The organism is Streptomyces sp. CB01635, assembly GCF_002803065.1.
Lineage (GTDB): Bacteria > Actinomycetota > Actinomycetes > Streptomycetales > Streptomycetaceae > Streptomyces.
Genome location: NZ_NNBL01000004.1, coordinates 232,346 through 437,689, shown reverse-complemented (window position 1 = coordinate 437,689; position 205,344 = coordinate 232,346). Strand labels below are relative to the sequence as shown.

Below are 205,344 nucleotides of genomic sequence, written 5' to 3'. Positions count from 1 at the left end.
GGGCTCGGTCACGGCGGGAGCCTCGGCCTGCTCGGGGGTACCGGCGGGGGCGGAGACGCGGCGCGTGGCGCGGCGACGGGTGCGCCCGGCGGGCGCGGCCTCCGGCTCGGGGGCGGTCTCTTCTGCGGCGACAGCGGGCGCGGCGGCGGCAGCGGGCTCGGCCTCGGCGCTCTCGGCTGCGTCGGAAGTCTTGGGTGCGCCGGAGGGCGCGGAGGCGCGGCGCGTGGCGCGCCGGCGCGGGCGCCCGGCGGGTGCGGCGTCCTGCGCGGGGGCCTCGGCGGCCGCGCTTGCCTCGGTCTCTTCGGCCTCGTCGGCGACGGGGTCGGCGGCGGCCGTCACGGCCTGGGTGGTGTCAGCGGCGGCACCCGTGGGCGGGCCCGCGGGTCGCGAGGCCGCACGGCGCCGGCGGCGCGGCGGCAGGGTGTCGCTGGGGCTGTTGTTGTCGGTTCCACCGGACGACGACGTCTCAGTGGGTTCGGTCGGCTCAAGCATGCGGGTGGATCTCCCGTCAGGCTCCCGGGCGCCGCGCCTGGTCCGGTGACGTCCGCGGCTCGCGCGTTCATGCGCGGTGCCGCCGTCCGGGGCGCGGGCGCCGCACGGGAGCTCTCTGTCTGTTCTCGCCGGTTCCGTACGCCATGTGTGCGTACGGCCTGGCGAAAGTCCTTGGGTTCGTGCGCTGCCCGACCCAGGTGGCTCCCGAGTACGAGGGCGGCGCTTGACGACCGTCCTTACGCGGAACCTGGCACCGGCGCCGTCGCGGCGGCAGCTGCGGCGCTCCCCCCGCTTGCGGGAGGTGCGGCCTCGACTGCCTCGCGGTCGGGCGCGAGCGGGTCGGTCACCGTGCCGGTCTCTTCATCGAAAAGCCCCTGCGCCAGCCTGGTCACCGCTGCGGGGACCGGCGGCGCCAGGTCGGCCACAGCTCGGAGACCGGACAGGACGTCGTCGGGTCGAACGGCAGGCGTCACGTGCCGAACAACCAGGCGCAGTATCGCACAGGCCTTGTCGGTCGGCCTATCAGCCCGGTCTTCGTGCGCCTGCGGGGCCTCGACGGCCTCGAGGCTCACGACGGCGGCGCGGGCGTCGAACGTCCGCATCCCGTTCTTGGTCCTTCGCTGGACCTCGACGGCCTCCGCCGCGACGAACGCGTCCGCGGCGGCCTTGGCCTCAGCGGCCTCGACGCCGTCGAGCCGCAGCTCCCAGACGGATGCGGTGAGCCGGTCGGCGAGGCCCGAGGTGCGGGACTCGACGGCCTCGATGATGTCGAGCCCGGTGGGGAGCGACTCGTCGAGAAGCTCGCGCAGCTTTTCCGGATCGCGCGCTTCGGTGAGCGCGATCTCCAGATACTCGGCTTCGCTGCCCGTGCCGGTGGGTGCGGCATTGGCGTACGACACCTTCGGGTGCGGCGTGAACCCCGCCGAGTACGCCATGGGCACCTCGGCGCGGCGCAGCGCACGCTCGAAGGCGCGCTGGAAGTCACGGTGGCTGGTGAACCGGAGGCGGCCGCGCTTGGTGTAGCGCAGTCGGATGCGCTGCACCGCGGGTGCGGGCGGCGGGCCTTCGGGCTGTCGCTTGCCCAGTGTTCTAGTCCTTCGTGAGTGCGGTCGTACTGCTACCTAGAGTACGTGCCTGAGGCGCGCCAGGTTCCCGCCGGTCCTTGACCAGCGCTTGAGGCTCCGCCCGTTTCGCTCCGAAGAGCGCCCTGCGGACGTCGGCCCTTGCCTGGCGCACGCTCTCCCGCGCCGCCGCGAGGGCCTGGCGCGCGGCGGCTCCCGCGTCCTTGACCGCCCGGGCCGCGGGCCGCCATACGGAGTCCCGTACGAGGTGCCCCAGCGGGGTGCACACAGTGCGGTACGCCCAGCGCACCGGGTCGACGAAGATCCACCGCAGGAGCCGGCCGAGGAGCCGGCCGACGGCCCGGGAGACGTGTCCGGCGACACGCCACGCGTGCCCGAGCGCGTCACAGGTCTCCCGTACGAGGACGACGACGGCGCGCCCGACGGGCACGAGAACCCAGCGCCGGAGAGCGACGGCGGGCACGACGAAGATCCACCGTACGAGGGTGACGACGACGGCCCAGATCCCGCGCCCGAGCCACGCGAGCCCGGACCACACGCCCCGGCCGAGCCATGCGAGTCCCGCGCCGAGCGCTCGGCCGGCGAGGGCGAGACTGGCCCCAACCAGCTTGAACAGAAGAGCAGTTGCGCGTCCTACGGGTGCGAGCGCGTGGGCGTGGAGCCAGACCCAGGGCCACACGAAGAGGGCCTTGGAGAGCCAGATGACGGCGGCCGCCGTGCCGCGCCCGAATGGGGCCAGGGCGTGTGCGTAGAACCACACCGCGGGGACGACGACGAGGGCGCGCAGCAGGGCGGTGACTCCTGCTCCCAGGGCGCGGCCCACCACCGCCAGGCCCCGCGCCAGCCAGGCGATCCCGCGCCCCACCCCGACAACCCCGGACCGGACGACAGAGGCGAGACGTCCAATCCCCCGGCCCACGAAAGCGAGGCCCGCCCAAAAACCCCGCCCCAGCCACGCGATCCCGTGCCCGGCCGGTGTCATCACGCTCCGGTACCACCAGGCGACCGAGGCGACGACTCCCTTCCACCACACCCACAGGGCGACGGCCCGCACCCCGCGCCCGACCGGCGCGAGGACATAGCGCCACAGAGCAATCCACGGCCACACGAAGAGCGCCCCGCCGAGCCACCTCAACGCGACAGCGACCGCCCGGCCGACCGGAGCCAGCACGTACCCCCACAACGCCACCCACGGCCACACGAACAGCGCCCCGCCGAGCCACGTCAGGGCGGCGCCCACCTCCCGTGCCACCGGGGCGAGTACGCGTCGCCACAGCCACTCCCACGGGACCACGAACAACGCGCGGGCCAGTGGGACGAGGCCGCGACGCCAGACAACACGACCGCCGGCGGCGACCGCGTCCCAAGCCAGGCGGATCGGTACGACGAGGACCAGGACGACGATGCGCACCGGGATGCGGATCGCGGCCACGAGGCAGCCCTCGGGCGGGCGTTCGGCGGTCGCGTGCTCCGCGGGCGTCGGGTGCTTTTCCCAGTCCATGCCTTCACAGACGCCGGAGCGCGGCATACGGATCCACGTCATGGGAACTTCACGCACACCTCTGGCCCCGGCCACTTCTATCTCGTATTCATAACGGGTCTGGGCCAAACAGGCCGCTTGCAGAAGGACGTTGGAGGACACCGCCGATGAGCACGAGCTCGCCGCACCCCGAGGACAGACCCGAACTCTCCCGCCGCACCCTCATCGGCGGCGCCGCGGCCGCCGGTGTGCTGGCCGCGCTGCCGCTGAGCCTGCGCACCGCGCTCGCCGCGCCGGGCAGGCCCGGCAAGCTGGAGGACATCCAGCACGTCGTGGTGTTCATGCAGGAGAACCGGTCGTTCGACCACTACTTCGGCACGATGCAGGGGATACGGGGGTTCGGTGACCGCGCCGCCGTGCGCGGGATCAACGGCAAGCCCGTGTTCCACCAGCCCGACCCGTCGCGCGCGGAGGGCTGGCTCGCGCCGTTCGCGATGAACGCCGCGCACACCAGCGCGTACCAGCAGGGCGCCGCCGCCTTCGGGTTCGGCGACTCGATGAACGCCCGCAACGACGGCATAGCCGACGGCTACGTCACCCGACGCGGCAGCGGCTGGCTCGGCCAGGGCTACTACGAGCCCGCCGACATGCCCTTCTACAACGCGCTCGCCTCGGTCTTCACCATCTGCGACCACTACTACTGCTCGACCGAGACCAGCACCAACCCCAACCGCGAGCACCTGATGACCGGCACCAGCGGCGGCACGGTGCGCGACATCGCCGTCATCGACAACCAGGAGCCCGGCTTCGAGTGGACGACGTACGCGGAGCGGCTGGAGGCGGCGGGGATCTCCTGGAAGACGTACCAGGCGCAGGAGAACTTCGACGACAACGCGCTCGCCTGGTTCAACACCTTCCGTGCCGCCAAGCCCGGTGAGGCGCTGTACGAGAAGGGCATGAGGAAGGTCGGCAACCCGGCGCAGACGAACGACCCGTGGGCGATGGGTGACGCGCTGGTCGCCGCGTTCGCGGAGGACGTGAAGAACGACACGCTGCCGCAGGTCTCCTGGCTCGTCGCGCCGGCCGCGCTGTCCGAGCACGCCAGCTACGCGCCGCCGCACGGGGAGGATCTGACGGCGCGTCTGCTGTCCGCGCTCGCCGACAGCCCCGAGGTCTTCGCCAAGACCGCGTTCATCCTGAACTACGACGAGCACGGCGGCTTCTACGACCATCTGGTCGCGCCCGTGCCGCCGGTCGCCGAGGGCCGCGGCCGGTCGACCGTGACGCCCGACGGCGAGGTCGTGGTGCGGGTCAACAAGGGCAGCTCGTCCTTCTACCGGCCCGTCAACCAGCAGGGCCAGTACCGCGTGAAGGGTGCCGACGGGTCGCTGACCTGGTCCGACACGCTGCCCGCCGGTGAGACGAAGGCGGCGGGGCCCTTCCCGCTCGGGCTCGGCATGCGCGTACCGATGATCGTCGTGTCGCCGTGGACGCGCGGCGGCGCCGTGGCATCGACGGTGTGTGACCACACGTCCGTCATCCAGTTCCTGGAGAAGCGCTTCGGGGTGCACGAGCCCAACATCAGCCCCTGGCGCCGCGAGGTCACCGGTGACCTCACCGACGTCTTCGACTTCTCCGGCAAGAACCCGTCGTGGCCCACGCTGCCCGACACCAGCGGCAACCGCCAGAAGGTCACCGACACCGGCAAGCTGCCCGCGCCCACCGTGCCCAGACCGCAGCTCCTGCCCGAGCAGCAGCGCGGCAGCCGCACCGCCCGCCCCACACCGTACGACCTGCGGGTCACGCCCCGCGTGCGCGGCGGCAAGGTCACCCTCGACCTGGCCAACCACGGCCGTCAGGGCGCCGTCCTCGCGGTGTACCCCGAGCCCGGCATCGCGCCCAAGCACTACACGCTGAGCCCCAAGTCGAAGCTGTCCGACGTGTGGAGCCCCGGCGACAACGGCTACGACCTGCGCGTCCACGGGCCGAACGGCGCCCTGTGGCAGCTGCGCGGCGACGCGGCGGGCTCGTACGAGGCGCACCTGGACCTCGCCGACGACGGCCGCGACGCCGACGTCGAGCTCACCAACCACGCCCGCACCACCCGCACGTTCCTCGTCGGTGACCTGGCCTACGGCGGCGGCACCCGCGAGTTCCGCGTCGGCGCGGGCGCGCACCGCACCGTCCGGATCCGCGTGCCGCGCGAGGGCTGGTACGACGTGGCCGTCACCGTCCGCGACGAGCCCGGCTTCCTGCGCCGGTACGCGGGCCGGGTCCCCGGCAAGTTCGAAGGCGTCACCGACCCCGCGATGGGCCTGCCCGACGCGCTCGGCGTCACGGTGTCCCTGGAGGCGGCGTCGACCACGATCGACGAGGCGATCCTGGTCCCCGGCAAGGCCGCCCGCGTGCGCGCACGGTTCGACGCGACGACCGCCGTGTCCGCGATCGAGGCGCACCCGGTGGTGCCCAAGGGCTGGGCGGTGAAGGCGGTTTCGGCGCCGCCCGCCTCGCTCGCGGCGGGCGCGTCGGCGACCGCCGAGTGGGAGGTGCAGGTCCCGGAGGCGCTGTCGGGCACGGCCGCGTACCGGCTGCTTGTGACGGCGCGGGGCCGGTCCGGCGAGCGGTTCGTCCTGGCCGACGGCGAGGTCTCGGCGCGTACCGCCCCGTCCATGGCGGGCCATCTGCTCGGCGAGGACTTCGAGTCGGTGGCGGATGCGCTGGAGCCGGTCTCGGGCGTCGTCGGCTGGACGGCGAAGGCCCCGAAGGACTGGTCCGTGGTGAACGCGGCCGGTATGCCGCGGGGCACCGCCCGCCTCCAGGGCTGGACGTTCCACACCAAGCGGGCCTGGTCACCCGGGGGTCAGGACCGGGGCAGCTTCGGCCGTGCGCTCGGCGTCGTCGCGGTCGCCGACCCGGACGACTGGGACGACACGGGATCGCCGTCGACGAAGGGCACGTTCGACTCGACGCTGGTCTCCCCCGCGGTCCCGGTCCCGTCCGGTACGCCGAAGCTGTACGTCGCCTTCGACTCGCACTACCGCCAGGAGGCCCCGCAGAAGGCGGCGGTGACGGCGGTCTTCGACACGGGCGAGGAGACGCGTCTCCTCTACTACAGCGCCGACGCGACGGGCAACGACAACGCGGGCCACGACGCCGAGAACACCTTCGTGACGAAGGAACTCGCGGTGCCCGCGGGCGCGAAGTCGGTCACCCTGAAGTTCCGCATGTACGACGCGGGCAACAACTGGTTCTGGGCGGTCGACCACGTCCGCGTGGACGACAAGCCGATCACGGCGTGACATGAGTGAGGGGCCGGGACGCCGCCATCGGCGTCCCGGCCCCTCAACTCCCGCTGTTCGAAAGCTACTTGACCACGGTCAGCGGCAGCAGCTTCTTGCCCGTCGGGCCGACCTGGATGTGCGTGTCCATCTGCGGGCACACGCCACAGTCGAAGCACGGAGTCCAGCGGCAGTCCTCGACCTCGGTCTCGTCGAGCGAGTCCTGCCAGTCCTCCCAGAGCCAGTCCTTGTCGAGGCCCGAGTCCAGGTGGTCCCAGGGCAGGACCTCCTCGTACGTGCGCTCACGCGTCGTGTACCAGTCGACGTCCACGCCGAACTCGGGCAGCGTCTTCTCGGCGCAGGCCATCCAGCGGTCGTAGCTGAAGTGCTCGCGCCAGCCGTCGAAGCGGCCGCCGTCCTCGTAGACCGCGCGGATGACGGAGCCGATGCGGCGGTCACCGCGGGAGAGCAGGCCCTCGACGATGCCGGGCTTGCCGTCGTGGTAGCGGAAGCCGATGGAACGGCCGTACTTCTTGTCACCGCGGATCTTGTCGCGGAGCTTCTCCAGGCGGGCGTCCGTCTCGGTGGACGACAGCTGTGGGGCCCACTGGAACGGCGTGTGCGGCTTGGGCACGAACCCGCCGATGGAGACCGTGCAGCGGATGTCGTTGCCCGCGACCTCACGGCCCTTGGCGATGACGTTCGCCGCCATCTCCGCGATCTGCAGGACGTCCTCGTCGGTCTCGGTGGGCAGGCCGACCATGAAGTACAGCTTCACCTGGCGCCAGCCGTTGCCGTACGCCGTCGCGACGGTCCGGATGAGGTCCTCTTCCGAGACCATCTTGTTGATGACCTTGCGCATGCGCTCGGAGCCGCCCTCGGGGGCGAAGGTCAGGCCGGAGCGGCGGCCGTTGCGCGTGAGCTCGTTCGCCAGGTCGACGTTGAACGCGTCCACGCGGGTCGACGGCAGCGACAGGCCGATCTTGTCCTCGGTGTACCGGTCGGCGAGACCTTTCGCGATGTCACCGATCTCGGAGTGGTCCGCGGAGGAGAGCGAGAGCAGGCCGACCTCCTCGAAGCCGGTCGCCTTGAGACCCTTCTCGACCATGTCGCCGATGCCGGTGATGCTTCGCTCCCGCACGGGGCGCGTGATCATGCCGGCCTGGCAGAAACGGCAGCCGCGGGTGCAGCCGCGGAAGATCTCGACGGACATCCGCTCGTGGACGGTCTCGGCGAGCGGGACGAGGGGCTGCTTCGGGTACGGCCACTCGTCGAGGTCCATGACGGTGTGCTTGCTGACGCGCCACGGCACGCCGGACCTGTTCGGCACGACGCGGCCGATGCGGCCGTCCGGCAGGTACTCGACGTCGTAGAACCCGGGGACGTAGACGCCGCCCGTCCTCGCGAGGCGGAACAGCACCTCCTCGCGGCCGCCGGGGCACCCCTCGGCCTTCCAGGCGCGGATGATCTCCGTCATGTCGAGGACGGCCTGCTCGCCGTCACCGATGACGGCGCAGTCGATGAACTCGGCGATCGGCTCGGGGTTGAAGGCCGCGTGGCCGCCCGCGAGGACGATCGGGTCGTCGATCGTGCGGTCCTTGGCCGCCAGCGGGATGCCGGCGAGATCCAGGGCCGTGAGCATGTTCGTGTAGCCGAGCTCGGTGGAGAAGGAGAGCCCGAACACGTCGAACGCCTTGAGCGGCCGGTGCGAGTCCACGGTGAACTGCGGCACCTTGTGCTCGCGCATCAGCGCTTCCATGTCCGGCCACACGCTGTAGGTGCGCTCGGCGAGGACGCCCTCGCGCTCGTTCAGCACCTCGTAGAGGATCATGACGCCCTGGTTCGGGAGCCCGACCTCGTAGGCGTCCGGGTACATCAGCGCCCAGCGGACGTCGGAGCTCTCCCACGGCTTGACGGTGGAATTGAGCTCACCGCCCACGTACTGGATCGGCTTCTGCACATGCGGGAGCAAAGCTTCGAGCTGTGGAAAAACCGACTCTGCGGCTTCGGCAGGCATACCCGGGACCTTCGTGAGCTGACAGGGATGACTGTCTAGCGTAACTCGGTCAGGAGACAGCCTTCGCCCACAGCGGCGGCAGCTCCGCCTCGGCCCGCTCGGCGAGCGCCTCCTCGCGCCCGTACAGCAGCCCGTACGTGAAGGAGCTCTCCCCCGCCGCGTGGGCCTGCGCCGCCAGGTCGCGCAGCGCCTCGCGCGCCATCACGCTGTCCTGGTGCTCGCCGAGCAGGGACTGGATCGCCTTCGCGTGCTTGCCGACGTCCTTCGCCCGGTCGCCGAGCGCGGGCGCGGCGACCTCGGCCGCGTACCGGGTGCGCTTGGCGGCCTTGCGGGCGTCGTGCAGGGCGTGGTCGCGCGCCGGGCCGGGATCCTCGGCGAGCGCCTCGTCGACACGTCCCGCGAGCCGCTTGAAGTCCTTCTTCACGGCCTTGGCCAGGGCGTTCTTCGACTGCTTCGCCCGCAGCGGGGGCGCGTCGACGAGTGCGTCGAGGACGGCCAGGAGCGCGAGGTACCGCTTGCCGTCGAGTACGGCGATCAGATGGCGGCGCGAGCCGGAGCCCCGGGCCCGCGACCAGGTCCGCAGCCGGCTGCGGACGGGGCCGGTGGACAGCTCGCGCGGCAGTTCGTCGAGGGCCGCGCTCAGCCGCTCGGTCAGGACCTCCTGGTCGCGGTCGAGACCGAGCTCACCGGCGAGCCACTTCAGCTCGTCGCCGATCGGATCCGTCACGGCCCGGTCGAGGATCTTGCCGTACGAGCGCAGCGCGCTGCGCAGCCGGCGCGTGGCTACGCGCATCTGGTGCACCGAATCGGGCAGGTCGCGCCGGACGGCGGGGTCGAGGTCGACGATCGCGTCGCGCTGAGCCCTGAGGTAGGCGAGGACGTGGTCGGCGGGGGTCTCGGGGTCGTCTGCGGGCCGGGGCGGGCGCGGGCCGATGCCGGTCTCCGTGAGGGCCCGCGCGAGCTTCGACGAGGAGGCCGAGCGGCTCGCCCCGGCCTTGCGGAGCTTCTTCTCGACCTTGCCGAGGAACGCCGGGTCGCCGCCGTCCGCCAGCTCGACCTCGATCTCGGTCCAGGAGGTGGCGCCGGCTCCGCCGGTGAGCCGCTCGGCCCGTACACCGTCGACGCTGACCTCGGCGAGGAGCGCGCCGTCGGCGCCGGTGAGATCGTGGACGTCGCGCGAGGAGCGCAGCCGCATCAGGGGTACGAGATCGGCCTCGCGCACCCGGGAGCGCACGAGGCCGGTGAGGTCGCGGGGCACGTCGTCGGAGAGCGGGGCCCGGATCTCGTCCCGTACGCCCTCGGCGAGGGAGACGGGGAGCTTGAGGTGCCAGCCCGCGTCGGCGCCACCGGTGCGGCGCCGCAGCGTGATCGCGGCGGCCGCGAGGCGCTGGTCGGCCGTGTCGTAGTAGACGGCGTCGAGGTCGACGACGCCTTTGTCGATGACGGCGAAGACCCCGGCGACACGGCTCAGATCCGGCAGCCCGAAGCCCTCGTCGGCCACAGGCGCCTCGTACTTACGCTCGATCTCGCGCTTCGTCTCCGCCATGAACCGAATTTAGTCGCGAATCCGGATTCTGGGCAGACCCAGTGGCAGACCGTCGGCAAACCGGGCTCTTCCCTACGCCGACATGGGCCTTTGGACGCGGATCGACTGGAGCAGCCCGATCGCCACCCAGACGGCGAACATGGACGATCCTCCGTACGACACGAACGGCAGGGGCAGGCCCGCCACCGGCATGATGCCGAGCGTCATGCCGACGTTCTCGAAGGTCTGGAAGGCGAACCAGGCGATGATTCCGGCGGCGACGATCGTGCCGTAGAGCTCGGTCGTCTCGCGGGCGATGCGGCAGGCGCGCCACAGGATGACGCCGAGCAGGAGCAGGATCAGCCCGGCTCCGGCGAAGCCGAGTTCCTCGCCGGCGACGGTGAAGACGAAGTCGGTCTGTTGCTCGGGGACGAACTGGCCGGTGGTCTGGGAGCCGTGGAAGAGGCCGGTGCCGGTGAGGCCGCCCGAGCCGATCGCGATGCGGGCCTGGTTGGTGTTGTAGCCGACGCCGGCCGGGTCGAGCGCCGGGTTGGCGAACGCGGCGAAGCGGTTGATCTGGTACTCGTCGAGGATGTGCAGCCGCCAGACGGAGATCGCGCCCAGCACACCCGCGCCGAGCAGGCCGAACACCCAGCGGTTGGAGGCGCCGGAGGCGAGCAGCACACCGAGCACGATGATGGCCGCGACCATGATCGTGCCGAGGTCGGGCATGAGCAGCACGACGAGCATCGGGACGGCAGCGAGGCCCAGCGCCTGCACTACCGTGCGGTGGTCGGGGTACTGCTTGTCGCCCGCGTCGACCCGTGAGGCCAGCAGCATCGCCATGCCCAGGATGATCGTGATCTTGGCGAACTCGGCGGGCTGGAGCGACACTCCGCCCGCGGACAGCCAGTTGCGCTGTCCGTTGATCGTGTCGCCGAGCGGGGTCAGCACCAGCAGCATCAGGAAGACCGAGGCGCCGTAGAGGATCGGCACGGCCGTGCGCAGGGTGCGGTGGCCGAGCCAGATCGTGCCGATCATCAGGGCCAAGCCGATGCCGGTGTTCATGAGGTGCCGGAACAGGAAGAAGTACGGGTCGCCCTGGTTGATCACGGTGCGGTTGCGGGTCGCCGAGTAGACGAGCGCCGAGCCGATGAGGGACAGGGCGAGCGACGACAGGAGGATCGGCCAGTCGAGGCGGCGCAGCACCGAGTCCCTGGCCATGAGCCGGGCGAGGGTGGAGCGCTCGGGGCCGTACCCGGAGACGGAGAAGCCGTTGGTGCCAGCCATGGTGCGTCAGTCCCGCCTTCCGGTGACCGGGGTGCCGATGACCGCCGCCAGTTCCTGCTCGGGGGACGGGCTCGGCTCGGCGGGCTTGTAGGGCTTGATGGTCGGTGCGTCGATCGAGCCGTCCCGCTGGATTTTCGGCAGGTTCTTCTCCGGCTCGGGCAGCAGGGCCTTCTTCTTGTCGATCGTGCCGTCGGCGGCGACGCCGTACAGCGCGTTGTAGATCTTGCGGACGGCCTCACCGGAGGCTCCGGAGCCCGTACCGGCCTGGGAGATCGTCATGATGACCGAGTAGTCCTTGGAGTACGTGGCCAGCCATGACGTGGTCTGCTTGCCGTAGACCTCGGCGGTGCCGGTCTTGGCGTGCAGCGGGATCTTGTCCTGGGGCCAGCCGCCGAACTTCCAGGCGGCGGTACCGCGGGTGACGACGCCGGCGAGGGCGTCGTCCATGCCCTTGTGGGTCGCCTTGGTGATCGGGAGCTTGGCCTTGACCTTGGGCTTGATCTCCCTGACCGTCTTGCCGTCGGCGCTGATGATCGCCTTGCCGATGGTCGGGACGTACTCGGTGCCGCCGTTGGCGAGGGCCCCGTAGATCATGGCCTCCTGAATCGGCGTGAGGAGGGTGTCGCCCTGGCCGATGGAGTAGTTGATCGAGTCGCCCTCGCGCATCTTGTTGCCCTCGAGGCAGTTCTCGTAGGCGATCTTCTCGACGTAGGTGCCGTCCTTCTTGCCGGTCTTGCACCAGCTGTCCTTGTTGGCCTTCCAGAAGGCCTTCTTCCACTGGCGGTCGGGGACGCGGCCCGTGACCTCGTTGGGAAGGTCGATGCCGGTGGTCTTGCCGAGGCCGAACTGGTGGGCGGCCTTGTAGAAGTAGTCCTTGGGGGTCCCCTTCGGGTTGATGCCGCCGTCCTTCTTCCACTCCCGGTCGGCGAGGCCGTAGAAGACGGTGTCGCAGGAGACTTCCAGCGCGCGGCCGAGAGAGATGGGGCCGAAGTTCTCCCCCTCGAAGTTCTTGAAAACCTGGCCGCCGACCGAGTAGGAGCTGGTGCAGGGGTAGTCGCCGTCCCACTTGTAGCCGGCTTCGGCTGCGGCGGCCGTGGAGATCACCTTGAACGTCGAACCGGGCGCGGACTGACCCTGAATGGCCCTGTTGAGCAGCGGGTAGTCGGAGCCCTTGCCGGTGAGCTGCTTGTAGTCCTTGGCGGAGATGCCACCGATCCAGACGTTCGGGTCGTACGACGGTGCGGACGCCATGGAGACGATCCGGCCGGTCTTGGCCTCCATGACGACGACCGCGCCGGAGTCGGCCTTGTAGTTCTCGCCGGTGATCTTGTCGAACTGCTGGCGGGCCGTCTTCATCGCCTCGTTGAGCTCGCGCTCGGCGACGCCCTGCACGCGGGCGTCGATCGAGGTGACGACGTTGGCGCCGGGCTCGGCCTCGTCGCTCTTGGCGCGCCCGATGACGCGGCCGAGGTTGTCGACCTCGTAGCGGGTGACGCCGGCCTTGCCGCGCAGCTCCTTGTCGTAGGTGCGCTCGAGGCCGGAGCGGCCGACCTGGTCGGAGCGCAGGTACGGCGACGAGGTGTCCTTGGCCTTCTCGATCTCGGCGTCGGTGACGGGCGAGAGATAGCCGAGGACCTGCGCGGTGTTGGAGCCGCCCGGCCCCGCGTAGCGGCGTACGGCCTCGGGCTCGGCGGTGATGCCGGGGAAGTCCTCGGAGCGCTCGCGGATCTGGAGGGCCTGCTTGGGCGTGGCCTCGTCCGTGATCGGGATGGGCTGGTAGGGCGAGCCGTTCCAGCAGGGCTGCGGCGTCTTGGCGTCGCAGAGACGGACCTTCTCCGTGACGTCCTTGGACTTCATCCCCAGCACGTCGGCGAGCTTGGCCAGTACGGCCTTGCCGTCGTCGGGCATCTTCATCAGGTCCGTGCGGGACGCGGAGACGACCAGGCGGGTCTCGTTGTCGGCGATCGGCACACCGCGGGCGTCCAGGATCGAGCCGCGCACGGCGGGGCTGACGACCTGCTGGACGTGGTTGCCGGAGGCCTCCTTGGCGTACTCGGCGCCGTTGCGGATCTGGAGGTACCAGAGGCGGCCGCCGAGGGTGAGCAGGAGGGACAGGACCAGGATCTGGAGGATGACGAGCCGGATCTGGACGCGTGGGGTCCGCCCGGTCTCGGGAATGTTGGTCATGCTGCCTCCCCCTCTCAGTGCGTGTACGTGGTGATGTGCGCGGCGGTCACAGGCGCTTGACCCCCTTGATGCGACCGGCCCGCGCGGTGCGCGCCCTGGCGGTCTTCAGGCGGAGTCCGCCGCGCTGGTTGCCGATGCGCAGGCCCGTGCCGGAGGAGAGCCAGCCCGCGGTGACGTCGGTCGCCTTGCCGGCGCCGGGCGAGGAATCGGCGAGCGGATCGTTCTCGGCGCGTCTGGCCAGGGCGATGATGAACGGGACGGTGAACGGCGCGAGGAGCAGATCGTAGAGCGCGGCCGTGAACAGCAGGCTGCCGATGCCCACATGGCGGGCGGCGGTGTCACCGACGAGGGCTCCGACGACCGCGTAGAGCAGGGTCGAGCCGACAGCCGCAGCGACGACCACGACCATCGGGCCGAAGGCCGACCTGAGTTGGCCGTTGTCCGGCTTGGCGAGACCGACGAGGTAGCCGACGACGCACAGCACGAGGGCGTAGCGCCCGGCGGCGTGGTCGGCGGGCGGCGCGAGGTCCGCGAGCAGACCCGCGCCGAACCCGATGAACGCGCCGCCGACGTGGCCGTACACGAGGGCGAGGCCGACGACGGTCAGGAGCACGAGGTCCGGCACGGCGCCGGGCAGTTGGAGACGGGCGAGTACGCACACCTGGACCACCAGGGCGACGATCACCAGGGGGGCGGAGAGCAGCAACCGGTTGAAGCGCATGAGATCCAGCTCCTACTGCTCGTCGATGCCGTTGGCGTCGGCCGGGGTCCCGGACGGCGTGGCCGTGACGGTGACGGTGGGCGTCGGCTTGGGCTTGGCCGGCTTGGACGGCAGCACCTCGTCGCGCGGATCGGTGCGCGGGGCCTGCACGACCACGCCGACGACGTCGAGCTTGGTGAATCCGACGTACGGCTTCACATAGATCGTCCGGGTCAGGTCGCCGCCGGACGGATCGACGCGCACCACCTGCCCCACCGGCACGCCGGGCACGAACGGCTTGTCGGCCTGGGACCCGAAGGTCACCAGACGGTCGCCCTTCTTGATCTCGGCCTTGCCGTTGAGGAGCTGTACGCGCAGCGGGCGGTCGCCCTGTCCGGAGGCGAAGCCGAGCTCGTCGGTGCGCTCCATGCGGGTGCCGACGGTGAAGTCGGGGTCGTTGGCGAGCAGGACGGTCGCGGTGTTCGGTCCGACGGTGGTGACGCGCCCCACGAGCCCGTCCCCGTTCAGGACGGTCATGTCGCGCTTGAGGCCGTCGTTGGCACCGGCGTCGATGGTGACGGTCCAGGAGAAACCCTGGGCTGCTCCTATGGCGATGACCTGGGCCCCCTTGATGCCGTACTGCCCTGCGCCGGCCGTCTTCAGCATGGAGTCGAGCTGGCGGATCTTGCTTCGGTTGCGGTCGTCGCTGCCGAGTTTCGCCTTCAAGGCGGCGTTCTCGCGCTCCAGTTCGCTGACGCGGTTGTGCCGCTCACCGGAGTCCTTGACGGCAGCTATGGCGTTGCCGATCGGGTCGACTGCGCTGGAGACGCCGTTCTCCACGGGGCCGAAGACCGTGGCGGCGGCCCGGCGGGCACCGTCGACCGGCGAGTCCTCCCCACCGCGGATGTCCACCGTGATCAGTGCGAACGCGATGGCGATCAGCAGCACCAGGAGCAGCCGGCTCTCTCGTGTGTCCCTCACGTGCGGCGGCCGTGCCTTCCTCAATCGGATTCTGCGGAAACCCTGAGGTACCGCAGGTTATGGGGAATTCTTACGCCTTGCCTATATATCAACGATCCGCCGTACGAAGTGGCAGGCACTCGTACGGCGGACGTCTCGCGTCAGGTCATCTGCGCGGCTGGGCGTCCAGCACCTGCTGGAGCGCTTCGAACTCCTCGACACACTTGCCGGAGCCGAGCGCCACGCTGTCGAGGGGGTCCTCGGCGATGTGGATCGGCATGCCGGTCTCACGGCGCAGCCGCTCGTCGAGGCCGCGCAGCAGGGCGCCGCCGCCGGTGAGCACGATGCCCCGGTCCATGACGTCGCCCGACAGCTCGGGCGGGCACTTGTCCAGGGTCGTCTTGACGGCGTCGACGATCGCGTTGACCGGTTCCTCGATCGCCTTGCGCACCTCGGCGGCCGAGATGACGACGGTCTTCGGAAGTCCGGACACGAGGTCGCGCCCGCGGATTTCGGTGTGTTCGTCGGAGTCGAGGTCGTACGCGGAGCCAATCGTGATCTTGATCTGCTCGGCAGTCCGCTCACCAAGAAGCAGCGAGTACTCCTTCTTGATGTGCTGGATGATCGCGTTGTCCAGCTCGTCCCCGGCGACCCGGATGGACTGTGCTGTGACGATTCCGCCGAGCGAGATCACCGCGACCTCGGTGGTGCCGCCGCCGATGTCGACCACCATGTTGCCCGTGGCCTCGTGGACCGGGAGGCCGGAGCCGATGGCCGCGGCCATGGGCTCCTCGATGATGTGCACCTGGCGGGCACCGGCCTGCGAGGAGGCCTCGATGACCGCGCGGCGCTCGACTCCGGTGATGCCGGAGGGCACACACACCACGACACGGGGACGAGCGAGGTAGCGCCGCTTGTGGATCTTCAGGATGAAGTAGCGGAGCATACGCTCGGTGATCTCGAAGTCGGCGATCACGCCGTCCTTCAGCGGTCGCACGGCGACGATGTTGCCGGGCGTGCGGCCGATCATCTTCTTGGCTTCGGCACCGACGGCGAGGATGCCGCCGGTGTTGGTGTTGATCGCGACGACGGACGGCTCGTTGAGTACGATCCCGCGACCCCTGACGTACACCAGCGTGTTGGCGGTCCCGAGGTCGACAGCCATGTCACGGCCGATGAACGACATTGAGTTCCCCATCAGGATTCGTCTGGCCTTCCCAAGTGGAGCGTTTGATGGCTTGTTAGGTAGGCGAGGTGGGTGCGAGTGGCGTGGAGGCTTACATCGTAGTCTCGCCTGCACGAACACGGCGCGAGGGTCTTCGCCATTGTCAGCAGATGAATCCCCGCTCCGCTATTGGGGACGTGCCGACGGAGTGTCGCGTTCCCCCGATGGGGGCGCATATGCCAAAAGGCGGCCGAATTTCTCCGGCCGCCCCTGTTCAGCAGCGCTCCGTCACTGACGCGGCGTCAGAAAAAGAACTTTACGGTCTCACGGACCGGACTACACCTGTCCAGGGAAGAAGATCTTCAGCTCGCGCTCGGCCGACTCCTCCGAGTCCGAGGCGTGGATCAGGTTCTCGCGCACGATGGTGCCGAAGTCGCCGCGGATGGAGCCGGGCGCGGCGGCGATCGGGTCGGTCGGGCCGGCCAGCTGACGCACACCCTCGATGACCCGCTCGCCCTCGACGACGAGAGCGACCACGGGCCCGGACGCCATGAAGGCGACCAGCGGCTCGTAGAAGGGCTTGCCCTTGTGCTCGCCGTAGTGCTGCTCCAGGGTGTCCTGGTCCAGGTTCCGCAGCTCCAGCGCGCTGATCGTCCAGCCGGCCTTGCGCTCGATGCGGCCGATGATCTCGCCGACGAGTCCGCGGCGGACGGCGTCGGGCTTGAGAAGGACAAGGGTGCGCTGACTCATGGTGCGGCTCCAAAATCTTCGTGGGATGCCCGCACGATACCGGGCACGGCTACGCGGTGTTACTTCCGGCCTCGGCCTGGGCGGCCCACCTGGCCTTGGCCTCGTCGATCCTGCGGCCGAAGTGAACAGAGGCCCACCAGAGCCCGGCGAAGCAGAGACCCAGGATGAACATCATCGGCACGACGAACCCGCTGGCGACGAGCGCCGCTTGAAGCACCCACCCCAGCTCGATGCCGCCGCGCCGCCCGAGCGCCCCGCACAGCAGCACGGACAGCAGCATGGCGACCCCGCACACGCCCCACACGACGCCGCCCGAGAGGTCGCGGTCCTTCATGGCGACGAGCCCGGCGAAGCCGATGACGAAGAACTCACCGATCAGGGTCGATGAACACAGCACGCGCACGGCGGATCAGCCCTTCCCCAACAGCAGCCGGGCCTCGCCGACAGTGATCACGGAGCCGGTGACGAGCACGCCGCCGCCGGAGAACTCGCCCTCTTCCTCGGCCAGCGTGATGGCGGCCTCGAGAGCGTCGTCGAGGCGGGGCTCGACCTGCACGCGCTCGTCCCCGAAAACCTCGACCGCGATGGCGGCGAGCTCGTCGGCGCCCATCGCGCGGTGGCTGGAGTTCTGGGTGACGACGACCTCGGCGAAGATCGGCTCGAAGGCCTCGAGCACCCCGCGCACGTTCTTGTCGCCGCTCGCTCCCACGACACCCACCAGCCGGCTGAAGTCGAAGACCTCACTGATGGCTTCGGCGGTGACGCGGGCGCCGGCGGGGTTGTGCGCGGCGTCGAGCACGACGGTGGGCGAACGCCTCACGACCTCGAGCCGGCCGGGCGAGGTGGCGCCGGCGAAGGCCTTGCGGACGGTGTCCAGGTCGAGGAGCCGGGCCTGCTGGGCCCCGATCCCGAAGAAGGCCTCGACGGCGGCCAGCGCGACGGCCGCGTTGTGCGCCTGGTGGGCACCGTGCAGCGGAAGGAAGATCCCGTCGTACTCGCCACCGAGCCCGCGCAGGGTCAGCAGCTGCCCGCCCACGGCGACCTGGCGGGAGACGACGCCGAACTCGAGCCCTTCGCGGGCCACGGTCGCGTCCACGTCGACGGCCTTCTTCAGGAGCACCTGAGCGGCGTCGACGGGCTGCTGCGCCATGATCACCGTGGCGCCCTGCTTGATGATCCCGGCCTTCTCCTGGGCGATCTCACCCGGGGTGGAGCCCAGCCGGTCCGTGTGATCCAGATCGATGGGCGTCACGACGGCGACCGACGCGTCGATCACATTGGTGGCGTCCCAGCTGCCGCCCATCCCGACCTCGACGACGGCGGCATCGACCGGCGCGTCGGCGAAGGCGGCGTACGCCATCCCCGTGAGCACCTCGAAAAAGGAAAGCCGGAATTCCTCTTTCTGGTCGACCATCTCCACGTACGGGGCAATGTCCCGATAGGTCTCGATGAACCGCTCGTAGTCGATCGGCGCGCCGTCGAGACTGATGCGCTCGGTGATCGACTGGACGTGCGGCGACGTATAACGCCCCGTACGCAACTCGAATGCGCCGAGAAGCGCCTCGATCATGCGGGCCGTGGACGTCTTGCCGTTCGTCCCCGTGATGTGGATCGAGGGATAGGCGCGCTGCGGGTCGCCGAGCACGTCCATCAGAGCGGCGATGCGCGAGACGGAGGGCTCCAGCTTGGTCTCGCCCCACCGCCCCGCGAGCTCGGTCTCGACCTCTCGCAGGGCCTCTGCCACCTCGGGGTCCTGCGGCCGCGCGGGCACGCCGTCCCCCTGCGGAGCACCCCCCTGCGTGCGGAGGGTACGACTGCCGGCCTCGATCAGTGCCAGATCGGGGTCACGCTCGGTCTCGGCGTCCACGATGTCGTCGAAGCCGTCGGATTCGCCGCTGTCGCGCGGGGGGAGCTCACTCACACAAGCCAGTCTACGGAGAACCGCCGGCGCGGCCCGGCCCGCACCCCACCCGGCAGGTTATGGACTTTCGGCCCGTCCGTTTCGGGACCTTGGTCCCTCCGGACCACAGCATCGCCCTGCAAACTTGGCGATCATGGACATAGGCATCGATCTCGGCACCGCCAACACTCTTCTCTACGTACGGGGCAAGGGGATCGTGCTCAATGAGCCCTCGGTAGTGGCGCTGAAACAGAACAAGACGACCGTCGCCGTGGGCACGGAGGCCAAGGAGATGCTCGGCCGGACCCCGGGGTCCATCACCACGATCCGTCCCCTTCGCGACGGTGTGATCAGCGACTACGAGGCGGCGGAGGAGATGCTCCGCCACTTCGTCCGCAAGGCGGTCCCGGGCCGCCGCCCCAGGACCCGCATGGTCATCTGTGTCCCCAGCGGAGTCACCCCGGTGGAGCGCCGGGCGATCGTCCACGCGGCACAGCGGGCCGGGGCCCGGGCGGTCCACGTCATCGAGGAGCCCATGGCCGCGGCGATCGGCGCGGGCCTCCCGGTGGCCGAGGCGCGCGGCTCGATGGTGGTGGACATCGGCGGCGGCACCACGGAGGTCGCGGTGATCTCGCTGGGCGGCATCGTCACCGCACAGTCCCTACGTGTTGGGGGCGACCGCATGGACGTCGCGATCACGGACCACGTGCGCAAGGAACACGGCCTGCTGATCGGCGAACGCACCGCAGAGGCGGTCAAACTGGCCATCGGCTCCGCGGCCCCGGCCGAGGAACTCTCCGAAACCGGCACCTTCACGGTACGAGGCCGCCAGCGACTGGCAGGCCTCCCCCACACCGCAACGCTCACCACCCAGGAGATCCGGGAAGCCCTCAACTCCCCCGTCGAAGCGATCGTCTCGGCACTCAGGGCGACCCTCGAGGAGTGCCCGCCGGAGCTCTCCGGTGACGTCATGGAGCACGGCATCGTGCTGACGGGCGGCGGCGCGCTGCTTCCGGGCCTGGACCTGCGCATGACCGAGGCCACAGGTATCCCGGTCTTCCCGGCCGAGGCCCCGCTGGACAGCGTGGCGCTGGGCTGCGGCAAGTGCGCGGAGGACTTCGACTCGCTCCAGCGCCTGCTCACGGCGGCGTAAGTGGCCCGAACGGAAAGGTGCGTGGGGGCCACAAAGGGCTGACCCGAACCGGGGACGCCGGGAGACCCCCCGGCGCGGTGCGCCCCCACCCCCGTACCGGGAAGGTCCAATCGAACCATGTGGTACGCACACAACCCCGGCCGCCGCGCACTCCAACTCCTGGGCGACGGCGCCGCCCTGCTGTGGATCGCGCTGTGGGCAGCGGCGGCGCTGGCGGCGCACCAGCTGGCACAGCTGGCATCCCAGCCTGCCCAGCGCCGCCCCCGTATCCCGCTCCTCGGCAGCTCGGTGGACGGAGCGCTGCGGGGCGTGGCCCACGCGGGCGACCGGATCGTGAGCGCGGCACCGGCCCCGCAGGGCCCCGCGGCCGCGCAGGCGCTCGCGGTCCTGGGCGCGGTGGCGCTCTTCGTGATCCCGGTGGGCCTGATGCTCACGGTGTGGCTGCCCCGCCGCATCCGCTGGACGCGCCAGGCTGCGGCAGCGCAGGAGCTGGCCTCGACGGAGGACGGCCGTGAACTGCTGGCGCTGAGAGCGCTGTTGCGCCCGCTGGACGAACTGGCGGCGACGGCGGAACTACTCCCGGCCGCGCCCGGCGGAACCCCGGACCAGGACCCGGACCCGGGCGTGGACCCGGACCTGGACCTGGACGTCCCCCCGGATCCCGGCCCCGGCTCCCTCGCGAAGGGCTGGCGAGAGGCGGACCCTGTGGTCCTGGACGCGTTGGCGGACGCGGAGCTGCAACGCCTGGGGCTGCGCGCATGAAGCCCCTGCGTACATAAGGCTCCAGGCACCCGGAGAAACGCGAAGGCCCCCCGGAACCAAGAGGATCCCGGGGGGCCTTCATCACACATCAGGCACGTCGGACGCGTCAGGCCTGAGGCAACCGCTCCAACTGCTGCTGGATACGGGCGATGTCCTCGTCCGCCTTGGCGAGGCGCCCGCGGATCTTGTCGACGACGGCGTCCGGCGCCTTCGCGAGGAACGCCTCGTTGCCGAGCTTGCCCGTGGCCTGGGCCTTCTCCTTCTCGGCGGCGGCCAGATCCTTGGCGAGCCGCTTGCGCTCGGCCGCCACATCGATCGTGCCGGACAGGTCGAGCGCGACCTGCGCACCGGCGACCGGCAGAGTCGCGGTGGCCGAGAACGCGTCGCCCTCGGGCTGCAGCCGCAGAAGCTGCCGGATGGCGGCCTCGTGCGGGGCGAGCGCGGTGCCCCCGAGGTCGAGCCGGGCCGGCACGCGCTGACCGGGCTGCAGGCCCTGGTCGGCACGGAAGCGCCGGACCTCGGTGATGACCTGCTGAAGCGTCTCGATCTCGCTCTCGGCGGCGGCGTCACGGAAGCCGCTGTCCTTGGGCCACTCGGCGATCACGAGCGTCTCGCCACCCGTCAGTGTCGTCCACAGCGTCTCGGTGACGAACGGGACGATCGGGTGCAGCAGACGCAGCGTCACATCGAGGACCTCGCCGAGCACGCGGCCGGAGACCTTCGCCTGCTCGCCGCCCTCGAAGAACGTCGTCTTCGACAGCTCGACGTACCAGTCGAAGACCTCGTCCCACGCGAAGTGGTAGAGGGCGTCGGAGAGCTTGGCGAACTGGAAGTCGTCGTAGAAGGCGTCGACTTCGGCGACCGTCTTGTTGAGCCGGGACAGGATCCAGCGGTCGGTCGCCGTCATCTCCTCCGGCGCCGGCAGCGGGCCCTCGACCGTCGCGCCGTTCATCAGCGCGAAGCGCGTCGCGTTCCAGATCTTGTTGGCGAAGTTACGGGAGGCCTGGACCCAGTCCTCGCCGATCGGCACGTCGGCACCCGGGTTGGCACCGCGGGCCAGCGTGAACCGCACCGCGTCCGATCCGTACGCGTTCATCCAGTCGATCGGGTCGACCGCGTTCGGGTTCGACTTCGACATCTTCTTGCCGAACTCGTCGCGGACGAGACCGGTGAGGGCGACGGTCTTGAACGGGACCTGGTCCTCCATGGCGTACAGGCCGAACATCATCATCCGGACGACCCAGAAGAAGATGATGTCGTGGCCGGTCAGCAGGACGTCGGTCGAGTAGAACTTCTCGAGGTCCGGGGTCTTCTCCGGCCAGCCGAGCGTGGAGAACGGCCACAGGCCGGACGAGAACCAGGTGTCGAGGACGTCCTCGTCCTGGGTCCAGCCCTCGGCCTCCGTGCCGGGGATCGGGTCGTCGGGGCCGACGCACACGACTTCGCCGTTCGGCCCGTACCAGACGGGGATCCGGTGGCCCCACCACAACTGGCGTGAGATGCACCAGTCGTTGAGGTTGTCGACCCAGTCGAAGTAGCGCTTCTCCATGTCCTTCGGGTGGAGCGCGACGCGCCCGTCGCGGACCGCGTCACCGGCGGCCTGGGCGAGCGTGTCGACCTTGACCCACCACTGCAGCGACAGGCGCGGCTCGACGGTGGTCTTGCAGCGCGAGCAGTGGCCGACGGAGTGGACGTACGGGCGCTTCTCGGCGACGACGCGGCCCTGCTCGCGCAGGGCGGCGACGATCGCGGAACGCGCCTCGAAGCGGTCGAGGCCCTGGAAGGGACCGTGCACGGTGATGACACCGCGCTCGTCCATGATCGTCATGGACTCCAGGTCGTGCCGCTGGCCGATCGCGAAGTCGTTCGGGTCGTGCGCGGGCGTCACCTTGACGGCGCCGGTGCCGAACTCGGGGTCGACGTGCGTGTCGGCGACGACCGGGATGGTCCGGTCGGTGAGCGGCAGCTTGATGCGCCTGCCGATCAGGTGCGCGTACCGCTCGTCGTCGGGGTGCACGGCGACGGCGGTGTCACCGAGCATCGTCTCGACGCGGGTCGTGGCGACGACCACGGTCTCGTCGCCCTCGCCGTACTTCAGCGAGACGAGCTCGCCGTCGTCGTCCTGGTAGTCGACCTCGATGTCCGAGATCGCCGTGAGACAGCGCGGGCACCAGTTGATGATGCGCTCGGCGCGGTAGATGAGCCCGTCGTCGTACAGGTTCTTGAAGATGGTCTGGACGGCCTTCGACAGACCCTCGTCCATCGTGAAGCGCTCACGCGACCAGTCGAGGCCCGCGCCGAGGCGGCGCAGCTGGCCGAGGATCCGGCCGCCGTACTCGTCCTTCCACTGCCACACGCGGTCGGTGAACGCCTCGCGGCCCAGGTCCTGGCGGGACTTGCCCTCCTCGGCGAGCTGCTGCTCGACCTTGTTCTGGGTCGCGATGCCGGCGTGGTCCATGCCGGGCAGCCACAGCGTCTCGTAACCCTGCATGCGCTTGCGGCGTGTGAGGGCGTCCATGAGCGTGACCTGGAAGGCGTGGCCCAGGTGGAGCGCGCCCGTGACGTTCGGCGGGGGGATGACGATCGTGTACGGCTCCTTCTCACTGTTCGCGTCAGCGGTGAAGTAACCCCGGTCTACCCAGCGCTCGTACAGCGCCCCCTCTACCTCGGCCGGCGCGTACTGGGTCGGCAGTTCGGTGGTGGGCGCTGGATTCTGCTGCTGAGTGTTCTCGGTCACGGGCCCAGTTTAGAGGCGCGGCAGGGGTGCCCCGAAACCGGATTCCCGCGCGACGTGGCGGCCGCCCCGGCCGTCTGGCACAACCTTTCAACAACATGGCACCGATACGGCCCTGGGTTCCCCACACACGGTCGCCTTCCGCCAGGATGTTCGGAACGCATAAGCATCGGGAGGGAACCCCAGAAATGAGCTACAACCAGCCGGGCCCGTACGGCGGGCAGCAGCCTCAGCAGCCCGGACCTTACGGCCAGCAGCAGCCGGGCCCCTACGGCCAGCAGCCCCCGGCCGCGCCCCAGCCCGGCTACGGCTACCCGCAGCAGGCCCCGCAGGGCGTGCCGCCGCAGCAGCCCCCGTACGGCCAGCCGCAGCAGCCGTACGGCCAGCCCGGCGGCTACAGCCAGCCCCAGCAGCCGGGCCCCTACGGCCAGCAGCCCCAGGCCCCCTACGGGCAGGTCCCTCCGCCCCCCGGCCCGCCCCAGGGCGGCAAGAAGAAGACGGGCCTGATCATCGGCGCGGTGGCCGTGGTCGCGGCGATCGGCGTGGGCGCGTACTTCATGTTCGGCGGGGGCGGCTCGTCCGTGGCGGACGACGGCCCGCACAAGCTGACGACGCCGGCGACGGTGATGGGCGACTACAAGCGCATGGGCGAGGACAAGGGCGCCCAGGACGCCACCTCGGGCGACGCCAAGGTCCTCGCGGAGAGCGGGGTCACGAACGCGAAGGCCGTCAGCGCCATCTACTCGACGATCGACGTCAGCAACCCTGCCGCGCAGCCGTCGGCGGCGGATGTCGCCACGTCGAAGGCGGTGTCCTTCATGGGCATCTACGGCAAGGTGAAGGACCCCGAGGCGGCGATCGACTCCACGCTCGCCGGCATGAAGAAGGAGCAGGCGAAGAAGTCGGAGCCGACCATGACCTTCATCGGCGACGCGAAGACGGTCGAGCCGGACGGCCTCGACGGCGCAGTGATGAAGTGTCAGCAGGCGCAGGCCAAGAACATCGCGACAGGCAAGGTCGACACCCAGTACATGTGCCTGTGGGCGGACTACAGCACGATCGGCATGGGCGTCCCGGCAGCAGGCGGCAAGGGCGTCGGTCTCGACGACTCCGCGAAGGTCACCGCCGACCTCCGCAAGGAAGTCCGCGTCGCGGAGTGACCCTCCGTACCTGCGGGGGTAATTGAGGGGCGCCCGGCGATCTGATCGCCGGGCGCCCCTCAGTCTTGTCGTACCTGCCGCCTACGCGGACTTCTGCTCCCCCGTACCCCCGCCCCGCGCCTCCCGCGGGATCAGGGTCGGGTTCACGTTCGAGTGGACGGCCTCTGCCGTGATGACGACGCGGGCCACGTCCTTGCGGGACGGGACCTCGTACATCACGGACTGGAGGACTTCCTCCATGATCGCGCGCAGGCCGCGCGCGCCGGTGCGGCGCAGGATGGCCTGGTCGGCGATGGCCTCCAGGGCCTCGCGCTCGAAGTCCAGCTCCACGCCGTCGAGTTCGAAGAGGCGCTGGTACTGCTTCACCAGGGCGTTGCGCGGCTCCAGGAGGATCTGGAGGAGCGCCTCGCGGTCCAGGTTGTGGACCGAGGTGATGACGGGGAGACGGCCGATGAACTCGGGGATCATCCCGAACTTCACCAGGTCCTCCGGCATGACCTCCCGGAACTGGTCCTTCTCCTCCAGCTCGCGCTTGGAGTGGATCGTCGCGCCGAAGCCGATGCCCTTGGCACCCGCCCGCGATTCGATGATCTTCTCCAGGCCGGCGAACGCGCCGCCCACGATGAACAGCACGTTCGTCGTGTCGATCTGGATGAATTCCTGATGGGGGTGCTTGCGGCCGCCCTGGGGCGGGACGGAAGCCGTGGTCCCTTCGAGGATCTTGAGCAGGGCCTGCTGGACGCCCTCACCGGACACATCGCGCGTGATCGACGGGTTCTCGCTCTTACGGGCGACCTTGTCGATCTCGTCGATGTAGATGATCCCGGTCTCGGCCTTCTTGACGTCGTAGTCGGCCGCCTGGATCAGCTTCAGGAGGATGTTCTCGACGTCCTCGCCCACATAGCCGGCCTCCGTGAGCGCCGTCGCGTCGGCGATGGCGAACGGAACGTTCAGCATGCGGGCCAGGGTCTGGGCCAGGAGGGTCTTGCCCGAGCCCGTGGGGCCCAGGAGCAGGATGTTGGACTTCGACAGCTCGATCGCGTCGTCGCGTCCCTGGGCTCCACCGTTCTCACCGGCCTGGACCCGCTTGTAATGGTTGTACACAGCGACCGAGAGGGCTTTCTTCGCGGCCTCCTGGCCGACGACATAGCCCTCGAGGAACTCGTAGATCTCGCGAGGCTTGGGAAGTTCTTCCCAGCGGACCTCGCTCGTCTCCGCGAGCTCTTCCTCGATGATCTCGTTGCAGAGGTCGATGCACTCGTCGCAGATGTACACACCGGGGCCTGCGATGAGCTTCTTGACCTGCTTCTGGCTCTTTCCGCAGAACGAGCACTTGAGCAGATCGCCGCCGTCACCGATGCGTGCCACGAGGTGCTTCCCCTTCGCCTGGGAGACGCTCGCGTAAGCGACTCCTGGTGCCTGTATCCGACGGTACCTTGCCGGGCCCCCCGTTCGGGCCCCCCTTGGCACGGTTCACTTTGACGTGAACCGTGCCAAGGAGCGGCAGACGATACAGCGGAACGTCACGCGATAGCGTCGCTGTTCATCTTCCGGGTGGAGATGATCTGGTCGATCAGGCCGTACGCCAGGGCGTCCTCAGCCGTAAGGATCTTGTCGCGCTCGATGTCGTCGCGGATCTTCTCGATCGGCGTCGTGGAGTGCTTGGCCAGCATCTCCTCGAGCTGCTCACGCATCCGGAGGATCTCGTTCGCAGCGATCTCCAGGTCGGAGAGCTGCTCACGGCCGGTGCCACCGGAGGGCTGGTGGATCAGCACGCGGGCGTTCGGCAGGGCCATGCGCTTGCCCGGCGTACCGGCGGCGAGGAGCACGGCGGCCGCGGAGGACGCCTGACCCATGCAGACCGTCTGGATGTCCGGCTTCACGAACTGCATCGTGTCGTAGATGGCCGTGAGCGCCGTGAAGGAGCCGCCGGGGCTGTTGATGTAGATGGAGATGTCACGGTCCGGGTCCATCGACTCCAGGCACAGGAGCTGCGCCATGACGTCGTTGGCGGACGCGTCGTCGATCTGCACGCCGAGGAAGATCACGCGCTCCTCGAAGAGCTTCGCGTACGGGTCGTACTCACGCACGCCCTGCGAGGTGCGCTCGACGAAGCGCGGGATCACGTAGCGGTTGTCGACCTGCGGGCCGGTGTACAGGCCGCTGCCGGGGATGTTGTTCATGGTCGGTGTTCCGTCCTGGTGAGGTGGGCTTGGATGACCGCGTAACCGGGGTTTCAGGCCCCGGTGCCGCCGCCGCCCGGAACACCCGTAGCGGCACTGATGATCTCGTCGATGAGGCCGTACGCCTTGGCCTCTTCGGCGGTGTACCAGCGGTCGCGGTCACCGTCACGGATGATCGTCTCGACGGTCTGCCCGGAGTGCCGGGCCGTGATCTCCGCCATGCGCTTCTTCGTACGCAGCAGGTACTCGGCCTGGATCTTGACGTCCGAAGCCGTACCGCCGATGCCGGCGGAACCCTGGTGCATCAGGATGTCCGTGTTCGGAAGGGCGAAGCGCTTGCCCGGGGTGCCGCCCGTCAGCAGGAACTGGCCCATGGAGGCGGCCATGCCCATGCCGATGGTGACGACGTCGTTCTGGATGTACTGCATGGTGTCGTAGACCGCCATGCCGGCCGTCACAGAACCGCCGGGGCTGTTGATGTAGAGGTAGATGTCCTTGGCCTGGTCGGCAGCGGCCAGGAGGAGCATCTGGGCAGTGATCTTGTTGGCGATCTCGTCGTCGACCTGCTGGCCTAGGAAGATGATGCGGTCGTTGAGCAGTCGGCTGTAGACCTGGTCGCCGAGGCCACCACCGAGGGACGGCTCACCGGCGGCGGAAGGCATCAGATTCGTCACGTATCCACCTGCTCGTCTCTGACGGCAACGCGCCGTCTCGCGTCTTATCCGGAGGGCCGGAAACCCACACCTGCGCACCACCCTTCGGCGGCGGCTGCGGGGACTCATCTGCCCTCGTATTCATGGACCCTAACGCGCGGGTCCCTTCGGTGAATCCCGCAAGGGGAACTGTTCGCTGTGAGCGCATGTTGCGCCCCGTCAGGGGCGCGGGGAACTGCGCGACAGCCCCCGCCGGGCAGCACCGGGAGCGAAGCGGGAAAGGGGCGGGCCCCCAGGGTGCCGCGAGGCGGCGTCCTGGGGGCCCGTGAAGCGTGCGGAGCCGGGATCGGCTCAGGCCTCGTTCTTCTCCTCGGCGTCGGCGGAGCCGTCCGCCTCGACGGTCTCGCCGGCGGCAGCCGACTCGTCCTCGTCGTCCTCGAGGTCGACGATCTCGCCGTTCGTGTCCTTGACCGTGGCGGCCTCGACGACGACCGCGAGCGCCTTGCCGCGGGCGACCTCGCCGACCAGCATCGGGACCTGGCCGCCTTCGACGACGGCCTGGGCGAACTGGTCGGGGGACATGCCGGAGGACTGCGCGCGCCGCATGAGGTGCTCGGTGAGCTCCTCCTGGTTGACGTTCAGCTTCTCCTTGTTGACGAGCTCGTCGAGGACGAACTGCGTCTTGATGCCCTTGACGGCCTGCTCGGCGGTCTCGGCGTCGAACTCCTCGACCGTCTTGCCCTGGATCTCGAGGTACTTCTCGAGGTCGAGGCCCATCTGGCCGAGCTGGTGGTGCTCGAGGTTGTGCTTGCGGGTCTTGACCTCGTCCTCGAGCAGCTTCTCGGGAACGGGGACCTCGACCAGCTCGAGCAGCTTCTCCAGGACGCGCTCCTGGGCCTGCGTGGCCTGGTCGTACTGCTTCATGTTCTCGAGGCGCTTGCGGCTGTCGGCCTTCAGCTCGTCGAGGGTGTCGAACTCGGAGGAGAGCTGCGCGAACTCGTCGTCCAGGGACGGCAGTTCACGAGCGGCGACCTGGGTGACCTTGACGGTGACCTCGGCCTCCTTGCCCTCGGCGGAGCCGCCCTTGAGCTCGGAGGTGAAGGTGGCCTCGCCACCGGCCTCCAGGCCCTTCACGGCCTCGTCGATGCCCTCGAGGAGCTCGCCGGAGCCGATCGTGTACGAGACGCCGGACGCGACGCCGTCCTCGAGCACCTCGCCGTCGACCTTGGCCTCGAGGTCGATCGTGACGACGTCGCCGTCCTCCGCGGCCCGCTCGACCGGGGAGGTGGAGGCGAAGCGCTCACGGAGCTGCTCCACCGACTTGTCGACGTCCTCGTCGCTGACCTCGATGGCGTCGACCTCGACCTCGATGCCGGAGTAGTCCGGAATCACGATCTCGGGACGGATGTCGACCTCGGCGGTGAAGTTCAGCGTCTCGCCGTCCTTCAGCTCCGTGATGTCGACCTCGGGCTGGCCCAGCACGTTGAGCTCGGCCTCGTTGACCGCTTCGGTGTAGAACTTCGGAAGCGCGTCGTTGACGGCCTCCTCAAGCACCGCACCGCGGCCGAACCGCTGGTCGATGACGCGGGCAGGGATCTTGCCCTTGCGGAAGCCCTTCACCGTGACCTGCTGGTTGATCTTCTTGTACGCCGCGTCGAGGCTGTCCTTGAGCTCCTCGAAGGGCACCTCGATGCTGAGCCGAACCCGGGTCGGGTTCAGGGTCTCCACGGCGCTCTTCACGGTTCGGTCTCCTTGGGGGCTGACTTCTGGGTTCCTGCCCGGTTAAGAGACACACGGGCACGCAGCTTGCATAGTAACGGCAAGCCGGAGCCGTCCCACAACGCGATCTTGAGGAGCCGTTCAACCGCTTGAGACGCTGCTGTTGCGACGCTGGTCGGGGTGGCGGGATTTGAACCCACGGCCTTCCGCTCCCAAAGCGGACGCGCTACCAAGCTGCGCCACACCCCGTCGGTGCGACACGTAGGGTACATGCACGCGGCCGGTGCGGCTCCCGCATTACGAGCGGTGTGAATGCGGTGTGCGGCGAGGGTCCGGGACCCGCTACGATGCTTCCCGTTGCCGCGGTCACCGACCTGCGGCGCGAAGTGTGCGGGCGTAGCTCAATGGTAGAGCCCTAGTCTTCCAAACTAGCTACGCGGGTTCGATTCCCGTCGCCCGCTCTTTGGCCCCGGGCCCGGTTCCCATGAACCGGGCCCGGGGTTTTTCACGTCCTGGGCCGGACAGACTCCAGAGCGGTCAGAACTGGATCGAGTTGATCGTGTCCGCTATCGAGTTCAGGAACCTCTGGATGTCGTCGGCCATTCCGGTCGAGGCCAGGAAGAACCCGAACAGGACCGCCACCACGGCAGGTCCGGCCTTGATCGACCCTCCCCGGATCAGCACCACGAGAATGATCGCCAACAGCAGTACCACTGACAGCGAAATGGCCACACTGATCACACCCTAGGTCGGTCCGCTCTCCCGGCCCGGGGGGTACGACCCCGCACACCCCCGCCAGAACCATCGTGCCACCAACACGGCCTCCGTATGCGGCGGGTGACGCATCGTCGGCCACTCCCCTGCGGCGGCGCGCCGGCCCCGCACCCTTGGGGCACATGATCAGCGCGTGTTCCCCGGGCAATTTCGCGGGTCCCCGTGGCCGGTAATTCGTCCTGATCGTTTCCATGCACACACAGCACGTCCACACCGCGGGCACGCGGGGTCACGCATGTGTTGTTCGTCGTTAATTCGAATTGTCGCGGGGGCCACATCCGAGGTGGTCGAGTGCGGCCGATATGCGCTATTTAATCAGGATGAGAGTGGTCATAACGGACTCATCTGGATGCCTCCCGAAGTCCCGCAGGAAGACCTGCGAAAACTTCGCCATCGCTATGCCGACTTCTCCGAATCCGGGGTATGCGCGCGGTAAGGAGGATTTGACGTGAGGGTTTTACGAAATACCGCGGGCGCCGCTAAGGTGCCTCAGATGTTCCGCGCTGCCCCCACCCGAGCCCCGCTCCCTGCGGCACAGACGGCCCCCGCCCATCAGCCACCGAATACGGCAGCCGCTCCCCCCACACCGGCCGCCAAGCCCGCGAAACAGCGGGACGCGTTCTTCGACAACGCCAAGTACCTGGCCATCGTGCTGGTCGCGATGGGCCACTCCTGGGAACCGCTGACGGATCACAGCCGCGCCGCCGAGGCGCTCTACATGACCGTCTACACGTTCCACATGCCGGCGTTCATCGTCATCTCCGGCTACTTCTCCCGCAGCTTCGACATGCGGCCCGACCGGCTCCGGCGGCTCATCACCGGGGTCGCGGTGCCGTACGTGATCTTCGAGGTCGCGTACACCTTCTTCAAGCGCTGGGCGGACGACGATCCGACGCAGCCCTTCAGCCTGCTCGACCCCTGGTATCTGACCTGGTTCCTGGTCGCCCTGTTCGTGTGGCGGCTCACCACCCCGCTGTGGAAGATCGTCCGCTGGCCGGTACCGCTCGCGGTCGCCATCGCCGTACTCGCCTCCGTCTCCCCCGACATCGGCGACGACCTCGACCTCCAGCGCGTCCTGCAGTTCCTCCCCTTCTTCGTACTCGGCCTGTTCCTGAAGCCCGAGCACTTCCAGCTGGTGCGCCGGCGTGAGGTGCGGATCCTGTCCGTGCCGATCTTCGCGGTGGCCCTGGTGCTGGCCTACTGGGCCGCTCCGCGGATGACGTCGGCGTGGTTCTACCACCGCGACAGCGCGCAGGAGCTGGGCGCGCCGTGGTGGGCCGGTGCCGTGATGACGTTCGCGCTCTTCGGCTGCTCGGTCGTCCTCACCGCATGCTTCTTCGCGTGGGTGCCACGGCGGAAGATGTGGTTCACCGTGCTGGGCGCGGGGACGCTGTACGGCTACCTGCTGCACGGCTTCATCGCGAAGGGTTCGCGGTTCTGGGGCTGGTTCGACGACTACGCCTGGCTGCACAAGCCGCTGGGCGAGGTGTTCGTGACGGTCGTCGCGGCCTCTCTGATCACGGTCCTGTGCACTCCCCCGGTCCAGCGCATGTTCCGGTTCGCGATGGAGCCGAAGATGGAATGGGCGTTCAAGAAGGACGCGGCCGAGGTGGCCCGGGATCGTGGGCGGGCCCGCGCCTGAGGGTGCCGCCGCCGTTCGTCGGGTGCGCGGGTGCGGGTGCGTGAGGGCTTGTCGCGTAGTTCCCCGCACCCCTTTGTAGGGGCGCGGGGAACTACGGGGTTTCGTCGATACCCAGCAAGGCCCTCATCCCCGCGTACTTCCTCGTCAGTCGGTCTCTCGTCGGTGCGTCCAGAGCCGCCAGGCGGGTGGGGTCGGCGTTGTGGGCCAGGTCCGACTGCTTCACCAGCAGCGCGCCAGGAGTGGCCAGAATTCGTTGCGCGTAGGCCTCTTGAGGTTCTCCGGGGCGCTTGGTGAGGGCGAGGACGACGGCCTTCGTGCGGTCCGTGAGGTCCGCCGCGGCCAGCCACTGCGGGGACAGGGCGTCGTCCTCGATCGCGTCGTGCAGCCAGGCCGCCGCGATCTGCTCTTCGTCGCCGCCCCGGGCGCGTACACCTTCGGCGACCGCCTCCAGGTGTTCCGCGTAGGGGCGTCCGGCCTTGTCCGTCTGGGTGACGTGGGCCCCGCGTGCCAGGGCCTCCACCTCGGCGAGGGTCAGCATGCGGCCGACCCTACGGCCTGCGCAGGGCCGCCCGGGCCGGGAGCACAGTCGCGTCCAGGCCGGGAACCAGGACGGACCCGGCGAAGGAGCCGTACACGAACGGCGGGACGTACGGGGACTGCCCCGTCAGGCCGGCGGGCGAGGCCGTTGGGCATCACCAGGCGGCCGCTCCCGCGTAGGCGGGGGCCGTCAGGGTCGTCATGCGGGCGGCGATCGCCTGCGCACAGGCGCCGTGCAGCTGGTCCACGATCCGGCCGTCGGCGAGGAACAGGACGCGGTCGGCGCAGGCCGCGGCGGCCGGGTCGTGGGTGACCATGACGACGGTGGCGCCCATGCTGTCGACGGCCGTGCGCAGAAGTCCCAGGATGTCGGCGGCCGTTGTCGTGTCGAGGGCCCCGGTGGGCTCGTCGGCGAAGACGACGTCGGGGCGCGTGATCAGGGCGCGGGCGATGGCGACGCGCTGCTGCTGGCCGCCGGAGAGCTGGCCCGGCCGCCGCTTGCCCTTGTCGCCCAGGCCGACCTGGGCGAGGACCTCGGCGGCGCGGCGGCGGTCGGGGCGGCGGCCCGCGAGGCGCATGGGCAGGACGACGTTCTGCTCGACGGTGAGCGAGGGCAGCAGGTTGAACGCCTGGAAGACGAAGCCGAGGCGGGTGCGGCGCAGGGCGGTGAGTTTGTTCTCGCTCATGCCGGTGATGAGGGTGCCGCCGAGGCGGACGGTGCCGTCGGTGGGGCGGTCGAGGCCGGCCGCGCACTGCAGGAACGTGGACTTGCCGGAGCCGGAGGGGCCCATGACCGCCGTGAAGCTGCCACGGGGCAGGGCGAGGTCGATGCCGCGCAGGGCGTGCACGGCGCCGCTGCCGCGGCCGTACTGACGGCGGACGCCGCGCAGGTCGACGGCCCACCTGTCGTCACGCGGTGCCTCGTCGTGCCGCTTCGTGCCCAGGCCCATGGTCGCCCTCTCGTACGGTGCCGGATTCGATGTCCCGAACGTACGGATGGAGGGGCCTTGCCGACCATGAGGGCCGCTGGCGAAACCGGGGTGGGGAGAACCCCACCCCGGACCACGGAAATGGTTTGGTAAGCTAACTATTGACGCGTTCTTGACTCTCTCTTGACCTAAGCCAGCCATCTGACCAAGCCAAGAACGGAAGGAACGGACCCATCGGGCATGCAGACACCTTGATAGCCATGGGCGGCGCCTTTCTCGCCGCCGCCGTCCTCGCCCGCCTCGGCGGACGCATCGGACTCCCCACCATCCCCCTGTTCATCCTGGCCGGGATCCTCCTCGGCCCGCACACACCCGGCATCGTGCTCGTCGCCGACCCGCACGACCTGGAGATGCTCTCCGCGCTCGGCCTGGTCCTGCTGCTCTTCTACCTCGGCCTCGAATTCCACCTGGACGACCTCAAGACCGGCGGCGGGAAAATGGCCGTCGCCGGCGGGACGTACCTCGCGCTGAACGTCGGCGCGGGCCTCGGCTTCGGATTCGCCCTCGGCTGGGGCACCTCCGAGGCTCTGGTCCTCGCCGGGGTCCTCGGCATCTCCTCGTCGGCGATCGTCACGAAGGTCCTGGTCGACACCGGCCGCCTCGGCAATCCGGAGACCAGGCCGATCCTCGGGATCATCGTCGTCGAGGACATCTTCCTGGCCCTCTACCTGGCCGCACTCCAGCCGATCCTGTCCGGCGCGGACAGTCTCGCGTCGGCGGTCATGGACGGCGGCAAGGCGTTCGGCTTCCTCCTGCTGCTCGCGCTCGCGGCGCGCTTCGGCACCCGCATCGTGGGCCACCTCTTCAACACCAAGGACGACGAACTCCTCGTCATCTCCTTCCTCGGCGCGGCCGTGTTCGTCGCCGGGGTCTCCGAGTGGTTCGGGGTCGCGGACGCGATCGGCGCGTTCATGGTCGGCCTGATGCTCGGCTCCACCACGTCGGGCGAGCGCATCCGCAAGCTCGTGCACCCCCTGCGGGACGCGTTCGGCGCGATCTTCTTCTTCGCGTTCGGCCTCTCCATCGACCCGGGCGACCTGCCGACGGTGCTGTGGCCGGTCCTCGCGGCCGTCGCGGTGACGCTGGTGATGAACGTGCTCGCGGGACTCGGGGCGGCGCGCGTGTACGGGTTCGGGCCCGGCCCCGCCGCGAACATCTCCACGACGCTGCTCGCCCGGGGTGAGTTCGCCCTGATCCTCGCCACGATGGCGGCGGGCGCGGGCCTGGACGAGCGGCTGTCACCGTTCATCGCGGGTTATGTCCTGCTGCTCGCCGTCCTCGGACCGATGGCGGCGGGCCGCTCGGAGTGGCTCGCGCGGGTCCTTCCAGGGGGGCGGCCGGACGGGGCGCCCCTCGATGAGCGAGTGGGCGCCGGGGTGTGACGGGTGGGTCCGCACCCCAGGGGCGAGCTTTCGTTGCCGGGCGCGGGTCTTCTGCGGCTGGTCGCGCAGTTCCCCGCGCCCCTGAAGGCATGCGGCTTCGACGCAGCCTCATCAACGCACAGGCGGAGCCGTCACGCGTCCCGGCAGATCAGCAGTAGCGCCCTGTCGTCGTTGACGTCCTTGGCCACCGCTTCGATGAGGTGCCAGGCCGCGCCGTGGAACCCGCCCGAGACATAGCGGTCCGCCTCGCCGGTGAGGCGGTCGATGCCCTCGGCGATGTCCCGGTCGGACGTCTCGACCAGGCCGTCCGTGAAGAGCATCAGGACGTCGCCGGGGCGCAGGGAGCCCTTTATGGAGTCGAACTGGGCGCCGTCGTAGACGCCGAGGAGCGGGCCCTCGGCGGCCTTCTCCTCCCAGCGGCCGCTGCCCGCGCTGAGCTGGAGGCCCGGCGGGTGCCCCGCGGAGAAGAGTTCGTAGTCGCCCGACTCCAGGTCGAGGACGAGGTGGATGGACGTGGCGAAGCCCTCGTCCCAGTCCTGCCGGAGCAGATAGCCGTTGGCGGCAGGCAGGAAGGCGTGCGGCGGCAGGGAGCCGAGGAGCCCGCCGAAGGCTCCGGACAGGAGCAGGGCCCTGGACCCCGCGTCCATGCCCTTGCCCGATACGTCGGTGAGGACCACTTCCAGGGTGCGCCCGCCGTTCGTACGGGCCGCGACCACGAAGTCGCCGGAGAAGGACTGGCCGCCGGCCGGACGCAGCGCCATCTCGCGGTGCCAGGCCTTGGGCAGCTGCGGCAGCTTGCTCTGTACGCGGATGCGTTCGCGCAGGTCGAACAGCATCGTGCCGCCGCGCCGCCAGGGCACGCCGACCCGGCTGCGGAACTGGGCGATGAGCAGCCCGAAGAAACCGCAGGCCGCCACGACCAGGACAGTGCCCGGGGTGACCCGGGCGGCGCCCTCCGAGTACGGGCCGAGCCTGACGGACTCCACGATGAGCGCCGCAGCGGCGGCCGCGTACAGGCCGAGGAGGCTGGCCGGGCGCAGCAGCAGTCCGCCCGCGACGATCGGCAGGACGAGCGCCGTCGGGGAACACCAGACCGAGTTGAGGAGAGTGCCGCAGGTGATGACCGGGACCGTGAGGAGCAGGCCCACCAGGGCGACCCAGTCGGAACCGTCGCCGCGGAAGTAGTCGACACCCGATCTGCGCAGGCCGATGCGGGCCCGGTGCAGTCTCATCTTCATCCGGGCCGGAAACGTCTCGGCTTGCGCGCGTCGTCCTGCCATTGCTCGTGGACCTTATACAGCGGGCCAGGGGCTTCGCACGGGAGGTCCCACTTGTCCCTCTTCCAGGCCCCTTCCGGCACCTTCCGCGGGCGGGGAAAATCTCTCGCTTCGTCCGCAGCGTCCTGGTAGGGATGCCCTATGACGATGGACGTACGGGTGCTGCGCCAGAACGACTGGCACGAGTGGTACGCGAAGCTGGAGCTGGCCTTCGGAGGAGTCCCCGAAGCGCCCGAGGAGCGCGCCCTGTGGGACGACCTCACCGAGTTCGACCGGTCCATCGGCGTCTGGGACGGCGACCGGTGCGTGGGGACGGCGGGGGCGTTCACGTTCGGGGTGACGGTGCCGGGCGGGGCCCAGGTCCCGGCGGCGGGCGTCACGATGGTGTCCGTCGCGGCGACGGACAGGCGGCGCGGGGTCCTGACGTCGATGATGCGGCGCCAGCTCGACGACGTACGGTCCTGGGGCGAGCCGCTCGCCGTGCTCACCGCGTCCGAGCCCGCGATCTACGGCCGGTTCGGGTACGGGATCGGGACGCGGCAGGCGAGCGTGGAGATCGACTCGACGCGGGTGCGGATCAACGCTCCGGCGGGGACGGACGACGTACGGCTGCGGTTCGCCGACGTCGCCGAGGCCGCCGCCGAGTGCGAGGCCGTGTACGTGCGCACGATCGGCACCCGGCCCGGCATGCTCGCCCGTAGGCCCGGCTGGGAGCGGCTGCCGCTGCTCGACGCGCCGTCGGAGCGCGAGGGCGCGTCGCCGATGCAGTGCGTGCTGGCCGAGCGTGACGGCGAGACGGTCGGCTACGTCCGCTTCCACAACAAGCCCGAGTGGGACGCGGCCGGGCCCAAGGGCCGGATCACGCTGCGGCACATCGACGCGCTCGACCCGGCGGCGTACGCGGCGCTGTGGCGCTTCCTCCTGGACATCGACCTGACGTCGACCGTCCAGGCGCGCAACCGGCCGGTGGACGATCCGCTGTTCTCCCTGGTCAGCGACATCCGGCGGTGCCAGGTGCGGCTGCGGGACTCCCTGCACGTACGGCTCGTGGACCTCGGTGTCGCGCTGGAGGCCCGCACGTATCAGGCGCCGGTCGACGTCGTCCTGGACGTGACGGACGAGTTCTGTCCGTGGAACGCGGGGCGGTGGCGGCTGACCGGGGACACCAAGGGGGCGTCCTGCAAGCGCACGGGGGACAGCGAGGACACAGCCGATCTCGCCCTGTCCGTACGGGAGTTGGCGGCGGCCTACCTCGGCGACACGTCGCTGGCGGCGCTGGCGGCGGCCGGGCGGGTGCGGGAGCTGCGTCCTGGCGCGGTCGGCGAGGCGGCGCTCGCGTTCGGGTCTGTCGTAGCGCCCTGGCTGCCGCACGGATTCTGAGCGGGCGGGGTGTGGCGGGCGCCGGTCAGCGGGGCGGCTGGCACCTCGGGCACCAGAAGAGGTTGCGGGCCGCGAGTGACGCCGTGCGGATCTCCGTGCCGCACAGATGGCACGGCATCGTGGCCCGCCGGTAGACGTACACCTCGCCGCCGTGGTCGTCCACGCGCGGCGGGCGACCCATCGCCTCGGGGGTGTGCTCCGGGCGGACGGTGTCGATGCGGTTGTGCCGGACGCCCTCGCGCATCAGCGCCACCAGGTCCGTCCAGATCGCCGTCCACTCGTCGGGCGTGAGGTCCTCGCCCGGGGTGTACGGGTCGATGCCGTGCCGGAAGAGGACCTCCGCGCGGTAGACATTGCCGACGCCGCCGATCACCTTCTGGTCCATGAGCAGTGCGGCGACGGTGGTGCGGCTGCGGGAGATACGGCGCCAGGCGCGGTCCGGGTCGTCGCCGTTCCTGAGCGGGTCGGGGCCGAGGCGGTCGTGTATCGCCTGCTTCTCGGCATCCGTGATCAGGGCGCAGGTCGTGGGGCCGCGCAGGTCGGAGTAGTGCGTGTCGCTCAGCAGGCGCAGCCGGACGGTGTCCGTGGGGGGCGGGGCCGGGGTCTCTCCGAGGGTGTACTTGCCGAAGAGGCCCAGGTGGATGTGGATCCAGCCGGTTTCCGCGAAGCCCAGGAAGAGGTGTTTGGCGTGAGCGTCTGCTTCGTCGAGGACCAGGCCGTCCAGGAGTGCGGCGCTGTCGGAGAACTTGCCCTGCGGGCTGCGTACGCCTAGTGGGCGGCCTGCGAAGCGCTCCGCGTGGTCCTGGGCCAGGCGGTGGATGGTGTGGCCCTCTGGCACGTCGTCCTTCTCCTCGGGATGGGTGGGGGCGGGCGTTGGGGATTTTTTCTCCCCCAGCCCGCCCCTTCCCGAGAGACCTGGGGCTCCGCCCCAGACCCCGCTCCTCGAACGCCGGAGGGGCTGTGTTTATCAGCCCTGCGGGTGGTGGGGCGGGATTGCGGGGAGTTCGCCCGTCTCCTCGTAGCGCGACAGCATCTCGATGCGGCGCGTGTGGCGTTCTTCGTTCGAGTACGGGGTGGAGAGGAAGATCTCGACGAACTTCGTCGCCTCTTCCTGCGTGTGCATGCGGCCGCCGATGGAGACCACGTTCGCGTCGTTGTGCTCGCGGCCGAGCGCGGCGGTCTGCTCGCTCCACGCGAGGGCCGCACGGACGCCCTTCACCTTGTTCGCGGCGATCTGCTCGCCGTTGCCCGAGCCGCCGATCACGACGCCGAGGGCGTCCGGGTCCGCCGCCGTGCGCTCCGCGGCACGGAGGCAGAACGGAGGGTAGTCGTCCTGGGCGTCATAGATGTGGGGCCCGCAGTCGACGGGCTCGTGGCCATGGGCCTTGAGCCATTCGACGAGGTGGTTCTTGAGTTCGTAGCCGGCATGATCCGAGCCGAGGTACACGCGCATGGGTCCGAGTGTGGCACGTCCCACCCGGGCACGGCGCGGTCGGGTCGTTGTCACCGTTCGTTTACGGGCAAACGTCTCGGAGTCGAAAATCACGATACGGAGTCAGGTCTTCCGTCCGGTACGTCCCTGGGTTTGAATGCGTGGGCTCGTGACCCGAGACTTAAGGATTCGTCCATGACCTCGCAACCCTCCCTTGCGAAGGCCGACCAGGCGCCCCACAATCCTGGAGATTCACAGCCTGACAGCGGTCAGACCGGAAATAGCGGTCCCGACCAACTGAAGGCCGGCCTCAAGAACCGACACCTGTCGATGATCGCCATCGGCGGCGTGATCGGCGCCGGCCTCTTCGTCGGCTCCGGCTCGGGCATCGCCAAGGCCGGACCCGCCATCCTCATCTCGTACGCCCTCGTCGGCCTGATGGTCGTCATGGTGATGCGGATGCTCGGCGAGATGGCCGCCGCACGGCCCTCGTCCGGCTCCTTCTCCGCCTACGCCGACCAGGCGCTCGGCCGCTGGGCGGGCTTCTCCATCGGCTGGCTGTACTGGTTCTTCTGGGTCGTCGTCCTCGCGGTCGAGGCCACCGCCGGCGCGGTGATCCTCAACGGCTGGGTACCGGCCGTGCCGCAGTGGGGCTGGGCCCTGATCGTGATGGTCGTCCTGACCGCGACGAACCTGGCCTCGGTCGCCTCGTACGGCGAGTTCGAGTTCTGGTTCGCGGGCATCAAGGTCGTCGCGATCGGCGGGTTCGTGATCATCGGCCTGCTCGCCGTGTTCGGCGTGCTGCCGGGCTCGGACAACCCGGGTGCAGGGTTCTCGCACCTGACGGACGCGGGCGGGTTCATGCCCAACGGCGCCGGGTCGATCCTCACCGGCGTCCTCATGGTCGTCTTCTCCTTCATGGGCAGCGAGATCGTCACGCTGGCCGCCGGCGAGTCCGAGGACCCGCAGCGTGCCGTCACCAAGGCCACGAACAGCGTGATCTGGCGTATCGGCGTCTTCTACCTCGGCTCGATCTTCATCGTCCTGACGCTGCTGCCGTGGAACGACAAGTCGATCGCCAAGGACGGCTCGTACGTCGCGGCCCTGAACTCGATCGGCATCCCCCACGCCGGTCAGGTCATGAACGTCATCGTGCTGACGGCCGTGCTGTCGTGCCTGAACTCCGGGCTCTACACCGCTTCCCGTATGGCGTTCTCGCTCGGCCAGCGCGGTGACGCGCCCAAGGCGTTCGCGAAGACGAGCAAGAACGGTGTGCCGCAGGCCGCGATCCTCGGATCCGTCGTCTTCGGCTTCGTCGCCGTCTGGTTCAACTACCAGTGGCCGGACACCGTCTTCAACTTCCTGCTGAACTCCTCCGGCGCCGTCGCCCTCTTCGTCTGGCTCGTCATCTGCTTCACGCAGCTGAAGATGCGCGGCATGATCCTGCGCGAGCAGCCCGAGAAGCTCGTCGTGAAGATGTGGCTCTTCCCGTATCTGACGTGGGCCACGATCGCGATGATCTCGTTCGTGCTCGTCTACATGCTCACCGACGACGCGGGCCGCGAGCAGGTCGTCCTGTCGCTGCTCGTGGCGGCCCTGGTGGTCGGTATCGCGCTCGTGCGTGAGCAGGTGCAGAAGCGGAAGAAGGTCTCCGCCTGACCCTTCCGGGCCCTCCCGGAAAGGTGTCAGCGGAAAGCTGACGGCGGGTGTCAGGTGATGCGGGCAGAAGTCTGCCGCATGAACTCCGACGACATCCGTACACAGCAGCTCGTCCCGCGGGCCCGGCGACGCCGGGTACGACGAGGAACTCGCCCGGTTTCCGGACCGGTTTCGCCCAGCGGCCCGACGTCATCTTCGCGGCAACCTCCGCCGATGACGTCGTGGCCGCTGTCGCGTACACGGCCGGTGCCGGACTGCCGGCCGGCGTGCAGGCCACCGGGCACGGGCTGCCCGGCGGCTTCGAGGGCGGCGTGCTGGTCTCCACGCGGCGCTTGGACGAGGTCGTGGTGGATACGGCGGAGCGCACGGTGCGGGTCTCGGCGGGGACGCGCCGGCGGCAGGTCGTCGAGGCGGCCGCTCCCCACGGCCTCGCCCCGCAATGGGGGTGCCTCCCACGCCCTTGAGGCAGTGGGGGGAGTATCGGCGCCGGGCGTGGGCGCGGTCTCTTACACGCTGGGCGGCGGACTCGGCGTCCTGGCGCGGGAGTTCGGTTACGCGGCCGATCATGTCCGGTCTGTCGACGTCGTCACGGCGGACACACGCCTTCGCACGGTCTGCGCCGACGCCGAGCCCGAGCTCTTCCAGGGCCTGCTCGGCGGCGACCGTACCGAGGGGCTGTACGACGCACAGACGCGGAAGAGGCTCGCCGATGTGAAGGCCGCGTACGACCCGGCGAACCTCTTCCGGAGGGACTACGACGTGCGCCGAGCGCCCGTGGCGAGAACTACTTGTCGGCGAACTTCCAGGCGGTGGGCAGCACGCCCATCGCCAGGGCCGCCTTCACCGCGTCGCCGATGAGGAACGGCGTGAGGCCCGCGGCGACGGCCTGCGTGAGGGTCATGCCGGTGGCGGCGGCGAGGTAGGGCACGCCGACCGCGTAGATGATCGCGGAGCCGAGGACCATCGTGCCCGCGGTGCGCAGGACCGAGCGGTCGCCGCCACGCCGGGCGAGCGCGCCGACGACGGTGGAGGCGAGCAGCATGCCGATGACGTAGCCGAAGGAGGCACCGCCCGCACCGGAGGTGCCCTGGGCGAACCACGGCATGCCGGCCATGCCGACGAGCGCGTACACGGCGAGGGAGAGGAAGCCGCGGCGGGCGCCGAGCGCGGTGCCGACGAGGAGCGCGGCGAAGGTCTGCCCGGTGACCGGGACCGGGGAGCCCGGCACGGGCACGGCGATCTGGGCCGCTACGCCGGTGAGGGCGGCGCCGCCGAGCACGAGCGCGATGTCGCGGGTGCGCGAAGCGGGGAGCAGGTCGGCCAGGACCTTGCCGGGGCGGGTGGAGACGGCAGCCGTACTCATCGGGACTCCGCGGGGGTGAGGGCAGGTTGGGACACCGTGACGCTATCCCAGGGGCCGATCCCCGATCACGGTCACTGCTCGACAAAGGGTGACGGCGGGTGTTGGTGGGCTCCTCACAAAGGGCCTCACTCATGCGCGACTTGGCGTGATGCTCGTCACTGAGGCCAGCGCCGAAACGGGCCGTTTTGCGCGCAGGGTCGGCCGCCGGGGAGACTGTAGGTTCCCGCCAAACCCACGCGAGCCCCGAAAGCAGTCTGAACCGCCGATGCACGACCAGCTCCCGTCCGGACCGGAACCGCTCGGAGGCGGACTCAAGCAACGGCATCTGACGATGCTGGGCCTCGGCGGCGTGATCGGGGCGGGGCTCTTCGTCGGCTCGGGCGCCGGGATCGCGGTCGCAGGGCCCGGCATCGTCGTCTCGTATCTGATCGCGGGCACGCTCGCGATGTGTGTGATGCGCATGCTGGGCGAGATGTCTGCGGCGATGCCGGCGTCGGGTTCGTTCTCCGTGCACGCGGAGCGGGCGCTCGGCCGCTGGGCCGGGTTCAGCGTCGGCTGGCTCTACTGGTTCCTGCTCGTCGTCGTCCTCGCCGTGGAGGCGACGGGCGCGGCGCAGATCGCCAACGGCTGGGCGCCGGGCGTACCTCAGTGGGCCTGGGTGCTGGTGTTCATGGTGGTCTTCACCGGGGCGAACCTGGCGGCCGTGAAGAACTTCGGTGAGTTCGAGTTCTGGTTCGCCGCCCTGAAGGTGTTCGCGATCGTCGCGTTCCTGGTCCTCGGCACGCTCGCGGTCTTCGGGCTGCTGCCTGCTGCGTCCAATCCTTCTGGGGACCCGGTCGGCTTCACCAACCTCACCGGGCAGGACGGCGGCTTCCTGCCGCACGGCTGGCAGGGCGTCATCTCCGGTGTGCTCGCCGTCGTGTTCGCGTTCGGCGGCCTGGAGGTCGTCACGATCGCTGCCGCCGAGTCCGACGACCCGGTACGCGCGGTCTCGCGGGCGGTGCGCAGCGCGGTCTTCCGCATCCTGTTCTTCTATGTCGGCTCGATGCTGGTCATCGTGACGGTGCTGCCGTGGACGGCACAGAAGGCGGGCATCAGCCCGTACGTCACCGTCCTCGACGCGATCGGAGTGCCGTCCGCGGGCCAGATCATGAACATCGTGGTGTTCGTGGCGCTGCTCTCGGCGCTGAACGCGAACCTCTACGGCTCCTCGCGCATGGTGTTCTCGCTGGCCGAGCGCGGTGAGGCGCCCCGCTCGCTGCTGAAGGTGAGCGGCGGGGGCGTGCCGCGCCGGGCCGTGCTCGCGTCGGTCGCGTTCGGCTTCGTGTCGGTGCTGCTCAATCTGGAGTGGCCGGAGTCCGTCTTTCTCTACATGCTCAACTCGGTCGGCGCGGTGCTGCTGTTCGTGTGGGCGCTGATCGCGGCGTCGCAGCTGCGGCTGCGGCGGCTCGTCGAGCGGGAGGCGCCCGAGCGGCTCGTGCTGCGGATGTGGGGGTTCCCGTGGCTGACGTGGGTGACGCTCGCCGCGATGGCGGCCGTCATCGGGCTGATGCTGACCGACGACACGGCGCGTCCGCAGCTCCTGTGGTCGACCGGCGCGACCGCGCTCGTCGTGGCCGTCGCGGGAGTGCGGGAACTGCGCGCACGGCGTGCCTGAACCTTCACGATGTGTGAGCGTCGTGTCCGTATACCGGTCAGCTGTTCCCTGTAGCCGGTGCCGCTGCTCAGACTGTGGGCCTTTCCCCGTCTCAGCTAATGAACAGGGCACATCCATGTCTCGGACGTCCGCGCAGTCGCCGGTCGACGCGCAGCCGATCGATCAGTCGCCGGCCGAGCCGTCGCTGTCGCGCGGTCTCAAGCAGCGCCATCTCTCCATGATCGCGCTCGGCGGTGTGATCGGCGCCGGCCTCTTCGTGGGCTCCGGAACCGCCATCGCGGCCGCCGGCCCGTCGATCATCCTCGCCTACGCGATCTCGGGCGCGCTCGTGATGCTCGTGATGCGCATGCTCGGCGAGATGTCGGCCGCGTATCCCGCCTCGGGTTCCTTCTCCGTGCACTCCGAGCGGGCCATCGGCCCCTGGGCGGGCTTCACGGCGGGCTGGGCGTTCTGGTTCCTGCTCTGCGTGGCGGTGGGGCTGGAGGGGATCGGCGCGGCGGGCATCGTGCACGGGTGGCTGCCGGGCGTGCCCGAGTGGGCGCTGGTCGCGCTGTTCATGCTGCTGTTCACCGGCACGAACCTCGCGGCCGTGAAGAACTTCGGCGAGTTCGAGTTCTGGTTCGCGACGCTCAAGGTCGGCGCGATCGTGCTCTTCCTCGTCATCGGCGTACTGGCGATCCTCGGCGTCCTGCCCGACGTCTCCGCGCCCGGCATGGACAACCTCACAGGCCACGGCGGCTTCATGCCCAACGGCACGGAGGGACTGATCGTCGGCCTGCTCGCCTCGGTCTTCGCGTACGGCGGTCTGGAGACCGTCACCATCGCCGCGGCCGAGTCCGAGCACCCGGTGCAGGGTGTCGCGAGGGCGGTCCGTACGGCGATGTGGCGCATCGCGCTCTTCTACGTCGGCTCGATGGCCGTCGTCGTGGTCCTGCTGCCGTGGACGGCGAAGGAGATCCCGACCAAGGGCCCGTACGTCGCCACGCTCGACCACCTGGGCATCCCGGGCGCCGGCCAGATCATGAACGTGGTCGTCCTCATCGCCCTGCTGTCCGCCATGAACGCCAACATCTACGGCGCCTCCCGCATGGCCAGTTCGCTGGTCGCCCGCGGCATGGGCCCGAAGGCGATCGGCAAGGTCACCGGCGGTGTGCCGCGCGTCGCGGTCCTGATCTCCGCCGCCTTCGGCTTCGTCTGCGTCCTGCTCAGCTACTGGCGCCCGGACGACGTCTTCGCCTGGTTGCTCAACACCATCGGCGCGATCATCCTCGTCGTCTGGTTCTTCATCGCCATCTCGCAGCTGCTGCTGCGCCGCAAGCTGGAGCGCGAGGCCCCGGAGAAGCTCGTCGTGAAGATGTGGGCGTACCCGTACCTCACGGTCCTGGCGCTCGTCGCGATGGTCGTCGTCTTCGTCCTGATGGCCCGTGAGCACGACACGCGCGTGCAGCTGTACTACACGGGCGGCCTGACCATCGTGCTCGCGATCGTCGGCTACGTACGCCAGAAGAGGGCGGAGTCGCGGGCGGCGACCGCCGCCTGACTCCGCTCAGCTCACCGAGGACCCCCGGGCCATCTGGCCCGGGGGTCCTTCGCGTTGCACCACCGACTACTGCTGTTAGCCTGCACTTGCACATTACTTGCAATAAGCTCTGCAGTACGCAGCTCGGAGGACTCGGACATGGCCATTTACACGCTCCCTGAACTTCCGTACGACTACGCGGCGCTCGAACCGGTCATCAACCCGCAGATCATCGAGCTCCACCACGACAAGCACCACGCGGCGTATGTGAAGGGGGCGAACGACACCCTGGAGCAGCTGGAGGAGGCCCGCGACAAGGAGTCGTGGGGCGCCATCAACGGCCTGGAGAAGAACCTCGCGTTCCATCTCTCGGGCCACATCCTGCACAGCATCTACTGGCACAACATGACCGGCGACGGCGGCGGCGAGCCGCTGGCCACGGACGGCGTGGGCGACCTCGCGGACGCCATCACCGCCTCCTTCGGCTCCTTCGCCGGGTTCAAGGCCCAGCTGACCAAGGCCGCCGCGACGACGCAGGGATCCGGCTGGGGCGTCCTCGCGTACGAGCCGGTGAGCGGGCGCCTGATCGTCGAGCAGATCTACGACCACCAGGGCAACGTCGGCCAGGGCTCGGTCCCGATCCTGGTCTTCGACGCGTGGGAGCACGCGTTCTATCTCCAGTACAAGAACCAGAAGGTCGACTTCATCGAGGCCATGTGGCGCGTCGTCAACTGGCAGGACGTCGCCAAGCGGTACGCGGCCGCGAAGGACCGGGCGTTCAATCTGCTGCTCGCCCCCTGAGCCGCTGAAGCGTCCCGCCTCGTGATCGTCTTCTCAACCTTCGCGACGGCGGGCGGATAGAGGAAGGACCCCCGCGAGGACATGACTCGCGGGGGTCTTTCGGTACGGGCGCTTCCGGGGGATCGTGTCGGCATGTCAAAGCTGCCGTGTCACACCTGCGACTCCCGGGAATCGCATCGCTCGCTGACGCGGGACGAGAAGGACTGGCTCAAGAATCGCCTCGTGAGGAACAACGTGGACGACTGCGTGATGTGCGAGGCCCCCGGCTGCCGGCACGTCCGCACCGGCTTCAAGCAGTGCGTGGGCAGCCGCGACCTTCATATCCGCATCCCCGAGCCGGACTGACCTCAGTCGAAGACCGGCCCCTGCGTCCGCGTGCGCTTGATCTCGTAGAAGCCGGGGACCGAGGCGACCAGGAGCGTGCCGTCCCAGAGCCTCGCGGCCTCCTCGCCCTTGGGGGCCGGGGTGACGACCGGGCCGAAGAACGCGATCTGCTCGCCGTCCGCGCCGGGTACGGCGATGACGGGCGTGCCGACGTCCTGGCCGACCTTGTCGATGCCCTCCTTGTGGGAGGCGCGCAGTTCGGGCTCGTACTTCGTGCCGTCCCAGTGGTCGAGGAGGGAGGCGGGCAGGCCGACCTCCTCCAGGGCTGCGGCGACGGCCTCCTTCGTGGGGCCCTCGCCGCCGTTGTGGATGCGCGTGCCGAGCGCGGTGTAGAGGTCGCCGAGGACCTCCGCGCCGTGCTCCTCCTGCGCCGCGATGACGACGCGGACCGGGCCCCATGCCTTCGTCTCAAGGAGCTCGCGGTAGTCGTCGGGCAGGTCGTCGAGCTTGTCCTCGTTCAGGACGGCGAGGCTCATCAGGTGCCACCTGACCTTTATGTCACGGACCTTCTCCACTTCGAGGACCCACCGTGAGGTCATCCAGGCCCAGGGGCACAGGGGGTCGAACCAGAAGTCGACGGGGGTCTTCTCGGACATGGTTCTCCTCATGTTTCCGTGGCGTTGACTCTCCTCGCCAACGTCCCGCGCCGGCGTCCCATTCCCGGCTGTCAGCCGTCAGGGGCACATGGCAGGATCGGTCCTGTTCGCACCACAAGTGCAGCCAGTCGAGTCACAAGGGAGTGCCGCCCGTGCCCGGAGAGAATCTTTCCCGCGACGAGGCCCGCGAGCGGGCGGGCCTGCTGTCCGTCGACGGGTACGAGGTCCAGCTCGATCTGCGGTCCGCGATCGGCGAGACCGAGGGCGAGGGTCCCCGGACGTTCCGCTCGGTGACGACGATCCGGTTCCGGGCCACCGAGCCCGGCGCCGCGACCTTCGTGGACCTGATCGCACCGTCCGTGAACGCGGTGACGCTGAACGGCGAGGACCTCGACACGGCGGCCGTCTTCGACGGGACGCGGATCGCGCTCGACGGCCTGGCCGCCGAGAACGAGCTGGTGGTCGACGCCCAGTGCGCCTACAGCCGCACCGGCGAGGGCATGCACCGCTTCGTCGACCCCGAGGACGGCGAGGTCTACCTCTACACGCAGTACGAGCCCGCCGACTCGCGGCGCGTCTACGCGGGCTTCGAGCAGCCCGACCTCAAGGCGCCCTACCGCTTCAGCGTGCAGGCGCCCGAGGGCTGGACGGTCTGGTCGAACGGAGTCGGTGAACTCGCCGATGACGTCTGGAAGTTCGCCGAGACGAAGCCGATCTCGACGTACATCACCGCGATCGTCGCGGGCCCGTACCACTACGTGACGGACTCCTACGAGCGCGTCTTCGAGGACGGTACGAAGCTGGAGATCCCGCTCGGCGCGATGTGCCGCAAGGGGCTCGCGAAGCACTTCGACGCGGACGACGTGTTCCTGGTGACGAAGCAGGGGCTCGACTTCTTCCACGACCACTTCGACTACCCGTACCCCTTCGGGAAGTACGACCAGGCGTTCGTGCCGGAGTACAACCTCGGCGCGATGGAGAACCCGGGCTGTGTCACGTTCCGCGAGGAGTTCATCTTCCGCGGCAAGGTGACGCAGGCGTCGTACGAGCGGCGCGCGAACGTCATCCTGCACGAGATGGCGCACATGTGGTTCGGCGACCTCGTCACCATGCAGTGGTGGGACGACCTGTGGCTCAAGGAGTCCTTCGCTGACTTCATGGGGACGTTCTCGATGGTCGAGGCGACGCGCTTCGCCAACGGCTGGATCACCTTCGCCAACAACCGCAAGGCGTGGGCGTACCGCGCCGACCAGCTGCCCTCCACGCACCCGGTCACGGCCGACATCCGCGACCTGGAGGACGCCAAGCTCAACTTCGACGGGATCACGTACGCGAAGGGCGCGAGCGTCCTGAAGCAGCTCGTCGCCTACGTGGGGCGCGAGGCGTTCCTCGAAGGCGCGCGGCGCTACTTCAAGCGGAACGCGTACGGGAACACGCAGCTCGGCGATCTGCTGTCCGTCCTGGAGGAGACCAGCGGGCGCGACATGGCCACGTGGTCGCGGGCGTGGCTGCAGACGGCGGGCGTCAACTCCCTCACCCCGCAGGTGACGTTGAGCGCCGAGGGCCGGATCACCGAGCTGGCCGTGATCCAGGAGGCCGCCGATTCGCACCCCACGCTGCGGCCGCACCGCGTCGCCGTGGGCCTCTACCACCGTGACGGTGCGAGCGGGGCGCTCGTGCGGTACGCGCGTGCCGAGGTCGATGTGGACGGGCCGCGGACCGTGCTGGACGAGCTGGCCGGCGCCGAGGCGCCCGAGCTGGTCCTGGTCAACGACGACGACCTCACTTACTGCAAGATCCGCTTCGACGAGAACTCGCTGGCCACCCTGCGCGAGCACCTCGGTGACATCACGGACCCCCTCGCGCGCGCCCTGTGCTGGTCGGCGCTGTGGAGCCTGACGCGGGACGGGCTCATGCCCGCGCGTGACTTCATCGGCCTCGTGCTGCGGTTCGCCGGGCGCGAGAGCGACATCGGCGTCCTCCAGATGCTGCACACCTGGGCGAACTCGGCGGTCACGCACTACGCGGCGCCCGAGTGGCGCGCCGAGGGCAGCCGGCAGCTCGCCGAGGGCGCCCTGCGGGAGCTGCGGTTCGCCGAGCCGGCCAGCCAGAACCAGCTGACGTGGGCGCGGTTCTTCGCCTCCGTCGCCTCCGCCGAGGCCGATCTCCAGTTGCTGCGCGGCCTGCTCCAAGGCACCGCGAAGATCGACGGGCTCGATGTCGACCAGGAGCTGCGCTGGTCGTTCGTGAATGCGCTCGCCTCCACGGGCGAGGCCGACGAGTCGGTGATCGACGCGGAGCTGGCGCGCGACGACACCGCCTCCGGCAAGCGGCACCAGGTGCGCTGCCTCGCGGCGCGCCCGTCCGCGGCGGTGAAGGCGCAGGCCTGGGCGCAGGTCGTCGAGTCGGACGCGCTGTCGAACGCGCTGGTCGAGGCGACGATCGCGGGCTTCCAGCAGCCGGCGCAGCGCGAGCTGACCGCGCCGTACGCGGAGCGGTACTTCGCGGCGATCGAGCGCGTGTGGCAGGAGCGGTCCATCCAGATCGGCATGGACGTGGTGAAGGGCCTCTTCCCCTCGCTCCAGGACTCCCAGGGCACGCTCGACGCGACCGACGCGTGGCTGGCGGCACACGAGGACGCGGCGCCCGCGCTGCGCCGTCTCGTCCTTGAGGCCCGCGACGACCTGGCCCGCGCCCTGCGCGCACAGGCGTGCGACGCGACAGCCGGGATGTAGCCCCGGAGGGAACAACAGGCTTGCTACGGCCGGGAGTTACCGAACACGGAAACTCCCGGCCGTAACCCGTCGCCCAACCTGCCCTTCTCGGCAGTCGAACGCCCGTACTTTAGGGCAGGCTTGTCCCTTTTTGTCGACGGGCGTGTAACAGGGGTTAGGAGCCCGGGCGGCGCCGGGAATGGCCGGGTCATGAACCACAACACCCCGCTGTCCCCCCACCCCCTCCAGCACCTCGACGACGGCCGGCAGCGCGTGCTGAGCGCCGCCCAGCTCAAGGCGCACGGGGTCAACTCCGCGGCCCTGAACGAGCAGTGCCGGCCCGGCGGCCCCTGGCAGCAGCTCCTTCCCGGCGTGTATCTGCTCCACCCCGGCCGGCCCACCCCCGACGAGCGGCTGCACGCGGTCCTCCTGTACGCGGGCCGCCCCCAGACCCGTACCGCTGTCGCCGTGCCCACGCAGACCACCCCCGGCGAGCCGCACCCCCCGCAGGCCGCGCCCCAGGCCCCGTACGCCAACGCGATGGTCACGGGTCTTGCCGCACTGGCCCTGCACCGCTTCGTCTCCGTTCCCCCGCTGCTCTCCCTCGACCGGATCGATGTCATGGTGCCGCGCACCCGGCGGCTGCGCTCGACCGGCATCGCGCGCCTCGTGCGCAGTCACGGGATGCCGACGCCACAGCGGATCTCGGGGGTGCCGGTGGCGCCGGTGCCGCGCGCCCTCGCGGACGCCGTTGCCCAGCTCGACGATGCGGGGGCGGTGCGGCGCCTGCTCACCGAGGCCGTCCGCGACGGGCACTGCGAACCCGCCGTCGTGGTGCGGGAGTTGAACCAGGCCAGGCTCCTCACCCGCCCGCACGTCATCGACGCCGTGGACTCGCTGCTCGCCGAGGGGCGCGCCATCGCCGAGGACCGGATGTACGAGATGGTGCGCGAGTACGGCCTGCCCGACCCGCTGTGGAACGTGGACCTGCGCCTGCCCGGCGGGCCGCACCTCGGCGGCGTCGACGCGTACTGGCCCGACCAGGCCGTCGCCGTGGAGCTGGACACTTCCCCAAGCTCTCGGATTCGCTCGAGCAACGAAGGCCCCAACGCGCCCCGGCACGGGCTGCGCCCGGAGCTCCAGGAGGAGAGCGACGGCCTGGAGTGGTCCGAGTACGCCCGCAAGCGCGAGCACCTGGAGCGCCTCGGGATCACCGTCGTCCACATCACGCCGCGCAAGCTGCGCGAGTCCCTCGAACAGCAGGCGACGGTCGTACGGACCGCGCTGATGGCATCCGTGGACCGGGAACCGGCGGCGTATGTGATGGTGCTGCCTCACTGAACACCGCCGGGCCACGGCCCCTCAACCAGTCGGCCAGGTCGGCTACTTGGGACAGAACTCCGCCTCGATGACGGCCTGGCTGTCGCCGGTCCAGTCGCCGTTGAAGTTGAACGCGAGGGTGTGGCGGCCGTCACGTGTGGTCACGGCATTCGAACTGGAGCCGTGGATGCCGCCGCTGTGGCCCCAGATCTCCTTGCCGCAGCTCAGCTTCTGCCGCATGAGGGCGAGACCGTAGCCGACCTCGGGCTCGCCCTTCCCCGTGGGCACGGGGACCGTCTTCTTCATCTCGGCGAGCTGCGCGGCGGGCAGCAGCCGGCCGCCGAGGAGCGCCGAGTAGAAGCGGTTCAGGTCCGCCGAGTCGGAGATCATCTCGCCGGCCGACGAGGCGAGGGTCGGGTTGAGCTCCGTGACGTCGTACGTCTTCTTGTCCGGGTCGTCGGGGAACTTGGAGTAGGCGCGGCTCGCCGGGCGCGGCACGGTGACGGTGGTGCCGGGCAGGCTGGTGGCGCGCAGGTGGAGGGGCTCGATGATGCGGTGGCGGATCTCGTCCGCGTAGGAGTGGCCGGTGACCTCCTTCACGACCATGCCGGCCAGCACGTAGTTGGTGTTGGAGTAGTTCCAGGACGTGCCGGGCGCGAAGTCGGGCTTGTGGGCCATGGCGACCTGCACGAGTTCGCCGGGTGACCAGGTGTCGTAGCGGTGCTTCAGGAAGCCGTCGCGGGAGAAGACGGTCTGCTGAAAGCCCTTGTCCGCCGTGACGTCGTAGATCCCGCTTGTGTGGTTGAGCAGCTGGCGGACGGTGATCTTCCTGCCGTCGTGGCCGTGGCCGGTGACGACGCCGGGCAGCCACTGGTCGACGGTGTCGTCCAGGCTCAGCCTGCCCTCGGCCTCCAGCTGGAGGAGGACCGTCGCGACGAACGTCTTGGTGATGCTGCCGACGCGATAGCGGTCCCGGTCGCCGCGCGGGGTGTCCGTCCGCAGGTCACCGAGGCCCGACGTGCCCTTCCAGGTCCCGTACTTGTCCGTCGCCTGCCCCGTCACGCCGGGCACACCCGCCGCGACGGCGGCGTCCATGGCCTGCTGCGTCGCCCCGTGTCCGTCCTTGGCCGGCGCATCGGCGAGAGCGGGGGTCGCGAGCGCCCCCGCCGTCACCGACACCACTACGGCCACACCCACCAGGCCGGTACGCACTGACATCCCGTGTCTCCTTCGCCGATGTTCTGCAGCTGTGTGCGCTGCGGTCGACCTGGGGGACTCGGGTGTCACGGGCAGGGGTTGAGGACCATGATCGGGTTGGGCGAGATCAGGCCGTTCTCAGGCCTTGCGTCTCGACCCTGCGTCTCAGGCCTTGCGCAGGACGAGTTCCGTGTTGCGGTCGCCGGGGGTGCCGGAGAGGGTGGCGCGGGATCCGGGGGCGTTGAAGGAGAGTTCGCGGTAGAGGGCCGCGAGACCGGTCTGGCTGAGGTCGGTGAAGTCGGTGCGGTGCGGGGCCGCGGACTCGATGAGCGTGGTGAACAGGGAGACCGTGCCGTCGTGGTTGTCGGTGATCTCGATGATGCGGGCCAGCTGCGGGAAGTCGACGTGGGACGCGGTCGAGATCTCCCAGAAGGAGCGGCCTTCGGGGCCCGCGTGCGGGGTGATGGCGTTCTTGTGGCTGTGGCCGTTGACCCAGGCCAGGACGCTCCGGTGGCGGCCGAGGAGCGCGAGGAGCTCGTCGCCGCCGTGCCGGGCCTCGCCGGGGTGGTGCGGGTCCTGGCGGAGGTTGCGCATGGTCTTGCTGGTGTGGTGGCTGAAGACGAGGACGTGGGAGTCCCCGTTCTTCTCGTTGTCCTTGAGCGTGCGCTCCAGCCAGTCGAGCTGGGCCGTGCCGATGGAGCCCTCGTAGTGGCCGCCGGGGTCCGTCGTGTCGAGGCTGATGCCGAGGATGTCGTCCGAGACGCGGAAGGCGTAGTACTGGGTGCCCGCGTCGACGTTGGCCTGCGTGTAGCCGTGGCCGTGCGGGCCCGGGCCCAGGTGCGCCGGGTCGAGGTGGGCCTTGAGGTACTCGGCCGGGGTGAAGGGGGCGCGGGACTCGTCCGGGGTGACCGAACGCATGTGGCGGGCCTGGGACTTGAGGAGTTCCCTGAAGCCGTGGCCCTTGGGGTCGCCGCCGTTCTTCACGTTGTCCCAGATCGCCTTGCCTGCGGAGTCCGGCAGCTCCATGAGCTTGCGCCCGCCCACCGCGAATTCGGCGAAGAAGGAGTCGCCGGGCGCGTAGCAGCCGCCGGGCAGCGCGTCGTGGTTGCCGACGGTCGAGTACCAGGGCAGGTTGAGGCCCGGGCTGCGCAGCTCACCGATCGCGGCGTCCAGGAAGCCGTGGATGCGGGGGAAGCCGAGCTGCTTGTCGGCGTCGCGCAGGGCGGCGTCCGGGTGCCAGTACAGCTTGAGGCCACTGTCCTGCACGCCTTCGTAGCGGCGCGGGTCGCCGGTGTTCGGGGTGATGCGCCCGCCGCTCATCGCCTTCAGGAACCAGTCCAGCTCCGACTTGGCGTTGTTGTCCGTGTTGTCGCCGGTCGTCATGACGAAGTGCAGGGGTGACGCGGTGACGGGCGCCCCGCGCAGCGCGTTGACCCGCTCCACGAGGGAGACCGCCCCGGCGACGGACAGGGACTCCTGGGGGCGCCAGGCGCTTGCGGTCTGCGAGCGCAGGTACTCGTAGCGCAGGGGGTGCTGTACGTCGACCAGGTGCAGGTCGGTGAACTGGACGAACGCGGCGAGCGCGGTGCGGCGGCCCTCACGTCCGGACTTGGCGGACGCGAGGTCGCCGCGGACGACGCGCTGCCAGGCGGGGCCGTCACCGAGGCGCCGGTAGCCCGCGCCGGCCGGGGCCGCGGCGACGGATCCGAGAGTGGTGCCACGCGTGTAGGGCGCGAGCGGCGCGGCGGGCGCCCGGCGGGAGACGGCGGCCGGGACCGGCCCCGAGGACGCGGGGCCCGCGGCCGCGCTGCCCGAGCCGGGGCCGAGTGCGTAGCCGATGCCGGCCGTCAGGGAGACGGCTCCGGACGCGGCGAGGAAGGTGCGGCGGTCGAGTGCCGAGGCGATGGAGGCGGCCTTGGCGGCGGTGGCTGATGCAGCGGTGTCGGCGACAGAGCGTATGCGCGGCATGGCGCGGTCTCCCCGAGTGCTAACGCGTCGGCAGTGGTCGCGGGGCGCTCGCCGTGGCAGAACTACCCGCTCGTACTGGATCGTTGACATCGGGGATGACCTGCGCGTTAACGCGGCGGCAACGGGCAACGCCGATCACGCCACGTGGATCACCGACCACCCTGCGCGGCCATGAACGCCTCTTGTGCCGGAGGGGAGCCGGTCACTCCATGTTCACTTTTCGGGGAAGACGTGGCCCGCGGCGGGCCGCTCGCGCCACAGTTCGAGACCCACGTCGACGAGTTCGACGCGGGCGAGACGGGGCACGTCGTCGAGGGCGTGCCAGGCGGCCATGTCGGTGGAGCCGTTCACTTCGTGGCGCAGTTCGCCGCCGGTGATCCGGCCCTCGTAGACGAGGCGCAGGCCGTGGAAGTCGGCGACGGCGCCGAGCTTGCGCGGGTATCGGCGCAGGACGGAGTGGACGCCGAGGAGAGTGCCGGGTTCGACCACGTAGCCGGTCTCCTCGTCGAGTTCGCGGATCACGGTGTCGTACGGGTCCTCGCCGTGGTCCATGCCTCCTCCGGGCAGCGTCCAGCGTCTGGTGCCGTCGCCGGCCACCCAGCGGGCGAGCAGCACCTGCCCGTCCCGTACGCAGACTGCGTAGGCCGCGACCCTCAGTTCCCTGTGCACACGGTGACGTTATGCGGTCCACGGCGGGTCGGGGTGGTGAACGTGCGGGTCGATGACGCGGCGGGCGGCTCTCCTCACGGGGCGTGTGCGCCACACCCCGCCGTGCGCGATTCCCTGAACGCCCCGCTTTGTCCGCGATGACGTATGGCGGAAGTACGCCATGACCTGATCACGTCACGGGCAACTCTCCCCAAACAGGCGCCACTTACGTAAAGCTGACCGGTCATCCGGCACCGAATTCCGGACCCTTTCCGACCTTTACGTACAGGGATGCTGATGACCCTCGATCCCCAGCGCGCACCGATATCCGGAGCGAGACGGGCGGCCCGGCTCGCGGCCGCCGCCGGCCTCGTCGCAGCGCTCACCGCCGCCGGGCCGATACCCCTGGCCTACTCCGCGGACGCGGACACCACTCCGTCGACCGACGCACCCGTCAAGTCGGCCGGTGACAAGCTCGGTTCGTCCGACGCACAGCTCCTCGACCAGGCCGAGGCGGCCGGCGACAAGAACGTGACCATGATGGTCGCGACCGCGCCCGGCGCGACCGAGCAGGTCGCGCACCAGCTCGACGCCGTCAAGGGCGGCTCGGTCGGCCGGACCTACGACAAGCTCGGCTACGTCCGTGCCACCGTGCCGACCGCCAAGGCGGACGCCGCGATCAAGGCGGCCGAGAAGCTCTCCTCCGTGCAGGGCATCGACCTGCGCCACGAGATCGAGCTCGACGACCCGACCCCGGCCGGCGACACCGCCAAGGGCTCGAAGGGCGCCGAAGGCTCCTACGCCGCGCCCGGCAAGAACACCCCGTCGAAGAACCCGTACAACCCGTCCTTCGAGACGGGCGCCGTCGACTTCGTGAAGGACAACCCGAAGGCCGACGGCCGCGGCGTCACGATCGGCATCCTCGACTCCGGTGTGGACCTCGGCCACCCGGCGCTCCAGAAGACCACCACCGGCGAGCGCAAGATCGTCGACTGGGTCACCTCGACCGACCCGCTCGTCGACGGCGACGCCACCTGGCGCGCGATGGTCACGAACGTGTCCGGGCCGACGTTCACGTTCGGCGGCCGGACCTTCAAGGCCGCGGCCGGCTCGTACCAGGTCTCGACGTTCAAGGAGTCCGCCACCACCGGCGGCGACGCCAAGGGCGACCTGAACCGCGACGGCGACACCACCGACTCCTGGGCCGTCCTCTACGACGCCAAGGCCGGCACGGTCACCGTCGACCTGAACGACAACGCCGACTTCACCGACGACACCCCGATGAAGCCGTACAAGGACGGCTACCAGATCGGGTACTTCGGCAAGGACAACCCGGCGACCGACGTCGTCGAGCGGATCCCGTTCGTCGTGGAGATCCGCAAGGACGTCCCGATGGACCCGCTGGGCGGCGACTGGACCGGCAAGAAGGCCGACTTCGTCAACATCGGCGTCATCGAGTCCGAGCACGGCACGCACGTCGCGGGCATCACCTCCGCCAACGGCCTGTTCGGCGGGAAGATGAGCGGTGCCGCGCCCGGCGCGAAGATCGTCTCCTCGCGCGCCTGCACCTGGTCCGGCGGCTGCACCAACGTCGCGCTCACCGAGGGCATGGTCGACCTCGTCACCAAGCGCGGCGTCGACATCGTCAACATGTCGATCGGCGGCCTGCCCGCCCTCAACGACGGCAACAACGCGCGCTCCTTGCTCTACAAGCGCCTCATCGACGACTACGGCGTCCAGCTCGTGATCTCGGCGGGCAACTCCGGCCCCGGCGCCAACACCATCGGCGACCCCGGCCTCGCCGACAAGGTCATCTCCGTCGGCGCCTCCATCTCCAAGGAGACCTGGGCGTCCAACTACGGCTCGGGCGTGACGAAGTCCTACGCCATGATGCCGTTCTCGTCGCGCGGCCCGCGTGAGGACGGCGGCTTCACGCCGACCATCACCGCGCCCGGCGCCGCGATCAACACGACGCAGACCTGGCTGCCGGGCTCCCCGGTCGCCGAGGCGGGCTACAGCCTGCCGGCCGGCTACTCGATGCTCCAGGGCACCTCGATGGCCTCCCCGCAGGCCGCGGGCGCCTCGGCCCTGCTGCTCTCCGCCGCCAAGCAGAAGCACATCGCGCTCACCCCGGCGAAGCTGCGCACGGCGCTCACCTCGACCGCGAAGCACATCAGCGGCGAGCAGGCGTACGCCGAGGGCTCCGGCCTCATCGACATCGTCGACGCGTGGAAGTCCATCAAGCGCGGCGCGGGCGCCCACACCTACACGGTGAAGGCCCCGGTCGACACCGCGATCGACTACGCGCTCCTGGACCCGGGCTTCGGCACCGGCATCTACGACCGCGAGGGCGGCCTCAAGGCCGGCCAGAAGAAGACCTACGACGTCACCGTCACGCGCACGTCGGGCTCTGACCGCGCGGTCCGCCACGAGCTGTCCCTCAAGAACAACTCGGGCTCCACGTTCCGCATCCTCGGCGACGACACCGTCTCGCTGCCGCTGAACAAGCCGGTCACCGTCAAGGTGCAGGCCGCGCCGAAGAGCGCCGGTCTGCGCAGCGCCATCCTTGAGGTGGACGACCCGCGCACCGAGGGCGTCGACCAGCAGGTCATGGCGACCGTCGTCGTCGCGACGCCGCTCGCGAAGCCGTCCTACACGTTCTCGGACTCCGGCTCCGTGCAGCGCAACAGCACGAAGTCGTACTTCCTGACGGTCCCCGAGGGCGCGAAGTCCCTCGAGGTCGCGATGGGTGGTCTGAAGGACAAGAGCCAGACCCGCTTCATCTCGATCCACCCGTACGGCGTCCCGGTCGACGACACGTCGACCCCGAGCTGCTACCCGAACTACAACCCGGACAACGTCTGCCGCCCCGACCTGCGTTCGTACGCGGACCCGCAGGCCGGCGTCTGGGAGATCGAGGTCGAGGCGCGCCGTACGTCGCCGCAGCTCGACAACCCGTACAAGCTGGACGTCGCCGTGCTCGGCGCGGCCTTCGACCCGGCCGTGCAGACCGTCCCCGAGGCCAAGGTCGGCACCCCGGCCGCCGTCTCCTGGAAGGTGACGAACAAGTTCGCCGCGCTCGACGGCAAGCTGAAGGGCGGTCCGCTCGGCTCGTCGAAGACCGCGCGCCCGGCCATCAAGGAGGGTGACACGCAGACCAGCACGGTCGTCGTGCCCGAGGGCGCCGAGCGTCTGGACGTCGCCATCGGCGGCGTCTCCGACAACGCCGCCGACCTGGACCTGACGGTCTACGACCAGGACGGCAACCAGGTCGGGCAGTCCGCCGACGGCGACTCCGAGGAGGCCGTCAGCATCAGCAAGCCGGCCGCCGGCACGTACACCGTCGAGGTCGTGGGCTACTCGGTCCCGTCCGGTTCGACGGACTACGACTACCGCGACGTGTTCTTCTCCCCGACGCTCGGCCAGGTCAAGGTCGACGAGGCGAAGTCCGTGAAGCTCGGCAACGGCGACACGACCCAGGTCACCGCCGAGGTCGTCGCCGCGGCGGCCGCGCCGGAGGGCCGCGAGTTCTTCGGCGAGGTGCAGCTCCTGAACGGGCGCGGCACGGTCGCCGGGCTCGGCAGCGTGAAGATCGAGAAGGTCACGCCGTAACGGTGTGAGCCGGTAGTCCGGTAACGGCGGGGGCGGGCGTCCTGAGGGGCGCCCGCCCTTTGCCGTTCCCTTCCCGTCCTTCCCTTCGCCCTCCCGTTCGTACGAGCTGTCACACGCCCGGGCCGGGGGCCTTCGAGCACTTCAGGGAGCGGGAGCCGGGCAGCGCGTTGACGACCATGTCGCGCAGGGACGCGCGGTCCTTGGCCTTCGTGGCCCAGTTGTCCGGGTACTGCTCGCCCTTGGGAATGCTGATCAGCGTGCGGTCGCCCGGCTTCAGGCGCGGGTCGACGTCGTGATCCATCCGGAAGGTGACCTTCTCCGGCCCCTTGGCAGGCTTGTAGTAGCGAGTCACGGTCAGCGTGATCGTGTCGCGTTCCGCGCCGTGCACGGGCTCGACGCGGACGACGGTGCCCTCGACGATGAGCCGCGAGCACGCCACGAAGCCCTCCGGGGTGACGTCCCCGCCCTCCTCGCCGCTCTTTCCCTTGGCGCCGGCCTTGGCGTCGCCCGCGGACTTGTCGCTCGCGGATTCGCTCACCCCGGCGCCTCCGTCGATCGCGAGCCACGCGAGCCCGCCCAGCATCCCCACGGCGCACACCGCGGCGAGCGTCTTGACCGCGACGACCAGGGGCCGGAGACCCGGCCGCATCGGAAACACGGTCACGGGCGCGAGCGGCTTCACCGGCGCGGACTCGGGAGCCGGCCCGGGCCCGGGAGCCGGCGCAGGCTCGGGAGTCGGCACAAGCTCCGGTGCCGGTGGGGGTGCCGGTGCCGGTGCCGGCTCCGGCCTCGGCTTCGCCCGCGCGGCGAGCGCGTCCCCGATCCCCCGCACCTGCTCCGCGAGCAGCGCGACGTCGGCCTCCGCCGCCGCGTGCGCGGCCACCACCGCGGGGTCGGCCGCGTCCTCCTGGGGCAGCGGCTCCCCCGTGAGCGCCAGCATCAGCGCGCGGTCCTCGTGCTCCATGTCACACCACCTCCCCTTCGCGCAGCCGCGCCCGCAGCATCCGTACCGCCGTGTGCAGCCTGCTCTTGACCGTGCCCTCCGGTATGCCCAGCTCCTCGGCTATCGCCCGCACCGGGAGATCCGCGTAGAACCGCAGGACGACGACCTGGCGCTGGGTGTCCGGGAGCTCGTCCAGTCCCTGCGCCACGGCCAGCGAGAGGACCCGCGACTCGGCGCCGTCCTCCGCTCGCTGCTCCTGGCGCAGGGAGGCGAGGCGCTCGCCGAGCCGTTCCTGGCGGCGGCGGGCCCGGTGCCAGTCCATCGCGAGGTTCGAGGCGACGACGGCGGCCCACGCCGACACGTCGCGCGGCGCCTCGTCACCCCGCGCGGCCCGTTCCAGCAGCCGCAGGCGCACCTGCTGCACGCCGTCCTGAAGGTCGCCGTGCGGTACCCCGCCCAGCGACAGGACGGCCCGCACCCGGTCCTCCTGCGCGGCATCCAGCGGATCGGCCGCCTCCGCGCGGCGCGTTCTTCTGCGCAGCAATGCCCCTCCCCCTGGCTCTCCCGTGTTTCCCCTAGGACGCCGGGGCAGCCGGAAACGTTCGCACCGTGAGACAGGGATGAATGTGGCGTCCCGCACCTCGCACAATGGATTGGACAAGGCGGCCGGGGACAGACGCATCATGGAGCGGCACCCCCGCTGTTCTGTTCGTGTACATACGGAGGAAAACCCTGTGAAGGTCGGAATCGTCGGAGCCACCGGTCAGGTCGGCACGGTCGTGCGCAAGATCCTCGTCGAGCGGGACTTCCCGGTCGACGAGCTGCGCCTGTTCGCCTCGGCCCGCTCGGCCGGGACGGTCATCGACGGTGTGACGGTGGAGGACGCCTCGACGGCCGACTACACGGGCCTCGACATCGTCATCTTCTCCGCGGGTGGCAGCACCTCCAAGGCGCTCGCCGAGAAGGTCGCCGCGCAGGGCGCGGTCGTGATCGACAACTCGTCGGCCTGGCGCAAGGACCCCGAGGTCCCCCTGGTCGTCTCCGAGGTCAACCCGCACGCGATCGCGAACCGCCCCAAGGGCATCATCGCCAACCCGAACTGCACGACGATGGCCGCGATGCCGGTCCTGCGTCCGCTGCACGAGGAGGCCGGCCTCGAAGCGCTGGTCGTCGCCACCTACCAGGCGGTCTCCGGCTCCGGTCTCGCGGGCGTCGCCGAGCTGCACGGCCAGGCGCAGAAGGTCGTCGCCGAGGCGGACAAGCTCACGCACGACGGCTCCGCGGTGGAGTTCCCCGAGCCCCAGGTCTACAAGCGCCCCATCGCGTTCAACGTGCTGCCGCTGGCCGGTGCCATCGTCGACGACGGCCTGAACGAGACGGACGAGGAGCAGAAGCTCCGCAACGAGTCCCGCAAGATCCTCGAGATCCCGGGCCTCAAGGTCTCCGGCACCTGCGTGCGCGTCCCGGTCTTCTCCGGGCACTCGCTGCAGATCAACGCCCGCTTCGCCCGTCCGCTCTCCGTCGAGCGCGCCACGGAGCTCCTGTCCGGCGCCCCCGGCGTCGAGCTCTCCGACATCCCGACGCCGCTCCAGGCCGCGGGCCAGGACGCCTCGTACGTGGGCCGCATCCGCGGTGACGAGACCGTGGAGAACGGTCTGTCGCTGTTCGTCTCGAACGACAACCTCCGCAAGGGCGCCGCGCTGAACGCGGTGCAGATCGCGGAGCTGGTGGCGGCCGAGCTCAAGGGCTGACGGCCGCCCCCTTCCGGACGCCCGCACCTTCCGGACCCGCGGCCGTTCTACGACTGCGGCCTGCGCACCTCGAACTGGAAGCAGCCGTACTCCAGGGCCCGCACGTGGACGAGCGCCACGTGCGGGTCGCCGAACGCCTCGGCGAACGCCGCGTCGAAGCCGGCCGTCGCGTCCTGCGGGATCTCCAGGAGGCGCCCGCCGACGATGTGCCCCTCGGCGTTGTAGCGGCGCACGGTGCGCAGGGCGCCGGGCCGGTCGAAGGGGTAGCCGCCGGCGTCCGGCGCCGGCCCTTCGCAGTCGTCGGCGTGGACGAAGACCGGTCCCTGCTCGTCGTACGCGCCCGGGTGCGCGCCCGTGGCCTCGCTCCAACGCCGCAGCGGGGCGTACGAGACGAGCGCGATCCGCTCGCCGGGCTCGACGGAGCGCAGACAGCAGCGCAGCGGGGACCCGACCGCCGCGTCGTCGGTGGCGGTGAACGCGACGCAGGGGCGGCCCGCGTCGTCGGTGTCCCGCAGTTCCTTGAGGGTGGCCGGTGCGATGGGCTGTGCCGTGTACGTGGTCATGTACGCAAGGCTCGTCCCGCGCGCGCGGGTTCACCGGCGGAAAACGGACATCGCGCTCTCCGCTTCCCTCGTGGAAGGATGACCGGAACGTCACAAACGTAGACCGGATCTAGGAGATGACCGCGTGCCTGGCACCAATCTGACCCGTGAAGAGGCGCAGCAGCGGGCGAAACTGCTCGATGTCGAGTCGTACGAGATCGATCTTGACCTCTCGGGAGCGCAGGAGGGCGGCACCTACCGGTCCGTGACCAGCGTGCGGTTCGAGAGCGCCGAAGCGGGTGCCCACACGTTCATCGACCTGGTCGCCCCGGCGGTCCACGAGGTCGTCCTGAACGGGCATTCGCTGGACGTCGCCGCCGTGTTCCGCGACTCGCGGATCGAGCTCAAGCACCTGGAGGCGGGGCCGAACGAGCTGCGGGTCGTCGCCGACTGCGCGTACACCAACACGGGTGAGGGTCTGCACCGCTTCGTCGACCCGGTCGACCAGCAGGCCTATCTGTACACGCAGTTCGAGGTCCCGGACGCGCGCCGCGTCTTCGCCTCCTTCGAGCAGCCGGACCTCAAGGCCACCTTCCAGTTCACCGTGAAGGCGCCGACGGGCTGGACGGTCATCTCCAATTCCCCGTCTCCGGAGCCGAAGGACGACGTCTGGCACTTCGAGCCGACGCCGCGCATCTCCACGTACATCACGGCTCTGATCGTCGGCCCGTACCACTCGGTGCACTCCTCGTACGAGGGCCCGGGCGGGCAGTCCGTGCCGCTCGGCATCTACTGCCGGCCCTCGCTCGCCGAGTTCCTCGACTCGGACGCGATCTTCGAGGTCACGCGGCAGGGCTTCGACTGGTTCCAGGAGAAGTTCGACTACGCGTACCCCTTCGCCAAGTACGACCAGCTCTTCGTGCCGGAGTTCAACGCGGGCGCGATGGAGAACGCGGGCGCGGTCACCATCCGCGACCAGTACGTGTTCCGTTCGAAGGTGACGGACGCGGCGTACGAGGTGCGTGCGGAGACGATCCTGCACGAGCTGGCCCACATGTGGTTCGGCGACCTCGTGACGATGGAGTGGTGGAACGACCTCTGGCTGAACGAGTCGTTCGCCACCTACACGTCGATCGCCTGCCAGGCGTACTCGCCGGACAGCCGCTGGCCGCACTCGTGGACGACGTTCGCCAACTCCATGAAGACATGGGCGTACCGGCAGGACCAGCTGCCCTCCACGCACCCGATCATGGCCGAGATCCGCGACCTCGACGACGTCCTCGTCAACTTCGACGGCATCACGTACGCCAAGGGCGCCAGCGTCCTCAAGCAGCTCGTCGCGTACGTCGGCATGGACGAGTTCTTCCAGGGCGTGCAGGCGTACTTCAAGCGCCACGCGTACGGGAACACGCGCCTGTCCGACCTGCTCGGCGCGCTGGAGGAGACCAGCGGGCGCGACCTGACCGCGTGGGCGAAGGCCTGGCTCCAGACGGCCGGCATCAACATCCTGCGCCCGCAGATCGAGACGGACGCGACCGGCGTCATCACGTCCTTCGCCATCCAGCAGGAGGCGCCCGCGCTCCCCGCCGGCGCCAAGGGCGAGCCGACGCTGCGCCCGCACCGCATCGCGATCGGCCTCTACGACCTCGACGACGACAGCGGCAAGCTGGTGCGCGTGGAGCGCGTCGAGCTGGACGTCACTGCCACCGAGCTGACCCAGGTCCCGCAGCTGGCCGGCAAGCGCCGCCCGGACGTGATCCTCCTCAACGACGACGACCTGTCGTACGCGAAGGTCCGCCTGGACGAGGAGTCGCTCGCGTTCGTCACCGAGCACCTCGGCGACTTCGAGTCGTCCCTGCCGCGCGCCCTGTGCTGGGCCTCCGCCTGGGACATGACGCGCGACGCCGAACTGCCCACCAGCGCCTACCTGGAGCTGGTCCTCTCGGGCATCGGCAAGGAGTCCGACATCGGCGTCGTGCAGTCCCTGCACCGCCAGGTGAAGCTGGCCATCGACCTGTACGCGGCCCCCGTGGGACGCGACGGGGCGCTGGCGAGCTGGACCGAGGCGACGCTGGCGCACCTGCGGGCGGCGGAGGCGGGCAGCGACCACCAGCTGGCGTGGGCCCGCGCGTTCGCGGCGACGGCCCGCACGCCGGAGCAGCTGGACCTGCTCGAGGCGCTCCTCGAAGGCACGCAGACCATCGAGGGCCTGGCCGTCGACACGGAGCTGCGGTGGGCGTTCGTGGAGCGGCTCGCTGCGGTCGGCCGCTACGACGAGCCGGAGATCGCGGCGGAGTACGAGCGGGACCGGACCGCGGCGGGCGAGCGCCACGCGGCGACGGCCCGCGCGGCGCGCCCCACCGCCGAGGCGAAGGCGGAGGCCTGGGCGTCGGTCGTCGAGTCCGACAAGCTCCCGAACGCGGTCCAGGAAGCGGTTATCGCCGGCTTCGTCCAGACCGACCAGCGCGACCTTCTCGCCCCGTACACGGAGAAGTACTTCGCCGCGGTGAAGGACGTCTGGGAGTCCCGCTCCCACGAGATGGCCCAGCAGGTGGCGATCGGCCTGTACCCGGCGATCCAGATCTCCCAGCCCACCCTGGACGCAACGGAATCCTGGCTCACCACAGCCGAACCGAACGCGGCCCTGCGCCGCCTGGTGTCGGAATCGCGGGCGGGCGTGGAGCGTGCGCTGCGGGCGCAGGGGGCTGACGCGTAGTCCGTCACCGCCTGGTCCACGAGGGGCGCCCCGCCACGTGCGGGACGCCCCTCCCCTTTTGCCGCGTCCTCAGGCCAGTTCGCGGGCGATCGCGAGCATGGTCTGCATGTGCAGGTTCGTCTGCGCCGTCAGCGGCACCCAGCGGGGCTCGTACTGGCGCTCCGTGTCCTCGCACCACTCTCCGACCAGGCCGTCGAGCCGGGCCGCGACGGCCGCGTCCGCGGGCGCCGGCCGCTCGCCCAGGGCGCCCCGCAGCATGGCCGCGGCGCGCAGCGGGGCGCGGCGGGCGGAGATGCCGAGGGAGACGGAGTTGCCGACGGTGGCGGCAAGTTCGGCGGCGCCGAGTTCACGCGCGTCGTACGACGTCCAGGTGTCGACGATGCCCGGGGCGACCTCGATGAGTTCCTGGGCGGCGGCGAGGGGAACCGGCGGGCGGGGCCGATCCCAGCCGGGAGCTCCCCGAGCACGAGCGCCGGGCCGTGCGCACGTACAGCGTGGTGCTGACGTGGGCACAGCTCTGTGTCTTCTGTTCCTCGCGGCGGTCACCCTGCCGGCCGACGTGACCCTCTTCGCCCGGGCAGTCGGCGGCCTGGGACCTGATCACTCATGGACGCGGAACCTCGACGCCGCGGCAGTCGTCGCCGCACTCGGCGGGATGCATCTCCTGTGACTGCGCACCTGGTGGCTCCGACGCCGTGCGACGCGGCGGGGCCGAGTGGATGCCCCGCCGCGCTCCGTCGGTCAGGCCTCGGTGCGGCCGTAGCGGTCCCGCAGGGCGTCGCGGCCCGTTTCCGTCAGGGAGCCGTGCAGGCGCATCCGGGCTACGCCGCCGTCCGGGAAGGCGTCCAGGCGTACGTGGGTGGCTACGGCCTGGGCGGCGAGTTTGAAGCGGTGGAGGGTGTCGGGCTGGAGGCGGGTGCGGGGGATGATTTCGAACCACTCGCCCGTGTCTCCGTTGCGGCCGCTCAGGGCGATCCAGCCGGCCGAGTTTCCCTTCAGGTACGCCGTGTCGATCTCCACCGCGCGGATCGCGCCCTGCGCGGCGAGGCGGAAGCGGACCCAGTCGTTCGTGCCGTGCACCCGGCGCCTGCGGTTCTCCCAGCCGTCGTCCATCTTGCGGGACGTGCCGGGCAGGATGATCTGCGTCGGCGAGGAGTAGAACTTGTCGGACGCGTCCTCGTACGTACCGCCGTTGAGGACCGAGAGCAGGTCGAACGTGCCGAGCAGGTCGAGCCACTCGGGGTCCGGGACCACCTCGCCGTGCACGCGCAGGCGGGCCACACCGCCGTCGGGGTGCTGGCAGAGGCGGAGGTGCGTGTAGCGGCGTTCCGACGTGATCGTGAAGCCGTTGGCCGCGTGGCCGCGCACCGGCGTCGGGGCGATCAGCTCCTCCCACTTCACGTCGGCCGCGGTGACGTCCTCGGGGCTCGGGGAGCCTTCCACGCACGCCGCCTGGACGCTGATGCGCTGCGGGTAGTTGCCGCGGAAGTGCGCGGTGTCCACGACGATGCCGCGGATCACGCCGGGCGCGCCGAGCCGGACGATCGCCCAGTCGTGGTCCTCGGGCGCGGGGAAGGGGGACTCGGCGGTGCCGCGGCGGCGGCGGGTCTCCCAGCCGTCCATGATCTTGCCCTTGTGCCCGAAGTGCTCGGGGTCGAACACCGCGGGCTCGCGGACGAGGAGGTTCTCGCGCTGGGCGAAGAACTCGTCGTTCGCGGCGATGACTCCCGCGCCCAGGCGCCGGTCGGCGAGGTCCACCAGCTCCGCGTAGCTCTCGGTGTCGCCGAAGTGGCGGTAGTCGGCGTACGGGTCGCCGCCGGCGTAGGGGGCGGCGTCGTTGGCGTGCGGGTCCCCGTGGGCTTCGAGCGGCGTGGCATCAGATGTCGTCATACGTCCACTGTCGGACCCGCCGAGCGCTTAGGTCCATCGAAACTTTTCGACAAGTACGTTCAGGTGAACTGAATGGTCGGGTCCTGACATCAGCGTTCCGCCGCGGCTTCCCTCAGGGCTTCCAGCACCCTCGACACCGCCGGCGCCTCCTCCGACCCGCTGCGCACCGCCGCCACCACGTGCCTGACCGGCCGGTCCTCGCCCAGCGCGCACATCACGACGCCCTCTCGGCCCGCCGCCGCCATGCGCGGGACCAGGGCGATACCCATCCCCGCCTCGACCATCGCCAGGATCGCCGTCCAGCCGGCCGCGCTGTGCGCCTGCTCGGGTACGAACCCGGCGGCCTCGCACGCGGCCCGCGTGATCTCCGACCAGGGTCCGGAACCGCCGAAGATCCAGTGCTCGCCGGCCAGCTCGGCCAGGCGCGGGCCCGCCGCTCCCGCCAGCGGATGCCCGGTGGGCAGGGCCACGTCGAGCGGGTCGGCGAGCAGCGGCATCCGCGTGAACTTGGGGTCCCGCGCGGTGGGCGCGTGCGCGGCGAGCGACAGGGCCAGGTCCACGTCACCGGCCGAGAGCAGCTCGTACGCCTCCGCGGCCTCGGCCTCGCGCACGCGGACCGCGATCCCGGGGTGGGCGGTGCGCAGGGCACGTACGGCGGGCACCACCAGGGCGGGCACGGCGGTGGAGAACGCGGCGACCCGCACCTCCCCCGACTCGCCCTGCAGATACGCGTCCAACTCCGCGTCGGCTCGCTCCAGTTGGGCGAACACGGCTTCGGCGTGCCGCAGGACGAGGTGGGCGGCGTCGGTGAGGCGTACACGCCGCCCGTGCGCCTCCAGGAGCGGCACGCCGAGCTGTTTCGCCAGGTTGGTCAGCTGCTGCGACACGGCCGACGGGGTCATGAGCAGCGCCTGCGCGGTGGCCGTGACGGTCCCCCGGTCCCGCAGGGCCCGCAGGATCGCGAGCTTCTTGATGTCCCAGTCGGTGGCGCGCATGGGGTCAACGTATCCGGGTCTCGCCCCGGGTCGCGGAGCCGAGGGCCACCCCCGCCAGGATCAGCGCCATGCACGCGATCTGCAGCCCGCCCATGGCCTCGCCGAGGACCGCGTACGAGAGCAGGGCCACGCACACCGGCTGGAGGTAGTAGATGACGCCGGCGCGGGCCGCGCCGATCTGGGCGATCGCCTTGTTCCACGCGAGGAACGCGACGGCGGACGACACCACACCCACGTACAGGAGGGGCGAGACCGTCGCCGCCGTCGGCTCGAAGCCGCCCTGGACGGCGAGGCTGACGAGGAACACCGGCAGCAGCATCAGCGCGCCGAGCACGAACGTCGCGAAGAGGAACGCGGGCCCGCCGATCTCCGCCGGCCGGCGCCGCAGCAGCGCGCTGTACGAGCCGAAGCAGACCGCCGCCGCGACCACCCACAGGTCGCCCGCCGTGAAGTCCGGCGCCAGGGAGCCCTTGCTGACCAGAAGCAGGACCCCCGCGCACGCGATGACCGTGCCGGTCACCCGGCGGGCCCCGAGCCGCACCCCGCCGAGGCGTTCGTACGCCGCCATCAGGACGGGCGACGCGGCCATGATCATGCCCATGTTCCCGGCGGACGTCGTCATCGCCGCCTGGTTGACGAGCGTGTTGTAGACGGTCACGCCGAGCATCGCGGCGAGCAACAGGAAGCGCAGGTGGGCGCGGAGCAGTGCCCGCTGCCGCCAGGCGGAGCGCGCCGCGAACGGCGCCACCGCGGCGATCGCGATGATCCAGCGCCAGAACGCGTGCTGGATCGGGGGCACGCTGTCGTGCAGCGCGCGGGAGGTGACGAAGCTGCCCGACCAGACCACCGTGGCGAGCAGCGCGAGCGCGAGACCGGTGCCGAGCCCGTTGCCGGCGCGGCGCCCTCCTGCTCCTCCACCTCCCGATGCGGCCTTCTCGGCGCTGGTGGTTGTCCGGTCCAGGACCGCCATCCCGTATCCCCTCCTGAGCTGTGATCCGGCTACGACCCGACTACCGTCGCAGCCCCCCACCCATCAGGTCCATCGAAACTTTCTGCTCCTTCTCTTCAGTAGAACTGAAAGGTTGGGCCGTGAAGCGGGTGAAGCGGCGGCCCGGGGCGGGCGCTGGCCCAGCAGCGTCGCGCCGAACGCCAGCGCCATGCCCACCAGCTGCACCGGCGTCAGCGCCTGCCCGAGCGCCGCCCAGCCGATGACCGCCGCCGTCAGCGGCGAGAGCGGGCCGAGGAACGTGACCTGCGTCGCGGTCAGGCGGCCGATGCCGCGGAACCACAGCCAGTACGCGACCGTCGTATTGGCGAGCGCCAGGTACACGTAACCCGCGACGGCCCGGCCGTCCAGCCGGGGGCGCGCCCTCGACGAGGAAGGCGAGCGGGGCGATGAGGAGGCCGCCGGCCGTGAGCTGCCAGCCGGTGAGCGCCAGCGGGCCAACTCGCCGACCTGCTACGTCAGTTGATGGCGGGCGCACAGCCCTCCTGAAGCCGGACCGCCCCAGATGCCCCGGCGCCGGCCGACCGCCTACGCCCGGAACGAGTACGAGTCGATACTGTCCGGCATGCCGGCGGAGATGGCGCCGCCGTCCGCCGGCTCGCCGTCCGATGCCCAGGCGACGTATCCGTCGGGGCGCACGAGGAGCGCCGTGCGGCGGTCGCTCGCCCAGTGGGTGACGGTGTAGCGGTCACCCTTGTCGTGGGCGCCCTCGGGGACGATCAGGACGAACAGGCCCTGACGCAGGGCCTCGTAGAGGCGGCCCTCCTTGAGCGCGACATCGGGGACGCGGGTGCCGACGAGGCGGTGCGCGCCGCGCGGGGCCGGGTAGGCGACGCCGATGCCGGTGAGCTGGCCGAGCAAGCGGGTGCGGGCGGGGCGGACGCGGGCGAGGAACGCGGTGAGGGCGGCGCGGGCCGCAAGCGTCCAGGGGCGGTTGGCCATCGCGAGCCTGACGATGCCACCGCTGCTGCGCAGGACGGCCTTCCCGACGGGGTGGCGCTCGGCCTCGTAGGTGTCCAACAGGGCGTCTCCCGCACGCCCGTTGACGACGGCGGCGAGCTTCCAGCCGAGGTTGGCGGCGTCCTGGAGGCCGGTGTTCATGCCCTGGCCGCCGGCCGGGGTGTGGACGTGCGCGGCGTCCCCGGCGAGCAGGACGCGGCCGACGCGGTACGCGGGCGCCTGGCGCTCGTCGCTGTGGAAGCGGGACATCCAGCGTGCCTCGTGCATCCCGTAGTCGCGGCCCAGGGCGAGGCGGGTGACCTCCTTGATCTCGTCGAGGCCGAGGGGCGCGGACTCGGGGACGTTGCGCGCGCGGTTCCAGCCGATGATGCGGTAGTAGCCGTCGCCGAAGGGGGCGATGAAGGCGAAGGCATCGCCGACCGCGTTGGCCGTGAGGACGTTCTCGGGCTCCTCGGCGAGCTTCACGTCGGCGAGGACGACGGAGCGGATGACGGACTTGCCGGGGAAGGGGAGCCCGACGCTCTCGCGTACGGCGCTGCGCATGCCGTCGGCGCCTACGACGTACGCGGCCCGCAGCGCCGTCGACTCGCCGTCGGCCGTGCGGACCTGGAGCGTCACCCCGTCCGCGTCCTGGGCGAGGCCGGTGACCTCCGTCTCGTACGCGAACTTCACGCCCGCGTCGGTGGCGCGCTGCTGGAGCGCGGCCTCGACCTCGTACTGCGGCAGGACCAGGAGGTGACGGAAGCGCGACGGGAGGACGGTCAGGTCGACGGCGAGGCGGCCGAAGAGCTGGAGCCTGTCGAGGGCCTGGCCCTTGGCCTCGATGCCGTCGGCGAGGCCGCGGGCGTCGAGCTGCTCCAGGGTGCGGGCGTGCAGGACGAAAGCCCGGGAGAGGTTGCTGATCTTGTGGGGACGCTTCTCGACGACGGTGACGGGGACGCCCGCGGCGGCGAGGTCGCCGGCCAGGAGCAGGCCGGTGGGGCCGGAGCCGACGACGATCACGGTGCGAGGAGTGGTGCCGTTCATGGTGGCCTCCTGGTGCCTGCGAGCTCGGTCCGGTCGGGTCCGGCAGCTCATCGCCAACACTTGTTGGCCAACGAGCGTTGGTCTACATCTGTTGGCAAACCTAGGCGCCCCGCTCTGGACTGTCAACAGGTGTTGGCCTACGTTTGTTGGCATGACAGGAACCACCCAGCAGGCACGCCGCTCGGACGCCACCCGCACCGCGATCCTCGCGGCGGCCCGCGAGCGCTTCGCCGCCGACGGGTACGAGCGGGCCACGATCCGCGCCATCGCCAAGGACGCGGCGATCGACCCGTCGATGGTGATGCGCTACTACGGCAACAAGGAGGGTCTCTTCGCCGCGGCCATCGACCTCGACCTGCGGCTTCCGGACCCCGAGGAGATCGCGGTCGACGACATAGGCCGCACCCTCGTACGGCACTTCCTCGACCTGTGGGAGGAGAACGAGGTGCTCACCGCGCTGCTGCGCGTCGGCGTCACCAACACCGCAGGCGCCGAGCGAATGCAGGACATCTTCAGGAAGCAGACGCTGCCGCTCGCCCTGCGCGTCTGCGCCGATCCCGCCGAGGCCCCGGTGCGGGCCGCGCTCTGCGCGTCACAGGTCCTCGGTCTCGCGCTCACCCGCTACGTGCTGCGCTTCGGTCCCGCCGTCGGGCTCAGCCGCGACGAGATGGTGGAGTGGCTGGCGCCGACCCTCCAGCGCTATCTGACGGCCGAGCGGCCGTAGAACGCCCCGGCCGAGCGACCGCGGAACGGGGCGGGAACGCACCGAGGGCGCCCTCGGTGCGCGGTGCACACGAGGACGCCCTCGACAAAGACGTGAGTGAGAGGTGGCGGTGGTCAGCCCTGCTTCTGCGGCTTGCGGGACTTGTCACCGACGATCACGAGGCCGGCGATCACCAGGAACAGCACGATCGGCGCCACGACATAGAGGCCAAGGGTCTCGATGACGGAGAGGCCCTTACCGGGGTCGTCACCGTCGTCGCGCGCCAGCGCGAGCGCGGGGGACGTCATGAGCAGCATCATCAGCGTCGTACCGGCAGCCAGGGCGCCGGCGCGCAGGGCGTTCTTCTTGTCCACGGTGCAAACGTAGCGAACACCTAAACGGGCCGCGCGCCCGGGGGTGCCGTACGGGGCAGTCCGGACCGCAGGACCTCGATCAGCGCGTGCGCCCTCGGCGAGGCCGTGAGCTCCTCGAAGGTGACCGGACGGCCGGTGGCGTCGGCGACCGGGAGCCGCCAGTTCGGGTACTCGTCCGAGGTCCCCGGCAGGTTCTGCGGGCGCCGGTCGCCGACCGCGTCGGGCAGCCAGACGCCGACCATGCGGGCCGGGGTGAGCAGCAGGAAGCGGTGGACGGCGCGGATCTCCTCCTCCTCGGACAGGCCCTGTCCTCCGCCGCCGGGCAGCAGGCCGAGGCGCGCGAACAGGGCGGTCCACTCGGCGACTTCCGCCGTGGCCTCGGCCTGTTCCCGCGCGAGCGGCCGCCCGAGGAGGCCGAGGCTGTCGCGCAGCCGTACATGGTCGCCGGTCAGCCGGGCCGCGGTGGACGGCAGGTCGTGGGTGGTGGCGGTGGCCACGCAGTCCGTACGCCAGCGCTCCGGCGGCACCGGGCGGCCCGTGCCGTCCCAGTCGCGCTCGAACCACAGCACGGACGTACCGAGCACGCCGCGCGCGTGCAGGGCCTCGCGGACGCCGGGCTCGACCGTGCCGAGGTCCTCGCCGATCACCAGGGCGTCGGCGCGGCCGGCCTCCAGGGCGAGTACGGCGAGCATCGCCTCCGCGTCGTAGCGGACGTACGCCCCCTCGGTCGGCGGCTGTCCGGCCGGCACCCACCACAGCCGGAACAGGCCCATGACGTGGTCGATGCGGACCGCGCCCGCATGAGCGAACAGGCCGCGCAGGAGCGCGCGGTAGGGGGCGTAGCCGGCGGCGGCGAGCCGGTCGGGGCGCCAGGGCGGCAGACCCCAGTCCTGGCCGCGGGAGTTGAAGGCGTCCGGGGGCGCGCCGATGGACATGCCCGCGGCGAAGATGTGCTGCTGGGCCCAGGCGTCGGCGCCCTCCGGGTGCACGCCCACGGCCAGGTCGTGGACGAGCCCGACGGGCATGCCCGCGTCGCGCGCGGAGCGCTGGGCGGTGGCGAGTTGGGTGTCGGTGAGCCAGGCGAGGTGGCTGTGGAAGTCGACGCGGTCCATCAACTCGGTGCGGGCGTCTGCCGTTTCGCCGGATCCGGGGTCGCGCAGAGGCTCGGGCCAGGTGTGCCAGTCGGGGCCGTGCCGCTCGGCGAGCGCGCACCAGGTGGCGTGGTGGTCCAGGTCCGCGCCCTGCTCGGCGAGGAAGTCCCAGTAGGCGGCGCGGCGGCCGGGGCTGAGCGGGACGCGCACGACGAGGTCGAGGGCGCGGCGCTTGAGGTCCCACACGGCGTCGCGGTCGATCAGTGCGCCCTTGTGCAGGACGCCGTCGCGCAGCCGGGCGGCCTCGGCGAGCAGTTCGCGCACGCGGTCGCGGTCGGCGTCGGGCAGATAGGCGTACTCGGGGATGTCCTCGACGCGCAGGTGTACCGGGTCGGGGAAGCGGCGGGACGACGGGCGGTACGGGGAGGGGTCGGTGGGCCCTTCTCCGCGGGGTACGGCCGCGTGCAGCGGGTTGACCTGCACGAACCCGGCGCCGGCGGTGCGGCCCGCCCAGGACGCGAGGTCGGCCAGGTCACCGAGGTCGCCCATGCCCCAGGATTTCGCCGACAGGAGGGAGTAGAGCTGCACGAGCAGCCCGTACATGCGTTCGCCCGGGGTGCGCACGCGCGGCGGGGCGACGATCAGGTGGGCGTCGGCCGTTGCCCCGTCGGGGGCGGTGGCCCGCAGCCGGTGGACGCCGAGGGGTACCGGTCCGGGTGGCCGCCAGTCGTCGACGCGTTCACCCTGCTCGGTGGCCAGCTCGAGCGTCACGCCTTCGGGTAATTCCCGCGCCCAGGCCGGGGCGGGCTCACCGGCCCACAGCACGACCGTCGGCGGCAGCAGCCACGCCGCGGTCTCCGCCTCGCGCGCGACCAGCGCGTCCCGTACGGACTCCGGGGTGCGCGCGTCGACACCGAGGGCGGCGAGGACGGCGACGAGCGCGGCGTCCGGGGCCTCGACCGTGCGGCCGGGCGACGGCGAGTAGGACGGGGCGATCCCGTGCAGCGCGGCGAGCCGGGCCAGCGTCACCTAGACCCCCGAGGCGTCCAGGCCCGCGACCGGACCCGAGGGGGTCGGCTCGCTCGTGAGGGGCGCTACGTCGATGAGGGCGGGCTCGCTGGTCAGCGGCTCCGTGTCGGCGAGGGGCGGCTCGCTGGTGAGGGGCAGTTCGGCGCCGAACGCGAACTCGTCCGGCAGCGGCAGGGCGGGGGCGGGCAGGATCACGTCCGCCTGTTTGGACAGGGCCGAGAGCAGAAGGTGCGCTGATGCGGCCATGAAGGCCTCCTTTTCGCGGTTCTTCGCGGGTCTTGTCGTCGATCTTTTCGTGGGCGACGGTCTCGGCAGCTCTACCCAGCGAACGCGGCGGCAGACATGAACGGCCCGACAACGTGTTACTGGTCACATTCTGTTCCATGGGTGGGACTCGGCCAGTGAGCGGCGCGAATCACCCCCTCCCGCCACTCCCGGCCGGGCAATTGCGGCACAACGGCCACTCCCGTTGACACTCTGACCCGGCAAATGGTGGGCTCGGTTGCCACCCTGGGACACCTATGACCGGTCCCACCACCGAGCCGAGACCAACGAGGAGTGAGCCGTGCAGCTCCGGCGCCACAGGAAGGGGGCGGCGGCCATCGCTGTCGCCGTCATCGCCAGTGCGCTCGGGGGAGCCTCCGGAGCGGTGGCGGCCCCGCCCGGGCCCACGCTCTCCACGGGTGACCGGGACAGCGACACGGGAACGCCCGCGGTGTGGCCCCGGCCGCAGTCGCTGCGTACCGCCTCCGGCGCGGAGTCCGTGACCGTGACCGACGACGTCGTCCTCGTCACCGGCCGCGGCGCCGACCGGTACGCGGTGGACGCGCTGCGCACCGTGCTGCGCGGGGCAGGCGCCCGGCACATCACCGAGGTCGACGACGAGAAGGCCGTGCCCGACGGTCCCGCGCTCGTGGTGCGGATCGGCTCCGTCGCCGCCGGGACCGCGTCCGGTGACGGCTGGGGAGCGGCGGACGCCCGCCCCGGCCGCGGACAGGGCCTCGAGACGGCGCTCGGCGCTCTCGGCGCGTCGGCCCGCAAGGACCTGCCGTCCGGCGGGTACCGGCTCGCCGCCGGGCGGACGGACGGCCGGGACACCGTCGCCATGGAAGGCGTCGGTGACGACGGCCTGTTCCACGCGGTGCAGACATTCCGGCAGCTGGTGAGTGGACGGAAGGTCGCCGGGGTCGTCGTGCGCGACTGGCCGGGGACGGCCGTGCGCGGCATGACGGAGGGCTTCTACGGAACCCCGTGGACCCGTGAACAGCGGCTCGACCAGCTGGACTTCATGGGACGCACCAAGCAGAACCGCTATCTGTACGCGCCGGGCGACGACCTGTACCGGCAGGCGCGGTGGCGCGAGACGTATCCGGCCGACCAGCGCGCGGACTTCCGGGCCCTTGCCGAGCGGGCGCGAGCCAACCACGTGACGCTGAGCTGGGCCGTGGCGCCCGGGCAGGCGATGTGCATGTCGTCGGACGACGACGTCAGGGCCCTGAACCGCAAGCTCGACGCCATGTGGGCGCTCGGTGTGCGGGCGTTCCAGCTCCAGTTCCAGGACGTGTCGTACAGCGAGTGGCACTGCGAGGCGGACGCCAGGACGTTCGGCTCGGGGCCGAAGGCGGCGGCGCGGGCGCAGGCGCGCGTGGCGAACGCGGTGGCGCGGCACCTCGCCGCGCGGCACCCGGGCGCGGGGCCGCTGTCGCTGATGCCGACGGAGTTCTACCAGGACGGGTCGACGGAGTACCGCGGGGCGCTCGCGGGCGGGCTCGACGACTCCGTCGAGGTGGCGTGGACGGGCATCGGCGTGGTCCCGCGCACGATCACCGGGCGCGAACTGGCGGGCGCGCGGGCCGCGTTCGGCTCCGGGCACAGCCTCGTCACGATGGACAACTACCCGGTCAACGACTACGCGCAGGACCGCATCTTCCTCGGTCCCTACACGGGTCGCGAGCCCGCGGTGGCGATGGGTTCGGCGGCTCTGCTCGCCAACGCGATGGAGCAGCCCGCGGCCTCCCGCATCCCGCTGTTCACGACGGCGGACTACGCGTGGAACCCGCGCGACTACCGCCCGCAGGAGTCCTGGAAGGCCGCGCTCGACGACCTGGCTGGCGGTGACGCGCCCACCCGTGAGGCACTCGCCGCACTGGCGGGCAACGACGCGTCGTCCGTGCTCGGCGAGGACGAGTCCGCCTATCTGAAGCCGGTGCTCTCCGGCTTCTGGGACTCCCGTACGAAGGTGCTCACCGACCGCGCGCGGTACGAGGCGGCGGCGAAGAAGCTGCGGGACGCGTTCACCGTGATGCGGCGGGCTCCGGAGCGGCTCAAGTCGACGGCCTTGGACGCCGAAGTGCGGCCCTGGAGCGACCAGCTGGCGCGGTACGGGGAGGCCGGGGAGACGGCCGTCGACATGCTGGACGCGCAGGCCCGCGGTGACGGGGCGGCGGCGTGGCGGGCGGCGCGGCTCCTGGAGCGCCGGCGCGCCGGTCTGGAATCCCGTCAGGTCACCGTCGGCAGGGGCGTGCTGGACCCGTTCCTCGACCGGGCGCAGAAGGCGTACGCGGCGTGGGCGGGGACCGGTCGCGCGGACGCGACGCGTGACGGGGAGGCGAAGCTGCCGCGGGCGCGGCGGCTCACGGCGGTGACGGTCCTGGCCGACCCCGGCACCCACGGCACCGTGCAGGTCCATGTGCCGGGCGAGGGCTGGAAGTCCGTCGGCACGCTCACCGACAGCGGGTTCACCGAACGCAGGCCGAAAGACGTAAGGGCGGACGCGATCCGGGTGTCCGGCGCCTCGAAGGGCGCCGTGCGCCATGTCGTCCCCTGGTACGCGGACTCCCCCGACGCCTCGTTCGAGCTGGCCCGCACGGAGCTGGACGCGGAGATCGGCGGCGGCGCGCGGCGGGTCACGGCACGCCTGACACCGCAGCGGCCCGGCTCCGTGGAGGGGCGCCTCAGCGCGGAGGGCCCGCACGGCATCAAGGTGACGCTGCCCGCGCAGGCCTCGCTCCCGCGCGGCACGCAGGTGAGCGCACCGGTCGACATCACGGTCCCGGAGGGCACCCCGGCGGGCACGTACGACGTGCCGGTCAGCTTCGCCGGCACGACGCGCACGGTGTCGGTACGGGCGTACCCGCGTACGGCGGGCCCGGACCTGGCCCGCGAGGGCAGGCCCTCGTCCTCGGCCGACGAGACCACGGACTTCCCGGCGTCCGCCGCGAGCGACGGCGACCCGGAGACCCGCTGGTCGTCCCCCGCCGAGGACGGCGCCTGGTGGCAGGTCGAACTGGCGAAGCCGGTGCGCCTCGGCCAGGTGGTGCTGCACTGGCAGGACGCGTACGCGAAGGGCTACCGCGTCCAGACGTCCGCCGACGGGAAGTCGTGGCGCACGGCCGCGACCGTGAAGGACGGACACGGGGGCCGCGAGTCGGTCCGCATGGACGCCCGCGACACCCGCTTCGTCCGGATCCAGGGCGACGAGCGGGCCACGCGGTACGGCTATTCGCTGTGGTCGGTGGAGGCGTACGCGGTCGCGGAGTGACGTGAGCGGGCCGGCGTACGCCTGCCGCCGTTACTTCGACATGTTCGGCGGCGTGATCGGGGAGGCCGCGAGGGACTGCGGGGACGTGCTCGACGCGTAGGCGGACGGCGCCGAGACGCCGGCCGTCGGGTCGGCGGCGGCCTCGTCGCCGGCCTGCAGGGGGAGCCGGCCCACGATGCGGATCCCGGCCTCGTCGAAGGCCAGCTTGATGCGCCAGCGCAGCTCGCGCTGCACGGTGAGGGACTTGCCGGGCATGGTCTTCGCCGAGACGCCCACGACCATGGAGTCGAGGAGCACGCTGTCCAGGCCGAGGACCTCGACCGGGCCCCACAGCATCTCGTTCCAGGGCTCGTCCTTGCTCATGGCGACGCCGACCTCGGTCAGGGTCTCCTTGACCTTGACCAGGTCCTCGTCCGAGCGGACGGTGACGTCGACACTCGCGGTGGCCCAGCCCTGCGACAGGTTGCCGATGCGCTTGACCTCGCCGTTGCGGACGTACCAGATCTCGCCGTCGGCGCCTCGCAGCTTGGTGACGCGCAGGCCGACCTCGATCACCTCGCCCGAGGCGACGCCCGCGTCGATGCTGTCCCCGACGCCGTACTGGTCCTCGAGGATCATGAAGACACCGGACAGGAAGTCCGTGACGAGGTTGCGGGCGCCGAAGCCGATCGCCACACCCGCGACGCCCGCCGAGGCGAGCAGCGGGGCCAGATTGATCTGGAACGTGCCCAGGATCATCAGGGCGGCTGTGCCGAGAATCACGAAGGAGGCGACCGAGCGCAGCACGCTGCCGATGGCGTGCGAGCGCTGCCGGCGGCGCTCCACATTGACCAGCAGGCCCCCGAGCGCCGTACCGTCGACGGCCTGCGCCGTGCGGTTCATGCGCTCGATGAGCTTGGTGATGGCGCGCCGGATGGCCACTCTGAGGACCGCGGCGACGACGACGATGAGCAGGATGCGCAGGCCGGTACCCAGCCAGGTGGACCAGTTCTGCTCGACCCAGCTGGCGGCGTTCGTGGCCTGCTCCTGGGCGTCCTTGAACGTGGTCGGGTCCGAGGATGGGTCGGACGCCGACAGGACGGACAAGATCACGGCAGAAACCTCCAGGCATAGCGGCCGCCCGCGAAAGTCGAAGTCACGGGCAGACCCACCACACTAACGGGGCATTGTGTGTGGATCGTTGTCTTGTTCGAGGGAGAGACCGTCCTCACCTGGGGATGTAGGGGATGTGGTCGAAAACACTCCCAGCCCGTTACCGGGACATGGTGGCGCTTGTGCAGGCCATGAGGGGAAACTGACTACAGATCGTCCCGGCGCGAGCCACGCGCCGCCGGCGTACAAGGAGGCATCCGTGCCGCATGTCCTGGTCCTCAACGCGTCGTACGAGCCACTCGGCGTCGTACCGCTCCGCCGCGCGCTCGTTCTGGTCCTCGAGAACAAGGCCATGTGCCTCGAGGAGTCCGGCGCCTATATGCACAGCGCAACCTGTACTGTCCCTGCACCCAGCGTGGTCCGCCTCAAGCGGTTCGTCCGGGTCCCTTACAGGGGGCCCGTTCCTCTGACCCGGCGGGCGCTGTTCGCCAGGGACGGCGGGCGGTGCATGTACTGCGGTGGCGTCGCAACCAGCGTCGACCACGTCATTCCCAAGAGCCGCGGCGGCCAGCACGCGTGGGAGAACGTGGTCGCGTCCTGCCGCCGCTGCAACCACGTCAAGGCCGACCGTCACCTGGTCGAGATCGGCTGGCGCCTGCGGCACAAGCCGGCCCCTCCGACCGGGCTCGCCTGGCGCATCATCGGGACCGGGCATAGGGATCCGCGCTGGCTGCCGTACTTGCAGCCGTTCGGCGCGGACGAGGCACTGGCCCGGATCGAAGGCATTTCCGCCTGACCATCGATCCGGGTCTTTGTTTTCACCGGTACGTTCTGCGGGCCCCGCAGGACGTACCGGCCGAGCTGTTGCCCGCCTCAGTGCCCGGCCCGTGCGCCGCGCCGGGCGTAGAGCGCGCCGCCGAGCGCGAAGAGCAGGAGCGCCGCGGCCCAGGCGCCGCGCTGCGGCCCCGTCTGCATGGGCCAGGACAGGACCGTCGCCTCCCGCATGCGGGGTGACGAGAACGACAGATAGACGGTCGAGAAGTACAGCATCGCGGGCAGCCAGCTGAGCCGCGCCCCGATGACCACCGCCGCGAGGGCCGTGATGCCGGTGGCGCCGAGGACGTTGCGGATCATCGCCGGTGCGCCGTAGACCTGCGTGTCGCCCGGCACCGCGAGGGCGAGGACGGCCGCCGCGAGGCCGGTGAGGGCCAGCAGATGGGCAAGCCGCCGTCGCCACCAGGGGCGTACCGCCGTGCGGTCCAGCTCTTCCGCGTGCTGATGGAGGCTGGTGCCGATCGCGGCGGAGGTGAGCAGCGGGGCCAGGGTGAGGAGGGGGACGCGGCGGTACGGGTCGAGGAACGCGTCCTGCTGGGTCCCGGCCCACAGGGTGAAGAGCGCCGCGCACAGGAACACGAGGAGCGTGAGAGGCAGGCCCCGCGAGCGGGCATAGAGAGCCAGGGGTGTACTCACAGTGACGGGACCTCCCTCGGGTCGGGGGCGCAGTCGCGGGCGGTCGCGAAGTAGCGGGTCAGCCAGGCGCGGCGCGTCTCGGGGGACATCGCCTTGAGGTGGTCCAGGGCCGCCTCGTCGGCGCGGTCCTCGGCGAGTCTCTTCTTGTCGCCCCGGTGCACGACGAGGTTCTGGTCGCGTATCTGCTCCTGGAGGCGGCTGGGGGCCAGCCAGCGCGTGACAGCCTGGTCGGTCCGGGCGATCCGTGCGTCCTGCGCCTTCAGCACGGGGCAGTCCTCGCGGACGAGCTTGTGAGCGGCCTCCCACGCGTACTGCTGCGGGTCGGTCAGCTCGCCGCGCACCACACCCCAGCCGATCGGCGTGAGCATCGGCAGCTCGGCCTCGTCCTCGTGCGGACGGCGCGGCAGGTCCTCGAAACGGACCGGCAGGTTCTGTACGCCGTCCAGGCGGCCCATGAGCCCCGAAAGGGCGTCCGACACCTTGGGCAGCATCCCCGGGTAGGCGGCGCTGACGCAGACGCGCGGAGTGGAGTCGTCGCACACCTGGCGCTGGGTGAGGGGGTTGCGCTGCCACATGGATTCCCCGCTCTGTACGAGGACGGTGGCCGCGGCGAGTGCGGCCACCAGGGGGACGAGGGCGGTGGCGCGACGGCGCGCCGCGTGCGCGAGGACCGCCGTCAGGGCGAGTGCGCTCCCCCACAGGGCGAAGACGAGGGGCTGCCACCACACCGGCACCGTGGTGCTGCCGAGCGGGAACCCTCCGGCGGGCCCGACGAAGCGGACGGCGGAGTCGGCAGTGGAGGCGAGGCCGAAGAGGACGTAGCCGCCCAGGGCGAGGACCGGGGCCGCGAGCCGCCACGGCACGGTCCGGCCCGCCACATGCCCGAGCAGTGCGCACGCGCCGACCGTCAGTGCGTCGCCGAGGAGCACGAGCGGCAGGGGGTGTCCGGCGGAGGTGTAGGGCAGGCCGGCCAGCAGCGAGCCGACGGCCGCGAGGGCGTATCCGCCCATCACCCACAGCGCGACGGGCAGCGCACAGACCAGGAACTGTGCCAGCGGGCCCCGGGGCATCGACGCCCTCAGCTCGCCCATCCGCGTCCGGCGCTCCCGCCCGCCCTGCCAGGCGCCCGCCGCGAGGGCGAGGGGGACGGCCAGGGCGGCGGCCGTGAGATGCAGGTTGCTCATGGTCTCGGGCCAGCTGCCCTGCCACTGGGCTGCTTTGGCCGCCATGAGGCCGCCCACGCTGAGCAGCGCGGCGAGTCCGGACCAGGGGGCGAAGCCGCGCAGGAGTTCGGCGCGCAGGGGGTGGTGGGGGCGGCCGGGCGCTTTCGGCGCCGGTGGGGCGGTGGCGGGCGCCTGGACGTCCGCGGTCATCGGCCCGCTCCGGCCGTGGCCGCGCGATGGCCTCGGAGGGCGGCCGTGTAGCCGCGTTCGGTGGCGTTGCCGTCGGCTTCGTCGCCGTCCGTGCCGAGGGCGGCGAGGGACGTGGGGGTGCCGCGATAGGCGATCCGGCCGGTCTCGATCAGCGTCACCTGGGTACAGGCCGCCGCGACGTCCTCCACGAGATGGGTGGACACGATGACGGTGGCTCCCAGCCCCAACTCGCGGAGCAGCGAACGGAATTCGACCCGCTGCTCGGGGTCCAGACCGGCGGTCGGCTCGTCGAGGAGGAGCACCAACGGGTCGTTCACGATGGCCTGCGCGATCCCGACACGGCGCACCATGCCGCCCGACAGGTTCTTGATCTTCGCGTCGATACGGTCCGTCAGGCCGACGCGCTCGACGGCCCGCTCGACCGCGTCGGGCGTGAGCGCGGCGGGCATCTCCTTCAGCCAGGCGACGTACGCGACGAACTCGCGCACGGTGAAGCCGGGGTAGTAGCCGAAGTGCTGCGGCAGATACCCGAGTTTGCGTCGGGCCGTGCTGCGCTCGCGCGGCTTGCGCAGGTCGCCGCCGAGCATCTCCACCCGGCCGCCGGTGGGTTCGGCGACGGTGGCGAGCACCCGGATGAGGGAGGTCTTGCCGGCGCCGTTCGGGCCGAGGAGGCCGTGGACGCCGGGGCCGAAGTCGAGGTCGACGCCGTCGAGCGCGGGGACGGGGGCCTTGCGGTGCCGGACGGTCAGTCCGGTCACGTGAATCGTGCTCACGCCTTCTCCAGGTGGTCGTATGCGGAGCGGCAGACGGCGAGGACAGCGCCGGACAGCGCTATCGCGGCCGCCCAGCCTGTTTGTGCCGCCACTCCGTCGAAATAGACGGAGATCTGTTCGGTGAGCCGTTCCGTGAGGCGGCCGGGGCTGTCGCCGCGCGCGGCCGTGGGCACCGCGAGCGCGAGCAGCCAGCCGCCGCCGACGAGGAGGGTCGCGGTGCGGCAGCCGAGGAACGCGGTGAGCGCCAGCGACGCGAGCGTCAGGGCGAGTCCCGGCAGCAGCCAGGCGGCGGCGCCGGGCACCTGCATCTCGTACGGGACGGGCCCGCCGTGGCCCGCGCTCATCGTGCCGGGCAGCAGCAGCCCCGCCACGGTGAGCAGCGGGACGCAGACGGCGAGGACGGCGGCCGCGCGTGTCAGGAGCAGCCGCAGCCCGCCCGACGGCGAGGTGGCGGCGAGCTCGTACGCCGGGTCCGCGTGCCGCCCGTAGGACAGGGCGATCCCGGCGACCGGCAGTACGGGGGCCAGGGCGAGGAGCAGGGGCCGGGCGCCCTCGTACCCTCCGGCCTTCCCCAGCCCGACGGCCCCCGCGGCGACGAGCAGCAGGGCCAGGGCCCAGGGCCCGCGCAGCGCGGGTCCGGCAGCCCACAGGAGCCGCCCGCGCCGCGGGCGGTGCGGCCCCGCCGGCAGCGAGTGGCCCTGCGGCGACGCGGCCCCCTCGACGGCGGCCGGCAACTCCCCCTGAATATCGGCGAGTACGGCCGCGCGGATCTGCGCCAGTTCGGCCCCGGCGGTCCCGGCCCGTACGGCCCGGGACACGCGCGTGGCGCAGGCCCCGCAGCTCTCCAGATGCTTCTCCACGGACCAGTCGTCCGTCTCGGTCAGGAGCCCGTCCGCGTAGCGCGCGGCGAGTTCCTCGCCGACGTGCCAAGCCGATCCGTGCCGTTCGCCGCTCATGCGGTGCCTCCCATCGGCGTCAACTGGCCGAGCGCGACGCGCAGTTCACGCCGTGCCCGCATCGCCCGGGTCTTCACGGTGCCTTCCGGTATGCCGAGCAGGCGGGCGGCCTCGCGGGTGGTCAGACCGTCGATGACCGTGGCGCGCAGCACTTCACGCAACTCGGGTGAGATGCGGCCGAGCGCGGTGCCCACATCGCCGTACTCAAGCCCGTCGAGCACGTGCTCCTCGACGGAAGGGACGTCGGCCGTGGGTGCGTACGCGATCTGCTCGGTGCGCTCCTGAACCCGTCGGGCGTCGACGAGCCTTCGTGCGGCGATCACCCAGAGCCAGCCGCCGGCCTCCGCGCCCCGGTGCGAGGCGGCGGAGCGCCACACGGTGACGAAGGTGTCCTGCAGTACTTCGCGGACGACTTCGGGATCCGCGCACCGCCGGCTGAGCCGCGCATGCAGCCATCCGGCGTGCCGGTCGTAGAGCGCGGCCATCGCGGCGGAGTCCCCGCCGGCGACGGCGCGCAGCAACGCCGCGTCCGAGTCGTCGTCTCCCTGGCCCCCCATGGGGCGGAACAGTCTCACAACCCCTCTATCGACGGCGCGCGCCGCTTCGGTTCACGGGGCGGGCCCGCCCGGGACAACGACTTGGCCACCGCCCGCCCGCACCCTATTGACGCCGCCTTCACCCACGGCTTACGTTCCTCGCACCCAATAGGAAACCTTCCTAACAGTGCTGCGAGGAGACAGGTCATGGCCGGTACGGCCCCGGGAACCCCCGGTACCCCGAGCGTCCTGCGCGCCATGAACGACCGCGCGGCCCTCGACCTCCTCGTCGCGCACGGCCCACTGACCCGCACCCGGATCGGAGAGCTGACCGGCCTGTCCAAGCCCACCACCTCCCAGCTGCTCAGCCGGCTGGAAGCGGTGGGCCTGGTCCGCACCACGGGCAGCCAGACCGGCCGGCCCGGTCCGAACGCCGTGCTGTACGAGATCCACCCCGGCGCCGCCCACATCGCGGCCGTCTCCGCGGACCCCACCGGGATCACCGCCGTGGTCGCCGACATCGCCGGCGCCGAGCGCGGCCGCTGCCGTATCGAGGCCGTCGCCGTCGCCGACGACGTGCGCAACCGCACCGCCCAGCTCGTCGCCGAGGCCTTCGACGGCGCCCTGCGGCTGGCCGGGCTCGGCCACGGTGACATCACGGCCACCGTGATCGGCACTCCCGGCGCCATCGACCCGCACACGGGCCAGCTCCGGTACGCCCCGCACCTGCCGGGCTGGCACTCGCGCACCCTGCTCGCCGAGCTCGCCGAGGTCCTCGGCACCCCGGTCTCCATCGAGAACGACGTCAATCTCGCCGCCATCGCCGAGCAGTACGAGGGCGCGGCACAGGACCACGACGACTTCGTGCTGGCCTATGTCGACGAGGGTGTCGGCGCGGCGATCGTGCTCGGCGGCGTGCTCCTGCGGGGCGCGACCGGCGGCGCGGGCGAGATCGGGTACATGCCGCTGCCCGGCGCCCCGCTGGCGCGCGGCGGCGACGAGGAGATCGCCGGCGAGGACGCGGGGGGCGGCTTCCAGAGTCTGGTCGCCGCACCCGCCGTGCGGCTGCTCGCCGGGGGCGCCAAGGACCTCGGCGAGGCCCTCGCCGACCCCGCCGTGCTCGACGAGGTGGCCCGCCGCCTGGCCACCGGGCTCGCCGCCGTCGTCGCCGTCGTCGACCCCGAACTCGTCGTCCTGTCGGGACAGGTGGCCCAGGCCGGCGGCGAGGCGCTGCGCGTCCGCGTCGAGGACGAACTCACCGGGCTCGCCCTGCCGCGGCCCCAGCTGCGTATCAGCGATCTCGACGACGATCCGATCCTCACCGGCGCCCTGCGCTCGGCGCTGACCCAGGCCCGCGACATCGTCTTCGACACCGGCAACGTCTGACCCCGCTCCACTCCCTCCCCCTCCCCCGCCTTTCGCCACTTCCTCCAACTCCCGTACAGGTAAAGGACGTTCGCCATGCCGCGATGGCGTATACCCCTGCGCGCGCCCGTAGCGCTCGCCGCGGCCGGACTGCTGCTGTCCGGCTGTGCCAACCCGAGTGTCGGCAGCGCCGACGACGACCCGGCGAAGCCCGTGACACTGAAGTTCTGGCACGGCTGGTCGGCCCCCGGCGAGGTGAAGGCGATCAACGACTCGATCGCCCGCTTCGAGAAGCTGCACCCGAACATCCGCGTGGAGTCCACCGAGAACGTGACGGACGCCACCATCAACCAGGCGCTGCGGGCCGGCGGCGACAAGGCGCCCGACGTGGTGACCTCGTTCACCACCAACAACGTGGGGCAGTACTGCGACTCCGGCATGTGGGCGGATCTCGACCCGTTCATGCGCAAGAGCGGCGTCGACAAGGCGAAGGTCTTCCCCAAGACCCTCCTGGACTACACGAGTTATGACGGCAACCAGTGCGCCCTGCCGCTGCTCGCCGACGCGTACGGGATGTACTACAACAAGGACGCGTTCAAGGAGGCGGGCATCAGCCGGCCGCCGCGGACCATGTCCGAGTTCGAGGCCGACGCGAAGAAGCTCACGAAGCGCGCCGGCAGCTCCTACAAGCGCGTCGGCTTCATGCCGAACTTCCGCCTGTACCAGAACAGCCCCGACCGGCTCTTCGCCCAGTGGGGCCCCACCTACTTCGACGCCAAGGGCGACTCGCGGCTCGCGAAGGACCCGGCGACGTACAAGTTCTTCGACACCGCCCACAAGCTCGTCGAGGCGCAGGGCGGCTACAACGCCCTGGAGCGCTTCCGCACGTCCTTCGGTGACGAGATGTCCACGCAGAACGCGTTCATGAGCGGCAAGCTGGCGATGCACCTCGACGGTGAGTGGCGCGGCCTGATGATGAACGAGGCCAAGGTCGGCTTCGACTGGGGCGTGGCACCGCTGCCGGTCCCCGACGACCAGGCCGAGACGTACGGGCGCGGCTATCTCACCGGCACCGTCGCGGGCATCGCGCACAGCAGCAAACACCAGAACGCGGCCTGGGAGCTGGTGAAGTTCCTGACCACCGACACCGATCAGGTCGTCAGCTTCGCCAACGCGATCCACAACGTGCCGTCCACGTTCGCCGCCCTCAAGTCGCCGAAGCTGGACGCCGATCCGACGTTCCGTACCTTCCTGGACATCGCGCAGAACAAGTACAGCCAGGTCATGCCGCCCTCCACCAACGGCGGCATGTACGTCACCTCGCTGCAGGACTTCTCGTACTCGGTCGAGGCGGGCAAGGTCCACGACCTCAAGAAGGGTCTGCGCGAGCTCGACCGGCAGATCGACGCCGACACCCTTCAGTCGAAGAGCTGAGGAGCGGGAGTCCCATCATGGCCTTGACACTGTCCAATCCCGCGCGGCGCAGACTGCGTACGCTCGGCTTCCTCTCCCCCTGGCTGATCGGCTTCAGCGTCTTCTTCGCGTACCCGCTGATCGCCACCGTCTACTTCTCGTTCATGCACTACAACCAGATCCAGAAGCCCGACTTCGTGGGGCTGCGGAACTGGAAGTACGTCTTCGAGCAGATGCCGCTGTTCGGTCCCGCCCTGTGGAACACGCTGTGGCTGGTCGTCGTGATGGTGGCCCTGCGGGTGGTCTTCGGGCTCTCCCTCGGACTGCTCATCACGAAGATCAAGACCGGCGCCGGCTTCTTCCGTACGGCCTTCTACCTGCCCTACCTGGCCCCGCCGGTGGCCGCGACCGTCGCCTTCGTCTTCCTGCTCAACCCGTCGACGGGACCGGTCAACGAGGTCCTCGCGCACCTCGGTATCACCGGACCGAACTGGTTCAACGACGCCGCCTGGGCCAAGCCGTCCCTGGTGATGCTCTCGCTGTGGGGCATCGGCGACCTGATGGTGATCTTCATGGCCGCGCTGCTCGACGTACCCAGGGAGCAGTACGAGGCCGCGGAACTGGACGGCGCGGGCGCCTGGTCGAAGTTCCGGTACGTGACCTGGCCGTCGATCACACCGATCGTCATGTTCGCCGTCGTCACCGGCGTCGTACAGACCATGCAGTACTACACGCAGGCCCTGGTCGCCGGAAAGATCGCCTCCGGCGTCTCCATCGGCCCCGGCAGCGTCATCCAGCCCGGCTACCCGGACCACTCGACGCTCACCGTCCCGCAGCTCGTCTACTCGATGGGCTTCCAGAACTTCAACACCGGCGCGGCGTGCGTCCTCTCGCTCGTGCTCTTCGCCATCGCCATGGCCGTGACCATGCTGCTCATGCGCAAGCGCTCGGGCCTGCTCGCGGCGGAGGACTGATCAAGATGACGTCTACGACACTCAGCCCCACCCCCACCCCTACCGCCGCCCCCGCCGGCGCCTCACGCCGGCGCGGCCCCGCCGCCGCACGCGCCCGCCGCAAGCGCGTCCTGCACTGGATCGCCGTGCACAGCGTCGCGATCGCCGTCGCGCTGCTGTTCATCCTGCCGTTCGTGTTCGTCTTCCTGACGTCCGTGATGAGTGACAGCCAGGCGATGAGCGGCGACCTGTGGCCCGACTCCTGGCACTGGGACAACTACAAGACGGTCTTCCAGACCGACGGCTTCCTCGACTGGTGGAAGAACTCCCTGCTCTACGCGGGCCTCGGAACGCTGTTCACCGTGTGCTCGGCGATCCCCGTCGCGTACGCGCTCGCCAAGTTCCGCTTCCGCGGCCGCCGGACGGCGATGATGCTCGTCATCTCGACGATGATGCTGCCGCCGCAGGTCATCGTGATCCCGATGTATCTGGTGTGGGCCCAGCAGTTCCATCTGTCGGGCACGCTGTGGCCGCTGATCATCCCTATGGCGTTCGGCGACGCGTACTCGATCTTCCTGCTCCGTCAGTTCCTCCTGACGATCCCGAAGGAGTACATCGAGTCGGCGAAGGTCGACGGCTGCGGTGAGCTGCGGACCCTGCTGAAGATCATCGTGCCGATGGCCAAGCCGGGCATCGCCGCGATCGCGCTGTTCCAGTTCTTCTACTGCTGGAACGACTACTTCGGGCCGCAGATCTACGCGGCCCAGAACCCGGCGTCGTGGACGCTGTCGTACGGCCTCGAGTCCTTCAAGTCCGCACACAGCGTCAACTGGAACCTGACGATGGCCGCGACCCTCCTCGTGATGGCGCCGGTCTGCATCGTCTTCTTCTTCGCACAGAAGGCCTTCGTCGAAGGCGTCACCCTCACCGGAGTAAAGGGCTGAGAACCGATATGAAGCTCGCTGTGGTCGGCGGAGGCTCGACCTACACACCCGAACTCATCGACGGATTCGCGCGGCTGAGGGACACCCTGCCGATCGAGGAGCTCGTGCTCGTCGACCCGGCGGCCGACCGCCTGGAACTGGTCGGCGGCCTCGCGCGGCGCATCTTCGCCAAGCAGGGCCACCCCGGCGTCATCCGTACGACGAGCGATGTGGACGCCGGTGTCGCCGACGCCGACGCGGTCCTGCTCCAGTTGCGTGTCGGCGGTCAGGCCGCCCGCAACCAGGACGAGACCTGGCCGCTGGAGTGCGGCTGCGTCGGGCAGGAGACGACCGGCGCGGGCGGCCTCGCGAAGGCGCTCCGCACGGTGCCGGTGGTCCTCGACATCGCCGAGCGGGTGCGCCGCGCGAACCCGAACGCCTGGATCATCGACTTCACCAACCCGGTCGGCATCGTGACCCGCGCGCTGCTCCAGGCCGGGCACAGGGCCGTCGGTCTGTGCAACGTCGCGATCGGCTTCCAGCGGAAGTTCGCGCGGCTGCTCGACGTGACGCCGTCGCAGGTCCACCTCGACCACGTCGGCCTCAACCACCTCACCTGGGAGCTGGGTGTCCGCCTCGGCGGCCCGGACGGCGAGAACGTGCTGCCGCGCCTGATCGGCGAGCACGGCGACGCCATCGCCGAGGACCTGCACATGCCGCGCGCGATCGTGGACCGTCTCGGGGTCGTGCCCTCCTACTACCTGCGCTACTACTACCAGCACGACGCGGTCGTGCGGGAGATGCGCACGAAGCCGTCGCGCGCCTCCCAAGTGGCCGCGATGGAGCGGGAGTTGCTGGAGATGTACGGCGACCCGGCGCTCGACGAGAAGCCGGAGCTGCTCGCCAAGCGGGGCGGCGCCTTCTACAGCGAGGCGGCCGTGGACCTGGCGGCGTCGCTCCTCGGCGGCGGGGGTTCCCCGTACCAGGTCGTCAACACCTACAACAACGGCACGCTGCCGTTCCTGCCCGACGACGCCGTGATCGAGGTGCAGGCGGCGGTCGACGGCAAGGGTGCGACGCCGCTGGCCGTACCCGCGCTCGACCCGCTGTACGCGGGCCTCATCGCGAACGTCACCGCTTATGAGGACCTGGCACTCGAAGCCGCCCTGCGCGGCGGACGTGACCGCGTCTTCAAGGCACTGCTCGCACACCCGCTGGTGGGCCAGATCGAGTACGCCGAGCAGCTCACGGACGAGCTGATCGCCCACAACCGGGAGCACCTCGCGTGGGCCTGAGCTCTTCTGTGAACGGCTGGGTGCTGGCGATCGACGCCGGCAACAGCAAGACCGACGTCGCGGTGGTCGCGGCCGACGGCAGCGTCGTCGGCGCGGCCCGCGGCGGCGGGTTCCAGCCGCCCAAGGTGGGCGTCGAGGCCGCCGTCGACGTGCTCGCCGAGGCCGTCGACCGCGCGCTCACCGAGGCGGGCACGACCACGGTGGGACACGTCTCGGCGTGTCTCGCCAACGCCGACCTCCCGGTCGAGGAACGGGAGTTGGCGGCCGAGCTGCGCGCCCGCGGCTGGGCCGCCTCCGTCGACGTACGCAACGACACCTTCGCCGTCCTGCGCGCCGGGCTCCTCAAGGACTCCGAGCCGCGCGGCGTCGCCGTCGTGTGCGGCGCCGGCATCAACTGCGCCGGGATGCTGCCCGACGGGCGCACCGCCCGCTTCCCCGCGATCGGCAAGATCTCCGGCGACTGGGGCGGTGGCGGCGGCCTCGCCGAGGAGGCCCTCTGGTACGCGGCCCGCGCAGAGGACGGCCGCGGCGATGCGACCGCCCTGATGCACTCCCTGCCCGCGCACTTCGGGCTGCCCTCCATGTACGCGCTGATCGAGGCGCTGCACCTGGGCCGCATCCCGGTGCAGCGCCGGCACGAGCTGACCCCGGTCCTCTTCGCGACGGCAGCGGACGGCGACCCGGTGGCCCGCGCCCTGATCGACCGCATGGGCGACGAGGTCGTGGCCATGTCCGTGGTGGCCCTGGACCGGCTCGGCCTGCTCGACGAGGAGACCCCCGTGCTCCTGGGCGGCTCGGTGCTCGCCGCGCGCCACCCCCAACTCGACGACCGCATAAGGGAGATGCTCACCGCGCGCGCGCCCAAGGCGGTACCGCGCGTCGTCACCGCCCGCCCCGTCCTGGGCGCGGCACTGCTCGGCCTCGACGCCGTGGGGGCGGACGAGGACGTGCACGCGCGCGTGCGGGCGCATTTCGAAAGCTGACCAAAGTCGTCGGGAACGTTTCGCCGGGACGCGTCCTCTGGAGGGTGTCGGTCACTCATCGCACCTTCCGGAGGACGCACCCATGCCCACCGACCGCACCGCCCGCCGCGCCGCCACTCTCATTGCCTCCGTACTGAGCTGCGACGCCGTGCTGCACCTCTGCTGGTCCACCGGGTCGACCTGGCCGGCGCACGACGTGAAGAGCCTGTCGTACGCCGTCCTGGGCGCGGACGTGCCCTTCACCCCGCCCGTCCTGCTGCCACTCGCCACTGCCCTGTTCACGGCGAGCGGCGTCGTCGTCGCCCGCGCGCGCCTGAACCGCCCGCACGCCCTGCTGTGCCTGGCCACGTGGGCCGTCGCCGCCGGCCTCTCGCTGCGGGGCCTCGCGGGTGTCTACTGGCTCTTCACCAAGGACCCCGAGACCGCGTTCTACTGGCTCAACCTGGGCGCGTACACGCCGCTTTGCGCGGGTCTCGCGGCGGCCGCGGTCAGGGTCGCCCGGCCGGAGCCCGTGGCGCACAGGGAAGATGCCGTACGTGTCCGATGACGATGACAGGGCCGCGACCGTACGCCTCGTGCGGGCCGCCCAGCGCGGCGACACCCTCGCCATGGCCACTCTTCTAGACGAACTCGCGCCCTACGTAGGGCGCATCTGCGGACCGATCGCGCTCGACCAGGGCGCCGACGCGGCCCAGGAGGCGCTGGTCGCCGTGTTCCGCTCACTGCGCTCGCTCAAGGACCCGGCGGCCGTGCGCGGCTGGGTCCGCACCATCGCCGTGCGCGAGGCGGTCCGCATGGCGCGGCGTTCGGCACGCGCGGTCCCGGCCGACCTGAGCACTCTGCCCGCGCGCGGCGACCACCAACTCGCCGCGAACATAAGGGATGTACTGGATCGGCTCTCCCCCGAACACCGCGCGGTGCTCGTCCTGCGCGACGTGGAGGGTCTCGACGAGCGCGCCGCCGCCGAGCTGCTGGGCGTACGCGTGGGCACCGTCAAGTCCCGGCTGTCCCGGGCCCGTGACACCTTCCGGAAGGCATGGACCTCATGACTCAGCCCCCTCAGCCCCCTCAGCCACCACAGCGGCCGCAATGGCCCCGGGCGGACCTCGACCCCGTACGCAGACTGCACGCGCTCGCGTCCGGCATCAGCGGCGCTCACGTCACCGAGGGGCGCGTGGACGCCCCGTACGCGCGGGTGTGGGCCCTTCTGGGTGACCTGGAGGGCGAGTTCGGGCGTATCACGCCCGATATGCGGGGGCTGCGTGTGCTGCGCCGCGACGGGGAGCGCGTGGAGGCGCTGGCCATCAGTAAGTACGGGATGCGGGCCCGGCTGCGCGGGGTGCACCGTCCGGGCTGGTGCTGGCTGCAGAGCCGGTTCCTGCTGCTGGGGGTCGCGGCGGCGCCCGACGGGGACGGGACCCGGGTCGCGTTCACCGGCGGGGTACGGGTGCCGGGGCGGGCCGCGCTCGTCCCGGTGGGGGTGCGCCGTGAGGGCCGCCGTAGCCTGGAGCGGCTCACCGCCCTGCTGTGACCGGCGCGCAGGGAGGGAACCGATCGGATTCGTCTCACGTGTTCAAGGGCAGGGGCTGCACGACGGCGTGCGAGGGGGGGCGGTCGGTCCGGTGCGTTCGCACGCCGATCCGAACAAGATCCAGTCAATGGCTGTGCGAATGTCCGTCCCTGCGGCAATACTTGCGGCCGTGCACCTTCGCCCGCGCTCCCCGCACGCCGGACGGAAGTGACGGACGGATGACCATGGGGGAGGTCGAGTGAACAACCCGCCGAACGGCAGCGCGGCGCCGCCGGGGACGGTCGGCGCGCCCACGATGCCGTCCGTGCCGCCGCAGGTGCGGCCGCCGCACGCGCAGGGCCCGGAGCCCGCCGCGCCCGCGCGCGGCACCGCGTGGGCGGAGGGCGTCGACCGGGTGCGCGCCGCGGCGACGACGGAGCCGGGGCGCCTGCGCATCATCGGCGCCGTGCTCGCGCTGCTCGTCGTCGCGTTCGGCGCGGTCACGGCCTGGCAGATGACCGACCGCTCGGCCGCCGCGGACGACGTCCTGCACAGCAGCCAGCCCCTGAGCGCCGACGCTGCGGACATCTACCGCTCGCTCGCCGACGCCAACACGGCGGCGTCCAGCGGGTTCCTCGCGGGCGGCCAGGAGCCGGCCGAGACGCGGGACCGGTACGAGAAGGACATCAGCACCGCAGCGGCCAAGCTCGTGACGGCGGCGGCGAACTCGGACCCCGACTCCCCCTCCACGGCCGCCATTTCGAAGCTGAACAAGCTGCTGCCGCAGTACAAGGGCCTCATCGAGCGCGCCCGGGCGAACAACCGGCAGGGCTTCCCGCTGGGCGGGGCCTACCTGCGGTACGCGAACGAGACGATGCAGAAGCAGATGCTCCCCGCGGCCGAGGACCTGTACAAGAAGGAGAACGAGCGGCTCCGCTCGGACTACGACAGCGCCACGCCCTACCCCTGGGCCGCGATCGGCCTCGGCGTCGTCGCGCTCGGCGCGCTCGCCTGGGCCCAGCGGCGCAACTACCGCCGGACGAACCGCGTGCTCAACCACGGCCTGGTCGCGGCGACGGCCGCGTCCACGGTCGTCCTCCTCTGGCTCGTCGTCGGCCACAGCGTCGCCCGCGCGGGTCTCCACGAGTCGTACGACCACGGGGTCCGCTCGCTGAACGTGTTGCACGACGCCCGCATCGCCTCCCTCAAGGCGCGGGGCAACGAGAATCTGACGCTGGTCAGCCGCGGCGCCGAGACCGTCGAGGTGAAGGGCGTGGCCAAGGACGCCTTCGACGTGGACTACCAGAACCAGATGAAGACGCTCGCCACGAAGCTCGGGGACGCGACGAAGCTCGCCGACGACAGCAATGGCAAGCGGCCCGTCCTGGCCGCGGGTGACAACATGCGGGTGTGGCAGGACCGCCACAAGGACGCCCGCGAGCAGGACGACGCGGGCAACTACCAGGGGGCGCTCGACAAGGTGATCGGCTCCGCGCAGGACAAGCCGACCCGCGAGTGCTTCGACAACGTCGACAAGGAACTGCAGTCCGCCCTGACGCACGAGCAGGCGGAGTTCAAGCAGGCGGCCACCGACGGGCGCGGCGCGATGACGGGGCTCCCGGTGGGCGCCGCCGTACTCGCCGTCCTCGGCGCGGCGGGCGCCGTGCTCGGCATCGGGCGCAGGCTTTCGGAGTACCGGTGAGAGGGGGCGGGACAGCGATGAGCGCACGGCGTACGCGGATCAGCCTGCGCGGCTGGGGCGGTGTGGCGGCCATGGCGGTCGCCTGCGCCCTGACCGCGGTCTTCGCGCTGCTGCTCCCCCTGACCCGGGGCGCCGTCGGCGACGGCAGCACGGGCGTCGGCGGCCCCGGTCTGGCCACGGGCGTGCAGGCCAGAGCCGACGGCTGCACCGAACCTGAGCGCAGCCTCTCGCCGTCCGGGAGCGAGTCGGGGGCGGCGGTCAAGGCCATCAAGAAGCGCGGCTACCTCATCGTCGGCGTCGACCAGAACAGCTACCACTGGGGCTACCGCGACCCGAACAAGAAGTCCAGCGAGCTCGAGGGCTTCGACATCGACCTGGCGCACGAGATCGCCCAGAAGATCCTCGGCGACCGTGACCTGATCCGGTTCCGCGCGATCCCGACCAACCAGCGCATCCCGGCGATACAGCACGGGAACGTCGACATGGTCGTCCGCACGATGACGATCAGCTGCGAGCGGCTCAAGGACGTCGCCTTCTCCACGGCGTACTTCCAGACCGGGCAGCAGGTCCTTGCGCCCAAGACCTCCTCGATCACGGGGTACGACAAGTCGCTCGCGGGCAAGCGGATCTGCACGGCGGCCGGCTCGACCGCCTTCGACCGGCTCGACGCGGACCGGAAGGCGGGCACGCTGGCCCCCGGCGCCGACATCTCCACGACGGTGCCGAACCAGCTGGACTGCCTCGTCAGGCTGCAGCTCGGCGAGGTGGACGCCGTGGTCACGGACAGCGCGCTCGCCGCGGGTCAGGCCGCGCAGGACCCCACGGTCGAGCTGAAGGGTACGCCGTTCACCAAGGAGTTCTACGGCGTGGCGATGAAGCGGGGCACGGACGACCTGGTACGCCGGGTCAACCAGGTCCTGGAGGACTTCCGCAAGGACGGCGGCTGGCAGGACTCGTACGACGCGTGGCTCAAGGACGGTCTCGGCGCGGCCTCCGGGCCACCCGCACCGAAGTACAAGTAGTCCCGGCCGGGCGCTACTTGCGGCAACTGCACAGCGGCGGCCGACGGCGGCCGGCGGCAGCGATGTGAACGGAGAGGTGATCGATGGGCGTCACGGGACCCCCCGGTCCGGTGATGGACCGGGACGAGGTGGACCGTGCGCTGGCGCGGCTCGGCGCGGAGCACGAGGCGATCGAGACGTCACTGTTCGCCCTCCAGGACCACGCGGGCCGCAGACTCCTCGAAGGCGCGCGGCTGACCGGCACCACCCATGAGCGCTGGGCCGCCGCGGATCAGGCGATCACCCTGCTGTGGACGTACTTCGACGCGTACACGGCCGCCCTGCGCTCCGCCCGTGAGATACGGGCGCGGCGCCGCTGGTCGAGCCGTGAGGACCTCGTCGAGCTGACCGAGCTGCTTCGCGGCGAGAGCGTGACCGTCGCCGGAAGCGGGCCCTCCACGCCCGCGTCGCTCACCGGTCCCGCCCGGCTCAGCGACCGGTTCACGCTCGCCGACCTGGTCGAGCGGATGAACGACCTGTACGCGAGCTCGCTCGACATGGTGGTCGCCGCCGACGCCGTCTGGTCGGCGCTGCCCGCCCGCATAGACCTCCTCGCCGCCGAGCTGGGCCGCACACGTCAGCTCGCGCACTCCGTCGGCGTACGGCCGGGTGAGCACCCCTCGGGCGACGACCTGGAGCGGATCACGCACGCGCTGACGCGGCTGCGGGAGGACGTCGTGTCCGATCCGCTGGCGTACTGGCGTTCCGCACCCGGCAGTTCGGCGCCCGGCGGCGGCCGGCCCGACACGACGGCGTACGACCGTGAGGCGCAGGCGCTGGAGGAGGTGCGCCGCGAGATCGACGCGGTGCTGACCGTGCGGCAGGACGCGGAGGTCCGGCTCGGCAGGCTGCGGGACGTCCTCTCGCGCGCCGACCGCACGCTCGCCGAGGCGCGGTCCGCACGCGGCGAGGTCCTCGCCAAGATCGCCGCGTTCGAGGTGCCCGCGGTCAGCGGCCCGCCGACGGCGCTCCAGGAGCAGCTGGCGACGGCGGCCGAGTACCGCAGATCCGCCCAGTGGCACCGGCTCTCACCGCTTCTGGAGAGCCTGGAGACCAAGGCCGAGGACGAACTCCTGCGGGCGCGCGAGTCGTTGACGGAGGTCACACAGCCTTTGGCGGTCCGTGCCGAGCTGCGCGGCCGTCTCGACGCCTACAAGGCGAAGGTGGCGCGGCTCGGGTTCGCCGAGGACCCGCTGCTCGTGGAGCGTTACGACGCGGCCCGGCGGATGCTGTGGAGCGCGCCCTGCGATCTGCGCGCGGCCGAGGACGCGGTCCTGCGGTACCAGCGGGCGGCCGCCGACGTATTGGTCCCGCGGGTGCCCGAACAGGGCGGTCCCGCCGACCGGAGGGGGGAATCATGAGCGAGCAGCGGCAGTGCCAGCGTCCCGGGTGCGTGGGTTCGTACGAGGACATGGGCGGCGGCGAGCTGTACTGCGACACCTGCGGTCTGGCCCCGGTGGTCTCGCCGACGGGCATGGTGGGGTCGTCGCCGACGGGCATCACGGGCGGCGGCCGGGGTTCCAACAGCTCGAGTGCGCACAGCAGTTCGCGGTCGTCGCGGGCCAGCTCGCGCTCCTCGTCGCGCTCCTCGCAGTCGCGCCGGTCGGTCTCGGGCCGGCTGTCGCGCTCCCTGTCGGGGCAGTCGACGTCGCGGTCGGTGTCGGTGCGCAGTTCGGGCGCCTCGGCCGCCTCGTCGGGCCGCGGGCGCCTCGGCGTCGGCCTGGTCCAGGTGCCGGACGTACCGCGGCCCGACCCGCGGGCGATGGTGCAGGAGAACCCCGAGGTTCCCGAGCGGAAGCGATTCTGCTCGCGCTCGGACTGCGGGGCGCCGGTGGGCCGCGCGCGCGGTGAACGCCCGGGCCGCACGGAGGGGTTCTGCACGAAGTGCGGCCACCCGTACTCGTTCGTGCCGAAGCTGCGTACGGGCGACATCGTGCACGGCCAGTACGAGGTGGTGGGCTGCCTCGCGCACGGCGGGCTCGGCTGGGTCTATCTCGCCGTGGACCGCGCGGTCTCCGACCGCTGGGTCGTCCTCAAGGGCCTCCTCGACACGGGTGACCAGGACGCCATGGCGGCGGCGATCTCGGAGCGGCGCTTCCTCGCCGAGATCGAGCACGCGAACATCGTCCGCATCTACAACTTCGTCGAGCACCTCGACCAGCGCACCGGCTCCATGGACGGCTACATCGTCATGGAGTACGTAGGCGGCAAGTCCCTCAAGGAGATCGCCAACGGGCGCCGCACCCCGACCGGCAAGCGCGACCCGCTCCCGGTCGAGCAGGCCTGCGCGTTCGGGATCGAGGCGCTGGAGGCGCTCGGGCACCTGCACAGCCGCAACCTCCTGTACTGCGACTTCAAGGTCGACAACGCGATCCAGACGGAGGACCAGCTCAAGCTCATCGACATGGGCGCGGTCCGCAGGATGGACGACGACGAGTCGGCGATCTACGGGACCGTGGGCTACCAGGCGCCCGAGGTCGCGGACGTCGGCCCCTCGGTCGCCTCCGACCTGTACACGGTGGCGCGCACACTGGCCGTCCTGACCTTCGACTTCCAGGGCTACACGAACGTCTTCGCGGACTCCCTGCCCGACCCCGACAGCATCGAGGTCTTCCGCACGTACGAGTCGTTCTACCGGCTGCTCGTACGCGCCACCGACCCCGACCCCGCCCGCCGGTTCGCGTCCGCGCAGGAGATGGCGGAGCAGCTCACCGGCGTACTGCGCGAGGTCGTGGCCCTCCAGACGGGCCGTCCGCGGCCTGCGCTCTCGACGCTGTTCGGGCCCGAGGTCAAGGTCACGGACACGGAGTTGTTCGCGCAGCTGACGGGCGATGTGTCGCGGTTCGGGGTACGGGCGGAGCCGGTGCGACGGAAGGGACGGGGCGCCCTCGCACCCGCCGCAGCGCCGGGGAGCGCGGCCGCCGCGCTCCCCGGCGCCCCGGGTACCCCTGGCGCCCCCGCCTCGTTGGTGAAGCCCCTCAACGCCGCCGCCACCGCGCTCGCGCTCCCCGTGCCGAGGGTCGACCCGGGCGACCCGAACGCCGGGTTCCTCGCGGGGCTCATGGCGTCCGCGCCGGGCGAGCTCATCACCGCGCTGCGCGCCGCGCCGGCCACCTCCTTGGAGCTGCGCCTGCGCGAGCTGCGGGCCCGCCTCGAAATGGGTGAACTGGTCTCCGCCGCCCATGCGTTGGCGGAGCTGGAGGCGCAGCACCCGGACGACTGGCGTGTCGTCTGGTACCGCGGGGTCGCGGCGCTCGCGACCGGCGACCACACGAACGCGGCCCTGTCGTTCGACGCGATCTACGACGCGTTCCCGGGTGAGCCCGCCCCGAAGCTCGCGCTCGGCGTGTGCGCGGAGGTGCTCGGCCAGCTGGACAACGCGGCGGAGTACTACCGCCTCGTCTGGGCCACCGACCCCAGCTATGTGAGCGCCGCGTTCGGCCTGGCCCGGGTGCAGCTCGCCGCGGGCGACCGGCACGGTGCCGTGCACACCCTGGAGTCCGTACCGGAGTCGTCGATCCACTACACGGCGGCCCGGGTCGCCGCGGTGCGGGCCAGACTGCGGCAGCGGATGGCCGAGGCGGCCGCCGCGCACGGGCCGCTGCTCGACGACCTGACGGCCGCGGCGGGCCAGGTCGAGGCGCTGGACGGGTTCGGCCTCGACGCGGTGCGCCGGGAGCGGTTGTCCACCGAGGTCCTTGGCACGGCGCTCGACTGGGTACTCTCCGGTAGTCAAGGTTCCGCTCCACGCCAGGGACCCGTGAGGACCCTGGTGCTGGGGAACGATCTGGACGAGCGGGGGCTGCGTCTCGGCCTCGAGCGCTCGTACCGGACATTGGCCAGGCTCGCTCAGGTTGGCGAGGAGAGGATCGAACTGGTGGAGCGGGCGAACCGTTACCGTCCACGGACGTGGGTGTGAGTTGATGTCGCAGATGCCTCGGCCGACGGCCATGTCGACGTGCCCCAGCTGCGAGGAGCCCCTCGAGTCGGGTGACCGCTTCTGCGGCGCGTGCGGGTACGACCTGTCGGCGGTGCCGGCCCCGCCGGACGACCTGCCGGCGGTCACGCCGGCCGCGGACGGCGCGGTGCCGGCGGAGAATCCCGCCGTGGACTGGCCCTCCGCACCCGAGCTCGACAGCTCCGACACGCCGGCGCCCGTGCATCTGCCCACCGACCTCCAGGGCACCGACTCGGGCGGCTCCGAACTGCCGTCGGCCGTGCGCTTCGACGGGGTCCCCGAGCAGGCGGGTGAGTCCGCCGCCGGCGACTACACGCTGCCCGCCCCCGATCCCCGTACCGTGCCGCCCGAGTCGCTCGCGACCCCGCCCGCGGGCACGAAGCTCTGCGTGGCGTGCCGCGCCGGGCAGGTCGACCGGGACGGCTACTGCGAGAACTGCGGGCACGCGCAGCCGCGCGAGCGCGATCACATGGAGCAGGAGCTGGGCGCGGTCGCCGCGGTCAGCGACCGGGGGCTGCGCCACCACCGCAACGAGGACGCGTTCGCGATCGCGTCGGCCGCGCTGCCCGACGGGACGCCGTCCGTCGTCTCGATCGTCTGCGACGGCGTCTCCTCGGCGACCCGCCCCGACGAGGCGTCCCTCGCCGCGTCGCGCGCCGCGAGCGAGGCGCTCCTGGAGTCCCTGCCGCGCGGCACGCATCCGCAGCAGGCCATGCACGACGCGATCGTCGTGGCGGCCGAGGCGGTCAACACCCTGGCTCAGGAGCCCGGTTCGGCCCGTGAGCACGCCCCCCATCAGAACGCGCCCGCGTGCACGCTGGTCGGCGCGATCGTCGCCAAGGACCTGCTGATCGTCGGCTGGGTCGGCGACTCGCGCGCCTACTGGGTGCCCGACGACCGCACGGCCCCCGCGGCCCGCCTCACCGAGGACGACTCGTGGGCGGCGCAGATGGTCGCGGCGGGCCTGATGAACGAGGCGGAGGCGTACGCCGACGAGCGCGCCCACGCGATCACGGGCTGGCTCGGCGCGGACGCCTACGAACTGGAGCCGCACACGGCCTCGTTCAAGCCGGACCGTCCCGGAGTGGTCGTGGTGTGCACGGACGGGCTGTGGAACTACGCGGAAGCCGCGGAGGAGATGGCCAGGGTCATCCCGGCCGACGCGGCGCACCGTCCGCTGCACAGCGCCCAGGTCCTGGTGGGCCACGCGCTCGACGGCGGCGGGCACGACAACGTAACAGTGGCCGTGCTGCCGTTCCCTGTACCGCCCGCGGGGGCAGGATCGGCGTAGACCGGGCGGCGCGGGGAAGTCACCGGGTCGTCGGGGAAGTTCCACGTAGGTGCACGAAGGTGCAGGGGGGACCAACAACCATGGCCAAGTTCTCTAAGCCGAACGCTCCGCAGTTCTCGGTCGACGTCTACCAGAACGAGTTCCTGCCGGAGGGCGGCCGCGAGGTCAACGCGATCGTGACCGTGACGTCGACGGGCGGCGGCGCGGTGGCCGCTCCGCAGTTCTACGCCGCGGGCCGGGGGGCCGACGCGGCGGTCGCGCTGATGGTCGACTGCTCGGGCTCGATGGACTACCCGCCGACGAAGATGCGCAACGCCCGTGACGCCACCGCCGCCGCGATCGACACCCTGCGCGACGGTGTGCACTTCGCCGTGATCGGCGGGACGCATGTGGCGAAGGAGGTCTTCCCTGGAGGTGGCCGGCTCGCGGTCGCCGACGGGCAGACCCGCGACCAGGCCAAGCAGGCCCTGCGCAAGCTGTCCGCGGGCGGCGGCACCGCGATCGGCACCTGGCTGCGCCTCGCCGACCGGCTCCTGTCCGCCGCCGACGTGTCGATACGGCACGGCATCCTGCTGACCGACGGGCGCAACGAGCACGAGTCGCCCGAGGACCTGAAGGCCGCGCTCGACGCGTGCACGGGCCGCTTCACGTGCGACGCGCGCGGCGTGGGGACGGACTGGGAGGTCAAGGAGGTCACGGGGATCGCCTCGGCCATGCTCGGCAGCGCCGACATCGTCGCGGACCCGGCAGGCCTGGCCGCCGACTTCACGCGGATGATGGAGACGGCGATGGGCAAGGAGGTCGCGGACGTCGCGCTGCGGCTGTGGACGCCGCTCGGCGCCGAGATCAAGTTCGTGAAGCAAGTGGCGCCCACCGTCGAGGAGTTGACGGACCGTCGCCTCGAGGTGGGGCCCCGCGCGGGTGACTACCCGACGGGTTCGTGGGGCGACGAGTCCCGCGACTACCACGTCTGCGTCCAGGTCCCCAACGCCGAGCTCGGCCAGGAGATGCTGGCGGGCCGTGTCTCGCTGGTGATCCCGGGTGCCGACGGCGGCGTGCAGAACCTGGCGCAGGGACTCGTACGGGCCGTGTGGACGGACGACATGACGGCGTCCACGTCGATCAATCCGCAGGTCGCGCACTACACGGGTCAGGCGGAACTGGCACAGGTCATCCAGCAGGGTCTGGATGCCCGCAAAGCAGGCGATGCGGACGGGGCGACGGCCAAGCTGGGGCGCGCGGTGCAGCTCGCCGCGGCCTCCGGGAACGCGGATACGGCCAAACTGCTCTCGAAGGTGGTGGACGTGGTCGACGCCGCGGAAGGTACTGTTCGATTGAAGGCCAAGGTCGCCGAGGCTGACGAAATGACCCTCGAGACCCGGTCCACGAAGACTGTCCGTGTCAAGAAGTGATGACGTAGCGAAGTAACGGAGGGGGAAGCGCCGACATGCCGACCTGCCCGAACGGACACCAGTCGGGTTCCGACGACTGGTGCGAGGTCTGCGGTCACCGCATGGCCGGTGCCGTACCCCCGCCCCCTCCGCCGCCGCCCCCGGCCGCCGGTTACGGTTACCCCCAGGGTGGCCAGACCCCGCCTCCCGGCTACGGCTACCCGCCGCCGGCCAACGCGGGGCAGTCCGCTCCGCCGCCGCCCGGCGCCGGCCCCGAGCTGTGCCCGCAGTGCCGCACGCCCCGTGAGGGCGGCGCGCCGTTCTGCGAGGAGTGCCGGTGGAACTTCCTGACGAACACGGCCACGTCCTACACGCCGGCCGCGCCGAACCCGCCGATGCCCGGCCCCGGTCAAGGTCCCGGCCAGGGGCCCGTCGGCCCGAACCCGGCGCTCCGCTTCCAGCAGCAGCCGCCCGGTCCCGGTGACTCGTTCGAGTACCAGGGCTCACGGCCCTCGCAGATGAACCGGCCCGCCGAGCCGATCCCGCCGTTCGGCGGCGACGCGGCGCAGGGCCCGCCGCCCCCGCCGGGTCCCCGCACGGGTGGCGCCCCGCAGGCATTCCAGCAGCCAGGTCCGCCGGCGGCCCCGCAGGCATTCCAGCAGCCGGGTCCGCCCGCGGCCCCGCAGGCATTCCAGCAGCCGGGTCCGCCCGCCCCGCCCGCGTTCCCGCAGGAGACCGGCCGCCCGCAGGGTCCCCCGGGTCCCTCGGGTCCGTCCTTCGGCGGCGGTGACGACTGGGTGCTCTCACCCCCGTCGGCCCCGGCGCAGCAGGGTCCGGGTCCCGGTGCGACCGAGGCGCCGGGCGGCCCGCAGGGCTTCCCGCCGCCGCAGCAGACCCAGGCCCCTCAGGCGCCCCAGGGTTTCCAGCAGCAGCAGCCGGTTTCCTGGAGCGCGACGATCGGCCCGGACCGTGAGTACTTCATGGCGATGATGCACCGCAGCGGGCCCGAGGCCTCGGGCCTGAACCTGCCCGCGTACTCGCCCGAGCAGCAGCGCCGGCTCACCGGGAACCAGCTGACGATCGGCCGTCGCCGCCACTCCACGGGCGACACCCCCGACATCGATCTGTCGGTGCCGCCGGAGGACCCGGGCGTCTCGCATCAGCACGCGGTGCTGGTACAGCAACCGGACGGATCATGGGCGGTCGTCGACCAGAACTCGACGAACGGCACCACGGTCAACGGCGGCGACGAGCCCATCCAGCCCTTCGTCCCCGTGCCGCTCCAGGACGGCGACCGGGTGCACGTGGGCGCCTGGACGACGATCACGATCCACCGGGGCTAGCCCCTCTGCGTCTACATCCGGTCCGGCCGCAGTGACCAGGCGTACGGCCCTTCGGGGTCGTCCAGCCAGGCCCACTCGAGCTCGCCGCTGACCGTGATGCCGAACCGTTCCCGCACGGGCCGTCCCTCCCGCTCCCACAGGGCGAGGGCCTCGTGCGGGTCGAGCCGGCCCGCGGTCAGCGAGAGCAGGAACCGGAACAGCTCGTCGGCGAGGACCCTGCGGGGCAGCCCGCCGATGTGCTGCACCGGTTCCTCGCCCTGCGTCCCGCCGCGCAGGGGCACGAAGTAGGCGGGCGTGTGCAGGAAGCGGCCCTCGGCGTGGCCGGCCTCGCGCACCGTGAGCAGGATCAGACCGGTCGCGAGGGGCGCCAGGATGCGCGCCCCCGGCCGGCACTGCGCGGGCCAGGCGCTGGGCACGGCCCGCAGCGCGCAGGTCGCGATGATCCGGTCGTACGGGGCGTGCTCGGGGCAGCCGGTCGCACCGTCGCCCGTGACGACGGCGGGCCGGAAGCCCGCCGCGGCGAGGTGCCGGCGCGCGGTCTCGGTGATCTCCGGGTCCAGATCTACCGTGGTGACGTTCTCGTCGCCTGCGCGGCGGGCGAGCAGCGCGGCGTTGTAGCCGGTGCCCGCGCCGATCTCCAGGACGCGGTCCCCTTCGTGTACGTCCAGCTCGATGAGCATCCGTGCCATCAGGGACGGCTGGCTGCTGGACGAGACCAGTTCCCCGTCGCGGACCCGGGTGGCGAGCGGCTCGTCGGCGTAGGCGCCGCGCAGCCAGCGCTCCCGCTGCCGCGGGTCGGGGTCCTCGCGCCACAGCCGCCGATAGCCGGTCGGCGCCGGAAGGTAGTAGTAGGGCACGAACACATGGCGCGGGACCTGCTCGAACACCTCGCGCCAGGCCGGGTCGCCGTCGAAGGCCCCGCTCACGGCGATCTCCCGCACGAGCGCGGCCCGCGCCGCCTCGGCTCCCGCCTCCGGGTCCGTGCCTTGTGCGCCCATACGTCCACTGTGCTGTGCCTGGGGCGTAAGAGCGAGCCCCCGTCCGGGGTGTACTCCGGTGCTGGAAGGGCAAGGCCGGCGGGCAGGGCCTAAGCCTCAAGTCCTCGTCCCGGTCGTCTGAGACGATGGACACGTGCTGCACTTCCCGGGGGACCACCCCGGGACCCCCGGCCGGAATGGCATCGGGGTGACCCGAGCGAGAGTTGTGAGGCCCACCGACGTGACCGAGATTCCGCGCGGCACGCTTCAGGAGCAGACCTTCTACGAGCAGGTCGGCGGCGAGGAGACCTTCCGGCGCCTGGTCCGCCGCTTCTACGAGGGGGTCGCCCAGGACCCGCTGCTGCGGCCGATGTACCCGGAGGAGGATCTGGGTCCGGCCGAGGAGCGCCTCACGCTGTTCCTGATGCAGTACTGGGGCGGTCCCCGCACCTACAGCGACAACCGGGGCCACCCGCGTCTGCGGATGCGGCACGCGCCGTTCTCCGTGGACCGGGCGGCGCACGACGCGTGGCTGCGGCACATGCGGACCGCGGTCGACGAGCTCGGCCTGTCCGAGGAGCACGAGCACACGCTCTGGAACTACCTGACGTATGCCGCGGCTTCGATGGTGAACACGGCGGGCTGATACGCCGCTGTCCGATGCGCCGTTATCCGATGTGGCGCCGCCGATATCCGGTTCAAACCCCTTCCCCAACTCCGTTCGCTCTGAAAGCATCCGGACAGACTTTCGGGGGATGTGCGGCGCAGAGCGGGTACGGGGGCAGGGGTGTCGGGATTTGTCCTACTCAGGGTGCGCGCGCACCGGTTGCTCCTGACCGCTGCGCTTCTCGCGGTCCTGCTGACGACGTCCGTTCTCGCGATGCTCAGCGCTTTCTCGGGCGCGATCGGTGACGCCGCTCTGCGGAACAGCCTGCGCACTCGCGACGCCGCGACCACGGCGCTGACGGTCAAGGCCGATGTGCCCGCCGAGGGCCGCGAGGCGGCGGACGCCGCGGTCCGCTCGGGAGCGCGGGACATCTTCGGCGGGCTGCCGGTGAGCGTGCAGACGCTGATGAGGTCGGGCCCGTACGCGCTGCCGCGCTCGCTCCAGCCGCCGGCCGCCCGCTCCGGGAACCCCGACCTGACCCAGTTCGCGGCGCTGGAGCGCGGCGAGGTCCGCATCACGAAGGGCCGCGCCCCCAAGGCGGCGCAAGGATCCACGGCGCCACACGGATCCAGGGCGCCCGTCGAGGCTGCGCTCCCCGAGGCCGCCGCCCGGCAGCTGAAGCTGCACCCCGGCGACAAGCTCACGCTGAAGGACCGCCTCGGCGGCCCCACGGTGTCGGTCGTGTTCACCGGCGTGTACCGGCCCGTCCGGCCGACCGCCCCCTACTGGAAGCTCGACGACCTCGGCGGCCGCGGCATCCAGAAGATCTCCTTCACGACGTACGGGCCCCTGCTCACCGCCCCCTCCGTCCTCGCGGCCGGCCGGGTCTCCGCCGGGAAGTCGGCCTGGCTGGCGTCCGCCGACTTCTCGTCGGTGACGACGGCGGACATCGACGCGCTGCGCACCGGCGCCCGCGAAGGCACCAAGGCGCTCCTGCGCGAGAAGGCGCTCGCCGGCACGACCGGGGTGAACACCTCGCTGCCGGAGACCCTCGACCGGGCGGAGCGCGCCCTGCTCGTCTCCCGCTCCACCCTCCTCATCGTCGCGCTCCAGCTCGTCCTGCTCGCCACGTACACGCTGCTCCTGGTCGCCCGGCTGCTGAGCACGGACCGGGCAGGCGAGACGTGGATGCTGCGGGCGCGCGGCGGTTCGCGGGCCCGGGTGACCTCGCTCGCGGCGATCGAGGCGCTGCTGCTCGCGCTGCCCGCGGCCGTGTGCGCGCCGCTCCTCGCGGGCCCGCTGATCCGGCTGCTGTCCTCCTGGGGTGCCCTGTCGCGGATCGGGCTGCGGCTCGACGTCGAGGCCGGCCGCGGGGTGTGGCTCGTCGCCCTGGCGGTCGCGGTGGGCTGCGCGCTCGCCGTGACGGTGCCCTCGCTGAGCGCCGCAGGTCCCGGGCGCGGCCGCGCCAGGTCGCTGCCGGCGCCGCTGCGGGCGGGCGCCGACGTGGGCCTCCTGGTCATCGCGGCCGTGGCGTACTGGCAGTTGGACCGGCAGACGTCCGGTTCGGGCGCGCTCAGCAGCAACACCTCGGGCACCCTCGGCATCGACCCGCTCCTCGTCACGGCCCCCGCCCTGGCCCTGCTCGCCGGTACGGTCCTGACGCTGCGGCTGCTGCCGCCCGCCGCGAGGCTCGCGGAGCGCCGCGCGGCCGGCGGGCGCGGACTGCCGGCGGCGCTCGCGGGCTGGCAGTTCAGCCGCCGCCCGCTGCGCGGCGCGGGCCCCGTCCTGCTCCTCGTACTCGCGGTCGCCATGGGCATGTTGGCGATCGGGCAGGGAGCGTCCTGGAACCGCTCGCAGGAGGACCAGGCGGACTTCCGGGCGGGCGCCTCCCTCCGCGTCCTCGCCCCGGGAGGCGGGCTCGGCCAGGCCGGGGTCTACGCGGCGGCTCCCGGCGTACGGGACGCGGCGCCCGCCGTGCGCGCCACGATGCCCCTGAGCGGAGGCCGGGAAGCGACGCTCCTGGCCCTCGACACGGCGCACGCCACGGACCACTTGATGCTGCGCGACGACCTGTCGGAGAAGTCCCCTTCGCGGCTGCTGTCATCGCTGCGCACCGGCGGCCACGACCGCTCCCCCGGCGTCCTTCTGCCCGCCGACGCGACCGGCGCCTCCCTCACCTTGCGCCTGAGCACGCCCGCCCGTCCGCACGACGCCTCGCCGTCCGATGTGAAGGGCAGCGTCACCGCGACCGTCGAGGACCGCTACGGAATCCCGTACCAGCTGTTCCTGGACGACCTGCCCGCCGACGGGCGCGCGCATCGGCTCGCCATGAGCCTCGGCGGGGGCGGCTCCATCTCCCTCGAACGGCCCGCGACCCCGCTGACCCTGACCGGCCTGGCCCTCGACATCGACCAGCCCGTCACCACGACGGTGAAGCACCGCCTGACGTTCGAGGGACTGCGGTCCGTGAACGCGGCAGGGGCGCAGCAGTCGCTGAAGCTGGGCACGCGGTGGCGGGCGACCGCGCAGGGAGGCTCGGAAGAAGACGGTGGCACCCGGCCCGGCGCCCCGGTGCTCGAACGGCGGTCGGACGGCCAGGTGTCCGTCGGGTTCGACACCGGGCGGCTCAATCCGCTGACCATCCCGTTCGGGGCGCCGCCCAGCATGAGCGTCCGGCTCACCGCGAAGCGACCCGCGGTCAAGGAGGTCACGGCCGTGGCCACCGACCGCTTCCTGCGCTCGTCCGGCGCGAAGGTCGGGTCCACCGTCGCGGTCCCCGTCAGCGGCTCGCCCCTCAAGGTCCGGATCTCGGCGAGCGTACGCGCCCTGCCGACCACGGGACCCGAGGCCGGGGCCGACACCACGGCCGGGACGGACGCCGGCCCCAAGGCCGCCGACGGGGGCGCCCTGTTGCTCGATCTGCGCGCCCTGAACCGAGCGCTCACCGACCGGCACAAGGAGCCCGCCCTGCCCGGCGAGTGGTGGCTGAGCACCGAGCCCGGCCGCAGTGCCGAGGCCGCCGCCGCGCTGCGCGCCCGCCCCGACGCCGAGCCGGCGCAGGTCGTCGTGCGGTCCGAGATCGCCGAGTCGCTGCGCGACGACCCGCTCGGCGCGGGACCGCAGTCGGCGCTCGCCGCGGCCGCCGTCGCCGCCGCTCTCCTCGCCGCGGTCGGGTTCGCCGTCAACACCGCGGGTTCGATGCGCGAGCGCGGCAACGAGTTCGCGATCCTGCGGGCGCTCGGCGCGCCCCGGCGCCGGCTCGCCCGCCTCGTCGCCGCCGAGCAGGGCATCCTGGTCGCGCTCGCCCTCCTGGTGGGACTGGCCCTCGGGACGTTTCTCACGAGAGCCGTCGTGCCGCTCGTCGTACTGACCGGGCAGGCCATCCAGCCGATGCCCCGGGTCCTGGTCGAACTGCCGTGGGGACAGGTCCTGTTGCTCCTCGCAGGCGTCGCGGTGACGCCCGCCCTGATCACCGCGGGCCTCGCCCTGCGCCGGCCGCCGGACGCCGCCATCACACTGCGCCGCCAGGGGAGTGAGTGACATGACGCCACCGACCGTCGCCCCCTGGGTGCGCACCCGTCTGCGCACCGCGCCCGGCGCCTCCTGGGCGCTCGCGCTCCTGGTCGCCCTCACGTCCTTCCTGGCCGCCGTGTTCCCGCGGGCCGTCGAGGACTACGAGGACGCGGGCCTGCGCCACGCGGTCTCGGCCGAGGCGCCCCCGCGCACCGTCCTCACGCTCACCGCGGAGGCCGGCTCCGAACAGGAGTCGGTCGCTCGGGACGAGATGATGCGCTCCGAGTCCATGAACACCGCGTACGAGGACGTCCTCGACTCCCTGCGCGCGCCGCTCGCCGTGGACAGGGCGCAGTCCTCGTACGGGCTGCGCACCACCACGCTGCTGAAGGCGGCCACCGACAGGTGGCTGCCGCGGCCCGACGGGCTGCCCGCCGAGTTCACCCTCTCCGCGCAGAGCGGCCTCGCCCGGCACAGCACGGTCGCGGCGGGGCGGCTGCCGCGCGCGGCGGGCGAGGTCACCTGGGAGACGACCGAGGTGGAGGGCGCGGTGACGGCCGCGACCGCGAAGGCGCTGCACATCAAGCCCGGTTCGGTGATCCATGTGCCCGCCGTGATGAAGGGCTACGTGTCCGTGCGCATCACCGGTGTCCTCAAGGTACGGGACCCCAAGGCGTCGTACTGGGCGGCCGCTCCGGCCCTCGCCGCCCCGTCGCTGCACCAGACCCAGGGGAGACCTCCGTCGGATTTCTGGGTCGGCGGGCTCCTCCTCGCGCCCGACGCGGCGCCCGCGCTGCTCGGCACGGCCGGCGACCCCGAGCGATTCTGGCAGCTGGCGCCCGACCTGGGCTCCCTCGATGCGCGCACCATGCCCGCCCTCAAGTCGGCTCTCGCCTATACGGAGAACGGCCCGGGTCTGCTCGCGGTGCGCGTGGCCACGGGCGGCGACACCGAGGTCGCCACGGGACTCGACGAGTTCATCACCGGCTACCAGGAACTGCGGTCCCGCATCGGCCCGGTCGTCTCCGTCGCCGCGTACGGCACCGGCACGGTCGCGTGCATCGTGCTCCTGATGGCGGGTGGCCTGGCCGCCGAGCGGCGCCGTGCCGAGTTCACCGTCCTGCGTTCGCGCGGCGGTTCGGTGCGCGGGCTCGCCGGGCGGCTGCTCGCCGAGACGGCGGTCGTGGCGGTGCCCGCGGGCGCCGCCGGACTCGCGCTCGCGCTGGTCGCGGTCCGGCACGGCCGCTGGCAGCCCGCCGTGCTCGCGGTCGCCGGGGCCGTCTTGCTCACGTGCCTCGCGCTGCCCCTGCGAGCCGCCGCCGCGCACCGCCGCGTCCAGGTGGGCGGCGCGCGCGACGACCTCGCCCACGCCCGCCCCTCGCGCCGCCGCACGGTAGCCGAACTCACCCTGCTCGTCCTGGCCGTCGCGTCCATCGTGGCGCTGCGCCGCCGGGGGACGGCCGACGGCGGGGACAGCCTGGTCGCGCTCGCGCCGGTCCTGGTCGGGGTCGTCGCCGCGTTCGTCCTCGTGCGCGTGTATCCGCTGCCGCTGCGCTGGCTGGCCCGCCCGGCAGGCCGGCTGCGCGGCGTCGTCGGTTATCTGTCGCTCGCGAGGACGGGCCGCGCGACGGCCGGTGCCGGTACGGCGGTTCTCCCGCTGCTCGCGCTGCTCACGGCGCTGACGACGGCCGCGTTCGGCGGTTCGGTCCTCTCGGGGATCGATCACGAGCGGGACCGGGCGGCGGTCCTCGCGACCGGGGCGGACGCCCGCGTCGAGTCCGGCTCCGCGCTGCCCACCGCCCTCACCGGACAGGTCAGGAAGATCCCCGGGGTGCGGGACGTGTCGCCGCTCACGCTGCGGTACGACGCCGAGCCGAAGGACGGCCGGCGTCAGGTTCCGCTCGCGGCCGTGGACACCGCGTCGTACGCGCGCCTGGCCGCCCGTACGGACCTCGGGGCGTTCCCCGCCGGAGCCCTGACGACGAACGCCGCGCGGCCCGGCACCGCCGCGTCCCCGCTCCCCGTACTGGCCTCCCCCTCGATGCGGGACGTCTTCGGGACCGGGCCGTTCTCGCTGTTGATGGACGGCGAGGACATCGTGCTGCGCGTCTCCGCGGTCCGTACGACCACGCCCGCGCTGTCCGACGACTTCCTGGTGGTCGACCGGGCGGCCCTGGCCCGCCGGGTCGGTGTCGACCAGAAGGCCAACCAGGGCATCGCACCCCGCTACCTCCCCACCTCCCTCCTCGTCACCGGCGACCACATCGACGGGCCCGCCCTGCGCAAGGCCGCGGGCTCCGAGGTGTCGGTGCGGCTGCGCGCCACCGAACGCGCCCGGTACGTCGACTCGCCCCTCCAGACCGGCGCCGCCCGCGTCTACTCGGCGGCCGTCGTCATCGGCGCGGGGTACGCGGCCCTGACCCTGCTTCTCGCCCTGGCACGCGCTGCCCCCGAACGCACCGCGCTCCTCGCGCGCCTGCGCACCATGGGCCTCACCCGCCGGCAGGCCCGCCGCCTCCTGATCCTCGAAGCGCTCCCCCAGGCCGTGCTCGCCGCGGCGGGCGGCGCCCTCACGGGGTGGGCCGCGATCCGGCTCCTCGCGCCGGGCCTCGACCTGACGGGGCTGGCCCTGGCGTCGGCGGGCGGCGGGGGCCCGGTGGCACAGCTGCGCACCGACGCCCTGTCGCTCCTGCTGCCCGCGCTGTGCGTCGTCCTGCTCGCCACGGCCGTGGCGGCCGGTCAGGCCTGGTGGACCGGACGGCGGGGATTCGTACGGGAGTTGAGAGCGGGGGAAACGTCATGAACCGATGCGGGCGGCCGGCATACGACCACGGCCTCACGGCAGCAACAGGATCAGCCACGGCGAGGGCCGAAGGGACACCGGGAGAGACCTCATGACCACCACGGACCCCACCCTCGCCGATCTCGAACGGCGCGCCGCGGACCGCCGCGACCAGCCCGCGTACGGCCATGACGCCCTGATCACCTGCGACCGGCTGGTGCGGATCTTCTCCACCGACGGCGTCGAGGTACAGGCGCTCCAGGGGCTCGATCTCCTGGTGCGCGAGGGCGAGTTGATGGCTCTCGTCGGCGCGTCGGGCAGCGGCAAGTCGACGCTGATGAACATCCTCGCGGGGCTCGACGAGCCGACGGCGGGAGCGGCGAAGGTCGCGGGCTGCGACCTGCTCACGATGGGCGCGAAGGAGCGCCTGCGCTACCGCAGGGACATCGTCGGCTTCGTCTGGCAGCAGACGGCCCGCAATCTGCTCCCCTATCTGACGGCAGCCCAGAATGTGGCGCTCCCGATGCAGTTGAGGGGCGGCACCAAGCGCTCGCACAAGTCCCGGCGGGCCGTGGAACTCCTCGATCTGCTGGGCGTCGGCGACTGTCGCGACCGGCGTCCGCAGGCGCTGTCGGGCGGCCAGCAGCAGCGCGTCGCCATCGCGGTGGCGCTCGCGAACGAGCCGTCGGTCCTGCTCGCCGACGAACCGACCGGCGAGCTGGACTCCCACACGGGCGAGCAGATCTTCGCCGCGTTCCGCACGGCGAACGAGGAGCTGGGCACGACCATCGTGATCGTCACGCACGACCAGACCGTCGCCTCCGAGGTCCGCCGCACCGTCGCCATCCGCGACGGCCGCACCTCGACGGAGGTCCTGCGCCGCACGGAGGTCGACGCGGCGACGGGCCAGGAGTCCCTGATCTCGCGGGAGTACGCGATGCTCGACCGTGCGGGCAGGCTCCAGCTCCCCGCGGACCACACGCGGGCGCTGGGGATGCGGGACCGGGTGCTCCTGGAGCTGGAGGAGGACCACATCGGGGTGTGGCCGGACGACACCGAGCCGGGCTGATCCTGATCCGAACCGGGAGGCAGGTGTCTAGCGCGGCCGTCAGACGGGCGACACGGAGAGGCCGGAGATCCCGTTGCTGCGCCGCAGCGCCACGGAGCCGTAGGCCGTGCGCAGCCGCAGCCACGAGCCGCTGCTGAGAAGGTCGAGCGCGTCCCCGCGGAGGAATCCGAGGGACTGGGCCGCGTGGGCGGCCCGCACCGGAACCCCGGTGTCGCCGATGGTCCGCGACCAGATCTCGTGCCCGGTCCGGTCCAGTTCGGCGCGCGTGCGCGCATCGGGAGCCAGCTCGTCGACCCGCGCCTTGAACTCTGCGACCGCGGCCCGTACGAGCCCGCGTACGACGTCCACGTCCGGGAAGCCGGGAACCAGCTCCCAGCCGCCGCGCGGGGGCAGGACACCGGCCCACGGAGGACCGGTCACCGCGGCGGGCACGCGCGCGCTCCCGGCCCGCTCGTCGATCGACTCGAGCAGCTCACCGGCCGACACGGTCACGTCCAGCGAGCTGTCGAGCCCGTACTCGTACGGCTTCAGGAGGCGCGCCGTGCGGATCGCGAGCACCTCGAACGACGGCGGCCGACCGAAGACGGCAAGCGCCTGTCCGCCCGCCTGGAGCCGCACGGCGGCGGCCCGGTCGTAGTGCACGAGCCGGCCGAGGAAGGCGGCGAGGTCCGCCCCTTCCCCGGCGTCGGCGAAGTGCAGCACGGGTGCCGTCATGCGGCCAGCGCCCCCGAGCCGCTGTCGGCGCTGTCGTCCATGTACTCCTTGAGGTACGCCTTCTCCTCGGCGGTGATCCGCCGGGGCCGCTGCGCCTCCAGGTTGAACGGCACGACCACGGTCGAGGCCCGCACGTAGAGCTGGTCCTCGTCCTTGATCTCGTACGCGATCGTGAGCGATGCGGCGCTGATCTTCGTCACCCACGACTCGATGGTGACCGGCGTGTGTCGGTGCACCAGCGGGCGTACGTAGTCGATCTCATGGCGGGCCACGACGGACCCGCCGGAGAACGACGGCGACCCGTCCCCGGGCGCCAGCTGGAACATGAAGTCGATCCGCGCTTCTTCCAAGTACCGCACGAAGACAGCGTTGTTGACATGCCCGAAGGCATCCATGTCCGACCAGCGCAGGGGGCAGGCGTAGATGTGACGCACGATCAGCCTCGCGTCAGCTTCTTGTACGTGGCACGGTGCGGGCGCGCGGCGTCCGCGCCGAGGCGCTCGACCTTGTTCTTCTCGTACGACTCGAAGTTGCCCTCGAACCAGTACCACTTGGAGTCACCCTCGTAGGCGAGGATGTGCGTGGCGACCCGGTCCAGGAACCAGCGGTCGTGGGAGATGACCACGGCCGCACCCGGGAACTCGAGGAGCGCGTTCTCGAGCGACGACAGGGTCTCGACGTCGAGGTCGTTCGTCGGCTCGTCGAGGAGCAGCAGGTTGCCGCCCTCCTTGAGCGTCAGGGCGAGGTTGAGGCGGTTGCGCTCACCGCCGGACAGGACGCCGGCCGGCTTCTGCTGGTCCGGGCCCTTGAAGCCGAAGGCGCTGACGTACGCGCGCGACGGCATCTCGACCTGGCCGACGTTGATGTAGTCGAGCTCGTCCGACACGACGGCCCAGAGGGTCTTCTTGGCGTCGATGTTGGCGCGGCTCTGGTCGACGTAGGAGATCTTGACCGTGTCGCCGACCTTGATCGAGCCGTTGTCCGGCGTCTCGAGGCCCTGGATCATCTTGAACAGCGTGGTCTTGCCCGCGCCGTTCGGACCGATGACGCCGACGATGCCGTTGCGCGGCAGCGTGAACGACAGGTCGTCGATGAGGACCTTGTCGCCGAAGGCCTTGGAGAGGTTCTCGACCTCGACGACGATGCTGCCCAGGCGCGGGCCCGGCGGGATCTGGATCTCCTCGAAGTCCAGCTTCCGCATCTTGTCCGCCTCGGCGGCCATCTCCTCGTAGCGGGCGAGACGGGCCTTGGACTTGGTCTGGCGCCCCTTGGCGTTGGACCGCACCCACTCGAGCTCTTCCTTGAGCCGCTTGGCGCGCTTCTCGTCCTTGCGGCCCTCGACCTTGAGGCGCGTGGCCTTCTTGTCGAGGTACGTCGAGTAGTTGCCCTCGTAGGGGAGCGCGCGGCCGCGGTCCAGCTCGAGGATCCACTCGGCGACGTTGTTGAGGAAGTAGCGGTCGTGGGTCACGGCGACCACGGCGCCCGCGTACTTGGAGAGGTGCTGCTCCAGCCAGTTCACCGACTCGGCGTCGAGGTGGTTGGTGGGCTCGTCGAGGAGCAGCAGGTCGGGGGCCTCGATGAGGAGCTTGCACAGCGCCACGCGGCGCTTCTCGCCACCGGAGAGGTTGTTGACGGGCCAGTCGCCGGGCGGGCAGCCCAGGGCGTCCATGGCCTGCTCGAGCTGCGCGTCCAGGTCCCACGCGTTGGCGTGGTCCAGGTCCTCCTGGAGCCTGCCCATCTCCTCGAGGAGGGCGTCCGAGTAGTCGGTCGCCATGAGCTCCGCGACCTCGTTGAAGCGGTGGAGCTTCTTCATGGTGTCGGCGGCGCCGTCCTGCACGTTCTCCAGGACCGTCTTCGACTCGTCGAGCTGCGGCTCCTGCATGAGGATGCCGACGCTGAACCCGGGCGAGAGGTAGGCCTCGCCGTTCGACGGCTGCTCGAGGCCCGCCATGATCTTCAGCACCGTGGACTTACCGGCACCGTTGGGACCCACGACACCGATCTTCGCGCCGGGCAGGAAGTTCAGGGTGACGTCATCCAGAATCACCTTGTCGCCGTGCGCCTTGCGCGTCTTGCGCATGGTGTAGATGAACTCAGCCAAGAGAAACCGTCCGGCAATCGATGTGTGGGCAGATACACCCCATCTTGCCTGACCGCCACCCCCGGATGGAAACCGCGTGGTGTGCGTCACTGTTGGTGACGCTCCGGGTGCGGCCGGGAACGCATACGGCCCCGGCCGCCGTGGAGGCGGGCCGGGGCCGGGGTCAGGCGTGGTCGGGGTCAGTCCTGGGTCGGGGCCTTCTTCTTGCGGACCAGGAAGACCGCGCCGCCGCCGATCACCACGAGGGCGATGGCGATGCCCGCGATCAGCGGGGTGGCGTTCGAGCTGCCGGTCTCGGCGAGGTCGCCGGCCTTGGTGCCGGTGCCGCCCACGGAGGCCGGGCTGGGCTGCGACGACGGCTGCTCACTGCCGCCCGCGGTGCTCTCGGTCTTGCAGTCGAGGACACCCTTGAACCGCTTCTCGAAGCCGTTCGGACCCTTGATCGTGAAGTCGTACGCCTGGTCCTCCTGCAACGGGATCGTCACCGTCTGCGAGGCGCCGGCCGCGATGGTGTGCTCAAGGCCCATCAGCTCGAAGGTGAACGCCTCGTCACCCTTGTTGGTCGCCGTGATGTCCACGCCGCCCTTGTCGCAGTTCTTCTGCGCCGACAACGCGGGGGCCGCGCCCTTCTTCGCCCAGTTCGCCGTGGCGGTCGCGGAGACCGTGGACTCGCTGGAACCGGCGAGGATCTGCGTCTGGCTGCGGGTCTCGGAGGCGAAGGCCCGGCCGACCGGCACGGTCGTCGACGCCTGCACCGTCAGCGCGGCCGTGCCGTCGGCGGCGCCCTCGGGCACGTCGAAGAACAGCTGCCCGCCGTCGACGGCGGACGTCACGGGCTTGCCGTCCTTGTCGACGACCTTGACCCCGCTGGCGGCCGCGTCGGCGGGCGGCGTCACGCTCACGCCGTCGGCGTTCGTACGGACCGTGACCGGGCCGAGCCGTTCACCGGCGCGGCCGGAGACGGCGGAGGGCTCCAGGTTCAGCGAGGCCTTCGGCTCGGCGAGGGGCTGGGCGCTCTTCTGGAGGTAGTCGGCGAGCTTCTCGGCCGCGGGGCTGACCGCGTCCACGTCCGCGCCGTCCGAGTAGCGCCAGATGGCGACCTGGGTGCCGGCCGCGGCGTCCTTCTCGGTGAGGCTGCCGGCGCCGGCCTTGCGGGCCAGGTCGGCGAGGTCGTTGACCTGCGGGTAGGAGTTCTGCAGGATCCAGCGGATCTTGCCCGCGTCCGCGTTCCCGTTCAGCGACGTGCCGCTCCAGGGAGTCTCCTGGTACTTGGCGTCCCGCTGGGTCGGGTTGTGGATGTCGATGCAGTACGTCTGCAGCGTGCCGCCGTTGTCGACGGACATCTCGAACAGTCCGGCGGAGACGGGCTGGTCCTTGCCGTTGTCGTGGATGACGGCTTGACCGTAGGTCTTGAGCCCGCCGATCGTGGCGGTCGCGCCGCCCTGCTGCTGGGGGACCTCGTCCGCAGAGGCCGCGCCGGCGCCGGATATCGCGGCGGTGGCCACGAGTCCGGAGACCAGGGCCGCCGCGGCGAGGCGGGCGGCGCCCCGCCCGCGTGGGGTGACCGCCGACAACACAGATACCGCAGAGAACACAGAATTCCCCTTCAGGCGGGAGACATTGGCACGAGGGGGGTGACGTCCCGCCGACAGAACGATGTGTGAATCAGACGCTTGAGCAGACATCCGAATCAATGGCCCCGTGGGCTACGCCCGGCATCCTAAGGAAGCCGCGCACCACAGTCCCCAGGTCAGAGCGGTACGAGAGCGATCCGACTCGGAATCGTTATCGCCGCTAATGATTACAGCCCTGGCTTATCGACAAATCAACGGCACGGAACCGGTGTTCATTCGCAGATAAGCCGCACTTCGGGCCGCATTCGGGCCGAGCCGCGATCCGAGGGCTCAGCGACCTCTTTCAGCCGACGACGGCCGGTTCTCGCCGATCGCTCTGCTGCTGGTCCTGCTGGTCCGGCTGGTCCGGCTGGTCCGGCTGGTCCTGCTGAGGTTCGCTCTCCCCTTGCGGCTCGATCTCGAACGACGGCTCGTCGCCGTCCGGTTGGCGCCCCGGCCGGGTCTGCCGGCTCCGCCGGAACGCGGTCGTCCCGCGCGACAGGTCGTGCCCGACGGCCGACGCCTGGATGTCCGCCGAGGTCCAGTGCTGCCCGCCCCGCTCTTCGTCCCGCACCCGCAACCTCCCCTGGACCAGCACCGGTTCGCCGATGGACAGCGAGCCCTGCACGTTCGTGCCGAGCGTGCCCCACGCCCACACCGTGAAGAAGTTCGTGTGCCCGTCCACCCACTCGTTGCGCACCCGGTCGAAGCGCCGGGCCGTCGCCGCGAGCCGGAACCGCGCCACCGGCCCCTTCGGCAGCTCCCGGTACACCGGCGTCGTCGCGACATTACCCACGACCGTCACTGTCGTCTCGCTCATGTCGGTCCACCCCTCCCCTGCGCACGGACGCGTGCGGGCCCGTCCCGCACGGCCTCGTCCGTACCGCGTTCCCGGTCGCTTCCGGGCCGCGATCTCAGAGTGCCTGTGCCGGGGCGAGCCCGCTGGTGCCTGTGTTCTACCGGCCAGTTGTGGAAATCCCCGTCACCCGACCAGGTGGCGACCCACGTCCGCGGGGGTCACCCCGTCACCTTCACGTACTGCTCCCGGACCTCCCGGTACCGCAGCAGCTCGGCGGCCACCGGATCGAGGACGCGGGCTCGCCCGCACCCCGCCGCCGCCTCCCGAAGGCGCCGTTCCGCGTCGAGCCCGTAGCGCCGCGCCGGCCCCTTCGCCGCCATCCGGCACGACCACTCCACACACGGTCCGCCGATGATGCCGCACAGCATCAGCAGCACCGGAACTCCGAGATTCGGATCGAGCACCCCGATGATCTGCCCCAAAAGCCACAGTCCGCCGATGACCTGAATGATCGTCATGGAGACCTGTGCGAGGACCGCGACCGGCCACCAGCCGGGCCTCGGCAGCCGAGGCGGCGGCGACCCCGCCGAGACCGCCAGGTCGTCGAGCGCTTCCGGGAGCCCCTCGGCCCCCCGCGTCGCCGCCTCCCGCACCGCCTGCCCCCATGGCCCCGGCAGCCCCGCCGACGCCCGCTCGCCCACGATGCGCACCGCGTGCTCCACGCGCTGGCGCGCCGTCGCCTCGTCGTCGGCGGGCAAGGGCCTGACCGTCAGCGTGTCGCTGGGGCTGCGCTGGGACTCGTACCAGCGCCAGAGCCGCAGCCAGGGGGTGCCGCACGCCTTGTTGGCGTTGCGGCGCCAGGCGCGCTCGGCCGCCTGTCCCGCGGCCTCGGCGCCCACGGCGTCGGCGAGGCGGTCGGTGAACTCCTCGCGGGCGTCCTCGCTGAGCCCGCTCTTGCGTCCGGTCGCGTAGACGGGCCGCAGCCGCAGCGCCGCCGCGTCGATGTCGGCCGCGATCCGGCGGGCGGCGGCGCCTTGCTCGCGCGTGAACTGGTCCAGGGACTCGCGCAGTTCATCGACGCCGTCGCCGGTGAGCGCGGACAGGGAGAGTACGGTCGCGCCCGGTTCGCCGTGCTCGCCGAGCGCGATCCCGTCCTCGTCGAGGAGGCGCCGCAGATCGTCGAGTACGAGGTCGGCGGCCTCGCCGGGCAGCCGGTCCACCTGGTTGAGAACGACGAAGGTGACCTCCGCGTGGCCGGCCAGGGGCCGCAGATAGCGCTCGTGCAGCATCGCGTCGGCGTACTTCTCGGGGTCGACCACCCAGATGACGGCGTCGACGAGCGCGAGGATCCGGTCGACCTGCTGACGGTGCTCGACCGCCGCCGAGTCGTGGTCCGGCAGGTCCACCAGGACGAGCCCCTTGAGCGGCGCGTCCGCGTCCTTGGGACCCTGACCCTGGAGCGGGCGGCGGCGCAGCCGGCCGGGGATCCCGAGCCGGTCGAGGAGCCCCGCGGCGCCGTCCGTCCAGCTGCACGCGATGGGTGCGGAGGTGGTGGGCCTGCGCAGTCCCGTCTCGGACAGGGGCACGCCCGCGAGGGCGTTGAAGAGAGTCGACTTGCCGCTGCCGGTGGCGCCCGCGATGGCGACGACGGTGTGGCGGACGGAGAGCCTGCGCCGGGCGGCCGCCTCGTCGAGCACGTGGCCCGCCTCGGCGAGGGCCGCGCCGTCGACGCGGGCGCGGGAGAGCCCGACGAGTTCGCGCAGCGCGTCGAGGCGTTCGACGAGCGCCGCGTCGGCGCCCTGGAGCCCGTCCTCGTGGGCGTACGAGTCGGGCATGGCCTCCACGTCGAAGACACCGGAGTCCGCGACGCGCCGGGCGATGAGCCCGTCGTCCCAGGCGCCGCCGCCGGAGCCGTCCACGTCCTCCCGGGGCGGATCCACGCGCCCGGCCGGTTCCGTGCCGTCGGCGGGCTCGGTGTGATCGGCGTGCTCGGCGTGCTCGGTGTGATCGGTGTGGTCCGTGACGGTGGTCACCGCGGTCACCTCTCCTTCTGCAGTACGGACAGCGCGGCGATCAGTTCGGCCTGGGACTCGGGCTGTACGTCGAGTGCGTCGAGCGGCGCGAGCCTGCGGTCGCGCTCCACGGCCAGCACCTTGTCCAGGTATTCGGTGAGCAGCCGCCCGCCCCGGTCGCGCAGGCGCAGGGCCCCTTGGGCACCGATCCGTTCGGCGAGGCTCTCGCCGGCGCTGCGGGCGCGGTTCCCGCCGAGGAGGGCGGTGGCAAGGAGGGCGGCGACGAGTTCGGTGTCGGGCGGCGGAGTGGTGTCGAGGGTGCGTACCTGTTCCTCCGCGTACTCCTCGAGCATGCGGCGCCAGCGGCGTACGGCCATACCGATGCGGTGTTCCGCGGTCTCCAGGTCGGGGTCGCGGTCGGCGAGTCCGTCCGCGGCGCCCCCGGGGTCGCGGTGCCAGGCATCGTCGATGTGTTCGTCGGCGGCGGTGACGGCGCACAGGAGGAGCGCGCCGAGGCTCTCGGTGAGCGCGTCGAGCAGTTCGACCGGCGCGCAGTCGAGGGGGTAGCTGCGCCACCGCTTGAGGGCATCCCCAGCGAGCACGCCGCCGCTCTGGAGCCGAGTGCGCACGCGCGCGTGCTCCCTCGCGTACGTCTCGTCGACGATGGCGGTGAGGCGCAGGGCGGCTGCGTACTGGGAGGCGACGGCGCCCGCGAGTCCGGGGGTGCGGACCCGGAGGGAGTCGATGACTCCGTTGGCGGTGCGGGCGATGGCGGCGCAGCGGGCAGTGGGGTCCTGCACACGGTGGCTGAGCCAGGCGCGCAGCGGGGCGACGGCGGTGGCCGGCAGGAGGCCGCCGCCGCCGGTCGACTCGGGCAGTTCGGGGACGGTGAAGCGCGGTACGTCGCCGAGTCCGGCCTTGGCGAGCAGGGCCCCGTACTGGCGGGAGACCTCGGCGACCATCTGATGGGGCACGCGGTCGAGGACGGTGACGAGGGTCGCGTTGTTCTCCTTGGCGCTGCGCAGCAGGTGCCAGGGCACGGCGTCGGCGTAGCGGGAGGCGGTGGTGACCATGATCCAGACGTCGGCGGCGCTGATCAGCTGGGCGGCGAGTACGCGGTTGCGGGCGACGAGGGAGTCGACGTCGGGCGCGTCGAGGAGGGCGAGCCCACGGGGCAGGTTGCCGGAGGTCTCGACACGCAGGACGTGTTCGTCGTCGTCGGCGGGGGCGGCGGCGCCGAGCTCGATGTCGTCGGGGCGGCGGGGCGTCCATACGCGGGTGAGGTCGGGCAGGACGCGGGCGCCGGAGAACCAGCGGTGGTCCTCGGGGTGGCACACGAGTACGGGAGTACGGGTCGTGGGCCGCAGCACGCCGGCCTCGCTGACCTTCCGCCCGACGAGGGAATTGACGAGGGTCGACTTCCCGGCGCCGGTCGACCCGCCGATGACGGCGAGCAACGGGGCTTCGGGGTCTTTCAGCCGGGGCACGAGATAGTCGTCGAGCTGCGCGAGGAGCTCCACCCGGTTGGCACGCGCACGCGGCGCCCCCGGGAGAGGGAGGGGAAAGCGCGCGGCGGCGACACGGTCGCGCAGCGCGGAGAGTGCGTCGAGCAACTGAGGCCGTACGTCCAAGGTCACCACATGCGAAGAATGCCCAATTTTGGCGGCTTTCTGAAGCATATGGACGTCTCTGCGCGCCGATGCGGCCCATCCGGTCCATGGGACGGAAGGGACGACTGGGGCGCAGGCATAACGAGTGCACAACACCCGGGGCGTGAGACGCCAAAAGCGGTGCAAGATTCGTACCTGCCTGCGATTATCAGGACCGCTTCACCGAACCTCCACATCGTGCCACGGAGGCGAAGCAGCAGGGACAGGGATCCGGGAGCCCTATCCTTGGTCCCGGCAAGGTCACGGATCTCCCCCACATCCGTCCCGAGCCACCGGCCACACACCGGCCCCCGTAGCTCAGTGGATAGAGCAGGCGCCTTCTAAGCGCTTGGCCGCAGGTTCGAGTCCTGCCGGGGGCGCCTCTCATCGGCCCTACTTCGGTAGGGCATTTCTGCTGGTCAGGGGCCCTTTCCGTACACGCACAGAAGCCCCGGCCACTCCCCCGACGATCACGGGGTGGGTCCGGGGCTGTCCGGCCGTCACCGGGTTTCTGCGGGTCGCCGTGTCGCATACGTGTCGAAGTTCTTGGCGGCGGGTCGGTCGGCGCCGCGGCGGCGTGCGCCCGCCGCCGCGCAGCCACCATGTGGCCATGATCACTCGCCCCACGGCAGTTCCCGCCCAAAGCCGCGGAGCCGACCGCGATCACAGCTGAGGCTGAGGGTCGTCGGCGATTTTGGCCCACACTCTCGCGATCAATACGCCCCGATATGGGCAGAGTTGCAAAGTTGCCGCCACGCTAATAAACGACTTCAGAGGTGGCGAGCCACCTCTCTCCGAGGTCCGTCTCATGGCTTCCGTTCGGCTGCGTGGTTCGGTTTCTCCTTCTCAGTGCAGTTGCTCGGCCAGTCCGACGATGATGCCCTCCGGGCCGCGGAGGTAGCAGAGCAGATAGCTGTCCTCGAACCGGGCGATCTCGCCGACGAGTTCGGCGCCGTGAGGGCGCAGGCGGGCAACGGTGTCCTCGATGTCGTCGACGGCGAACATGACGCGGTGCGTGCCCAGAATGTTGTGCGGCCGGTTGCGCGGCCCGGCGCCGATCACCGCGGGGCTGCGGTACTTCGCCAGCTCGAGCCGGCTGTGACCGTCCGGGGTCCGGACCATCGCGATGTCACAGCGGACGCCGTCGAGTCCGGTGCACTGGTCGGCGACGAGGCCCTCGACCTCCGCCCTGCCCTCCAGCTCCATACCGAGTTCCACGAAGAACGCGATGGCGGCATCCATGTCCTCGACGACGATGCCGACGTTGTCCATCCGCTGAATCGCCATGCTGGTTTCTCCTTCTTCCTCGTGCGGCCGGTAGTGGCCGCTGATGTCCCTGGGACGGAGCCGGTGGCGCGTTCTCGACATCCGCAGACCACCGAACTCCGAAAAATCTGGAGCGCGCCTCAGGTGAGATTCATCCGGATGTACCAGCCCACCGCCGGCGCGATGAGAATGGCGCCCGCAAAGGCCCACACCGTGGTTGCTGCGCTGTGCGAGGTATGGATCAGAGCAAGCATCCGACGCAGACGGCGCAGGGCGGCCGGGCCGGGCGCCTCCGTGCTCGGCGCCTCACCCGCCCGCCCTGCGGAGTGCAACGTCACCGCAGCGCCTCTGAGCGCGGTGCCGGTGCGGGCGTCGGCGGGGGCGGCGGGGCCGAGGACTCGCGGAAGCCGTACTTCGACCACCAGCGGGCCAGTGGGGCCGGTGCCCACCAGGCCCACCGGCCCAGAAGCGCCATCGTCGCGGGCACCAGCAGGCCTCGTACGATCGTGGCGTCCACGAGGACCGCGATGACCAGGCCGACCCCGATCATCTTCATGAAGAGGATCGAGGAGGCCATGAAGCCGCCGACGACCACGACGAGCAGCAGCGCCGCGCTCGTGATGATCTTGGCTGTGCGCTGGACGCCGAGCGCCACCGATTCGACCGGGTCGCCGCTCACCTCCCACTCCTCGCGGACGCGGGAGAGCAGGAACACCTCGTAGTCCATCGCGAGGCCGAACGCGATCGCCACCACCAGGACGGGGAAGTTGGCGTCCACCGCGCCGATCGGCTCGAAGTCGAGGAGCCCTGAGAGGTGGCCGTCCTGGAAGATCCACTTGATCGCCCCGAACGCGGCCAGGAGCGAAAGGAGGTTGAGGATCACCGACTTGAGCGGGAGGAGCAGGGAGCCGAAGGCCATGAAGAGGACCAGGAACGAGACGACCGCGACGAACAGGGCCATCCATGGGAGGCGGTCGCCGATCATGCCGACGATGTCGGCCCGGGACGCCGGCATACCCGTCAGGAGTGCGTCCGCGCCGGCCGGGGGCGCCGTGGCGCGCAGGTCGTGGACCATGCTCTGCGCGGCGTCGGACATGGCGTCCGGCGTGTAGCGGAGCGTGATGCGCGCGTCGTTGCCCTCGAACGCCGTGGGGGTCGCCGAGGCTACGCCGTCCACGTCGGCCAACTCGGCTGCGTAGGCCGTTGCTTCGGCGCGGTCCACGGGGCCGGTGGAGCCCTGGAGCACCGACGTCATGATCTGTGCGGGGTTTGTGCCGAAGTCCGACGCCAGCGTCTTGCCGACCACCTTCGCGTCCGCGTCGGAGGGCAGCACCCACTCGCCGGGGCGTGCCCAGTTGACGCCCAGGAGCGGTGCGCCCAGTCCTACGAGGACGGCGACGACCGCCAGGGAGGAGAGCAGCGGCTTCCGCATGACCGCGTGCGCTGTGCGGTACCAGCGGCCTTCGTTCTCCGGCTTGGGGGCGCGGTTCCTGCCGCCCAGCGGGATGCGCCACTTGTCGATGTCGTGCCCGGTGCAGCTCAGGAGGGCGGGGAGGAGCGTGAGGGAGCCGACCACCGCGAACGCGACTACGGCGACCGCCGCGTACCCCATCGAGGAGAGGAAGCGGGAGGGGAAGAAGGCCAGTCCGGCAAACGAGATCGCTACGGCGACGCCGGAGAACGCGACCGTGCGGCCCGCCGTCGCGGTGGCGCGCTCCACGGCCCTGTCGACGTCGGCGCCCGCGTGGAGTTCTTCGCGGAAGCGGTTGACGAGGAAGAGCGCGTAGTCGATCGCCAGGCCGAGGCCGAGGATCGTGATGACGTTGATGACCGTGCCGGAGATCTCGGTGAACATCGTCAGAACGCGGAGCACGACGAAGGAGCCCAGCGCCACGAACGAGCCGACGGCCAGCGGCAGGAGCGCCGCGATCGCGCTGCGGAAGATCAGGACCAGGAGGATCAGCAGGATCGGGACCGAGAGCATTTCGGCACGCGCGATGTCCGAGCCGGTGAGGGTGTTGACCTGGTCGGTCATCGCGGCGACGCCGCCGTAGCGGACGGTGACGCCGTCGGCCGTGAAGTCGTCCCTGATCTTCTCCAGTGCCGCGACCTGTTTCTGGTCGTCGTCACTGGTGAACTGGACGGTGGCGTAGGTCTGTTGGTTGTCTTTTGATACGTAGGCGCTCGGGTTCTGGGTGCCGGGGTGCCAGAACGAGTCCAGGCGGGCGATGTCGGCGCGCGGGACGTCGTCGAGTGCGGCACGGACTGCCGTGCCGAAGGAATCGACCGTGGCGCCCTTGTCCTTCGACTCGTACAGCACGATGAGGTCGTTGGACTCGCGGCCGAGCGCGCCGTCGAGGACCTTGTCGGCCTGGACGGACTCGCTGGCCGGGTCGTCGAAGCCGGCTCCGCCGGTGAACGAGCCGAAGACCCCGGTGCCCCACACGCCGGCGAACAGCGTGAAGACGGCCGCCGCGGTGACGACCCATTTCCGGCGCCGCGCGGTGAACTTTCCGATAGCGGCAAACACTTCTGTCTCCCTGAATCAGTCAAATGGCGTGTGGCAAACGTCTGTGTCGCGTGACGTCGGCGGTGGTCGGCGAAAATGGATTTCGGCCCTCAGCGCACGATTTCCGAGACTTCCGGGAAACGTGCGCGTCCGATATCCGCGTCACGGGGACTGCGCTATGCCCCCTTGGAAACATTCGCCGCCGGTGCGGTGGCCCTGCGCTGTGCGAGCGCCGCTACGGCGCCGACGGCGACGGACAGGCCGAGGCCTGTCGCGACGGAGTACACGGGGTCGTCGCTGACCGCCCCGCCGACGTAGCCCACGCCCACCGAACAGGCGGCCCAGACGACTTCGGCGAGCGCGGCGCCGATCGCGAACTTGCGGGCCGGGTAGCGCGCCGCGCCGGCCGCGAGCCCGCCGAGGAGGCGCCCGCTGGGCAGGAAGCGGACGCCGACGACGAACGGGATGCCGCCGCGCTGCACCCGCCCCGCGGCCCAGTCGAACAGCTCGCCCCTGCGTCCGCGCCCCGCGGCGCCGCCGCGCACCCTGCGGCCGGCGAACCAGCCGAAGCGGTGGATGAGGACGTCGCCGGCGAGCGCGCTGCCGGCCACCGAGAGCAGGACCAGGACGAGGGACATCTCGCCGCGCGCGGCGAGCATCCCGCCGGTGATCAGAAGCACCGCGTTGGGCAGCAGGGGCGGCAGCGTGGTGACCGCGAGGATCGCGTACGCCCAGCAGGCGGCGCCCGACATCCGGGTGGACAGGCCGGACGTGAAGTCGGCCCACGACACGAGTGAGGCGAAGTCCATCGGTCTCCCTTTCCCTGGGCCCGATGCCTCTTTGGAGGCATGTGCCGGGTCTTTGGTGAGGCGTGTTCCCAGGTCAGATGCCCACGGGCGGCGCTGCGGGCAGCGACTGGGCGTGTCCTGGGCTTCAACAGTAACCTACGCTATCGATAGTTTCACTATCACTATGACGCAGGTGGCCATGACCGATGTGACGCTGTTCCTCCGAGAGTTCGCCCGCACCCGCCGGGACACCGGCGCCATCGTGCCCAGCAGTCCCCTGCTGGCGCGGGCCCTGACCCGCCATGTCATCCCCAGCCCGGGCCGCGCCCGCGCCGTCCTCGAGGTCGGCCCCGGCACGGGCGCCGTGACCCGGCGCATCAGGGCCTCGCTGGGCGCCCTGGACACCCTCGACCTGGTCGAGGCCAACGCCCGCTTCGCCGAACTCCTGCACCGCGACTACGGCGGCGACGAGCGCGTGCGGCTGCTCACCGGGCTCGTGCAAGAGCACGATCTGGGGAGCTACGACACCATCGTGTACGGTCTGCCGTTCGCCAATTTCGACGCGGGCACGGTCGAGGACATATTCGGCCGGCTGCTCGCTGCGCTACGTCCCGGCGGCACGCTGTCGTTCTTCGCGTACGCGGGGATGCCGCGGCTGCGCCGGGTGTTCACGACGGGCGGGGCGCGCGAGCGGACCCTCGCGGTGCAGGCCGTCGTCGGGCGGACCCTGGACCGCCACCGGTTCCGCACGGAGACGGTGCTCGGGAATCTGCCGCCCGCCCATGTGCACCACCTGGCGCCGGTGGCACCGCTGTTGGCGTACGCCGGGTGAGCCGGCGGGGGCTACGCGCTGTGCTTGCGCCCGCTGCGGATGCGGCCGGAGGCGTCCTCCTGGGCGATTCGCCGCAGCGCCGCCATGGCCGCGTCGCCGAGGACCGTGCCGAGGACGACGCCCTCGACCTTGCCGTCGGCGCTCGGCACATCGGCGAGCGCGCCGAGCTCGGCGACCGCCAACTCCCCTGCCGCGGCGGCGTACTTGTCGAGCAGGGTGAGCAGGTCACCCCGGTCGAGGTCGCGGTAGGTGAGCACGATCTGGACGAGCGCCTGCCAGCCCGGGTTCTCCGGCTTCGCCGCCCAGCCGTGCCGGAGCACCAGCTCACGGACCTCGCCCTCGGCCCGCTCCCGGTCCTCGTCGGTGCCCCGCTCGACGGCGGCCCTGGTCACCGCGGACTGGGCGACGCCGAGCATGCCGTGGACCGTGCGGGTCGGGGAGTCGACCTCGGACAGGACGTCGCGTGCGGCCGCGATGGACAGGCCGCCGACCTCCAGCATGGCGCGGATCAGCTTGAGCCTGCGGACATGGGAATCGTCGTACGCGACCTGGTTCGGGCTGGTGCGCTCGCCCGGGGGCAACAGGCCCTCGCGCGAGTAGTACTTGATGGTGGGGACCGGAACTCCGGTGCGCCGCGCCAGCTCTCCGATACGCATTGCATGAGGATACTGCGCTTTCTCCGCGGCATGCTCCCCGCCGTCCACGGGAATAGGAAGACGCTTTTATCGCCGTTGAATTCCCGCACCATCACACTTCCATACGCCGCTCCGACGCTCATTCGGCAACGAACCCCTCCGCCCTCAGCCGGAAGCCTCTCCGGATGTCTTCGCGAGGTTTCTGCGCGAGATTTCTGCGCAAGCTGTCTTCGAGCACTCGCCGCGCCCGTCGCCCACGGCCTGCTCACCGCTACCCCCCCCGGTCGAGGCGGCGGGCGGTCAGCCCCGGTAGAGGGCCTCGATCTCCCGCTCGTATGCGGCCGCGACCGCATGCCGCTTGATCTTCAGGGAGGGCGTGAGCAGCCCGTTGTCCTCGGTGAACTCGCCTGCCACCAGAGCGAATCTACGGATCGACTCGGCTCGCGAGACGGCCTCGTTCGCGTAGTCCACGGCCTCCTGCACCGCCGCGATCATCCGCGGATCACGGACGACATCGGCCATCGGGGTGTCGGCGGGCATCTTCCGTACGGACAGCCAGTGCGCGACCGCCTCCGGTTCCAGCGTGATCAGCGCGCCGACGTAGGAGCGGTTGTCGCCCACGACGATGCACTGGCCGACCGGCGGGCGGCTGCGGAGCCGGTCCTCCAGGACGGCCGGCGAGACGTTCTTGCCCCCGGACGTGACGATGATGTCCTTCTTGCGGCCGGTGATGGTGAGGTAGCCGTCCTCGTCGAGGGCCCCCAGGTCACCGGTGGCGAACCAGCCCCCGTCGAGCACCTCCCCCGTCGCCGCGGGGTTGTTCCGGTACGCGCCGAACACGATGCCGCCCTTGACGAGGACCTCCCCGTCGTCGGCGATCCGCACGGCCGTGCCCGGCACCGGGAGGCCGACCGTCCCGGGGCGCGGGGCGAGCGGCGGGGTGATCGTGGCGGCGGCGCTGGTCTCCGTCAGGCCGTACCCCTCGTAGATGAGGATTCCGGCGGCGTAGAAGAAGAGATTGAGGCGCCGGTCGAGGGGGGAGCCGCCGCTGATCGCGTAACGCAGGCGTCCGCCGAGCTCCTTGCGCACGCGGCGGAACACCAGCAGGTCGTAGAGGCCGCGGGCGAGGCGGAGACCGAGGGACGGGCCGCCCTTGCCGTCGGGGCCCATACCGTCGGGGCCCTTGCCGCGGTTGAGGAAGCGGGCCATGTGCGCCTCGCCGTAGTTCACCGCGATCCGGTCGGCCCGGTCGAACGACGCGCCGCGGCCGAGCTTCTCCGCGGTGGCCCGGCCCGTGTCGTGGATCTTCTCGAAGAGGTACGGCACTCCGACCACGAACGTCGGCCGGAACGACCGCAGTTGGGGCCGCAGCTCGTCCGACTTGATGCCGGGGCAGTGGCCCAGTTCGATACGGGCGAGCATGCAGGAGATCTGGATGGTGCGGCCGAGGATGTGCGCCAGGGGCAGGAACAGCAGCGTCGAGGCCACCTGTCCGGTCACCTCTTTGAAGATGGGGTGCAGCAGCTCCACCGTGTTCGCGGCCTCGGCGTGCAGATTGGCGTGGGTGAGGACGCAGCCCTTCGGCTTCCCGGTGGTCCCGGAGGTGTAGCAGACGGTCGCGACGGTGCCGGGGGTGAGCGCGGCGCGCCGCTCGGTCACCTCCTCGTCGTCCATCTCCCTGCCCAGGGTGGCGAGTTCGAGCACCGCGCCCGCGTCCAGCTCCCAGCAGCGCGGCTGCTCCTCCTCGGGCAGCGCGGCGAGCGCGGCCCGCGCGGTGGCCGTGTTCTCGGGGGTCTCGGTGATCAGATGGCGCGCGCCCGAGTCCCGAACGATCCACTCGATCTGCTCGGCCGACGACGTGGCGTAGACGGGCACGGTCTGCCCGCCGGCCGCCCAGATGGCGAAGTCGAGGACGGTCCACTCGTAGCGCGTACGGGACATCAGGGCGACGCGCCCGCCGGGTTCGAGGCCGCCCGCGATCAGGCCCTTGGCCGCGGCGGTCACCTCACGCGCGAAGGCCGCCGCCGTGACGGGACGCCAGTGCTCGCCCTCCCTGCGCCGCAGGACCACGACGTCGGGCGTCTCGGCGGCGTTCGTGAAGGGGATGTCGGCGGGCGTGCTCCCGCCGGGGTCCGCGGCGAGGGCGGCCGTGCGCACCTCGCGCACGGTTCCGTGTTCGTCCTTGACGGTCTCGACGGTTGTCCGGTCCGTCAAGTCGCTGCGCTGCTGTGCCCGTTGAAGATCCTTGCGTACGCCCATGACGGCTCCAGGTCGCGGCTGACGTGATCCCTGTGTCTGGCTCGTCCCACGCAGACTTGCAGACTTACCCGGGCGTCAACTTACCCACGCGTAACGGAAATTCAATGGGTCGGACGCGATCAGCCGACGTGAGGGACCCGGGGGCGCCCCCGGAGGTCAGGCGTCGCGCGGGGTCCAGACCTCGCCGTCGAGGACGTGCCGCATCCCCACCCACACCATGTTCATCAGCCGCAGCGCGATCGAATCCGGCGACCGGCCGGGGTGGCGCTCCATCCAGTCGGTGAGCGAGTCCGCGGCGCCGACGAGCGCGTGCGCCACGAAGTCGGCGTCCTCGGCGTCGAGCAGGGCTCCCCGGCCGCTGTCCGCGATGCCGTCCCCGACCAGGCCGGCAACCTCGGCCATGACGGCCCGGCGCGCCTCGGCGACCCCGGCGGCGATGGCCGCGCTGAGCTCGGAGGCCTGCCGGTGCAGGACGACCCAGGAGTCACGGTGTCCGGCGACGAACGCGAAGAACGCGGCGAGGCCCGCGTACAGACGCTCCTCGGGCTCGCCGCCCGCGCACGCCGCCCCCTGGAACGCGGCGACGAGCCGGTCCGACTCCCGGCGCAGGCACGCCAGGAAGAGACCCTCCTTGGAGTCGAGGTAGAGATAGACCATCGGCTTGGAAACGCCCGCGAGTTCGGCGATCTCGTCGACGGACGCGGCGTGGTAGCCGCGCTTGGCGAAGACGCGCACGGCGACGTCGATCATCTGCTGCTCGCGCTCGCGGCGCGGGACACGGCGCCGGCGTCCGGCGGGGGCGCCCGGACTGTCACCCTGCGCCCCGGGACTCTCCGCCAGCTCCCCGTAGCCTTCTGCCGGATCGCCCGTTATACCCGTCACGCTTGTCAGCCCATCTGCCCCGGCCGTAACCTTACCGATTGGTAAGTTTACTGAATGGTAAGCAGTTTCGGCACACGGAGGGTTCCATGGGCGAGGGCACCGGCACGCGCGACGGGATTGCCGACCTCGACTTCTCGGCGGTGACGCCCGAGCAGTTCGCGAAGATCGTGAAGGGCCTGTCCGCCAAGGAGATCGACGAGATCGCCCGGGACGGCGAGCTGCGGGCACGCATCCTGAAAGAGGTCTTCGCGCGCATGGAGCGGCAGTTCAAGCCGGAGACGGCGGGCTCGCTCCAGGCGCTGATCCGCTGGAAGGTCACGAGCGCCGGTGACCAGGAAGCGGCCGTGTACGAGACGGCGATCGCGGACGGGACCTGCACGGTCACCGAGGGCCGCTCGGACGCCACGCCCCGCGTCACGCTCGCCATGGGCGACGCGGACTTCCTGAAGCTGGTCTCGGGCAATCAGAGCCCCGTCATGATGTTCATGATGCGGAAGGTCAAAATCACCGGCGATGCCGCGCTCGCCGCGGGCCTCAACCGCTACTTCGACATCCCCAAGCCGTGAGTCCGCGGCCTACGCTGCCCATGTGACTACACCACCGCACGCGCACACCGACCAGGACCGGCTGATCTACGGATGCATGGGGCTGGGCGGGAGCTGGGATTCCGCACCCTTCCGGCCCTCCGACATCGACGCCGCCGAGGCCGCCGTACAGGCGGCCCTGGACAGCGGCATCACCGCGTTCGACCACGCCGACATCTACCGCGACGGCAAGGCCGAGGCCGTGTTCGGCGAGGTGCTCGCCCGGACGCCCGGGCTGCGCGAGCGCATCACCGTACAGACGAAGTGCGGGATCCGCCTCGCCGACGGCGACCGTCCTGGGGTGTACGACCTGCGCGGCGCCCGCATCGTGCGGTGCGTCGAGGAGAGCCTGACCCGGCTGCGGACCGACCACGTCGACGTCCTGCTGCTGCACCGCCCCGACCCGCTGGCGGACCCGGGCGATGTCGCCAAGGCCCTCGCCTCGCTCCAGGAGCAGGGCCTCGTAAGGAGTTTCGGCGTCTCCAACATGAGTGCCCATCAGATCGCGCACCTCCAGGCCCACCTGGACTTCCCTCTCGTCGCCAACCAGCTGGAGATGAGTCTCAAGAGCCGGGACTGGGTGGAGGCGGGGGTGCTGGTGAACACGCCCGACGCCGCCTCGAACGGCTTCCCGCTCGGCACCCTGGAACACTGCGCCGAGCACGGGATCCGCCTCCAGGCGTGGGGCCCGCTCGCCCAGGGCAGTTACACGGGCCGCGAGGCGACGCCCGCCGAGTACGCCACGGCACGACTGGTCGCCGACCTCGCCGAGAAGAAGCACACCACTCCGGAGACGATCATCCTCTGGTGGCTCCAGCGCCACCCGTCCCGCATCGCCCCGGTCATCGGCACCGCGAACCCGTCCCGCATCCGAGCCTGCGCCGACGCCGCCCGCCGCGCCCCCGAACTCACCCACGAGGAGTGGTACGAGCTGTGGGTGACGGCCCGGGGGGCGGCGCTCCCCTAGGGCTTGTCCGCACCAGACGCCGCCAGGCAGGCGGGAATTCGACGACCGGCCCCGGGGCTAAGCGCTGCGCAGCCGCGCGTACGCCCCGCCCCGGGCGAGGAGTTCCCTGTGCGTACCGCTCTCCACGAGACGGCCGCAGTCCACGACGAGAATGCGGTCCGCGTCCGGCGCCAGCGCCAGATCGTGGGTGATCACGATGGTCGTACGGCCCGCCATCAGCCGGCGCAGCGGCTGCACCACGCGTCGTGTGGCCAGCGCGTCGAGCCCGGCGGTCGGCTCGTCGAGAACGAGGACGGGGGCGCCGCGCAGCATGGCACGGGCGATCGCGATGCGCTGCAGCTGACCGCCGGAGAGGGCGGCGGTGCCCGGGGCGATCCGGGTGTCGTAGCCCTCGGGCAGGTCGGTGATGAACTCGTGGGCGGCCGCGTCCAGTGCGGCCTGCCGGATCTCCCGCTCGCCGGCGCCCGGGAGGCCGCAGGCGATGTTCTCGCGGATGGTGCCGTGCAGGATCAGGGTCTCCTGGGGCAGCAGGGCCACGTTCTCGCGGAGGAACTCCAGCGGCACGTCGGTGAGCGGCACCCCGTCGAGCCGTACGGTCCCCGCCGTCGGGTCGTAGAAACGCAGCAGCAGCTTGGAGAGGGTCGACTTGCCCGCTCCGCTTTCCCCTGTGATCAGGACGAGCTCGCCGGGCTCGGCGGTCAGTGACACGTCTGTCAGCGATTCCGCGGGAGCGTCCGGGTAGCGGAAGGAGACGCCCTCGAGGCTGATGCGGCCGCGCACGGGCCAGGCCGGCCGGGGTGAGACGGGGTCGGTCACGGCGGGCTCGGCGTCCAGCACCTCCTGGATCCGTTCCGCTCCGGCCGTGGCGGCGGTGAGCGTGAGGCCCAGCTGCCCGAGGTTGCGGATCGGCGGATAGAGGTAGCCGATGAAGGCCGCGAAGGCGAGCAGATCGCCGAGCGTCATACGGCCCGCGGCGATCTCCCAGGCGCCGAATCCGATGACGGCCAGCACGCACAGCGTCTCGACGACCTCGACGAACTGCTCGTACAGCTCGCTCGCGCGGGCGCCGCGCACGGAGGCGCGCAGCCACGCACGGGCCTCCCGGTCGAGCCGGCGTTCCTCGTCCCGGCGCAGGTTGTAGGCCTGGGTGAGGACGACATTGCCGAGGGACTCCTCGACGACCGAGGTGATGGCGCCGTCGGCGGTGCGCTCGTCACGGGCCGCGGACCTGATGCGGCCGGCGAAGCGGCGGGCGGCGATGAGGAAGAGAGGGGCGAGCAGGAAGGTGACGAGTGCAAGGTCCCAGCGAAGCCAGAGGGCAGCGGCCGCGTAGAAGACGGTGGAGAACAACGCGGAAACGGTGCCGACCACGCCGGACACCACCATCTGTTCGATGGCCTCGACATCACCGGTGAGCCGCTCGACGAGATCGCCCTGCCGGTGCTTCTGGAAGAAGTGCGGGGGCAGCCCCTGCACATGACGGAACGCGCCGGCGCGCAGCCGCAGGACGAACCGCTCCGCGGTCCATACGGCGAGCGAGTTTCCGGCATACCCGACCGCGGCGCCGATCACGGCAACACCGAGCCACTGCGCGGCGGGCAGCCAGAATGCGGAGAGCGATCCCGCAGCCAGCGCGTGGTCGGTGAGATTCGCGAAAATCAGGATCGAGGCTGTCTCGGCAAGCGCGGCGACCACGACGCAGACAATGATCAGGACCAGCCATCTGCGGTCACCACGCGTCAACGGCCAGAAACGCCGGAACGCCTGACGAGCACCCGTGCTTTTATGCTCCACCGACTCCACCAACTCCCCCAACCCATCCGACTCCTCCGACTTTCTCAACTCTCTCCGTCCGAACCGGGAACACGGCTGAGGCGGGCCCCCGGCACACGCCGGGGGCCCGCCTCGACAGCACGGTTCAGCAGTCCTTGCCGGCCTTGTTGCCGACCGGACGGCGGCGGGGCTGCCGCTTCGGCTTGGGCGCGGCCTGGTGTGCAGCGGCCGGCTTCGCGCCGGGCTTGCGGGTCTTCTTGACGGGGGCGACCTTGTGGAAGCTCATGAGGGTTGTCCCTTTCTCGGTGACGCTTTTCCGTTTGCCGTAAGCCCTGTTCGGCTTCGACACGGAAAACATTACGCGGGCCCCGGACCCGGAATGGCCACATTGGATGAGAACTCGATCAGTTACCTCTGAGTTCAATTCTCATCACCCTTCAGGAACAGAACAGCCATTCACACAGAATTTACGCCGGCCCATTCGGCGGCCAATGGCTCTGCCTCGATATTCACCCAGAACTTACAGGGAGAAATGACAGCTTCTCCGATCCGTACGAGACTCGGAAACGCGACTCAGATCTGCAGTTCGTCGGCCCTGCGTATCGCTTCCGCGAGCTGCCGCACGTCCTCGTCCTCCGCCGAGCGGGCCAACTTGTCGGCGTGTGACGCCAGTTGGGGCAGCGTAGGGGCTCCTGGGAGTGCGCCCTGGCGCAGGGAGTCGGCGAAATAGGCTGCCGTGGCTGTGAGTTGGAGGCCGGGGCTGGAGCGCCAGACATCCGTGTCCAGCGCGGAGGCCTCGATCTGGGTTGTCTCCTCGTGCGGGGCGCGCGTATGGGGGTCCAGCCAGCGCACGCCCGCCGTGGCGACGTGGCCGCTCGCGCCCGGGCGCAGCCGTACCGCGTACAGCGCCGTCACGGTGTGGCCGGGGCCGACCTCGCCGCCGTCCACGCGGTCGTTGCGGTAGTCGTCGTCGGCGACCTGGCGGTCGTCGTAGCCGATGAGCCGGAACCTCTGCACGGTCCCCGGGTCGAAGGCGACCTGCGCCTTGGCCTCGCGGGCGCGCAGCTCGATGTTCTGCGGCAGCTCGTCGCAGAAGACCTTCCGGGCCTCCTCGGGCGTGGAGACGTAGGTCGTGTGGCCGTCGCCCTTGTCGGCGAGACGCTCCATCAGGGCGTCGCCGTACTCGCTGCCGACGCCTACGCCGAACAGCGTGATGCCGTGCTCGCGGCGGGCGTCGGAAATGCGGTCGAGGATCGCGTCGGCGTCGGTTTCACCGGTGTTGGCGAGTGCGTCGGAGAGCAGGACGACGCGGTTGGTGGCGCCGGGCCGCGCGCCCTCGACCGCGGTGTCGTACCCCGTGCGTACGCCCGCGTCGAGGTTCGTGGAGGACATCGGTTCCAGGCTGTCGATCGCGTCGTGGACCCGTCCCCGGGCGCCTCCGACGCGCGTCATCGGCAGCACGGTCTCGGCCGTGTCGCTGAAGGTGACGAGAGCGAGGGAGTCGTCGGAGCGCAGCTGGTCGGTCATGACGCCGAGGGACTGCTTGACCAGGTCGAGCCTGCCGGGTTCGGCCATGGAGCCGGAGACGTCGATGACGAAGGTGAGCGCGGCGGGCGGGCGTTCGGACGCCGGGGCCGCCGGGCCGGTGGCGAGGCCGACCCGGAGGAAGGACCAGCCCTCGCCGCCGGCGCGGGCTCCGTCGGCCGTCACCGAGAAGCCGTTGCCCTCGGGGCGCGGGTAGTTCTGACGGAAGCTGTTGATGAACTCCTCGGGCCGCACGGCCTTCGGGTCGGGCAGGCGCCCGTCGGCGAGGGTGCGGCGGGCGTAGCCGTAGGACGCGGTGTCGACGTCGAGGGCGAACGTGGAGAGGTAGTCCGCGGGCGTCGGGGACGGGGTGTCGGTCGGCGCGATGTCGCGCTGCTCGCCCTCGGCCTCGGTGCCCGGCGCGGGCGCGGACGGGCGGGCCGGGGCGGGCCCAGGCAGCGGGCCCGTGCGCTGCGCCTTGCCGCGCTCCGCCGAGGAACCGTCGCTCCCGCCGCCGCACCCGGTGACGAGGAGCCCGCCCACGAGCGCCGCCGCGACCAGCCCGGCGGCCCGCGCCCTCCCGCGACCCCGCGTCCATGGCCGCCTTCGCGCCCGCGCCGATGCCCGCGTACGGTCGCGGTCCTCTGCCCGGTGCTCGCTGTCAGGCCTCATCCGTGCCCCCTCGGTTCGCCGATCGTGCGTCAGCACTTGTGAATGTGACGTCCGAGACGGCCGGAACGAGCAGTCGGAGGCGTTGCGGATGAATCTCGATGCGGCTACGGAGGGGGCCCACCGAGGCCGGAAGGTGATCCTCCGGAGACCTACGAGACGATGTCCTTGCGGCGAAATCCCCGGAAGGCCAGGGCGAACAGGATGACGGCGTACGTTACCGAGACGGCCGTCCCCTGGATCATGCCGCCCCACTCCGGACGCGGCTGGATGGCGTCCGCCCACGCGAACTGCCAGTGCGCGGGCAGGAAGTCGCGCCAGTCGCCGAGTGCCGTCACCGCGTCGAGGACATTACCCACGATGGTGAGCCCGACCGCGCCGCCGACCGCGCCGAGCGGCGCGTCCGTCTTCGTCGACAGCCAGAACGCGAGCCCCGCGGTGACCAGTTGGGACACGAAGATGTACGCGATCACGACGAGCAGCCGCTGCGCCGCCGTGCCCGCGGGGAGCGCGCCGCCGGTCGGGATCTCCAGCGGGCCCCAGCCGTACGCGGCCGTGCCGACCGCGAGGGCGACGACGGGGAGCAGGACCATCGCGGCGAGGCTGAGGGCGAGCGCGACGGTGAGCTTGCTCCACAGGAGGCGGGCACGGGGCACGGGCGCCGCGAGGAGGTAGCGCAGGCTGGACCAGCCGGCCTCGGAGGCGACCGTGTCCCCGCAGAACAGGGCCACGGGGATCACCAGCAGGAATCCGGCCGAGACGAACAGGCACGTCGCGGCGAAGTTCGCGCCGGACGCGGTGGCCGTGTCCATCAGCGTCACCCGGCCGTTGCGCGAGCCCGGGTCGCCGCCGATGGCGAACGCGACGACCAGGACGAACGGCAGCAGGGCGAGGACGGCGCCCATGACGAGCGTGCGGCGCCGCTTCAGCTGGCGTACGGCCTCGACCCGCAGGGGCAGGGTGCGGCGCGCGCGGTATCCGGGCGCCACCTCGGTGGACTCGACGAGCGCGGTCATCCGGCTTCGCCTCCGATCAGGGTCAGGAACGCGTCTTCGAGACGGCGGTGCGGGCCGAGGGACGCGACCGGCACGTCCAGACGGACCAGCTCGGCGAGGAGTCTGGCGGCGGCCGCCTCCCGGCCGGCGGAGGGTGGCACGAGGGCCGGGGACTGTGCCGGACCGTCGGGCGTCGCCGTCGCGGTCGCGGTCGCCGTGGCAGCCGCCGGAACCGTCGCCGGGACGCCCGCGTGCGCGGGAGCCGCGAGCCGTACCAGGAGTCCGCCGTCCGCGCGGGCCGCCGACTCCACGTCGGGCAGCGCCCCCACCTTCTCCACCAGCGCGTCGGAGATGTCCGCCGCGAGGCCGACCAGGAGGGTGTCTCCGGCGCCGATGATGTCGGCGACCGGGCCCGCCTGCACCAGGCGCCCGCGGTCCATCACGACCAGGTGCGTACAGGTCTGCTCGACCTCGGCGAGGAGATGGCTGGAGACGATGACGGTGCGGCCCGCTGCCGCGTACCGGATCATCACCTCGCGCATCTCGCGGATCTGGGGCGGGTCGAGGCCGTTCGTCGGCTCGTCGAGGATCAGGAGGTCGGGCAGGCCCAGCATGGCCTGCGCGATGGCGAGCCGCTGGCGCATGCCCTGCGAGTAGGTGCGCACGGCGCGGGCGAGGGCGTCGCCGAGCCCGGCGATCTCCAGCGCCTCGTCCAGGTGGGCGTCCTCGGCGGGGCGGCCCGTGGCTGCCCAGTACAGCTCCAGGTTCTCGCGGCCGGACAAGTGCGGCAGGAAGCCCGCGCCCTCGACGAACGCGCCGACGCGCGACAGGACCGGCGCACCCGGCCTGATGGCGTGCCCGAAGACGCGGATCTCGCCGCCGTCGGGCCCGATGAGGCCCATGAGCATGCGCAGGGTCGTGGTCTTGCCCGCGCCGTTCGGCCCGAGGAGGCCGAGGACCTGGCCCTTCTCCACGCGGAAGGACAGGTCACGGACCGCGTACCGGTCGGCGGACTTCGCGTACTTCTTGCTCAGGTCGGTGATCTGGAGCGGGACTTCGGCGAGATCCGGGTCGGGGGCTCCCGCGCTCGCGCGGCGGCGGCCGGTGAGCAGCAGGGCCAGCGCCACCAGGACGCCGGCGAGCGGCAGCCACCACACCCAGGCGGGCAGCGGCGATGCCGCCGTGCGCACGGCGGGTGCGGTGGGCACGGACAGGTCGCTCTTGAGGGAGACGGTGTACGTGGCGGGGTGCGTCGGGGACGCGTAGCCGAGGTCCGTGGAGGACAGGACGAGGCGCAGCCGGTGGCCCTTCTGCACTTCGTGGTCGATGGCGGGGAGCGTGAGGGTGACGTCCTTGCCGCCGCCGGCTCCGGAGCCCACCACCCTCATGGGTGCGGCGAGTTGGGAGGGCAGCACGGGCTGTGACCCGCCGCCCGGCCCGACGTCGTACACCTTGCCGAACAGGACCGCGTCGTCGCTGTCGGAGGCGACGTGCACCGTCACCTTCGGGGACCCGGTGACGCGCAGGTCGTCGCGCAGGGGCGCCGAGTCGAAGCGGGCGAACTGCCCGGGGAAGTCGAGGGAGAGGCCGACGCCCAGGGAGGACAGCTGGCCGAGTCCACCGCCGCCACCGCCACCGAGCCCCGGCAGGTTCGAGATGGCGGGCGGGCTCGCGCCGGCGGGACTGGTGACCCGCTGCTCGCGCCCGGTCAGGGGCACGCGCCGGGGGTCGTTCTCCAAACCGGGGTACGTGTCGCCGCTCGCGCCGCGCAGCTGGGCGGCGCCGTCGGTGGAGTCGATGCCTCCCGTGCGGGTGACGCGGAAGGCGGGGCCGGTGTCGGCGCCCTTGTCGTCCTTCAGATAGCGGTCGAACCAGGAGTCGACACGGGCTTCGACGCGCCCGGTCTCTCGGTCTCCGCCGTCGTGCCCGCCCGCGATCCAGTCGACGTCGACGGGCGCGCCGTTGGCCCGGATCGCCTTGGCGGCGGCGTCGGCCTGGCCGAGCGGGAACAGGGAGTCGGTCTGGCCCTGCATCAGGAGCGTGGGCACCTTGATGCGCTTGCCGACCGCGACCGGCGAGCGCTCTTCGAGGAGTGCGCGGGCCGCGGCGTCCGGCTTCCCGGCCTCGGCGACCCGCTCGTACATGCGGCACAGCTGCGGCTCGAACCGGTCGCAGCCACCGCCGGTGTTGATGAAGAGCCCGGCCCAGAGCTTCTTGTAGACGCCCTGGGGGAACAGCGCGTCGGCGAGGTTCCAGTACGTGATCTGCGGGGCGATGGCGTCGACCCGGTCGTCGTACCCGGCGGCGAGGAGCGAGACCGCTCCGCCGTACGAGGCGCCGGTGACGCCGACGCGCGGGTCGCCCTTCTTGTCGAGCTGGACCTCGGGCCGCTTCGCCAGCCAGTCGATGAGCTTGGACGCGTCGGCGACCTCGCCCTTCGGGTCGTTGAGCCCGATCTTGCCGGTGGAGCGGCCGAAGCCGCGCGCCGACCAGGTCAGCACGGCGTATCCGTCGCGGGCGAGGCCCTCGGCCTGGGCGCGCAGCTCGTCCTTGCTGCCGCCGAAGCCGTGGGCGAGCAGGACGGCGGGGCGGCGCTCGGAGCCGGGCGTCGTGAAGTACGACGTGTCGATCCTGGCTCCTCCCGTGTCCATCACCGTGTCGCGGCGCTGCACGGGGGGCGCGTCGTCCGAGGCGGCCGCGGCCGTCCACGTACCGGCGCCCGCGAGCACCACGACGGCCGCGGCGGTGGCCGCCCACCGCCGCGGCCTGGCCCGCGGACCGGTCAGTCGTAGATCCATGCGTCAACGGTACGGGCGACCGCCGACAACGGGGGCAGCCCCCGGGCTGAACCGCCGGACCTCCCTGGGGAGTAGGGTCCCGCCCCCGCGTACACCGCTCGTGGTACGAAGCGTCATGCAGAAATCCGGCATCCGCCGTGCGCGCACCGTCGACGAACTGACCGCCGCCGGGCCCCTGTTCGACGGGCCCGCCCTTCCCGAGTCGTCGGCCCGCTTCCTTCGGACCCCGGGCCACCATCTGTTCCTGGCCTACGAGGACGACGCGCCCGTGGGCTTCGTCAGCGGGGTCGAGACGATTCACGGACAAGGGGGTGGAGATGTTCCTGTACGAGCTGTCGGTGGCCGAGGCGTACCGGCGCCGCGGCATCGGCCGCTCCCTGGTCGAGGCGCTGGCGGCGCTGCCGGGGAGCGGGGCTGTTACGGGATGTGGGTCGGCGTGGACACGGACAACGCGCCCGCGCTCGCGACGTATCGCGGCGCGGGCGGCCGGGACGGCGGTGGGTGCGCCGTCGTCGAGTGGTCGTTCGTCTGAGCGCCGCCCAGGGCGGGGGTGACGCTCAGGCCTGCGCGTCCTCGGGGATCGACACCAGCCAGCGGGTGTCCTTGCGCGGCCGCAGGTAGAGCGCCCAGTAGAGGGTGGCGACGGCGGTGATGCCGCCGGTCCACAGCAGGTAGGAGACCTCCTGCTGGCTGAGGATGTAGGCGAGTACGGCGATCAGGACCACCGGCACCGCGGGCCACAGCGGCATGCGCCAGGCCGGCTGGTCGCGGTGGGAGCCGCGGCGGGCGAGCAGGGCGGCGACGGCCACCAGGAGGTACATGCCGGTGACGGAGACGCCGGTCACGCCGTACAGGGTGTCGAGGTTGACGAAGCACAGGGCCGCGCCGGGCACGCCCACGACGAGGGTCGCGACCCACGGGGAGCCGAAGCGGCCGAGCTTGGAGAGCGCGTTGTTGACCGGCTCGGGCCAGGACTTGTCACGGGCGGAGGCGAACAGGACGCGGGAGTTCTGGATGACCATGACGATGCCCGCGTTGATGATCGCGAGGGCGACGCAGAGGCTGACGAACGTGCCGACGGCGGAGTTGGACCAGGCCTCGACCATGCCGCTGATGTCGCCGCTGGTGAGGGCGGCGAGGTCGGGGGCGCCCATGGTGATGGCGACGACCGGCACCAGGATGACCACGGTGGAGATGGCGAGGGTCAGGAGTACCGTGCGGGCCACGTTGCGGCGCGGGTTCTCCAGTTCCTCGGAGAGGTAGACCGCGGTCGAGAAGCCCTGCGTGATGAAGAGGGCGATGGCGAGCCCGGAGATGATCAGCATCGCGGTGACCGTGTCGGTGTGGCCGCCCGCCCCGGTGACGTGCAGGTCGACGAGGGATCCGGCGCCGCGCTCGGAGTGCGAGAAGCCGAGGACGGCGACGACTCCGGCGGCGATGACCTCGAGGACGAGGAAGATGCCGGTGATCCAGGCGTTGGCGCGCAGGTCGAGCAGGCCCGCGAGGGTGGCGAGGAGCATGACGCCCGCTCCGGCGCCGGCGGCGGGCAGGTGCACGAGCGGGGCGAGGTAGTCCGCGGTGCCCATCGCGATGACGGGCGGCACGATCATGACCACGAGCAGCGAGAGCACGAAGACGAGCCAGCCGGCGAGGCGGCCCGCGAGCGTCGACACCATGGCGTACTCGCCGCCCGCGCTGGGGATGAGAGTGCCCAGCTCCGAGTAGCAGAACGCGACGGCTATGCAGAGCAGCGAGCCGATCCCGATGGTGAGCGCGGTGGCGGTGCCGAGCGAGGAGAACAGGTCGGGGACGACCACGAAGAGCGTGGAGGCGGGCGTCACGCACGAGAGCGTGAGCAGGGTGCCGCCGACGACGCCGATGGAACGCTTGAGCTTCTGGGGACTGGCCGTGTTGCCGAGGGGCGCGAGGGGCTCCTCGGTGACGGTCGAGGGGCTGGTGCGAAGCGTGTCGGACATGGGGGAGCGGTTCCGATCGACTCGTGGTGCAGATGTTTCCGATACTCGGGCCGGGAGCGCTATCGCCTCCGAAGGGCTGTCGCGATGGGGGGTTGTTCGTCCGCTCCCGGCGCGTCATTGCACCGTGCGAAATCCGGAACGTCAACGGCCGTTTAGCTGCGGATTCCGCACCGGGCCCTTGATCCAACTACGGCCACTTCCAAGCCGGTTCGACGCAACAGATGAATTCCATCAGGTCGCCCGGATTAATGACCTTGCTTTCCCAGGTGAACGGGTCGTGTCGACTGGGACACCCGATACATCCCCTACGTACGGGAACCGCAGCCCCCGCTCCGAAGTCCGTCCGAATCCGTCCGCACTCCGGACGCTCTCCCGGCGCCCCGGGCAGATGCGGAGGCGCATACAGAGGTGCACACAGAGGCCCGTACAGAGGTGCCCCGGCCGCGCTGCACAGCGGCCGGGGCACCTGGTGCTGCTGTGACCTCAGTGGTTGCGCGGGAAGCCCAGGTCCACGCCCGCAGGGGCGTCGGACGGGTCGGGCCAGCGCGTGGTGACGACCTTGCCGCGGGTGTAGAAGTGTGTGCCGTCGTTGCCGTAGATGTGGTGGTCGCCGAAGAGCGAGTCCTTCCAGCCACCGAAGGAGTGGTAGCCCACCGGAACCGGGATCGGCACGTTCACGCCGACCATGCCCGCCTCGATCTCCAGCTGGAAGCGACGGGCGGCGCCGCCGTCCCGGGTGAAGATCGCGGTGCCGTTGCCGAACGGCGAGGCGTTCATGAGCGCCACGCCCTCCTCGTACGTGTCGACGCGCAGCACGCACAGGACCGGGCCGAAGATCTCGTCCCGGTAGGCCTTGGCGGTCGTGGGGACGCGGTCGAGCAGGGAGAGGCCGATCCAGTGGCCGTTCTCGTGCCCCTCGACCGTGTAGCCAGTGCCGTCGAGGACGACCTCGCAGCCCTCGGCCGCGGCGCCGGTGACGTAGGACGCCACCTTGTCGCGGTGCGCGGCGGTGATGAGCGGGCCCATCTCCGAGGTCGGGTCGTTGCCGGGGCCGATCTTGATCTTCTCGGCGCGGTCCTTGATCTTCGCGACGAGCTCGTCGGCGACGGAGCTCACGGCCACGACGGCCGAGATGGCCATGCAGCGCTCGCCCGCGGAGCCGTACGCGGCGGAGACCGCGGCGTCGGCGGCGGCGTCCAGGTCGGCGTCGGGCAGGACCAGCATGTGGTTCTTGGCGCCGCCGAGCGCCTGTACGCGCTTGCCGTTGGCGGAGGCGGTGGTGTGGATGTGGCGGGCGATCGGGGTCGAGCCCACGAAGGACACGGCCGAGACGTCCGGGTGCTCCAGGAGGCGGTCCACGGCGACCTTGTCACCGTGCAGGACGTTGAAGACGCCGTCGGGCAGACCGGCCTCGGAGAGCAGCTCGGCGATCTTCATGGACGCCGACGGGTCCTTCTCCGACGGCTTCAGCACGAAGGTGTTGCCGCACGCGATGGCGAGCGGGAACATCCACATCGGCACCATGGCCGGGAAGTTGAACGGCGTGATGCCGGCGACGACGCCGAGCGGCTGGCGGATCGACGACACGTCGACGCGCGAGGCGACCTCGGTGGACAGCTCGCCCTTCAGCTGCACGGTGATGCCGCAGGCCAGGTCCACGATCTCCAGGCCGCGGGCGACCTCGCCGAGCGCGTCCGAGTGGACCTTGCCGTGCTCGGCGGTGATCAGCTCGGCGATCGCGTCGCGGTTGGCGTCGAGCAGCGCGCGGAACTTGAAGAGGATCGCGGTGCGCTTGGCGAGGGACGAGGTGCCCCACGTCGCGTACGCGGCCTTGGCCGAGGCGACCGCGGCGTCGACCTCGTCGACGTCGGCGAAGGCGACCTGCGTCGTGACAGCGCCGGTCGCGGGGTCGGTGACCGGGCCGAAATTGCCCGAGACACCCTCGACGGTCTTCCCGCCGATCCAGTGGTTGACGGTCTTGACGTCGGTCGTCATGAGGGCAAGCTCCTTTGGGGTCCTACGGGTGTTTCGGGTGTTTCACAGCCGGCGGCGCCGAGCGGTGACGTGCCGGTCGTACTCCTCGCGGGCCTTGACCGCCGACGGTCGCGTCGCTGTCTCGGCCACGGGCACATCCCACCACGCCTGCGCGGGGGGCGCGCCCGACACTGTGTCTGCCGTTTCGGTCTCCACGTAGACACATGTGGGACCGTCCGCCGCGCGCGCCGCCGCGAGGGCTTCCCGCAGATCACGGACGGTTTTCGCGCGCAGCACCGTCATGCCGAGGCTGGCCGCGTTGGCCGCGAGGTCGACGGGCAGCGGAGCGCCCGTGTACGTACCGTCGGCGGCCGGGAAACGGTAGCCCGTACCGAACCCCTCGCCGCCCACGGAGGCCGAGAGCCCGCCGATGGAGGCGTACCCGTGGTTCTGCAGGAGGACCACTTTGACCGGGATGCCCTCCTGGACGGCGGTGACGATCTCGGTCGGCATCATCAGATACGTGCCGTCGCCGACGAGCGCCCACACCGGGCGGCCCGGCGCGGCGAGCGCCACGCCGATCGCGGCCGGGATCTCGTAGCCCATGCAGGAGTAGCCGTACTCGACGTGGTACTGGTCGCGGGACCGGGCGCGCCACAGTTTGTGCAGGTCACCGGGGAGCGAACCGGCCGCGTTGATCAGGATGTCGTCCTCGGTGACGAGTTCGTCGAGCGCGCCGAGCACCTGCGGCTGGGTCGGGTGCACCAGGTCGTCGTCGGCCGTGAAACAGGCGTCGACGCGGTACTCCCAGCGCTCCTTGTCGTCGGTGTACTCCATGACGTACGAGGGTTCCGCGCGGTGGCCGCGGAGCCCGGCCGTGAGCTCCTCCAGGCCCGTGCGGGCGTCCGCGACCAGGGGCAGGCCCGCCATCTTGTGGCTGTCGAAGGCCGCGATGTTGAGGTTGAGGAAGCGCACGCTGCCGGAACCGAAGAGGGTGCCGGACGCGGTCGTGAAGTCGGTGTAGCGGGTGCCGACGCCGATGACGAGGTCGGCGGTGCGGGCGAGTTCGTTCGCGGTCGCGGTGCCGGTGTGGCCGATGCCGCCGACGTCCGACGGGTGGTCCCAGCGCAGGGAGCCCTTGCCGGCCTGGGTGGACGCGACGGGGACGCCGGTCGCGTCGGCGAACTCCTTCAGCGCCTCCTCGGCGCGGCTGTGGTGGACGCCGCCGCCCGCGACGAGCAGCGGCCTGCGCGCGCCGCGCACCGCGCGGACGGCCTCGTCCAGCTCGCGCGGGTCGGGCGCGGGCCTGCGCACGGCCCACACCCGCTCGTCGAAGAACGCGTCGGGCCAGTCGTACGCCTCGGCCTGCACGTCCTGCGGCAGGGCGAGGGTGACCGCGCCCGTGTCGACCGGGTCGGCGAGGACGCGCATCGCGGCGAGGGCCGCGGGGATCAGTGCCTCGGGCCGGGTGATCCGGTCGAAGTAGCGCGAGACGGGGCGCAGGCAGTCGTTGACGGACACGTCGCCCGCGTAAGGGACTTCGAGCTGCTGGAGGACGGGGTCCGCGGGCCGGGTCGCGAAGGTGTCGCCGGGCAGCAGCAGGACGGGCAGGTGGTTGATGGTGGCGAGCGCGGCGCCGGTGACGAGATTGGTGGCGCCGGGCCCGATCGACGTGGTCACGGCCTGCGCCGAGAGCCGGCCGCTCTGCCGGGCGAAGCCGACGGCCGCGTGCACCATGGCCTGTTCGTTGCGGCCCTGGTGGTAGGGCATGTCGTCGGCGTACTCCAGGAGGGCCTGGCCGATCCCGGCGACGTTCCCGTGCCCGAAAATGCCCCAGGTCGCGTCGATCAGGCGGCGCCGCTCGCCGTCGCGCTCGGTGTACTGCCGGGACAGGAACCGCACGAGCGCCTGTGCTGTGGTGAGCCGCGTCATCGGTATCCCTCCGTCAGGTGATCGGGGTGGAAGCAGATCCGCCACTCGCGTTCCTCGCCCGGTCCCGCCATCACGTTCAGGTAGTACATGGTGTGTCCCGGCTGCGCGATCGACGGACCGTGCCACCCGTCCGGGACGAGGACCGCGTCGCCCGTACGGACCTCGGCGAGCAGGTCGGTGCCGCCGGGCCTGGACGGCGAGACGCGCTGGTACCCGTACCCGCCGGGCCCCTCGATCTCGAAGTAGTAGATCTCCTCCAGCTCGGTCTCGACGCCCGGCCGGTGCTCGTCGTGCTTGTGGGGCGGGTACGAGGACCAGTTGCCGCCGGGCGTGACCACCTCTACGGCGATGAGCTGGTCGCACTCGAAGGCGTCGGCAGACGCGAAGTTGCGCACCTGGCGGGCGCTGGTGCCGGAGCCTCGGTGCTCGACGGGAACCTCCGGCGCGGGGCCGTAGCGGGCGGGGAGCTGACGCTCGCACTTCGCTCCTGCCAGGGCGAAGCGGCCTCCCGCGCCGGAGGCGATCTGCGCATGGGCGTCGCGGGGCACGTACGCGAAGTCGCTGACCCCGCCGAACACGCTCTCCCGGCCCAGCAGTTCGATGATCCGGCCTTCCGTGCGCACCGTGCAACCACCTGTCAGGGGCAGCACGATCCATTCACTCTCGCCGGTGTCCAGATCGTGCGTTTGTCCGGGCCCCAGTTCGATCACTCGCAGCCCCGCACGGGACCAGCCGGCCTGCTCGGGGCCGACGGCCAGGGCGTAGGGCCCGTCGGCGGCGCTCCCCCGGGGCAGGTACGGATTCATGGGATCCTTCGCGTTCGTCACCGTCCCCTCCTACAGCAGCGACGCGGCGGTGTCGACCGCGCCCGCCACATCGCCGTCGGCCGGGTAGAGCAGCGAGCGCCCCACCACCAGGCCCTGCACGGTGGGCAGTTGGAGCGCGTGCCGCCATTTCTCGTACGCCGCATCCTGGTCGTCCCCCACATCGCCGCCGAGCAGCACCGCGGGCAGCGTCGAGGTCTCCATGACGCGCGCCATGTCGTCGGGGTTGTCGGTGACGGGCACCTTGAGCCAGGTGTACGCGGAGCTGCCGCCGAGACCGGAGGCGATGGCGATGGACGTGGTGACGGCCTCCGCGCTCAGGTCGCTGCGCAGGATCCCGCGCGCAGGGTCGCGGTGGCACAGGAACGGCTCGACGAACACGGGCAGGCGAAGCTCCGCCATCTCGTCGACGGCGCGGGCCGCGGACTCCATGGTGCGCAGCGAGCCCGGGTCGTCGTAGTCGATACGAAGGAGCAGCTTGCCGGCGTCGAACCGCAGCCGGTGCAGGTCCGCGGGCCGGTGTCCGGTGAACCGGTCGTCGAGTTCGAAGGAGGCCCCGGCGAGCCCGCCGCGGTTCATCGAGCCGAGGACGACCTTGCCGTCGAGCGCGCCCAGCAGGAGCAGGTCGTCGAGGATGTCGGCGGTGGCGAGCACCCCGTCGACGCGGGGCCGCGACAGGGCGAGGCAGAGCCGTCCGAGGAGGTCGGCGCGGTCGGCCATGGCGAAGGGCCGCTCCCCCACGGCGAGGGCGCCGCGCGCGGGGTGGTCGGCGGCGACGATCAGGAGGCGCCCGGCGTCGTGCGTGATCAGCGGCCTGCGCGCCCGCCGCGCCGCCGCCTCGGCGACGGCCTCGGGATGGTGGGCCCGCAGCCGCACCAGCTTCAGGGGATCGACGCTCGCGCCCCGGCCGCTCCGCTCGGGAACGTGTCCCGGGCTGCTTCCGCCGACCTTGCCCGCCCGGCTCATCGGACCTCTCCCGCCGTGAGTGCGGCCTCTACCTCTTCGGGGGTCGGCATCGCCGACGAGCATTCGAGGCGGGACGCGACGATCGCGCCCGCCGCGTTCGCGTACCGCAGGACCTTCTCCAACTCCCAGCCGGCGAGCAGTCCGTGGCACAGGGCACCACCGAACGCGTCGCCCGCGCCCAGCCCGTTGAGGACGTCCACGGGCAGCGGCGGCACCTCCGCGCACTCGCCGTCCTCACTCATGGCGAGTACGCCCTTGGGCCCTTGCTTGACGACGGCGAGGCGCACCCCGGCGTCGAGCAGCGCCCGGGCCGCAGCGGCCGGTTCGCGCTCGCCGGTGGCGATCTCGACCTCGTCGACGTTGCCGACGGCGACGGTCGCGTGGCGCAGGGCCTCGGCGTAGTGAGGCCTCGCCTGTTCCGGGTCCTCCCAGGCCGTATCTCCCCAGAGCGCCGGCCGCCAGTCGAGGTCGAAGACGGTGATGCCCGCCTTCGCCCGGTGCGCCAGCGCGGCCAGAGTCGCCGAGCGGCTCGGCTCCTCGCTCAGCCCGGTCCCCGTCATCCAGAACACCCGGGCCGCCCTGAGGGCGTCCAGGTCGAGTTCGGCGGTGTGGATCTCCAGATCGGGCGCCTTGGGCAGGCGGTAGAAGTAGAGGGGGAAGTCGTCCGGCGGGAAGACCTCGCAGAACGTGACGGGCGTCGGCAGGCCCGGCACGGGGGTGACCCAGCGGTCGTCGACGCCGAACTCCCGCAGTTGGCGGTGCAGATACTCCCCGAAGGGGTCCGCCCCGGTGCGGGTGACCGTCGCCGTGCGGCACCCGAGCCGGGCCGCCGCCACCGCGACGTTCGACGAGGAGCCGCCCAGGAACTTGCCGAACGTGTCCACCTCCGCCAGCGGCACGCCCGTCCGCAACGGATAGAGGTCCACGCCGATCCGGCCCATCGTGATGAGGTCGTACGGCTCGCCGGGACTGGGCTGCATACGGATTCCCTTCGGCGGGGCGCGCGCCCCTTCGGCGGTCTCAGGCTCAGGTCTAGCCCTGCCACAAGACCCTGTCAACATTTTGTCCGGACATTCGGACCACGTCTTGACACTCGTCCGCGGCGCCCTGAAGGCTGGCTCCATGACGACGATGTCACCCCGTATCCGCATCGGCTCGGCACCCGACTCCTGGGGCGTGTGGTTCCCCGACGACCCCCGCCAAGTCCCCTGGCGGCGCTTTCTCGACGAGGTGGCCGAAGCGGGCTACGAGTGGATCGAGCTCGGCCCGTACGGCTATCTGCCCACGGACCCGGCCGTGCTCGCCGAGGAGACGGGACGGCGCGGCCTGAAGGTCTCTGCGGGCACCGTCTTCACGGGCCTGCACCGCGGCCCCGGCGTCTGGGACGCGACATGGGAGCACGTCTCGGCCATCGCCGACCTCACGCGCGCGACCGGCGCCGGGCATCTCGTCGTCATCCCCGCGTTCTGGCGCGACGACAAGACGGGCGAGGTCATCGAGGACTCCTCGCTCACCGCGGCGCAGTGGCGCGACCTGACCACGCAGACCGAGCGGCTCGCCCACGAGGTCCGCGAGCGGTACGGCCTGCGGACCGTCGTCCACCCGCACGCCGACACGCACATCGACTCCGAGGAGAACGTCACCCGCTTCCTCGACTCCACGGACCAGGACCTCGTCTCGCTCTGCCTCGACACGGGCCACTACGCGTACTGCGGGGGCGACAGCGTCAAGCTCATCGAGACGTACGGCGAGCGCATCGGCTACCTCCACCTCAAGCAGGTCGACCCGGCCGTGCTCGCCGAGGTCCGCGCGGGCGGGGTCCCGTTCGGGCCCGCCGTGGCGCGCGGCGTGATGTGCGAACCCCCGGCCGGGGAGCCCGCGTTGGAGCCCGTCATCGCGGCGGCCCAGCGTCTGGACGTCGATCTCTTCGCGATCGTCGAGCAGGACATGTACCCGTGCGAGCCGGACCGCCCGCTGCCCATCGCCCGCCGCACCAGGGGTTATCTGAGGTCGTGCGGGGTGTAGGGATTCCTCAGGGGGCCGATCACCCCCGCTGCACACCTGCCATGCGCCGCGAATGCGTCACTCGCGTCACAAACACCCCCTTCCTGTCACACATGTCCCGTATACGCGGGTCTTGCGTCACACCCCGTCGACAGCCCCTCGCCTCTGCTCTGGGCGGGTCGTTGTCCGGGCACAGGCTGACTGATCGCCAGCGTTTCGCGCCGCAGCTCCCCCGACGGCCACCCCGAGCCGCCGCTGCGGCACCCGCAGCAAGGAGCCACAGATGACCGACCGAAGGCTCTGGTCGTACAAGGACATCGCCGCGCACATCCGGGTCCAGCCGGACACCGTGCGCTCGTACCGCAAGCACGGTCTGCTGCCCCCGCCGGACCACGTGGAGGCGGGAAAGCCGTACTGGTACGTGGACACCGTCCGCGCCTGGGTCGCCTCCCGCCCCCGTAACCGCGGCCTCAATCAGTGACCACCGCACCGGCGCCGCCCCGCACGCATGCCACCGTGCGGGGCGGCGGCCGCGTTATTCGCCCGCGTTATTCGGTTGCCGCGCGCGGCCGGCGCTCCGGACAATCCCCGGATGACCCAAGAACCCCTGGCCGCCGGCTTCTCCGTCAAGCCGGTGCTGACCGGCGAGAAGACCGTCCTGCGGCCGTTCACCGCCGCGGACGCGGACGCGATGGCCGAGATCATCGACGACCCGGAGGTACGCCACTTCACCGGGGACCCGTCGAACGAGCTCACCCTGGACTTCCTGCGCACCTGGTACGGCTCACGCTCCGCGCAGCCCGACCGCCTCGACCTCGCGGTGACCGACCGCGCCACGGGCCGACTCGTCGGTGAGGTCGTCCTGTACGACTGGGACCCGGACCACCGCAGCTGCACGTTCCGCACGCTCGTCGGCCCCGCGGGCCGCGGCCGGGGCCTCGGCACCGAGGCGGTCCGCCTCATCGTGGGCCACGGCTTCGAGCGCCTGGGCCTGCACCGCATCGCCCTGGACCTCTTCAGCTACAACCACCGGGCCCGCCGCGTCTACGAGAAGGCGGGCTTCGTCGAGGAAGGCGTGGCCCGGCAGTCGGTACTGCGCGACGGACAGTGGTACGACTCGACGCTGATGTCGGTACTGGCCCCGGAGTGGGCGGAGCACGGCGGGCGGCCCTGACCAGGAGTCAGGGGGCTCAGGCCCACGGCTCGATGATCGTCACGCCCGCGCCGGGCGTCGTCCCCATCGCTTCGAGCGCCGCGGGTGCCGCGTCCAGGGTGATCGTGGAGGTGACCAGGAGGTCCGGGCGCAGCACCCCGGCGCGGACCATCTCCAGCATCTGCGGATAGGCGTGCGCGGCCATTCCGTGGCTGCCGAGGAGTTCGAGTTCGAGGCCGATCACCCGGCTCATGGGCACGATCGGGTCCTGCGGCAGCAGGCCGACCTGCACATGACGGCCCCGGCGCCGCAGGCCGCCCACCGAGGCGGCGCACGTGAGCGGTGAGCCGAGCGCGTCGAGCGACAGGTGCGCGCCGCCGCCGGTCAACTCCCGTACGGCGGCGGCCGCATCGGGCACCTCGGAGGCGTTCAGACAGTGGGCGGCGCCGAAGGTGCGGGCGAGGTCCAGTGCGGCGGGCGAGACGTCGACCGCGACGACCCGCGCCCCGCTCGCCGCCGCGATCATTACGGCGGACAGGCCGACGCCTCCGCACCCGTGCACGGCGACCCACTCACCGGCGGCCACCCGGCCCTGCGCGACGACGGCGCGGAAGGCGGTCGCGAAGCGGCAGCCGAGCCCTGCCGCCGTCGCGAACGACAGCTCGTCCGGCACGTCCACCAGGTTCACGGCGGCGTGGTCCAGGGCGACGTACTCGGCGAAGGAGCCCCAGTGCGTGAAGCCGGGCTGGGTCTGACGCTCGCACACCTGGTGGTCGCCGGCCGCGCAGGACGCGCAGGTGCCGCAGGCGCACACGAACGGGACGGTGACCCGGTCGCCCGGCCGCCGGTCCGGCACGTCGACGCCCACCGCCTCGATCACTCCGGCGAGTTCGTGCCCGGGGACGTGCGGCAGCCGGATGTCGGGGTCGTGGCCCATCCAGCCGTGCCAGTCGCTGCGGCACAGGCCCGTCGCCTCGACCCGTACGACGACGCCGTGCGGCGCGGGCACCGGATCGGGCACCTCCCGGACCTCGGCTCGCTCCCCGAACTTCTCGAACACCACAGCCCGCATCGCCCTCGCGCCTCACTTCCGACCAGCCGTCACCCGACCGGACGAACGTAGCCCCCGGCCCGGTCACCACGCCTGCGCCCCGCACCAACTCACGCTGCGGCAAAACGCACATCTACATAAACTCCGTCACAAATCTCCCCCACTCAGAGGGAATTGCCGTGACTCAAGCACAGCCGCCCGGCGCGCCCCGAGCCCGCATCCCCGGTCCCAAGCGGCCCCCGTCGTCCGTGCCGCAGATCCGGGCGGGCCTGTGGAAGCACTGGCTGTGGGGCGGACTCGCCCTGTGGACCCTGACCGCCGTCGTCACGTTCGCGACCAGGAACACGACGCTGCTGCCGACGCTGATCCTGCTCGGCAGCTTCCTCGCCCCGGGCACCTTCGTGCTGTGGGCGTACGAGCGCCACGCGCGCGACCTGGGCGTGAGCCTGATGCTCGGCTGCTTCGCCGCCGGCGGCGTCCTCGGGGTGCTCGGCGCCTCGGTCATGGAGTACCACCTGCTGCACCCCTCGCTGTGGATGTCCGTCGGGGTCGGCCTGACAGAGGAGGCGGTCAAGCTCGCCGCCCTGATGTACGTGCTGCGCACGCAGCCCCGGGTGCGCGGACTGCGGGCGGGGCTCGTCCTCGGCGCGTCCGTCGGGTTCGGCTTCGCGGCCTTCGAGAGCGCGGGCTACGCGTTCGACGCGGCCGTCGGCACGCAGGGCATCGACCTGCGCTCGCTCCTGGAGACGGAGGTGCTGCGCGGACTGCTCGCACCGTTCGGGCACGGCCTGTGGACGGCGATCTCCGGCGCCGTCCTGCTGGTCTTCCGCAGGCCGAACGGGCGCTATCGCTTCGCGGCGCCGGTGGTGCTCACGTATGTGGGCGTCTCCTTGCTGCACGCTCTGTGGGACTCCATGCACGGCATCGCGATCTGGACAGTCGCCCGGCTCACCGACACGGACCTGCCCCTCACGCTCTTCACCGAGGGCTACATCCCGCAGCCGACCGGCACCCAGAAGCACCTCTTCACGCTCTTCTCGGTGGGCGGCCTCGTGATCATCTCGCTCGCGGGAATCGCCTGGGTACGTTCGCTCGCCCACCGGGAGCCCCCTTGGAGAAATACCCCCTAGGGGTATACTCTCGTGAGAGTCAGGAGGCCCCGGGGACGCCCCGGCGCCTCACTCGCACGGTACGCCGCACGCCTGCGCAGACCGGGACGCACGCGGCCTTCGACAAGGAGAACGACATGAGCGCCCAGACCGAGCTCCCCCAGATCGGCACCGAGTCGACCGGTTCCTGCTGCTCGCCCAGCGGTTCGTGCCACTCGGACGCCGCCGGGAGCGCCGAGGGAGCCGTCACCACCGTGTACCAGGTGACCGGCATGACCTGTGGCCACTGCGAGGGCGCGGTGTCGAACGAGATCTCTGGGCTGGCGGGCGTCATGTCGGTGAAGGCCGCGGCCTCCACGGGACAGGTGACTGTCGTCTCCGCGGCGCCCCTCGACGAGGAGGAAGTCCGGGCCGCCGTCGACGAGGCGGGCTACGAGCTGGCCGGCCGGGCCTGAGACTTCAGGGAGCGCCGGGCCGCCCACCACGGCCCGGCGCCCGTGGTCGTACGCTCGGCGGTAGTCCCGTACGCCCCTGGAAAGAACCACGATGACCACGCCCACGGACACCACGGCCGGGCCGCTCTCCGAGGTGGAGCTCGCCGTCGGCGGGATGACCTGCGCCTCCTGCTCGGCCCGTATCGAGAAGAAGCTCAACCGCCTCGACGGCGTGACGGCGACGGTCAATCTCGCGACCGAGAAGGCGAGGGTCGCGTACGCGCCCGGGGTCGAGGTCGCCGACCTGGTCGCGACGGTGCGGAAGCTCGGGTACACGGCGGAGCCGGTGGTCCGGGAGGAGCCGGTCGTCCGTGAGGAGCCGGTTGTCCGTGAGGAGGCGGTAGAAGCCACCGCGGACGGTCATCCGGGCGGGGCCGGCGATGTGACCCCGGTCGAGGTCCGCACGGAAACCAGGAGCGGAACCGGCGCCGAACCCGACCCCACTGCCCCGTTGCGCCGGCGCCTCGTCGTCTGCGCGCTGCTCTCCCTGCCCGTCGTCCTGCTGGCGATGGTGCCCGCCCTCCAGTTCGACAACTGGCAGTGGCTCTCCCTCACTCTCGCCGCCCCGGTCGCCGTCTGGGGCGGGCTCCCCTTCCACCACGCCGCCTGGACCAACGCGCGGCACGGCGCGGCCACCATGGACACGCTCGTCTCCGTGGGGACGCTCGCCGCGTTCGGCTGGTCGCTGTGGGCTCTGTTCCTCGGCGACGCCGGGATGAGCGGGATGCGGCACGGATTCACGTTCGCCGTCGACCGCACCGACTCCTCCTCCACCATCTACCTCGAAGTCGCCGCGGGCGTCGTCACCCTGATCCTGCTCGGCCGCTATCTGGAGGCCCGCTCCAAGCGCCGCGCCGGCACCGCCCTGCGCGCCCTGCTCGAACTCGGCGCCAAGGACGTCGCCGTACTGGACGCCTCGGGCGCGGAAGTGCGCGTACCGGTCGGGCGGCTGAGGCCCGGCGACCGGTTCGTCGTGCGGCCCGGCGAGAAGATCGCGACCGACGGCACGGTCGTCGAGGGCACCTCAGCCGTCGACGCCGCCCTGCTCACCGGCGAGTCCGTGCCCATGGACGTGACCGTCGGGGACGCCGTGGCCGGCGCGACAGTGAACGCGGGCGGGCGGCTCGTCGTCGAGGCGACCCGCGTCGGCGCCGACACCCAGCTCGCCCGCATGGCGCGCCTCGTCGAGGACGCGCAGACCGGCAAGGCCGAGGTGCAGCGCCTCGCCGACCGGATCGCCGGCGTGTTCGTGCCGGTGGTGTTCGTCATCGCGCTCGGCACGTTCGCCGGGTGGCTGCTCGCCACCGGTGAGGTGACCGCCGCGTTCACCTCGGCCGTCGCCGTCCTGATCATCGCCTGCCCCTGCTCGCTCGGCCTCGCGACCCCGACCGCGCTCATGGTCGGCACCGGCCGTGGCGCCCAGCTCGGCATCCTCATCAAGGGGCCCGAGGTCCTGGAGAACACACGCCGCGTCGACACCGTCGTACTCGACAAGACCGGCACGGTGACGACCGGCCGGATGACGCTCCAGGACGCGTACACCGCCGAGGGCGTCGAGGAGAAAACGCTGCTGCGGCTGGCCGGGGCCGTGGAGCACGCCTCCGAGCACCCCGTCGCCCGTGCCGTCGCGGAAGGCGCCGCCGACCGGGCCGGAGCGCTGCCCGCCGTCAGCCGCTTCACCGCGCTCGCCGGGCTCGGCGTCCGCGGCGTGGTGGACCGGCACGACGTCCTCGTCGGCCGGGAGCGGCTCCTCGCCGAGCACGGGATCACCCTGCCGCCCGCCCTCGCCGCCGCCAAGACCGCCGCCGAGGCCGCGGGCCGTACCGCCGTCGCCGTCGCGTGGGACGGGGTGGCACGGGGTGTCATCACGGTCGCCGACACGGTCCGCCCGACGAGCGCCCGGGCCGTCGCGGAGCTGCGCGCGCTGGGCCTCACGCCGGTGCTCCTGACCGGCGACAACCGGATCGTCGCCGAGTCCGTGGCGCGGGCCGTCGGGATCGCCGAGGACGCCGTGTACGCGGAGGTCCTGCCGCAGGACAAGGTCGACGTGGTCCGGCGCCTGAAGGCCGAGGGGCGCACCGTCGCCATGGTCGGTGACGGCGTCAACGACGCCGCGGCGCTCGCCACCGCCGACCTGGGGCTCGCGATGGGCACCGGCACGGACGCCGCGATCGAGGCGGGCGACCTGACGCTGGTGCGCGCGGACCTGCGCGTGGCCGCCGACGCGATCCGGCTCTCCCGCCGCACCCTCGCGACCGTCAAGGGCAACCTCTTCTGGGCGTTCGGCTACAACGTGGCCGCGCTGCCGCTGGCCGCCGCGGGGTTCCTGAACCCGATGATCGCGGGCGCCGCGATGGCGTTCTCGTCGGTCTTCGTGGTGACGAACAGCCTCCGGCTGCGGACGTTTTCCTGAAGGTGAGGGCCCCTTTTTCTGGAAGGACTTCCCATCGCCCCTGCTCTGGCCCATCATCAAGGGGTCTTCACATTCGCCTCACATCACAACCGCAGCATTCTCACGTCCGAACCTCGATCTACATATGGGGTCTCTTGCGCACGATCAGGACATATGCAAGAGACGCAGATCACAGTGATCCGAACGTAACCATTTGAGGTTCTCGTGAGTCTAAGGAGGCGATGCAGGAACGTCTTGGGGGGCGTTTCTGTGTTGACCGGGGCCGTCTTGGGGGACGGACCCGACTGCGTTGGCCGGGACACGTGCCACGGAGAGCTTGAGCGGCCCTCCCGTGTACGCGTCCCGGCAGACCGCACCATAGACGCCCGGACGGATCCCGTGGGGGGAATCCGCACCGGGACAAAGGAAAGCGCCCCGACTGCCGGCCCGTGGGGGGACTGGCAGCGGGGCGCTTTCCGCTTTCTCTTTACTTCTGCTCCCGCTCTACGCGGGGTGCGCTGCATGCGGGGTGCGCTGCATGGTGTGCGGTCACGCAGCGCGGGCCGCGCAGACCCGGGGGCGCCCCCCGGACCCCTGGCCGAGGATCAGCGGGCCTCGACGGGGACGAAGTCACGCAGGACCTCGCCGGTGCTGTGCTGACCCGGGGAGCAACCCCCGGACCCCCGGCCGAGGATCAGCGGGCCTCGACGGGGACGAAGTCACGCAGGACCTCGCCGGTGTAGATCTGGCGCGGGCGGCCGATGCGCGATCCCGGCTCCTTGATCATCTCGTGCCACTGGGCGATCCAGCCCGGCAGTCGGCCGAGGGCGAACAGGACCGTGAACATCTCGGTCGGGAAGCCCATGGCCCGGTAGATGAGGCCCGTGTAGAAGTCGACGTTCGGGTAGAGGTTGCGCGAGACGAAGTACTCGTCGGAGAGCGCGTGCTCCTCCAGCTTGAGCGCGATGTCGAGCAGCTCGTCGGACTTGCCGAGGGCCGAGAGGACATCGTGCGCCGCGGCCTTGATGATCTTGGCGCGCGGGTCGAAGGACTTGTACACCCGGTGGCCGAAGCCCATCAGGCGGACGCCGTCCTCCTTGTTCTTCACCTTGCGGATGAAGGAGTCGACATCGCCGCCGTTGGCCTGGATGCCCTCGAGCATCTCCAGGACCGACTGGTTGGCGCCGCCGTGCAGCGGGCCCCACAGCGCGGAGATACCGGCGGAGATCGAGGCGAACATGTTCGCCTGCGAGGAGCCGACCAGACGCACGGTGGACGTCGAACAGTTCTGCTCGTGGTCCGCGTGCAGGATGAGCAGCTTCTCGAGCGCGGCGACGACGACCGGGTCGAGGTCGTACTCCTGCGCCGGCACCGAGAACGTCATGCGCAGGAAGTTCTCGACGTAGCCGAGGTCGTTGCGCGGGTAGACGAACGGGTGGCCGATCGACTTCTTGTACGCGTACGCCGCGATCGTCGGCAGCTTGGCGAGCAGCCGGATCGTCGACAGGTGGCGCTGCTGCTCGTCGAACGGGTTGTGGCTGTCCTGGTAGAACGTCGACAGCGCGCTGACCACGGAGGACAGCATCGCCATCGGGTGGGCGTCACGCGGGAAGCCGTCGAAGAACCGCTTGACGTCCTCGTGGAGCAGCGTGTGCCCGGTGATCTCGTTCTTGAAAGTGGAGAGCTCGTCGACGGTCGGGAGCTCGCCGTTGATCAGCAGGTAGGCCACCTCGGTGAAGGTGGAACGCTCGGCCAGCTGCTCGATCGGGTAGCCGCGGTACCGGAGGATGCCCTGCTCACCGTCGAGATAGGTGATCGCGGATTTATAGGCGGCGGTGTTGCCGTATCCGCTGTCGAGGGTCACCAGACCGGTCTGAGCCCGGAGCTTCCCGATGTCGAAGCCCTTGTCACCGACGGTGCTGTCGATCACCGGGTAGGTGTACTCGCCATCGCCGTACCGCAGTACTACAGAGTTGTCGCTCACGTCATCCCTCACCGACGTAGTGCCTCTTCTTCGAGGTGCCCTGACTGTTCTCTACCATCCCCCACTTGGCCCAGCAGAGTGCACTCGGGGTCGACCATTGGGCCTATTCGCGGCACTGAGTGCCGCCAACCTGCTCATCCTGCCCTCTTCGCCCCGCTTCCGGAAAGCCCGTGTGACGTTTCCGACTCATTTGATCGATCGAAAGTTACCAAACCGAAGGATGTGCCCCCGGAGAGCCGGAAACGGAGCGCCGTGCAACGCCTTCCCGCGGAGACCGTGCGCACCGCCTGGCCGAGCGCTTTGCGTGAACCGACGAGCACCACCAGCTTCTTGGCCCGAGTGACCGCCGTATAGAGGAGGTTCCTCTGCAGCATCATCCAGGCGCCGGTCGTGACCGGGATCACGACGCACGGGTACTCACTTCCCTGGGAGCGGTGGATCGTCACCGCATACGCGTGAGCCAGCTCGTCCAGCTCATCGAATTCGTATACGACTTCCTCGTCCTCGTCGGTGAGTACGGTCAGCCGCTGCTCGTCCGCGTCGAGGGAGGTGACGACGCCGACGGTGCCGTTGAAGACGCCGTTCGCCCCCTTCTCGTAGTTGTTTCTGATCTGGGTGACTTTGTCGCCCACACGGAAGACCCGGCCGCCGAAGCGCTTCTCGGGGAGGTCGGGGCGGGCGGGCGTGACAGCTTGCTGGAGTAGGCCGTTGAGGGTGCCGGCACCGGCCGGCCCGCGGTGCATCGGGGCGAGGACCTGGACGTCGCGCCGCGGGTCGAGGCCGAACTTGGCGGGGATGCGGCGGGCGGCGACATCGACGGTGAGCCGGCCCGCCTCCTCCGTGTCCTCCTCCGCGAACAGGAAGAAGTCCTTGAGTCCCTGGGTGAGCGGGTGCTGACCCGCGTTGATGCGGTGCGCGTTCGTGACGACGCCGGACTCCTGGGCCTGGCGGAAGATGCGGGTGAGGCGGACCGCGGGGACCGGGCTGCCGTCACCGAGCAGGTCGCGCAGCACTTCGCCCGCGCCGACGCTCGGCAACTGGTCGACGTCGCCCACGAAGAGCAGATGGGCGCCCGGTGGCACGGCCTTGACCAGCTTGTTGGCCAGCAGGAGGTCCAGCATCGACGCCTCGTCGATCACGACGAGGTCGGCGTCGAGCGGCCGGTCCCTGTCGTACGCCGCGTCACCGCCGGGCTTGAGTTCGAGCAGACGGTGCACCGTGGACGCCTCCGCGCCCGTCAGCTCGGCCAGGCGCTTGGCGGCGCGGCCCGTGGGGGCGGCCAGGACGACCTTCGCCCGCTTGGCGCGGGCCAGTTCGACGATCGAGCGGACCGTGAACGACTTGCCGCAGCCGGGCCCTCCGGTGAGGACGGCGACCTTCTGCGTCAGGGCGAGCTTCACCGCCTCCTCCTGCTCGGGCGCGAGCTCGGCCCCCGTACGCCCCGCGAGCCAGGTCAGGGCCTTGTCCCACGCGACGTCCCGGAACGCCGGCATCCGGTCCTCGTCGGTGCGCAGGAGGCGCAGCAGCTGGGCGGACAGGGAGAGTTCGGCGCGGTGGAAGGGGACGAGATAGACCGCGGTCACCAGCTCCTCCCCGCCTTTCGGGCCCGGCACCCGCTCCCGTACGACGCCCTCCTCCTCGCCCGCCAGCTCGCCCAGGCAGTCGATGACCAGGCCCGTGTCGACCTGGAGGAGCTTGACCGCGTCGGAGATCAGCTGCTCCTCCGGCAGGAAGCAGTGGCCCTGGTCGGTGGACTGCGAAAGGGCGTACTGCAGGCCCGCCTTGACGCGCTCGGGGCTGTCGTGCGGGATGCCGACGGACTGCGCGATGCGGTCGGCGGTGAGGAAGCCGATTCCCCAGACGTCAGAGGCGAGCCGGTAGGGCTGGTTCTTGACGACGGAGATCGACGCGTCGCCGTACTTCTTGTAGATGCGCACCGCGATCGACGTGGACACCTCCACGCTCTGGAGGAAGACCATCACTTCCTTGATGGCCTTCTGCTCCTCCCAGGCGTCGGCGATCTTCTTCGTGCGCTTGGGGCCGAGGCCCGGCACCTCGATCAGGCGGGCCGGGGCCTGCTCGATGATGTCGAGGGTGTCCAGGCCGAAGTGACGGGTGATCCGGTCGGCGAAGACGGGGCCGATGCCCTTGACCAGGCCGGAGCCGAGGTAACGGCGGATGCCCTGGATGGTGGCGGGCAGGACCGTCGTGTAGTTCTCCACGGTGAACTGCTTGCCGTACTGCGGGTGGGAGCCCCAGCGGCCCTCCATGCGCAGCGACTCGCCGGCCTGCGCGCCGAGCAGCGCGCCGACGACGGTGAGCAGATCGCCGCCACCGCGGCCGGTGTCCACGCGGGCGACCGTGTACCCGCTCTCCTCGTTGGCGTACGTGATCCGCTCGAGGACCCCCTCGAGCACCGCCATCCCCGGGTTCGGCATGAGGCGACCGTACCGGTGGGGTCGGACACCCGGGGAGCGGTGCCCCGATTACGGGCTACAGGCCGCCCATGGGTTCGATGTCCACCTTGATGGGCGTGCCCCAGACCCGCACCACCTCGTAGTCCGTGAAGGCGTGGACCAGGCGGTACGCCGAGGCCGCGCGGGGCTCCCTGCGCTGGGCCGCGAGAAAGTGCTCGGCCTCCCTGCGGTCGTGCCGCGGGGTGCCGCACAGCTGCCACACCTGGCCGTTCCACTTCTCGGGGAGCCAGCGCTGCTGGGGCTGCGGGCGGTCCTCCCGGATGCCGTACCGCGACATCGACGGGGCGTCCGCGGCCTCGCCCTGCCGGGGTCTGGCGGGGTACGCGCCGTTGATCTCGGAGCGGCGGGCGACGCGGCGGCGGGTCTCGCAGAGGAGGCACAGGTCCTGCGCGTTCTCGTCGACCGGGCCCGTCGGGTGCTCCGGGCAGCGGGTGGTGGGCGCGTCACCCGTGACGGAGTCCTCGACGAGGTCCAGCGCGCGCTTCACGTCCGCGCGCATCTCGTGCAGCTTGCTGTCGGGCGTGTCGGTGCTGAGGCCCTCGCCGTGCTCGCCGAGGAGGCGCAGGGCCCGGCCGAGCGCGGTGAGCTGTGCGTGGTTCACGGGCGTGTGCCCCTTCCGTGCGGGTTGCGTGACCGGCTTCCGCCAGCGTCTCACGCGCCACTGACACGCCCGTCCGGCAGCGGCCGCGACGGCGGCGCACATCACGATCCGGTCTCGACAAGCGGAACGGGGGTTGCCAAGAGCCCGTGTAATCGATTCCAATCCTCCGTGTAATCGATTCCATGACGGTGTCGGACCACGTCTCGGACCAGATGCCGACCCCGTTGCGCACCAGGTTCCGGAACCCGTTCCGGTCCGTGCAGCCACAAGGAGGTGGTCCCGCGATGGCGAGCATCAAGGACGTCGCCGCGGCGGCAGGTGTCTCCGTCGCCACGGTCTCGCGGGTGCTGAACAGCCACCCGTCCGTGAGCCCGGACGCCCGCGCACGCGTGCTCGGCGCCGTCGAGTCGCTCGGCTACCGCCCGAACGCCGTGGCCCGCTCCCTGCGGACCGCCCAGACCCGCACGCTCGGCCTGGTCATCAGTGACGTACTCAACCCGTACTTCACCGAGCTGGCCCGCTCCGTGGAGGAGGAGGCCCGCTCGCTGGGCTACAGCGTCATCATCGGGAACGCGGACGAGCAGCCCGACATACAGGACCACCACGTACGCACGCTCGTCGACCGGCGCATCGACGGCCTCCTCGTCTCCCCCACCGACGGCGGCTCGCCGCTGATGCTGGAGGCCGCTCGGTCCGGTACGCCGATGGTCTTCGTCGACCGCTGGATCCCGGGCGTGGACGTGCCCGTGGTCCGGTCCGACGGACGCACCGCCGTGCGCGACCTGGTGGCCCATCTGCACGCCCTCGGCCACCGCCGCCTCGCCATCATCGCGGGGCCCGCCGCCACCACGACGGGCAGCGAGCGCGTCGAGGCGTTCCGCGAGGCGCTCGCAGCGTTCGGGATCGCACTGCCGGACGCCTACATCGGGCAGGGCGACTTCCAGGCGGACAGCGGCCGGCGCGCGACGGAGCGCTTCCTCGCCCTGTCCGAGCCGCCCGAGGTCGTGTTCGCCGCCGACAACCTGATGGCGCTCGGCGCGCTCGACGCCATCAGGGCCGCCGGGCTGCGCGTGCCGCACGACATCGGGCTCGCGGCCTTCGACGACATCCCCTGGTTCGTGCACACCGACCCGCCGGTGACGGCGATCGCCCAGCCGACCAAGGACCTCGGCCGGGCCGCCGTAAGGGCCCTGATCGACCGCATCGAGGGCAGGCCTCCGCAGTCGGTGACGCTGCCGGCGCGTCTGGTCGTCCGCCGGTCCTGCGGCGAGGCGGGGACCTCTGAGGCCCGGACCCCGGCCCCCACGGCTCCCGCAGACACCCCCACCGCCACGACCTCAACGAGGAGGAACCCGTGAGCAACCCGGAAAAGCGGCCCGGCCAGGAGCCGGCCGAGCCGGCCGACGAGCTGCTGCGCATCGAGGGGATACGCAAGACGTTCCCCGGCGTCGTCGCGCTCGACAGCGTCGACTTCGATCTGCGCCGCGGCGAGGTGCACGTACTGCTCGGCGAGAACGGCGCGGGCAAGAGCACCCTCATCAAGATGCTCTCCGGCGCCTACCGGCCCGACGCGGGCCGGATCGTCGTCGACGGCCAGGAGGCCCGTATCCACGGGGCGCAGGACGCCGAGCGTCTCGGGATCGCCACCATCTACCAGGAGTTCAACCTCGTCCCCGATCTGACGGTCGCCGAGAACATCTTCCTGGGCCGCCAGCCGCGCCGCCTCGGGCTGATCGACCGCAAGAAGATGGAAGCCGACGCCGAGGAGCTGCTCCGGCGCGTCGGCCTGACGGTGTCGCCCCGCGCCCGGGTGCGCGAACTGGGCATCGCCCGGCTCCAGATGGTCGAGATCGCGAAGGCTCTGAGCCTGGACGCCCGCGTCCTGATCATGGACGAGCCGACGGCCGTGCTCACCTCGGAGGAGGTGGACAAGCTCTTCGGGATCGTGCGCGCGCTGCGCGAGGACGGCGTCGGCGTCGTCTTCATCACCCACCACCTGGAGGAGATCGCCGCGCTCGGCGACCGCGTCACGGTCATCCGCGACGGCAGGAGCGTCGGCCAGGTCCCCGCGTCCACCCCCGAGGCCGAGCTCGTACGGCTCATGGTGGGCCGCAGCATCGAGCAGCAGTACCCGCGCGAGCGGCCCCGACTCGACGCCACCGACGCCCCGTTGCTGCGGGTCGAGGGACTGACCCGCGACGGGGTCTTCCACGACGTGCACTTCGAGGTGCGGGCCGGCGAGGTCGTCGGCATCGCGGGCCTCGTGGGCGCGGGCCGTACCGAGGTCGTCCGTGCCGTGTTCGGCGCCGACCCGTACGACAAGGGCACGGTCGAGGTCGCGGGCGCGCGGCTGCCGCGGCACGACGTGAACGCGGCGATGGCCGCCGGCGTCGGGCTCGTGCCCGAGGACCGCAAGGGGCAGGGCCTCCTCCTGGACGCCTCAGTCGAGGAGAACCTGGGCCTCGTCACCCTGCGTTCGGCGACCCGCGCGGGCCTCGTGGACCGCAAGTCGCAGCGCGTCGCGGCCGCCCGCATGGCCGAGCAGCTCGGCGTGCGCATGGCCGGGCTCGGCCAGCATGTGCGCACCCTGTCCGGCGGCAACCAGCAGAAGGTCGTCATCGGCAAGTGGCTGCTCGCCGACATCAAGGTGCTCATCCTCGACGAGCCGACGCGCGGCATCGACGTCGGCGCGAAGGTCGAGATCTACCAGCTCGTCAACGAACTCACCGCGGCCGGGCACGCCGTCCTGATGATCTCCAGCGATCTGCCGGAGGTCCTCGGGATGAGCGACCGGGTCCTCGTCATGGCGCAGGGCCGGATCGCGGGCGAACTCGCGGCCGGCGAGGCGACCCAGGACTCCGTGATGGCGCTCGCCGTCAGCACCGCGGCATCCCCGGCATCCCCGGCAACCACCCCCGAACACAATGAAGTGGAGGGCTCCCGTGGCCACTGACACGCTCAAGAGCAGCACGGCCGGCGCGGGTGGCCTGCGCCGCGTCCTGCTCGACAACGGCGCGCTGAGCGCCCTGGTCGTCCTGGTCATAGCGATGTCGCTGCTGTCCGGCGACTTCCTGACCACACAGAACCTGCTCAACGTCGGCGTGCAGGCCGCCGTGACCGCGATCCTCGCGTTCGGCGTCACCTTCGTCATCGTCTCGGCGGGCATCGACCTGTCGGTCGGCTCCGTGGCGGCGCTGTCGGCGACGGTCCTCGCGTGGGCCGCGACCAGTGAGGGCGTCCCGGTGTGGATCGCCGTGATCCTCGCCGTCGTCACCGGTATCGCCTGCGGATTCGTCAACGGCGCCCTGGTCTCGTACGGCAAGCTCCCGCCGTTCATCGCGACGCTCGCGATGCTGTCGGTGGGGCGTGGCCTGTCTCTCGTCATCTCGCAGGGCAGCCCGATCCCGTTCCCGTCGTCCGTCTCGCGGGTCGGGGACACGCTGGGCGGCTGGCTGCCGGTGCCGGTGCTCGTGATGATCGTCATGGGTCTGATCACGGCGCTGATCCTGGGCCGTACGTTCATCGGCCGGTCCATGTTCGCGATCGGCGGCAACGAGGAAGCGGCGCGCCTGTCGGGTCTGCGCGTCAAGCGGCAGAAGGTCGTCATCTACGCCCTGTCGGGCCTGTTCGCCGCGGTCGCGGGCATCGTCCTCGCCTCGCGTCTGACCTCCGCGCAGCCGCAGGCCGCGCAGGGTTACGAGCTGGACGCCATCGCCGCGGTCGTCATCGGCGGCGCCTCGCTGTCCGGCGGCGTCGGCAAGGCGTCGGGCACGTTCATCGGCGCGCTGATCCTCGCCGTGCTCAGGAACGGCCTCAACCTCCTTTCCGTGTCCGCGTTCTGGCAGCAGGTCGTCATCGGCGTCGTCATCGCGCTCGCCGTTCTCCTCGACACCGTGCGCCGCAAGGCGGGCGCGACCCCGACGGCCGCCGGCGCCACGTCCGGGCCGGGCGGCTCCAAGGGCAAACAGGCCGCCCAGTACGTGATCGCGGCCGTCGTCGCCGCGGCGATCATCGGCGGCATCTCCCTCTGGAACAACGGCTCTTCGGGCAAGTCGACCAAACTCGGCCTGTCCGTCTCGACGCTGAACAACCCCTTCTTCGTGCAGATGAAGGCGGGCGCGCAGGCCGAGGCGAAGAAGGAGGGCGTCAAGCTCACGGTCACCGACGCCCAGAACGACGCGTCCCAGCAGGCCAACCAGCTCCAGAACTTCACCAGTGAGGGCATGAGCTCGGTCATCGTGAACCCCGTCGACTCCGACGCCGTCGGTCCCGCCGTGCGCGGCGCCAACAAGGCCGACATCCCCGTCGTCGCCGCCGACCGCGGCGTCAACAAGGCGAAGACAGCCACGCTCGTCGCCTCCGACAACGTCGCGGGCGGCCGCCAGGCGGCGAAGACCCTCGCCGACAAGCTCGGCGGCAGCGGGAAGATCGCGATCCTCCAGGGCACGGCCGGCACCTCCGCCAGCCGGGAGCGCGGCCAGGGCTTCGCCGAGGGCATCAAGGCGTACCCCGGCATCAAGGTCGTCGCCAAGCAGCCCGCGGACTTCGACCGCACCAAGGGCCTCGACGTCATGACGAACATGCTCCAGGCCAACGCGGGCGTCGACGGCGTCTTCGCCGAGAACGACGAGATGGCCCTCGGCGCGATCAAGGCGCTCGGCTCCAAGGCCGGCAAATCCGTCGCCGTCGTCGGCTTCGACGGCACGCCGGACGGCCTCAAGGCCGTCGAGGCGGGCACGCTGTACGCGTCCGTCGCGCAGCAGCCGAAGGAGCTCGGCCGGATCGCCGTGCAGAACGCGGTCAGGGCGGCGAAGGACAAGAAGGTCGCGCAGATGGTCAAGGTGCCGGTGAAGGTCGTCACCTCGAAGAACGTCGCGAGCTTCAAGTGACCGTCGCGCGTTCCACGTCGCCCATCGAGAACACGGAGATGACGGAGAAAGTGACAGCGATGCACGACTACGACCTGTTGGTGGTGGGATCGGCCAACGCCGACCTGGTGACCGTCGTCGAGCGCCGCCCCGGCGCCGGGGAGACCGTCCTCGGCTCGGACCTCGTCGTCCACCCGGGCGGCAAGGGCGCCAACCAGGCCGTCGCCGCCGCGCGCCTCGGGGCCCGTACGGCACTGCTCGCGCGGGTCGGCGACGACGGGCACGGGCGGCTGCTTCTCGACTCGATGAAGTCGGCTGGCGTCGACCCGGTCGGTGTCCTCGTCGGCGGGGCGCCCACCGGGGTCGCCCTGATCACGGTGGACCCGTCCGGGGACAACAGCATCGTGGTGTCACCGGGTGCCAACGCCCGGCTCACCCCACAGGACGTCAAGGCCGCAGGCAGCCTCTTCCAGGCGTCGCGGGTCGTCTCGGCGCAGCTGGAGATCCCGCTCGACACGGTCGCGGAGGTCGTACGGGCCCTGGCGCCGGGCAGCCGGTTCGTCCTCAACCCGTCCCCGCCCGCTCCCCTGCCCGCCGAGGTCCTCGCGGCCTGCGACCCGCTCATCGTCAACGAGCACGAGGCGCGGGTCGTGCTCGGGGCGGACGTCACCGGCGAGCCCGAGGACTGGGCGCCGGCGCTGCTCGCCCTCGGACCTCGCTCCGTCGTGATCACGCTGGGCGCCGAGGGCGCGCTGGTGGCCGACGGCACGGGGACGCGCCGTGTGCCGTCCGTCAAGGTGACGGCCGTGGACACGACCGGTGCGGGGGACGCCTTCACGGCGGCGCTGGCATGGCGGCTCGGCGCGGGCGAGAGCCTCGCGGACGCGGCGGCCTTCGCGGCCCGCGTCGGCGCGGCGGCGGTCACGAAGGAGGGCGCGCAGGCGTCGTACCCGACGACCGCCGAGGTCACGGCGCTGTGAGGAAGGCCGGAATACTCAACCGCCACCTGGCCGGCGCGCTCGCCGAGCTGGGCCATGGCGACGGCGTGCTCGTGTGCGACGCGGGCATGCCGATCCCGGCGGGGCCGCGGGTCGTGGACCTGGCGTTCCGGGCCGGTGTCCCGTCGTTCGCCGAGGTCCTCGGCGGGCTCCTGGACGAGCTGGTCGTGGAGGGCGGGACGGCCGCTGCCGAGATCCGGGCCGCGAACCCCGGCGCCGCGGGGCTGCTCGCGGAGCGGCTGCCCGCGCTCGCCTTCGTCCCGCACGAGGAGCTGAAGGAGCTCTCGCGGGGGGCGCGGCTCGTCGTCCGTACGGGAGAGGCGCGGCCGTACGCGAATGTGCTGCTGCGCTGCGGGGTCTTCTTCTAGGCAGGTCAGCAGGTCCTGCTTGCAGGCATGCAAAAGGGGGCCCGGTCGGCGGACCGGGCCCCCTGACGCTTCCCCTCCCCATCAGGACCCCCGCGATCCCCCCGGATCCCCCTCCAGAAGTCCTGATGCCACATACGACCCGCCAATCGCGGAAAGGGTTGCACGGTCGGCCCGGAATCTTTTCGGGGTGCCGACACAGTGGGGCAGACGTAGCGTTTCGGGCATGAGTGAAAACACCGGATCTGCCGGACCCTCCCTGCAGAAGGACGTACTCGACGAGCTCGGCGACGACCGGCTGAGCGAGATCGCCGGGCTGCTCGGTACGGACGCGGCGGGCGCGCAGGACGTCGTGAGCACCACCGTCTCCGAGCTCTCCGGAGGGCTCAGGGAGAAGGCCACGGCCGACCCCCAGCAGGCCGAGGAGGTCCGGCAGGCGCTCGCCGAGACCGAGGAGCAGCAGCCGTTGCAGGGCGTCGCCGCCTTCGGCGGGCTGGCCGGCGGCGGTCTGATGGCCGGGATCCTGGCGAAGATGAGCCGGCCCGTCGCGACCGCCGTCGCGAAGAAGACGGGCCTGCCGCCCGCGACGGTGACACGGGTCATCGAGCTCCTGGTCCCGGTGGTGCTCGCGGTCTTCACCAAGCGGGCCGCGGGCAGGAAGGCGGGCCGCGGCCCCCTGTAGGAGGCCGCCCGCCCGGAAGACTCAGCCGGCGTGCCGCACGAAGCGGTCCGCCGTCTCCGCGAGGACCTCGCGCCCGTCGCGCGCCCACAGCCCGTCGTTGAACAGCTCCACCTCGATGGGCCCCGCGTATCCGGCGGCCTCGACCAGGCCGCGCCACGCGCGCATGTCGATCGCGCCGTCGCCGATCTGGCCCCGCCCGTTGAGCACGCCCTCGGGCAACGGCGTCGTCCAGTCGGCCAGTTGGAAGGCGTGCAGCCGCCCGCCCGCCCCCGCGCGCGCGATCTGCGCGGGCGCTCGGTCGTCCCACCAGATGTGGTACGTGTCCACGCAGACGCCGACCTGCCCGGCGGGGAAGCGCTCCGCCAGGTCGAGCGCCTGCGTCAGCGTCGACACGACGCAGCGGTCGGAGGCGTACATCGGGTGCAGCGGCTCGATCGCGAGCCGGACGCCCCGCTCGGCGGCGTACGGGCCGAGCTCCGCGAGCGCGTCGGCGATCCGCTCCCGCGCGCCGTGCAGGTCCCTGCTGCCTTCGGGGAGGCCGCCGGAGACCAGGACGAGGGTGTCCGTGCCGAGCACCGCCGCCTCGTCGACGGCCGCGCGGTTGTCGTCGAGGGCCCGCCCGCGCGCGTCCGGGTCGATCGCGGTGAGGAAGCCGCCCCGGCACAGCGTGGTGACGGCGAGCCCCGCGCCCCGTACGAGCTTCGCCGCGGCCTCGACCCCGTACGTCTGCACGGGCTCGCGCCACAGGCCGACACCCGGGACGTCCAACTCGGCGCAGGCCGCGACGAGTTCTTCGAGGCCGAGCTGCTTGAGGGTCATCTGGTTGATGGAGAAGCGGTCGAGTGCGTGGCTCACTGGTCGACTCCGTACACGCTGAGCAGGGACTTCATCCGGGTCTCGGCGAGGGCGGGATCCGGGAACAGGCCCAGGCCGTCGGCGAGTTCGTAGGCGCGGGCTAGGTGGGGTAGCGGGCGGGCCGACTGGAGGCCGCCGACCATCGCGAAGTGGGACTGGTGACCCGCGAGCCACGCGAGCAGGACGACGCCCGTCTTGTAGAAGCGGGTCGGCGTCTCGAAGAGGTGCCGGGACAACTCGACGGTCGGGTCGAGCAGTTCACGGAACTTGGCGGTGTCCCCCGTGTCGAGGACGCGCACCGCCTCCGCCGCGAGCGGGCCAAGCGGGTCGAAGATGCCGAGGAGCGCATGGCTGAACCCCTGCTCGTCACCCGCGATCAGCTCGGGGTAGTTGTAGTCGTCCCCCGTGTAGCAGCGCACGCCCCGCGGGAGGCGGCGGCGCAGCTCGACCTCGCGCCGGGCGTCCAGGAGCGAGACCTTGATGCCGTCGACCTTGTCCGGGTGCGCGGCGATGACGTCGAGGAACGTCTCCGTGGCGGCGTCGAGGTCCGGCGAACCCCAGTAGCCCTCCAGGGCGGGGTCGAACATCGGGCCGAGCCAGTGCAGGATGACGGGCTCGGATGCCTGGCGCAGCAGATGCCCGTAGACGTCGAGGTAGTCCTCGGGTCCGGACGCCGCGGCCGCCAGGGCCCGCGAGGCCATGAGGATCGCCTGCGCGCCCGTCCCCTCCACGAGTGCGAGCTGCTCCTCGTAGGCCGCGCGGACCTCGGCGAGCGTGGCGGGCCCGGACAGCTGGTCGGTGCCCACCCCGCACGCGATGGCGCCGCCGGCCGACTTCGCCTCGGCGGTCGAGCGCCGGATCAGCTCGGCCGCGCCCGCCCAGTCGAGGCCCATGCCGCGCTGGGCGGTGTCCATGGCCTCGGCCACGCCCAGGCCGTGCGCCCACAGATGACGGCGGAAGGCGAGCGTCGCGTCCCAGTCGACGGCGGCCACGTCGGGGCCGGCGTCGTCGAGCGGGTCGGCGACGACGTGCGCCGCCGAGAAGACGGTCCGCGACACGAGCGGCGCGCCCGTGGTGGAGGAGGCCGGCTCGGCACGCGGGGTGTAGTCGCGCAGCGAGCCGCCCGGGCCGGGGAGTCGGATCGTCACAGCGAGATCTCCGGTACGTCCAGGCGGCGGCCCTCCGCCGACGACTTCAGGCCGAGCTCGGCGAGCTGCACGCCGCGGGCACCGGCGAACAGGTCCCAGCGGTAGGGCGCGTCGGCGTACACGTGCTTGAGGAACAGCTCCCACTGCGCCTTGAAGCCGTTGTCGAACTCCTGGTTGTCGGGGACCTCCTGCCACTGGTCGCGGAAGGAGTACGTGGCCGGCAGGTCCGGGTTCCATACGGGCTTCGGGGTCGCAGCGCGGTGCTGGACACGGCAGTTGCGCAGCCCGGCGACCGCGGAACCCTCCGTGCCGTCCACCTGGAACTCGACGAGCTCGTCCCGGTTGACCCGCACCGACCAGGAGGAGTTGATCTGCGCGACGGCGCCGCCGTCGAGCTCGAAGATGCCGTACGCCGAGTCGTCGGCCGTCGCGTCGTACGGCTTGCCGCCCTCGTCCCAGCGCTGCGGGATGTGCGTCGAGGCCAGCGCCTGCACGCTGGTCACGCGGCCGAACAGCTCGTGGAGCACGTACTCCCAGTGCGGGAACATGTCGACGACGATGCCGCCGCCGTCCTCCGACCGGTAGTTCCAGCTCGGCCGCTGCGCCTCCTGCCAGTCACCCTCGAAGACCCAGTAGCCGAACTCGCCGCGCACGGACAGGATCCGCCCGAAGAAGCCGCCGTCGATGAGGCGCTTGAGCTTGAGCAGGCCCGGCAGGAACAGCTTGTCCTGGACGACGCCGTGCTTGATGCCCTTCGCCTTCGCCAGGCGGGCCAGTTCGAGCGCGCCGTCGAGGCTCGTCGCCGAGGGCTTCTCCGTGTAGAGGTGCTTTCCGGCGGCGATGGCCTTCTTGAGCGCCTCCTCGCGGGCGGACGTGACCTGCCCGTCGAAGTAGATGTCGATCGTGTCGTCGGCGAGGACGGCGTCGAGGTCGGTGGAGACGTTCGCCGGGTCGAGGCCGTGCCGCTCGGCGAGCGCGAGCAGCGCGTGCTCCCGGCGGCCGACGAGGACCGGCTCCGGCCACAGCACCGTGCCGTCGCCGAGGTCGAGGCCACCCTGTTCGCGCAGGGCGAGGAGGGAGCGGACGAGGTGCTGGCGGTAGCCCATGCGCCCCGTCACCCCGTTCATGGCGATGCGCACCGTCTTGCGTGTCACGAGAGTCCCTTCGTACAGACGCCGATGAAGAACACGCTCGTCGTAGCAAGCGCTTTCTATATGGGAAGAAGCTAGCCTCTGCACAGCCGGTCGGACAAGACCGGAGGCTGATGAAACGGGATGCGAGGCCGGACGGGGGACCGGACGGCGACCGGAGGATGATGCGATGACCGTGACCCTGGCGGACGTGGCGGCACGCGCCCAGGTCTCCCCCGCCACCGTGTCCCGCGTGCTGAACGGCAACTACCCCGTGGCCGCGGCCACGCGCGAGCGGGTGCTGCGCGCGGTGGACGACCTCGACTACGTGCTGAACGGGCCGGCCAGCGCCCTGGCCGCCGCCACCTCCGACCTGGTCGGCATCCTCGTCAACGACATCGCCGACCCGTTCTTCGGGATCATGGCGGGAGCCGTGCAGTCCGAGATCGTGGGGCCCGGCGGGCGCGCGGGCGGCGAGCGGCTCGCGGTCGTGTGCAACACCGGCGGGTCGCCCGAGCGCGAACTCACCTATCTGACGCTCCTCCAGCGCCAGCGGGCCGCGGCCGTCGTCCTCACGGGCGGCGCGGTCGAGGACGCCGAACACGCCAGGGCGATCTCCGGGAAGCTGCGGCGGCTCGCGGACGCCGGGACGCGGGTCGTCCTGTGCGGGCGGCCGCCCGTGCCGGACGCGGACGCGGTGGCGCTCGCCTTCGACAACCGCGGCGGCGGCCGGGCGCTCACCGACCACCTGCTCGACCTCGGCCACCGCAGGATCGGGTACATCGCGGGCCCCGAGGAACGGACGACGACCCGTCACCGCCTGGAGGGACATCGCGCGGCGCTGGCGGCGCGGGACGTGCCCGACGACGCCGGGTGGACCGTGCACGGCCCGTACGACCGGCGGTCCGGTTACGAGGCGACGGTCGAACTCCTGCGCCGCGAACCGTCGCTGACGGCCGTGGTCGCCGCGAACGACACGGTGGCGCTCGGCGCGTGCGCCGCGCTGCGGGAGGCGGGCCTGAGCATTCCGGGCGACGTGTCGGTGGCCGGCTTCGACGACCTGCCGTTCAGCGTGGACGCGGTACCGGCCCTGACGACGGTCCGGCTGCCGCTGGCGGAGGCGGGGGCCCGCGCGGGCCGCATCGCGATGGGCCGCGAGGCGGCTCCCGCCGGGGGGATGGCAGTGGTGCAGGGGGAGTTGATGGTGCGGGGGTCTACGGGGGCGCCGTCCAGGGCGTCGGGATCGGGTGGGTGAGCGGGGCTCGCCTCCGCTCACCCACCCGCATCTCCCCTGACCGTCACACCTGCGGGCGACGGCCCCTCTCCTGGTGCGGGAAGTGCTGGTCCGCGCCCGGGAGCGTCGGCTTCGGGAGCGTGGCGACCTCCTGCTTCGCCTTCTCCAGCTGCTCCGCCGTGTCGTCGGGCAGGCGCGGGGCGTGCGGCCTGCCGTCGGAAAACCGGAACGCCGACGTGAGGTCGCCGAACGTGTCACGGCGCCAGTCGGTGATGTTGGGTTCCTCGACGCCGGTGAACCGTTCGAGGAACTGCAGGGCGGAGGTGTGGTCGAAGGTCTCGCTCGCGACCCAGCCGCCCACCGTCCAGGGCGACACGATGATGGCGGGCACCCGGAACCCGGCGCCGATCGGCAGCCCTTGGACGTACTCGCCCTTCGCCCCGGCGGGCGCCGTCGGCGGCGGCACGTGGTCGAAGAGGCCGTCGTTCTCGTCGTAGTTGAGGATGAAGGCGGTCTTCGCCCAGACCTTCGGGTTGGACGCGATGGCCTCGATCTTCGAGGCGACGAAGTCCGCGCCGGCCGCCGGCAGGTAGTCCGGGTGCTCGGACTGGTAGCTCGTCGGCATGATCCAGGAGACCGCGGGGAGCCGGTCGCCTCGGGCGTCGTCCTCGAACGTGCCCTCGGGCTGCGGCCGCACCCCGCGCTCATAGAGGTCGGAGCCGGGCTTCGCGTCCTTGAACGCCTGGAACTGCTCGAGCATGTTGCAGCCGTAGTCGTCGTCCTGCTGGTAGACCTTCCAGCTGACCCCGGCGGCCTGGAGGCGTTCGGCGTACGTCTTCCAGCGGTACGGCGTCGGCGCCTTGTTGGACAGGACCGGGCCGCCCTGCGTGCCGCCCGCGTCGATCGACCCGGTCATCCAGTACAGCCGGTTGGGCCATGTCGGGCCGAAGACCGAGCAGAAGTAGTGGTCGCAGATGGTGAAGGCCTCGGCGAGGGCGAACTGGAAGGGGATGTCCTCGCGGGTGTAATAGCCCATGACATAGGGGCCGTTGGCGCCGTCCGCCTTGCGGTGGGCGGGCAGCCAGCGGTCCATTCTGCCGCCGTTCCAGGCCTCGTGCTGGACGGACCAGGCGTGGCTGGTGGAGGGGATGGCCTGGGCGCTGGAGCTGTGCGTGTCGAGGTGGAAGGGGAGCAGGTACCCCTTCGGATTCACCGCGTCCGGCTGATAGAAGACCGAACGGCCGGTGTCCAGCTTGAGGGCCCGCGGGTCGTTGAAGCCGCGGACGCCGGACAGGGTGCCGAAGTAGTGGTCGAAGGACCGGTTCTCCTGCATCAGCATGACGACATGCTCGATGTCGCGCAGCGAGCCGCGCCGCGGCGGTCCCGCGGCGACGGCCTTCTGGACGCTCGGCGGCAGCAGCGAGAGGGCGGCGGCGCCTCCGAGCGCGCCTGCGGCCGAACCCAGCAGCCTGCGACGGGTGAAATCCTCGGGCATGGGGATCCCTTCATGCGACGGACGACCATGAACTCCCGTGGACAAAGGGGCGGTTGGGGCCTCGCTTGTCCACGGGTGTGCGGGGGCACGTGCGTTCCGGTGAGCCACTGTCCAGGGCCGAGGTGAGGCCCGCACGGGGCGGGCGATGAATACGTGGCCAACGCACGGAATCGGCTTGGCCAAGCCGTGACCCGCATGGCAGGGACGTTGCCGAAGCTTGGCGCGGCAAGGGGATTGGGCCGGGCGCGGTCAGGTGTCGCCGTCACCGGTTCCTCGCGCCGCCCCTTCACCCGGCCGCCGCATCCGCGCCGGGCGTCCCCTTGACCCCGCCCCGGAGCCCGGTAGCGTCCCCGCCATGAAACTGGCCTTCTCCACGCTCGGGGTTCCCGGGCTTCCCCTCGCCGATGTCGTGCGGCTCGCCGACGAGCACGGGTATCACGGTGTCGAGCTGCGCGCCCATCCCGAGGAACCCGTACACCCGGGGCTCGGGCCCGTCGAACGGGCCGACGCCGCCGCCGAGTTCAAGGCCGCCGGGGTCGAGATCCTCGGGCTCGCCGGGTACGCGCGGGTGGCCGCTCCCGGCGAGGACGAACCGGTGATCGCGGAGATCAGGTCACTCCTCGAACTCGCCCGTGACGTCGGCGCGCCCTGTGTACGCGTCTTCCCGGGCGGCGGCACGGAGCAGAGCCGCGCCGACGCCGACGCGACAGCTGCCCGGCGCCTGGGCACCGCCGCCGAGTACGCCGCGGACCTCGGCGTCCGCATCCTCCTGGAGACCCACGACTCGCACCGCACGGGAGCCGACGCGATGCGCGTGCTCGGCGCCGTCGGACACCGGCAGGTCGGCGCCCTGTGGGACGTCATGCACACGTGGCTCGGTGGCGAGCAGCCCGTGGCGTCGTACGCGGCGCTGTCCCCGCACCTGGGCTACGTACAGGTGAAGGACATCGCGGGCGCCGACGACACGACGCCGCTCGCGCTGGGCACAGGCGTGCTGCCGCTCACCGAGGTCGTGGACGTGCTGTGCCGCGAGGGCTGGGACGGGTGGCTGTGCTGGGAGTACGAGAAGCGCTGGTATCCGGACGCCGCCCCGCTGCCCGGGCTCCTGACGGCCGGACGTGAGCATCTCGCCCGGCTGCTCAACGAGTCGGCATAGCCCGCCGGGCGAGACGGGCATCTGTGGGGCTGCTGCGAGGACGGGCGGCCATCCCTGTGGTGCAGGGACGGCCGCCCGATCACCGGCCTGGGCCGGAGCCGGCCGTCTCGCCCGGCTGCTCGACGAGTCGGCACCGCCCGCCGGGCGGCCATCCGAACGGCTATCCGAACACCTTCGCGAACGCCTCGTGGAAGTCGGGGAACGTCTTCCGCACGCACCCCGGGTCGTCGAACGTGACCCCGCCGGGGATCCGCAGGCCCGTCACCGCGAAGGACATCGCGATGCGGTGATCCCCGTACGTGGTGATCTCCGCCGGGGCCGGGGTGCCCGGCCGGATCTCGATCCAGTCGGGTCCCGTCGCGACCGTCACCCCGAGCCCGCGCAGGTTCTGCGCGCAGGCCTCCAGGCGGTCGCACTCCTTGACGCGCGTGTTGTGCACGTCCTCGATGCGGACCGGGCCGCTCGCGTACGGCGCGATCGCCGCGAGGGTCGGCATCGTGTCGGAGATGTCCCGCATGTTGACCGTGATGCCGGACAGACCCGCGGGGCCGGGCGCGGTGACCGTGGTGCGGTCCGCCGTCGTCGTCACCCCGGCGCCCATGCGCCGCAGGACGTCGACGAACGCCAGGTCGCCCTGGAGCGCGTTCTTGCCGAGTCCTTCGACGGTGACCTCGCCGCCGGTGACGGCCGCCGCCGCGAAGAAGTAGCTCGCGGTCGAGGCGTCGGGCTCGATCGCGTAGGTGGTGGCGCGGTAGCCGCCGGGCGCGACCTCGAACACGTTGCCGTCGCGGCGGACTTCGGCCCCGAAGCTGCGCATCATCGCCAGGGTGATCTCGATGTACGGCGCCGAGACCAGGTCGGTGACCGTGATGCGCAGGCCGGTCCTGGTCAGCGGGCCGAGCAGCAGGAGCGCGGTGAGGTACTGGGACGACTGGCCCGCGTCCAGGGTCACGTCACCACCCTCCACCCCGCCCGCCGTGACCGTGAGGGGGTGGTGCCCCTCGGCCTCCTCGTGACGGAGGTCCACACCCAGGTCGCGCAGGGCCCTGCTGAGCGGAGCGAGGGGACGGCGGCGCATCTGGGGCGAGGCGTCGAAGCGGTACGTGCCGTGCGCGGCGGCCGACGTGAGCGTGGGCAGGAAGCGGGCGGTGGTCGCGCCGTCGCGGCAGTACACGTCGGCGTCGGTCGTGGCGGGGCCGGCCGGTCGGCCCTCGATGTGCCAGGCGTCCGGGCCGCGTTCGACGCCGTAACCGAGCCGGAGCAGCCCTTCGGCGAAGCCTTCGGTGTCGTCCGAGCTGAGGGGGCGCACGAGGGTGGTGGTGCCCTGCGCGGCCGCGGCGAGGAACAGCGCCCTCGCCGTCACGGACTTGGAACCGGGGATCTCAACGACTGGCATGCGCTTCATGGTCCTCGACGGGCAGAGCGGGCGCCGGAGTGTCCACACGCTGGACGACCCGGTTCCGGGGAGCGGGCGCGAGCGACGCGAGAGCGACCCCGCCGACGAGGAGCGCGGCGGCGCACCAGCGCAGGGGGCTGACGCTCTCGCCGAGGAAGAGCGCGGCGGACGACATCCCGAACACCGGGACGAGCAGTGTGAACGGGGCGACCGACGAAGCGGGGTGGCTGCGCAGCAGGAAGCTCCAGGCGCCGAAGCAGAAGAGCGTGGTGACCCAGGCGACGAACGCGATGATGCCGACGCCGGTCCGGTCGAGCGACGTGAGCGCCCGGCTGTCGCGGTCCCAGCCCTCGAAGGCGAGGGAGAGCGCGAACAGCGGCAGGACGGGGACGGCCGACGTCCACACCATGAAGGTGAAGGGGGCGGACGGTGCCGCCTTGCGGGTGAGGACGTTCGAGACACCCCAGCCCACGGCGGCCACGACGACGAGCGTGAAGCCGAGCAGCGGGCCGCTCGTGCCCTCGTCGACGGCCGCGACGCCGATCCCGGCGAGCGCGACGGCCATGCCGGCCAGGCGGACCCGGCCGGGCCGTTCGCCGAGCGCGACGAAGGCGAACAGGGCGGTGAACACGGCCTGGATCTGCAGGACGAGGGAGGAGAGCCCGGCGGGCATCCCCTGGTTCATGCCGACGAAGAGCAGCCCGAACTTCATGACACCGAGCGCCAGTCCGACGCCGACGACCCATCGCCACGCCATCCACTTCGTTCGAGCAGGGGAGACCCCATCCCACGCCACTTTCGGCCGCCCCACGAAGAACACCGCGGGCAGCGCCGCGACGAGGAAGCGCAGGGCCGAGAAGAGCAGCGGCGGGAAGTGGTCGAGGCCGACCTCGATGACGACGAAGTTGACGCCCCAGACGGCGGTGACCAGGACGGCGAGCGCGATGTGGGACGGGCGCATAGGGAGCGTGGGAGCCATGCGTCGAGGATCACCGGCAACGACCGTGTAGCACCAGCGCGAATGTCTGCATGGTTGAATTCAGTAACGCTAAGGAATGTCCCAGGCGTCATGACCGCCCGGGGCATCCATGACTGCCCGAGGCTCACCGGGAGGCCGGCATGCTCGATCTCCAGCGGCTGCGCGCGCTGCACGCCGTCTCCGTGCACGGCACGGTCGGGGCCGCCGCGGCGGCGCTCGGCTACACGCCGTCCGCGGTCTCGCAGCAGATCTCCAAGCTGGAACGGGAGACGAGGACCGTACTCCTCGAACGGCACGGGCGGGGTGTGCGCCTCACCGACGAGGCCCTCGAACTCGCCCGCACAGCACAGGACTTGATGGTCATCGTCGAGCGCGCAGAGACAGATCTGGAGGAGCGCCGCGGGCTGCCTGCGGGGCGCCTGACGATCGCCGCGTTCGCCTCGGCGGCCCGCGGCCTGCTGCCGTCCGTCCTCGCGGATCTCGCCGTACGGCATCCCTCGCTCGATGCGCGGCTCACGGAGGTCGACCCGCACCTGTCGGTCGACCTGGTCGCCAAGGGGGCCGTCGACCTGGCCGTCGCGCACGACTGGGACATCGCGCCGCTGCCGGCCCCCGCCGGCGTGGAGCAGGCCGCCATCGGGGACGACCTGTGCGACCTGCTCGTGCCGGCCGGGCATCCGCTCGCGGGACGTCACGCGGTGCGCCGCGAGGAGCTCGGCGGCGAGCGGTGGGTGTCACAACCGCCCGGGCGGGTGTGCCACGACTGGCTGGTGCGGACGCTGCGGGCGGCCGGCTTCGAGCCCGACATCAGGCACCAGGCCGAGGAGAACCCGACCCTGACGGCGCTCGTCGCGGCCGGCCTCGGCGTGGCGCTGATCCCCCGGCTCGGCCGCGGCCCGCTGCCGGACGGCGTCGTCGCGGTGCCCCTGGACCCCATGCCCGTAAGGCACTTGTACGCGCTGTGGCGGACGGGGGCGTCGCGCAGGCCGGCCATCGCGGAGGCGGTGCGGACGCTGCGGGAACGGTGGGGGGAAATCACCCGCGAGCCGGATCAGGCGGGTCAGCCGGACCAGCCGGACAAGACCCGCTGACGCCCGCTGACCGGAGCTCAGAAGCACTACCGCTCCCCTGATTTCACCGGCGCACCACTTTCCGGCAATCCCCGGGAAGTGGGGAACCCGCCCGCGTACCGCTCCGTCAGAACGGCGTGCTGCCGGAGAGTCTCCGCAGAGCGGTGTCGGCCTCGCTGCTGGCTGCGAACGCCGACCACCCTCTCCGCCGCCTGCGGCCGGCAGCACGCCGTCACCGGCGCGCCCCCTCCCTTGCGCCGGTGACGGCCCTCCCCTCCCTCTTCTGCCGCCCCGGCTGCGCGCACCCTTGACTGGCAGAAACTTTCCAGATATTCGTGACCCTCGGAAGTTTCTTTCAGGGCATGGATCACCAGTTCTCCTCCGGAAGGAGTGCGCAGTGCACCTCAGCCTGTCCAGACGCACCCTGCTCGCCGCCGCCACCGCGGGCGCCGCCGCGGTCACCCTGTCCGGCGTCCCGGCCCAGGCCGACGACGCGTCACGCAAGGGCAAGGACGCGCGACTCAAGCAGCTCATCTCCCGGATGAGCCTCGAGGAGAAGGTCGGCCAGCTCTTCGTGATGCGGGTCTACGGCCACTCCGCCACCGACCCCGACCAGGCCGACATCGACGCCAACCTCGCCGAGATCGGCGTCCGCACCGCGGCCGAACTGATCGACAAGTACAAGCTCGGCGGCATCATCTACTTCACCTGGGCGCACAACACCCGGGACCCGCACCAGATCGCCGACCTCTCGAACGGCATCCAGCGCGCGGGCCTCGCCCAGCCGAGCCGTATCCCGCTGCTCATCTCCACCGACCAGGAACACGGCATCGTCTGCCGCGTCGGCGAGCCCGCGACGCTCTTCCCCGGCGCCATGGCCATCGGCGCGGGCGGCTCCCGCTCCGACGCCCGCACCCTAGGCCGGATCGCCGGCGCCGAACTGCGCGCGGTCGGCATCCGCCAGAACTACGCGCCCGACGCCGACGTGAACATCAACCCGGCCAACCCGGTCATCGGCGTGCGCTCCTTCGGCGCCGACCCCGAGGCCGTCGCGGGCCTGGTCGCCGCCGAGGTCAAGGGCTACCAGAGCAGCGACATCGCCTCCACGGCCAAGCACTTCCCCGGCCATGGCGACACCGCCACGGACAGCCACTTCGGCTTCCCGATCATCACGCACACGCGCGAGCAGTGGCAGCAGATCGACGCCCCGCCGTTCAAGGCCGCGATCGCCGCGGGCATCGACTCGATCATGACCGCGCACATCATGGTCCCCGACCTCGACGGCTCGGGCGACCCGGCGACGCTCTCGCACCCGATCATGACGGGCATCCTGCGCCAGGAACTCGGCTTCGAGGGCCTCATCGTGACCGACTCCCTCGGCATGCAGGGCGTACGCGACAAGTACGGCGACGACCGCGTGCCGGTGCTCGCCCTGAAGGCGGGCGTGGACCAGCTCCTCAACCCGCCCTCCCTGGAGGTGTCCTGGAACGCCGTCCTCGACGCCGTGAAGAACGGCGAGCTGACGGAGGCGCGCCTCGACGAGTCGATCCTGCGCGTCCTGCGCCTCAAGGAGAAGCTGGGCCTCTTCGACGATCCGTACGTCACCGGCCGCGGCGTCGACAAGACCGTCGGCACCCGTGACCACCTGGCCGCCGCCGACCGCATCGCCGAGGCCACCACGACGCTCCTGCTCAACAAGAACGGACTGCTCCCGCTGTCGCGGCGCACCCACAGGAACATCCTGGTCGTCGGCGCCGACCCGGCCTCGCCCTCCGGCACGACGGGCCCGCCCACGACGACACTCGGCCAGGCACTGACCGAACTCGGCTTCACCACAACGGTGTTGTCGACCGGGACCGCGCCGAACCAGGCGAAGATCGACGAGGCGGTGGCCGCCGCCAAGGGCAAGGACGCGGTACTGGTGGGCACGTACAACGTCGCTGCGGGCAGCAGTCAGCAGCGGCTCGTGAACGCCCTGGCCGCCACCGGCGTCCCCGTCGTCGCGGTCGCGATCCGCAACCCGTACGACATCGCGCAGGTGCCCGGCGTCGGCGCATCGCTCGCCGCGTACTCGTGGACCGACGTCGAACTGCGGGCCGCGGTCCGGGTGATCGCGGGCCGGGCCAGGCCGCGGGGCAAGCTGCCCGTGCCCGTCCAGCGGGCCGACGATCCGGCGCAGGTGCTGTATCCGATCGGCTACGGGTTGTCGTACTAGACGTACGCCGCACACCCGGCGCACCACCCCCAAGCGGCCCAAACCACCCTGCACACCTGGCGTGCGCCCGCCCCGGCGGGTCACGCTGGGGTGTGTATCGGGGGGATTGCCATGCTTGCGTGGAACAGGGCGCGGTGGGTGGGGGCGGCGTGCGCGGCGTTGCTCGCCGCGACGCTCGTGGGGTGTCAGGGGTCGCCCGACGCGGGGCCCGGCGGGCCTTCGCCGGGGGCGAGCCGGTCACCGTCGGGGTACGGGGCGGTGTTCCTCGCCGTGGACGAGTGCAGCTCGCGGGGGCGCGACACGTTCACCGAGGTGCCGTGCAGAAGCGAGCGGGCGGTGGCGCGGGTCACCGCGCGCTACGACGGAAAGGTGGCGGCCGGGCCCATGTGCCCGGCCCACACCGACTTCGTCCTCCACATCAGCGCGAACCGGCCCGCGCTGGACGAGAACGGCGACGGGGAGATCCCGCAGGGCTACGCCTGCATGCGCAACCTGGAGCCGCCGCACCCCGGCGATCCGGGGGGCGGCGGCGGGCCCCGCACGATCGTCGGGGACTGCGTGTACCCGGCGGGCCGCGGCCAGGTCCGAGAGACCGCCTGCGACGGCTCCGGTACCGAGAAACCCCAGTACCGGGTGGCCGCCGCGGCGGCCGACCGCGCCAAGTGCCCTGCGCTCACGACGTTGTACGTGACGCTGGGCGGGTCCGAACCGGTGGGATGCGCGGTCCGGGTGTAGACCCGACGGTCGCGGTCAGGGGCGCAGGGTCAGCTCGCGCTGGACGTCACGCTTGTCGAGCCTGGCGTCGTACGTGGCGAGCGGCTTGGCGGCCTGCGCGGCGGGGGCGGAGACGCCGGCCCACTTCAGGATCCGCTCCGTGGCGAACGTCTTGTCGTCGGCGTTCAGGCCGGCGACGTTCGCCCCGTGGTTGGCGCCGGGCGCGGTGAGCACGTACGAGTCCGTCGAGCCCTTGCCGGGGCGGAACCGCTCGGCGCCCCACGGGTCGTTGGAGCCGTAGACGTACAGCATGCGCGTCGCGTGGTGGCGCACCCAGGAGTCCACGTCGCGCATCGCCGACGGCTGGAACTTCATCGGGATCGAGCGCGGCACGAAGTTGCGCGGCGGCTGGTAGCCGTAGCGCGACAGGTTGCCCAGCCAGGGCTGCTTGATGTCGGGCGAGCCGAGCTGCGTACCCGCCTGGTAGTAGTACGGCGTGTACTGGGTGAGGCCCTGGTCCGCGTACGAGGACCAGCCGCCGACCGCGTCGACGTAGTCGAAGAGCGCCTGGTCCGTGACCGTCGCGGCGTCGGGCACCTCGGCGCACGCCGTCTGCGACGGCTGGTACTGCCAGAAGCCCCACACCAGGTCGAGGACCGTGGCCTCGTAGGCCTTGTCCAGCGAACCGACCGTGTCCACGGTGTAGTTGTTGGCCTTCAGGTAGTCCGCGTACTTCTTCTCCAGGGCGTCGCGGCGCACCAGCGTCTCGCGCTGCACGTTCTGCAGCGCCACGCGGCAGTCCTTCGGGCCGACCGTCTTGAAGAAGTCGTCGTACGCCGAGTCCTCCTTGTTCACCACGTCGTTCGGCGCGACGTACGCGACGACGCCGTCCATGTCGCGCGGGTAGAAGCGCTCGTAGTACGTGGCCGTCATGCCGCCCTTGGAACCGCCGGTGGTCAGCCAGTTCTTGCCGTAGATCGGCTTGAGGGCCTGGTAGATGCCGTGCTGGTCGCTGGCCGCCTGCCAGATGTCGAGCTTGGACCAGTCGGCCGGCGCGGGCCGGGACGGGGTGAAGTAGCGGTACTCCACGGAGATCTGGTTGCCGTCGACGATGCGGGTCGGCTCGCTGCGGCTGGGCGTCGTGGAGACGTTGTAGCCGCTGGTGAACATGACCGTCGGGCGGCTGACGTCCTTGTGCAGGACGGTGATGCGCTGCTGGAAGGTGCCCTTGGACGGGTGCCGGTGGTCGACCGGCTGGGTGTAGTTGAGGACGAAGTATCGGTAGCCCGTGTAGGGCTTCTCCTCCACCAGGCTCATGCCGGGTACGGCGAGGAGCCGGTCCTTGATATCGGTACTGGTGTCGGAGGCCGCCGGCCGGGCCTGAGCGGCGGTGGCCGCTGTGGCCGTACTCACGGTGCCTATCAGCACCACGAGCGCGAGCAGCCATCTCAGCGCGTTGCGCATGCATACTCCCCTGTAGAACACAGATGCGCACCGGAACCTAGCGGAGGAACATCTGTTCTGTCAGGGGTTCTTGGTGTTCTGTCAGCGCACGGGGCGCGCGTTCAGCACAGGATCCAGCCCGAGCTCACCGAGGCCGCGCCGACCGTGCCCCTCACCCACACGCAGCGGTGGCCCGTGTGGACGGTCACCGGGCCCGCGTGGTGCATGTAGCGCCCGCTGTCCTGAACCGGCCTGCTGCCGCGGGCCTGCACGCTGACCGACATCTTCTGCCGTACGCCGTCGCGCTTGGTGAGGGTGTACGCGCAGAGGTAGTTGCCGCTGCGGTAGAGGACCGTCCTGCCGGTGGAGAACGGCAGGGTGCGCACCTTGTGGCCGGGGCAGATCGCCGCGGCCTGTGCCGTGCCGACGGCCGGCCCCGCGAGGGCCAGCAGCGCCGACGAGATCAGTACTGCTGCCCCGGCCGCCAGCCGTCTGCGTATGCCGCCCTCGCTCATGCCTCCACCCACCGTCGCCCCTCCAGTCACGTGTGCCACAGCGTACTGATGAACGGACGCAGCACACAGGGCCGGTGGTTGCACCGATCCCCCGTCACAGCGAAGAGCTGATCTCGGCCTCGGGCTCGGGCTCGCCGGCGAAGGTCCGCCACAGCTCGGCGTACTGTCCGCCGAGTGCGAGGAGCTCGGTGTGCGTGCCGTCCTCCGCGACGCGCCCGTCCGCCATCACGACGACCCGGTCGGCGCGGGCCGCGGTGGTGAGCCGGTGCGCGACGACGAGGGTGGTGCGCTTGCCCGCTATGCGGTCAGTGGCCTGGTTGACCTGGGCCTCCGTGGCGAGGTCGAGCGCGGCGGTCGCCTCGTCGAGCAGCAGGATGTCGGGGTCGACGAGCTCGGCACGGGCCAGGGCGATCAGCTGCCGCTGCCCCGCCGACAGGTTGCGGCCGCGCTCGGCTACCTCGTGGAGGTAGCCGCCCTCAAGGGTGGCGATCATCTCGTGCGCGCCGACCGCGCGGGACGCCGCCTCCACCTGGGCGTCGGTCGCGTCGGGGCGTCCGTAGGCGATGGCGTCACGCACGGTGCCCTGGAAGAGGTACGCCTCCTGCGGCACGACGCCGAGGCGGTGGCGGTAGCTCGTCAGGTCGAGGTCGCGCAGGTCGGTGCCGTCGATGGTGACGCGGCCCGCCGTCGGGTCGTAGAAGCGGGCGACGAGCTTGACGAGGGTCGACTTGCCCGCGCCGGTCTCGCCGACGAAGGCGACGGTCTGCCCGGCGGGGATGCGCAGGGCCACGTCGCTGAGTGCCGCCTCCTGTTCGTCCGCGGCCCCGTACGCGAAGTCCACGTCCTCGAAGACGATGTCGCCGCGCAGGGAGAGGACGTCGAGGGGTTCGTCGGCGTCCTTCGTGGACGTCGGCTCCTGGAGGAGCTCCTGGATGCGGCCGAGCGAGACGGTGGCCTGCTGGTAGCCGTCGAACACCTGGGAGAGCTGCTGCACGGGCGCGAAGAACAGGTCGATGTAGAGGAGGTACGCGACGAGCGCACCGGTCGTCAGGGTGCCCGCCTCGACCCGGCCCGCGCCCACCATCAGGACCGCGGCGGCGGCGACGGACGACAGGAACTGCACGAACGGGAAGTACACCGAGATCAGCCACTGGCCGCGGATACGGGCGCTGCGGTAGGCGCCGCTGCGCTCGGCGAACCGTGCGGCGCCCGAGCGCTCGCGCCGGAACGCCTGCACGATGCGCAGCCCGGCGACGGACTCCTGGAGGTCTGCGTTGACCACCGAGACGCGCTCGCGGGCCAGTTCGTACGCCTTGACGCTGGAGCGGCGGAAGAAGAACGTGCCGACGATCAGCGGCGGGAGCGTCGCGAAGACGACCAGGGCGAGCTGGACGTCGATGACGAGGAGCGCGCCCATGATGCCGAAGAAGGTGACGACGGAGACGAAGGCGGTGACCAGGCCCGTCTGGAGGAACGTCGACAGGGCGTCCACGTCGGTCGTCATCCGGGTCATGATGCGCCCGGTCAACTCCCGCTCGTAGTAGTCGAGTCCGAGCCGCTGGAGCTGGGAGAAGATCTTCAGTCGGAGCGAGTAGAGGACCCGCTCGCCGGTGCGTCCCGTCATACGGGTCTCACCGATCTGCGCGCACCACTGGACGAGGACGGTGACGAGGCCGAACGCGGCGGCCGCCCACACGGCGCCGAGCGCGAGCTGCGAGACGCCCTCGTCGATGCCGTGCCGGATCAGTACGGGGAGCAGCAGGCCCATTCCGGCGTCGAGGGCGACGAGGGCGAGGCTGATCAGCAGGGGCCCGCCGAATCCGCGCAGCAGGCGGCGCAGCCCGTACGACTCCTCGGGCGTCACCGCGCGCGCCTCGTCGATGTCCGGGACGTCGGTCGCGGCGGGCAGGGCGTCGACCTGGGCGAGCAGTTCGGGCGTCGCGGGCATCCCGGAGAGCGCGGTGTCCTTCGGCTCACGGTCGCCCGTCCACAGGGTGGGCGTGATCCCGCGCTCGGCGTCGAACTCGGCGTCCAGCTCGTCGCGTACGGAGGTGTCCTCGTCGGGGAGCGCGGGCGCGACGTGGCCCGGCGAGACCCCGCCGAGCTCGTCGGGGTCGGTGAGCAGGCGCCGGTAGAGGGCCGATCCGGCCTCCAGCTCCTCGTGGGTGCCGATCGCGGCGAGGCGCCCGCCGTCGAGGACGGCGATGCGGTCGGCGAGGCCGAGGGTGGAACGGCGGTGGGCGATGAGGAGGGTGGTGCGGCCGGCCATGACGCCGCGCAGCGCCTCGTGGATCTCGTGCTCCACGCGCGCGTCGACGGCGGACGTGGCGTCGTCGAGGACGAGGAGGCGGGGGTCGGTGAGGATGGCGCGGGCGAGCGCGATGCGCTGGCGCTGGCCGCCGGAGAGCGTGAGGCCGTGCTCGCCGACGGTCGTGTCGTAGCCGTCGGGGAGCTCGGCGATGAAGCGGTCGGCCTGGGCGGCGCGGGCCGCGGTCTCGATCTGCTCGTCGCTCGCGTCGGGGGTGCCGTACGCGATGTTCGCGCGGATGGTGTCGGAGAACAGGAAGGAGTCCTCGGGCACGAGCCCGATCGCGGCCCGCAGCGAGTCGAGGGTCAGTTCGCGCACGTCGTGGCCGCCCACGAGGACGGCGCCGTGCGTGACGTCGTAGAAGCGCGGCAGGAGCAGCGAGACGGTGGACTTGCCGGAGCCGGAGGACCCGACGACGGCGAGGGTCTGGCCGGCCGGGATCTCGAAGGAGAGCCCGTCCAGGACGGCCCGGTCGGCACCTTCGTAGGAGAAGGAGACATCGTCGAACTCGACGGTCGCGGGGGCGTCGGCGGGCAGTTCCTTCTTGCCGTCCTCGATGGACGGCTCCGTGTCGATCAGTTCGAGGACGCGCTCGACGCCGGCGCGGGCCTGCTGGCCGACGGTCAGGACCATGGCGAGCATGCGGACGGGGCCGACGAGCTGGGCGAGGTAGCTGGAGAACGCGACGAACGTGCCGAGCGTGATCTGGCCGCGGACGGCGAGCCAGCCGCCGAGGGCGAGCATCGCGACCTGACCGAGCGCGGGCACGGCCTGGAGTGCGGGGGTGAACTTGGAGTTCAGGCGGATGGTGCGCAGGCGCCCGGCGAACAGCCGCCGCCCGACCTCCCTGAGCTTCCCGGTCTCCTGGTCCTCCTGCCCGAAGCCCTTCACGACGCGCACGCCGGAGACGGCCCCGTCCACGACCCCGGCGACGGCGGCGGCCTGCGCCTGCGCGTACCAGGTGGCGGGGTGGAGGCGGGAGCGGCTGCGCTTGGCGATGAACCAGAGGGCGGGGGCGACGGCGAGCGCGACGAGGGTGAGCGGCAGGGACAGCCACGCCATGATCACGAGGGAGATCAGGAAGAGGAGGACGTTCCCGATGGTCATCGGGAGCATGAAGAGCAGGCCCTGGATGAGCTGGAGGTCGCTGGTCGCCCGGCCGACGACCTGGCCGGTGGACAGTTCGTCCTGGCGCCGGCCGTCGAGCCGGGTGATCGTCCCGTACATCTCGTTGCGCAGGTCGTGCTGGACGTCGAGTGCGAGGCGGCCGCCGTAGTAGCGGCGGATGTAGGTGAAGACGTAGACGACGAGGGCGGCGCCGATCAGGGCGCCCGCCCACGGGGCCATGGAGCGGGTGTGGTCCTGGACCACGTCGTCGATGATCACCTTGGTGATCAGGGGCACCAGCGCCATGACGGCCATGCCGCCCAGGGACGCCCCGAGCGCGAGCACGACGTCCTTCGGGTACCGCCACGCGTACCCGGCGAGACGCCTCCCCCAAGTTCTCGGCTCCGCTCGAACAGGGGGGACCGCCATCCAGCCCCGTTGCTCCGCCACGTCTGTCCTCCTGTTGTCCTGTCCTGCCGAGAGGCGCAACGCGGAGAACGGCGGATTTCATCCCGCCGCAACAGATCGGGGAGCGGACCGGGACCAAGGACGGAGTTCCCCCGGTCCTTCGGTCCTCGGCCGGTCAGCCCTGCGGTACGGCGACGAAGGCCTCCTTGGGCGTACTGGTCGGGGTGTAGCGGGACGCCGCGGGCGCAGTCGGCGTCAGGTCCTTGTGTATGACCCGCGCGACACCCTGAATCGTGTCCACGCCGTAACTCATCGTGCTGTTCCCGTGCGTGAGAACCGAAATGGTGTAGTCATGACCACCTCCCTGAAAGGCCCCGATGCTGTGCACGCGCCAGCCGTACGTGGAGCGCTCCAGCCAGCCGTTCTTGACGTGCACGGCGACGGACGCGGGCGCGCCGGCCGGAGTCCCCCACCGCTGCGAGGACACGACCTTCCCCATGAGCTTGAGGATGTAGGCGCGGGAGTTGTCACTGAGGACGGAGTTCTTGGCGGTGACCAGCGAAAGCAGCTTCTGCTCGTCCTGGACGTTGATCTGGGTCAGCCCCCAGTAGCCGCCGGACCCCGGCACGGTCCGCGTCATCCCGGCGGCCTTGAGGAAGCCCTTCACCTTGGTGGTGCCGAGCTGCTTCCACAGTGATGTGGTGGCCGCGTTGTCCGACTTGGTGATCATGGCGGTGGCGAGGTTCGCCTCGCGCGTCGTCAGATACCGGTTGGTCTTCTTGGCGTCCCAGAGCAGCGTGGCGAGAACGGTCACCTTCACGACACTGGCGGAGTCGTACGAGGACGTGGCCCGAAGCGAGCACGTGGTGTTCGTGGTCCGGTCGTGGAGCCCGACGGCGACGGTGCCCTTACGGGTCGCGAGGGCGGCGGTGATGTCCTTCTGGAGCTTCCCGGCGAGGCCGGCCTTGTCGGAGGTGCAGGTGACCTGTGGTGTGGTCGCGGCGGACGCGGGCGCTGCGCCCGCGACGACCGGCACGAGCACGCCGGCGGCGAGCACCGCCGGAAGCACACGGGCAGCACGTATGGATATGCGGCGAGTCATGCGTTTCCCCCCGGATTCGAAGCGAGCACGCCTCCAGCGCACTCGCCTCACATGACTCTCCAACGGGGGCGAAGGGTTGTACGAACCTCAACAGATCCGCGATTGCATCATGGAACTGCCCGGCACCCCGTGGACGCAGCCCCTGGCGGACCAGGGACCGCAGACGCCAACGGCCCCCGGGAAGACATCTCCCGGGGGCCGCCGCGTGAACGACCGATCGGCTGATCACCTCAGCCCAGATGCGTAGGCGCGAACATCTTCAGCAGTGCGGGCAGCACCACGACCGACGGGCCCGGTTCCGTGAGCGCCTTCTCCAGGTCGGCGCGCAGCGTCTCCGGGGACGTTCGTACTCCCGGGACCCCGAAGGACTCGGCGAGCGCCACGAAGTCCGGGCGCGCAAGCTCCGTCGCCGTCGCCTCGCCGAACGCGTCCGTCATGTACTCGCGCAGGATGCCGTAGCCGCCGTCGTCCACGATCAGCCAGGTGACCGGCAGGTTGTACTGCTTCGCCGTGGCCAGTTCCGCGATCGAGTACATCGCGCCGCCGTCGCCCGAGACCGCGAGGACCGGCTTCGACGGGTCGGCCGCGGCGGCGCCGAGCGCGGCCGGGAAGCCGTAGCCGAGGCCGCCCGCGCCCTGCGCCGAGTGCAGGGCGCCCGGCCATGCCGACCAGGCCCAGTACGCCAGGATCGTCATGTCCCAGAAGGAGGGGGAGGAGGCCGGGAGTGCCGCCCTCACCGAACCCAGGATCTCGCGTTCGAAGGCCAGGTCCTGGCCGTCGAGGCGTTCGCGGACCGCCGCGAGGAGCGTCGCGACCCGTTCGGGCACCGACGGGTCCGGGCGTTCCGTGACCGTATCCAGGAGCGCCGAGAGCGCCAGGCGCGCGTCGGCGTGGATGCCGAGCGCCGGGTGGTTGGACTCCAGCTTTCCGGCGTCCGCCTCGATCTGGATCACCCGGCCGCGCGGCGCGAACGTGTGGTAATTGGACGAGAGCTCGCCCAGGCCCGAGCCGATGACCAGCAGGACGTCCGCGTCCTCCAGGAGGTCCGTCGTGTGGCGGTCCTCCATCCAGGACTGGAGCGAGAGCGGGTGCTCCCAGGGGAACGCGCCCTTGCCGCCGAAGGTGCACACGACCGGGGCGTTGATCTTCTCCGCGAGCGCGACCAGCTTGCCGCTCGCGTCCGACCGTACGACGCCGCCGCCCGCGATGATCACGGGGCGCTCGGCGCGCGACAGCAAGTCGGCTGCCACCGCGGTCAGTTCGGGGCGGGGCACGAGGTCGCGCGGGGTTGCGTCCATCGCCGTGACCACCGGCAAGGTGGTGGCGGCCAGGAGCACGTCCTGCGGGATCTCCACCCAGACCGGGCCGTGCGGCGCGGTGAGGGCGGACTCCCAGGCGGCGGCGATCGCGGAGGGGATCTGCGACTGCGTCCGCACGGTGTGGACGGACTTGACCACGTCCCGGAACGAGGCCTGCTGGTCCCGGAGTTCGTGCAGATAGCCGTGGCGTCCGCCGCCGAGCCCGGCGACCGGGATCTGGCTGCCGATGGCAAGGACCGGCGCCGACGCGGCCGCCGCCTCCTGGAGCGCGGCGAGCGACATCAGCGCGCCGGGCCCGGTGGAGAGCAGGAGGGGCGCGACCTCACCGGTCACGCGCCCGTAGGCGTCGGCCGCGAAGCCCGCGTTGTTCTCCACGCGCAGGCCCACGTACCGCAGGTCCGAGCGGCGCAGCGCGTCGAACATGCCGAGCGCGTGCTGGCCCGGGAGCCCGAAGACGGTGGACGCGCCGAGGCCGTGCAGGGTCTCGACGACGAGGTCGCCGCCGTTCCGCCCTGCGGGCGGGTTGAGGGCGGCCGCGGTCTGCGCCGCGGTGGGCAGCAGTTCCAGGTCGTGGTCGTGGGTCATGTTCGGGGTTCCCTGGCGTCGTGATCGGGTGCGGGCCGGTGGTCGGGGTGTGCCCACCCGTTCCGCCCTGCGGGCCGGTGGGCACACCCCGACCGTCGTCCGTCCTACTGTGCCGCGCGGCTCTGCGCGATCTGACGGGACATGATCGTCGTCAGCTCGTACGCGGTGTGCGAGGCGGCGACGGCCGTGATCTCCGCGTGGTCGTAGGCCGGGGCGACCTCGACGACGTCGGCGGACACGAGGTTGCAGGACGACAGGCCGCGCAGGATCTCCAGGAGCTCACGCGAGGTCATGCCGCCGGCCTCGGGGGTGCCGGTGCCGGGCGCGTGGGCCGGGTCGAGGCAGTCGATGTCGATGGAGATGTAGAGGGGTCGGTTCCCGATGCGCTGGCGCAGCTGGTCGGCGACCTCGTCGGCGCCGCGGCGGTAGATGTCCGCCGAGGTGACGATGCCGAAGCCCATCTTCTCGTCGTCGGTCAGGTCCTGCTTGCCGTAGAGCGGACCGCGCGTGCCGACGTGGGAGAGGGCGGAGGTGTCGAGGATGCCCTCCTCCACCGCCCGGCGGAACGGCGTGCCGTGCGTGTACTCGGCGCCGAAGTACGTGTCCCACGTGTCGAGGTGCGCGTCGAAGTGGAGCAGCGCGACGGGGCCGTGCTTCTTGGCGACCGAGCGAAGGAGCGGCAGCGCGATCGTGTGGTCGCCGCCGAGCGTCATCATGCGGGCGCCGGTGCCGAGGAGGTCGTCGGCCGCGGCCTCGATCGTCTCGACGGCCTCGTTGATGTTGAACGGGTTGGCCGCTATGTCACCGGCGTCCGCGACCTGCGCGAGGGCGAACGGGGAGGCGTCCTGCGCCGGGTTGTAGGGGCGCAGCAGCCGGGACGCCTCGCGGATCGCGTTGCCGCCGAAGCGGGCGCCCGGCCGGTACGAGACGCCCGTGTCGAAGGGCACGCCGACGACGGCCACGTCCGCGGTGCCCACCTCGTCGAGGCGGGGCAGCCGGGCGAAGGTGGCGGGACCGGCGTACCGCGGGACGCGGGAGGAGTCGACCGGACCGCGGGGCGTCTCGTTGCTGCTCATGGGAATTGCCTTCTTTCCTACGCTTCGTGGCGCTGCGTAGCCCTTGACGGGGCTACGCAGCGCTTTGCGACTTTACTGAGTGGCGGTGGCCGGCTCGGCGTCCGTCTCCGCCTCGGCCCCGCGCCCGGCGAGCCGCTCGCGCCAGGCGGCGAGCACCGCGGCGTCGGTCGGCTTGGTGGCGAGGGAGACGATGACGTAGGCGGCGAGGGACAGCAGGAGGCCGTAGTAGACGGGCTCGTTGGCGAGGATTCCGTAGCCCCACATCAGGCCGATGACGGCGAGTCCGCCGACGCAGACGGCGGCGAGGGCGCCGGCCACGGTGCCGCGCTTCCACAGCAGGCCGCCGAGGATCGGCACGAGGAGCCCGGCGACGAGCAGGTTGTAGGCGACGGTCAGCGCCTCGACGACGTTGTTGAGCGCGATGGCGATGCAGATCACCGCGACGCCCATGATCAGGATGAAGAGGCGGTTGCCCTTCACCTCGTCGTGCGCCTCGTCCTTGTCGCTGCCGGAGGGCTTGACGGCGCCCCGCAGCCGCGACCAGATGTCGTTGTTGGCGACGGTCGCACAGGCGATCAGCGCGCCGGACGAGGTCGACATGACGGCGGCGAGCGCGGCGGCGAGCACCAGGCCGCGCACACCGATGGGGAGCTCGTCCTTGACGATGGTCGCGAACGCGGCGTCGGCGCTGGGCAGCTTCGGGTACATGACCTTCGCGGCGGTGCCGATGACGGCGCCGGCGACGGCGTAGACCAGGCAGTAGGTGCCCGCGACGGTGCCGCCGACGCGGGCGACCTTGTCGCTGCGGGCGGTGAACACGCGCTGCCAGATGTCCTGGCCGATCAGCATGCCGAACGTGTAGATCAGCACGTACGTGAAGATCGTCTCGCCGCCGATGCCCAGCGGGTCGAAGTACTCGGTGGGCAGCTTGGCCTTCATCTCGCTGAAGCCGCCGGCCTTGATGACGGCGATCGGCAGCAGCAGGAGCAGCACGCCGATGGTCTTCACCACGAACTGCACCATGTCGGTGAGGGTGATGGACCACATGCCGCCGAGCGTCGAGTACGCGACGACGATCGAGCCGCCGAGGATGATCGCGATGGTGCGGTTCATGTCGAACAGCACGTCGAAGATCGTGGCGTAGGCGATGGTCGAGGTGACGGCGAGCATCAGCGTGTACGCCCACATCACGACGCCGGAGATGAGCCCGGACCGGCCGCCGTAGCGCAGGTCGAGCATCTCGGAGACGGTGTAGACCTTCAGGCGGGCGATGCGCGCCGAGAAGAACACGGACAGCGCCAGCAGGCCGAGGCCGATGGTGAAGACCATCCACGCGCCGGACAGGCCGTACTGGTAGCCGAGGCCCACGCCGCCGATGGTGGAGGCGCCGCCGAGGACGATCGCGGCCATGGTGCCGGAGTACATCATCGGGCCGAGCCTGCGGCCCGCCACGAGGAACTCGCTCTTGGACTTGGCGCGGCGCATGCCCCACCAGCCCATGGCGAGCATGCCGGCGAGATAGACGACGATCACTGTGTAGTCGACGGCCATAGGGCCCTCCTTCGCGCACCTCGGTGGCGTGTCGTGCAGATGGGGGTGGGTGACCGGCCGTGGGGACATCCGCCCGTACCCGAGGCCTGCGGTCGGCACGACCTTAGGTGGCCTGAAAGCAACGCTGAAGTGTACTTTTTATCCACTCTCCCGCGACTGGATGGAGAAAACATCCACCATGCCGGACGCAACCCGGCCGACGGTCGGCCCCTCAGGCCCTCCCGCACCGGCCGTTCCACCCACCCCGCCGGTGCCGCTCACCGCGCTGCTCGCCCGCGAGGACCTGGGCCTGCGCCAGATCGCGGGCCCGCCCGTCGGTCCCGACACGGTGATCCACTGGGCGCACACGTCCGAGATGGCCGACCCGTACCCGTATCTGCTCGGCGGTGAGCTGCTGCTGACCGCCGGGGTGCACGCGACGGAGTCGGCGGGCACGGGGCCCTATTACGACGACTACGTGGCGCGGATCGTCGCGGCGGGCGGGGCGGCGCTCGGCTTCGGCGTCGCGCCGGTGCACGACACGGTGCCGCGCGCCCTGGTCGAGGCCTGCGAGCGGCACGGCCTGCCGCTCCTCGAGGTGCCGCCGCACTCCACGTTCAGCGGGGTGACGCGCGCGGTGTGGCAGCTGATGGCCCAGGCGCGCCACGCGGAACTGCGCCGCGTCAGCGAGGCGCAGCAGGGCCTGGCCACGGCGGCGGCGCGCCCCTACCCGGTGCCCGCGGTGCTGCGGCAGCTGGCGCAGCGCACCGGCGGCTGGGCGGTGCTCACCGCGCCGGACGGCTCGGAGGTCGGCCGGGCGGGCCCCGATCCGACGGCCGAGGTGAGCGCGGCGATGGTCCAGCTGATGCGGATCGTGCGCCCCGGCGAGACGCGCCTCTTCCCCGCGCCCACGTCGGCGGCGGACACGGTGGGCGGCGCGCATCTGGCGGCGTACGCGCTGGGCGGCGGCCAGGGTTACGCGCTGGGGACGGCGGTCGGCCACCGTGACCCCGGCGACCACACGATCGCGGGGGTCGCGGTGGTCCTGCTCTCCCTGCTCACGGGCGAACACCAGACGACGGCCGAGGCGGCGCGCTCGGCCGCCCTGGTCCGGCTCCTGTTCGGCGAGGAGCCGGCCGGCGTCGCGGCGCTGCTCGGCGACGGCAATTGGCGGGTGGTCCACGCCGCGCCGGACGGTCCGTCCCCGCCGCCCGTCTCCCTCGGCACACCCCTGGTCGACACCACCGACTCCCTCGTACGCGCCCTGCTCCCCGCGGACCAGGAGGTCATCGCCCAGGAGGGCTGGGTGATGGGGGTGAGCGGCACGGCTCCCACGGAGGACCTGGCGGCGGCCGACGCGCAGGCGTCCCGCGCCCTGACGCGGGCGAGGGCGACCCATGCCCCGCTCGTCCACCACCACGTGGACGCGCGGGGACTCGCCTCGCTCCTGGACCCCGGGGAGGCGACGGCCCACGCCCGGACGCTCCTCGCCCCGATCTCCCACACGCCCGCGCTGACCGAGACGCTGCGTACCTGGCTTTCCCTGCACGGGAGTTGGGACCGTACGGCCACCGCGCTCGCCGTCCACCGCAACACCGTGCGTCAGCGCATCGCGAAGTGCGCGACGCTCCTGGACACCGACCTGGACGACCCCGATGTGCGCATGGAGCTGTGGTTCGCTCTGCGCCACGCAGAGTGACGCCCGTCCCACCCCCCGGGACATCGGCGCCCGTCACAGCGCCCGACGGCACAATGGGGTGCATGCCGATACCCGGGACCCCCAGCCGCGCCGCGCTCGTCGACCATCTGATCCGGACCCGCATCGCGGGCGACGTGGCCACACCCCGCGACAACAACCTCTCCCACTACCGCAGGCTCGCGAACGGCGACCGCCACTACTGGCTCGGCCTGGAGCTCGGCGACCGCTGGACCGACGAGCAGGACGTCCTCGCGGTGATGGCGGAGCGCTGCGGTGTGAACGACGACCCCGAGTACCGCTTCGGCCAGGACACCATCGACCCGCAGCTCACGGTCGACGCCCTGGAGCGCATGGGCGCCCGGCTGCGCAAGGCGGCGGCCGGCAAGGAGCGCGTCCTGTTCGCGACCGGGCACCCGGGCGGCCTCCTCGACGTGCACCGCGCGACGGCCGCGGCGCTGCGCGCGGCGGGCTGCGAGATCGTCGTGATCCCCGAGGGCCTCTCCACGGACGAGGGCATGGTCTTCCAGTTCGCGGACGTGGCGATGCTGGAGCGCGGTGCGACGCTGTGGCACACGCATTCCCCGGACCCCATGGCGCGGATCCTCGACGGCCTGGAGCGCGAGGAGCGCGCCCTGCCGAACCTGGTCGTCGCCGACCACGGCTGGGCGGGCTGTGCGGGCCAGCGCGGGATCGACTCCATCGGTTACGCGGACTGCAACGACCCGGCGCTGTTCATCGGCGAGGCGGAGGGCACCCTTCAGGTGACGGTGCCGCTCGACGACCACGTCACGAGCCCGCGCCACTACGACCCGATGACGGCGTATCTCCTCGACGCGGCGGGCCTCAGCCCCACGGGTTGAGCCCCTCCTCGCGCCGCTGCGCGAAGCCGGGCGTCGGGTCGAGGTAGACCCGGGTCACGTTCGGGAACCGCTCGCGCAGCCGGCGGGCCGCCTCCTCGCAGGCCCACTCGATCTGCGCGGCGGTGGAGGTGTCCCGCAGGTCGACCTTCGCCGCGACGAGCGCCTCGCGCGGCCCCTGGACGAGGGTGGTCAGTTCGAGTACGGCCTCGATGTGCTCGACGCCTGCGAGGATTTCGCGGATCTCCAGGCGGACCGGCTTGGGCAGCGGGCGCCCGATGAGGAGTTCGGCGTTGGACCGCCCGAGGACCCAGGCGACGTACAGGAGCAGGGCGCCGATGCACAGGGAGGCGATGGCGTCCCAGACGCCGGAGCCGGTGAGCTGACCGCCGAGCAGTCCGCCCGCGGCAAGGACCAGGCCGACGAGGGCGGCCGAGTCCTCCATGACGACGGCCTTGACGGCGGTGTCGGGGGTGCGCTGCAGATACCGGCCCACGGGCGCCCCCATGCGCTCGGCCTCGCCCCGGGCCTGCTTGATGCCCGTACGCAGCGAGAAGCCCTCCAGGAGGAAGGCGAGGGCGAGGACGATGTACGAGATGAGCGGGTTGCCGAGCTCCTCGCCGGCGATCAGGGTGTGGATGCCGTCGTAGATCGAGAAGACGGCGCCGCCGACGAAGGTGGCGACGGCGGCGAGCATGGCCCAGATGTAGCGCTCGGGCCCGTAGCCGAGGGGGTGTTCCTCGTCCGCGGGCTTCTCGCTCCGCTTCAGCGCGGTGAGCAGCAGCACCTCGGTGACCGTGTCGGCGACCGAGTGGGCGGCCTCCGAGAGCATGGCGCTCGACCCGCTGATGACGCCGGCGACGGCCTTGGCGAGGGCGATCCCGAGGTTGGCCGCGGCCGCGACGAGAACGGTGACGACGCTCTCGCCCCCGCCGTTCTCCCCCGTGTCCCCGGCCGTCCCACTCTGCTCAGCGCTCGTACCCATGCAGGTGACGGTATGTCCGATCGCCACGCGCCGCGAACCACGCCGGCCTGATCCGGACGGGAGGCCCTAGCGCGGGACGCGGACGACGCCCTCCTGGATCACGGAGATGGCGAGCTGTCCGTCGCGGGTGTAGATGCGGGCCTGGCCGAGGCCGCGCCCGCCCGAGGCCGACGGCGACTCCTGGTCGTACAGGAGCCATTCGTCCGCGCGGAACGGCCGGTGGAACCACATCGCGTGGTCGAGCGAGGCGCCGACCACGTCGCCCACGGCCCATCCCCCGCGTCCGTGCGCGAGCAGCACGGAGTCCAGGAGCGTCATGTCGGAGACGTACGTGGCGAGGCAGACGTGCAGCAGCGGCTCGTCGATGACGCCGTCGAGCTTGCCGTTCGTACGGAACCAGACCTGCGAGCGCGGCTCCTGCGGGGTCCCGACACTGCCGAACGGCGGCGCGTCCACGTACCGCAGGTCGACGGCCTCGCGCGCTTCGAGGAGCCGCTCGACGACGCCGGGCTCGACGAACGCGTCGGCGTAGCGCGGCAGCATCTCGGCGGCGGTGGGCAGCGTCTCGGGGTCGGGCGCGGACGGCATGGCCGCCTGGTGCTCGAGCCCGTCCTCGTACGTCTGGAAGGACGCCGAGAGATGGAAGATCGGCTGCCCGTGCTGGACGGCGACGACGCGGCGCGTGGTGAAGGAGCGCCCGTCGCGGATCCGGTCGACGGTGTAGACGATGGGCGCGCCCGGGTCACCGGCCACGAGGAAGTACGCGTGCAGCGAGTGGGCGTGCCGGTCGCCGGGGACGGTGCGCCCGGCGGCGACGAGCGCCTGGGCAGCCACCTGTCCGCCGAAGACCCGGGGGACGACGGCGGAGCGGGACTGCCCGCGGAAGATGTCCTGCTCGATCCGCTCCAGGTCGAGCAGATCGAGCAGGGACTCCAGTGCCTGATTCATACAGCCAGTTCTACAGAAGGCGGAGGGACGGGCGGGTTACAGGCCCATGTCCTTCGCGATGATCGTCTTCATGATCTCGCTGGTGCCGCCGTAGATGCGGTTGACGCGGTTGTCCGCGTACAGGCGGGCGATCGGGTACTCGTTCATGAAGCCGTAGCCGCCGTGCAGCTGGAGGCAGCGGTCGATGACGCGGTGCGCGACCTCGGTGCAGAACAGCTTGGCGCTGGCGGCCTCGGCGGGGGTCAGCTCGCCCGCGTCGAGGGCCTCGAGGGCGCGGTCGGCGACGGCCTCGGCGGCGTCCACCTCGGCCTGGCAGGCGGCCAGTTCGAACTTGGTGTTCTGGAAGGACGCGACGGGCTTGCCGAAGACGGCGCGCTCCTGGACGTACTCCTTGGCGAACCGGACGGCGGCCTTGGCCTGCGCGTAGGCGCCGAAAGCGATGCCCCAGCGCTCGGAGGCGAGGTTGTGGCCGAGGTAGTAGAAGCCCTTGTTCTCCTCGCCGAGAAGGTCCTCGACGGGGACCTTCACGTCGACGAACGCCAGCTCGGCGGTGTCGGAGGTCTTCAGGCCGAGCTTGTCGAGCTTGCGGCCTATCGAGTAGCCCTCGGACTTGGTGTCCACCGCGAAGAGGGAGATGCCGTGGCGGCGGTCCTCGGCGGTGGGCGCGTCGGTGCGGGCGCAGACGATCACCTTGTCGGCGTGGACGCCGCCGGTGATGAAGGTCTTGGCGCCGTTGAGGACGTAGTGCGTGCCGTCCTCGGAGAGCTTGGCGGTGGTCTTCATGCCCGCGAGGTCGGAGCCGGTGCCCGGCTCGGTCATCGCGAGGGCCCACATCTCCTCGCCGGAGACGAACTTCGGCAGGAAGCGCTTCTTCTGCTCGTCGGTGGCGAGCATCTTGATGTACGGCAGGCCGAGCAGCACGTGCACGCCGGAGCCGCCGAACTGGACACCCGCGCGCGAGGTCTCCTCGTACATCACGGCCTCGAACTTGTACGAGTCGATGCCGGCGCCGCCGAACTCCTCGGGCACGCGGATACCGAAGACGCCGAGCTCGGCGAGCTTGTAGTAGAAGTCGCGCGGGGCCTGCCCGGCCGCGAACCACTCGTCGTAGACGGGCACGACCTCGGCCTCGATGAAGGCGCGGATGGTGTCCCGGAACGCCTCGTGGTCCTCGTTGTAAACGGTACGGCGCACGACCTGCTCCTTCGGAAACGGCATCACTGCACGACTAAGCGCTTGCTCAGCTTAGGTTACCCGCCAGTTTCTGGAGCGTCCAGAGACGCACGTCACGCCCGGCCCGCCCTCGCGGGCGGACGACGGGAACTTGACGACAGGCGCCTACGCGGCCTCGAATGCCCCGCGCGCCATGCGGTGCAGCAGCCCCGCCGTCGCCTCGCGGCCGGGCAGTCCGCCGGACCTGCCGAGGTGCGGGGTCGAGTTGAGCAGGCCGAAGACGGCGTGCACGGCGGCACGCGCGGGCTGCTCGACCAGGCCCGGATAGACCTCGCGCACCGCCTCGACCCACAGCTCGACGTACTGGCGCTGGAGCTGACGCACCAGCTTGCGGTCGCTGTCGCGCAGGCGGTCCAGCTCACGGTCGTGCAGGGTGATCAGGGGGCGGTCGTCGAGGGCGAAGTCGATGTGGCCCTCGATGAGGGAGTCGAGCAGCGCTTCGGGGTCGCCGCCGTCGGACTCGGCGAGCCGGCGCTTGCCGCCGGTCAGGAGCCGTCCGCTGATGCCGACGAGCAGCTCGGCGAGCATCGCGTCCTTGCCCGCGAAGTGACGGTAGAGCCCGGGGCCGCTGATACCGACCGCGGCGCCTATCTCGTCGACGCCGACTCCGTGGAACCCGCGCTCGGCGAAGAGCCGCGCGGCCTCCTTGAGGATCTGCTCGCGGCGGGTGGGGGCGTCGGTTCTGGTGGCCATGAAGGTAATTCTAGACAGCGACGTTAGCGGTCGTTAACCTGAGGGAAACGCGTTAACGCTCACTAACCGAGCGAGAGCCGATCGAGGGGACTGCGCAATGCAGGAGGCACCGGAGCTGACGAGCGCGGCGGATCCCGCGTCGGAGGCCTGGAAGGCCAACGAGGCGGCGCACGAGGCGCTGGCCGACGAGCTGCGCGGCAAGCTGGCCGCGGCCCGGCTCGGCGGCGGCGAGCGGGCCCGCGCCCGGCACACCGCGCGCGGCAAGCTGCTGCCGCGCGACCGCGTGGACACACTGCTCGACCCGGGCTCCCCGTTCCTGGAGCTGGCGCCGCTGGCGGCCGACGGGATGTACGGGGACCAGGCCCCGGCCGCCGGGGTGATCGCCGGGATCGGGCGGGTCAGCGGTCGCGCGTGCGTGATCGTCGCCAATGACGCGACGGTCAAGGGCGGCACGTACTACCCGATGACGGTGAAGAAGCACCTGCGCGCCCAGGAGGTGGCCCTGGAGAACAGGCTGCCGTGCGTCTACCTGGTCGACTCGGGCGGCGCCTTCCTGCCGATGCAGGACGAGGTCTTCCCCGACCGCGAGCACTTCGGGCGGATCTTCTACAACCAGGCGCGGATGTCGGGCGCCGGCATCCCCCAGATCGCCGCGGTCCTCGGCTCGTGCACGGCGGGCGGGGCGTACGTCCCGGCGATGAGCGACGAGGCCGTGATCGTGCGCAATCAGGGCACGATCTTCCTGGGCGGCCCGCCCCTGGTGAAGGCCGCCACCGGCGAGGTCGTCACGGCCGAGGAGCTGGGCGGCGGCGAGGTGCACTCCCGGATCTCGGGCGTCACGGACCATCTCGCGGAGGACGACGCGCACGCGCTGCGGATCGTGCGGACGATCGTCTCGACGCTCCCGGAGCGCGGCGAGCTGCCGTGGTCGGTCACCCCGGCGATCGAGCCGAAGGTCGACCCGGCGGGGCTGTACGGCGCGGTGCCGGTCGACTCCCGCACCCCGTACGACGTGCGGGAGGTCATCGCGCGCGTGGTGGACGGCTCGCGGTTCGCCGAGTTCAAGGCGGAGTTCGGGCAGACCCTCGTCACCGGCTTCGCCCGCATCCACGGCCACCCGGTCGGGATCGTCGCGAACAACGGCATCCTGTTCTCCGAGTCCGCCCAGAAGGGCGCGCACTTCATCGAGCTGTGCGACCAGCGCGGCATCCCGCTGGTGTTCCTGCAGAACATCTCGGGCTTCATGGTGGGGCGGGACTACGAGGCGGGCGGGATCGCCAAGCACGGCGCCAAGATGGTCACGGCCGTCGCCAGCACCCGCGTGCCGAAGCTGACCGTCGTCGTCGGCGGGTCGTACGGGGCGGGCAACTACTCGATGTGCGGCCGGGCCTACTCGCCGCGCTTCCTGTGGATGTGGCCCAACGCCAAGATCTCCGTCATGGGCGGCGAGCAGGCCGCCTCGGTCCTCGCGACCGTCAAGCGCGACCAGCTGGAGGCGCGCGGCGAGCAGTGGCCCGCCGAGGACGAGGACGCCTTCAAGGCACCGATCCGCGCGCAGTACGAGGAGCAGGGGAACGCCTACTACGCGACGGCCCGGCTCTGGGACGACGGCGTGATCGACCCGCTGGAGACCCGGCAGGTCCTCGGCCTCGCCCTGACCGCCTGTGCCCACGCGCCGCTGCCGGAGAAGTCCGGCGGCTTCGGCGTCTTCCGGATGTGAGGGGAGGGACCCCATGAGCATGTTCGACACCGTTCTTGTGGCCAACCGCGGCGAGATCGCCGTCCGCGTCATCCGTACGCTGCGGGTGCTCGGCATCCGCTCGGTGGCCGTGTACAGCGACGCGGACGCCGACGCCCGCCATGTGCGCGAGGCCGACACGGCGGTCCGCATCGGGCCGCCGCCCGCGGGCGAGAGCTATCTCCGCGTGGACCGGCTCCTCGAAGCGGCGGCGCGCACGGGCGCGCAGGCCGTCCACCCGGGCTACGGATTCCTGGCGGAGAACGCCGCCTTCGCACGGGCCTGCGCCGACGCGGGCCTCGTCTTCATCGGCCCCTCCGCCGACGCGATCTCCCTCATGGGCGACAAGATCCGCGCCAAGGAGACCGTGCAGGCGGCCGGGGTCCCGGTCGTGCCCGGCTCGTCCGGCAGCGGCCTGACCGACGCCCAACTGGCCGACGCGGCACGGGAGATCGGCATGCCCGTACTGCTCAAGCCGTCCGCGGGCGGCGGCGGCAAGGGCATGCGCCTGGTCCGTGACGAGGCGCTGCTCGGCGACGAGATCGCGGCCGCCCGCCGTGAGGCCCGCGCCTCCTTCGGCGACGACACGCTCCTCGTGGAGCGCTGGGTCGACCGCCCCCGGCACATCGAGATCCAGGTCCTGGCCGACGGCCACGGGCACGTGATCCACCTGGGCGAGCGCGAGTGCTCCCTCCAGCGCCGCCACCAGAAGATCATCGAGGAGGCGCCGAGCGTCCTGCTCGACGAGGCGACACGCGCGGCGATGGGCGAGGCAGCGGTGCAGGCGGCCCGCTCGTGCGGGTACCGCGGCGCGGGCACGGTGGAGTTCATCGTGCCGGGCAACGACCCGTCCTCGTACTACTTCATGGAGATGAACACCCGCCTCCAGGTGGAGCACCCGGTCACGGAGCTGATCACGGGCGTCGACCTGGTGGAGTGGCAGCTGCGGGTCGCGGCAGGTGAGCAACTGCCGTACGCGCAGGGCGACATCGAGCTGACCGGGCACGCGGTCGAGGCCCGGATCTGCGCCGAGGACCCTTCGCGCGGCTTCCTGCCGTCGGGCGGCACGGTCGTCTCGCTGCGCGAGCCGCAGGGCGACGGGGTGCGCACCGACTCGGGGCTCAGCGAGGGCACGGAGGTCGGGAGCCTGTACGACCCGATGCTGTCGAAGGTCATCGCGTACGGCCCGGACCGGGCGACCGCCCTGCGCAAGCTGCGCGCCGCCCTCGCGGAGACGGTCACGCTGGGCGTGCCGACGAACGCCGGGTTCCTGCGGCGGCTGCTCGCGCACCCGGCGGTGGTGGCGGGCGAGCTGGACACGGGGCTCGTGGAGCGGGAGGCCGACGGCCTGGTCTCCGGGGAGGTGCCGGTGGAGGTGTACGAGGCGGCGGCCGCGCTACGCGCGGCACGCCTCGCCCCTTCGGGAGACGGCTGGACGGACCCCTTCTCCGTCCCCAGCGGATGGCGCCTGGGAGGCGAACCGGCACCCCTGGACCTCCACCTGCGAGTCGCGGGACTTGAGCCCGTCACTCACCGGGCGCAGGGCACGGGCACGGTCGGCGCCGACAGCGTCACCGTCCACCTCGACGGCCTCACCCACACCTTCCACCGCGCCGGCGACTGGCTGGGCCGGGACGGCGACGCCTGGCACGTGCAGGACTTCGACCCGGTGGCGGCCTCGCTGACCGGCGCCGCGCACTCCGGCGCCGACTCCCTCACCGCCCCGATGCCCGGCACGGTCACCGTCGTCAAGGTGGCCGTGGGGGACGAAGTGGTCGCCGGACAGAGCCTGTTGGTGGTCGAGGCGATGAAGATGGAGCACGTCATCTCCGCCCCGCACGCCGGCACCGTGGCCGAACTGGACGTCACACCGGGCACGACCGTCGCGATGGACCAGATCCTCGCGGTCGTCACACCGCACGAGGAGACGACGGCATGAGCACCCCCGCATCCCCCGCATCCCCCTCATCCCCCACCTCCCCCGCGCCCACCGCGCCCACCGCCCTGCCCATGGTCGTGGCCTCCCAGGATCTGCCCGCGCATGTGCGGATCCACGAGGTCGGCGCGCGGGACGGACTGCAGAACGAGAAGGCGACCGTTCCCACGGAGGTGAAGGCGGAGTTCGTGCACCGCCTCGCGGCCGCGGGCCTGACCACCATCGAGGCCACCAGCTTCGTGCACCCCAAGTGGGTTCCCCAGCTGGCGGACGCGGAAGCTCTGTTCCCGATGCTCCGGAACTTCGAGGGCGCGGCCCGCCCGCACCTGCCCGTCCTGGTGCCGAACGAGCGGGGTCTGGACCGGGCCCTCGCGCTCGGGGCTCGCCGCGTCGCCGTGTTCGCCAGCGCCACGGAGTCGTTCGCCAAGGCCAATCTGAACCGGACGGTGGACGAGGCGCTCGCCATGTTCGAGCCGGTCGTGACCCGCGCCAAGGAGGGCCGGGCGCATGTGCGCGGCTATCTCTCCATGTGCTTCGGGGACCCCTGGGAGGGCGCCGTCCCGGTTCACCAGGTCGTCCGGGTCGCCAAGGCCCTCATGGACATGGGGTGCGACGAGCTGAGTCTCGGCGACACGATCGGCGTCGCGACGCCGGGCCACGTCCAGACGCTCCTGGCCGAGCTCAACGAGGAGGGCGTGCCGACGAACGCGATCGGCGTGCACTTCCACGACACGTACGGCCAGGCCCTGTCCAACACCCTCGCGGCGCTCCAGCACGGAGTGACCACCGTGGACGCCTCCGCAGGCGGCCTCGGCGGCTGCCCGTACGCGAAGAGCGCCACCGGAAATCTCGCCACCGAAGACCTCGTGTGGATGCTTCAGGGCCTCGGTATCGAGACCGGGGTCGACCTCGGCCGTCTCACCGCCACCAGCGCGTGGATGGCCGAACAGCTGGGCCGGCCCAGTCCGTCCCGTACCGTCCGCGCCCTCGTGAAAACGGCACAGCCCCTACAGGAGCAGTGAAAAAGATGGACCACCGCCTGAGCAGCGAGCACGAAGAACTCCGCCGCACCGTCGAGGAGTTCGCGCACGACGTCGTCGCCCCGAAGATCGGCGACTTCTACGAGCGGCACGAGTTCCCGTACGAGATCGTGCGGGAGATGGGCCGCATGGGCCTGTTCGGGCTGCCCTTCCCGGAGGAGTACGGCGGGATGGGAGGCGACTATCTGGCCCTCGGGATCGCCCTTGAGGAACTGGCGCGCGTCGACTCGTCCGTGGCGATCACGCTGGAGGCGGGCGTCTCGCTCGGTGCGATGCCCCTCCATTTGTTCGGGACCGAGGACCAGAAGGCCGAGTGGCTGCCGCGGCTGTGCTCCGGCGAGATCCTCGGCGCGTTCGGCCTGACCGAGCCCGACGGCGGCTCGGACGCGGGCGCGACCCGTACGACGGCGAGGGTCGACGAGGCGACCGGCGAGTGGGTGATCAACGGCACGAAGTGCTTCATCACCAACTCCGGTACGGACATCACCGGTCTGGTCACCGTCACGGCGGTCACCGGCCACTCCCCCGAGGGCAAGCCGCAGATCTCCTCGATCATCGTGCCGTCCGGCACGCCGGGCTTCACGGTCGCGGCGCCGTACTCGAAGGTCGGCTGGAACGCGTCGGACACGCGTGAGCTGCACTTCGACGACGTACGGGTCCCGGCGGCGAACCTGCTCGGCGAACAGGGCCGCGGATTCGCCCAGTTCCTGCGGATCCTGGACGAGGGCCGCATCGCGATCGCCGCGCTGGCGACGGGTCTGGCGCAGGGCTGTGTGGACGAGTCGGTGAAGTACGCCAAGGAGCGGCACGCGTTCGGCCGCAACATCGGCTCGTACCAGGCGATCCAGTTCAAGATCGCCGACATGGAGATGAAGGCGCACACGTCCCGCCTCGCGTGGCGTGACGCGGCGTCGCGACTGGTGAGCGGGGAGCCGTTCAAGAAGGAGGCGGCGCTCGCCAAGCTCTACTCGTCGACGATCGCCGTGGACAACGCGCGCGAGGCGACCCAGGTCCACGGGGGCTACGGCTTCATGAACGAGTACCCGGTGGCCCGCATGTGGCGCGACTCGAAGATCCTCGAGATCGGCGAGGGCACGAGCGAGGTACAGCGGATGCTGATCGCGCGGGAGCTGGGCCTGACGGGCTGAATCGGCGACTACGAGGGGGCCCTCTGGACAACGGCTTAGGTTAGGTTAACCTAAGCCAGAATCCGGCCAGCGGCCCTCCGTTCGTCACGAAAGCAGCCACTGTCATGCCCCATGCCCGTCTCACCTCCCCTTCCCGTCGCGGCATCCTCGCCGCGGGCGGCGCCCTCGGCCTCGGAGCCGCGCTCGCCGCCTGCGGCAGCGATTCCAAGGACAGCGGCTCGGGCGCCAAGTCGGGCAGCGCCAAATCCGGCCCCTGGTCCTTCAAGGACGACCGCGGCACGACGGCGAAGAGCGACAAGATCCCGGCGAACATCGTCGCGTTCACCGGTGTCGCCGCCGCCCTGTTCGACTACGGCATCGAGGTCAAGGGCGTCTTCGGCCCGACGACGACCAAGGGCGGCAAGGCCGACGTGCAGGCCGGCGACATGGACGTCAGCAAGCTGACGGTCATCGGCAACACCTGGGGCGAGTTCAAGATCGAGAAGTACGCGGCGCTCTCCCCCGACCTGCTCGTCTCGACGATGTTCGACGAGAAGGGCACCCTCTGGTACGTCCCCGAGGAGTCCGCGGACAAGATCCTGAAGCTCGCCCCGAGTGTCGGCATCTCCGTCTACGACCGGCAGATGACCCAGCCGCTGGCGCGCCTGCTCGAGCTCGCCGGGTCGCTCGGCGCGGACGTGAAGGCCGAGAAGACCGTCAAGGCGAAGAAGCGTTTCGAGGACGCGGCCGCCCGCCTGCGCAAGGCCGCCAAAGCCCGCCCCGAGATCCGGGTGCTCGTCGGCTCCGCGAGCCAGGACATCTTCTACGTCTCCGGCTCCAACCTCTCCGCCGACCTGGAGTACTTCAAGTCGCTCGGCGTGAACATCGTGGAGCCCACGGAGAAGGCGAAGAAGGCCAGCGGCGGCTGGTTCGAGAACCTCAGCTGGGAGAACATCGACGCCCACCCGGCGGACATCATCATGATGGACAACCGGACGTCGGCCATCCAGCCCGCCGACCTCGACAAGGCCACCTGGAAGAAGCTGCCCGCCGTCAGGGCCGGCCAGGTCATCCCGCGCGTCACCGAGCCCATCTACTCGTACGCCAAGTGCGCCCCGATCCTCGAGGACCTCGCCGTGGCCATCGAGAAGGCGAAGAAGGTCGGCTGACACCGATGACGACGACCGAGTCCCCCGCGATCGCACCCTTCCGATTCTTCGACCTCCAGGTAGCGCGGACGCGGCGGCTCGGTCCGTCGCTGCAGCGCGTCACGTTCACGGGGCCCGACCTCGTGGACTTCCACGCCGGAGGCCGCGACCAGAGCCTGTCGCTGTTCCTGCCGCAGCCGGGCCAGGAGGCCCCGGTCCTGCCGGCCGCCGAGCCGGGTGACGACGGCCGCGCCTGGCACGCCGCGTACCGGGCGCTCCCGGACGACGTGCGCGCCGTGATGCGTTCCTACACGGTCAGCGGGCAGCGCCGCGCGCCCGGTGAACCCGGCGAGATCGACATCGACTTCGTGCTCCACCACGACGGCCCCGGCGGCGCGGGTCCCGCCTGCGTCTGGGCCGAGGCGGCGAAGCCCGGTGACCGCGTGACGGTCCTCGGCCCGGCTGTCGCCGACAACACGGCCGTACGCTGCCGCCCCCAGGAGGGCGCCGACCACGTCCTGATGTGGGGCGACGAGACCGCCCTGCCCGCCGCCCTCGGCATCCTCGCCTGGCTGCCTCCGGGGTTGCGCGCGCACGTCTGGCTCGAGGTCCCGCACCGCGAGGACATCCCGGCCGTCGAGACCGCGGGCGACGTCACCCTCACCTGGCTCGTGGGTGACGAGAAAGCGCCGTCCGCGCTGGAGGCGATCCGCGCAGCCGAGCTGCCGGACGCGTCGAGTCCGTACGCCTGGCTCGCGGGCGAGTCCGGAACGATGAAGGAGCTGCGCCGCCACCTCGTGCGCGAACGCGCCTACGACAAGCGGTCGGTGACGTTCGTCGGCTACTGGCGCAAGGGGCTCAGCGAGGACGGACTGCGCGTCGCCGAGGCTCAGGAGGCGGCCGCCGAGGGCTGACCGGCAGCAGGTTCCGGCCACTGAAGAGGGGCGGGGTCGCAAGCGCAACTTAGGTTAGGCTAACCTAAGTCACGTGCT

Annotated in this window: 161 protein-coding genes, 3 tRNA genes and 3 pseudogenes; 73 read left to right on the top strand and 94 right to left on the bottom strand. The window is 71.3% G+C overall.

The annotated features are described in order from the left end of the window. The 3 genes and pseudogenes from CG723_RS47565 to CG723_RS16900 all read right to left on the bottom strand — a co-directional run. Positions 1-492 (bottom strand): annotated as a pseudogene (locus tag CG723_RS47565) (Rne/Rng family ribonuclease); the annotation flags it as partial. Between the two features lie 236 nt (positions 493-728). Beyond that, the gene (locus CG723_RS16905; RefSeq protein ID WP_100594221.1) at positions 729-1,535 is read right to left on the bottom strand and encodes a TIGR03936 family radical SAM-associated protein; all 807 of its coding nucleotides are present in this window, start codon (positions 1,533-1,535) and stop codon (positions 729-731) included. A gap of 46 nt (positions 1,536-1,581) precedes the next feature. Then, positions 1,582-3,117 (bottom strand): hypothetical protein, encoded by a 1,536-nt coding sequence (locus CG723_RS16900; RefSeq protein ID WP_234374343.1) that lies wholly within the window; start codon positions 3,115-3,117, stop codon positions 1,582-1,584. A 104-nt stretch (positions 3,118-3,221) separates the two neighbouring features. Here CG723_RS16900 and CG723_RS16895 point away from each other — a divergent pair, with 104 nt between their 5' ends. After that, positions 3,222-6,353 carry a phosphocholine-specific phospholipase C gene (locus CG723_RS16895; protein ID WP_100594220.1) on the top strand — a complete coding sequence of 1,044 codons (3,132 nt, stop codon included), beginning with the start codon at positions 3,222-3,224 and terminating at the stop codon, positions 6,351-6,353. A 64-nt stretch (positions 6,354-6,417) separates the two neighbouring features. Here the strand turns inward: CG723_RS16895 and CG723_RS16890 are convergent, their stop codons facing one another. From CG723_RS16890 to folC, 10 genes are all read right to left on the bottom strand, one after another. Beyond that, positions 6,418-8,349 carry a TIGR03960 family B12-binding radical SAM protein gene (locus tag CG723_RS16890; protein WP_100594219.1) on the bottom strand — a complete coding sequence of 644 codons (1,932 nt, stop codon included), beginning with the start codon at positions 8,347-8,349 and terminating at the stop codon, positions 6,418-6,420. Positions 8,350-8,398: 49 nt separating this feature from the next. After that, complete coding sequence (locus CG723_RS16885; protein ID WP_100594218.1) at positions 8,399-9,895, bottom strand: CYTH and CHAD domain-containing protein; 1,497 nt, start codon at positions 9,893-9,895, stop codon at positions 8,399-8,401. A gap of 72 nt (positions 9,896-9,967) precedes the next feature. Beyond that, a complete protein-coding gene (gene rodA, locus CG723_RS16880; RefSeq protein ID WP_100594217.1) occupies positions 9,968-11,164 on the bottom strand; it encodes a rod shape-determining protein RodA in 1,197 nt (398 codons plus the stop codon). 6 nt (positions 11,165-11,170) lie between these two features. Continuing rightward, positions 11,171-13,351, bottom strand: a complete 2,181-nt coding sequence (mrdA, locus tag CG723_RS16875) for a penicillin-binding protein 2 (RefSeq protein ID WP_100594216.1) — start codon at positions 13,349-13,351, stop codon at positions 11,171-11,173. Positions 13,352-13,397: 46 nt separating this feature from the next. After that, positions 13,398-14,072, bottom strand: a complete 675-nt coding sequence (mreD, locus tag CG723_RS16870; protein WP_100594215.1) for a rod shape-determining protein MreD — start codon at positions 14,070-14,072, stop codon at positions 13,398-13,400. A gap of 12 nt (positions 14,073-14,084) precedes the next feature. Further along, positions 14,085-15,032 carry a rod shape-determining protein MreC gene (gene mreC / locus CG723_RS16865; RefSeq protein WP_100594214.1) on the bottom strand — a complete coding sequence of 316 codons (948 nt, stop codon included), beginning with the start codon at positions 15,030-15,032 and terminating at the stop codon, positions 14,085-14,087. 145 nt (positions 15,033-15,177) lie between these two features. Next, positions 15,178-16,197 (bottom strand): rod shape-determining protein, encoded by a 1,020-nt coding sequence (locus CG723_RS16860; protein ID WP_059131610.1) that lies wholly within the window; start codon positions 16,195-16,197, stop codon positions 15,178-15,180. A gap of 315 nt (positions 16,198-16,512) precedes the next feature. Further along, positions 16,513-16,926 carry a nucleoside-diphosphate kinase gene (gene ndk, locus CG723_RS16855; protein ID WP_100594213.1) on the bottom strand — a complete coding sequence of 138 codons (414 nt, stop codon included), beginning with the start codon at positions 16,924-16,926 and terminating at the stop codon, positions 16,513-16,515. Positions 16,927-16,975: 49 nt separating this feature from the next. Beyond that, on the bottom strand, positions 16,976-17,329 hold the full coding sequence (locus tag CG723_RS16850) for a DUF4233 domain-containing protein (RefSeq protein ID WP_100594212.1): 354 nt from the start codon (positions 17,327-17,329) through the stop codon (positions 16,976-16,978). Between the two features lie 6 nt (positions 17,330-17,335). After that, positions 17,336-18,847 (bottom strand): bifunctional tetrahydrofolate synthase/dihydrofolate synthase, encoded by a 1,512-nt coding sequence (folC, locus tag CG723_RS16845; protein WP_100594211.1) that lies wholly within the window; start codon positions 18,845-18,847, stop codon positions 17,336-17,338. 133 nt (positions 18,848-18,980) lie between these two features. Between folC and CG723_RS16840 the strand changes: the two genes are divergently transcribed. Together CG723_RS16840 and CG723_RS16835 are read left to right on the top strand one after the other, a co-directional pair. Further along, positions 18,981-19,979: a rod shape-determining protein gene (locus CG723_RS16840; protein ID WP_100594210.1), complete on the top strand. Its 999-nt coding sequence runs from the start codon at positions 18,981-18,983 to the stop codon at positions 19,977-19,979. A 117-nt stretch (positions 19,980-20,096) separates the two neighbouring features. Then, the gene (locus tag CG723_RS16835; protein WP_100594209.1) at positions 20,097-20,741 is read left to right on the top strand and encodes a hypothetical protein; all 645 of its coding nucleotides are present in this window, start codon (positions 20,097-20,099) and stop codon (positions 20,739-20,741) included. 106 nt (positions 20,742-20,847) lie between these two features. Here CG723_RS16835 and CG723_RS16830 read toward each other — a convergent pair whose 3' ends face one another. Then, positions 20,848-23,478, bottom strand: a complete 2,631-nt coding sequence (locus CG723_RS16830) for a valine--tRNA ligase (protein WP_100594208.1) — start codon at positions 23,476-23,478, stop codon at positions 20,848-20,850. 185 nt (positions 23,479-23,663) lie between these two features. Between CG723_RS16830 and CG723_RS16825 the strand changes: the two genes are divergently transcribed. Beyond that, positions 23,664-24,635 carry a hypothetical protein gene (locus tag CG723_RS16825; RefSeq protein WP_100594207.1) on the top strand — a complete coding sequence of 324 codons (972 nt, stop codon included), beginning with the start codon at positions 23,664-23,666 and terminating at the stop codon, positions 24,633-24,635. A gap of 81 nt (positions 24,636-24,716) precedes the next feature. Here CG723_RS16825 and clpX read toward each other — a convergent pair whose 3' ends face one another. From clpX to CG723_RS16800, 5 genes are all read right to left on the bottom strand, one after another. Next, positions 24,717-26,003, bottom strand: coding sequence for an ATP-dependent Clp protease ATP-binding subunit ClpX (clpX, locus tag CG723_RS16820; protein ID WP_100594206.1), 1,287 nt, complete (start codon positions 26,001-26,003; stop codon positions 24,717-24,719). Positions 26,004-26,158: 155 nt separating this feature from the next. Then, positions 26,159-26,818 (bottom strand): ATP-dependent Clp protease proteolytic subunit, encoded by a 660-nt coding sequence (locus CG723_RS16815; protein WP_100594205.1) that lies wholly within the window; start codon positions 26,816-26,818, stop codon positions 26,159-26,161. A 53-nt stretch (positions 26,819-26,871) separates the two neighbouring features. After that, positions 26,872-27,480, bottom strand: a complete 609-nt coding sequence (locus tag CG723_RS16810) for an ATP-dependent Clp protease proteolytic subunit (RefSeq protein WP_100594331.1) — start codon at positions 27,478-27,480, stop codon at positions 26,872-26,874. Between the two features lie 342 nt (positions 27,481-27,822). Continuing rightward, positions 27,823-29,211, bottom strand: a complete 1,389-nt coding sequence (gene tig / locus CG723_RS16805; RefSeq protein WP_100594204.1) for a trigger factor — start codon at positions 29,209-29,211, stop codon at positions 27,823-27,825. 151 nt (positions 29,212-29,362) lie between these two features. Beyond that, positions 29,363-29,439, bottom strand: a tRNA-Pro gene (locus CG723_RS16800). 141 nt (positions 29,440-29,580) lie between these two features. On the opposite strand from CG723_RS16800, the gene CG723_RS16795 reads away from it, so the two are divergent. Next, positions 29,581-29,651, top strand: a tRNA-Gly gene (locus CG723_RS16795). Between the two features lie 76 nt (positions 29,652-29,727). Here CG723_RS16795 and CG723_RS16790 read toward each other — a convergent pair. Next, positions 29,728-29,922 (bottom strand): hypothetical protein, encoded by a 195-nt coding sequence (locus CG723_RS16790; RefSeq protein WP_100594330.1) that lies wholly within the window; start codon positions 29,920-29,922, stop codon positions 29,728-29,730. Positions 29,923-30,457: 535 nt separating this feature from the next. On the opposite strand from CG723_RS16790, the gene CG723_RS16785 reads away from it, so the two are divergent. Further along, complete coding sequence (locus tag CG723_RS16785; RefSeq protein WP_100594203.1) at positions 30,458-31,606, top strand: acyltransferase family protein; 1,149 nt, start codon at positions 30,458-30,460, stop codon at positions 31,604-31,606. A 91-nt stretch (positions 31,607-31,697) separates the two neighbouring features. Here CG723_RS16785 and CG723_RS16780 read toward each other — a convergent pair whose 3' ends face one another. Together CG723_RS16780 and CG723_RS16775 are read right to left on the bottom strand one after the other, a co-directional pair. Next, positions 31,698-32,144, bottom strand: a complete 447-nt coding sequence (locus CG723_RS16780; protein WP_100594202.1) for an HD domain-containing protein — start codon at positions 32,142-32,144, stop codon at positions 31,698-31,700. Positions 32,145-32,298: 154 nt separating this feature from the next. Beyond that, positions 32,299-33,093: an ABC transporter ATP-binding protein gene (locus CG723_RS16775; RefSeq protein WP_100594201.1), complete on the bottom strand. Its 795-nt coding sequence runs from the start codon at positions 33,091-33,093 to the stop codon at positions 32,299-32,301. A 239-nt stretch (positions 33,094-33,332) separates the two neighbouring features. On the opposite strand from CG723_RS16775, the gene CG723_RS16770 reads away from it, so the two are divergent. After that, a complete protein-coding gene (locus CG723_RS16770; RefSeq protein ID WP_100594200.1) occupies positions 33,333-34,514 on the top strand; it encodes a cation:proton antiporter in 1,182 nt (393 codons plus the stop codon). A 131-nt stretch (positions 34,515-34,645) separates the two neighbouring features. Here the strand turns inward: CG723_RS16770 and CG723_RS16765 are convergent, their stop codons facing one another. Next, positions 34,646-35,794 (bottom strand): PP2C family protein-serine/threonine phosphatase, encoded by a 1,149-nt coding sequence (locus CG723_RS16765; protein WP_100594199.1) that lies wholly within the window; start codon positions 35,792-35,794, stop codon positions 34,646-34,648. Between the two features lie 138 nt (positions 35,795-35,932). On the opposite strand from CG723_RS16765, the gene CG723_RS16760 reads away from it, so the two are divergent. Then, a complete protein-coding gene (locus CG723_RS16760; RefSeq protein ID WP_100594198.1) occupies positions 35,933-37,171 on the top strand; it encodes a GNAT family N-acetyltransferase in 1,239 nt (412 codons plus the stop codon). A gap of 25 nt (positions 37,172-37,196) precedes the next feature. On the opposite strand, the gene CG723_RS16755 is transcribed toward CG723_RS16760, so the two are convergent. Continuing rightward, positions 37,197-38,009 (bottom strand): Fpg/Nei family DNA glycosylase, encoded by an 813-nt coding sequence (locus CG723_RS16755; protein ID WP_100594197.1) that lies wholly within the window; start codon positions 38,007-38,009, stop codon positions 37,197-37,199. Between the two features lie 129 nt (positions 38,010-38,138). After that, positions 38,139-38,624: a ribose-5-phosphate isomerase gene (locus CG723_RS16750; RefSeq protein ID WP_100594196.1), complete on the bottom strand. Its 486-nt coding sequence runs from the start codon at positions 38,622-38,624 to the stop codon at positions 38,139-38,141. 174 nt (positions 38,625-38,798) lie between these two features. On the opposite strand from CG723_RS16750, the gene CG723_RS16745 reads away from it, so the two are divergent. Both CG723_RS16745 and CG723_RS49235 read left to right on the top strand, forming a co-directional pair. Next, a complete protein-coding gene (locus tag CG723_RS16745; RefSeq protein ID WP_100594195.1) occupies positions 38,799-40,262 on the top strand; it encodes an amino acid permease in 1,464 nt (487 codons plus the stop codon). 121 nt (positions 40,263-40,383) lie between these two features. Next, positions 40,384-41,105 (top strand): annotated as a pseudogene (locus CG723_RS49235) (FAD-binding protein); the annotation flags it as partial. Here CG723_RS49235 and CG723_RS16735 read toward each other — a convergent pair. After that, entirely contained in the window at positions 41,047-41,625 is a 579-nt protein-coding gene (locus CG723_RS16735) for a biotin transporter BioY (protein ID WP_100594194.1), read from the bottom strand. The pseudogene CG723_RS49235 and the gene CG723_RS16735 overlap by 59 nt on opposite strands. A 265-nt stretch (positions 41,626-41,890) precedes the next feature. Between CG723_RS16735 and CG723_RS16730 the strand changes: the two genes are divergently transcribed. From CG723_RS16730 to CG723_RS48950, 4 genes are all read left to right on the top strand, one after another. Then, positions 41,891-43,282 carry an amino acid permease gene (locus CG723_RS16730; RefSeq protein WP_100594193.1) on the top strand — a complete coding sequence of 464 codons (1,392 nt, stop codon included), beginning with the start codon at positions 41,891-41,893 and terminating at the stop codon, positions 43,280-43,282. A gap of 115 nt (positions 43,283-43,397) precedes the next feature. Further along, positions 43,398-44,822, top strand: a complete 1,425-nt coding sequence (locus CG723_RS16725; RefSeq protein WP_100594192.1) for an amino acid permease — start codon at positions 43,398-43,400, stop codon at positions 44,820-44,822. Positions 44,823-44,960: 138 nt separating this feature from the next. Further along, positions 44,961-45,602: a superoxide dismutase gene (locus CG723_RS16720; protein ID WP_100594191.1), complete on the top strand. Its 642-nt coding sequence runs from the start codon at positions 44,961-44,963 to the stop codon at positions 45,600-45,602. A gap of 222 nt (positions 45,603-45,824) precedes the next feature. Continuing rightward, positions 45,825-45,947 (top strand): hypothetical protein, encoded by a 123-nt coding sequence (locus CG723_RS48950; RefSeq protein WP_324903365.1) that lies wholly within the window; start codon positions 45,825-45,827, stop codon positions 45,945-45,947. A 2-nt stretch (positions 45,948-45,949) separates the two neighbouring features. Here the strand turns inward: CG723_RS48950 and CG723_RS16710 are convergent, their stop codons facing one another. Further along, on the bottom strand, positions 45,950-46,582 hold the full coding sequence (locus tag CG723_RS16710) for a mycothiol-dependent nitroreductase Rv2466c family protein (RefSeq protein WP_199841790.1): 633 nt from the start codon (positions 46,580-46,582) through the stop codon (positions 45,950-45,952). A 152-nt stretch (positions 46,583-46,734) separates the two neighbouring features. On the opposite strand from CG723_RS16710, the gene pepN (CG723_RS16705) reads away from it, so the two are divergent. Both pepN (CG723_RS16705) and CG723_RS16700 read left to right on the top strand, forming a co-directional pair. After that, entirely contained in the window at positions 46,735-49,317 is a 2,583-nt protein-coding gene (gene pepN, locus CG723_RS16705; RefSeq protein ID WP_100594188.1) for an aminopeptidase N, read from the top strand. A 189-nt stretch (positions 49,318-49,506) separates the two neighbouring features. After that, entirely contained in the window at positions 49,507-50,637 is a 1,131-nt protein-coding gene (locus CG723_RS16700; protein WP_100594187.1) for a hypothetical protein, read from the top strand. Positions 50,638-50,679: 42 nt separating this feature from the next. Here CG723_RS16700 and CG723_RS16695 read toward each other — a convergent pair whose 3' ends face one another. The 3 genes from CG723_RS16695 to CG723_RS16685 all read right to left on the bottom strand — a co-directional run bounded on the left by CG723_RS16695 (position 50,680) and on the right by CG723_RS16685 (position 54,450). Next, positions 50,680-51,834: a serine hydrolase domain-containing protein gene (locus CG723_RS16695; protein ID WP_100594186.1), complete on the bottom strand. Its 1,155-nt coding sequence runs from the start codon at positions 51,832-51,834 to the stop codon at positions 50,680-50,682. Between the two features lie 144 nt (positions 51,835-51,978). Beyond that, positions 51,979-53,781, bottom strand: coding sequence for a TIGR03767 family metallophosphoesterase (locus CG723_RS16690; RefSeq protein WP_100594185.1), 1,803 nt, complete (start codon positions 53,779-53,781; stop codon positions 51,979-51,981). A 213-nt stretch (positions 53,782-53,994) separates the two neighbouring features. After that, on the bottom strand, positions 53,995-54,450 hold the full coding sequence (locus tag CG723_RS16685) for an NUDIX hydrolase (protein ID WP_100594184.1): 456 nt from the start codon (positions 54,448-54,450) through the stop codon (positions 53,995-53,997). 276 nt (positions 54,451-54,726) lie between these two features. On the opposite strand from CG723_RS16685, the gene CG723_RS16680 reads away from it, so the two are divergent. Further along, entirely contained in the window at positions 54,727-58,041 is a 3,315-nt protein-coding gene (locus CG723_RS16680) for a S8 family serine peptidase (protein WP_100594329.1), read from the top strand. 109 nt (positions 58,042-58,150) lie between these two features. On the opposite strand, the gene CG723_RS16675 is transcribed toward CG723_RS16680, so the two are convergent. After that, positions 58,151-59,005 (bottom strand): hypothetical protein, encoded by an 855-nt coding sequence (locus tag CG723_RS16675; protein ID WP_100594183.1) that lies wholly within the window; start codon positions 59,003-59,005, stop codon positions 58,151-58,153. A 1-nt stretch (position 59,006) separates the two neighbouring features. Then, positions 59,007-59,528 carry a sigma-70 family RNA polymerase sigma factor gene (locus CG723_RS16670; protein WP_100594182.1) on the bottom strand — a complete coding sequence of 174 codons (522 nt, stop codon included), beginning with the start codon at positions 59,526-59,528 and terminating at the stop codon, positions 59,007-59,009. Between the two features lie 190 nt (positions 59,529-59,718). On the opposite strand from CG723_RS16670, the gene CG723_RS16665 reads away from it, so the two are divergent. Continuing rightward, the gene (locus tag CG723_RS16665) at positions 59,719-60,735 is read left to right on the top strand and encodes an aspartate-semialdehyde dehydrogenase (RefSeq protein WP_100594181.1); all 1,017 of its coding nucleotides are present in this window, start codon (positions 59,719-59,721) and stop codon (positions 60,733-60,735) included. A 47-nt stretch (positions 60,736-60,782) separates the two neighbouring features. Here CG723_RS16665 and CG723_RS16660 read toward each other — a convergent pair whose 3' ends face one another. Then, on the bottom strand, positions 60,783-61,298 hold the full coding sequence (locus tag CG723_RS16660; protein ID WP_100594180.1) for a DUF1203 domain-containing protein: 516 nt from the start codon (positions 61,296-61,298) through the stop codon (positions 60,783-60,785). 124 nt (positions 61,299-61,422) lie between these two features. Between CG723_RS16660 and pepN (CG723_RS16655) the strand changes: the two genes are divergently transcribed. After that, positions 61,423-63,993 carry an aminopeptidase N gene (pepN, locus tag CG723_RS16655; protein WP_100594179.1) on the top strand — a complete coding sequence of 857 codons (2,571 nt, stop codon included), beginning with the start codon at positions 61,423-61,425 and terminating at the stop codon, positions 63,991-63,993. A gap of 69 nt (positions 63,994-64,062) precedes the next feature. Here pepN (CG723_RS16655) and CG723_RS16650 read toward each other — a convergent pair whose 3' ends face one another. Continuing rightward, complete coding sequence (locus tag CG723_RS16650) at positions 64,063-64,506, bottom strand: hypothetical protein (RefSeq protein ID WP_100594178.1); 444 nt, start codon at positions 64,504-64,506, stop codon at positions 64,063-64,065. On the opposite strand from CG723_RS16650, the gene CG723_RS46215 reads away from it, so the two are divergent. Beyond that, the gene (locus CG723_RS46215; protein ID WP_159032466.1) at positions 64,499-64,663 is read left to right on the top strand and encodes a hypothetical protein; all 165 of its coding nucleotides are present in this window, start codon (positions 64,499-64,501) and stop codon (positions 64,661-64,663) included. The genes CG723_RS16650 and CG723_RS46215 overlap by 8 nt on opposite strands. A 71-nt stretch (positions 64,664-64,734) precedes the next feature. On the opposite strand, the gene alc is transcribed toward CG723_RS46215, so the two are convergent. The 5 genes and pseudogenes from alc to CG723_RS16625 all read right to left on the bottom strand — a co-directional run bounded on the left by alc (position 64,735) and on the right by CG723_RS16625 (position 69,870). Further along, entirely contained in the window at positions 64,735-65,883 is a 1,149-nt protein-coding gene (gene alc, locus CG723_RS16645) for an allantoicase (RefSeq protein ID WP_100594177.1), read from the bottom strand. Positions 65,884-65,972: 89 nt separating this feature from the next. Continuing rightward, positions 65,973-66,878, bottom strand: coding sequence for a LysR family transcriptional regulator (locus tag CG723_RS16640; RefSeq protein ID WP_100594176.1), 906 nt, complete (start codon positions 66,876-66,878; stop codon positions 65,973-65,975). 4 nt (positions 66,879-66,882) lie between these two features. Then, a complete protein-coding gene (locus tag CG723_RS16635) occupies positions 66,883-67,848 on the bottom strand; it encodes a DMT family transporter (protein WP_100594175.1) in 966 nt (321 codons plus the stop codon). Between the two features lie 40 nt (positions 67,849-67,888). After that, a pseudogene (locus CG723_RS16630) lies at positions 67,889-68,326 on the bottom strand (DMT family transporter); the annotation flags it as partial. 86 nt (positions 68,327-68,412) lie between these two features. Then, on the bottom strand, positions 68,413-69,870 hold the full coding sequence (locus tag CG723_RS16625) for an FAD-dependent monooxygenase (RefSeq protein ID WP_100594174.1): 1,458 nt from the start codon (positions 69,868-69,870) through the stop codon (positions 68,413-68,415). A 151-nt stretch (positions 69,871-70,021) separates the two neighbouring features. Between CG723_RS16625 and CG723_RS16620 the strand changes: the two genes are divergently transcribed. Beyond that, complete coding sequence (locus CG723_RS16620) at positions 70,022-70,594, top strand: TetR/AcrR family transcriptional regulator (protein ID WP_100594173.1); 573 nt, start codon at positions 70,022-70,024, stop codon at positions 70,592-70,594. 113 nt (positions 70,595-70,707) lie between these two features. Here CG723_RS16620 and CG723_RS16615 read toward each other — a convergent pair whose 3' ends face one another. The 3 genes from CG723_RS16615 to CG723_RS16605 are packed head-to-tail and all read right to left on the bottom strand — an operon-like array spanning position 70,708 to position 73,313. Beyond that, on the bottom strand, positions 70,708-70,947 hold the full coding sequence (locus CG723_RS16615; protein WP_100594172.1) for a hypothetical protein: 240 nt from the start codon (positions 70,945-70,947) through the stop codon (positions 70,708-70,710). Between the two features lie 20 nt (positions 70,948-70,967). Continuing rightward, a complete protein-coding gene (malQ, locus tag CG723_RS16610; protein ID WP_100594171.1) occupies positions 70,968-73,067 on the bottom strand; it encodes a 4-alpha-glucanotransferase in 2,100 nt (699 codons plus the stop codon). Further along, positions 73,068-73,313 (bottom strand): hypothetical protein, encoded by a 246-nt coding sequence (locus CG723_RS16605; protein ID WP_100594170.1) that lies wholly within the window; start codon positions 73,311-73,313, stop codon positions 73,068-73,070. It abuts the gene before it with no gap. A 319-nt stretch (positions 73,314-73,632) separates the two neighbouring features. On the opposite strand from CG723_RS16605, the gene CG723_RS16600 reads away from it, so the two are divergent. Beyond that, complete coding sequence (locus CG723_RS16600; protein WP_100594169.1) at positions 73,633-76,608, top strand: beta-N-acetylglucosaminidase domain-containing protein; 2,976 nt, start codon at positions 73,633-73,635, stop codon at positions 76,606-76,608. Positions 76,609-76,638: 30 nt separating this feature from the next. On the opposite strand, the gene CG723_RS16595 is transcribed toward CG723_RS16600, so the two are convergent. Beyond that, a complete protein-coding gene (locus CG723_RS16595) occupies positions 76,639-77,700 on the bottom strand; it encodes a mechanosensitive ion channel family protein (protein WP_100594168.1) in 1,062 nt (353 codons plus the stop codon). Positions 77,701-77,959: 259 nt separating this feature from the next. Between CG723_RS16595 and CG723_RS16590 the strand changes: the two genes are divergently transcribed. Then, positions 77,960-78,496: an HNH endonuclease gene (locus CG723_RS16590; protein ID WP_100594167.1), complete on the top strand. Its 537-nt coding sequence runs from the start codon at positions 77,960-77,962 to the stop codon at positions 78,494-78,496. Between the two features lie 77 nt (positions 78,497-78,573). Here CG723_RS16590 and CG723_RS16585 read toward each other — a convergent pair whose 3' ends face one another. The 5 genes from CG723_RS16585 to CG723_RS16565 are packed head-to-tail and all read right to left on the bottom strand — an operon-like array spanning position 78,574 to position 82,829. Then, positions 78,574-79,170: a hypothetical protein gene (locus CG723_RS16585; RefSeq protein ID WP_100594166.1), complete on the bottom strand. Its 597-nt coding sequence runs from the start codon at positions 79,168-79,170 to the stop codon at positions 78,574-78,576. Beyond that, positions 79,167-80,543, bottom strand: coding sequence for a hypothetical protein (locus CG723_RS16580; protein ID WP_100594165.1), 1,377 nt, complete (start codon positions 80,541-80,543; stop codon positions 79,167-79,169). The genes CG723_RS16585 and CG723_RS16580 overlap by 4 nt, the downstream gene beginning before the upstream one ends. After that, on the bottom strand, positions 80,540-81,316 hold the full coding sequence (locus CG723_RS16575; protein ID WP_234374342.1) for an ABC transporter ATP-binding protein: 777 nt from the start codon (positions 81,314-81,316) through the stop codon (positions 80,540-80,542). The genes CG723_RS16580 and CG723_RS16575 overlap by 4 nt, the downstream gene beginning before the upstream one ends. Then, positions 81,313-82,272, bottom strand: coding sequence for a zf-HC2 domain-containing protein (locus tag CG723_RS16570; RefSeq protein ID WP_100594164.1), 960 nt, complete (start codon positions 82,270-82,272; stop codon positions 81,313-81,315). The genes CG723_RS16575 and CG723_RS16570 overlap by 4 nt, the downstream gene beginning before the upstream one ends. Next, positions 82,269-82,829 (bottom strand): RNA polymerase sigma factor, encoded by a 561-nt coding sequence (locus CG723_RS16565; protein WP_100594163.1) that lies wholly within the window; start codon positions 82,827-82,829, stop codon positions 82,269-82,271. The genes CG723_RS16570 and CG723_RS16565 overlap by 4 nt, the downstream gene beginning before the upstream one ends. 186 nt (positions 82,830-83,015) lie before the next feature. On the opposite strand from CG723_RS16565, the gene CG723_RS16560 reads away from it, so the two are divergent. The 16 genes from CG723_RS16560 (at position 83,016) to CG723_RS16485 (ending at position 101,996) form a co-directional block, all read left to right on the top strand. Further along, positions 83,016-84,194, top strand: coding sequence for an ROK family transcriptional regulator (locus CG723_RS16560; RefSeq protein WP_100594162.1), 1,179 nt, complete (start codon positions 83,016-83,018; stop codon positions 84,192-84,194). 75 nt (positions 84,195-84,269) lie between these two features. Further along, positions 84,270-85,607 (top strand): ABC transporter substrate-binding protein, encoded by a 1,338-nt coding sequence (locus CG723_RS16555; RefSeq protein ID WP_100594161.1) that lies wholly within the window; start codon positions 84,270-84,272, stop codon positions 85,605-85,607. Between the two features lie 17 nt (positions 85,608-85,624). Beyond that, positions 85,625-86,560 (top strand): carbohydrate ABC transporter permease, encoded by a 936-nt coding sequence (locus CG723_RS16550; protein WP_100594160.1) that lies wholly within the window; start codon positions 85,625-85,627, stop codon positions 86,558-86,560. A gap of 5 nt (positions 86,561-86,565) precedes the next feature. Continuing rightward, complete coding sequence (locus CG723_RS16545; protein ID WP_100594159.1) at positions 86,566-87,483, top strand: carbohydrate ABC transporter permease; 918 nt, start codon at positions 86,566-86,568, stop codon at positions 87,481-87,483. Between the two features lie 8 nt (positions 87,484-87,491). Continuing rightward, positions 87,492-88,757: a 6-phospho-beta-glucosidase gene (locus tag CG723_RS16540; protein WP_100594158.1), complete on the top strand. Its 1,266-nt coding sequence runs from the start codon at positions 87,492-87,494 to the stop codon at positions 88,755-88,757. Further along, a complete protein-coding gene (locus CG723_RS16535; RefSeq protein WP_234374341.1) occupies positions 88,748-89,740 on the top strand; it encodes an N-acetylglucosamine kinase in 993 nt (330 codons plus the stop codon). Before CG723_RS16540 ends, CG723_RS16535 begins: the two co-directional genes overlap by 10 nt. A gap of 82 nt (positions 89,741-89,822) precedes the next feature. Next, positions 89,823-90,287: a DUF3995 domain-containing protein gene (locus CG723_RS16530; RefSeq protein ID WP_100594157.1), complete on the top strand. Its 465-nt coding sequence runs from the start codon at positions 89,823-89,825 to the stop codon at positions 90,285-90,287. After that, complete coding sequence (locus CG723_RS16525; protein WP_234374340.1) at positions 90,277-90,789, top strand: RNA polymerase sigma factor; 513 nt, start codon at positions 90,277-90,279, stop codon at positions 90,787-90,789. The genes CG723_RS16530 and CG723_RS16525 overlap by 11 nt, the downstream gene beginning before the upstream one ends. Continuing rightward, the gene (locus CG723_RS16520) at positions 90,786-91,271 is read left to right on the top strand and encodes a hypothetical protein (protein ID WP_100594326.1); all 486 of its coding nucleotides are present in this window, start codon (positions 90,786-90,788) and stop codon (positions 91,269-91,271) included. The genes CG723_RS16525 and CG723_RS16520 overlap by 4 nt, the downstream gene beginning before the upstream one ends. A 295-nt stretch (positions 91,272-91,566) precedes the next feature. After that, on the top strand, positions 91,567-92,952 hold the full coding sequence (locus CG723_RS16515; protein WP_100594325.1) for a hypothetical protein: 1,386 nt from the start codon (positions 91,567-91,569) through the stop codon (positions 92,950-92,952). Positions 92,953-92,969: 17 nt separating this feature from the next. After that, positions 92,970-93,974 (top strand): glutamate ABC transporter substrate-binding protein, encoded by a 1,005-nt coding sequence (locus tag CG723_RS16510; RefSeq protein ID WP_100594155.1) that lies wholly within the window; start codon positions 92,970-92,972, stop codon positions 93,972-93,974. 83 nt (positions 93,975-94,057) lie between these two features. Further along, on the top strand, positions 94,058-95,374 hold the full coding sequence (locus tag CG723_RS16505; protein WP_100594154.1) for a hypothetical protein: 1,317 nt from the start codon (positions 94,058-94,060) through the stop codon (positions 95,372-95,374). Then, on the top strand, positions 95,371-97,932 hold the full coding sequence (locus CG723_RS16500; protein ID WP_100594153.1) for a serine/threonine-protein kinase: 2,562 nt from the start codon (positions 95,371-95,373) through the stop codon (positions 97,930-97,932). Before CG723_RS16505 ends, CG723_RS16500 begins: the two co-directional genes overlap by 4 nt. Positions 97,933-97,936: 4 nt before the next feature. Continuing rightward, positions 97,937-99,262 (top strand): PP2C family serine/threonine-protein phosphatase, encoded by a 1,326-nt coding sequence (locus CG723_RS16495; RefSeq protein WP_199841789.1) that lies wholly within the window; start codon positions 97,937-97,939, stop codon positions 99,260-99,262. A gap of 80 nt (positions 99,263-99,342) precedes the next feature. Next, positions 99,343-100,674, top strand: a complete 1,332-nt coding sequence (locus CG723_RS16490; protein ID WP_100594151.1) for a vWA domain-containing protein — start codon at positions 99,343-99,345, stop codon at positions 100,672-100,674. A 35-nt stretch (positions 100,675-100,709) separates the two neighbouring features. Then, on the top strand, positions 100,710-101,996 hold the full coding sequence (locus CG723_RS16485; RefSeq protein ID WP_100594150.1) for an FHA domain-containing protein: 1,287 nt from the start codon (positions 100,710-100,712) through the stop codon (positions 101,994-101,996). A gap of 11 nt (positions 101,997-102,007) precedes the next feature. Here the strand turns inward: CG723_RS16485 and CG723_RS16480 are convergent, their stop codons facing one another. Beyond that, entirely contained in the window at positions 102,008-102,994 is a 987-nt protein-coding gene (locus tag CG723_RS16480; RefSeq protein ID WP_100594149.1) for a methyltransferase domain-containing protein, read from the bottom strand. 220 nt (positions 102,995-103,214) lie between these two features. Between CG723_RS16480 and CG723_RS16475 the strand changes: the two genes are divergently transcribed. The 4 genes from CG723_RS16475 (at position 103,215) to CG723_RS16460 (ending at position 110,944) form a co-directional block, all read left to right on the top strand. Further along, positions 103,215-103,619, top strand: a complete 405-nt coding sequence (locus CG723_RS16475; protein ID WP_100594324.1) for a globin — start codon at positions 103,215-103,217, stop codon at positions 103,617-103,619. A 141-nt stretch (positions 103,620-103,760) separates the two neighbouring features. Continuing rightward, positions 103,761-107,120 carry an FtsX-like permease family protein gene (locus tag CG723_RS16470; RefSeq protein ID WP_100594148.1) on the top strand — a complete coding sequence of 1,120 codons (3,360 nt, stop codon included), beginning with the start codon at positions 103,761-103,763 and terminating at the stop codon, positions 107,118-107,120. A 1-nt stretch (position 107,121) separates the two neighbouring features. Beyond that, the gene (locus CG723_RS16465; RefSeq protein WP_100594147.1) at positions 107,122-109,896 is read left to right on the top strand and encodes an FtsX-like permease family protein; all 2,775 of its coding nucleotides are present in this window, start codon (positions 107,122-107,124) and stop codon (positions 109,894-109,896) included. A 91-nt stretch (positions 109,897-109,987) separates the two neighbouring features. Further along, positions 109,988-110,944, top strand: coding sequence for an ABC transporter ATP-binding protein (locus CG723_RS16460; protein WP_100594146.1), 957 nt, complete (start codon positions 109,988-109,990; stop codon positions 110,942-110,944). Positions 110,945-110,983: 39 nt separating this feature from the next. Here the strand turns inward: CG723_RS16460 and CG723_RS16455 are convergent, their stop codons facing one another. From CG723_RS16455 to CG723_RS16425, 7 genes are all read right to left on the bottom strand, one after another. Beyond that, the gene (locus tag CG723_RS16455; protein WP_100594145.1) at positions 110,984-111,658 is read right to left on the bottom strand and encodes a hypothetical protein; all 675 of its coding nucleotides are present in this window, start codon (positions 111,656-111,658) and stop codon (positions 110,984-110,986) included. Then, positions 111,655-112,095, bottom strand: coding sequence for an acyl-CoA thioesterase (locus tag CG723_RS16450; protein WP_100594323.1), 441 nt, complete (start codon positions 112,093-112,095; stop codon positions 111,655-111,657). The genes CG723_RS16455 and CG723_RS16450 overlap by 4 nt, the downstream gene beginning before the upstream one ends. Beyond that, positions 112,095-113,759, bottom strand: coding sequence for an energy-dependent translational throttle protein EttA (gene ettA, locus CG723_RS16445; RefSeq protein ID WP_100594144.1), 1,665 nt, complete (start codon positions 113,757-113,759; stop codon positions 112,095-112,097). The genes CG723_RS16450 and ettA overlap by 1 nt, the downstream gene beginning before the upstream one ends. A 179-nt stretch (positions 113,760-113,938) precedes the next feature. Continuing rightward, positions 113,939-115,354: a Cys-Gln thioester bond-forming surface protein gene (locus CG723_RS16440; protein ID WP_234374339.1), complete on the bottom strand. Its 1,416-nt coding sequence runs from the start codon at positions 115,352-115,354 to the stop codon at positions 113,939-113,941. 322 nt (positions 115,355-115,676) lie between these two features. Beyond that, positions 115,677-116,192 (bottom strand): single-stranded DNA-binding protein, encoded by a 516-nt coding sequence (locus CG723_RS16435; protein WP_100594142.1) that lies wholly within the window; start codon positions 116,190-116,192, stop codon positions 115,677-115,679. Between the two features lie 197 nt (positions 116,193-116,389). Beyond that, on the bottom strand, positions 116,390-118,204 hold the full coding sequence (locus CG723_RS16430; RefSeq protein WP_234374338.1) for a GTPase: 1,815 nt from the start codon (positions 118,202-118,204) through the stop codon (positions 116,390-116,392). Between the two features lie 5 nt (positions 118,205-118,209). Next, positions 118,210-119,862 (bottom strand): dynamin family protein, encoded by a 1,653-nt coding sequence (locus CG723_RS16425; RefSeq protein ID WP_199841788.1) that lies wholly within the window; start codon positions 119,860-119,862, stop codon positions 118,210-118,212. A 277-nt stretch (positions 119,863-120,139) separates the two neighbouring features. Here CG723_RS16425 and CG723_RS16420 point away from each other — a divergent pair. Further along, positions 120,140-120,212 (top strand) — tRNA-Arg (locus CG723_RS16420). A 466-nt stretch (positions 120,213-120,678) separates the two neighbouring features. On the opposite strand, the gene CG723_RS16415 is transcribed toward CG723_RS16420, so the two are convergent. The 3 genes from CG723_RS16415 to CG723_RS16405 all read right to left on the bottom strand — a co-directional run bounded on the left by CG723_RS16415 (position 120,679) and on the right by CG723_RS16405 (position 124,416). Continuing rightward, positions 120,679-121,119 (bottom strand): VOC family protein, encoded by a 441-nt coding sequence (locus CG723_RS16415; RefSeq protein WP_100594140.1) that lies wholly within the window; start codon positions 121,117-121,119, stop codon positions 120,679-120,681. Positions 121,120-121,432: 313 nt separating this feature from the next. Further along, the gene (locus CG723_RS16410; RefSeq protein ID WP_100594139.1) at positions 121,433-123,628 is read right to left on the bottom strand and encodes an MMPL family transporter; all 2,196 of its coding nucleotides are present in this window, start codon (positions 123,626-123,628) and stop codon (positions 121,433-121,435) included. A 155-nt stretch (positions 123,629-123,783) separates the two neighbouring features. Next, on the bottom strand, positions 123,784-124,416 hold the full coding sequence (locus CG723_RS16405; protein WP_100594138.1) for a DedA family protein: 633 nt from the start codon (positions 124,414-124,416) through the stop codon (positions 123,784-123,786). A gap of 163 nt (positions 124,417-124,579) precedes the next feature. Here CG723_RS16405 and CG723_RS16400 point away from each other — a divergent pair, with 163 nt between their 5' ends. After that, on the top strand, positions 124,580-125,227 hold the full coding sequence (locus CG723_RS16400) for a class I SAM-dependent methyltransferase (protein ID WP_234374337.1): 648 nt from the start codon (positions 124,580-124,582) through the stop codon (positions 125,225-125,227). A gap of 11 nt (positions 125,228-125,238) precedes the next feature. On the opposite strand, the gene CG723_RS16395 is transcribed toward CG723_RS16400, so the two are convergent. The 3 genes from CG723_RS16395 to CG723_RS16385 form a co-directional block, all read right to left on the bottom strand. Beyond that, positions 125,239-125,883: a MerR family transcriptional regulator gene (locus tag CG723_RS16395; protein WP_100594137.1), complete on the bottom strand. Its 645-nt coding sequence runs from the start codon at positions 125,881-125,883 to the stop codon at positions 125,239-125,241. A 279-nt stretch (positions 125,884-126,162) separates the two neighbouring features. Next, on the bottom strand, positions 126,163-128,121 hold the full coding sequence (locus tag CG723_RS16390) for an AMP-dependent synthetase/ligase (RefSeq protein WP_100594136.1): 1,959 nt from the start codon (positions 128,119-128,121) through the stop codon (positions 126,163-126,165). Between the two features lie 156 nt (positions 128,122-128,277). Continuing rightward, positions 128,278-128,871, bottom strand: coding sequence for a TetR/AcrR family transcriptional regulator (locus tag CG723_RS16385; RefSeq protein WP_100594135.1), 594 nt, complete (start codon positions 128,869-128,871; stop codon positions 128,278-128,280). 218 nt (positions 128,872-129,089) lie between these two features. Here CG723_RS16385 and CG723_RS16380 point away from each other — a divergent pair, with 218 nt between their 5' ends. Together CG723_RS16380 and CG723_RS16375 are read left to right on the top strand one after the other, a co-directional pair. After that, positions 129,090-129,569 carry an SCP2 sterol-binding domain-containing protein gene (locus CG723_RS16380; RefSeq protein WP_100594134.1) on the top strand — a complete coding sequence of 160 codons (480 nt, stop codon included), beginning with the start codon at positions 129,090-129,092 and terminating at the stop codon, positions 129,567-129,569. Positions 129,570-129,591: 22 nt separating this feature from the next. After that, a complete protein-coding gene (locus CG723_RS16375; protein WP_234374336.1) occupies positions 129,592-130,554 on the top strand; it encodes an aldo/keto reductase in 963 nt (320 codons plus the stop codon). 57 nt (positions 130,555-130,611) lie between these two features. Here CG723_RS16375 and CG723_RS16370 read toward each other — a convergent pair whose 3' ends face one another. From CG723_RS16370 to CG723_RS16355, 5 genes are all read right to left on the bottom strand, one after another. Further along, a complete protein-coding gene (locus CG723_RS16370) occupies positions 130,612-132,357 on the bottom strand; it encodes an ABC transporter ATP-binding protein (protein ID WP_234374335.1) in 1,746 nt (581 codons plus the stop codon). Positions 132,358-132,472: 115 nt separating this feature from the next. Further along, positions 132,473-132,613 carry a hypothetical protein gene (locus tag CG723_RS46915; RefSeq protein WP_199841787.1) on the bottom strand — a complete coding sequence of 47 codons (141 nt, stop codon included), beginning with the start codon at positions 132,611-132,613 and terminating at the stop codon, positions 132,473-132,475. A gap of 287 nt (positions 132,614-132,900) precedes the next feature. Next, entirely contained in the window at positions 132,901-134,523 is a 1,623-nt protein-coding gene (locus tag CG723_RS16365; protein WP_100594132.1) for a vWA domain-containing protein, read from the bottom strand. 149 nt (positions 134,524-134,672) lie between these two features. After that, complete coding sequence (locus tag CG723_RS16360; RefSeq protein ID WP_100594131.1) at positions 134,673-135,536, bottom strand: ABC transporter permease; 864 nt, start codon at positions 135,534-135,536, stop codon at positions 134,673-134,675. Then, positions 135,533-138,313, bottom strand: a complete 2,781-nt coding sequence (locus tag CG723_RS16355) for an alpha/beta fold hydrolase (RefSeq protein WP_100594130.1) — start codon at positions 138,311-138,313, stop codon at positions 135,533-135,535. The genes CG723_RS16360 and CG723_RS16355 overlap by 4 nt, the downstream gene beginning before the upstream one ends. Positions 138,314-138,630: 317 nt before the next feature. On the opposite strand from CG723_RS16355, the gene CG723_RS49230 reads away from it, so the two are divergent. After that, positions 138,631-138,867, top strand: coding sequence for a GNAT family N-acetyltransferase (locus CG723_RS49230; RefSeq protein WP_351257123.1), 237 nt, complete (start codon positions 138,631-138,633; stop codon positions 138,865-138,867). Between the two features lie 3 nt (positions 138,868-138,870). Here the strand turns inward: CG723_RS49230 and CG723_RS16345 are convergent, their stop codons facing one another. The 6 genes from CG723_RS16345 to iolC form a co-directional block, all read right to left on the bottom strand. Continuing rightward, positions 138,871-140,289 carry an APC family permease gene (locus CG723_RS16345; protein ID WP_100594129.1) on the bottom strand — a complete coding sequence of 473 codons (1,419 nt, stop codon included), beginning with the start codon at positions 140,287-140,289 and terminating at the stop codon, positions 138,871-138,873. 483 nt (positions 140,290-140,772) lie between these two features. Then, on the bottom strand, positions 140,773-142,284 hold the full coding sequence (gene mmsA, locus CG723_RS16340) for a CoA-acylating methylmalonate-semialdehyde dehydrogenase (RefSeq protein WP_100594128.1): 1,512 nt from the start codon (positions 142,282-142,284) through the stop codon (positions 140,773-140,775). Positions 142,285-142,326: 42 nt separating this feature from the next. After that, on the bottom strand, positions 142,327-144,195 hold the full coding sequence (gene iolD / locus CG723_RS16335) for a 3D-(3,5/4)-trihydroxycyclohexane-1,2-dione acylhydrolase (decyclizing) (protein WP_100594127.1): 1,869 nt from the start codon (positions 144,193-144,195) through the stop codon (positions 142,327-142,329). Continuing rightward, the gene (gene iolB, locus CG723_RS16330; RefSeq protein WP_100594319.1) at positions 144,192-145,001 is read right to left on the bottom strand and encodes a 5-deoxy-glucuronate isomerase; all 810 of its coding nucleotides are present in this window, start codon (positions 144,999-145,001) and stop codon (positions 144,192-144,194) included. Before iolB ends, iolD begins: the two co-directional genes overlap by 4 nt. A 30-nt stretch (positions 145,002-145,031) precedes the next feature. After that, complete coding sequence (locus tag CG723_RS16325; RefSeq protein WP_234374334.1) at positions 145,032-145,985, bottom strand: Cgl0159 family (beta/alpha)8-fold protein; 954 nt, start codon at positions 145,983-145,985, stop codon at positions 145,032-145,034. After that, on the bottom strand, positions 145,982-146,965 hold the full coding sequence (iolC, locus tag CG723_RS16320) for a 5-dehydro-2-deoxygluconokinase (RefSeq protein ID WP_100594126.1): 984 nt from the start codon (positions 146,963-146,965) through the stop codon (positions 145,982-145,984). Before iolC ends, CG723_RS16325 begins: the two co-directional genes overlap by 4 nt. Positions 146,966-147,107: 142 nt before the next feature. On the opposite strand from iolC, the gene CG723_RS16315 reads away from it, so the two are divergent. The 3 genes from CG723_RS16315 (at position 147,108) to CG723_RS16305 (ending at position 149,163) form a co-directional block, all read left to right on the top strand. Next, positions 147,108-148,010 carry a sugar phosphate isomerase/epimerase family protein gene (locus CG723_RS16315; protein ID WP_100594125.1) on the top strand — a complete coding sequence of 301 codons (903 nt, stop codon included), beginning with the start codon at positions 147,108-147,110 and terminating at the stop codon, positions 148,008-148,010. 262 nt (positions 148,011-148,272) lie between these two features. Beyond that, the gene (locus CG723_RS16310) at positions 148,273-148,470 is read left to right on the top strand and encodes a helix-turn-helix transcriptional regulator (protein WP_100594124.1); all 198 of its coding nucleotides are present in this window, start codon (positions 148,273-148,275) and stop codon (positions 148,468-148,470) included. Between the two features lie 111 nt (positions 148,471-148,581). Further along, positions 148,582-149,163 (top strand): GNAT family N-acetyltransferase, encoded by a 582-nt coding sequence (locus tag CG723_RS16305; RefSeq protein ID WP_100594123.1) that lies wholly within the window; start codon positions 148,582-148,584, stop codon positions 149,161-149,163. A gap of 16 nt (positions 149,164-149,179) precedes the next feature. Here the strand turns inward: CG723_RS16305 and CG723_RS16300 are convergent, their stop codons facing one another. Further along, positions 149,180-150,214 carry a zinc-dependent alcohol dehydrogenase family protein gene (locus tag CG723_RS16300; RefSeq protein WP_100594122.1) on the bottom strand — a complete coding sequence of 345 codons (1,035 nt, stop codon included), beginning with the start codon at positions 150,212-150,214 and terminating at the stop codon, positions 149,180-149,182. Between the two features lie 158 nt (positions 150,215-150,372). On the opposite strand from CG723_RS16300, the gene CG723_RS16295 reads away from it, so the two are divergent. From CG723_RS16295 to CG723_RS16285, 3 genes are all read left to right on the top strand, one after another. Further along, complete coding sequence (locus CG723_RS16295) at positions 150,373-151,323, top strand: PrsW family intramembrane metalloprotease (protein WP_100594121.1); 951 nt, start codon at positions 150,373-150,375, stop codon at positions 151,321-151,323. 116 nt (positions 151,324-151,439) lie between these two features. Next, positions 151,440-151,757, top strand: coding sequence for a heavy-metal-associated domain-containing protein (locus tag CG723_RS16290; protein ID WP_100594120.1), 318 nt, complete (start codon positions 151,440-151,442; stop codon positions 151,755-151,757). Positions 151,758-151,848: 91 nt separating this feature from the next. Then, entirely contained in the window at positions 151,849-154,209 is a 2,361-nt protein-coding gene (locus CG723_RS16285; RefSeq protein ID WP_100594119.1) for a heavy metal translocating P-type ATPase, read from the top strand. 673 nt (positions 154,210-154,882) lie between these two features. Here CG723_RS16285 and CG723_RS16280 read toward each other — a convergent pair. From CG723_RS16280 to CG723_RS16270, 3 genes are all read right to left on the bottom strand, one after another. Beyond that, positions 154,883-156,172, bottom strand: coding sequence for a citrate synthase (locus CG723_RS16280; RefSeq protein WP_100594118.1), 1,290 nt, complete (start codon positions 156,170-156,172; stop codon positions 154,883-154,885). A gap of 134 nt (positions 156,173-156,306) precedes the next feature. After that, entirely contained in the window at positions 156,307-158,610 is a 2,304-nt protein-coding gene (recD2, locus tag CG723_RS16275; RefSeq protein ID WP_234374333.1) for an SF1B family DNA helicase RecD2, read from the bottom strand. 55 nt (positions 158,611-158,665) lie between these two features. Then, positions 158,666-159,250, bottom strand: a complete 585-nt coding sequence (locus CG723_RS16270) for a hypothetical protein (RefSeq protein ID WP_100594117.1) — start codon at positions 159,248-159,250, stop codon at positions 158,666-158,668. 284 nt (positions 159,251-159,534) lie between these two features. On the opposite strand from CG723_RS16270, the gene CG723_RS16265 reads away from it, so the two are divergent. The 6 genes from CG723_RS16265 (at position 159,535) to CG723_RS16240 (ending at position 166,163) form a co-directional block, all read left to right on the top strand. Continuing rightward, entirely contained in the window at positions 159,535-160,608 is a 1,074-nt protein-coding gene (locus CG723_RS16265) for a LacI family DNA-binding transcriptional regulator (RefSeq protein ID WP_100594116.1), read from the top strand. After that, positions 160,605-162,203, top strand: coding sequence for a sugar ABC transporter ATP-binding protein (locus tag CG723_RS16260; protein WP_100594115.1), 1,599 nt, complete (start codon positions 160,605-160,607; stop codon positions 162,201-162,203). Before CG723_RS16265 ends, CG723_RS16260 begins: the two co-directional genes overlap by 4 nt. Further along, positions 162,193-164,139, top strand: coding sequence for an ABC transporter permease/substrate-binding protein (locus CG723_RS16255; RefSeq protein WP_100594114.1), 1,947 nt, complete (start codon positions 162,193-162,195; stop codon positions 164,137-164,139). Before CG723_RS16260 ends, CG723_RS16255 begins: the two co-directional genes overlap by 11 nt. A gap of 59 nt (positions 164,140-164,198) precedes the next feature. Further along, positions 164,199-165,098, top strand: a complete 900-nt coding sequence (locus CG723_RS16250; protein ID WP_100594317.1) for a ribokinase — start codon at positions 164,199-164,201, stop codon at positions 165,096-165,098. Further along, positions 165,095-165,484 carry a D-ribose pyranase gene (rbsD, locus tag CG723_RS16245; protein WP_100594113.1) on the top strand — a complete coding sequence of 130 codons (390 nt, stop codon included), beginning with the start codon at positions 165,095-165,097 and terminating at the stop codon, positions 165,482-165,484. The genes CG723_RS16250 and rbsD overlap by 4 nt, the downstream gene beginning before the upstream one ends. A 223-nt stretch (positions 165,485-165,707) precedes the next feature. Beyond that, positions 165,708-166,163 carry a DUF937 domain-containing protein gene (locus CG723_RS16240; RefSeq protein WP_100594112.1) on the top strand — a complete coding sequence of 152 codons (456 nt, stop codon included), beginning with the start codon at positions 165,708-165,710 and terminating at the stop codon, positions 166,161-166,163. 21 nt (positions 166,164-166,184) lie between these two features. Here the strand turns inward: CG723_RS16240 and CG723_RS16235 are convergent, their stop codons facing one another. Genes CG723_RS16235 through CG723_RS16225 form a run of 3 tightly spaced genes read right to left on the bottom strand, consistent with a single transcriptional unit; the run spans position 166,185 to position 169,320 of the window. Beyond that, entirely contained in the window at positions 166,185-166,982 is a 798-nt protein-coding gene (locus tag CG723_RS16235) for a sugar phosphate isomerase/epimerase family protein (protein ID WP_100594316.1), read from the bottom strand. 32 nt (positions 166,983-167,014) lie between these two features. Then, positions 167,015-168,166, bottom strand: coding sequence for a dihydrodipicolinate synthase family protein (locus tag CG723_RS16230; RefSeq protein ID WP_100594111.1), 1,152 nt, complete (start codon positions 168,164-168,166; stop codon positions 167,015-167,017). Next, positions 168,163-169,320, bottom strand: coding sequence for a Gfo/Idh/MocA family protein (locus CG723_RS16225; RefSeq protein ID WP_100594110.1), 1,158 nt, complete (start codon positions 169,318-169,320; stop codon positions 168,163-168,165). Before CG723_RS16225 ends, CG723_RS16230 begins: the two co-directional genes overlap by 4 nt. A 166-nt stretch (positions 169,321-169,486) precedes the next feature. Between CG723_RS16225 and CG723_RS16220 the strand changes: the two genes are divergently transcribed. Beyond that, positions 169,487-170,551 carry a LacI family DNA-binding transcriptional regulator gene (locus CG723_RS16220; RefSeq protein ID WP_100594109.1) on the top strand — a complete coding sequence of 355 codons (1,065 nt, stop codon included), beginning with the start codon at positions 169,487-169,489 and terminating at the stop codon, positions 170,549-170,551. Between the two features lie 43 nt (positions 170,552-170,594). Here the strand turns inward: CG723_RS16220 and CG723_RS16215 are convergent, their stop codons facing one another. Beyond that, entirely contained in the window at positions 170,595-172,025 is a 1,431-nt protein-coding gene (locus CG723_RS16215; protein WP_100594108.1) for an alkaline phosphatase family protein, read from the bottom strand. A 355-nt stretch (positions 172,026-172,380) separates the two neighbouring features. Here CG723_RS16215 and CG723_RS16210 point away from each other — a divergent pair, with 355 nt between their 5' ends. After that, positions 172,381-173,181, top strand: a complete 801-nt coding sequence (locus CG723_RS16210) for a sugar phosphate isomerase/epimerase family protein (RefSeq protein ID WP_100594107.1) — start codon at positions 172,381-172,383, stop codon at positions 173,179-173,181. Positions 173,182-173,341: 160 nt separating this feature from the next. Here the strand turns inward: CG723_RS16210 and aroA are convergent, their stop codons facing one another. After that, positions 173,342-174,577, bottom strand: a complete 1,236-nt coding sequence (gene aroA, locus CG723_RS16205; RefSeq protein ID WP_100594106.1) for a 3-phosphoshikimate 1-carboxyvinyltransferase — start codon at positions 174,575-174,577, stop codon at positions 173,342-173,344. Beyond that, the gene (locus CG723_RS16200) at positions 174,564-175,538 is read right to left on the bottom strand and encodes an EamA family transporter (protein WP_100594105.1); all 975 of its coding nucleotides are present in this window, start codon (positions 175,536-175,538) and stop codon (positions 174,564-174,566) included. The genes aroA and CG723_RS16200 overlap by 14 nt, the downstream gene beginning before the upstream one ends. A 158-nt stretch (positions 175,539-175,696) precedes the next feature. On the opposite strand from CG723_RS16200, the gene CG723_RS16195 reads away from it, so the two are divergent. The 3 genes from CG723_RS16195 (at position 175,697) to CG723_RS16185 (ending at position 179,576) form a co-directional block, all read left to right on the top strand. Beyond that, entirely contained in the window at positions 175,697-176,647 is a 951-nt protein-coding gene (locus CG723_RS16195; protein WP_100594104.1) for a LysR family transcriptional regulator, read from the top strand. 376 nt (positions 176,648-177,023) lie between these two features. Then, the gene (locus CG723_RS16190; RefSeq protein WP_100594103.1) at positions 177,024-178,841 is read left to right on the top strand and encodes a glycoside hydrolase family 3 protein; all 1,818 of its coding nucleotides are present in this window, start codon (positions 177,024-177,026) and stop codon (positions 178,839-178,841) included. A gap of 111 nt (positions 178,842-178,952) precedes the next feature. Beyond that, on the top strand, positions 178,953-179,576 hold the full coding sequence (locus CG723_RS16185; RefSeq protein ID WP_100594102.1) for a hypothetical protein: 624 nt from the start codon (positions 178,953-178,955) through the stop codon (positions 179,574-179,576). Between the two features lie 15 nt (positions 179,577-179,591). Here CG723_RS16185 and CG723_RS16180 read toward each other — a convergent pair whose 3' ends face one another. The 7 genes from CG723_RS16180 to CG723_RS16150 form a co-directional block, all read right to left on the bottom strand. Then, on the bottom strand, positions 179,592-181,019 hold the full coding sequence (locus tag CG723_RS16180) for a S28 family serine protease (protein ID WP_100594101.1): 1,428 nt from the start codon (positions 181,017-181,019) through the stop codon (positions 179,592-179,594). Between the two features lie 101 nt (positions 181,020-181,120). Continuing rightward, on the bottom strand, positions 181,121-181,513 hold the full coding sequence (locus tag CG723_RS16175) for a hypothetical protein (RefSeq protein WP_100594100.1): 393 nt from the start codon (positions 181,511-181,513) through the stop codon (positions 181,121-181,123). A 94-nt stretch (positions 181,514-181,607) separates the two neighbouring features. Further along, positions 181,608-185,357, bottom strand: a complete 3,750-nt coding sequence (locus CG723_RS16170; RefSeq protein WP_100594315.1) for an ABC transporter ATP-binding protein — start codon at positions 185,355-185,357, stop codon at positions 181,608-181,610. A 154-nt stretch (positions 185,358-185,511) separates the two neighbouring features. Continuing rightward, positions 185,512-186,438: a serine hydrolase gene (locus CG723_RS16165; RefSeq protein ID WP_100594099.1), complete on the bottom strand. Its 927-nt coding sequence runs from the start codon at positions 186,436-186,438 to the stop codon at positions 185,512-185,514. Positions 186,439-186,668: 230 nt separating this feature from the next. Then, positions 186,669-188,342 carry a thiamine pyrophosphate-binding protein gene (locus tag CG723_RS16160; protein WP_100594098.1) on the bottom strand — a complete coding sequence of 558 codons (1,674 nt, stop codon included), beginning with the start codon at positions 188,340-188,342 and terminating at the stop codon, positions 186,669-186,671. Positions 188,343-188,446: 104 nt separating this feature from the next. Further along, positions 188,447-189,418, bottom strand: coding sequence for an agmatinase (gene speB / locus CG723_RS16155; protein ID WP_100594097.1), 972 nt, complete (start codon positions 189,416-189,418; stop codon positions 188,447-188,449). A gap of 72 nt (positions 189,419-189,490) precedes the next feature. Beyond that, positions 189,491-190,969, bottom strand: coding sequence for a sodium:solute symporter (locus tag CG723_RS16150; protein WP_100594096.1), 1,479 nt, complete (start codon positions 190,967-190,969; stop codon positions 189,491-189,493). A 178-nt stretch (positions 190,970-191,147) separates the two neighbouring features. On the opposite strand from CG723_RS16150, the gene CG723_RS16145 reads away from it, so the two are divergent. Together CG723_RS16145 and CG723_RS16140 are read left to right on the top strand one after the other, a co-directional pair. Further along, positions 191,148-192,647 carry a PucR family transcriptional regulator gene (locus tag CG723_RS16145; protein ID WP_234374332.1) on the top strand — a complete coding sequence of 500 codons (1,500 nt, stop codon included), beginning with the start codon at positions 191,148-191,150 and terminating at the stop codon, positions 192,645-192,647. Positions 192,648-192,709: 62 nt separating this feature from the next. After that, positions 192,710-193,507, top strand: coding sequence for a phosphatase (locus CG723_RS16140; protein WP_100594314.1), 798 nt, complete (start codon positions 192,710-192,712; stop codon positions 193,505-193,507). Here the strand turns inward: CG723_RS16140 and CG723_RS16135 are convergent. The 4 genes from CG723_RS16135 to CG723_RS16120 form a co-directional block, all read right to left on the bottom strand. Continuing rightward, positions 193,491-194,489, bottom strand: coding sequence for a cation diffusion facilitator family transporter (locus CG723_RS16135; RefSeq protein WP_100594313.1), 999 nt, complete (start codon positions 194,487-194,489; stop codon positions 193,491-193,493). The genes CG723_RS16140 and CG723_RS16135 overlap by 17 nt on opposite strands. Before the next feature lie 66 nt (positions 194,490-194,555). Beyond that, positions 194,556-195,437 carry an acyl-CoA thioesterase gene (locus tag CG723_RS16130; protein WP_100594094.1) on the bottom strand — a complete coding sequence of 294 codons (882 nt, stop codon included), beginning with the start codon at positions 195,435-195,437 and terminating at the stop codon, positions 194,556-194,558. A 36-nt stretch (positions 195,438-195,473) separates the two neighbouring features. Then, the gene (locus tag CG723_RS16125) at positions 195,474-196,631 is read right to left on the bottom strand and encodes an acyl-CoA dehydrogenase family protein (RefSeq protein ID WP_100594312.1); all 1,158 of its coding nucleotides are present in this window, start codon (positions 196,629-196,631) and stop codon (positions 195,474-195,476) included. Between the two features lie 144 nt (positions 196,632-196,775). Beyond that, positions 196,776-197,363, bottom strand: a complete 588-nt coding sequence (locus CG723_RS16120; RefSeq protein WP_100594093.1) for an SACE_7040 family transcriptional regulator — start codon at positions 197,361-197,363, stop codon at positions 196,776-196,778. Positions 197,364-197,460: 97 nt separating this feature from the next. Between CG723_RS16120 and CG723_RS16115 the strand changes: the two genes are divergently transcribed. The 6 genes from CG723_RS16115 to CG723_RS16090 all read left to right on the top strand — a co-directional run bounded on the left by CG723_RS16115 (position 197,461) and on the right by CG723_RS16090 (position 205,266). Further along, a complete protein-coding gene (locus tag CG723_RS16115; RefSeq protein WP_100594092.1) occupies positions 197,461-199,083 on the top strand; it encodes a carboxyl transferase domain-containing protein in 1,623 nt (540 codons plus the stop codon). A 19-nt stretch (positions 199,084-199,102) separates the two neighbouring features. Continuing rightward, complete coding sequence (locus CG723_RS16110) at positions 199,103-201,040, top strand: acetyl-CoA carboxylase biotin carboxylase subunit (RefSeq protein WP_100594311.1); 1,938 nt, start codon at positions 199,103-199,105, stop codon at positions 201,038-201,040. A gap of 71 nt (positions 201,041-201,111) precedes the next feature. Continuing rightward, positions 201,112-202,059, top strand: coding sequence for a hydroxymethylglutaryl-CoA lyase (locus tag CG723_RS16105; protein ID WP_100594310.1), 948 nt, complete (start codon positions 201,112-201,114; stop codon positions 202,057-202,059). 5 nt (positions 202,060-202,064) lie between these two features. Then, a complete protein-coding gene (locus CG723_RS16100) occupies positions 202,065-203,225 on the top strand; it encodes an acyl-CoA dehydrogenase family protein (protein WP_100594091.1) in 1,161 nt (386 codons plus the stop codon). Between the two features lie 104 nt (positions 203,226-203,329). Continuing rightward, positions 203,330-204,373 (top strand): ABC transporter substrate-binding protein, encoded by a 1,044-nt coding sequence (locus tag CG723_RS16095; protein WP_100594090.1) that lies wholly within the window; start codon positions 203,330-203,332, stop codon positions 204,371-204,373. A gap of 5 nt (positions 204,374-204,378) precedes the next feature. Then, positions 204,379-205,266, top strand: coding sequence for a siderophore-interacting protein (locus tag CG723_RS16090; protein WP_100594089.1), 888 nt, complete (start codon positions 204,379-204,381; stop codon positions 205,264-205,266). Positions 205,267-205,344: the final 78 nt, after the last annotated feature.

Bases quoted from the DNA above. Each gene is read 5' to 3' on its own strand.
- CG723_RS16900 (WP_234374343.1), bottom strand. From the start codon at position 3,117: ATGACGTGGATCCGTATGCCGCGCTCCGGCGTCTGTGAAGGCATGGAC.
- CG723_RS16895 (WP_100594220.1), top strand. From the start codon at position 3,222: ATGAGCACGAGCTCGCCGCACCCCGAGGACAGACCCGAACTCTCCCGC.
- CG723_RS16890 (WP_100594219.1), bottom strand. From the start codon at position 8,349: ATGCCTGCCGAAGCCGCAGAGTCGGTTTTTCCACAGCTCGAAGCTTTG.
- CG723_RS16885 (WP_100594218.1), bottom strand. From the start codon at position 9,895: ATGGCGGAGACGAAGCGCGAGATCGAGCGTAAGTACGAGGCGCCTGTG.
- rodA (WP_100594217.1), bottom strand. From the start codon at position 11,164: ATGGCTGGCACCAACGGCTTCTCCGTCTCCGGGTACGGCCCCGAGCGC.
- mrdA (WP_100594216.1), bottom strand. From the start codon at position 13,351: ATGACCAACATTCCCGAGACCGGGCGGACCCCACGCGTCCAGATCCGG.
- mreD (WP_100594215.1), bottom strand. From the start codon at position 14,072: ATGCGCTTCAACCGGTTGCTGCTCTCCGCCCCCCTGGTGATCGTCGCC.
- CG723_RS16860 (WP_059131610.1), bottom strand. From the start codon at position 16,197: ATGTCGTTCATCGGCCGTGACATGGCTGTCGACCTCGGGACCGCCAAC.
- ndk (WP_100594213.1), bottom strand. From the start codon at position 16,926: ATGAGTCAGCGCACCCTTGTCCTTCTCAAGCCCGACGCCGTCCGCCGC.
- CG723_RS16840 (WP_100594210.1), top strand. From the start codon at position 18,981: ATGGACATAGGCATCGATCTCGGCACCGCCAACACTCTTCTCTACGTA.
- CG723_RS16835 (WP_100594209.1), top strand. From the start codon at position 20,097: ATGTGGTACGCACACAACCCCGGCCGCCGCGCACTCCAACTCCTGGGC.
- CG723_RS16825 (WP_100594207.1), top strand. From the start codon at position 23,664: ATGAGCTACAACCAGCCGGGCCCGTACGGCGGGCAGCAGCCTCAGCAG.
- CG723_RS16815 (WP_100594205.1), bottom strand. From the start codon at position 26,818: ATGAACAACATCCCCGGCAGCGGCCTGTACACCGGCCCGCAGGTCGAC.
- CG723_RS16810 (WP_100594331.1), bottom strand. From the start codon at position 27,480: ATGCCTTCCGCCGCCGGTGAGCCGTCCCTCGGTGGTGGCCTCGGCGAC.
- CG723_RS16785 (WP_100594203.1), top strand. From the start codon at position 30,458: ATGTTCCGCGCTGCCCCCACCCGAGCCCCGCTCCCTGCGGCACAGACG.
- CG723_RS16780 (WP_100594202.1), bottom strand. From the start codon at position 32,144: ATGCTGACCCTCGCCGAGGTGGAGGCCCTGGCACGCGGGGCCCACGTC.
- CG723_RS16775 (WP_100594201.1), bottom strand. From the start codon at position 33,093: ATGGGCCTGGGCACGAAGCGGCACGACGAGGCACCGCGTGACGACAGG.
- CG723_RS16770 (WP_100594200.1), top strand. From the start codon at position 33,333: ATGGGCGGCGCCTTTCTCGCCGCCGCCGTCCTCGCCCGCCTCGGCGGA.
- CG723_RS16765 (WP_100594199.1), bottom strand. From the start codon at position 35,794: ATGGCAGGACGACGCGCGCAAGCCGAGACGTTTCCGGCCCGGATGAAG.
- CG723_RS16760 (WP_100594198.1), top strand. From the start codon at position 35,933: ATGACGATGGACGTACGGGTGCTGCGCCAGAACGACTGGCACGAGTGG.
- CG723_RS16750 (WP_100594196.1), bottom strand. From the start codon at position 38,624: ATGCGCGTGTACCTCGGCTCGGATCATGCCGGCTACGAACTCAAGAAC.
- CG723_RS16745 (WP_100594195.1), top strand. From the start codon at position 38,799: ATGACCTCGCAACCCTCCCTTGCGAAGGCCGACCAGGCGCCCCACAAT.
- CG723_RS16735 (WP_100594194.1), bottom strand. From the start codon at position 41,625: ATGAGTACGGCTGCCGTCTCCACCCGCCCCGGCAAGGTCCTGGCCGAC.
- CG723_RS16730 (WP_100594193.1), top strand. From the start codon at position 41,891: ATGCACGACCAGCTCCCGTCCGGACCGGAACCGCTCGGAGGCGGACTC.
- CG723_RS16725 (WP_100594192.1), top strand. From the start codon at position 43,398: ATGTCTCGGACGTCCGCGCAGTCGCCGGTCGACGCGCAGCCGATCGAT.
- CG723_RS16720 (WP_100594191.1), top strand. From the start codon at position 44,961: ATGGCCATTTACACGCTCCCTGAACTTCCGTACGACTACGCGGCGCTC.
- CG723_RS16710 (WP_199841790.1), bottom strand. From the start codon at position 46,582: ATGTCCGAGAAGACCCCCGTCGACTTCTGGTTCGACCCCCTGTGCCCC.
- CG723_RS16700 (WP_100594187.1), top strand. From the start codon at position 49,507: ATGAACCACAACACCCCGCTGTCCCCCCACCCCCTCCAGCACCTCGAC.
- CG723_RS16695 (WP_100594186.1), bottom strand. From the start codon at position 51,834: ATGTCAGTGCGTACCGGCCTGGTGGGTGTGGCCGTAGTGGTGTCGGTG.
- CG723_RS16690 (WP_100594185.1), bottom strand. From the start codon at position 53,781: ATGCCGCGCATACGCTCTGTCGCCGACACCGCTGCATCAGCCACCGCC.
- CG723_RS16680 (WP_100594329.1), top strand. From the start codon at position 54,727: ATGACCCTCGATCCCCAGCGCGCACCGATATCCGGAGCGAGACGGGCG.
- CG723_RS16675 (WP_100594183.1), bottom strand. From the start codon at position 59,005: ATGGAGCACGAGGACCGCGCGCTGATGCTGGCGCTCACGGGGGAGCCG.
- CG723_RS16660 (WP_100594180.1), bottom strand. From the start codon at position 61,298: ATGACCACGTACACGGCACAGCCCATCGCACCGGCCACCCTCAAGGAA.
- alc (WP_100594177.1), bottom strand. From the start codon at position 65,883: ATGACGACATCTGATGCCACGCCGCTCGAAGCCCACGGGGACCCGCAC.
- CG723_RS16640 (WP_100594176.1), bottom strand. From the start codon at position 66,878: ATGCGCGCCACCGACTGGGACATCAAGAAGCTCGCGATCCTGCGGGCC.
- CG723_RS16635 (WP_100594175.1), bottom strand. From the start codon at position 67,848: ATGGCGGTCCTGGACCGGACAACCACCAGCGCCGAGAAGGCCGCATCG.
- CG723_RS16625 (WP_100594174.1), bottom strand. From the start codon at position 69,870: ATGAACGGCACCACTCCTCGCACCGTGATCGTCGTCGGCTCCGGCCCC.
- CG723_RS16620 (WP_100594173.1), top strand. From the start codon at position 70,022: ATGACAGGAACCACCCAGCAGGCACGCCGCTCGGACGCCACCCGCACC.
- CG723_RS16605 (WP_100594170.1), bottom strand. From the start codon at position 73,313: ATGGCCGCATCAGCGCACCTTCTGCTCTCGGCCCTGTCCAAACAGGCG.
- CG723_RS16580 (WP_100594165.1), bottom strand. From the start codon at position 80,543: ATGACCGCGGACGTCCAGGCGCCCGCCACCGCCCCACCGGCGCCGAAA.
- CG723_RS16570 (WP_100594164.1), bottom strand. From the start codon at position 82,272: ATGAGCGGCGAACGGCACGGATCGGCTTGGCACGTCGGCGAGGAACTC.
- CG723_RS16565 (WP_100594163.1), bottom strand. From the start codon at position 82,829: ATGGGGGGCCAGGGAGACGACGACTCGGACGCGGCGTTGCTGCGCGCC.
- CG723_RS16560 (WP_100594162.1), top strand. From the start codon at position 83,016: ATGGCCGGTACGGCCCCGGGAACCCCCGGTACCCCGAGCGTCCTGCGC.
- CG723_RS16555 (WP_100594161.1), top strand. From the start codon at position 84,270: ATGCCGCGATGGCGTATACCCCTGCGCGCGCCCGTAGCGCTCGCCGCG.
- CG723_RS16550 (WP_100594160.1), top strand. From the start codon at position 85,625: ATGGCCTTGACACTGTCCAATCCCGCGCGGCGCAGACTGCGTACGCTC.
- CG723_RS16545 (WP_100594159.1), top strand. From the start codon at position 86,566: ATGACGTCTACGACACTCAGCCCCACCCCCACCCCTACCGCCGCCCCC.
- CG723_RS16540 (WP_100594158.1), top strand. From the start codon at position 87,492: ATGAAGCTCGCTGTGGTCGGCGGAGGCTCGACCTACACACCCGAACTC.
- CG723_RS16530 (WP_100594157.1), top strand. From the start codon at position 89,823: ATGCCCACCGACCGCACCGCCCGCCGCGCCGCCACTCTCATTGCCTCC.
- CG723_RS16520 (WP_100594326.1), top strand. From the start codon at position 90,786: ATGACTCAGCCCCCTCAGCCCCCTCAGCCACCACAGCGGCCGCAATGG.
- CG723_RS16515 (WP_100594325.1), top strand. From the start codon at position 91,567: ATGCCGTCCGTGCCGCCGCAGGTGCGGCCGCCGCACGCGCAGGGCCCG.
- CG723_RS16510 (WP_100594155.1), top strand. From the start codon at position 92,970: ATGAGCGCACGGCGTACGCGGATCAGCCTGCGCGGCTGGGGCGGTGTG.
- CG723_RS16505 (WP_100594154.1), top strand. From the start codon at position 94,058: ATGGGCGTCACGGGACCCCCCGGTCCGGTGATGGACCGGGACGAGGTG.
- CG723_RS16500 (WP_100594153.1), top strand. From the start codon at position 95,371: ATGAGCGAGCAGCGGCAGTGCCAGCGTCCCGGGTGCGTGGGTTCGTAC.
- CG723_RS16495 (WP_199841789.1), top strand. From the start codon at position 97,937: ATGTCGCAGATGCCTCGGCCGACGGCCATGTCGACGTGCCCCAGCTGC.
- CG723_RS16490 (WP_100594151.1), top strand. From the start codon at position 99,343: ATGGCCAAGTTCTCTAAGCCGAACGCTCCGCAGTTCTCGGTCGACGTC.
- CG723_RS16485 (WP_100594150.1), top strand. From the start codon at position 100,710: ATGCCGACCTGCCCGAACGGACACCAGTCGGGTTCCGACGACTGGTGC.
- CG723_RS16480 (WP_100594149.1), bottom strand. From the start codon at position 102,994: ATGGGCGCACAAGGCACGGACCCGGAGGCGGGAGCCGAGGCGGCGCGG.
- CG723_RS16465 (WP_100594147.1), top strand. From the start codon at position 107,122: ATGACGCCACCGACCGTCGCCCCCTGGGTGCGCACCCGTCTGCGCACC.
- CG723_RS16460 (WP_100594146.1), top strand. From the start codon at position 109,988: ATGACCACCACGGACCCCACCCTCGCCGATCTCGAACGGCGCGCCGCG.
- CG723_RS16455 (WP_100594145.1), bottom strand. From the start codon at position 111,658: ATGACGGCACCCGTGCTGCACTTCGCCGACGCCGGGGAAGGGGCGGAC.
- CG723_RS16435 (WP_100594142.1), bottom strand. From the start codon at position 116,192: ATGAGCGAGACGACAGTGACGGTCGTGGGTAATGTCGCGACGACGCCG.
- CG723_RS16425 (WP_199841788.1), bottom strand. From the start codon at position 119,862: ATGCTTCAGAAAGCCGCCAAAATTGGGCATTCTTCGCATGTGGTGACC.
- CG723_RS16415 (WP_100594140.1), bottom strand. From the start codon at position 121,119: ATGGCGATTCAGCGGATGGACAACGTCGGCATCGTCGTCGAGGACATG.
- CG723_RS16405 (WP_100594138.1), bottom strand. From the start codon at position 124,416: ATGGACTTCGCCTCACTCGTGTCGTGGGCCGACTTCACGTCCGGCCTG.
- CG723_RS16400 (WP_234374337.1), top strand. From the start codon at position 124,580: ATGACGCAGGTGGCCATGACCGATGTGACGCTGTTCCTCCGAGAGTTC.
- CG723_RS16395 (WP_100594137.1), bottom strand. From the start codon at position 125,883: ATGCGTATCGGAGAGCTGGCGCGGCGCACCGGAGTTCCGGTCCCCACC.
- CG723_RS16390 (WP_100594136.1), bottom strand. From the start codon at position 128,121: ATGGGCGTACGCAAGGATCTTCAACGGGCACAGCAGCGCAGCGACTTG.
- CG723_RS16385 (WP_100594135.1), bottom strand. From the start codon at position 128,871: ATGATCGACGTCGCCGTGCGCGTCTTCGCCAAGCGCGGCTACCACGCC.
- CG723_RS16380 (WP_100594134.1), top strand. From the start codon at position 129,090: ATGGGCGAGGGCACCGGCACGCGCGACGGGATTGCCGACCTCGACTTC.
- CG723_RS46915 (WP_199841787.1), bottom strand. From the start codon at position 132,613: ATGAGCTTCCACAAGGTCGCCCCCGTCAAGAAGACCCGCAAGCCCGGC.
- CG723_RS16365 (WP_100594132.1), bottom strand. From the start codon at position 134,523: ATGAGGCCTGACAGCGAGCACCGGGCAGAGGACCGCGACCGTACGCGG.
- CG723_RS16360 (WP_100594131.1), bottom strand. From the start codon at position 135,536: ATGACCGCGCTCGTCGAGTCCACCGAGGTGGCGCCCGGATACCGCGCG.
- CG723_RS16355 (WP_100594130.1), bottom strand. From the start codon at position 138,313: ATGGATCTACGACTGACCGGTCCGCGGGCCAGGCCGCGGCGGTGGGCG.
- CG723_RS49230 (WP_351257123.1), top strand. From the start codon at position 138,631: ATGTTCCTGTACGAGCTGTCGGTGGCCGAGGCGTACCGGCGCCGCGGC.
- CG723_RS16345 (WP_100594129.1), bottom strand. From the start codon at position 140,289: ATGTCCGACACGCTTCGCACCAGCCCCTCGACCGTCACCGAGGAGCCC.
- mmsA (WP_100594128.1), bottom strand. From the start codon at position 142,284: ATGACGACCGACGTCAAGACCGTCAACCACTGGATCGGCGGGAAGACC.
- iolD (WP_100594127.1), bottom strand. From the start codon at position 144,195: ATGACGCGGCTCACCACAGCACAGGCGCTCGTGCGGTTCCTGTCCCGG.
- iolB (WP_100594319.1), bottom strand. From the start codon at position 145,001: ATGAATCCGTACCTGCCCCGGGGGAGCGCCGCCGACGGGCCCTACGCC.
- CG723_RS16325 (WP_234374334.1), bottom strand. From the start codon at position 145,985: ATGAGCCGGGCGGGCAAGGTCGGCGGAAGCAGCCCGGGACACGTTCCC.
- iolC (WP_100594126.1), bottom strand. From the start codon at position 146,965: ATGCAGCCCAGTCCCGGCGAGCCGTACGACCTCATCACGATGGGCCGG.
- CG723_RS16315 (WP_100594125.1), top strand. From the start codon at position 147,108: ATGACGACGATGTCACCCCGTATCCGCATCGGCTCGGCACCCGACTCC.
- CG723_RS16310 (WP_100594124.1), top strand. From the start codon at position 148,273: ATGACCGACCGAAGGCTCTGGTCGTACAAGGACATCGCCGCGCACATC.
- CG723_RS16305 (WP_100594123.1), top strand. From the start codon at position 148,582: ATGACCCAAGAACCCCTGGCCGCCGGCTTCTCCGTCAAGCCGGTGCTG.
- CG723_RS16300 (WP_100594122.1), bottom strand. From the start codon at position 150,214: ATGCGGGCTGTGGTGTTCGAGAAGTTCGGGGAGCGAGCCGAGGTCCGG.
- CG723_RS16290 (WP_100594120.1), top strand. From the start codon at position 151,440: ATGAGCGCCCAGACCGAGCTCCCCCAGATCGGCACCGAGTCGACCGGT.
- CG723_RS16285 (WP_100594119.1), top strand. From the start codon at position 151,849: ATGACCACGCCCACGGACACCACGGCCGGGCCGCTCTCCGAGGTGGAG.
- recD2 (WP_234374333.1), bottom strand. From the start codon at position 158,610: ATGCCGAACCCGGGGATGGCGGTGCTCGAGGGGGTCCTCGAGCGGATC.
- CG723_RS16265 (WP_100594116.1), top strand. From the start codon at position 159,535: ATGGCGAGCATCAAGGACGTCGCCGCGGCGGCAGGTGTCTCCGTCGCC.
- CG723_RS16250 (WP_100594317.1), top strand. From the start codon at position 164,199: ATGCACGACTACGACCTGTTGGTGGTGGGATCGGCCAACGCCGACCTG.
- CG723_RS16240 (WP_100594112.1), top strand. From the start codon at position 165,708: ATGAGTGAAAACACCGGATCTGCCGGACCCTCCCTGCAGAAGGACGTA.
- CG723_RS16235 (WP_100594316.1), bottom strand. From the start codon at position 166,982: ATGACCCTCAAGCAGCTCGGCCTCGAAGAACTCGTCGCGGCCTGCGCC.
- CG723_RS16220 (WP_100594109.1), top strand. From the start codon at position 169,487: ATGACCGTGACCCTGGCGGACGTGGCGGCACGCGCCCAGGTCTCCCCC.
- CG723_RS16215 (WP_100594108.1), bottom strand. From the start codon at position 172,025: ATGCCCGAGGATTTCACCCGTCGCAGGCTGCTGGGTTCGGCCGCAGGC.
- CG723_RS16210 (WP_100594107.1), top strand. From the start codon at position 172,381: ATGAAACTGGCCTTCTCCACGCTCGGGGTTCCCGGGCTTCCCCTCGCC.
- aroA (WP_100594106.1), bottom strand. From the start codon at position 174,577: ATGCCAGTCGTTGAGATCCCCGGTTCCAAGTCCGTGACGGCGAGGGCG.
- CG723_RS16200 (WP_100594105.1), bottom strand. From the start codon at position 175,538: ATGCGCCCGTCCCACATCGCGCTCGCCGTCCTGGTCACCGCCGTCTGG.
- CG723_RS16195 (WP_100594104.1), top strand. From the start codon at position 175,697: ATGCTCGATCTCCAGCGGCTGCGCGCGCTGCACGCCGTCTCCGTGCAC.
- CG723_RS16185 (WP_100594102.1), top strand. From the start codon at position 178,953: ATGCTTGCGTGGAACAGGGCGCGGTGGGTGGGGGCGGCGTGCGCGGCG.
- CG723_RS16180 (WP_100594101.1), bottom strand. From the start codon at position 181,019: ATGCGCAACGCGCTGAGATGGCTGCTCGCGCTCGTGGTGCTGATAGGC.
- CG723_RS16175 (WP_100594100.1), bottom strand. From the start codon at position 181,513: ATGAGCGAGGGCGGCATACGCAGACGGCTGGCGGCCGGGGCAGCAGTA.
- CG723_RS16170 (WP_100594315.1), bottom strand. From the start codon at position 185,357: ATGGCGGTCCCCCCTGTTCGAGCGGAGCCGAGAACTTGGGGGAGGCGT.
- CG723_RS16165 (WP_100594099.1), bottom strand. From the start codon at position 186,438: ATGACTCGCCGCATATCCATACGTGCTGCCCGTGTGCTTCCGGCGGTG.
- CG723_RS16160 (WP_100594098.1), bottom strand. From the start codon at position 188,342: ATGACCCACGACCACGACCTGGAACTGCTGCCCACCGCGGCGCAGACC.
- speB (WP_100594097.1), bottom strand. From the start codon at position 189,418: ATGAGCAGCAACGAGACGCCCCGCGGTCCGGTCGACTCCTCCCGCGTC.
- CG723_RS16150 (WP_100594096.1), bottom strand. From the start codon at position 190,969: ATGGCCGTCGACTACACAGTGATCGTCGTCTATCTCGCCGGCATGCTC.
- CG723_RS16145 (WP_234374332.1), top strand. From the start codon at position 191,148: ATGCCGGACGCAACCCGGCCGACGGTCGGCCCCTCAGGCCCTCCCGCA.
- CG723_RS16140 (WP_100594314.1), top strand. From the start codon at position 192,710: ATGCCGATACCCGGGACCCCCAGCCGCGCCGCGCTCGTCGACCATCTG.
- CG723_RS16135 (WP_100594313.1), bottom strand. From the start codon at position 194,489: ATGGGTACGAGCGCTGAGCAGAGTGGGACGGCCGGGGACACGGGGGAG.
- CG723_RS16130 (WP_100594094.1), bottom strand. From the start codon at position 195,437: ATGAATCAGGCACTGGAGTCCCTGCTCGATCTGCTCGACCTGGAGCGG.
- CG723_RS16120 (WP_100594093.1), bottom strand. From the start codon at position 197,363: ATGGCCACCAGAACCGACGCCCCCACCCGCCGCGAGCAGATCCTCAAG.
- CG723_RS16115 (WP_100594092.1), top strand. From the start codon at position 197,461: ATGCAGGAGGCACCGGAGCTGACGAGCGCGGCGGATCCCGCGTCGGAG.
- CG723_RS16110 (WP_100594311.1), top strand. From the start codon at position 199,103: ATGTTCGACACCGTTCTTGTGGCCAACCGCGGCGAGATCGCCGTCCGC.
- CG723_RS16105 (WP_100594310.1), top strand. From the start codon at position 201,112: ATGGTCGTGGCCTCCCAGGATCTGCCCGCGCATGTGCGGATCCACGAG.
- CG723_RS16100 (WP_100594091.1), top strand. From the start codon at position 202,065: ATGGACCACCGCCTGAGCAGCGAGCACGAAGAACTCCGCCGCACCGTC.
- CG723_RS16095 (WP_100594090.1), top strand. From the start codon at position 203,330: ATGCCCCATGCCCGTCTCACCTCCCCTTCCCGTCGCGGCATCCTCGCC.
- CG723_RS16090 (WP_100594089.1), top strand. From the start codon at position 204,379: ATGACGACGACCGAGTCCCCCGCGATCGCACCCTTCCGATTCTTCGAC.